This is a genomic window from Streptomyces sp. 3-6 (genome assembly GCF_056323165.1).
Genome location: NZ_JBWHZP010000007.1, coordinates 56,011 through 257,704 on the forward strand (window position 1 = coordinate 56,011; position 201,694 = coordinate 257,704).

Below are 201,694 nucleotides of genomic sequence, written 5' to 3' on the forward strand. Positions count from 1 at the left end.
GGGTGGTGGAGGTCGAACGCCGGGGACTCACTGCGGATCTGCGGGAGCGAGGTGAAGTTGTGCCGCGGCGGCGGGCAGGAGGTGGCCCACTCCAGCGAACGGCCCCAGCCCCACGGGTCGTCGACGCCGACCGGCTTGCCGTACTTGGCGGTCTTCCACACGTTGTAGAAGAACGGCAGCAGCGACAGGCCGAGCAGGAACGACCCGATGGTGGACAGGGTGTTCAGGGCGGTGAAGCCGTCGGCGGCGAGGTAGTCCGAGTAGCGGCGCGGCATGCCCTCCGCGCCCAGCCAGTGCTGGACCAGGAAGGTCAGGTGGAAGCCCACGGTCAGGGTCCAGAAGGAGATCTTGCCGAGCCGCTCGTCCAGCATCTTCCCGGTGAACTTGGGCCACCAGAAGTGGAATCCGGCGAACATCGCGAAGACCACCGTGCCGAACACCGTGTAGTGGAAGTGCGCGACGACGAAGTAGGAGTCGGTCAGGTGGAAGTCCATGGGAGGTGAGGCCAGGATGACGCCGGTCAGGCCACCGAAGACGAAGGTCGTCAGAAAGCCCAGGGTCCACAGCATCGGGGTCTCGAACGACAGACTGCCCTTCCAGAGGGTGCCGATCCAGTTGAAGAACTTCACGCCGGTCGGCACCGCGATCAGGAACGTCATGAACGAGAAGAAGGGCAGCAACACCCCACCCGTGGTGTACATGTGGTGCGCCCACACCGTCACCGAGAGGCCGGCGATGGCGATCGTCGCCCCGATCAGTCCCATGTAGCCGAACATCGGCTTGCGGGCGAACACCGGGATCACCTCGGAGACGATGCCGAAGAACGGCAACGCGAGGATGTACACCTCGGGGTGGCCGAAGAACCAGAACAGGTGCTGCCACAGCAGCGCCCCGCCGTTCGCCGCGTCGAAGACGTGGCTGCCGAACCGGCGGTCGCACTCGAGCGCGAACAGGGCCGCCGCGAGGACCGGGAACACCATCAGCACCAGCAGGGCCGTCAGCAGCACGTTCCAGGTGAAGATCGGCATGCGGAACATCGTCAGGCCGGGGGCGCGCATGCAGAGGATCGTGGTGATGAAGTTGACCGCGCCGAGAATCGAACCGAACCCGGACAGGGCGACCCCCATGATCCACAGGTCCGCGCCGATGCCGGGCGAGTAGACCTCGTTGGAGAGCGGCGCGTAGAGGAACCACCCGAAACTGGCGGCCCCGTCCGGCGTCAGGAACGCGGAGGCGGCGATCAGGGAGCCGAACAGGAACAACCAGAAGGCGAGCATGTTCAGGCGGGGGAAGGCCACGTCCGGGGCGCCGATCTGCAAGGGCATGATCCAGTTGGCGAAGCCGGTGAACAGCGGCATGGCGAACATCAGCAGCATGATCGAGCCGTGCATGGTGAACGCCTGGTTGAACTGCTCGTTGGAGAGGATCTGCAGGCCGGGCCGGGCCAGTTCGGCGCGCATGAACAGGGCCAGCACCCCGCCGAGGACGAAGAAGCCGAGCGCGCTGACCAGGTACAGCGTGCCGATCCTCTTGTGGTCGGTGGTCGTCAGCCAGTCCACCCACGAGGCCCCGCGCCCGGGCCCCGGAGCGCCGTCCACCCCCGGTGCCTCCCCCAGAGGCACCGGGCGGGGCCGCTCGTCCACCGCGCTCGTCGCCTGCGTCGTTCGTGTCTCGTCCACCGGACGTCGTCCTCCCCATCGATTTCGGGCGGACTCATGATCGACGGGGCGCCGGAGGCAGCGGATGAGCCGAACAGTCCCTCCGTACGGCTCAGGCGGGGCCCAAAGGTCCCTGGGTGACGTGACGACAGGCCGGGGCGGCGGGGCGGTGGGACGGCGGGCGGGGCCGGGACCGCCGGGCCCCGGGCGCCAGGCCGACCGGGGTCGCCCGGGCGGGCTCCCGGGCCGCGCCGTGGGGCCACACCACCTCGACGGGGACGCCCCGGCCACGGGCGTAGGCCACCAGATGGGCGGTCGCGTCCCGCCCGTCGGAGCAGGAGCCGTCCCACACGGCGAGGAGCAGGCGGCTGTCCTCCACCACGCGTTCGTCGGCGCACACGCAGGCGTCCCGGTCGGCCGGGTCGTAGTCCAGGAGCCGCACCCGGTCGGCCAGGGTGAGCAGTTCACCGGTGGCCATCCGGTCGCGCGGGGGCGGCATGGCCGGAACACCGCCACGGCTCGGGATCGCCACGACCAGGCGGCGCCCCACAGCTCGCGCCGCCCGGCCGAACGCCAGGGCGGTCCCGGCACCGGACCGCACCACCGCCGGCCCCCGTACGAGGCGTTCGAGGCGTCTGCGCAGGGCGGACTCCACCAGGGGCAGGGTGCCCGGTGTCAGGTCGGCGTGCCCGACCGCCGTGATCCGCACGTCCGCCGCCGCGTCGTCGTCCCGCACCGCGTCGCTCATCCCGCCCCTTGTCGTCCTCTCGCCGGCGTCCGCCGGGACCTGGGGCCGCCGACGGACGGTGCTGCCGGGACCCAGTGAAGCGGCATCGCACGGTCGGCTGCCAGGGCCGAACGTCCCCGACTGCGGACGCCCTCGGGCGCGGGATCGGGGGCGCGAAGGGCGCGGGGATCCCGGCTCGCGAAGGACGCGGGGCACCGTCCGGTGGTGGGTGGTGGGTGGTGGGTGAAGCATGGCGGGTGGCTCGCGCGGCACCGGGCAGCGGCCGTCCCCCGCCCACGTGTTGCACGGCGGTCGGTGCCGACCGGAACGCCGGACGACCCGCGGGCCCGCCGGTACCGCTCGCAGGGAAAGACGGCCCACGCGAGCACGCCCGTACCACCCGACGGCGGAACGACCCACGCGGGTACGCCGGTACCGTCGACGCAGCGGGACGCGCACGCCGATACGGCGGTACCGCCGAGGAGAGCCGGACCGTCTACGCGGGCAGGCCGGTGCGCGGTTCGCGCCACATGGGCCACATGTACGGGCCGTCGGGGAGGGCGAGCGGTTCCCCCAGCGGCTCGAAGCCCAGGCGTTCGTAGAGCCGGCGACTGCGGGCGCTGCTCGCCTCCAGGTAGGCCGGCCGACCGGTGCGGTCGCAGTGGTCGAGGGCGGCTGCCATCAGCGCCGTGCCGAGGCCCTCGCCCTGCCGGCCGGGTGCCACCCCGATCATCCACAGGTACGCGTGGGCGCGCCCGCCGGGGTGGATGCCCGCCGTCAGCCGCCCGATCAGCTCCACCCGCTCGTTGCCCGGGTCGACGGCCTCACGCACCGACGCCGGTCCGTCGTCCTCCCCGGCCGGGCCGTCCCCGGGGTCGTCCGCGGGTACGGGCAGCCACAGGGCGCACGCCGAGCCGTCCTCGGTGAGGTCTATCCGGCCGTCGGCCATCACGATGTCGGTGAAGGCGGCCATCAGACGGTGGTGCGTCGTCCGGCGGTACTCCTCACCGGGGAACACCCAACTGCTCACCGGATCGTCCTGGAACGCCGCGTCCAGCAGCCGGACCACCCGTTCCCGGTCCTGCTCCCCCGCCGTCCGGATCGCCACGCCCATGTCCACCCCTTCGCGTCAACACTCGCGCTCTGTACGGGGGTTGAGCGTAACGCCCGGTGTGACTCGTGGGGCGGGGAGGCTTGTCGGGGGCCGGAAACGGGCGCGGGCCCCGCACATCGTGGGGAAGTGCGGGACCCGCCGGACCCGGGCCGCGGGGGCCGTGCGGGTCAGGGTCCGCACGTCCCCGGGCTCCGGGGCTCGGTACGACGGCCACCCCGCACACCCGGGGCGCCGCACGCGCCCGGGGTGTCCGGGGGAATCCGTCAGGTGGTGCGCCGTGTCACGAACTCGGCCAGGGCCAGCAGTCCGCCCGCGGCTTCCGGGTCCGGTACCGCCCGGGCCAGTTCCTGCATCGCCCGGGCCATCCGGTCGGCCGCCTGGGCCTGTGCCCAGTCCCGGCCGCCCGCCCGTTCCACGGTCCGGGTGATCCGCTCCAGGTCCTCCTCCGCGTGCGGGGCCGCGTACAGCTCGGCGAGTTCGCCGGCGGCGGAGCCACCCGAGGTCAGCGCGGCGACGACGGGCAGCGACTTCTTGCGGGCCGCCAGGTCCGCACCGGCCGGCTTGCCGGTGCGCCGCGGGTCGCCCCATATCCCGATCACGTCGTCGATGAGCTGGAAGGCGAGCCCGGCCTCCCGGCCGAACGCGTCCAGCGCACGGACGTCCGCGTCAGACGCTCCGGCGTACAACGCGCCCACGGCACAGGCGCACCCCAGCAGCGCCCCCGTCTTGGCCTCGGCCATGACGAGCGTCTCGTCCAGCGTGACGTCCTCCGGGGCGCGCCCCTCCAGTGCCGTGTCCGCGTGCTGGCCGTCGCACAGTTCGATGACGCACTGGGCGAGCCGGGCCGCCGCCGCCGGAGCCGCCGGATGCGCGTCCTCGGCCAGCAGCCGGAGGGCGAGCGCCTGGAGGGCGTCCCCGGCGAGGATCGCGGCGGAGTCACCGAACACCGTCCAGGCGGTGGGCCGGTGGCGGCGTGTGGCGTCCCGGTCCATCACGTCGTCGTGGAGCAGCGTGAAGTTGTGGACCAGTTCCACCGCCGCCGCGGCCCGGACCGCGGCCGCCCGCGCGCCGGGCCCGCCGAGGGCCGAGGCCCCGGCGAGCACCAGTGCCGGGCGGATCGCCTTGCCGGCCGCGCCGGCCGCCGGTGAACCGTCCGCGTGCTCCCAGCCGAAGTGGTAGCGCGCGATGCGGCGCATCGATCCGGGGAGGCTGCCGACCGCGGCCCGCAGCACCGGGTCGACCTCCCCCCGCGCGCGGTCCAGCAGCATCATCGCCTCGTGCCCGTCGGCGGGACGGTACTCCGTCTCCGTCCTGAGCTCCGTCATGGACGCACCCCTGGTCTCGGCGGATCAGCGGAGGGTGGTGCAGGTACCGCGGTCGACTTCCTGCTCCCAGGGTGTACCCGTCCCGAGGGGCGGGGACACGGGGTGCGGGCCGGGCGTTGCGGTGCGGTCACCGCCAGCGGCCGATCTCGACGTTCTCCAGGACCCCGAGCGCGTCCGGTACCAGCACCGCGGCCGAGTGGTAGGCCGTGACCAGGTACTTGATGATGGCCTGTTCGTTGATGCCCATGTAGCGCACGGACAGTCCCGGCTCGATCTCGTCGGGCAGTCCGGCGGCCCGCAGTCCGATGACGCCCTGGTCCTCCTCGCCCGTACGCAGGGCGATGATCGAGGTGGTGCGGGCCTCCGTCACCGGGATCTTGTTGCACGGGTAGATGGGGACGCCGCGCCAGGTCGGGATGCGGTTGCCGCCGAGGTCGACGGTCTCGGGCACCAGGCCCCGCTTGTTCAGCTCGCGTCCGAACGCGGCGATCGCCCGCGGGTGGGCGAGCAGCATCTTGGTACCGCGCCGGCGGCTGAGCAGTTCGTCCAGGTCGTCCGGACCGGGCACGCCGTCGTGGGGCTGGATCCGCTGGTCGTACTCGCAGTTGTGGAGCAGACCGAAGTCGCGGTTGTTGATCAGTTCGTGTTCCTGACGCTCCTTCAGTGCCTCGACGGTCAGCCGGATCTGCTGTTCCGTCTGGTTCATGGGCTGGTTGTAGAGGTCGGCCACGCGGGTGTGGATGCGCAGCACCGTCTGGGCCACGCTGAGTTCGTACTCGCGCGGGCTGGCCTCGTAGTCGACGAAGGTGTGCGGGATGTCGGGCTCGCCGGTGTGGCCGGCGGCCAGTTCGATCGCCTTCTCGCCGTACTTGTTGGTGCTCCGGCCGGGGACGGAGCGGAGTCCCTGGAGGTGTTCGCGCAGGGCCTCGGACCGCTCGGCGACCTGGTCGAACGCCTCGCGCGGCAGCACCAGGACCGTGCACGCGGTGAGCGTGCGGGCCGTGTACTCCCAGATGGCGTCGTCGTCGAGCAGGGCCTGCTCGCCGAAGTAGGCGCCGTCGGCGAGGATGCCGAGCGACTCGTCGCTTCCGTAGGGCCCGGTGCCGACCTTCTCGACCCGGCCGTGAGCCAGCAGGTAGACCTCGTCCGCCGGGCTGCCGAACGAGGCGACGACCTGGCCCGGCTCGATCTCCCGCTGCCGGCAGCGCGACGCCAGCTCGGACAGCACCTCCTGCTCCTCGAACGACCGCAGCGCGGGCAGCTCGCCCAGCTCCGCGGGAATGATCTCGACGCGGTCGCCGGTCTTGACGAACGTCAGCCGGCCGTCCCCCACGGCGTATGTCAGACGCCGGTTGACCCGGTACGTGCCGCCCTGTACGTCCACCCACGGCAGCATGCGGAGCAGCCAGCGCGAGCTGATCTCCTGCATCTGCGGCACGGACTTGGTCGTGGTGGCCAGGTTCCGCGCGGCCGCCGTACCGAGGCTCTGCTGCGGCCTGGTCTGCTCCGTGCGGACCTCTTCGCCTACCGACATAGAGAATTGCCCTCCCATTTGTGATCCACGCCCATCGGTGCCGGGCGTCGATCTGCGCGTCCAAGATTTCCTCACGTAACGTGTCCGCGCCATTACCCGAATGAGCGGGAATGGATCACCGCGCGGCTGGGCATCATGGGCATTCCGTTTTCGGCGCCGTCGCGGCGCTGCCCTGTCCGGATCGGCTCGCACAACGACCGAACAAACGGTTCCGCTTCCTCCGTACAGGTAAAGCACACGTACGAGGCGGTCGCGAAGGGCGGCCGTCGCGCAGCACGAAGGAGGGCGGTCATGGCCCCACCCATGTCCGCGAGCGCGTTCCTGCGCGCTCTCAAGGCGGAGGGTCTGACGGTCGTCGAGGTCGGCGACTGGCGCGATCACCACCGCAACCACAAGGGCCCCTGGGGCCCGGTGCACGGTGTGATGATCCATCACACCGTCACCAAGGGCAGTGCGAGGACGGTCGAGTTGTGCCGCAAGGGGTACGCGGGGCTGCCGGGGCCGCTGTGCCACGGAGTCATCACCAAGGACGGGCGGGTGCACCTGGTCGGCTACGGCAGGGCCAACCACGCCGGCCTGGGCGACGACGACGTGCTCCGCGCGGTGATCGCGGAGAGGAAGACCCTGCCACCCGACAACGAGCGCAACACCGACGGCAACCGGCACTTCTACGGCTTCGAGTGCGAGAACCTCGGCGACGGCGAGGACCCGTGGCCGGCGGCGCAGTTGGAGGCCATCGAGAGAGCCGCCGCGGCGGTGTGCCGGCACCACGGCTGGAACGAGCGGTCGGTGATCGGGCACCTGGAATGGCAGCCGGGGAAGGTGGATCCGCGCGGGTTCACCATGGCGTCGATGCGGAAACGGATCGGTGACCGCCTGAAGTGACGGGCGGGGCGGCCGGGGTTCCGTCACCCCGGCCGCCTGCCCGGGCGGCCCGGTACCGCCCGGGCAGGTCGGGGGCTCGGTGCCCTCCGGGTAGGTCCGGGGCTCCGGTGCCTCCCGAGCAGGTCCGGGGGGCCGGTACCCCCCGGTGCAGGTCCGGGGGTCAGGTGCCTCCCGGGCAGGTCCGGGCCCGTCGTGTCCGTGGGCGGCGGGTGCCCGCACCTCCCCATGTCATTGCACTCCGGCCGGGAAGCCGACGGGATCGGGGGGCCGGCGGGATCGGCAGTCCGGCGCGGGGCAGCCCCCGTCCGGTGCGGAACGGCCCTCGGCCGGTGCGGGCAGCCGTTCTCCGTACCTCCCGGGACTCTCGGCCTCGGGATCTGTCTCGTGGGGCCCCGGTCCTGCACCCGGTCCTGGCACCGGCCCTGGCACCGCGCCCTCGCGCCCGGTCGCGGCCTCCGGTCCTGATCTCCCACCCTGGACTCCGGTCCTGACCTCCGGCCCTGGGCTCCAGTCACAGCCCGCTCGCCGGGATGTCCCGGGTGACGGCGCCCCGTCCGCTCTTCGACCGCTCCCCCACCGCCCCGCCTGGCCACCCCCTCATCCACCGGGGGAGAATGCCGCCGTGACCAACGCGGACCCGCCCGGAACCGCAGGCCCCGCCGCCCCGGCCGGGCCGGACGGCCTGCGGCCGCGGCTGCCCTCGCCCGTGCAGGAGGTCGCGGACGAGCGGTTTGGGCGGTACGGCGTACGGCTGCTGCTGAAGCGGGACGACCTGATCCACCCGGACCTGGTGGGCAACAAGTGGCGCAAGCTGGCCCCCAACCTCGCGACGGCGGCCGGACGCACCGTGCTCACCTTCGGCGGCGCGTACTCCAACCACCTGCGGGCCACCGCCGCCGCCGGGCGGCTGCTCGGGCTGCGCACGGTCGGGGTGGTCCGCGGCCAGGAACTGGCCGACCGCCCCCTCAACCCCTCGCTCGCCCGGTGCGCGGCGGACGGCATGCGGCTGCACTTCGTCGACCGGTCGGCCTACCGCCGCAAGGCCGAGCCGGACACCCTGGCCGCCGTGCTCCGGGCCGTGGACGCCGAGGACGCCCTGGTGGTGCCGGAGGGCGGCAGCAACGCGGCGGCCGTGCGCGGCTGCGCGGCGCTCGGTGAGGAACTCGCCGGACGCGCCGACGTGGCCGCCGTGGCCTGCGGGACCGGCGGCACGCTGGCCGGGCTGGCCGCCGGACTGGGCCCCGGGGAACGCGCGCTGGGAGTTCCGGTTCTGCGCGGCGGCTTCCTGGACGGGGAGGTACGGGCGTTGCAGACCGCGGCGTTCGGGGGGCCGCGCGGGGACTGGAGCCTCGACGAGCGCTTCCACTTCGGGGGCTACGCCCGGACCACACCGGAGCTCGACGCGTTCGCACAGGACTTCGAGCAGCGTCACGGACTGCCCGTGGAACGTCTCTATGTCGCCAAGTTGCTTCATGGACTGGTCGTCCTGGCCGCGGAGCGCGCCTTCCCGCCGGGGAGCAGGGTCGCCGCCGTGATCACCGGCCGCCCCTTCCCCTGACCGACCACACCGTCTCCGACCCGCCCCGGCCCGATCGGGCCCGCCACCCGCCCGTCTCCGGGCCGCCCCGCCCCGGTCCCGGAAGGCAGCGAGGAGGAAGTCCGGCAGTCCGGGAGCTCGGCACCCCCTGGAGCCCAGGAACCCCCAGGCCGCCCTGAAGCCCGGGACCCCCGAGGCTCAGAGTCCCCGAGGCTCCAGGGCCGGCCCGAAGACCCGAGGCGCCGTGCGGCCCGCCCTACGGCACCTCCCGGTACGCCGCCGCCTCCTCCAGATCCAGGCGGCGCAGCAGCGTGCGCAGCATCTCGTCGTCGATGTAGCGCGCGTCGCGGAGCCGGACGAACACCTCGCGCTCCGTCTCGATCACGTCGCGCGACAGCCGCCGGTAGGTGTCGTCCACGGACTCCCCGGTGACGGGATGGGTCTGTCCCAGGCGTTCCCAGACGGAGTCGCGGCGGCGCTCCAGCACCGCCCGCAGCCGCGCGGCCAGTGGGTCCGGCAGTGCGTTGCGGTCGTCGGCGAGGAGTTCGTCGAGGCGCTGCTCGGCGGCCCGGGACGCCTGCGCCTGGGCGTTGGCCTCGGCCAGGGTCGCCGCCCGCTCGTCCCGCTGCGGGAAGCGCAGCAGCCGGATGACCAGGGGCAGGGTGACCCCCTGGACCACCAGGGTGCCGATGACGGTGCTGAAGGTCAGGAAGAGCAGCAGGTCGCGCTGGGGGAAGTCGCCGCCGTCGGCGGTGTGCGGGATGGAGAAGGCGATGGCGAGGGAGACGACGCCGCGCATCCCGGCCCAGGAGATGACGAAGGGCATGCGCCAGCCGGGGCTCCCCTCCCGGGCCCTGATGCGCGCCGACAGCAGCGGGGGGAGGCAGACCGCGGGGTACACCCACACGAAGCGGGCCACCACGACGACGGCGAAGACCGCCAGCGCGTACCAGAGGGCGTCGCCGCCGTGGTAGGCGCGGATGCCCCGGAGCACGACCGGCAGCTGCAGGCCGATGAGGGCGAAGACCGCGGACTCCAGGACGAACGCGACCATCTTCCACACGGCCGCCTCCTGGAGGCGGGTCGCGAAGTCGACCTCCCACGAGCGGTGTCCGAGGAAGAGGGCCACGACCACGACGGCGATCACTCCGGAGGCGTGGACCTGCTCGGCGGCGGCGTAGGCGAAGAACGGGATGAGCAGCGAGAGCGTGTTCTGCAGCAGCGCCTCCCTGACCCGGACGCGCAGCCAGTGCAGCGGCACCATCAGCACCAGCCCGACGGTGAGGCCGCCGAGTGCCGCCAGCAGGAACTCGCCGACGCCGCCGGCCCAGGTGGCGCCCTCCCCGGCCGCCGCCGCCACGGCCACCCGGAACGCGGTGATGGCGGTGGCGTCGTTGAGGAGGGACTCGCCCTGGAGGATCGTGGTGACCCGGGACGGCAGCCCGACCCTGCGGGCCACCGCCGTGGCCGCGACCGCGTCCGGCGGGGCCACCACCGCGCCGAAGACCAGGGCCGCGGTCAGCGACAGGCCCGGTACCAGCTCGTACAGGGCCCAGCCGACGACGAACGTCGCGAAGAGCACGTAGCCGACCGACAGCAGGGCCACCGGCCGCAGCTGCGCCCGCAGGTCCAGGTAGGAGCTCTCGGTGGCCGCCGTGTGCAGCAGCGGGGGCAGGACGAGGGGCAGCACGACGTGCGGGTCGAGCGTGTAGTCGGGCACGCCGGGCACGAAGCTCACCGCGAGGCCGGCCGCGACCAGCAGCAGCGGAGCCGGTACGGGCAGGCGCCGGGCGGCGGCGGCGATCCCGGCACTGCCGGCCACCAGCAACAGCAGCGGCATCACGTCCATGTCCGGCCACCCCCGGCGTCCCACGCGGCGTTCCGCGCACCCGTCGTAATCTGGCCATCATGAGACAGTGCACGCACGTCGACGCGCTGCCGCACCCGGAGCCGGTCCCGGTCAGCCGGACGTGCCCCGAGTGCCTGCGGGACGGCACGGATCCGGTCCAGCTGCGCCTGTGCCTCAGCTGCGGTCACGTCGGCTGCTGCGACTCCTCGCCGCACCGGCACGCGACCCGCCACCACCTGGAGACCGGCCACCCCGTGATGCGGTCGCACGAACCCGACGAGGACTGGCGGTGGTGCTTCGTGGATCACGTCCTGGTGTGACCGGCCGGGTCCCGTCGCCGGACGGTTCGACCGTCTGACGTCTGGGTACGTCAATGCGGCGCGCGCTCTTCCCATTTGGGGCCGCAGACCCCTAGCCACGGAGCGTATTCGTAGTTTTACTATGAGTGACAGCAAGGGTCGGGGTCCCGGGGACAGGAGCGACGAGAGCGCGATAGCGTCACGCTGAACCACGTAGCGCGTTACCCGGGGGTGTCCCCTGGGCCCTGAAACGCTTGTACCACCTTGGAGGTGAGGGTGTCCCAGATCGCAGGCGAGCCCGCGACCCAGGACTTCGTGGAAGTCCGGCTGCCGGCCGCGGGGGCCTACCTGTCGGTGCTGCGTACGGCCACGGCCGGCCTCGCGGCCCGTTTGGACTTCACCCTCGACGAGATCGAGGACCTGCGGATCGCGGTCGACGAGGCCTGCGCGATCCTGCTGCAGCAGGCCGTGCAGGGCTCGGTGCTGAGTTGCGTCTTCCGGCTGGTCGACGACTCGCTCGAGGTGACCGTGTCGGCGCCGACCACGGACGGACACGCCCCCTCGCGGGACACCTTCGCCTGGACCGTGCTGTCCGCCCTGGCGGGCAAGGTCTCCTCGGCCGTCGACGAGGACAGAACCGTTTCGATCAGCCTCTACAAACAACGCGGCGCGGGACCCGGGCCGGCGTGAGGAACGAGGACGGGCCGGTGCGGGACGAAGAACGCGGCACACGGGAGCTGCCCGCCGAACGCATGCCTGCCGGCATCGACGGCATCCCCGAGCAGGCCCGGCCGCATCCGGAGGACGACGGCGCGGACACCGGCACCCCGGACCAGGGGCGGCCGGGCGGCGCCGCACGGGGAACGCCCGCGGCCGGGCGGACCGGGGACGCCCCCGCCCGCGCGAGGCCGGAGACGGGGGACGAGGCGAGCGCTCGGGGAAGGGCGACGGGCGGGACGATGAACGAGCACGAGCGACATGCCGAGGGCGAGACCCGGCAGACGCCGGCCGCACCGGCCGCGCACGGGGTGCCGCGCGCTCCGGGGGCGCGGAGCGGTGCCCAGCACCACCCGCTGGACCGCAGCGGGGCGCGGGCGATGTTCCTCGAACTGCGCGGGCTGGAGGACGGCAGCCCCGAGTACGCGGAGCTGCGCAACCAGCTGGTGCGGATGCACCTGCCGCTCGTCGAGCACCTCGCACGCCGGTTCCGCAACCGCGGGGAGCCGCTGGACGACCTGACGCAGGTCGCCACCATCGGTCTGATCAAGTCGGTCGACCGCTTCGACCCGGACCGCGGGGTGGAGTTCTCCACGTACGCGACCCCGACGGTCGTCGGTGAGATCAAGCGGCACTTCCGGGACAAGGGCTGGGCGGTGCGGGTACCGCGGCGGCTCCAGGAGCTGCGGCTGTCGCTCACCACGGCCACGGCCGAGCTGTCGCAGCTGCACGGCCGCTCCCCCACGGTGCACGAACTGGCCGAGAAGCTGGCCATCTCGGAGGAGGAGGTCCTGGAGGGCCTGGAGTCGGCCAACGCCTACTCCACACTGTCCCTGGACGTCCCGGACACCGACGACGAGTCCCCCGCGGTCGCCGACACCCTGGGCGCCGAGGACGAGGCGTTGGAGGGCGTGGAGTACCGGGAATCGCTGAAACCGCTGCTGGAGGACCTGCCGCCGCGGGAGAAGCGGATCCTGCTGCTGCGTTTCTTCGGGAACATGACCCAGTCGCAGATCGCGCAGGAGGTCGGGATCTCGCAGATGCACGTCTCCCGGCTGCTGGCGCGGACGCTGGCCCAACTGCGGGAGAAGCTGCTCGTCGAGGAGTGAGCACCCCGGGTCCCGGACGGCGGAGGGCCACCGGACCCCGGGCGGTCACCGACTGGTACACGGCCACCGACCCCCCGGCCCCGGCCCCCCGGCCCGCGGGCGGTCACCGAGCGGTACGCGACCGGCCCCGGCCCCCGGACAGTCACCGAGAGCGGTACGCGCCGCCGGGACCCCGGACGGCCACCGGGGAGTACGCGCCGCCGGGACCCGGACCGGCACCTGCGGTGCTCTCGCGGACCGTCCTGCCCGTCGGCCGGCCAGGACGGCTACGTGCCGGCGTTCCCCGGACCCCGGATGTCCAGCGCCCGGGTCGTCTCGGGGTGGATCAGCAGCACCAGGGCGGTGACGGCGACGACGGCCAGCACGATGCCCGCCGGGATGGCCAGGCTGTCGGCCTGGAGCAGGTTGTAGGCCACCGGCAGGGCCAGCAGCTGGGTGATGACGGCCGGGCCGCGGCTCCAGCCACGACGGGCGAACAGTCCGCGCGCCGCGAGCAGCGGCAGCAGCGCGAGCACGACGAGCGTCACACCGCCGGTGACGGCCTGCTGCCGGTCGTCCGGTTCGCCGGTGACCGCGAGCACGGCCATCCAGATCCCGCCTGCGAGCAGTCCGACGCCCTCCAGTGCGGCGAGCACCGCGGCGAGGGTCAGACGGCGCGGACGCGGTCCGGCGGTGTCCGGGACGGCGGGGGCGGCGGGGGTCTGGTCACTGCTCACCCCAGAAGGGTAGCCCGCACCCCCGCGCCCCCGAGCGGCCCCGCCCTGCCCGTCCGGCACCCGTCCGGCACCCGTCCGGCCCGCTGCCCACGGCCGCTCCCGGCCCACCGTGGACGCGGCTCCCCGGTTCTCCCGCTCCGGACTCCCGTCCGATTTCCGCCTCGGCCTGGGCCGGGTACCACCCAGTAGGTACGCTGCACCCCATGCGTGCACTTCTCGTGGTCAATCCGGCGGCAACCACCACGAGTGCGCGTACGCGCGATGTGCTGATCCACGCGCTCGCCAGCGAGATGAAGCTGGATGCCGTCACCACCGAGTACCGCGGCCACGCCCGTGACCTGGGCCGGCAGGCGGCCGAGAGCGGCGAGACCGACCTGGTGGTGGCCCTCGGCGGGGACGGCACGGTCAACGAGGTCGTCAACGGTCTGCTGCACGCCGGCCCCGATCCGGAGCACCTGCCGGGCCTGGCGGTCGTCCCCGGCGGCTCCACCAACGTCTTCGCCCGCGCCCTCGGGCTGCCCAACCAGCCGGTCGAGGCGACCGGAGCCCTGCTGGACGCGCTGCGCGAGGGCCGGGAACGCACCGTGGGGCTGGGGCTGACCTCCGGGACGCCCGGCTCGGACGACGAGGGCGTGCCCTCCCGCTGGTTCACCTTCAACGCCGGACTCGGCTTCGACGCCGGGGTCGTGGGCCGGGTGGAACAGCACCGGGAACGCGGCCGCAGGTCCACCCACGCCCTTTACATGCGCCAGGTCGTGCGCGCGCTGTTCGGGGAGCCGCACCGGCGGCACGGGATGATCACCCTGGAGGAACCGGGCGAGGAGCCGGTGACCGATCTGGTGCTCTCCATAGTCTCGAACACGTCCCCGTGGACGTTTCTCGGCAATCGCCCGATCTACGCGTCACCTAAGGCCTCGTTCGATACCGGGCTCGACCTCTTCGGCCTGCACCGCCTGTCATCGGCCGCGGTTGCCCGGTATGGCACCCAGTTGCTCACTTCGTCCCCCGAGCGCGGACCCCGGGGCCGGCACGCCGTCTCCCGGCACGACCTGACACGCTTCACCTTGCATTCGAAGGTGCCACTGCCCCTCCAGATGGACGGTGACCACCTCGGACTGCGAACCAGCGTGACGTTCACAGGCGTTCGCCGTGCACTGCGTGTGATTGTGTGAGCAGAAAAGGCTAAAGTCCTTTCACTCGAACGTTTAGGCCAGGGTCCACCCCATGGAAGTACGGCTGTGACCTAGTCGACACCGAAGAATCAAAAAAAACTTTCCGGAAGGGGTTGTATCCGCCGCCGAGGTTTGCGAGTCTCTACTTGGCGATCGGGACGGCCCGCAACACCGGCCTCCACAGATCACCGGAACCCCTCTCAAAACCAAGGACCTACGCCAGGGAACCTGGCGGTCGGCCCTTCCCTTGTTGGGGGATTCGTGAAAGCGTTCACATTCACAAGCAACCGCAGTAATACCAAGGAGAGGTAGCAGCCATGGACTGGCGTCACAACGCCGTTTGCCGCGAAGAAGACCCCGAGCTCTTCTTCCCCATCGGCAACACCGGTCCTGCGCTGCTGCAGATCGAGGAAGCCAAGGCCGTCTGCCGCCGCTGCCCGGTGATCGAGCAGTGCCTGCAGTGGGCGCTCGAGTCCGGTCAGGACTCCGGCGTCTGGGGTGGACTCAGCGAGGACGAGCGCCGCGCAATGAAGCGCCGCGCCGCCCGCAACCGGGCCCGTCAGGCTTCCGCCTGACATCCCACCCCTGCTGACAGCCTGAGCTTGGCGGCGCGTACGGCGCGTACGCAACTCCCGCCCCCGAGCCGCAGCGCGCAGTTGAGCACTGGCCTCGGACCGTGACCCGGTCCGAGGCTTTTTGCTGTGCTGCCGGGAACGGACCCGCCCCCGCGGTCACTTGTCCGCGCGCACCGGGATGTCGAGGATCACCCGGGTCCCCCGCTCCGGCGCCGGGACCATGTCGAAGGTGCCGCCCAACTCGCCCTCCACCAGGGTCCGTACGATCTGCAGCCCCAGATTGCCTGCCGTGTGCGGGTCGAAGTCCTCGGGCAGCCCGACCCCGTCGTCCTGGACGGTGACCAGCAGGCGCGACTCCTTGGTGGTGCCGCCGCGCACCGCGGACACCTCCACCGTGCCGGTCTCCCCCTCCCGGAAGCCGTGTTCGAGGGCGTTCTGCAGGATCTCGGTGAGCACCATCGACAGCGGGGTGGCGACCTCGGCGTCGAGTATCCCGAACCGGCCGGAGCGCCGGCCGGTCACCTTGCCCGGGGAGATCTCGGCGACCATCGCCAGCACCCGGTCGGCGATCTCGTCGAACTCCACCCGCTCGTCCAGGTTCTGGGACAGCGTCTCGTGCACGATGGCGATGGAGCCGACCCGGCGGACCGCCTCCTCCAGGGCCGCCCGCCCGCGCTCCGAGCCGATCCGGCGGGCCTGGAGCCGCAGCAGCGCGGCCACCGTCTGGAGGTTGTTCTTCACCCGGTGGTGGATCTCCCGGATGGTGGCGTCCTTGGTGATCAGTTCCCGTTCACGGCGGCGAAGTTCGGTGACGTCACGGAGCAGCACCAGGGAACCGATGCGGGTGCCCTTGGGCTTGAGCGGGATCGCCCGGAACTGGATGACCCCGTTCGCCTCGATCTCGAACTCGCGGGGTGCCCAGCCGCTGGCCACCTTGGACAGCGCCTCGTCCACCGGTTCGCGGGAGGGAGCCAGCTCGGCGGTGGTGTGTCCGAGGTGGTGGCCGACGAGGTCGGCCGCCAGGCCCAGCCGGTGGTAGGCGGAGAGGGCGTTCGGGGAGGCGTACTGGACGATGCCGTCGGCGTCGAGCCGGATCAGCCCGTCGCCCACCCGGGGCGAGGCGTCCATGTCGACCTGCTGGTTCGCGAACGGGAAGGCGCCGGCCGCGATCATCTGGGCGAGGTCGGAGGCGCTCTGCAGATAGGTGAGCTCCAGCCGGCTCGGGGTGCGCACGGTCAGGAGGTTGGTGTTGCGGGCGATGACCCCGAGCACCCGGCCCTCGCGCCGCACCGGGATCGACTCCACGCGCACCGGGACCTCCTCGCGCCACTCCGGGTCGCCCTCACGCACGATCCGCCCCTCGTCGAGGGCCGCGTCGAGCATGGGACGGCGCCCCCGGGGCACGAGGTGGCCGACCATGTCGTCCTGGTAGGAGGTGGGCCCGGTGTTGGGCCGCATCTGCGCCACCGAGACGTAGCGGGTGCCGTCGCGCGTGGGGACCCACAGGACCAGGTCCGCGAAGGAGAGGTCGGAGAGCAGCTGCCACTCCGACACCAGCAGGTGGAGCCACTCGAGGTCGGTGTCGTCGAGGTCGGTGTGCTGGCGTACGAGTTCGTTCATGGAGGGCACCCGGCGAGCGTACCCGGGGGCGCGGGAGGGCCCCGGAAACACCCGCGGGCCGCGGCGCCTGGGAGGGACCCTCAACCCTCCCGGCACCGCAGCCCGGAGCACTGCCGGCCGGCGGGGTGTGCGGTCCCGGTCGGCCGTGGGAGGAGCCGGGGCAGTCAGGGCAGAGAGCTCCGGATCCTCGATCCGCCCTCCTGTGCGGGGAGGGCGAGTCCGTGTGGTGTTCTGCATCGTCCCGGCGGCCGGGCGTTCTGACAAGAGATCGTCCGCCAGGCGGTCGCCGTGATCGATCATCCCATTGTGGACTAGACCACTCGTCGTGTCCATGCGCGGGAGACTGTTTGTTCGATCGCCGGGTCCGGTCGTCGCGACGGCCGCGCACCACCGCGGGCGTCCACCGTGCAGCCTAACCCGTACCGCCCCGCCGGCGGACCGGCCGGCCGGTGGGGGGGCGTGGCGGGGCGGGCGACGACGGGGGTCCGCGGGGACGCCCGCGCACCTCGCCCGCCCGGGAGGCCGGGGAAGCCGGGCGCGGGAGCGGCGGGCTTCCCGACCCGTGGACCGGTTCGCGCGGGAGGGGGTCACGTCGTACCCTGGTAAGTTCCAATTGGTCTAAACCACCAGGGATCCCCGGGGATCCCGTCCCAGTCGAGTCCTTCTCTCAGATCGGCAGGCCCAGCGTGGAAGTTGTCATCGTTCCGGACGCCAAGGCCGGCGGCGAACTCGTCGCCGACGCCATGGCGCAGCTCCTTCGGCGCAAGCCGGACGCCCTGCTCGGCGTGGCCACCGGTTCGACGCCGTTGCCCGTCTACCAGGCGCTCGCGGCCCAGGTGCGCTCCGGCGCAGTGGACACCTCCCGGGCCCGCGTCGCGCAGCTGGACGAGTACGTGGGGCTGCCCGCCGACCACCCGGAGTCCTACCGCTCGGTGCTGCGGCGCGAGGTCCTGGAGCCGCTCGGCATCGCCCCCGCCTCCTTCATGGGGCCGGACGGCACCGCCGAGGACGTCCAGGCCGCGTGCGACACCTACGACCGGCAGCTGGGCGAGGCCGGCGGCGTCGACCTGCAGCTGCTCGGGATCGGGACGGACGGGCACATCGGGTTCAACGAGCCCTGCTCCTCGCTCGTCTCCCGCACCCGGATCAAGACGCTGACCGAACAGACCCGCAAGGACAACGCGCGCTTCTTCGACGGGGACGTCGAGCAGGTGCCCCACCACGTCATCACCCAGGGCATCGGCACCATCCTGGAAGCCCGCCACCTGGTGCTGCTCGCCACCGGCGCGGGCAAGGCGGACGCGGTCGCGGCGACCGTGGAGGGCCCGGTCGCGGCGGTCTGCCCGGCCTCCGCGCTGCAGATGCACCCGCACGCCACGGTGGTCGTCGACGAGGCGGCGGCGGCCAAGCTGGAGCACGCCGACTACTTCCGGTACACCTTCGCCCACAAGCCGGACTGGCAGGGCATCTGATCCGGCCCCGAGCCACCGTCCCGGCCCGGGCGGGCGTCCCCGCGCTCCCCGGGCCGGGCACCGGGTCCAGGCACCGGCGATCCCTGGCCACGCGCCGGTGCTTCCCGGCCACGGGGGCGTGGTACCGCTCCCCCGGCGCCGCCGTGGTGGCCTAGACCAGCATCCGGTCCCGGCGGTATACAGAGGGGATCACGGACCGTACGGGCCCATCCCCGCCCCGAGCCGTGCCACGATGTGAGCCGCGGCCGATGGGGATGTCGGTCGCTTCGGCACCGGTAGCCGGGAAGGCAGAGCATGAGCACCGACGTCAGCAGTGCGGAGAACGAGGGTGGGACTACGGTCCGTACGGCGCGGGTGCCCAAGTACTACCGGCTGAAGAAGCACCTGCTCGACATGACCGAGACGGCGCCCCCCGGCACCGCGGTCCCGCCCGAACGCACCCTGGCCGCGGAGTTCGACACCTCGCGCACCACCGTGCGCCAGGCCCTCCAGGAGTTGGTGGTCGAGGGCCGGCTGGAGCGCATCCAGGGCAAGGGCACCTTCGTCGCCAAGCCCAAGGTCTCGCAGGCGCTGCAGCTCACCTCCTACACGGAGGACATGCGGGCGCAGGGCCTGGAGCCGACCTCGCAGCTGCTGGACATCGGCTACATCACGGCCGACGACCGGCTCGCGGGCCTGCTGGACATCGCGCCCGGCGGGCGGGTGCTGCGCATCGAGCGGCTGCGCATGGCCAACGGCGAGCCGATGGCCATCGAGACCACCCACCTGTCCGCCAAGCGCTTCCCGGCGCTGCGCCGCAGCCTGGCCAAGTACACGTCCCTCTACACCGCCCTCGCGGAGGTGTACGACGTCCACCTCGCGGAGGCCGAGGAGACCATCGAGACCTCGCTCGCCACCCCGCGCGAGGCAGGTCTGCTGGGCACCGACGTGGGCCTGCCGATGCTGATGCTCTCGCGGCACTCGCGGGACCGGGACGGGCAGCCGGTGGAGTGGGTGCGGTCGGTGTACCGGGGTGACCGGTACAAGTTCGTCGCCCGCCTCAAGCGGCCCCAGGAGTGAGCCCCGCCGGGTCCCGCGGTCCCTCGTTCGGGTCACGGACAGACCCGTCGCAACCGGGTGGTTGACAGGTTTTCCGTTGCTGTTGCCTTGCGGTTGGGCCGCGTTGGGATACCGCTGTCCGCGACGAGGGTCACGGCTCCGTCATCTCGCCCCTAGATTTCCTGCGCACCGACGCCGGAGATCAGTGAGGGGACGAACAGCCGATGTCGAAAGCCCCGGAAGAACCGTCCGCAGTCCCGGAAGCACCGCCCGCGGAGCCCGTGGTGACGCCCGCACGCGTCGTCATCGCCCTCTGCCTGGGCGCACCGTTCGTGGCGATGCTGTGGGTCGGCTCGTACGCCAGGACCGAGCCCGTCCTCATCGGCATCCCGTTCTTCTACTGGTACCAGATGCTGTGGGTGCTGCTGTCCACGGCGCTGACGATGGTCGCGTACCAGCTGTGGAAGCGTGACCAGCGCGCCCGCCGCGCCCGGAAGGGGGGTGCGCAGCGGTGAACGACGGCGTGAACGGCGTGGCCCTCGCCGTCTTCCTCTTCTTCTTCGTCCTGGTCACGGCCATGGGCTTCCTGGCCGCCCGCTGGCGCAGGGCCGAGAACGAGCACAGCCTCGACGAATGGGGCCTGGGCGGCCGGTCGTTCGGCACCTGGGTGACCTGGTTCCTGCTCGGCGGGGACCTGTACACCGCGTACACCTTCGTGGCCGTCCCGGCGGCGATCTACGCGGCGGGCGCGGCGGGCTTCTTCGCGGTGCCGTACACGATCCTGGTGTACCCGCTGATCTTCACCTTCCTGCCCCGCCTGTGGTCGGTGTCGCACCGGCACGGCTACGTGACGACCTCGGACTTCGTGCGCGGCCGGTTCGGCTCCAAGGGGCTGTCGCTGGCGGTCGCCCTGACCGGCATCCTGGCGACCATGCCGTACATCGCGCTCCAGCTGGTCGGCATCCAGGCCGTGCTGGACGTGATGGGCATCGGCGGCGGCGAGCACACCAACTGGTTCGTCAAGGACCTGCCGCTGCTGATCGCGTTCGGCGTCCTGGCGGCCTACACCTACTCGTCGGGCCTGCGGGCGCCGGCGCTGATCGCGTTCGTGAAGGACACGCTGATCTACCTCGTCATCGCGGTGGCGATCATCTACATCCCGATCAAGCTGGGCGGCTTCGACGAGATCTTCGCCGAGGCGGGCGCGGCCTTCGACGAGACCAACCCCGCGACGGGGGCCCCGCGCGGGGCGCTGGTGCCCGGGGACGCGGGTCAGTGGACGTACGCGACGCTGGCGCTGGGGTCGGCGCTCGCGCTGTTCATGTACCCGCACTCGATCACCGCGACGCTGTCCTCGCGCAGCCGGGAGGTGATCCGCCGCAACACCACGATCCTGCCGCTGTACTCGCTCATGCTGGGCCTGCTCGCGCTGCTGGGCTTCATGGCGATCGCGGCCGGGGTCTCGGTGCAGAACGGCCAGCTGGCGATCCCGCAGCTGTTCGAGGACATGTTCCCTGACTGGTTCGCGGGGGTGGCCTTCGCGGCGATCGGCATCGGGGCGCTGGTGCCGGCGGCGATCATGTCGATCGCGGCGGCGAACCTGTTCACCCGCAACATCTACAAGGACTTCATCCGGCCGGACGCGACCCCCGCCCAGGAGACCAAGGTCTCCAAGATCGTGTCGCTGCTGGTGAAGGTGGGCGCGCTGGCCTTCGTGCTGACCATGGACAAGACGGTGGCGATCAACTTCCAGCTGCTCGGCGGAATCTGGATCCTGCAGACCTTCCCGGCACTGGTGGGCGGTCTGTTCACCCGGTGGTTCCACCGCTGGGCGCTGCTCGGCGGCTGGGCGGTCGGCATGGTCTACGGCACGGTCGCCGCGTACGGGGTGGCGTCGCCGACGCAGAAGCACTTCGGGGGTTCGGCGAAGGAGATCCCGGGCATCGGCGAGATCGGCTACATCGGCCTCACCGCGTTCGTGATCAACGTGGTGGTGACCGTGGTGCTGACGTTCGTGCTGCGGGCCCTCAAGGCGCCCGAGGGCATCGACGAGACGCGGCCGCAGGACTACACGGCGGACGCGGGCGACCCGGGCGTCGCCGTGGAGCTCCCGCCGGCGACGGCGGGCAGCGCGCACTGACGCCCCCGGGGACGGGACGGCGGGCCGACGGTGGAGAACCTGCGGCCCGCCGTCCCCTGCCGGGGCAGACTCGACCCATGGACATCACCATCCGTCACGCCCTGCCCGCCGAGTACCCGACGCTCGGCGCGATCACCGCCCGCGCCTATCTCGACGACGGGCTCCTCGACTTCGGGGAGAGCGACGCGTATCTGGGCGAGCTGAGCAATGTCGCGAAGCGGGCCGCCGCCGCCGAGGTGCTGGTCGCCGTGGAGGGCGGCCCACCGCCCGGCGGGCGGGTGCTGGGCGGGGTGACGTTCGTGCCGCGCGGCGGGCCGATGGCGGACCTGGCCGGGTCCGGCGAGGCGGAGATCAGGATGCTGGCGGTCGACCGGACCGCCCGGGGGCGGGGCACCGGCGAGGCCCTGGTGCGGGCGTGCGTGGACCGGGCGCGGGCCCTGGAGGGCTGCGTGCGGGTCGTGCTGTCGACCCAGCGCAGTATGCACGCGGCGCACCGGATCTACGAGCGACTGGGCTTCGTCCGCGCCCCGCACCGGGACTGGAACCCGCTCCCGCACGTGGACGACATCCAGCTGCTGTCCTACGAGCTGACGCTGTGACACGGACGCGCTGACGCCGGGCGCGCCACAAGATATGGGGCTGTCGGCAACGCCCGGCACAAGATGTATGCTCGTGCTCGCTGTCGCCGCAGGGGAATCCGGTGCGAATCCGGAACTGTCCCGCAACGGTGTACTTGTGCGTGTTCGCGTCCCCACGCGTCCCCGCACGGGCTTCAGTCCGAGGACCTGCCGACAGTGCGCCCGGCCGTCCGGCCCGGGTGCTCCGACGTCCGGGCCTCGCGGAATGGGCCGGTGGACGCACGACGCCGTGCGCGTCCCGTGCTGCCCCCTGCCCTCGACGAGGCCCCGTGCCGAGCGAGGGAGAGCCCCCACGTGACCATCGCGCCAGCGGATCCGGTCTCAGCCAGCGACGTACCCCCGGAGGGCGACGGCCCGGGTGCCGCGCTGCTGCGCACCCTGACCGGTCTGACCGCCGACCTCCCCGACGCCGACCCCGGCCGGGTGGCCGCCGCCGCCCTGCGCGGCCGGTCCGCCCGGGCGGACGAGGCGGAGCTGCGGGAGCTGGCCACCGAGGCCGCCGCCGGGCTCATCTCCGAGGATCCGGCCTACTCCCGCCTCGCCGCCCGGCTGCTGACGCTCGCCATCCGCGAGGAGGCCGCCTCGCAGGGCGTCACCTCGTTCTCCTCCTCCGTGGCGACCGGGCACCGCGAGGGGCTCGTCGCCGACCGGACGGCCGACTTCGTCCGGCGGCACGCGGAGCGGCTGGACGCGCTGATCGACACCGGCGCGGACGACCGCTTCGGCTACTTCGGGCTGCGCACCCTGCACAGCCGCTACCTGCTCCGGCACCCGATCACCCGCCGGGTCGTGGAGACCCCGCAGCACTTCCTGCTGCGCGTCGCCTCCGGACTGGCCGAGGACGACGGCGACCGCTCGGTGGACGAGGTGGCCGCGCTGTACGGGCTGATGAGCCGCCTGGACTACCTGCCCTCCTCCCCCACCCTGTTCAACTCCGGTACGCGGCACCCGCAGATGTCGTCCTGCTACCTGCTGGACTCCCCCCGGGACGAGCTGGACTCGATCTACGACCGCTACCACCAGGTGGCCCGCCTGTCCAAGCATGCGGGCGGGATCGGCCTGGCCTACTCCCGCATCCGCGCCCGGGGTTCGCTGATCCGCGGCACCAACGGGCACTCCAACGGCATCGTGCCGTTCCTGAAGACGCTGGACGCCTCGGTCGCCGCGGTGAACCAGGGCGGGCGGCGCAAGGGCGCGGCGGCGGTCTACCTGGAGACCTGGCACGCCGACATCGAGGAGTTCCTGGAGCTGCGCGACAACACCGGGGAGGACGCCCGCCGGACGCACAACCTGAACCTGGCGCACTGGGTGCCGGACGAGTTCATGCGCCGGGTGGACGCCGACGCCCCGTGGTCGCTGTTCTCCCCGGTGGACGTGCCGGAGCTGGTGGACCTGTGGGGCGAGGAGTTCGACGCCGCCTACCGCGCCGCCGAGGCAAAGGGACTGGCCCGCCGGACCCTGCCCGCCCGGGAGCTGTACGGCCGGATGATGCGCACCCTGGCGCAGACCGGCAACGGCTGGATGACCTTCAAGGACGCCGCCAACCGCACCGCCAACCAGACGGCCACGCCCGGGCACGTCATCCACTCCTCCAACCTGTGCACGGAGATCCTGGAGGTCACCGACGACGGGGAGACGGCGGTCTGCAACCTGGGGTCGGTCAACCTGGGCGCGTTCGTCGACCCGGAGGCCGGTGACCTCGACTGGGAGCGGCTGGACGCGACCGTGCGCACGGCCGTCACCTTCCTGGACCGGGTGGTGGACATCAACTTCTACCCGACCGAGCAGGCGGAGCGCTCCAACGCCCGCTGGCGCCCGGTGGGGCTGGGGGCCATGGGCCTGCAGGACGTGTTCTTCCGGCTCCGGCTGCCCTTCGACTCCCCCGAGGCGCGGGCGCTGTCCACCCGGATCGCCGAGCGGATCATGCTGGCCGCCTACGAGACCTCCGCGGACCTCGCGGAGCGCAACAGCCCGCTGCCGGCCTGGGAGCACACCCGGACCGCCCGGGGCGTGCTGCACCCCGACCACTACGCGACCGACCTGGCCTGGCCCGAGCGGTGGGCGGCGCTGCGCCAGCGGATCGCGCGGACCGGCATGCGCAACGCGCTGCTGCTGGCCATCGCGCCCACCGCCACCATCGCCTCGATCGCGGGCGTCTACGAGTGCATCGAGCCGCAGGTGTCCAACCTGTTCAAGCGCGAGACGCTGTCGGGCGAGTTCCTCCAGGTCAACTCCTACCTGGTGGACGACCTCAAGCGGCTCGGCGTGTGGGACGCGCGCACGCGTGAGGCGCTGCGCGAGGCGGGCGGGTCGGTGCAGGGCTTCGCCTGGATCCCGGAGGAGGTGCGCCGGCTCTACCGCACGGCGTGGGAGATCCCGCAGCGCGCGCTGATCGACATGGCCGCCGCCCGCACCCCGTTCCTGGACCAGGCACAGTCGCTGAACCTGTTCCTGGAGACGCCGACCATCGGGAAGCTGTCCTCGATGTACGCGTACGCCTGGAAGCAGGGGTTGAAGACCACGTACTACCTGCGGTCGCGTCCGGCGACCCGCATCGCCCGCGCCGCCCGGGCCCAGACCCCGGCGGCCGTGCCCGTCCCGCAGGCGGCCCCCGACGACGCCGTCGCCTGCTCCCTGGAAAACCCCGAGTCCTGCGAGGCCTGCCAGTGATGTCCAGCACCACCCGTACCCAGAACCTGCTCGACCCGGGCTTCGAACTGACGCTGCGTCCCATGCGCTACCCCGACTTCTACGAGCGCTACCGGGACGCCATCAAGAACACCTGGCATGTGGAGGAGGTCGACCTGCACTCCGACGTGGCCGACCTGGCGAAGCTCAGCCCGTCCGAGCAGCACCTCATCGGGCGGCTGGTGGCCTTCTTCGCCACCGGTGACTCGATCGTCGCGAACAACCTGGTGCTGACGCTGTACAAGCACATCAACTCCCCCGAGGCCCGGCTGTACCTGTCCCGGCAGCTGTTCGAGGAGGCGGTGCACGTCCAGTTCTACCTGACCCTGCTGGACACCTACCTGCCCGACCCGGACGACCGGGCGGCGGCCTTCGCCGCGGTGGAGAACATCCCGTCCATCCGGGAGAAGGCCGAGTTCTGCTTCACGTGGATGGACTCGGTGGAGAAGCTGGAGCGGCTGGAGACCCGGGCGGACCGCCGGCGGTTCCTGCTGAACCTGATCTGCTTCGCGGCCTGCATCGAGGGCCTGTTCTTCTACGGGGCCTTCGCCTACGTGTACTGGTTCCGCAGCCGCGGCCTGCTGCACGGGCTGGCGACCGGGACGAACTGGGTGTTCCGCGACGAGACGATGCACATGTCGTTCGCCTTCGACGTGGTGGACACCGTCCGCAAGGAGGAGCCCGGCCTGTTCGACGAGGAGCTGGGGCAGCAGGTCACCGACATGCTCCGCGAGGCGGTGGAGGCGGAGCTGCAGTTCGCGCGGGACCTGTGCGGGGACGGACTGCCCGGCATGAACACCGAGTCGATGCGCCAGTACCTGGAGTGCGTCGCGGACCAGCGGCTGACCCGGCTGGGCTTCGCGCCGATGTACGGCTCGGAGAACCCGTTCTCGTTCATGGAGCTCCAGGGCGTCCAGGAGCTGACCAACTTCTTCGAGCGGCGGCCGTCCGCCTACCAGGTGGCGGTGGAGGGCACGGTCGACCTGGACGAGGACTTCTAGTCCCCCGACCGGCACCGGTGTCCTGTCGTCCGGTCCCCGTCGGACCGGACGGCCCGGACGGCCCGGCCAGTTGAGTCCGGCCCGGACGGGACGACAGGTTCCCGGGGCCCGCCGGGCCGTACCCGGCGGGCCGTGCGGCCCCGCTCCGGCGGGGTGCCGCCCCGGGTCACGCCGCTCGCGTGGTGTGGTGCGGGGCGGTGCTCCGCGCCGGGGCGGACCGGTCCGCCGGCACGGACCGCAGGGCGGGGGCGCGGCGGGGCAGGGGTGCGGTCTCGGCCTGCCGGATCTGGCGGTCGATCCGCCGGTCGCGCACGATGCCGAACACGGCGGGCAGGATCATCAGCGCGAACAGTCCGAGGACGAAGAGCATTCCGATCAGTGCTTGCGTCTGTGTCGTATCCATAGACATCAGTCTCGCCGGTTACGGTCCTTACCAACAGTGGCAGGGCTGCCGCGCACCCTCGATTTACTGCCACTCGCGCGGCAGACTGGTGCCATGCTCCGGAATGTGGCCGTCGTCCTCCTCGACGGCGTGAACCCCTTCGAACTCGGCGTGGTCTGCGAGGTCTTCGGCACCGACCGCACCGACGAGGGCCTGCCCGCCTACGACTTCGCGGTCGCCTCCGCCGAAGGCCCGGTGCTGCGCACCGAGGCGGGCTTCGCGATCCGGGTCGACCACGGCCTGGAACGCCTGGAGAGCGCCGACCTCATCGCGGTCCCCGCGGGACGCGGTTTCGACGCCCGGTCCTTCCCTCCCGAGCTGCTGGACGCGCTGCGCCGCGGGGTGGAACGCGGCGCCCGGGTGGCCAGCGTCTGCTCGGGGGTCTTCGTCCTCGCCGCGGCCGGACTGCTCGACGGGCGCCGCGCCACGGTGCACTGGCGCCACGCCGACGAGCTGAAGCGGCAGTACCCGCACCTGACGGTGGAGCCGGACGTGCTCTACGTCGACGAGGGCCCGGTGATCACCTCCGCCGGGACGGCCGCCGGCATCGACGCCTGCCTGCACCTGGTGCGCAAGGAGCACGGCTCGGAGGTCGCCAACCGGATCGCCCGGCGCATGGTGGTGCCGCCGCACCGCGACGGCGGCCAGGCCCAGTACATCGAGCGCCCGGTGCCGCCCGCGGGCGGGGACACCGTCTCGGACGTGCTGGTGTGGCTGCAGGAGCACCTCGACGAGGAGGTCACCGTCGAACAGCTCGCGGCCCGCGCGCTGATGTCGCCGCGGACCTTCGCCCGCCGGTTCCAGCAGGAGACCGGCACCACGCCCTACCGCTGGGTCCTGGGCCAGCGGGTGCTGCTGGCCCAGCGCCTGCTGGAGGGGACCGACGAGACGGTGGACGCGATCGCCGGACGCACCGGTTTCGGCACCGCCGCCGCGCTGCGCCACCACTTCGTGCGGGCCGTGGGCACCACCCCGCACGCCTACCGGCGGACGTTCCGCGGCCCCGAGGCCGCCTGAACGCCCGCCGGACGGTGCCTCAGCGCTCGACGGGCCGCAGCAGCAGGCGGTTCGGGCGCAGCGTGATGCCGACCCGGGTGGCCGGGTCGGACGCCGCCGTCTGCTCGAAGCGGAACCGGGTGGCCACCGCCGCCGTGATCAGCGTCAGCATGGCCATGGAGAAGTGGTCGCTCGGGCATTTGCGGTTGCCCACGCTGAAGGGCCGCATGGCGTATTTCGGAACGTCCTTCGAACGTTCGGGGAGCCAGCGGTCGGGGTCGAACTCCAGGTGGCGCTCGTACGATTTCGGATCGCGTTGGATCGCGTACGGACTGTAGATGATGTCGGCCCCGGCCGGAATGTGATAGCCACCGAGTTCGGTGTCGGTGACCGCGCGCCGGGTCAGAATCCAGACGGCCGGGCGCAAACGCATCGCCTCGACGACGACATTGGCCGTGTACGTGAGCCCGCGCACGTCCCCGAATGCGACCGGTCGCCCTCCGGTGACGGAGAGCACTTCGTCGCGCACCTTGTCCCCGTGCTCCGGGTGGTCGGCGAGCAACTCCAGCAGCCACATGATCGTCGAGGCGATCGTTTCACTGCCGGGGGTGAGTATCGCGACGACCTGGTCGTGGATCTCCTGTTCCCCGATGGGGTCGCCATTGTCGTCCTTCGCCTCCAGCAATGCCGTCAGCAAATCGTCCGGCTTTTGACCGGATGCACGGCGTTCGGCGACGATCTCGTCGACCAGGAGATGCAGATCGGCCAGGGCCCGGTTGAATTCGCGGTTGGCCGGCAGCGGCAGCCGGTAGAGCAGGCCGAGCGGCACGACCATCCGCCGGTACATGCCGCGGAAGACGGTCGCCAGGGCGGTGCACAGCCGTTCCGCCCGCTCGTCCATGAACCGGCCGCGCAGCAGGCAGCGGGCCGCGACGCGCACGGCGACGCGGAAGGACTCGGAGGTGGCGTCGATCGTGGCGCCCGACGCCCACCGCTCGGCCAGGGCGTGCGCCTCCTCCTCCATGATCGGCCCGTAGGCGGGGATGGCGTCCAGCTTGAAGGCGGACTGGATGGTGCGCCGCTGGCGGCGGTGGAGCGGGCCGTTGGCGGTGGCCACGCCCTCCTTGCCGAGCAGGCCCTCCAGGGACTCCCAGAGCGGCCCGGAGATGATGTAGTCGGGACTGAGGGCGAGCGCTCCGGTGAGCGCGGGCGTGGTCACGGCGTAGACGGTCTTGGGCCCCAGCTTGAGGCGCACGACGTCACCGTGGTCGCGGAGTTGGGCCATGAAGGCCAGCGGATCCCGGACCATTTTCCAGCCGTGGCCGAGTCCCGGGATGCCGCCGCCCGCCACGGGGGGCACCCGCAGACCGGCCGGGGTCGTTGTTTCGGGTTTCACCGACTCGACGGTCATTTCTCACCTGCCGCTTCGTTGTTGACGTACGGGGGCGTCGACCGGTCGTCCCAGCTGTCGACCCGGTACCGGCCGGACTCGTGGTGGAACCAGTAGACGGAACTGAACCAGTTCCGCATGTTTCCCAGACAGGCGCGCACGGCGGCGCTCAACTCCTTTCCGCCCACGGTTCCGTCATCGAGACCGTCGGCGAACCGTAATGCTGCTTCCTCCGCCCGCAGAAATTCTTCGATGCATTCCAGGATGCGGTGCCTGAGATCGGCTATCGCCTCTTCGAGGGACATTCCCCGGTGTGTGACGAGACTGATTCCGAGATTGTGCACCTCGCTCCCCGCCAGTTCCTTGGGGAGGGAGCAGAGGTCGTTGTACCAGGCGGCGAATTCCTGACTGAGCAGCGCCGCCTTCCGGTAGGCCGGGTTCTTCCGGACGGAATCCGGGAGTTCGAGGCCGGCACTGGGTTCCAGCAGATCGGTCCAGATCCAGTGCGCGAAGGTGAGGCGGCGCAGTTCCAGGTACTCCTCGACGCCCGGGACGACGCCTTTTCTCCGGTTCTCGAATTCGCGGTCGTACGCCTCGATGACGGTGTGGAAGTGCCGGGTGAACCGGGCGTTCCAGGACGCGGGCAGGAAGGAGAACAGCCTCCCCACGCTGTCCGCGAGCCCCGCCACCAGGGGATCGGGGTGCCCCAGGTGGTCCCCGGGGCGGTCGAGGGCGGTGTGCAGCCGCTCCTTGAGCCGGCGCCAGGCGTCGGGGCGGTCGTGCACGATGTCGCGGTCGTGCCGGTCGTCCCAGACGAAGAACCACGCGCTGTAGTCCGCTATCGCCTGCATGACCTCGTCGGGGGCGCCGAGGTAGTAGCCGGCCATGAGGTCCGTGTAGCACAGGCCGTCGGCATATTCCGCCACCTTGTCCGGGGGCATGAGCCGTTTTTCGAGCAGCCACGCACGGGTGTTCTCCTGGAGCTTCGGCCAATACGGGTGGAGTTGCCGTGGAAACGACGCCTCGATCACCGGGAGGGAGAGCGCCGGTGGAACCGCTACGGTTGTCGGTGTCGATGTGGTGCCGTGTGACAAAGCATGCACGAACAATCCCCTCTCAGCCGCCGGTTGCGTACGCCCGGCTTCCGCCGGGTGTGCGCCGGTGCATATCCCCGTTCCTCTATTCAGCACCACAACTGACCGTTCTGGGAACGGATGTGCCTCATTCACCACCCCAGGGTGCCGAGAACCTCCTCTTGCGTGTCTTGATCTGGTTCAGGAGGGACCGCTGGGGATCGGCCGGACACGGGGAACGCGAACGGCGCCCGGTCCCGGAGTGAACCGGGGCCGGGCGCCGTGCGCGTGGGACGGGAGGGGTCGCGGACCGGGCGGGCCCGCGCGGGTCAGTCGTGGGCGACCACGGGGTAACGGGGCTCGTTCTCGGCCATCTGCCGCAGCGCGTCCTTGCGTTCCCGCTTGGACAGCCGGTCGATGTAGAGGTAGCCGTACAGGTGGTCGGTCTCGTGCTGCAGGCAGCGCGCGAAGTAGCCCGTGCCCCGCACCTTGATCGGGTTGCCGTACTCGTCCTGCCCGGTCACCTCGGCGTAGTCGGGGCGGGCCAGCGGCGCGTAGGCGGTGGGCACCGACAGGCAGCCCTCGTTGCTGTCGTCCAGCCGCCGCCGCTCCGCGGGGAGTTCGACCAGCTTCGGGTTGCAGACCACACCGACGTGGCGGGTGCCCTCGTCGTCCGGGCAGTCGTAGACGAAGACCTTCAGGTCGACGCCGATCTGGTTGGCGGCCAGCCCCACGCCCTCGGCGGTGCGCTGGCTGGCGAACATGTCGTCGACCAGCTGCCGCAGCTCGTCGTCGAACTCCGTGACGTCCCGGCACTCCTTGTGCAGCACCGGGTTGCCGACCACGGTGATCGGGCGCGAGGTGCCGCGCTCGCGGTGGGCGGCCTCGCGCTCCTCGCAGTCCTCCGTGTCGATGACGTACCCCTCGTCGTCCACGGGGAGCACGCCCGCGTGCTGCTGATCGGTGTCCTGCTGAGCCATGACCGACGTGTGCCTTCCTCAAAAAACCGGGCTGGGATGCTGCTACAGGGTACGGGGAGCGCGCCCGCCGGGGGCGCGGGGAACCCCCGGCTCCGCCCACCCGGGGGCGCGCGTGTGCTCAGCAGACCTCTTCGAGGTCCCGCCAGTCACGGGAGTCCGGGCTGTCCGCGACCCACCCGTCCAGCAGCCCGCGCACCAGGGCCGCCGGCGCGGCCACGCCGCACTCCCGCTCGGGCACCCACGACTGCCCGTCGGTGCGGTGCCCCAGGGGGCCGGGGTGTCCCGGCTCGCTGTGGTCGTGGGGGTCGAGGTGCTCGCCCTCGCCCTCGTCGGAGGGCATCCGGGACTCGGAACACATGCGGCACAGCAGACGGACCGACGACGACCAGTCCTCGGCGGCGAACCCGGCGTCCGCGGCCAGCGCCTCCAGGGCGTCCCGGTCGGCCTCCGTCTCGGCCTCCAGCAGCACCACCCAGGTCGGCACCGGTGACGGCGCCCACAACTCGATCTCGTCGAACACCGGGTAGGTGTGCCCGGCGGCCGTGCTCCGCTCGCCGTGCGGCACGCCGTCGTGCAGGACGACCTCGCCCCAGCGGCGGCCGGAGGACGGCAGCGGGATGGACAGCACCTCGATCCGGGCCGGGTCCAGCCGACGGCCCCACACCACCTCCGCCTCCCCCTCCGGGGACAGGCGCACCGCGGCGCTGCCGAGGTCCATGCCGAGCGGCTCGCCGGAGTCGGTGGGCGAGCCGGGCACCTTCAGCCCGTAGGCCTGCCAGGCGCGGCGGGCCAGCGGCCAGTCCTGCAGGGCGGTGGCGGCGATGCCGACGTTCCACCAGTCGGGAGCCCCGGTGTCCCGGTCGAGCAGGGCCACGGCCCGCAGCCCGGCGGCCCGCGCCTGCTCCCAGTCGTGCCGGAACTTGTGCAGCAGGGCGAGGTTGAACCAGGACTCCGACAGCCAGGGTTCCAGGTCGGCGGCACGGGTCAGCAGCGCGCCGGCGTCCTCGTACCGGCCGTCGCCGATGAGGGTGAACGCCCGGTCCGTGGCCTGCCGCCAGGAGGCGGAGGGCCGGTTCCGTCCCTTGCCGAAGATCCTCACGATTCCCGCCTGCCAGTTCCGTGCGGTGGGCCGGCTGTGCCTGTCCGCGCCCCCTGACCCTCTCCTCTTCGCATCCAACCACGTACGGCCGGAAGGTCGCTCATTACCCATGGGTTACCCAGCCTCGTACCGGGTCAGACCGTCCCGTCCGTGGCCCTCACCACGCTCCGTCCCCGTGTTCACGTCCCACCTCCGTGTTCCGCGCCAGCACCCGGGCCAGGGCGGCGACGACCTCCGGTGCGTACTCTCCCGCGGCACCGAACCTCAGCTCCTCCAGTGCCGTCAGCGGCCCGCCGGGGCCTCCTGCCCGGGACTTCTCCTCGTACGCGTTCACCACCCGGACGATCCGCGCGGCGAGCGGTTGTTCCGGGTGCGGGTCGCACTGCTGTTCCACGATCCGGGCGACCTGCGGGTCGACCCCGGTCCGGCGCACGACGGCACCGCCGAGCAGGGCGATCCGGCGCTGGTCGGTGACCGGCAGCGCGGAGGTCGCGCCGCCCGGGACCGGGTCGACGAGGCTCAGCTGGCCGATGTCGTGCATCAGCGCCGCGTACTCCAGCAGGGTCAGTTCGGGCGCGGTCAGGCCGAGGTCCCGGCCCACCGCGCGGCTGAGCGCGGCCACCCGGCGGGCGTGTCCCGCCGGGGTGCACCCCGCGATCTCGGTGGCCCGGGCCAGGGAGGCGATGGTCTGCCGGTAGGTGGCCCGGACGGCGGCGTAGCGCCGGTGGGACAACTGGGCGAGCAGCAGCGGGACCGAGAAGACGGGCAGGGCCCACAGACCCACCACGGCGACCGCGAGGGCCATCACCGCACCCGTCGCGATCACGGCGGCCTCGATGCCGGGGACGGCCCGCAGCTCGTCCCGCAGCAGCGGCCAGAAGGGCCACCCGGTGCGGGACCGGGCCAGCCCGGCCGCCAGCACGGCGTCGCCGAGCGTGGCCAGGCAGGGCAGCACGAGCAGCACCAGCGCCTGGGCGGGCCCCTGCCAGTCGTCGAACGCGCCCCGGCCGTACAGGGGCTGGAAGCACACCGCGACGAAGCCGACGGCGAGCACCCGGCGGGCCAGCCGGTCGGCGCCCGGCCCGTGTCCCCGGGCGACGTTCGGCACGCTGCCCAGCAGGGAGGCGGCGAGCACCACGGTGACGACCTGGGCGGCGTCGTGCCCGCCGGGCTGCCCGCCGGTGTCGCCGAGCAGCGCGTAGGCCATGGAGCCGGCGGCGGCCAGCGGCGCGGACTGCCGGATCCGCGGCGCGCCCCGGCGGGTGAGTTCGCCGACGGTGATGAGCACCGTGAAGGCGAGGAGGGCGTCCCGGTCCCGGACGCCGTGCCAGAGGACGGAACCGAAGCAGCCCACGGCCAGGATTCCGGCGCACAGGTGCACGAAGGGGGGCAGGAGGGGACGGCGGGTGACGGGCGCGCCCGTGCGGGCCCCGGGCGGCGCCGTCACCGCGGCGCCCCGGTCCGGCCGGTGACCGGGGCGGCGGGCGCGGGCACCGTGCGGGCTCCGTGGTCGTCGGCGGTCACCGCGGGATGCCAGCCGTCCCGGCCGATCACCCGGACGAGGGCGGCCACCATGCGCGGGTCGAAGTGGGAGCCCGCGCACCGCTGGAGTTCCTCCAGGGCCACGGGCACCGGCCGGGCCCTGCTGTAGGAACGGGTGGAGGTCATCGCGTCGAAGGCGTCGGCGACCGCGACCACCCGGGCGGACTCCGGGATCTGAGTGGCCGTCAGCCCGTAGGGGTAGCCGGTGCCGTCCATCCGCTCGTGGTGGTGCAGCACCGCCTCCCGGGCCTCCCCGAGGAAGGAGATGCCGCGCACCATCTCGTGGCCGTACTCGGGGTGCAGCTCGATCACCCGGCGTTCCTCGGGGGTGAGCGGCCCGTCCTTGGTGAGCAGCCGGGTGGGGACGCCCAGTTTGCCGACGTCGTGCAGGATGCCGGCGAAGCGCAGCACCTCGACCCGCTCGTCGTCCATGCCCAGTTCCCGCGCGATCAGCATGGAGGCGTGGCCGACGCGTTCGCTGTGCCCGCGCGTGTAGCCGTCCTTGATGTCGACGGCCTGGACGAGGGCGCGGATGGTCGCCTGGTGGGCCGCGCGTTCCCGGTGGTACTGGGCGAACGCCCACCACGAGACACCCATCGGCAGGAGCACCAGCAGGGCGGCCACCGGCCCGTAGGGGCTGCGCCAGAGCAGGGCCATCATCAGTCCGGCCAGCCCGTGCACGGTGACGGGCACCAGCAGCGGCCAGCACAGCCGCCACCATGCCGCGGGCCCGCGCGGCCCTCCCGGGTGCCCGAGCGGTCCGCCCGCCGTCAGCGCCCGCAGGCCGCCGTCCAGCAAGGTGAGCACCAGGCAGAAGGCGAGGACGGCGGCGCCCGCCGCGCCCAGGGCCCGGGGGACGTCGCAGCCGGCGACCGCGGCCGGCCCGCCGGCGGCCTGGTGGCCCAGGCCCGCGGCCCGGACGGCGAGCACCAGCCGGGCGGCCCGCCAGATCCGCCGGAGCGGGTCCGGTGGCCGCGGCACGGGCATGAGCAGGGCGCCGGACAGCGCGACCAGGGCCGCGGCGCACGGCGGCAGGAGGAAGGCCCCGGCGAGCAGCACGGGGTAGCAGGCGCCGCCCTGGCCCGGGGCGCCGAGGCGGGGCGAGCGGGCGAGGTGTTCACAGCCGGCGTAGAGCGCGGCGAGCAGGGCGAGGGCCGGCCACGCGGCCCCGGGACCCGGCAGGAGGCAGAGGACGGCGAGCGCGGCGACCGCCGCGACGAACGCGCGGGCCCGTGCCGGTAACGCCTCCATGAGCCCCTCCCCCACCGTGCCGCCGCACCCGGCCCGCCGCCGTCGGCGTTCGGAGCCTAGGGCGGCCGGAGGCGCCCCCACGGGCCGATAACCCGCGGATTAGCACGTACGGGTGACGACGGCACCCCTTACGGGGTGCGGTGCCGTCGGGAAGGGGACGACAACGGACGACAGCGGCCGACGGCGGGTCAGGACTCCTGGGGCCTGACCGGGGAGGAGGCGGCGGTGACGTCCTGGTCGGGCACGGCCTGGCCGGAACGGATCAGCTCGATCCGCCCCATGACCTTGGACCGCAGGTCGCCCGGCACCTCGTCGTGCCCGCAGCATCGTTTGACCAGCTTCTTGACGGCCTGCTCCAGCCCGTACTTCTCCAGGCAGGGCGAGCACTCCTCGAAGTGGTGCTCGAACTTCACGCAGTCCGCATCCGGCATCTCACGGTCGAGGAACTCGTAGAGATGATCGAGGATTTCGCTGCAATCCGTCTCGTGCGGCTCTCCGCAGCTCATGACCCCGAGCCTTTCGCTTCGTTCGACTTACCGGCGCCAGCCGGGACCAACCCCCGCTCACGGGCGTAGTCCTCGAGCATGCCGCGCAGCTGGCGGCGGCCACGGTGCAGGCGGGACATCACCGTACCGATGGGGGTGCCCATGATGTCGGCGATCTCCTTGTAGGCAAAGCCCTCGACGTCCGCGAGGTAGACCGCGATGCGGAACTCCTCGGGGATCGCCTGCAGCGCTTCCTTCACGTCCGAGTCCGGCAGGTGGTCCAGCGCCTGCGACTCGGCGGAGCGCAGACCCGTGGACATGTGGGACTCGGCACGCGCGAGCTGCCAGTCCTCGATCTCCTCGGCACCGCTGCGCTGCGGCTCGCGCTGCTTCTTGCGGTACGAGTTGATGAAGGTGTTGGTGAGGATCCGGTACAGCCACGCCTTGAGGTTGGTGCCTTCGCGGAACTGGTGGAAGGACGCGTACGCCTTGGCGTACGTCTCCTGGACCAGGTCCTCCGCGTCCGCGGGGTTGCGCGTCATGCGCAGCGCGGCGGAGTACATCTGGTCGAGGAAGGCGAGCGCGTCCCGCTCGAAGCGCGCGCTGCGCTCCGCGGTCGTCTCCGCACCCGTACCACCCCGGCCCTCGGGCTGCTCCTGGCCGTGTTCGGTCCCTGCGTCGGTACCGGGAACCGGACCCACCTCCTCGAGTGTCGTCGTGGGACCGGGACCGGTCCCACCCGAATCGGAGGATAGACGACGATCCGGTCCGCCCGCCGCCCGAATCGGGGCGGTCCGGGCCGCGGGCAGCACCGTCCAGTCCAGGTCGGCGCGTGCACTGCGGTTCGGGCAGAGCGTGGAACCCATGCGGCGGACTTCCTCTCCTACGACGGCGATGCCGGTGACCGGCACGTATGTCCGCCTCAACAGCCGGGAGGCCCCGGACATTCCCGTCGCGGGGTCACAGGCCCCCGGCCCACCGCGCGACGGCGTCCGTGACGACCGCCACCGCCTCGTCCTGGGTGAGGTCCGCCCGCTTGGGGACGGCGAAGCCGTGGTCGCCGTGCGGCACCTCCACCAGCTCGTGGGGACCCTCGGGGAACTCCCCGGGCCTGCCGAACGGGTCGTTGCCGCCCTGCACGACGAGCGTGGGCACCCCGGCGCCGAGCAGTTCGGCGGCCCGGGACTTCTCCGGCCGCCCCGGCGGGTGCAGGGGGAAGCTCAGGGCGAGGACGGCCCGCGCGCCCAGCTCGGCGGCGGTGCGGCAGGCCACCCGGGCACCGGCGCTGCGCCCGCCGGAGACGACCGGCAGGCCCGGCTCCGTCAGCGCGGGCCAGACGCCGCGCCAGCCGGTGTCCAGGGTCTTCGGCGCGGGGGCCACCTTCTTGCCGGCCACCCGCCAGGGCTGCTCGACGAGGGCCACGGTGATCCCGTGGGCGGGCAGGGCGGCGGCCAGCGCCCGCAGGTCCCGGGCCTCGATGCCGCCGCCGGCGCCGTGGCCGAGGGCGAGGACGAGCCGGGCGGTGCCGTGGGCGGGGTGCCAGGTGATCCGGGCGTCGCCGGCGTCGGTGGGGACGGTCCGGGCGACCGGATCCGGAGAGGGCTTCTGGGCGCTGGGGGCGGGCGTGTTCTGGGGGGTCACGTCAGAAGAGTGTGCCCTCTTCCGGGGCGTCCAGCTCCTTCAGCAGCTCCGGGCCGTTGTTGCGGACGTTGCTGACCGCCGTGGGCACCGGGTAGGCGCGCATCAGGCCGGGGGGCGGCGGCGCGAGCAGCGCGCGCAGGTCCTCGACGTCGGTGCGGGCCGGGTCCAGCCAGGCGTCCCAGCGGTCCGGGGTGAGCATCAGCGGCATCCGCGGGTGGATGTCGGCCAGCGAGCGCGGGCCGTCCGCCGGCGCCACGGCGAGCGGGTCGGTCTCCGCCTCGGTGGTGATCACGGAGCAGGTCACCCACCAGGCCCGCGGGTGGTCGTCCGGCAGCGTGCGGTCCCGCCAGAACTCGTAGAGGCCGGCCATCGCGAACACGGAACCGTCGGCCGGGGTCACGAAGTAGGGCTGCTTGCGGGGACGCTTCTTCTTCCCCTCGACCTCCAGCTCCCGCTCCTGTGTGCCGGTGACCCACTCGTAGTAGCCGTCGGCGGGCAGGATGCACCGCCGGGTGCTGAACGCGCGGCGGTAGGACGGCTTCTCGTGGACGGTCTCCGCGCGGGCGTTGATCATCCGGGCACCGCCCTCGGGCGTCTTGGCCCAGGAGGGCACCAGGCCCCACTTCAGCGTGCGGAGCTGGCGAACCGGGCGGTCGTCGTCCGCGTCCTTCAGGGCACGGTCGAGAACGGCGTGCACCTCCTTGGTGGGCGCCACGTTGTAGTCGGGCTCCAGGGACTCCTGAGGTTCCCACTTCTCGATCCCGAAGATGCCCGCGAGGTCCTCGGGGCTGCGACTCGCCGCATACCGTCCGCACATACGTGCAACACTGCCAGACTCCGCACGCGCAGAGGGAGCCTTCACCGACACATGGACAGCACGGTCAGCACGCTCAGCACGGTCAGCACCGCGGCAGCCTCGTTCACCTCCCTCTGGGACGAGGTGTCCGGCACCCAGCCCGACCCCGACCTGTGGGTGGTGCTCGCCACCCTGGGCGCCGCACTGGTCGTGGTGGTGCCGCACTCCCTGTGGCGGCTGTCCCGCAACGCCATCACCATCGCCCACGAGGGCGGGCACGGCCTGGTCGCGCTGCTCACCGGCCGGACGCTCACCGGGATACGCCTGCACTCGGACACCAGCGGCCTGACCGTCAGCCGCGGCAAGCCGCACGGCATCGGCATGATCCTCACCGCCGCCGCCGGGTACACCGCTCCCCCGTTGCTGGGGCTCGGCGGCGCGGCCCTGCTCGGCGCCGGGCGCATCACCCTGCTGCTGTGGCTGGCCACCGCCCTGCTGCTGGCCATGCTGGTGATGATCCGCAACGCCTACGGCGCGCTGAGCCTGCTCGTCACGGGCGGCACCTTCGTCCTGGTCTCCTGGCTGGCGGGACCGCAGGTGCAGGCGGCCTTCGCCTACGCGGTGGTGTGGTTCCTGCTGCTGGGCGGGGTGCGCCCGGCCTTCGAGCTCCAGGCCAAGCGGGCCCGGGGCGGCGCGGGCGACTCGGACGCCGACCAGCTGTCGCGGCTGACCCACGTGCCGGCCGGGCTGTGGTTCTTCCTCTTCCACGCGGTGTCGCTGTGCTCGCTGCTCGGCGGGGGGCGCTGGCTGCTGGGGTGGTGAGCCGCGGGCCGCGCGACGCGTGGGCGTCGGCGGCACGCGCTCCGCCGGGCGGGGACCACCCCCCGGACAGCGGCGTACCGGGATCCGGGCCTCCTTATAAGGTGGGCGGCATGGTCCCCAATCCCGCCCACACCGCCCTCTGGCCCGCCCCGCACGCGAGCGGGGCCGTCGACGCGACGGTCCACGTGCCCGGGTCCAAGTCGGTCACGAACCGCGCCCTGGTCCTCGCCGCCCTCGCCTCCGAGCCGGGCTGGCTGCGCCGCCCGCTGCGCTCCCGCGACACGCTGCTGATGGCCGAGGCGCTGCGCGCGATGGGTGTGGAGATCGAGGAGGGCGTGGGCCCCGACGGCACCGGCGAGGCGTGGCGGGTGGTCCCCACCGGCCTGCGCGGCCCGGCCACCGTCGACGTCGGCAACGCGGGCACCGTGATGCGGTTCCTGCCGCCCGTGGCCACGCTCGCCGACGGTCCCGTCCGCTTCGACGGCGACCCTCGCTCCTACGAGCGGCCGCTGACCGGCGTCATCGACGCGCTGCGGCACCTCGGGGCCCGGATCGACGACGACGGCCGCGGCGCGCTGCCGCTGACCGTGCACGGCGGCGGCGCCCTCGACGGCGGCACGGTGCCGGTGGACGCCTCGTCGTCCTCCCAGTTCGTCAGCGCGCTGCTGCTGTCCGCGCCGCGCTTCAATCAGGGCGTGGAGGTCCGCCACACCGGGGCCACGCTGCCGTCGCTGCCGCACATCCGGATGACGGTCGACATGCTGCGCGCGGTCGGCGCCCAGGTGGACACCCCGGAGTCGGGCGGCGAGCCCAATGTCTGGCGGGTCACCCCGGGCGCGCTGCTCGGCCGGGACCTGACCGTCGAGCCGGACCTGTCCAACGCCCAGCCGTTCCTGGCGGCGGCGCTGGTGACCGGCGGGCGGGTCGTCGTCCCGGACTGGCCGGCGCACACCACCCAGCCCGGCGACCGGCTGCGGGAGATCTTCACCGAGATGGGCGGCTCCTGCGAGCTGACCGATCAGGGGCTGGTGTTCACCGGCTCCGGCCGCGTCCACGGCATCGACGTGGACCTGAGCGAGGTGGGTGAGCTGACCCCGGGCATCGCCGCGGTGGCCGCCCTCGCGGACTCGCCGTCCACCCTGCGCGGCGTGGCCCATCTGCGGCTGCACGAGACGGACCGGCTGGCCGCCCTCACCAAGGAGATCAACGAGCTCGGCGGCGACGTCACCGAGACCGCCGACGGCCTGCACATCCGTCCCCGGCGGCTGCACGGCGGGGTCTTCCACACCTACGAGGACCACCGCATGGCCACCGCCGGTACGGTCATCGGCCTGGCGGTCGAGGGCGTGCAGATCGAGAACGTGGCGACCACCGCGAAGACCATGCCGGACTTCCCGGAGCTGTGGACCGGAATGCTCGGGGCGTAGGGACTCCGGACCATGCGGCGCTACGGCAAGCACACCGACGAGGACGACATCCGCTCCCGCCCGAACCGCAAGGGCAACCGGCCGCGCACCCACATCCGGCCCAAGCACGAGGATGCCGCCGAGGGGCTGGTCCTGACCGTCGACCGGGGCCGGCTGACCTGCCTGGTCGACGGCCGGGTCGTGACGGCGATGAAGGCCCGCGAGCTGGGGCGCAAGGCGGCCGTGGTCGGTGACCGGGTGGCGATCGTCGGTGACCTGTCGGGCCGCAAGGACACCCTGGCGCGGATCGTGCGCATCGAGAAGCGCACCTCGGTGCTGCGCCGCACCGCGGACGACGACGACCCCTACGAGCGGGTCGTCGTCGCCAACGCCGACCAGCTAGCCGTCGTCACCGCCCTCGCCGACCCCGAGCCCCGGCCCCGGCTCATCGACCGGTGCCTGGTCGCGGCCTACGACGGCGGGCTGTCGCCGCTGCTGGTGCTGACCAAGTCCGACCTCGCCCCGCCCGACCAGCTGCTGGAGCTGTACGGCGACCTGGACATCCCCTACGTGGTCACCAGCCGGGCGGAACTGGAGAGCGGGGCGGCCGTGGACCGGGTCCGGGAGCAGCTGGAGGGCCGCATCACGGCGTTCGTCGGGCACTCCGGGGTCGGCAAGACCACGCTGGTCAACGCCCTGGTGCCGGAGGACCGGCGGCGGATCACGGGGCACGTCAACGCGGTGACCGGGCGCGGCCGGCACACCACGACGTCCGCGCTGGCGCTGCCGCTGGCGGGAGCGGACGGGTGGGTGGTCGACACCCCCGGGGTCCGGTCCTTCGGGCTGGCGCACGTCGATCCGTCCCGGGTCATCCACGCCTTCCCGGATCTGGAGCCGGGCACCGAGGGCTGCCCCCGCGCGTGCAGTCACGACGAGCCGGACTGCGCGCTGGACGCCTGGGTCGCCGAGGGGCACGCGGACCCGGCCCGGCTGTACTCGCTGCGCCGGCTGCTGGCGGCCCGGGAACGCACGGACGGCGACTGATCTTCGCGTTGTGCCACCCCCGCGCCACACGGTACGTGCATAATCACACCGAGTCGGGGCGAGCCGGACGAGCGGGACCGAACCCGCCCACCGGTGCAGCGGCGCCTGGGCGTGGACCAACGGGAGGACGGCACATGGCGTGGCTGCTGGTCGTGGTGGCGGGGCTGCTGGAGACCGGGTTCGCCGTCTGTCTGAAGCTGTCCCACGGGTTCACCCGGCTGTGGCCGACGATCGCGTTCGCGGTGTTCGCGCTGGGCAGTTTCGGACTGCTCACCCTCGCGCTGAAGAAGCTCGACGTCGGCCCGGCGTACGCGGTGTGGACGGGCATCGGCGCGGCGGGCACGGCCATCTACGGCATGGTGTTCCTGGGCGACCTGGTCTCGACTCTGAAGATCGTGTCGATCAGCCTGGTGATCCTGGGCGTGATCGGACTCCAGCTGTCCGGCTCGGCGCACTGAGCGTCCCGCCCCGCCGGCCCCACCCCTGCCTTCCGACCCGCGCAGTGACGGGCCGGCCCCTCTGTCCTCCGACGCGCGCAGTGACGGGCCGGCCCCCTGTCTTCCGACCCGCGGCGCCACGGCCCGCCGACCGGGCGACCGACCTGCCGACCTGCCGCCCGCCGTGCCGTCTTCGCCGGGTCAGGGCGGCGGCCGGCGGTGCAGGGCGCCGCGTACCAGGTCGGCGACGCCGCCGTTGTCCGGCGGGGCGGTGACACAGGACAGGGCGAGGCGGACCACCAGTTCGCAGGACCGCGCCAGGTCGGCCGCCTCGACGCGCCCGGTACCCGGCCCGGCCAGGGCGTGGACGGCCCGGTCGCGCACCAGGGCGACGACGTCACCGGGTGAGGGCAGCGGCCCGTCGGCGCGGCGCTGGGCCGGGACGGACGAGGTGGACGGCACGGAGGTCCGGGCGGGCGCGGGCAGGCGCTCGCCCCAGCAGCCGGTGAGCACGGCGCGGACCAGGGGGTTCTCCCGGGCCGCGGCGACCGTCCACTCGGCGGCCGCCGTGAGGCGTTCCCGGCGGTCGCCCTGAGCGGTGACGGCGCGGTCCACCCCGGCGAGGTAGGCGTCGACCTCCCGGCGGACCAGGGCTCGCGCCAGGCCGTCCTTGCTGCCGAACTCGTTGTACAGCGTCTGCCGGGAGACCCCGGCCGCGGCGGCCACGTCGACCATCCGCACCCCCGACCAGGGGCGATGCGCGAGCGCGGCGTACGCGGCATCCAGCAGAGACTCGCGCGCTGCGGGCATCAGCGCCTCCCTCGGTGCGAGCGGGCGACTCTGCGGTTCAGGTTTGACGCGGCCGACAGCACTGTCAAGGGCCCGCGCGCGGGCCCGGCCCGGGCGAGCGCGCACCGGCGGCCAGGCGCGGCGCGGAGGGCGCGGCCCGGGGGCCGGTGGTTCCGCCCGCTACCTCCGTCCGCCCCCGGGGGCCGGTGGCCCCACCCGCACCTCGGCCGATACCGTTCGTTGCATGCCCGACTACCTCGACGATCTGCGTCTCGCCCATGTCCTCGCGGATGCCGCCGACGCCGCGACGATGGACCGGTTCAAGGCCCTCGACCTCAAGGTCGAGACCAAACCGGACATGACGCCGGTGAGCGAGGCGGACAAGGCGGCGGAGGAACTCATCCGCGGCCACCTCGCCCGTGCCCGCCCGAGGGACGCGGTCCTCGGCGAGGAGTACGGCGTCGAGGGCACCGGCCCCCGGCGCTGGGTGATCGACCCGATCGACGGCACCAAGAACTACGTGCGCGGCGTCCCCGTCTGGGCCACCCTCATCGCCCTGATGGAAGCCGGGGAGGGCGGGTTCCAGCCGGTCGTCGGCCTGGTCTCGGCGCCCGCGCTGGGGCGCCGCTGGTGGGCCGCCCGGGACCACGGCGCCTTCACCGGACGCAGCCTGACCTCGGCCTCCCGGCTCCGCGTCTCCCAGGTCTCGCGGCTCGGCGACGCCTCGTTCGCGTACTCCTCGCTCAGCGGCTGGGAGGAGCAGGGGCGCCTGGACGGCTTCCTCGACCTCACCCGCGAGGTGTGGCGCACGCGGGCGTACGGCGACTTCTGGCCGTACATGATGGTCGCGGAGGGGGCCGTCGACCTGTGCGCGGAGCCCGAGTTGTCCCTCTGGGACATGGCCGCCACCTCGATCGTCGTGACGGAGGCGGGCGGCAGCTTCACCGGGCTCGACGGCCGGCCCGGCCCGCACAGCGGCAACGCGGCCGCGTCGAACGGTCTGCTGCACGACGAGTTGCTGGGGTATCTCAACCAGCGCTACTGAGCCGCCGGGGCCGTCGTGCGCGCCCCCGCCGGGCCGCACGCGCCCTCTTGTTGACCCCCTCTTTGCCTGCCACTCTGAGAGTCCACCCACTTGTGAACTTGTGAAACCGCGCACGAGCGGACCCGACGTCCGTCCGGCCCCGCGGTTTCCGGTAGGAGGTGGCTCCACCCCATGCTCGTCCGCGACGCCATGAGCACCGTGGTCCTCACCATCGGTCCCGCCCACACCCTCCGACAGGCCGCCGCCCTGATGGCCGCCCGCCGCATCGGGGCGGCCGTGGTACTCGACCCCGACGGAACCGGCATCGGCATCCTCACCGAACGCGACATCCTCAACTCCGTGGGCCGCGGCGAGGACCCCGACGCCGAACGCGCCCACGCCCACACCACCACCGACGTCGTCTTCGCGGCCACGACCTGGACCCTGGACGACGCCGCGCACGCCATGTCCGCCGGCGGCTTCCGCCATCTGATCGTCCTCGAACGGGACGAACCCGTCGGCATCGTCTCGGTGCGCGACATCATCCGCTGCTGGGCACCGCTGCGACAGCAGCGCACCGCCGGCGCCCAGGTGCCCGCCTGATCAGCGCCCCGCCCCGATGACCGGCACCCGCATCCGGCGTGGCCACCCCCGTCGGCCCACGAAAAACGGGCCGGACCCCCGAGCAGGGAGTCCGGCCCGCCCCGGCAAGCGGTCCAGCGCTGGAGATCGACCGCGAAGGGCCTGGGACCGCGGCCTCCAGCCACTCGCCGAAGCACGCGTCCGCCCGACGGACACCGCCGACGGGGGGATCGGCCGCGCCCCGCCACCCGGAGGTCGTAGCAGGGAGTTTGCAGGCCCCGAGGTGTGGAACGCGGATACGACTCGACCTTACAATAGACATTGTCTAGGTCAAGTTGGGTTCCAAAGTCACACCCGTTCGGGGCGCAATGTCCCCTGCTGTTAGGCTGGTGCGCATGAGCGACCTTCTGGAACGACTGCGCGGACGCGGCTGGCGGATGACCGCGCAGCGCCGCGTCGTGGCGGAGGTCCTCGACGGTGAGCACGTCCATCTGACGGCCGACGAGGTCCACGCCAGGGCTGTCGCCAAGCTGCCCGAGATCTCCCGGGCGACCGTCTACAACACCCTCGGCGAGCTGGTCTCGCTGGGCGAGGTGCTCGAGGTCGCCACGGACAAGCGCGCCAAGCGGTACGACCCGAACGCCCACCGGCCGCACCACCACCTGGTGTGCGCCCGGTGCGGCGCGATCCGTGACGTGCATCCGACCGGCAATCCGCTCTCCGACCTGCCCGACTCGGAGCGCTTCGGCTTCACCGTCTCCGACGTCGAGGTGACCTACCGGGGCGTCTGCCCCACCTGCGCGGCGGCCTGACCCCCGTCACCGCAGCGCTCCGCGCGTGACGAAGCCCCCGGCACCGGGAACGGTGCCGGGGGCTTCGTCGTGGGAGGCACAGGCCACCTGTGCACCGAAAGGACGAGGAGTGCGGGGAGGGATCAGCGGGCCGCGGTCTCGTCGAACGCATCGGTCGAACGCATCGAGGGCCGGAACCCTGTCGGATTCCGGCCCTCGATCATCAGTAGCGGGGACAGGATTTGAACCTGCGACCTCTGGGTTATGAGCCCAGCGAGCTACCGAGCTGCTCCACCCCGCGGCGATGAATGCAACGTTACGTCAAGGAAGCCGACGGAGGCAAATCGCTTCCGTCGGCCGCCCGGCCGGTGCCGAGCGGCCCGACCAGCGCGGATCCGCCCCGCCGGTCCGGCCGCTTGACGGGTCCGACCCGTCGGCACCGTCCGCGTCAACACCCTGCGTCGGCACCTGCCCGCTCCGGTCGGCCGCCCCACGGCTTCGCCGCGGCGGCACCGCCCGACCGGTCAAGCCGAACGACTTCGCACCGTCGGCATCGCCCGGCCGGGCACGGCGACCGTCACGCCGACAGTTCCTGCCCCAGGGCATCGCGCAGCCGGGTCGCGCGTTCCGTGACCGCTGCCGGGCCCAGGGCCGCCGCCCGGTCGGCCCAGCGCTGCCCCTCGGCGAGCTCGCCGCGCCGCGCGTGGACCAGGGCGAGCCGCAGCGCCGCGCGCCCGTGGCCGGCGTCCGCCGCACGGGTCCACCAGACGACCGCCTCCGGCTCGCTGCCCTCCCGGGCCAGCAGCAGGCCCAGGTTGAAGGCCCCGTTGCGGGAACCTGCCTCGGCCGCCGCCCGGTACCAGCGGGCCGCCTCGACGACGTCGCCGCGGGCCGCGGCCAGCATGCCGACCCGGACCTGGGCGCGCCGGTGCCCCTGGGAGGCCGCGCGCTCGTACCACTCCTCGCACTCGCTGCGCCGGTTCACCGGTTCCCCCAGCTCGTGCGCGGGCTCCGGCGGACGTCGGGCGTCCAGCAGGGCGGCGAGCCGGTAGGCGGCCTCCGCGCTGCCGCCCCCTGCCGCGCAGCGCAGGAACCGCTCGGCCTCGCCCTCGTCGCCGTCCCGCAGCCGTGCCATGCCGACCTGGAGGGCCGCCTCGGTGTGCCCGGCGGCCGCCGCCCGCTCGTACCAGCGCAGCGCGGCGCGCCCCTCGTCGCGGCCCGCGTGCAGGATGCCGAGGTTGAAGGCGGCGTCGACGCTCCCGGCCTCCGCCGCCTTGGAGAACCAGGGCTCCGCGCCGGCCTCGTCACCGGCGCGGAGCAGCAGGATGGCCAGCGCGTTCGCGGCCTCCCGGTGCCCGGCGTAGGCGGCCCGGCGGTACCACTGCTCGGCCTGCGCGGTGCGGCCCTGCTCGGCGCAGAGCAGCCCCAGGTTGTAGGCACCGTTGTCGTCACCGGCGTCCATGGCCGCCCGGTACCAGCGCTCGGCGGTCTGCGTCTCGCCCCGCTCGGCGTGCAGCGCGCCCAGGGCGTTGGCGGCGTTGCCGTCGCCCTCCTGGGCGGCCCGCAGCCACCACACGGCGGCGTTCTCGGTGTCCCCGGCGTCGCGCAGCAGGAAGCCGAGGGCGCAGGCGGCCCGGACCTCGCCGTCCTTGGCGGACGTGAGGTACCAGCGGCCGGCCTCCTTGAGGTCGCCCCGGCGTTCCAGGATCGCCCCGAGGTGCAGGGCGGCCCGGCGGTGACCGCGTGCCGCGGCCTGCCGGTACCACTGCTCGGCCTCGCCGCCGTCCACGGCGCCGTGCTCCTCGTCGCCCTCGCGCGTGCCCGAGCGGTCCAGGGAGCGTGCGAGCCGGTAGGCGGCCTCGCGGTGTCCCCGTTCGGCGGCGGCCCGCATCCACTGGTCGGCGCCGGCCACGTCGCCGCGGTGTTCCAGGAGGTCGGCGAGGGCGTAGGCGCCCAGGGCGTGGCCCTGCTCGGCGGACTGGCGCAGCCAGTACTCGGCGGCGGGCTCGTCCCCCCGCTCCCGGTGGTGACGGCCGAGCGCGTGCGCGGCGGGGGCGGAGCCGGCGACGGCGGCGATCCGCCACCAGCCGGCGGCCTCGTCGGGGTAGCCCCGCTGGTGGAGCAGGACTCCCAGGTTGTTGGCGGCGGCGCGGTCACCCGCGGCGGTGGCGGCCCGCAGGTGGGGTTCGGCGCCGTCGAGGTCGCCGCGGCGCAGCAGGACGGCGCCGAGCACGCTCATCGCCTCGACGTCGCCCGCCTCGGCGGCCAGTCTGTGGCGCAGCTCCTCGGCGGCGTCGTCGGTGACCTCCCCGGCGTCGCCGTGCGGCTCCTCGCGAGGGGAGGGCTGCGCAAATCGCCCTGTCTCGAACAGAGTTGCCTTGTCCCCCATAACGTTCATCGTCGCACCACCTGCAACCTGGGTACACCTGGTATACCGCAGCCAGTGAGGTCACTTCAGCGTTTTGTCGACATGCCCACAGAGAGACAAGTCAAACACAGACGGCCTCAACTCCCGCCGCAGACGCGGCTGTCGGGCGGGTCGGCACATGCGTTCGCACATCACGAAGGCCCGGATTCCCTGAGGAATCCGGGCCTTCGGTGTCGCCGACTTCGCGACGTCAGTAGCGGGGACAGGATTTGAACCTGCGACCTCTGGGTTATGAGCCCAGCGAGCTACCGAGCTGCTCCACCCCGCGCCGTTGTGAAAGAACCGTACCACGGCGCGGGGTGGGCCCTTGACCGGCGTGATCGCCGGTCAAGGGGTGCTGCTAGCCGCTGGGGCTGGCGTCGGGGGCCGGAGTGCTGTCCCCGCCGCCGCCTCCCCCTTCGGCGGACTGGGCCTCCTCGGCCCGGCGCAGGGCGTCCTCGAGTTCCTTCTGCGCCTTGCCGTAGGCCTCCCAGTCGTTCTTCTTCAGGGCTTCCTGGCCGGCCTCGAACGCCTCCTGGGCGTCGTTGAGCGCCGCCTGGACCGTCGGATCCTCGGACGCGGGCGGCTCGTTGCCCTCGTCCTCACCGGTGCCCTCGTCCTCGCCCTCGCCCGGTGGCTGGCTGGTGCCGCCGTCGGTGCCGAAGACCTTGTCGAGGGCCTGTTCCAGGGTGTCCTCGAAGGCGGTCTGGCCTCCGTAGGTCACCAGCACCTTGCGCAGCAGCGGGTACTTCAGCCCGCCACCGCGGACGTAGACCGGCTCGACGTAGAGCAGTCCGCCGTCGAGCGGCACGGCCAGCAGGTTGCCGTACTCCACCTCGGAGTCGCCGCCCCGGAGCAGCCTGATGGACTCGGCGATGTCCTGCTGCGAGTTGAACTGGCTCTGGACCTGCTTGGGTCCGGCGGCCGTCGTACTCGTCGGCAGCTTCAGGATTCTGATCTTGCCGTAGTCCTCGGTGCCCGCCTCGGCGTCGACCGCCATGAAGGCGCTGAGGTTGTCACGGCCGTTCGGGGTGAACGTCGTGGTGAGCGAGAAGACCTGTTCCTTCTGGTCCGGCATCTTCATGCTCAGGTAGTACGGCGGAACCGTCTCGCCCGTCTTGTTGGTCGGGTCGTCCGGCACCTGCCACACCTCGCTGCCGGAGAGGAACGTCGTGGCGTCCTTCACGTGGTAGCGGGTGAGCAGTTCGCGCTGCACCTTGAACAGGTCCTGCGGGTACCGCAGGTGGGCCATCAGGGCCTCGGAGATCTCGCCCTTCGGCTCCACGGTGTCCGGGAACGCCTTCATCCACGTCTTCAGGACGGGATCCTCGGTGTCCCACTGGTAGAGCTTGACCTCGCCGCTGTAGGCGTCGACGGTCGCCTTCACCGAGTTGCGGATGTAGTTGACCTGGTTCTGCTGGGCCACCACCGCGCGGTTGTCGTTGGTGGCGGTCAGCGAGTCGGCCGTGGTGTCGCCGAGCGTCGTCCGCGACGAGTACGGGTAGCCGTTGCTCGTCGTGTAGGCGTCGACGATCCACTGGATCCGGCCGTCGACGACCGCCGGGTAGGCGTCGCCGTCGATGGTCAGCCACGGCGCGATCGCCTCGACGCGCTCCTTGGGCGTGCGGTTGTACAGGATCCGCGACCCGTCGCCGATGGCGCCGGAGTACAGGATCTGCGGCTCGCTGAACGCCACCGCGTACGCCGCCCGGTTGACCGGGTTGGCGAGGTTGACGCCGCTGTCGCCCTGGTAGCTGTAGGTCTTCTCACCGGTGTCGTCGGAGTAGTCGATCTCCTTCTGGGGACCGCCGACGATGGAGTACGTGGTGGTGCGCTCGCCGTAGTAGACGCGCTGCTCGTACGTGCCCAGGTCGCCCTTGGAGGGGAGGTCCGACTCGGTGAAGACCGGGCGGCCGCCGGCGTCCGCGCTGGTGCCCTCGGCGGCGACGACGCCGTAGCCGTGGGTGTAGCGGAAGTGGTCGTTGATCCAGTTCCGCTTCGGGATGCCGTTGTAGTTCAGCTCGCGCAGACCGATGACGGTGTCCTGGTCCTTGCCGTCCTTGGTGTACCGGTCGACGTCCAGGTTGGTCGGGAACGCGTAGTAGTTCCTGATCTGCTGGAGCTGCTGGAACGTCGGCGAGACGATGTTCGGGTCCATGATGCGGATGCTCGCCGTGTCGGTCACGGCGTCCCGCAGCTTGGTCTTGTCCTCCGTCTGGCTGGTGCCCGGGTAGTCGGTGACCTGGGTCCCGTCGATGCCGTAGGCGTCGCGCGTGGCCTTGAGGTTCTTCTCGACGTACGGCGCTTCCTTGGCCTGCTCGTTCGGCTGGACCTGGAACTTCTGCACGATCGCCGGGTACAGGCCGCCGATCAGGATCGCCGACAGCACCATCAGGCCGAAGCCGATGACCGGCAGCTGCCAGGTGCGCCGCCACAGCGTGCCGAAGAACAGCAGCGCGCAGATGACGGCGATGCAGAACAGGATCGTCTTGGCCGGCAGGTACGCGTTGGCGTCCACGTACCGCAGGCCGGTCCAGCTGTCGGTGGCCTTGAAGTCACTGGACTTCACCGCCAGCCCGTACCGGTCGAGCCAGTAGGCGACCGCCTTCAGGGCCACGAAGATGCCGATCAGCACCGACAGGTGGCCGGTGGCAGCGGCCGTGGCGCGGGCCCCGGGGCTGGTGAGGCGCAGCCCGCCGTAGAGGTAGTGGGTGAGCGCGGCGGCGATCACCGACAGGATGACCGTGGCGAAGCCGAAGCCCAGCAGGAAGCGGTACCAGGGCAGGTCGAAGGCGTAGAACGACACGTCCAGCTTGAACTGGGGGTCCTTCTCGCCGAACGGCACACCGTTGATCCACATCAGCCAGGTGCGCCACTGGCCGGACGCCGAGGCACCGGCGATCAGACCGACCAGCGCGGTGATGCCCAGCAGCAGCCACTTCTTGTACGGGGCGATGCCCATCCGGTACCGGTCGAGGTTCTGCTGCTCCATCGACATGGCACTGAGCGGCGGCCGCAGGCGGTGCGCCAGCCAGATGTTGAAACCGACCGACACGGCCATCAGCAGGCCGAAGACGAAGAAGAGGCCGATCTTGGTCCACAGGGTGGTCGTGAAGACCGACGAGTAGTCGACCGAGCGGTACCACAGCCAGTCGGTCCAGAACCCCGCGAACATGGTGAACACCATGGCGAGGACGGCCAGGACGCCCAGTGTCATCAGCAGGGTCCGGACCCGCCGGGACGGACGGCCCACTCTCATCCGTGGCCCCGTCGGGCCTCCGCCGCGGTCCGGCATCTGGAAAGCCAAGGTAGGCACCTCAAGGTTCGCTGTCGATTGGTCTGGCCCGCGTGTCCGTGGACCCTGTATGGAACCCGCTGCACGTGGGCCCCACCTATGCAACTTACTAACCCTTTACTCGGTTCCCGATTCCGGCCCTGAACGAGAGAAGATTGTGACCATGTCCAACACACCCATGGCGGCGCACCCGCTCACCAGGGCCGTACTCGAGATCGACGAGTACGTGTCCGGCCTCGGCTGGGACCAGCCCGCCCGCCTGTTCGCCCTCGTCGACACCGCCCGGCTACGGGCCGAACAGCCCTCGCTCGCGGACCGGCTCGGCCTGGACGACGAGCCGCAGCCGACCGCCCTCACCCCGATCGAGCAGGACGAGCTGCCCGCGGGCAAGCCGCTCGACGAGTTCCTCGGCACCATCGCCTGGCCGGACGCGGTGACCGGCTGCGCCCTGACCGTCGAGCGCCTGATCCTGCCGCCGTCCGCGGAGGCACAGGTCCCGCAGGACCTGGACGAGGCCGCGCTGACGGACTGGGTGGCCGGGCACCCGGAGCGCCAGGAGGTGCGGATGACGGTGGCGGTGCTGCGCGACGGCACGCGCGAGTCGGCGCTGCGGCTGCGCGAGAAGGACTCCCCGACGGAGGTGCTGACCGGCGCGGACCTGGTGCCGGGGCTGGCGCAGGCCCTGTCGGCGACCTTCGAGGAGTGACCGGAGTCACGTCCGCCACCCGCCCCGCCGGGTCCTCGGGCCCGGCGAGCGGGGGTCCGGGGCCAGGATCCGCGAGCCGGGGGCGCAGAACCCGGGTTCAGGAGGCCTTGCAGGTCGGCAGGTCGGCGGTGTCGCCGGCGCGGATGTCCTCCAGGGCACCGAGGGCGTCGTCGATCGTCTTCACCTCGACCAGGGTGAGGCCGTCCGGGACGTCCTTGACGGCCGTCGCGCAGTTGTCGGCGGGAGTGAGGAAGAACTCGGCGCCCTTGTCGCGCGCACCGACGGTCTTCATCTGGATGCCGCCGATCGGGCCGACCTTGCCGTCGTCGTCGATGGTGCCCGTCCCGGCGACGAAGCGTCCGCCAGTGAGGCTCCCCGGGGTGAGCTTGTCGTAGATGCCGAGGGCGAACATCAGACCGGCGCTCGGTCCGCCCACGTCGGCCAGCTTGATGTCGATGGAGAACGGGAAGGTGTGGTCGGTCCCGGCGGAGATGCCGACGACGGCTCGCTTCTCGCCGCCGTCGTCCGAGGTCGCCGTGGTGATCGTGACCTTCTCGGTCTTCTTCGGCGTCCGCTTCTCCTTCTCGGCGGCGGCCTGTTCCGAGGCGGGCACGATCGTGAACACGACGTCCTCGCCCGGCTTGTGCTCGGTCACCAGCTTCGCGACGTCGGCCGGCTCACCGACCGGCTTGCCGTCGACCGCCTTGATCACGTCACCGGCGTGCAGCCGGCTTTCGGCGGGGGACCCCTTGACGACCGTCGACACGATCACCCAGGACTTCACCGGGATGTCCAGGGCCTTCAGGGCCGCGACCTTGGCGCTCTCCTGGGACTGGCTGAACTCCTCGGCGTTCTCCTGGGTGGACTCCTCCTCCGTCTTGCCGTCCGGGTAGAGGGTGTCGTGCGGCACGACCTTGTTGTCGTGCGCCAGCCATCCGTAGACGGCCTCGACCAGGTTCATCCGGTAGTCGGCGCTGGTGACCCGCACCGTGGTCATGTTGAGGTGACCGTCGGTCGGGTAGGTCTCGCGCCCGGCGATCTGCAGCACCGGCTCACCGTCGTGCTCGCCGAGGGTGTTCACCGTCGGACCCGGCGACATCTCCGCGTACGGCACGGGGATGAAGACTCCCGCGCACAGGAGCGCGATCAGCATCAGGGTGGAGGCGAGCATCGTCGCGGTGCGGCGTGGCATGGGTCGACAGTACGGGACGTGCCTGTCGGCGCACCGTCAGGGCCGCCCGGACGGGCGGCCCTGTGGTGTCATCGCCGGGACCTGCGCTTTCCCGTGTCTCAGCCGCCCGTCCGGGACTTCTCCATCGCCTCGCGGAAGCGGGCGTACCCGATGAGCTCCGGCCCGTCGCTGCGCGCCTTGCGCGTCCGGCCGGCCCAACTGCCCCACAGTCCGGCACCGATCGCGGCCACCAGCGGAATCAGCAACCAGGCGAGCACCGCCATGCCGACCTCCCAACCCCATGAGCGTCCGCAACACCAACTGATCAGCAGATTAACCATCCGCAGTGACAACGCTCACGTCAGGGGTCCGGTTACGCAACCGGGGGTGCCTGCGGCAAACGGAGGGCGCGAAGCCTGGTGGACGGGCGGAACCCGCCGACGCGCAACGGCCGGGACCGGTCGACGTGCGGCGGCGCGAGCGGGGCCGGTGGCCCGGGAGGCCGGCGGCCGGGAACGGACGTTCGAGTGACGGGGCGAGCGGCGGTCGGCGGAGGCGCGACGGGCGGGGCCGAACGGGCCGGACGGGTGACCGGAAGCCGGAAGAGGAGGCGGAGACCGGGGCGGGCGGTCAGCAGGCCCCGACCCACTCCTCGGTGCCGTCCGAGAACCGCTGGTGCTTCCAGATCGGCACCTCGTGCTTGAGGTCGTCGATGAGCCTGCGGCACGCCTCGAACGCCTCGCCCCGGTGCGGGCACGACACGCCGACGACGACGGCGAGGTCCCCGATCGCGAGATCACCCACCCGGTGCACGGCCGCCATCGCCCGAACGGGGTAGTCGGCGGCGACCTTTTCCGCGATCCGCCGCATCTCCGCCTCGGCGCTGGGGTGACACGAGTAGCTCAGCTCGTCGACGTCCGCTCCGCCGTCGTGGTTGCGCACGGTCCCGACGAACAGGGCCGTGCCGCCCGCGGCGTCGTCGCCGACGGCCCGCAGGACCTCGTCGACCGAGAGCGGGGTGTCCCGGATCCCGATCAGCCGCACCGGATCCTCTGCGGCCCGTTCACCCGGATGGTCGTGCGTGGATGCCATGTGCCCCATCGTGCCGCACGTCCGCCGCGGCACGGAAGTGCGTTCTCCTCCGGCAGCCGGGCGCGTCGTTTGGAGCCTCCTACAGGAAGGAGCGTTCGTACGACCGGGGGCCGTGCGGGGCGGCGGCACCGGACGCGGGACACGCGCGCGGGGGCTGCCACGGCCCCGCGGGCCGAGCCGGTGCGCCCGAGGGTGGGGGAGGTGGCCCCTGCCCGGCGGGCTGCACCCTGCAGGTCAGGGCGTCGCTCCGCAGGTCCGGGCGTCGCCCCGCAGGTCACGGGCGGCACCCGAGGCGCGGGCCGGTCCCGTACACCCGCGTGCCCGGGACGCTCCGCTCAGATGCGGCGCCGTGCCTTGCGGGCGCGGCGCACCACCGCGGCGGCGCCCAGCAGGGCCACCGTGGCGCCCGCGGCACCGGCCGCCGTGGCGTCCTTGCGGCCCAGCCGCCGTCCGGCCACCGTGTGCCGGCCGGAGACCTCCCCGAGCAGTTCCTCCAGCACCTCCTCGTTGGTGTACGAGGGGCGCCAGCCGGCCGCGTGCAGGCGGCTGCCGCTCACCACCCACGGGTACATCGTGTAGGCCAGGTCCCCGGCCGGGGACGGGGTGAGGCCGATGCGGTGCAGCCGGGCCGCGGCGCCGAGCGCGACCGCGGACGGCAGTTCCATCCGGCGGATCCCGCTGAGCTCCTCGACCTCCTCCTGCTCCAGCCAGCCGTCGCACCCGACGGCGAGTTCCCCCTCGGCCTTCTCCACGACCGCGTACTCCAGCGCGCTGCACAGGTCCTCGACGTGGCAGAACTGCCACGCGGGCCGGGACCCGGCGACCACCAGCAGCCGGGGCGACTCGAAGTACCGGGTCAGCGCGGTGTCGGTGCCCCCGCCGACCAGCACGGCGGGGCGGACCACGGTGACGTTGAGCCCGGGGTGGGCGCGGGGTGCCCGGCGGGCCAGCCGCTCGATCTCCAGCAGGTCGCCCACGCCGGTGGCCTCGGCGGTGGCCCGCAGTTCGGCGTCCTCCGACAGGGGCAGCTCGTTGTCCGGGAGCGCGCCGTAGACCATCGCCGAGGTGCACAGCACCACGCGGCGCACCCCGCTGGCCGCGGCGGCGGTCAGGACCGTCTGGGTGCCCCGGACGTTGTAGGCCGTCCGGGCGGCGGCGTCGGTCTCCAGGTCCAGGTCGAGGGCGAGGTGGACCACCACGTCGGCGCCCCGCAGCTTCTCGGCGATGGCCGGGTCCCGCACGTCGAGGATGTGCCACTGCGCGTCCTCGCACGCGCCGCGCCGCTCGTCGATGGCGAGGACCTGCTTGATGTCCTCGGAGGCGGCCAGCCGCTCGGTGAGCAGCGCGCCGACCCCGGAGGCGGCACCGGTGACGGCGACCACGGGCCCCCGGGCGGGACGGTCGGACCGGTTTCGCGCTGCGCGAACCTGCGGATCTGGGGAACTCACCAGGCGTCTCCAGCGGTTGTCTTCAGTACGGGCGCACGTGATGCGTCCGTACCAGGTGGCTCCATCCTGCCGCAGGCGGTCTGTCGGCGAAGCACCGAGGCCCGATCCGCCTCGGGTGTCTACGCTGGGTGGTGTTGTCGGGCAGCCGTGCCGCCGGAAAGAACCGGCGGCCCTACCAGCCGAGGAATCCCGTGAGTGACACCCCATTCGGATTCGGCCTTCCGCCGGAGGAGCCGGACGACGGCGACGAGGGCAAGAAGAAGGACCCGCAGAGCGGCGGTGGTCAGGGCCCGGCCAACCCGTTCGGCTTCGGCATGCCCGGAGCCGGCGGATTTGGCGGCCCCGGGACGGACAACCCGTTCGCCGCGATGTTCGGTTCCCTGAACCCCACCGACCTGGGCGCCGCCTTCCAGCAGCTCGGCCAGATGCTCTCCTACGAGGGCGGCCCGGTGAACTGGGACATGGCCAAGCAGATCGCCCGCCAGACCGTCGCGCAGGGCACGTCGGACGGCACGAAGGACGCCAGTGTCGGGCCGGCCGAGCGCAAGGCCGTCGACGACGCGCTGCGCCTGGCCGACCTGTGGCTCGACGACGCCACGTCGCTGCCGTCGGGCGCGGCCTCCGCGGTGGCGTGGAGCCGGGCGGAGTGGGTCGAGGCGACCCTGCCGGCGTGGCGCGAGCTGGTGGACCCGGTCGCCGAGCGCGTCGGGAACGCCATGGGCGACGTCCTGCCGGAGGAGATGCAGGCCATGGCCGGCCCGCTGATCGGCATGATGCGCTCGATGGGCGGCGCCATGTTCGGCACGCAGATCGGGCAGGCCGTGGGGGTGCTGGCCGGTGAGGTGGTCGGCTCGTCCGACATCGGTCTGCCGCTCGGTCCGGCCGGCAAGGCCGCGCTGCTGCCGCTGAACATCGCCGGCTTCGGCAAGGACCTCGGCGTGGCCGAGGACGAGGTGCGGCTGTACCTCGCGCTGCGCGAGGCCGCCCACCAGCGCCTGTTCGCGCACGTGCCGTGGCTGCGTTCGCACCTGTTCGGCGCGGTCGACGGCTATGCGCGCGGGATCAAGGTCGACACCGGCAAGCTGGAGGACGTGGTCGGCCAGTTCGACCCGGAGAACCCCGAGCAGCTGCAGGAGGCGCTTCAGCAGGGCATGTTCCAGCCCGAGGACACGCCCGAGCAGAAGGCCGCCCTGGCCCGGCTGGAGACGGCGCTGGCGCTCGTCGAGGGCTGGGTGGACGCGGTGGTGCACGCGGCGGCGAAGCCCCGGCTGTCGTCGGCCGACGCGCTGCGCGAGACGCTGCGCCGCCGGCGCGCCTCCGGCGGCCCCGCGGAGCAGACGTTCGCCACGCTGATCGGTCTGGAGCTGCGTCCGCGCCGGCTGCGGGACGCCTCGCGCCTGTGGGCGTCGCTCACGGACGCGCGCGGGGTCGACGGCCGGGACGCCCTGTGGGCCCACCCGGACATGCTGCCCACGGCGACGGACCTGGACGACCCGGACGGCTTCGTGCACCGCGAGCACATCGACTTCTCCGAGCTCGACAAGATGCTCGGCGAGGCGGCCGGCAAGCCCGACCTGCGCAAGAAGGACGGCGGCGCCGGGGAGGCCGGGGGCACGGACCGGACCGACGGCGAGGACGGGCGCAAGGGCGACGACGGCGAGTGAGCCTCCACGACGACGCGGTCCTCGTGCTCAAGGGCTACGAGGACCAGACGGACCTGCGCGACGCCTACCTCGACCACCTCGCCGCCCACCCGGACGGCATGTGGAAGGCGTGCCGGGACGGCCATGTGACGGCGAGCGCCCTGGTGATCGACCCGGAGCGGGGCAGAGTGCTGCTGACCCTGCACCGGAAGCTGCGGATGTGGCTGCAGATGGGCGGCCACTGCGAGCCGGACGACACCACCCTGGCCGCCGCCGCGCTGCGGGAGGGCACCGAGGAGTCCGGCATCACGGGGCTGACCCTGCTGCCCGGCGGTCCGGTGCGGCTGGACCGCCACGAGACGCCCTGCGCCTGGCATCTGGACGTCCAGTACGCGGCCCTGCCGCCGTCCGGCGCGGTCGAGGCGATCAGCGACGAGTCGCTGGACCTGCGCTGGTTCCCCTACGACGCGGTGGCGGAGGTGGCCGACGCCTCCGTCGTCCGTCTGGTCGAGGCGACCCGGGCGCGGCTCGGCGTCTGAGCCGACCCGGCGCCTGAGGGCCGACCGTACGGAGGAGGGGGCGACCGCCCGGGCGGTCGCCCCCTCACCCGTCGTACCGGCACGCTGCGCCCGGCCCGTCAGCTCCAGACGTTGCCCTGGTTGTGCCCGCGGGCGCCCTGCTGGCCCATGCCGTACTGGGCGGCGAGGCCCGAGCCGATCTGGGCGTTCTGCGGCGGCAGCAGTTCGCTGGGCTGGACGAGGACGAAGCCGCTGCCCATGAAGCTGAGTTCCCAGCCCTCACCGGTGCTGCCCCGGCGCCGCCAGACGCCGGACGAGTGGGTCTGGGCCTGCATCTGCACGCGCAGGGCGGTGGACCAGGCCACGATCGCGTCGGCGTCGCAGTTGACGTACTTGTCGGGCGTCACCTGCATCACCAGCGGCATGCCGGAGGTCATCAGGGCGACCCGGCCCCGGCCGGTGATGTTGAGCTGGTACTTGCCCGAGCCGGAGATGCCGTACTGGCTGTCGACCGCGATCACCTCGTGGTGCAGCGCGGAGTCCATCGCCAGCACGTAGCTGCTGTCGACGGTCAGGCCCTCCTGGTCCACGTCCATGACGTGGATGTGCTGGGCGAGGTTGGCGAGGTAGACGGTGCCCTGCCCGTGACAGCGCATCAGGTCGAGGCCCTCACCGGTGTGCGCGCGGGACCGGGCCTGACCGCGGCTCTGGTACTCGGCGTCGAACTCGATCAGGCCCTGGTAGGCGACCATGGAGCCCTTGCGGGCGAGCACGTCGTCGTGGCCCTCCAGGGCGACCCGCAGCATGTGCTTGTTCTGCAGGCTCCAGCGCTCCTGGGTCGGTTGGTCGTTGTAGGCGAAAAGCGGGCTCTGCATGGTGTGTTGCTCCCCCTCAGCCCCGGACCCGGAGACGGTCGGTGCTGTCCTCACTGGGCTGGACGACGACGATGCCCTGACCGGAGAAGGCCATCTGGTAGGCCTCGCCGCTGCCGCGGCCGATCAGCGACTGGGCGCGGAAGCTGCGCTTGCCCTTCACCTTGAGGTTCGGGGACCAGGCGACCAGGGCGTCCGGGTCGACGTACGTCTCGTCGTCCCCGCCGCCGCAGTCGACGACGATCGGCTTGCCGCGGGAGGTCAGGGCGACCCAGCCCTGGCCGGAGATCTTGGTGTTCCACAGGCCCTGGCCGGCGAACTTCGCCAGGCCCTTGACCCGTTCCACGCCCCAGCTGAGGTGCGCGTCGAAGGCGAGCAGGTTAGTCGCGTTGACCGAGATGCCGTCTCCGTTGAGGTTGATCACGACGACGTCGGCGCCGTAGTCGGCCAGGTAGAGCAGCCCGTCACCGGAGCACTTCATCAGGGGGGCGCCCTCCCCGGTCAGCCAGTCCTTGGCGATCTGGCGGACGGCCGGGGGGTTGGGCTCGTACTGCACGAAGCCCTCGTAGGCGACCATGGAGCCCACCCGGGCGAAGAGGTCGTGACCGGACTGCATGGCGACCTTCAGCATGTGGTTGCCGTGGTTCTCCATGCGGGCGCCGGCGGGTGCGGGGGCGAAGCCCGCGGGTGGGTGGTTCATGACGGGCTCCTCAGATCTCGTACGGCTGGACGACGATGAAGTTGCCGGGAGCGCCCCGGAACTGGAGGTTGACGCTCTCCCCCGTGTCCCCGGGGTAGGAGTTGCGGCGCATCCTCACCTGGCTGGAGACGACCACCTGGGAGGCGGCCGACCAGGCGACCACGGCGTTGCAGTCGGCGAAGGTGGTGGGTGTGACCGGCAGGACCACGGGCACGCCGTGGGTCTTGACGACGATGGTGCCGGTGCCCTGGAACTGCATGGTGAACAGGGCCCCGCCCGGGATGCCGTGCCCCTCGATGCGGCGCACCTCGTACTGCAGGCCCTCGTCGAAGGCGAGGACGTTCTCCGCGGAGACGCACACGGCGTCGCCCTGGAGCTCGATCGGGTGCAGCATCGTGGCGTCCTCGGCGAAGAACACCTGGCCCTGGCCGGTGCAGCGCATCAGCTGCATCTCCTGGCCGGTGGCGTTGCCGACGACGCGACCGGTGAACCCGGCGCCCTTGTAGCTGAAGTCGACCTTGCCCTGGTACAGCACCATGCTGCCCTGCCGGGCCAGCACGGGCTGGCCGCCCATGCCGAGGTCGACGCGGATGAGCTTCTTGTTCTGCGGGGTCCACCGCTGTCCGGTGGGCGTCTCCTTGAACATCTGCAGCGCCCCGAGCACGCCCGGGGTCTGCGGGGCGCCCGCGGGAGCCTGCTGGGCGCCGAAGGGGGCCTGCTGACCCGGCACCTGACCGGGCGGGGGCTGTTGGCCGTAGCCCGGCGGGGGCGTCGGCTGCCCGTAACCGGGCGGCGGGGCGGGCGCCTGCGGGGCCTGCGGCGGGGCGGCGTACCCCGGGGGCAGCGGCGCGGCCTGGCCGGGGCCGGGCTGGCCGAAGCCCTGCGGTGCGGGCGCCGGAGGCGGGGGCGGCGGCATCTGCGACCCGCCGGGCGGGGTGTGCAGCGGGGCGACGATCGTCGGCGCGGCGTGCACCGGGGGCGGCGGCCCGGCGGGCGCGGGGGCCGGCGGCGGGGTGGCACCGGGCGGCGGCGCGAAGCTCTGCGCGGGCTGCGGGGCCGCCGGGGCCGGGCCGCCGGCGGGGACGCCGAAGGCGGGCGGGGCGGCGGCCTGCGCGGGCGGGGCGAAGCCGGGTGCGCCTCCGGCCTGGGGCTCGGGCTGCGGTGCGGGGGCGGGCTCCTCCTCGGCGACCTCGCCGCCGAAGTTCTTCAGCAGGGCGTCCAGACCGCCGTCGAAGCCCTGGCCGACGGCGGCGAACCGCCAGACGTCCTTGAAGTAGAAGTCGCCGAGCATCACGGCCCGCTCGGTGGAGAACTCCGCCCCGCTGAACGGATAGCGGGCCACTTCCTCGCCGCCCGCCACGATCCGGATGTATCCCGGGCCGACCTGCGACATCTGGCCCGCGCCGTCGAGGGTCGCCGTGAAGGACAGCTTCCTGATCTGCTGCGGGATCCGGTCGAGGGTGACCCGGAAGGACTCCGTGTCGCCCGCCTGCGCACCGAGCAGCTGGATGGACTCCTCGGGGGACTTCGGCTGGTTGTAGAAGATGAAGTACCGGTCGTCCGACAGCCGCTCGTCGGCGTCCAGACCGAAGCAGCTGATGTCGAAGGTCAGCCCGGGGCCGGAGATCTGCACGCCTACGTACAGATCCGTGCCCGCCGTGAGGTCACTGATCCTGGCCTTGTGGCCGCGTTGGAATTCCCTGGCCATGCGTACGACCGTCCCCCATCCCGAGTGTGAGTGCGTCGCGCCAGGCTAACGGCAATCGCCGACATCGGACGATGTCGGTACAGACCCGGTACACAACGCACGCGAACGCCCTCGGCGGGCGTTCACGCGGGGTGCGTCCTCACTCGCCCTGCGCGTCCGCCACATGGGGCAGCCGTTCGGCCGCGGCCACGCCCTCGAGGTAGCCCCGGGCCCGCTCGGTCCTCGGATACGCCTCCAGCAGCCGCCAGAACCGGGGGCCGTGCCCGGGCACGAGCAGGTGCGCCAGCTCGTGGCACAGCACGTAGTCGATGACGTACTCGGGCATGCCCTGCAGGCGGTGCGACAGCCGGATGCTGCCCTCGGCGGGGGTGCACGAACCCCAGCGGGTGTTCTGGTTGGTGACCCAGCGCACGCTCGACGGCCGGGCCCGGCCGTCGAAGTACTGCGCCGACAGCCGCTCGGCGCGCTCGGCCAGCTCCGCGTCGCCGAGCGTGCGCCGGCTCTCCTGGGCGGCCAGCTTGTCGAGCATGACGTTCACCCAGCGCTGCTCCTCGGCCTCGGACATCCGGGCGGGGATGAGCACGACGGTGCGATCGCCCTCGCGGTACGCGGAGACGGTTCTGCGTCGGCGGGCGCTCCTGCGGACCTCGATCGCGCTCGCCCGTGAGCCGTTCGTCGGCTGGCTCGTCGTGCTGCGCTGTGGCGTTCCGGCGCGTTGCAGTGGGTCGGCGGGCACGCCCCGACGTTACCCGCTGCACCCGGGGAAGTCCCGGCTCCGGGAGGCGCGAATGTCGCCCGCCCCGCCAAGCGCGCGATCAGTACGACGATTCCCGCAGCCTGTGGACAACTTTCGGCACCATCCGGCCCCCGCCGAACATGCTGGCACCGCCGGCCGGACCATCCACGGATCCGGCGACACCCAGAACGGCTCACGGGGGCCCGCGATGCATCCGATGGTGAAGCCCGCGCTCAGGCGCGGCTGGCGTGACCTGGACACCGTGCAGTTCGGCATGACGCCGACGCACGCGCTGACGCTCGGTCCGGTCGACACGGCGACGGGCGGCTTCCTGGAGCTGCTCAACGGCACCCGCGGCCTGGAGCTGCTGCGCGAGGAGGGGCGGCGCATGGATCTGCCCGACGGTCATGCGGACCGGCTGGTGCGCGGACTCTCCCGGGCCGGCCTGCTCGACGACGCCACGGGCGGCGGTGCGGGCGCCGAGGCGTTGCGCGGCAAGCCGGAGGTCCTGGACCGGCTCCGCCCCGACCTGGCCGCCCTCACCGTCACCACCTCCGCCCCCGGGGACGCGCTGCGGGCCCTCGCCGCCCGCCGGGAGACGCGGGTGCAGGTGCGGGGCGCGGGCCGGGTGGGCGCCGTCCTGGCGTCGTTGCTCTCGGGAGCCGGTGTCGGCGAGGTGGACGTGCGCGACTCCGGACGCGTCGAACCGTGGGACGTCGCTCCCGGCGGGCTGCCCGCCGAGTCCGTCGGTGACCGCCGGGACGAGGCGGCCCGCCGTGCGGCCCGGCGGGCCGCGCCGGAGCGGTCCCCGCGGCGCACCGCCCGTACCCGGACCGGGCCGGACGGCCCCGGCTTCGCCCTGGTCGTGCTCGCCCCGCGCGACGATGTCGCCGTGCACGCCCCGCACCCCTCGGCCGCCGAACCCCTGCTGGCCTCCGGTACTCCCCATCTGTATGCCGGGGTGGTCGAGGGCACCGGTGTGGTCGGGCCGCTGGTGCTGCCCGGCGACACCGGCTGCGCGGGGTGCCTCCAGCAGGACCGCGTCGACCGCGACCCGGCCTGGCCGCGCCTGGCCGCCCAGTGGCGGTCGGGCGGCCGGCGCCGTGCCGGGGCCTGCGACCTGGCCCTGGCGGTCACGGTGGCCGGGCTGGCCGCGGCCCACGCGCTGGCCTTCCTGGACGGCCGGATCCCGACGAGTGCGGGCGCCCGGTGGGAGGTGGCCGCACCGGCGCTGCACTGGCAGCACCGCCCGGTCCGGGCCCATCCCGCGTGCCCGTGCGGAGCCGCGGCGAAAGGTGAGCAGGAACACCCCTCCGGCGAGGGGCGGGCACGCGCAACAATGGGCAGGCAAGGACCGTCCGGGGAGCCACGCCGCCAGGTGGGCGCCCAGCGGTCGGCAGGGACTTGGAGGGCGCATGTCTGAACTTCCCCGGAAGGCGGTCACCCGGACCGCCAAGCTGGCCGCGCTCCCGCTCGGCATCGCCGGACGGGCGACCTGGGGGCTCGGCAAGCGGATCGTGGGCGAGTCCGCGGAGCTCGTCGGCCGGGAACTCCAGCAGCGCACCGCCGACCAGCTGTTCAAGGTCCTCGGCGAGCTCAAGGGCGGGGCCATGAAGTTCGGCCAGGCCCTCTCGGTCTTCGAGTCCGCGCTGCCCGAGGAGGTGGCGGGGCCCTACCGGGCCGCGCTCACCAAGCTGCAGGAAGCGGCGCCCCCGATGCCGACCCGTACCGTGCACGCGGTGCTGGAGGAGCGGCTCGGCGAGGGCTGGCGCGAGCTGTTCCTGGAGTTCGAGGACAAGCCGTCCGCCGCGGCGTCGATCGGCCAGGTCCACCGGGGCGTGTGGCACGACGGCCGCGAGGTCGCCGTCAAGGTGCAGTACCCCGGCGCCGGCGAGGCCCTGCTGTCCGACCTCAACCAGCTGAGCCGTTTCGCGCGGCTGCTGGGCCCGCTGGTCCCGGGGATGGACGTCAAGCCCCTGATCACGGAACTGAAGGACCGGGTCTCGGAGGAGCTGGACTACGGCCTGGAGGCCCAGGCGCAGCGGGCGCACGCCGAGGAGTTCACCGACGACCCCGACGTCGTCGTCCCGAACGTGGTGCACCAGGGCGAGCAGGTGCTGGTCACCGAGTGGATGGACGGCATCCCGCTGTCGGAGGTCATCTCCGACGGCACCGAGGAGCAGCGCGACCGCGCCGGCCAGCTCCTGGCCCGCTTCCTGTTCTCCGGTCCGGCGCGCACCGGTCTGCTGCACGCCGACCCGCACCCGGGCAACTTCCGGCTGCTGCCCGGCGGCCCCGAGGGCGAGGACGACTGGCGGCTGGGGGTCCTGGACTTCGGCACCGTCGACCGCCTGCCCGGCGGACTGCCCCCCATCATCGGCGAGGCGTTGCGCATGACGCTGGACGGCGAGGCCGAGGCCGTCCACGCGATGCTGTGCACCGAGGGCTTCGTGAAGGAGTCCATCGAGCTGGACCCGGACGCGGTCCTGGACTACCTGCTCCCGATCATCGAACCGGCGCAGGCCGACGCGTTCACCTTCACCCGCGGCTGGATGCGCACCCAGGCCGCCCGGATCGCCGACCCCCGCTCCCCCGCCTACCAGCTGGGCAGCAGGCTGAACCTGCCCCCGGCCTACCTGCTGATCCACCGGGTGACGCTGAGCACGATCGGGGTGCTGTGCCAGCTCGGCGCGACGGTGCGGCTGCGCGGGGAACTGGAGGAGTGGCTGCCGGGGTTCCTCCCCGAGGACCCGGCCGGGGCCGCGGAGGAGCCGGTGCGGGACGCGGAGGACCCGGTGTGGGAGGCGCCGGCCGCCGAGGCGTGAGAAGCGGCCCGCGCCACGCCGACGGTGGGGCGGGAATGACAACCGCCGCTGCCCGAGTCGCCCGGCCTCACCACCACTCCGCGTCCAGGCGCCCCTCGATCGCCCTGAGGTTCTCCCGCGCACAGACCTCGCAGTAGTAGCGCCGGACACCGGCCTCCACGGACAGCGTCCAGGTCGCCGGCGGCGCCTCGGCGACGGTCCCGCAGCGGGCGCACACCAGAGCCCGCGACAAGTCCGTCCCGGAGCCGTCGTCCTCGGTGCCGTCGTCCTCGGTGCCGTCGGGCCGTCTGGTCACCCGGCGAGCGTAACCCCGCGCCTCGCCCCGCGCGCCTCACCGGTCGCGCGGCACACGGCGGGCGGCGGTCACTCACCGGGCGGGCTCGACGCGGCGCGGGGGCCGGTCCGTTCGGTACGGACCGGCCCCCGCGGAAGAGGGTGGGCCTCCCGTGCGGGAGACCCTGCTCACGAGGCGTCGGTCACTGCATGACCGCCATGGCGAGCGCCCGGCGGGCGCGCCGGGAGGCGCGCTCGGCACCGCGCTGCATGCGGCGCGCGGCCACCAGGCGTACGGCCTGGCGCTCGCGCTGCGCCTCGTCGAGCCGCTCGCGCATATGGGCACGAGCCATGGCTTCGGGGATGAGTTGCATCTCTCGGGTCCTGTTCTGGCGCGAGTCGTTCGCGCCCCTGGTGGTGAAGTCTTCGGTCGCGGAGCCGGAGGGCTCATGAGCGGACGGGATCATCGGGGCCTGCTTCTGGGGGTCGTGCGTGAGGGGACGGTCGATCGTTCCTGGGGTGTTCATGCCGTGACCGGGTTCTTGCGCGGACGGCCACGCGGCCGCTTCCGGGCGACGACGACGCCCTGCACGAACAGCTCGCCACCCCAGACGCCCCAGGGCTCACGCCGCTCCTTGGCACCGGCGAGGCACGCCTCGACCAGCGGGCAGGTACGGCAGAGGGACTTGGCGTACTCGACGTCCGCGGGAGACTCGGCGAAGAAGACCTCCGGGTCGTAGGAACGGCACGGGACGGGCACGCCGAGGTTCTCGATGGCGTCGTCGAGCGCGGTGAGCGCGGTGAGCGCGGTGAGCGGAGTCAAGGTCGGGTCCTCCGTGGAGCCAGGCTTGGGGATCGTGTCGGACGGCGGTACGGACGGGGCGTGCGCTTCGAGTTGCACGGTTCGTTGTCCTCGTCTGGTCGTTTCCGGCCGGTCGGCCGGTAGGGCGGCTGGTACCGGGTGGTGCTCTCTGCCCCGAGGCGCCTTCAGCGGTGTCGTCCACGTTCGTGTTCGTGGACAAACAGAAGGGCCGCGGATCCCGGGTGGGGTTCCGCGGCCCTGAAGGCGCCGGCCTGATACATCAGGCTGGATCACTCCAGGGTTCTGGCCCACGGAAGGCCCACATCAGGTGGTGCTGCGTCGTCTGCTTCCGGAATCCGGCACCGGCTGCCGCAAAGGCATAGGCCTCGGCCTGTGCCACTACTGCTTCCAGTGCCTCGGTCGGTCGCACGTCGCGCTCACGGACGGCAAGGCCCGAGGGAGCGACGGAGGACGCCGGGCGTGCGGCGGCGAGGCCGGACACACCGGTGCCCTGGTTCGAGGCGCCGAGCATGCACAGGGAGACGGCCGGACGATCGGTCAGTTTGACGACGGAGCTGCTGTTGATGCTGATCACTGGGCTCGCCTCCTCTCGGCGCTTCGGGGACCGGGGTGAGCCGGTCCGACGGATGAACAAGTACAGCACGGGATGAGGGCCTCCGAGAAGGCCTCCGTTCCCGTGCCTAAGAACCTATGGGGATTCCCGGGGCATGCGCAAACTATTTTCTCGACGAGTTGGGATCAGTCCTGATCCTTGCTCCGGGCGGCCTCGCGGCCTGCGCAGATGGCCAGTACGTCGGCGCCGTAGCGGCCCAGCTTGCGCATGCCGACGCCCGGGATGCGGGCCAGCTCGTGCTCGTCCGCGGGGTCGGACTCGGCGATCGCCATCAGTGTCTTGTCCGTGAAGACGCAGAAGGCCGGCTGTCCGCTGCGCCGCGCCTGCTCGGCGCGCCAGTCCCGCAGCCGCTCGTAGAGTCCCTCGTCCATGTCGGAGGGGCACTCCTCGCACCGCAGCAGCTTCAGCTCGCCGCCGTCGGTGAGCGTGCGTCCGCAGACCCGGCAGCGCGCGGGGCTGCGCTGCCTGCGTCCCCGCGCCGGCTGTGCGGCGCCCGCCGCCCCGGCACCCGGCGTCGAGCCCGGGAAGCCGCGCTCCACGCCACCCGCCCCGGCCGCGCCCGCACGGCCGGGGCCGGTGCCCGATCCGGGACGCAACCCGTCCAGGAAGCGGCTGGGCCGCCGGTTGGGGCGACCGCCCGGGGAACGGGAGAGCGACCAGGACAGGTGGAGGCGCTCCCGGGCGCGGGTGACGCCGACGTAGAGGAGCCGGCGTTCCTCCTCGACCTGCTCGTCGGTCCGCGCGTAGGTGATCGGCATCATGCCCTCGGCCACTCCGACGAGGAACACGGCGTCCCACTCCAGGCCCTTGGCCGAGTGCAGGGAGGCCAGGGTGACGCCCTGCACGGTCGGGGCGTGCTGCGCCCCGGCCCGTTCGTCCAGCTCGGTGATCAGGTCGGCGAGGGTGGCGCCGCTCCGCGCGGCCAGGAAGTCCTGGGCGAGGTGCACCAGCGCGGCCAGCGACTCCCAGCGCTCCCGCACCGCTCCCGAACCGGCCGGCGGCTGCGCCGTCCAGCCCTCCCCCGACAGCACGGCGCGCACCTGGGACGGCAGGTCGGGCGCGTCGTCGAGCAGCGCGTCGTTCCCCCCGAAGCGGGCGGCGGCCCGCAGCGCGGCGATCGCCCTGCGCACCTCGGGGCGGTCGAAGAACCGCTCGGCGCCGCGCAGCTGGTACGGCACCCCGGCGTCGGCGAGGGCCTGCTCGTACGTCTCGGACTGGGCGTTGGTGCGGAAGAGCACGGCGATCTCGCTCGCCGGGACCCCCGCGTCGATCAGCTCGCGGACCCGACGCGCGGTCCCCTCGGCCTCGGCGGGCTCGTCCCCGTACTCGGTGAAGACCGGCTCGGGTCCGCCCGCCCGCTGGGAGACGAGTTCCAGCCGGTGGTCGGCGGCGCGGCCGCTCGCCTGGGCGAGCAGACCGTTGGCGAGTCGGACGACCTGCGGGGTGGAGCGGTAGTCGCGGACCAGCTTGACCACGGTCGCACCGGGGTGCCGGGTGCGGAAGTCGAGGAGGTGGTCCGGCGTCGCACCCGTGAACGAGTAGATCGTCTGGCTGGCGTCGCCGACCACGCACAGGCTGTCCCGGTCGCCGAGCCACAGTTCCAGCAGCCGCTGCTGGAGCGGGCTGACGTCCTGGTACTCGTCGACGACGAAGTGCTGGTACTGGGCGCGCACCTGTTCGGCCACGTCCTGCCGGTCCTGGAGCACGGCGACGGTGAGCAGCAGCACGTCCTCGAAGTCGATGACGACGCGCTCCCGCTTGAGCTCCTCGTAGGCGGCGTACAGCTGGGCGATCTCCGCCGGGTCGCGCGGCGCATCGCGGGAGACCTTCGCGACCGCGAGCGGATAGTCGGCGGGGACGGTCTGGGTCACCTTCGCCCACTCGATCTCGGCGGTGACGTCCCGCAGTTCCCCACGGTCCAGCCGGATGCGGCAGGCGGCGGCCGCGTCGGCGACCAGTTGGACCTTGCGGTCGACGAGTCGGGGCAGCGAACCGCCGATCGCTTTCGGCCAGAAGTACTGGAGCTGCCGGAGTGCCGCCGAGTGGAAGGTGCGGGCCTGGACGCCGACCGCGCCGAGCTGCCGGAGCCGGCCACGCATCTCCCCCGCGGCACGGTTGGTGAAGGTGACGGCCAGCACGCTGGACGGCTGGAGGATCCCGGCGCGCACCCCGTAGGCGATCCGGTGGGTGATCGCCCGGGTCTTGCCGGTGCCCGCGCCCGCCAGCACGCACACCGGGCCGTGCAGCGAGGTGGCCACCTCGCGCTGCTCGGGGTCGAGCCCTTCGAGCACCGCGTCGGCCGTGTCCGGTACCTGCGGGAAGAGAGGGGAGTGCGTTGCTGCTGTCACACGGCCATGCTGCCAGGTCGCCGGAGACGGGTGAGCAGGTTGTCCACAGGCACCCCCTTGCAGTCGTACTAATGCGGCCGGCGTCACTCGGGCTGGGCTCCTGCGGTCGGTATCTCTCGGGCTCAGCTCATGTGGCCGGTGTCTCTCGGGCTCAGCTCATGTGACCGCGCGACTCCGGCTCGTGCGGTCGGGCCGCGGGCTCGTGCGGTCGGTCCGGCCGCAGGCTCGTGCGGTCGGGGTCACTGCGGGGAGCGGCGGGCGTCTGCGGACACCGCCTCCGGGCACCGCCTCCGGACACCGTCTCGGGGCCGGGCGGGACCGGCCGGGGCCCCGCCCGCCGGGAATGGCCGCGCACCGGCGTACGTTCCCCGGTGGACAGGCACTTACCCGAGCCGCCGAAGGAGAGCGAACGACATGCCGGGCACTGTGACGATGTACAGCACCACGTGGTGCGGCTACTGCCGCAGGCTGAAGGGCCAGATGGACCGCGAGGGCATTGCGTACACCGAGATCAACATCGAGCAGGACCCGGAGTCGGCCGCGTTCGTCGAGAAGGCGAACGGCGGCAACCAGACGGTCCCGACGGTGCGGGTGGTTCCGTCGGGCGGCGGCGAGGAGGTCGTGATGACCAACCCGAGCCTGGCCCAGGTCAAGCAGGCCCTCGCGGTCTGACACCCACCCCTCCCGTACTGAGCTCCCTCCGGTCGAGGCGACCGGGGGGAGCTCAGTGCTGCCGGGGCCTGCGGGGAGGGGCGTGGAGCTGCCCCGGGGCGTGCACGCCGGCGTCACCACCGGCCGACGTCGAGCCGGTCGGCGGGCCCCGCCGAGGGCGCACGGGGCCTTCAGGGCAACGTGCCGTCCCCCACGGCGACCCGGACCACGGTGCGTTGTCAGTGCCCGCCCGTAGGCTGCGGAGCGTTGGGTCGGTTGCTGCCGCCGTACGGGGGGAGCGCGGCCAAGGGGGGTGGCTCCCAAGGGGTCCCCGAGCCATCTCGGTCCGGGACTCCGTGCAGCCTCGACGCCACCCCCCTCCCACAGCCACAGATCGCCTGCGCACAGGAAGGGCGGGGCCATGGAAGCGGCAGCGGCACGGTCCCGGACGTCCCCGGCCGCCGGGAGCGCCGGCGAGGGGGTGGGGGCCGGTGCCCGGGGTCAGAAGAAGGTGCGGGTGGGGAGGGGCTTGCCGTACCAGCGTTCGATCAGGCGGGCCGCGATGGAGATGCCGTAGGGCGGCAGGACCTCTCCGGAGGTGAACGCGGCGTCGAGCTCGTCGCGGGAGAACCACCGGGCCTCGTGGATCTCGTCGCCGTCCACCTCGATGCGGGTGGTGGTGGCGCGGGCGACGAAGCCGAGCATCAGGCTGGACGGGAAGGGCCAGGGCTGGCTGGCGAGGTACTCGACCTCGCCGATGTCGATGCCGACCTCCTCGTGGACCTCGCGCCGCACCGACTGCTCGATGGACTCGCCCGGTTCCACGAACCCGGCCAGCGTGGAGAAGCGGCCCTCGGGCCAGTGGACCTGGCGGCCGAGGAGGATGCGGTCGTCCCGGTCGACCACGGCCATGATCACGGCGGGGTCGGTGCGCGGGTAGTGCTCGGCGCCGCAGGCGGGGCAGCGGCGGATGTGGCCGGCGGCGGCGATGACGGTGCGTTCGCCGCAGCGGGAGCAGAAGCGGTGCAGGCGCTGCCAGTTCTCCAGCGCGACGGCGTGCACCATCAGGCCGGCGTCGCGCGGGGACAGCAGCAGTCCCGCCTCGCGCAGACCGGCCGGGCGGGCGGAGTCGTCCATGCGGCCGGGCAGGGAGTCCTTCTGCAGGGCGAAGTAGCTGACGCCGTCCTGGTCGATGCCCAGGAAGTAGCGGTGCGCCTCCGTGAGCGGGGCCTCGAAGGAGGGGGTCATGACGAGTTCGGTCCGCCCGTCGGGCGTCTCGTCGATGAGGACCTGGCCGCCGGAGACCACGAAGCAGCGCGTCGACGGGTGGCTCCACGCCGCCGCGAGCCACGCCTCGTCGAGGCGGTGGTGGGCGGCGCGGTCGATGCCGCTGGGCACAGTGAGCGAGACGGGGCGGTCGGCGGTGTGGTCGGTCCAGGTGGTCACGGGTGCTTCCAACTCCCCCGGTGGAACGGATCGGGTCGCGGGCGGGCGGGCGTGCGGCGTGCTGCGGGCGGGGACCGTTCCGGCGGCACGCGGCGGCGGGGTCCTTCCAGTGTGCCCCGCGCGGGCGGCCGGACCGGACGGCACGGTCGGGTCAGGGATCGTGCCGCCAGTGTTCGGCCAGGTCGCCCCACAGGTACGCGGTGGTCTCGACGCCCTTGAGGAGCAGATCGAGTTCCACCTTCTCGTCGGGTGCGTGCCAGCCGTCGGACGGCACGGAGATGCCGAGGAAGAGCACCGGCGCGCCGAGGACGTCCTGGAGGTCGGCGGCGGGGCCGGAGCCGCCTTCGCGGGTGAAGCGCACGGGACGGTCGAAGGCCCGGCCCATGGAGCGCGCGACGGACTGGAGGGCGGGGTGGTCGAGCGGGGTCAGGCAGGGGCGGGTGGCGGGGCGGAAGACGACGTCGCCGCGTACGCCGTCGGGCACCTGGCCGGCCACCCACGTGCGGACGGCCTTCTCGACGTGGTCGGGGTCCTGCCCGGCGACGAGGCGGAACGAGATCTTGACCATGGCCGACGACGGGATGATCGTCTTGCTGCCGTCGCCCTGGTAGCCGCCCCCGATGCCGTTGACCTCGGCGGTGGGGCGGGCCCAGACGCGTTCCAGGGTGGTGTAGCCGGCCTCGCCGTGGGTGGCGCGGGACTTCGCGGTGGCCAGCCACTGCCGTTCGTCGAAGGGCAGCTCGGCGAAGAGTTCCCGCTCGCGGTCGGTGAGGTCGACGACGCCGTCGTAGAAGCCGGGGACCGCGACGCGCCCCTGGTCGTCGTGCAGGGCGGCCACCAGCCGGGCCACGGCGGTGGCCGGGTTGGGGACGGCGCCGCCGAAGGAACCGGAGTGGATGTCCTGGTCGGGGCCGTGCAGACGGATCTCGCACTCGGCGAGGCCCCGCATCCCCGTGCACACGGTCGGGGTGTCCTCGGCCCACATGCCGGTGTCGGAGACGATGACGGCGTCGGCGGCGAGGCGGTCGGCGTGCTCCTCGACGAGGGCCCGGAAGTGCGGGGAGCCGGACTCCTCCTCGCCCTCGACGAGCAGCTTGAGGTGGACGGCGGGGCTGGTGCGGCCCGTGGTCGCGAGGTGGGCGCGCACGCCGAGGGTGTGGAAGAAGACCTGGCCCTTGTCGTCGGCGGCTCCGCGCGCGTACAGGCGGTTGCCGCGGACGACGGGCTCGAAGGGTTCGCTGTTCCAGCCGTCCTCACGGGCGGCGGGCTGCACGTCGTGGTGGCCGTAGACCAGGACCGTGGGGGCGGCCGGGTCGTCGGAGGGCCACTCGGCGTAGACGGCCGGGGCGCCGGGGGTCTGCCAGACCTCGGTGACCGGGAAGCCGGTCCGCCGGAGGGCGTCGGCGAGCCAGGCGGCGCTGCGGTGCACGTCCGGCGCGTGGTCGGGCTGGGCCGACACGGACGGGATGCGCAGCCACTCGACGAGGTCGTCGAGGAAGGCGGCGCGGTGATCCTCGATGTAGGTACGGACGGCGTCGACGGCACTGTCAACGGGCTGGCTCATGGTCACGAGCCTAACGGCCCGCGCCGGCGTCCTCGGAGTGCGGTATCTCACCGGACGGGTCCGCGCCGAGGAGCCGTTCCAGTGCGGCACGGCCGGGCAGCGGCTCGGGGCGGACGACCTCGCCGGTGCGGACGTACAGGAACGCGGCGGTGACGGACTCCGGGGGCACGCCCTGCTGCTCGGCCCAGGCGAGGCGGTACACGGCGAGCTGGAGCGGGTCGGCGTCGCGGCCCCGGCCGGTCTTCCAGTCGACGATCTCGTACGTCACCCGCCGGCCGTCGTCCTCCCGGTAGACGGCGTCGATGCGGCCGCGGACGACCCGCCCGGCGAGCGTCAGCTGGAAGGGCGCCTCGACGCGGTACGGCGTGCGGTGGGCGTACTCGGTGCGCTCGAAGGCGTCCTTGAGGGCCTGCAGGTCCTGCTCGTCGGCGATGTCGGTGTCGTCGGCGCCCGGCAGGTCGTCGGGGTCGAGCAGGGGCAGGGTGAGGGCCTCGAAGCGTGCCTCCACCCAGGCGTGGAAGCGGGTGCCCCGGCGGGCGGCGGGCTGCGGCGGCCGGGGCATGGGCCGGGCCAGCTCATGGGCGAAGCCGTCGGGGTCGGCCGCCAGGCGCTGCACCTCGGAGGCGGTGAGCGAGGGGGGCAGGACCACCTCGGTGACCCGGTCGCGGGCGCGCAGCAGCTCCCCGGTGAGGGCGTCGAGGTCGCGGTCCCAGGAGGCCACCGTGCGGGCTTCCTCGGGGGTGAGGTCATGGGCCCGGCGGGGGTCGCCCGAGCCCTCGGTGCGGGACCCGGTGCCGCGGGGGCCGGTCGCCTGGTGGGGGACGGTGGGGCGGGGGGCGGGGCTCCCGGCGGGACGCGGGCCCGGTGACCCGTCGGGGAGCGGGGCGGGGCCGGCCTCCGGGCTGCCGGGGCCCGCGGCGGCGTGGCGACCGCTCCCGCCGGGGGCCGAGGCGTCCGGGACGGGGTCGTCGTGGAACGGGTCGTCGCCGGTGAACGGGTCGTCGCCGGTGAACGGGACGCCGTCGAGGAAGGGGTCGTCATCCTCGCGGGAGGTGTCGGACTCCTCGGGGTAGGCGTCAGGGTCCTCGGGAAACGGCCCTTCGTGGAAGGTGTCTTCGTGGAAGGAGTCTTCCGGGAAGGGGCCCTCGGAGAAGGCCTCCTCGTGGAAGGGGTCCCCGGGGCCCTCGTCGTCGGGAAGGAGTTCCTCCTCCGCGGGCGGTGACGGCCAGTCGGGGTCGTCGTACGGGTCGGTCGGGCCGGGGACGTCCGGGGTGTCGCCGTCCTCGTCGGCGGCGAGTGCGTCGAGGTGGGCGAGGACGGTGTCGGCGGCGGCCCGGCGCCGGGCGAGGGCGGCGTTGTCGAGGGGCAGGGGCCAGAGCTGGTCGTCGTCGGGACGGTGGAGGGCCGGGTTCTCCTCGTCCTCGGCCGGCTCCTCCGCCCACGCCTCGATCTCGCCGTGCCCGGCGACGCAGTGTTCGTACAGGGCGAGCAGGAACTCGGACGGGCCGCGCGGCCGCTTCTGGCTGGGCCCCCACCAGTGGCCGGAGCCGAGGAGCAGCGAGCGGGGACGGGTCAGGGTGACGTAGCCGAGGCGCAGTTCCTCGGTGTGCTGGTGGTCCTTCATGGCCTCGTGGAAGGCCTTCAGGCCCCGCGCGTCGAAGGACGGGACGTCGGGCAGGGTGTCGGCGTCCCCGCGCAGCGCGTGCGGGAGCACCTTGCCCTGGGCGGTCCACCTCTCGCGGCCCCGGCTGCTGGGGAAGGTGCCCTTGACGAGGCCGGGCACCGCCACCACGTCCCACTCCAGGCCCTTGGACTTGTGGGCGGTCAGCACCTTCACGGTGTTCTCCCCGCCGGGCAGGGCGTTGTCCAGGCCCTTCTCGTACTGCGCCGCGGTGCGCAGGAAGCCCAGGAAGGCGAGCAGGGTGGCCTCGCCGTCGCCGGCGGCGAAGGAGGCGGCGATGTCGAGGAACTGGGAGAGGGTCTCGCGGCGGCGGGCGGCGAGGGCGTGCGGGGAGGCCGACAGTTCGACCTCCAGGCCGGTGACGGCGAGAACGCGGTGCAGGACGTCCATCAGAGGGTCGGCCAGCGAGCGGCGCAGGTCGCGCAGTTCGGTGGCCAGGCGGGCGAAGCGCACGCGGGCGTCCGCGGAGAAGGGCAGGCCGTCGTCGTCGCCGTGGCCGTCCATCGGGGTTTCGAGGAACGTGTCGAGGGCGTCGGCGAGGGAGATCACTTCGGACGGGTCGACGCCCTCGACCGCCTCCGCGAGCCGTCGGTCGGGGTCGTCGTCGCTCGCGCGCGCGTGGGTGACCAGGTGCCGGGCGCGGCGGCCGAGCAGGGCGAGGTCGCGCGGTCCGATGCGCCAGCGCGGACCGGTGAGCAGCCGCACGAGGGAGGCGTTGGCCCCGGGGTCCTGGAGGACCTCGCAGACGGCGACCAGGTCGGCGATCTCGGGGAGGTGCAGCAGGCCGGACAGGCCGACGACCTCGACGGGGACGTCCCGGGCGACGAGGGCGCCCTGGATCTCGGCGAAGTCGGCCGCGGTGCGGCAGAGCACGGCGATCTCCCCGGGCGCCGTGCCGGTGCGGACGAGGTGGGCCAGGGAGTCGGCGATCCAGTCGATCTCCTCGGCGTGGGTGGGCAGCAGCGCGCACCGCACGGTGCCGTCGCGTTCGGCGCCGGGGGCGGGGCGGAGGGCTTCGACGCCCGCGTGCATCGCCCGCAGCGGCGTGGCCAGTCCGTTGGCCAGGTCCAGCAGGCGGCCGCCGCTGCGGCGGTTCTCGCTGAGCGACTGCCGGGTGGCGGGGCGGCCGTCGGGGCGGGCGAAGTGTTCGGGGAAGTCGTCGAGGTTGGCGACGGAGGCGCCGCGCCAGCCGTAGATGGCCTGGCAGGGGTCGCCGACGGCGGTCACCGGGTGCCCGGTGCCCCCGCCGAAGAGGCCCGCCAGCAGGACGCGCTGGGCGACGGAGGTGTCCTGGTACTCGTCGAGGAGGACGACCCGGAACTCCTCGCGCAGGGCGCGGCCCACGTCGGGGACCGTCGCGAGCCGGGCGGACAGCGCGATCTGGTCGCCGAAGTCGAGCAGGTCGCGTTCGCGCTTGGCGGCCCGGTAGCGCAGCACGAGGTCGGCCAGTTCGCGGCGGGCGGCGGCGGCCTCGGGGACCTTGCGCAGGTCGTCGTTGGTGAGCCGGGCGCCCTCCAGGGTGCGCAGCAGGTCCGTGTCGTGGGCCCGCAGGTCCTCGGGACGCACGAGGTGCTCGGAGAGCTCCCCGTCGAGGGTGAGGAGGTCGGCGACCAGGTCGGCGAAGGAGCGGGTGAGCGCGGGGTAGGGGCCGGGGGCTTCGCGCAGGACGCGGGCGGCGAGCTGGTAGCGGGTGGCGTCGGCGAGGAGGCGGGAGGTCGGTTCGAGGCCGATGCGCAGGCCGTGGTCGGTCAGCAGCCGTCCGGCGAAGGCGTGGTAGGTGGAGATCACCGGTTCGCCGGGCGGCTCGTCCGGGTCGATCCGGTCGGGATCGGTGACCCCGGCCTTGATCAGCGCCTTGCGGACGCGTTCGGCGAGCTCGCCGGCCGCCTTGTTGGTGAAGGTGAGGCCGAGCACCTGCTCGGGGGCGACCTGGCCGGTGCCGACCAGCCAGACGACGCGGGCCGCCATCACCGTCGTCTTGCCCGACCCGGCTCCGGCCACGATCACCTGCGGGGCGGGCGGCGCGATGATGCAGGCCGTCTGCTCCGGCGTGAACGGGATGCCGAGGAGCTCCTTGAGCTGTTCGGGGTCGGTGATGCGAGCGGGCACACGCGAAGGCTAGCGGCGGCCACCGACAGCGACGTCCCCTCCACCGCCGCACGTCGGCGAAACCGCAGGTCGGGGCGGGTGGTGCGAAGCGTCACACGGACTCGCGGCACCGCACCGCACCGGCCGCCGGCGGCAGGCGGCAGGCGGCCAGGCACCGCCGCACGATGTCACAGGGCCGACACCCCGCGCGGGACGCCAGGGCCACACCGGCCGCCGGCCGTCGCACCGGGCAGCACGCCACGCGGAACGCCCGGAGTCACACCGGTCGCTGACCGTCACACAGGCAACAAACGTCACATGGCAACACACGACGCGGATCGCCCGGAGCCACACCGGCCGCCGGACGTCACCCCCGGTCTCACTCCACCTCACTCCACCACGTGCCGCCCTTCCGGGCGGGCGCTGCAGGACGCCCGGAAGGCGCAGTGGGTGCAGTGCTGGCCGGTGGTGGGGGTGAACCTCTCGTCGAGGACCTTGCCGGCGGCCGTGGCCAGCAGTTCGCCGACCCACTCGCCGGTCAGTGGCTCCTGCGCCTGCACCTTGGGCAGGGTCTCGCCGCCGTCCTTGCGGGCCGCGCCCTGTCGGAGGTGGACCAGTTCGGCGCCGCCCGGTTCGGGGCGCGCGCCGTCGAACAGCTCGTCGACGGCACCCTCGCGGACGGCGAGCTGGTACACGGCGAGCTGGGGGTGGCGCTCCACCTCCTTGCCGCTGGGTGCCTGCTTGCCGGTCTTGAAGTCGACGACGTAGGCGCGGCCCTCCCCGTCCGCCTCGACCCGGTCCATCTGGCCCCGGATGCGGACCTGGTGGTCGCCGGCTTCGAGGGTGACGTCGAAGTCGTGCTCGCTGGCGACGGGGGTGCGGCCGGTGCGGTCCATGACGTGCCACCGCAGGAAGCGTTCCAGCGCGGCGCGCGCGTTCTCCTTCTCCTGGGCCGACTTCCACGGCGCGTCGAAGGCCAGCGCGTTCCACACGGAGTCCAGGCGCTCCATGAGCACGGCGAGGTCGGCGGGGGTGTGCCCGGACGCCACCTCGTCGGCCAGGACGTGCACCACGTTGCCGAAGCCCTGGGCGGCGGTGGCGGGGGCGTCGGCCTTGACCTCACGGCCGAGGAACCACTGCAGGGTGCAGGTGTGGGCGAGCTGGTCGAGGGCGCTGCCGGAGAGCACGACGGGCTGGTCGCGCCGCCGCAGCGGCACCTTGGACTCGGTGGGGTCGAACATGCCCCACCAGCGGTAGGGGTGCGCGGACGGCACCAGGGGCCGTCCGTCCTCGTCGGCGAGGGCGGCGAGCCGGGCCAGGCGGTGGGCGGCGGCTTCGCGCAGACCGTCGGAGACCCGGGGGTCGACGGTGGTGGCGCGCAGCTCCGCGACGAGCGCCGCCACGGACAGGGGGCGTCGCGGGCGCCCGGTGACGTCCTTGGGTTCGACGCCGAGTTCGGTCAGGAAGCGGGAGGGCTGGTCGCCGTCGTCCGCGGGGGCCTTCACCGCGGTGACGACGAGCCGCTCCCGGGCGCGGGTGGCGGCCACGTAGAACAGCCGGCGCTCCTCGGTGAGCAGGGCCCCCGGGGTGAGGGGTTCGGCGAGTCCGTCGCGGCCGATGCGGTCGGCCTCCAGGAGGGAGCCCCGGCGGCGCAGGTCGGGCCACAGGCCCTCCTGGACGCCGGCCAGCACGACCAGGCGCCATTCCAGGCCCTTGGAACGGTGCGCGGTCATCAGGCGTACGGCGTCGGGGCGCACGGCGCGGCGGGTGAGGGTGTCGGCGGCGATGTCCTCGGCCTCGAGTTCCTCCAGGAAGTTCAGGGCGCCCCGGCCGCCGCTGCGTTCCTCCGCGCGGGCGGCGGTCGCGAACAGGGCGCACACGGCGTCGAGGTCCCGGTCCGCGTTCCGTCCGGCGGCGCCGCCGCGCCGGGCGGCGCGCTCCAGCCGCTGCGGCCAGGGGGTGCCGTCCCAGAGGTCCCACAGCGCCTCCTCGGCGGTGCCCCCGCGCGCCAGCCGTTCGCGGGCGGTGCGCAGCAGCGCGCCGAGCCGCTGGGCGCCGCGGGCGTACAGGGGGTCGTGGACGGCCAGGCGTTCCGGTTCGGCGAGCGCGCGGGTGAGGAGGACGTCGGACGGCGGCGGCACGGGGTTGCCGGCCGCCCGCTCCTCCTCGCGCAGGGCCCGGCCGAGGCGCCGCAGGTCGGCGGCGTCCATGCCGGCGAGCGGGGAGGCGAGCAGGGTGAGCGCGGTCTCGGTGTCGAGCCAGCAGGCGTCGGCGCCTGTGGTCACCGTGCCGGACGCGGCGTCGACGGGGTGCGTCTCGGGGGTTGCCTCTTCGTTCGTCTCGGGGTCGGGCCCATGGTCCGTCTCGGGGTCCGGGCCGTGGTCCGGGTCCGGGTCCGCACCGGGGCCCACCCCCTGATCCGCCTCGGGGTCCGCCCTGTGGCCCGCCTCGGGATCCGCTCCGGGGGCCGCCGCCGCGCCCGGTGCCGCTGCGTCGGTCCCGGCCTCGGGCGCAGCCTCGGACGCGACACCCGTCTCCGCTCCCGTCACCGCCCCCGCCTCCGCCGTCGCCACCGCGCGCAAGGCCGTCAGTAGGGGGGCCACCGCGGGCTCGTGGCGCAGCGGCACGTCGTTGCCGTCGACGTCCACGGGCACGCCGGCCGAGGTCAGGGCGCGGCGGACCGCCGGGATGGTGCGTGCGCCGGCGCGCACCAGCACCGCCATCTCGGCCCACGGGACGCCGTCCTCCAGGTGCGCCCGGCGCAGGATGTCGGCGATGTTGTCCAGCTCCGTGCCGGACGTCGGGTAGGTGTACACCTCCACCCGGCCGCCGTCCCGCACGGGTGTCAGCTCCCGGTGGGCGCGGACCTTCTCGGCGGGCAGGCGGGGCAGCGGCATCCGCCGGGTCACCAGCCTGGTGGCGGCGAGCAGGGCCGCCCCGGAACGGCGGGAGGTGCCCAGCACCTCGACCGGGGCGGGGCGGCCGTCGGGGCGGGGGAAGGCGTGGGGGAACTCCAGGATGCCGTTCACGTCCGCGCCCCGGAAGGCGTAGATCGACTGGTCGGGGTCGCCGAGGGCGACGAGGGTGCGGCCGTCGCCGGCGAGCGCGCGCAGCAGCCGTACCTGGGCCGGGTCGGTGTCCTGGTACTCGTCGACGTACACGGCGTCGTACTGTGCCGCGAGCCGCGCGGCCACCTCGGGGCGGCGGGCGAGCAGCACGGCGCGGTGGACCAGCTCGGCGTAGTCGAGCACGCCCTGGAGGTCGAGGACGTCCAGGTACTCGGCGAGGAAGGCGGAGGCGGCACGCCAGTCGGGGCGGCCGATGCGGCGGGCGAAGGCGTCCAGGGCGTGGGGGGCGAGGCCGAGTTCCCGGCTGCGGGCGAGCACCGCCCGGACCTCGTCGGCGAAGCCGCGGGTGGTCAGGCAGGCGCGCAGCTCGTCCGGCCAGCGCACGTGGGCGAGGCCGAGCCGTTCCAGGTCCACCTGGCCGGCGAGCAGCTCGCGGACGGTGACGTCCTGCTCGGGGCCGGACAGCAGGCGCAGCGGTTCGACGAACAGGTCGTGGTCCTGGTGGGCTCGGACCAGGGCGTAGCAGTAGGAGTGGAAGGTGGTCGCCTGCGGGGCGTTCGCGGCGCCCATGCGCAGGGCCATGCGGTCGCGGAGTTCGACGGCCGCCTTGCGGCTGAACGTCAGCACGAGGATGCGCTCGGGGTCCCCGCCCCGGGCGATGCGCTCGGCCACGGACTCGACGAGCGTGGTGGTCTTCCCGGTGCCGGGACCTGCGAGAACGAGCAGCGGTCCGGTCCTGTGCTCAACCACGGAGCGCTGGGCGGCGTCCAGTCGAGGGGGGTGGGAGCGGGGCGGCGGGGTACGGACCAGTCGATAGGCGCCACGGTTCCCCCGGCGCACCCGGGGGTGCGACAGGCCGCTGGTGGAGGAAGAGGAGCTCACGTGGTTCGCCGGTCCTGGTGGGTGTTCTGGTGGGCGGTCCGCCGCGCGGGGAGGGCGGTGGTCGCGGGGTGAGGGGGACACGTGCAGCCGACGCTACGCCGACCGGATGTCCGAAAGCCGAGCTTCCGGTCGTTCCCTCCCGGCACAGCCGACCCGTGGGCCCCTCGGATCTCGAACGTACGTCATGCCACGGACGTGCCCCTCTTCCCCCGTACGGATCACCTGCCCCACCGCGGGCCGCCGCATGGCGGAAGCTGTCAGGTGTGACCCTCCGCACGGCCGCTCCCGTCCCACCGCGCGCGCCGCATGTCGATACGCGGCAGGTGGTCCTCCGCGGCCCGGCCCGCCTCCCTCAGAGGGGTGCCCTCCTCGCGGTAGTGGCCGAGGGCGCGCAGCGCGTGACCGGGCAGGAGGACCCCGTCGGCCCGCACCACCCGCCACCACGGGACGGCTCCTCCGTAACGGGACATCACCCGGCCGACCTGCCGCGGGCCGCCCTCCCCCAGCCATTCGGCGACGTCCCCGTACGTCATCACCCGCCCCGGGGGGATGAGATCCGCCACGTCGAGCACCCGCTCGGCGTACTCCGGCAGGGCACCGGCGGCTCCCGGACCGGCATCAGCGGTCTCCGGACCGGGACCGGCGATCCCCGCACCGGTACCGGCGGTCTCCGGACCGGTACCGCCGGTCCCGGGACCGGCGTCGGACGGAAGGCTTTCCTGACTCATCCCGCCCATCCTGCACCACCCCACCGACAACGGATGGGGTCCCCGAGCGTGCCCACGCCTCGCCCGGGGAATCCCTTTCGGGCAGACTGTGCGACCCCGCACGTGGACCCTGATTGCCCCTTGTGCCGGTTCGGCATGCCACCATCGTGCGGGCGGTGACTGGTGATACGAGACCAAGAAGAGACGATGAAGCAGCAGGGTGCGCACCCCGGGGACGCGGAAGGCACCCCTGGCGCTTCGTCGCGCCCGGACGGCCCGGACGGCCCGAGCGGCCCGCACAGCGCCGACGGCCCGGACCGCCCGGACGCCCGCGGGCGAGGCACCCCCGACGGCTCGGACGCCCGGGGACGAAGCACCTCCGACGGCCACGACGACGGCGCCCGGACCAGGGAGCCGGCCACTGAACCCGACGCCCCCGGCGCCACGGGCGCGCCCGGTGCGGCCCCCCGCTCGGCCGCGGGCCGCCCGTCCCCCCGCCGTACGGGGTCCGCCGACGACCCCACCTCCGACACGGTGCACGTGGACGAGGTGGAAGGGGACGAGCCGCTGCTGCCCGCGCGCGTGCACCGCCCGTCGGACCTCATGCGGCTCCTGGTCGGCGTGCTCGCCGTGGTGGTGCTGCTGGCGATCGCCGCGTTCGCCCACGGCACCACCTCGGGCCTGGAACAGGACATCAACAAGGGCACCGGACAGGCGCCCGACCTGCTCATCAAGGTCGCGGGCCTGGCCTCCAGCATCGCCATCCTGCTGGTGCCGGTGGCCTTCGCCATCGAGCGACTGATCAAACGCGACGGGCTGCGCATCGCCGACGGTGTGCTCGCCGCCGTGCTCGCGCACGGGGTGACCCTCGCGACCGACCTGTGGGTCGCCCAGGCGGCCCCCGCCTCGATCCAGGAGGCGCTCACCCAGCCCTCCCCCGGTGACATCCACGCGCTGACCGACCCGGTGCACGGCTACCTCGCCCCGGTGATCGCGTACATGACGGCCGTGGGCATGTCCCGCAGACCCCGCTGGCGCGCGGTGCTGTGGGTCGTGCTGCTGCTCGACGCGTTCTCCATGCTCGTCACCGGCTACACGACACCGTTCTCGATCATCCTGACCGTCCTCATCGGGTGGAGCGTCGCGTACGGCACCCTCTACGCGGTCGGCTCGCCGAACGTCCGCCCCACCGGCCGCAACCTGATGACAGGGCTGCGGACCGTCGGGTTCCGCCCGGTGACCGCGTCCCGCGTGGAGGCGCCCGACGCCGCCGAGGCCGGTGACCGGGGCCGCAGGTACTTCGTCACCCTGGAGGACGGTCCACCGCTGGACGTGACGGTCGTGGACCGCGAACAGCAGGCCCAGGGCTTCTTCTACCGGGCGTGGCGCAACCTGACGCTGCGCGGCTTCGCCACCCGCCGGAGCCTGCAGTCGCTCCGCCAGGCCCTGGAGCAGGAGGCGCTGCTCGCGTACGCGGCCATCGCGGCCGGCGCCAACGCCCCCAAGCTGATCGCGACCTCCGAGCTGGGCCCCGACGCGGTCATGCTCGTCTACGAGCACAGCGGCGGACGCACCCTGGACTCGCTGGCCGACGAGGAGATCACCGACGCGCTGCTGCGCGACACCTGGCACCAGGTGCGGGCGCTCCAGTCCCGCCGCATCGCCCACCGCCGTCTGGTGGGCGACGCGATCCTGGTGGATCGTTCCGGCACCGTCATCCTCACCGACATGAGGGCCGGTGAGATCGCCGCCGGCGACCTGCTGCTGCGCATGGACACCTCCCAGCTCCTGGTGACGCTCGGCCTGCGGGTGGGCGCGGAACGGGCGGTGGCCTCCGCGGTGAGCGTGCTCGGGCCCGACGCGGTGGCCGACTGCCTGCCGATGCTGCAGCCCATCGCGCTGAGCCGCTCCACCCGGGCGACCCTGCGCCGCCTGGCCCGGGAGCGGGCGGAGCGCGAGCGCGAGGCCGTCCTGGATGCCTCCCGGCAGGCCAAGCTGCTCCGCGCGGAGCAGGCCGGGGCCGCCGAGACCGCGGACGCCGCCGAGCGCCCGGACCGGACGGACCGGCTGGACAAGCTGGACAAGCTGGACAAGAAGGCCGTGCGCGCGGAGCAGCGGGCCGAGAAGCGGGCCATCGACGACGCCCTGGAGGAGGCGCGCGAGGAGGACCTGCTCACCCAGATCCGGCACGAGGTGCTGCGGATCAGGCCGCAGGCGCCGGTGGAGCCGGCCCGCCTGGAGCGGGTCCGCCCGCGCACGCTGATCAGCTTCATCGCCGGGGCGATCGGCGCCTACTTCCTGCTGACGCAGCTCACCCACATCGAGTTCGGGCCGCTGATCTCCAACGCCCAGTGGGGCTGGGTGGCCGCGGCGGTGCTGTTCTCGGCGGCCAGTTACTTCGCCGCAGCCCTGGCCCTGCTGGGGTTCGTACCGGAGCGGGTGCCCTTCCTGCGGACGGTGGCGGCCCAGGTCGCCGGGTCCTTCGTGAAGATCGTCGCTCCGGCGGCGGTGGGCGGGGTCGCGCTGAACACCCGGTTCCTGCAGCGCGCGGGTGTGCGGCCGGGGCTCGCGGTGGCGAGTGTCGGGGCGTCCCAGCTGTTCGGTCTGGGCTGCCACATCCTGATGCTGCTGGCCTTCGGCTATCTGACGGGCACCGAGAAGACACCGTCCCTCTCGCCGTCCCGCACGGTGATCGCCGGTCTGCTGACGGTCGCGGTGCTGGTGCTGGTCGTGACGTCGGTGCCGTTCCTGCGGAAGTTCGTGCTCACCCGGGTCCGCTCGCTGTTCGCGGGTGTCGTCCCGCGCATGCTCGACGTTCTGCAGCGCCCGCAGAAGCTGGCCACCGGCATCGGCGGCATGCTCCTGCTGACCGGCTGCTTCGTGATGTGCCTGGACGCCTCGATCCGCGCCTTCGGCAACGAGACGACGTCGATCAGCATCGCGGGCGTGGCCGTGGTGTTCCTGGCCGGCAACGCACTGGGCTCGGCGGCCCCGACACCGGGCGGTGTGGGCGCCGTCGAGGCGACCCTCACGGTCGGCCTCATCGCGATCGGGCTGCCCAAGGAGGTCGCGGCCCCGGCGGTGCTGCTGTACCGGCTGCTCACCCTGTGGCTGCCCGTCCTGCCCGGCTGGCTGGCCTTCAACCACCTCACCCGCAAGGAAGCCCTGTAGCGGTCTGCCCTGCCCTGCCCCGGGGGAGCCGGCCGCGCCGGGCGGCCCCGCGCGGTCGGCGCGGCGGGGTCAGCCGGGGTCGACACCGCATGGTGGGCACGGCGTGGCGGGCACGGCAGCGCCCGCGCCCGGCCGGGCCGCCCCGCTCCCTCGGACGGCACCCGCCCCCGCGCGGCCCGTCGCCCACGACCGCAGGATGGAGGCATGCCCAAGCCCTTCCGCCTGCGTGCAGCCGCCCTGTCCGTCTCCGTCGTGCTGCTGCCCGCCCTGCTGGCGGGCTGCGGTGACGACGCCGAGACGGAGGACCTGACGGAGCAGGAACTGGGCTGGAAGGACTGCCCGGCCCCCTCCGAGGCGCAGGGCGGCGGCCCGGCCCCCTCTCCCCTGCCGAACGGCGGAACCTGGCAGTGCGCCACCATGAAGGCGCCGCTGGACTGGGGCGACCCCGACGGCGACACCATCGGCATCGAGCTGATCCGGGCCCGCGCGGACGGCCCGGACAGCGAGCGGATCGGTTCGCTGATCTTCAACTTCGGTGGTCCGGGCGGCTCCGGCGTCACCGCCCTGCCCTCCTTCGGTCCGGACTACGCGACCCTGCGCACCCGCTACGACCTCGTCAGCTTCGACCCCCGTGGGGTCGGCCGCAGCGCACCGGTGCGCTGCGAGGACGACGAACAGCTCGACGCCCACTTCGAGCAGGACGCGACCCCCGACGACCAGCGGGAACGCACCGAACTGCTGAACGGCACCAAGGAGTTCAACGCCGCCTGCGAGAAGAACTCCGAGCGGATCCTGCCCCACGTGCGCACCACCGAGACCGCCCGCGATCTCGACCTCATGCGCCAGGTCCTCGGCGACGACAAGCTCCACTACTTCGGCATCTCCTACGGCACCGAACTGGGCGGCGTGTACGCCCACCTGTTCCCGGAGCGGGTGGGACGGGCCGTGTTCGACGCGGTCGTCGACCCCACGCAGGACCCGGAACAAGGCTCGCTCGGACAGGCCCGGGGCTTCCAACTGGCGCTGGACAACTACGCGGAGGACTGCGTCTCGCAGACCGAGGAGTGCCCGGTCGGCGACAGCGCGCAGGACGTGAAGGACCGCATCGCCCGGTTCCTGGCGCAGCTGGACCGCAGGCCGATCCCGGGCGTCTTCCCGCGCGAGCTGACCCAGTCGATGGCGACCGGCGGCATCCTGCAGGCGCTGTACTCGCGGGACTTCTGGGAGTTCCTGACGGACGGCCTGGAGCAGGCCTACGACGGTGACGGAACGATTCTGATGCTGCTCGCCGACTCGATGAACGGCCGCAACGAGAACGGCGAGTACAGCAACCTCGTCGCGGCCAACGTCTCCATCAACTGCGCCGACGACAAACCCCGGTACGACACCGCGGACGTGGAGCGCAGCCTGCCCGAGTTCCGCAGGGCCTCGCCGCTGTTCGGCGAGACGCTGGCCTGGGGGATGCTGAGCTGCACCGACTGGGCGGTGCCCGGTGCCGCCGACCATCCCGACGTGAGCGCGCCCGGTTCCGCGCCGATCCTGGTCATCGGCAATACGGGCGACCCGGCCACGCCCTACGAGGGCGCCCGCGCCATGGTGCAGGCCCTGGGCGACGGGGTCGGCGTGGAGCTGACCTACCGGGGGGAGGGGCACGGGGCCTACAACAGCAAGAACAGGTGTGTCCGGGCGGCGGTGGACGGCTATCTCCTCTCGGGGAAGGTGCCGGACAGCGGAACGGTCTGCTCCTGATCCCGGGGGCCATGACGTCGCCCCGGAGCCGCCTTCTGTGAAGAAGTCGCAGGTCACAAGGTTATCCACAGGGTCACCGGAGCGTGGCACCTTCCGCCTACGATGGCCTGACCGCCATCCGCGGGACGGTGCGGACGGCCGATGAGGGGGGATGTGTCCGATGACGCGCTTCGTACGGTGGACGGCCCTGGTGGTCGCCGCCGGGCTCCTGACCGCGGGCTGCACCGGCAGCGACTCCGGTGACCGCGGTGCCGAGGACGACGGCCGGGGCGCGTCGGCCCTGGACTGGGGGGCCTGCGAGGCGTCCGGGGACGAGCCGGCTCCCGGCAAGGAGTGGCAGTGCGCGACCCTGAAGGTCCCGCTGGACTGGTCGAAGCCCGACGGCGAGACGATCGGGCTGGCGTTGATCCGCGCCAGGGCCACCGGTGACGACCGCCTCGGATCGCTGCTGTTCAACTTCGGCGGCCCCGGCGGGTCGGGCGTGTCGATGCTGCCGTCCTACGCCGGCACCGCCGCCAAGCTCCGCGAGCGCTACGACCTGGTCAGCTGGGATCCCCGCGGGGTGGCCGCCAGCGAGGGCGTGCGCTGCCGCGGCGACAAGGACATCCAGGCCGCCGAGGCGCGGGTCGACGGCACCCCGGACACCGCGGACGAGGAGAGGGCGTTCCTCGCCGACGCCGCCGACTTCGGCCGGGGCTGCCAGAAGTCGGCGGGCAAGCTGATGGCCCACGTCTCGACCACCGACAGCGCCCGCGACCTGGACCGCATCCGACAGGCCCTCGGCGACGAGAAGCTCAACTACCTGGGCATCTCCTACGGTACGGAACTCGGCGGCGTGTACGCCCACTTGTTCCCGCAGAAGGTGGGCCGCCTGACGCTGGACGCGGTGGTCGACCCGACCGCCGACACCGTCGGGCACGCCAAGAACCAGACCCTCGGCTTCCAGCGCGCGCTCGACAACTACCTCGAGTCCACGGGCAAGGACGCGGAACAGGGCACGCGCGAGATAGCCGACCTGCTGGACCGGCTCGACGCCGAGCCGCTCCCGACGACACCGGGCGACCGGAAGCTGACCCAGTCCCTGGCACTGACCGGCATCGTCCTGCCGCTCTACACCAAGGAGGGCTGGCCGACGCTGACCCTGGCCCTCCAGGCCGCCGAGAAGGGGGACGGCACCGCGCTGCTCGCCCTGGCCGACGGCTACAACGAGCGGGACCCGTCGGGCCGGTACGGCACGACCACCCACTCGCAGCGCGTCATCTCGTGCCTGGACGACAAGCAGCGGCCGACCGTGGCGGACGTGAAGAGGCTGCTGCCGGAGTTCGAGGAGATATCCCCGGTGTTCGGCCCGTACCTGGGCTGGGACGTGGCGGGCTGGTGCCACGAGTGGCCGGTTCCCGGACAGTTCGACACCCCCGAGGTCAGCGCCCCGGGCGCCGACCCGATCCTGGTCATCGGCAACACGGGCGACCCCGCCACCCCGTACGAGGGCGCCCGGAAGATGGCCGAGGAACTCGGCGAGGACGTCGGCGTCCTGCTCACCTGGAAGGGCGAGGGCCACGGCGCCTACGGCAGCGGCAGCGCGTGCGTGGACTCCGCGGTCGACACCTTCTTCCTGGAGGGCACGCCCCCGAAGGACGGCAAGGTCTGCTCCTGACGGGACGGCACCACCGGAGAGACCCGGGACATCGCGGCACGGCACGGGACACGGCACCCGGGCGCGACTCGGCCGCGTCGAGGCGAGACGGTCACCCGCGCACACCACGGGCCTCGCCCGGCCGACCGGAACACGCCCCCGCACGGCGCCGGCCGGCCACGACAGAAGCCCACGGCCCCGAACGGGTCGGAGCCGTGGGCTTCTTCAGTCTCGCTGGTCAGCCGGACCGGTGATCAGTAGACCGGCTTCTCCGGTTCGATCTGGTTGACCCAGCCGATGACGCCGCCGCCGACGTGGACGGCGTCGGCGAAGCCCGCGGACTTGAGGACCGCGAGGACTTCCGCACTGCGGACGCCCGTCTTGCAGTTCAAGACGATCTTCTTGTCCTGCGGGAGGCTCTCCAGGGCGTTGCCCATGAGGAACTCGTTCTTCGGGATCAGCCGGGCGCCGGGGATGGAGACGATCTCGAACTCGTTGGGCTCGCGGACGTCGATGAGTTCGATCTTCTCGCCGTCGTCGATCCACTCCTTGAGCTGCTTGGGAGTGATCGTGGAGTCGGCCGCCGCCGCCTGGGCCTCCTCGGAGACGACGCCGCAGAAGGCCTCGTAGTCGATGAGTTCCGTGACGGTGGGGTTCTCGCCGCAGATCGCGCAGTCGGGGTCCTTGCGGACCTTGACCTGGCGGTACTGCATCTCCAGGGCGTCGTAGATCATCAGGCGGCCGACCAGCGGCTCACCGATGCCGGCGAGCAGCTTGATGGCCTCGTTGGCCTGGATGGAGCCGATCGACGCGCAGAGCACGCCGAGCACGCCGCCCTCGGCGCAGGACGGGACCATGCCGGGGGGCGGGGGCTCCGGGTAGAGGCAGCGGTAGCAGGGACCGTGCTCGGACCAGAAGACGGAGGCCTGGCCGTCGAAGCGGTAGATCGAACCCCAGACGTACGGCTTGTTCAGCAGTACGCAGGCGTCGTTGACCAGGTAGCGGGTCGCGAAGTTGTCCGTGCCGTCGACGATGAGGTCGTACTGGCTGAAGATGTCCTTCACGTTGTCGGACTCGAGCCGCTCCTGGTGGAGCACCACGTTCACGTAGGGGTTGATGCCCTTGATCGTGTCGCGGGCGGACTCCGCCTTGGGACGGCCGATGTCGGCCTGGCTGTGGATCACCTGGCGCTGCAGGTTCGACTCGTCGACCTCGTCGAACTCCACGATGCCGAGCGTTCCGACGCCCGCGGCGGCCAGGTACATCAGCCCCGGCGAGCCCAGCCCGCCGGCGCCCACGAAGAGCACCTTGCTGTTCTTCAGCCGCTTCTGCCCGTCCATCCCCACGTCGGGGATGATCAGGTGGCGGGAGTACCGGCGGACCTCGTCTACGGTGAGCTCGGGGGCCGGCTCGACCAGGGGTGGCAGCGACACGGGGACTCCGTTGGTCGGTCTATCACTACGGTTGTTCTCCTCGTAACAGTGCCACGGCCTTTTTCATTCCGAGACACCCGTCCCGACCCGCGAGACGAGATCGTCCCAGTAGCCGGGCAGGCACGCCCAGGGGGAGCTGTCGGCGTCGCGCTCCACCCGGTCGGTGAAGTAGATGGTGGCCGCGCCCTGCCAGCGGGCGATCCGCAGCGCCTCCTCCAGGTGGGGACGGGGCACGCCGTGCACGAAGTGGCAGAACCGCTCGGGCGGGTGCTCGGCGGTCCACTCCGCCACCTGGGACCAGCGGTAGTCGCTCCACGGACCGGAGAAGGTGACCAGCTGGTCGGCGCACTCCGCGTATCCCGGGTGGGGGTGGATGCCGTGCCCCAGGACGATGTGAGTCTCCTCACGGACCGCCCGGAGCGCGGTGACCGTCCGCCGCACGGCGGGGAGGGCGAAGTGGTCGGCCGGGCAGCGGTCCAGGAGGAAGCCGTCGACCCGGTACCAGTCGGCGAAGCGGTGGGCGTCGGCGAGCACGTCGCGCAGGCGGCGGTATCCGTGGGCCACGTCCAGGTGGCCGAGGACGCGCACCCCGCTGTTGCGCAGGCGGCCCACGGCCTCCAGGCAGCTCGGGTCGGGCTGCACGCCGGGCCCGTCGGCCACGTCGAGGACGACCCAGTGCAGCGGGGTGCCGGGGCGCGCCAGGTGGTCCCACTCGGCGGAGGCGAGGAGGGGGTGGGCGAGCCCGGGGACGCCGAAGCCGTCGCCCACCTCGGTCCGGGCGGGCTCCGGCCTGGGCCGGGTCAGATACGGCATGCCGCCTCCATCCAGATGTCGGCCAGGGACTCCTCCAGGTTGATGCGGGGCCGCCAGCCGAGCCGGTCCCGTGCGGTGCGCACGTCGGCCTGCTGCCAGCTGCCGCAGCCGTCCGGGTAGGGGGCGGCCACCGGGGGCACGTGGGGGTGGTCGGCCTCGGCGCGGGGGTGGCCGATGGCGGGCCGCAGGTGCGGGGTGTGGGGCCCGTCGAGTTCGTGCAGCGCGCCGCCGTAGCCGGCGACCCGGGCCAGCACCGCGGCGGCGTCGCGCAGCCGGACCGCGCGGCCGGAGCCGATGTTGATGACGCCCTGGGCCGCGGACAGCGAGGCGGCGTGCACGGCGCGGGCCACGTCGCGGACGTCGACGAAGTCACGCTGGGCGGCCATGCCCCCGAGTTTCAGCTCGCCGTCGCCGGACTGCATGGCGCGGCGCATGGCCTCGGCGAGGCGGCCGAGCGGGGACCCGGCGGGGGTGCCGGGCCCGGCGGGTGAGAAGACCCGGAGCACCACCGCGTCCAGGCCGGAACCGAGGACGAGTTCGGTGGCGGCCAGTTTGCTCACGCCGTAGGGGCCCCCGGGGCGCGGGACGGCGTCCTCCGCGGTGGAGGAGCCGGGCTGGCTGGGACCGTACTCGGCGCTGCAGCCGATCTGGACGAGCCGGGCGCCGCAGCCGCTGCGCCGCAGGGCCTCGCAGACGGTGGCGACGGCGACGGTGTTGTGCCGGGTGAGTTCGCGGGCACCGCCACGGGTGGCACCCGCGCAGTTGATGACGACACCGGGGTGGACGGCGTCGAGGAACCGGGTGAGGGCGCCGGGGCTTCCGGTGGCGAGGTCGAAGCGGACGTCGGCGTCGTCGCCGCGGCCCAGGGCGGTGAGCTGCACGGCCGGGTCGGCGAGCAGGCGGTCGGCGACGAAGCGGCCGAGGTAACCGTTGGCTCCGATCAGCAGGACTCTCATCGGGCGGCTCCCTCGACGACCGAGGCTGCTGGGCGGGTGATCATGTGGGTTCTCCTTCGGGGATGCGGGGTGCCCGCGGTGGGGTCGTGCCCGGCCGGGCCGGGGGCCGTCCGTGGTGGGGGCGGGACGGGGAGGGGGGTGACGGTCGTGAGGCGGGCGCGCTGCGGCACGGCCGGGACGTCCGCCGCGCGGGCGCGACCGGGCGCCGGGGCGGGCCGGGCCGCGCGCTCCGCAGCCGTGCGGCCGGCCGCGTGCGGCGGTGTGACCGCCCGCTCGGCGACCCGGCGGCCCGGTGCCGGGGTCCGGCCGGTGGCGCCGCGCGAGACGCTCCGCGCCTGCGCTCGCGCCGGCGGCGCCTGCCGCACCGTCCTCGGTTCCGCCGGTCATCGCGCGTGCTCCGTCGGGCAGTGGGCGGACGCCCGGGTGAGCCGGCGGGCCGCGTGGGTCAGCAGCACCAGGGCCGCGACACCGCAACTGACGGTGGAGACGACGGGGTGCCAGGCCGTGACCAGCGTCTCCACTGGCGCGGACAGCCCGGTGAGGCCGGGGAGGCGGGCGGCGAAGACGGTCGTCAGGGCGAGGGCCTGGGCGGTGGCCGCGCACGCGAGCAGCGCCCTCGGACCGCGGGTGAAGCCGTGCACGGCGAGGAGGCGGGCCAGGTAGAGGCAGGCGCCCGTGGCGAGGGCCCCGGGGAGGGCGAGCGGTTCGTCCAGCGCGAGAGCGCAGAGGACGAGGAGGGCGACCAGGAAGCAGAGGAACAGGGCGACGGTGCCGAGCAGCAGGGGGCGCACGGACGCGGCGAAGTCCTCCAGTCCGCGGCTCGCGGTGAGTTTGCGGCGGGCCCCGCGGGTGAAGAGGTGGGCGCTCCAGGCGGCGGGGGCACAGGCCAGGGCGAGGGCCAGCACGGGGGCGGCGGCGAGCGGCCAGTCGCCGCCGGGTGCGGGTGGGCCGTCGGGACCTCCCGTGATGGCGACCTGGAGCAGTCCGTCGCCCAGCAGCGCGTAGCCGACGAGCCAGTGGGTCCAGCCGGTCAGACCGGTGGCCGGGGCACGCCCGGGCCTGCTCAGGGGTCCGCGGCGCAGGGCGGTCCGGACGGCCGCGGCGACGGCGAGGACGCCGATCGCGGCCACCAGGAGGGCGGTCCGCCCGTCGGTGTGGTGCAGGGCGAGCAGGGTGGCGAGGCAGAGGGGGCCGGGCAGGAGGGACCGGACGATCCAGTCGGCCCGGGCCGGCGGGGGCGGGGCCGCGGCCGGGCGGGCGGTGTCGCCGTCCCGGGGGACGCGGGCGAACAGTTCCTCGGCGAGGGAGAAGACGTCACGGTGCCGGAAACGGGCGGCGGTGCGGTCGGTGATGCCGTGCGCCTCCAGGCCGGCGGCGATCTCCAGCGGGTCGACGGCGCGTTCGCAGAGCTCGCGATGACGGTGCAGCAGTGCCTTGACCGGGTCGGCGCCGCCCCGCTGTCCCGCTCCGGTCCTCCGCGGGGCCGTGCGCTCGCCGGGCCGCGGGCCGGGGGCACCGCCCGGGCGCGGGGAGGGCCCGCGGCGGGGGGATGCGTCGAAGCCGTGGGCGGCACCGGGGCCGCACGCGGCGTCCGAGCCGTCGGCGGCGTCGAGGCCGTGGGCGCGGGCGGCGGTGTCGGCTGCTTCCCGCTGTTCGCCGGAGTCCCCGAGTTCCCTGAGGTCGGGCAGGCCGGTCATCGGACGCCCTCCGTCGCCCTCGCCCCGGCCGCCGCCGTGGGACGTGCCCACGTGGGTGTGGCGCGGGTGGTGGTCCAGTGGCCGGGGACGTGCGCCTCGGCCGGGACGGCGAACGGCTGGAGGTCGCCGGTGCCGTCGAGACGGGCCCGGCGCAGGGGCGTGCGGGCGACGGTCTCCAGGTACAGCCCGTGGAAGGCCGCGATGTTCTGCTCGACGGTGAACAGCTCCAGTGCACGGGCGCGGGCGGCGGCTCCGAGGCGCAGGCGGCGCGCGGGGTCGCGCAGCAGGGAGACGCACGCCTCGGCAAGCGCTCTCGGATTGCGTGGCGGTACGACGAGGCCGGTGCCGCCGATCACCTCGACGACCGCGCCGACGTCCGTGGAGACCGTCGCGCGCCCGCAGAGCATGGCCTCGACGAGCCCGGCCGGGAAGCCCTCGACGACGCTGGACAGCACGGTGACGGCGCCGGCGGCGTGGGCGTGGGCCACGGTGGGCAGTCCGGGGCCGCCGATCTCCTCGAAGGACACCGGGTTGTCCCCCACGGCGTGCGGTCCGTCGGCCTCGTCGGGGAACAGGTGGGCGGCCAGGGCCCTGCAGTGGGCGAGGTAGGCCGTGCCCTCCGTGCCCTGCGGGGCACCGATGATCCGCAGCCGGGTCCCGGGCTGTTCCTTGCGCACCTCGGCGAAGGCGTGCAGCAGGGAGACGAGGTCCTTGGCCGGTTCGACGCGTCCGGTCCAGACCAGGGTGTGCGGGTCGGCGCACTCGAGGGACTCCCCCACCTCGGTGAAGGGCGCCGCGTCCATGCCCGGGTACACGGTGCGCAGCTTGGCCCGGTCGGCCCCGCAGCGCTCCTGCCAGCGCCGGGCGTGGGTGTTGCCGGGGGTGACGAAGGTGGCACGCCGGTACGTCTCGGCCGCGAGCCGCCCGTGGAAGGCGGCCAGCAGCGACCGCACCGCAGGGGAGGCGTCCGGGCGGGTCAGGTAGTGCGTCCGCAGCCGTACGCCGTACTCGGTGACCAGCAGCGGGACGCCGAAGAGGTGGTGGGCGAGCAGCCCGGGCAGCACGGCCGGGCCGCCGGAGGCCGCGTGGCACAGGTCGACGGCGCCGAGGCCGTCCGTGCCGTACCAGTCGAGCGACAGGGGGCGCAGGGCGCGTTCCAGGTGTGCGGCGACCGCCAGCAGGTCCGGCACGCGCGCCTCGCGCGCGGCCTGCCCCGCGCCCGGCGCGCGACAGGCGCGTTCCAGGGCGCGGACGGCCGACTCGGACCGCAGGGCGGAGACCAGTCCGCCTTCCTCACGGGCGAGTGCGGCGAGGCCGTACAGCGCGTTGGCGAAACGGTCCGCCTCCGGTGCGGCAAGGGATCCGACCGGTGCTGTCGGGGCCGCGTCCGGGCCCGTGCCACCGTGTCCGTCACCGGGCCGAGGACTTCCGTCCTCGGCGGCGCGCGCGACGGCGCGGGATGGGGCGGGCGCCGCGGCGTGCGCGTCGCGGGGCGCGCGGTCCGGGGCGCACAGGACGGCGGCCAGCTCGCCGTAGTGCTCCAGGAAGCGCCGGCGTGCGCGGCGGCCGTACACCACCCCGTCGCCCTCGGCCGCCCACAGCGGCGCCGTCCGTACCCGCGCGACCTGCGGCGGCAGAGGAGCCCAGCCCGCGTCCTCCTGGGCCTCACTGCGGCTGAACGCGTAGACGTCGAACTCGTGGTGCGCGAGTCCGCGCACCAGGCGGTCGCACCAGAGCCCGGCGTCACCGCCCAGATACGGAAAGCCACCTTCCGTCAGCAGTCCGATGCGCACGAGTGCACCCCCGATCTCCCGTGTGGGGAGCCGCCGTTGACCCGACGGCTCGCAGCGGGACGAACGTATGCGGACCAGGCGGTGGTGCGATGGACGGTTGTCCGTCGCACCATCAGAAGGGGTGAACGGTCGTAACTTTCCGGTGCGCGAGACGTTTGGTCGCGCTAAGAGATCAGCCGAGCACCGGTCGTCACATGATCGGCCCACGCCGGCGCGGAGGGGCGGCCCGTCACATCACCCGCGGAGCCCGGCACCGGCCGGGGCGGTGCGCGCCGGACGGGGGGTGCGCCGGACCGAGCGGTGCGCATCAGACGGAGCGGTGCGCATCGAACGGAGCGACGCACGCCGGACGGGGGGTGCGCGCCGTCCCCGGCCCACTCCGTGACGCCCGGCGGGCCGTCAGCTGTGGGGGTAGGGCCAGGGGTTGGGCCGGCAGTCGATCCCGTCGGGGTCGACGAACTTCGTCTGCTGCTGCATGACGGGCGCCAGATCCCCGTCCTTGTCGCAGGTGACGTGCCCGTATCCCAGGCGGTGGCCGATCTCGTGGTTGATGAGCATCTGCCGGTAGGCGTGGATCTTGTCGCCGTACGGCTCCGCGCCCTGGGCCCACCGGTAGGCGTTGATCATGACGCGCTCGGTGGCCGCCGAGTCGCAGGAGACGTTGTCGACGGTGGTGTCCAGGCCCGACTTGGCGCACCATTCGGCGGTCGTGCCGGGGCTGGCGAGGGTGATGACGAAGTCCGGGCGGCCCGAGTGGATCCGCTCGAAGGTGCGGGCGCCGTTGTGGGCCCAGCTGCGGTCGTCGTTCAGCGTCTTCTGCACGGCTTCGGCGAACAGGTCGCCGTCGAGCCCGAGCCCCTGTTCCACGTCCACCCGGTAGGTGATCCGCTGCCCCTTGCCCGCCCCCTTGGCGATGCCGGGGATCGCGTCGAACTTCCCGGAGCCGTCGAGGTCGGCCTTGAGCGGATAGGTGGCGCCCATCTTCTCCTCGTAGGTCGCCGGACGAGCGTCGGGCGACCCGGCGTCGGCCGGGGTCTCCCGGTCGTCACCGCGCGAGGCGGGTTCCCTGACGTCGCGCTGCCCGTCGGTGGCGGCCTGGGCCCGCACTCCGGAGGCGTCGCCACCCTCGGCGACCTGCCCGGCCACGACGACGGCGAGCACGGTGGTGACGGCCGCCGCGGCGATCCCGGTGAACGCCCGCCCCTTGGAGCCCTTGGCCGGTGCGGACTCGTCCGGCAGCGAACCGTGGCCGGCGTCGTCCGGGGCGTCGGCGCCCCCCGGGTTACCGGGGCCCCCGGGCCATTCCGTGACGGAGGCGTACGGGTCCGTGCGGCGCGGCGGCGCGGGGGGTGCTGCCGCGGAAACATCTGCGGCGGGCGGTGTGCGCGGGGTGAACAGGTCGCCGTCGCCGTCGCCGTCGAAGGCGTCGAGGTAGTCCTGGCGGGGGCCCCGCCCGGGGGGCGCCTGGCGGGGCCGCGGCACGGGGGCGGTCGTTCCGGCTCCGGTGCCGTGACCGGTCGTGGTCGGCGCCGCAGCCGCGGTACTCCCCCACTGGCCCCAGCCGCCCCCGGTCTCCCGCTGCTCGGGATGCCCGCCCCGGGCCCGGGGGACACCGTGCGCCGGGGTCCCGTCCGGCAGCCGGGGGAAGCCGTGCGCCGGGGTGCCGTCCGGGAGGTGCGGAACACCGTGCGCCGGGGTGCCGTCGGGGAGACCCGGAACACCGTGGGCGGGAGTCCCGTCCGGGTACGCCCGCACGCCCGGCGGCGGGGTGCCGTACTGCGCGACGCCCGCGACGCCCTGGGGCGGGGTGCCCTGATCGGCGGATCCGTGCGGCCGGGCCCCGTACTGCCGGCTCGCGGGCCGGCCCGGCATGTCGTGGGCCTCGGGCGGTCCGTGCCCCTGCGGGTACCCCGGGGCACGGCGCTGTCCGTGGTCCGGCACGGGGCCCGGCGTCCGGTGCGGGTACGCGGGGACGCCGTGGGCCGGAGTGCCGTAGGGGACGCTCGGTCCGGGCGTTCCGCCCGACGGCTGCCCCGGACGAGCCTGCCCTCCCGGCCCCGACCACTCCTGCGACTGCGGCAGGGGCGGCGGCTGCGGCCACCGGCTCCGGTCGGCCCCCGGTGTGGCGTCCGGCGCAGGACGTCCGTCCCGCGCGGATGCGGCGGTGCCGGTCCGCGACGTGGCGGTGCCGGTCTGCGGAGTGGCGGCCTCGGGTGCGGTGGTCTTGCGTGCGGTGGCCTTGGGTGCGGGTCCACGACGGCTGTGGCGTCCCACGTCGCGCCTCAGCCCCTCAGATTCTCGGCGGTCGCCCCGCCATCGGCGGACTCGTCCGCGCGGGAGCCGGCGGCCGAGCCCGGGGCGCGCTTCGCGCCCGGCTGCACAGTATGCCCCTCGGGCGCCGAATCCGTTGCATCCGCGAGGAGTTCACGGAATGCCGCGGCCACTGTCGTGGGGTATTCCATCATCGCCACGTGCCCCGCGTCCGGGAGCGTCACCAGTCGCGAGTCCCGGAAGGCGCGGGTCGCCCGGCGGGCCATGCGGAAGCCGACGAGCTGGTCCCGGCCGCCGTAGACGAGGAGCGTCGGCGCGAGCACCCGCTCGGCCTGCCGCCACAGCCCGTGCTGGCCACCGAGGGTGTACGCGTTGACGAGGCCCCGCGCGGAGCGCGCCATGGCGTCCCAGAAGTACGGCAGCTGCTGCCGCCGTTCCATCTCCTGCACCGCGTGCCGGAATCCCTCGGGCGAGACGCGGGCGGGGTCGCCGTAGCAGAGGGCCATCACGCCGCGCACCCGCTGCTCCGCGGTCCACCCACGGGTGAGGCGGGTGAACAGCTGCGCGACGCCGGGCACGGCGAGCAGGCCCGTCGGCACGGCGGTGCGCTGCACCCGGAGTTCCGGCAGGGCCGGGGACACCAGAGTGAGCGTGCGGACCAGGTCGGGGCGGGCGGCGGCGACGCGGGTGGCGACCGCGCCGCCGAGCGAGTTGCCGAAGAGGTGCACCGCGCCGCGGCCGGTGCTGTCCAGGTAGCGGATCACCGCGCGTGCGTGCGCGGTGATGGAGTAGTTGCCGTCGTCCGGGGGCGGGGAGTGTCCGAAGCCGGGGAGGTCGACGGCCTCGCCGGCGACCACGTCGTCGAGCAGGGGCATCAGCGCCGACCAGTTCTGCGAGGAGCCGCCGAGCCCGTGCACGTACAGAGCGGGCGGCAGGTCCGCGCGCGCGGTGGTGCGCGACCGGACGGAGAGGGTGATGCCGGGCAGTTCGACGGACCTGAGGTGCTCGCCTTCGGCGACCCTGACGGCGGCCGCGTCGGACAGCACGTCGGCGGGTGGCACGGACGGCAGCTCGGGCGAAGACATGCGGCAATGTTACGAGACGATCACACGGCGGCTCATGTGTTCGCCCTCACAGCCGGCGGGCCACCGCACCGGCGCCCGCGCCTCCCGCACCCGAGGGCCGACTGACCGCCTGCCGACGGCCGACGGCCGGCACGACGTGAGCCTGCCACGACCCCTCTCGCCCGCACCGTGCGCGCTGTGTCACCTCACGGTCGCGGACCGCATGGCAGCGGATTCGGGAGTCTCCTACGCTCGTAGAGAGGGCACCCGCATGTGGCCCCCCTGTTCTTTCCCCAGGGACATGCGCAGGACCAGCAGCAGGAGGAAGGGAGCCCAGCCATGGCCATTGATCCCACCGACCCCGAGACCTTCGTCGAGGACGAGCCGGACACCTCGCCCGCGAACGAGGAACTGGGAGTCGAGGCCCCCCGCGCCGACGTGGCGGACCAGCTGACGGAGATCCACACGGACGAGGACGACCCGCTCGCCGAGGTCGACCGCAGCCGTGCGAACGAGGCGGATCTCGTGGAGCAGGCCAGGGTCGTCGCCCTGGACGAGGACGACTACCGGTGACAGGGTCTCGGAGGAGGACGCCGTCGAACGGTGGGTCCCGCCGACGAGGCAGGTACGGAAAAGAAGACGTATCCTGCCCGGTCCGGCGTGCTCCGAAACCGTCCGCGGCCCTTTCACCGCCGTCCGGTCCGTGAAATTCTGCAGGCTCACCGCGCACACCACGGTTACCGAAAAGTACGATGGCGGCGCGGCTCACACCGCATGTGGACGACAATGGGAGGCGGCGTGACAGCCATCGAGCAGACAGAGGCGGTACGCCCGAGGGGCACCCGCCTGCCGCGCCGGGCCCGACGGAACCAGTTGCTGGGCGCCGCCCAGGAGGTCTTCGTCGCACAGGGCTATCACGCGGCCGCGATGGACGACATCGCCGAGCGGGCCGGGGTCAGCAAGCCGGTGCTCTACCAGCACTTCCCGGGCAAGCTGGACCTGTATCTGGCCCTGCTGGACCAGCACTGCGAGGCGCTGATCCAGTCCGTACGGGGCGCTCTCGCCTCGACGACCGACAACAAGCAGCGCGTGCGGGCGACCATGGACGCCTACTTCGCGTACGTGGAGGACGACGGCGGCGCGTTCCGTCTCGTCTTCGAGTCGGACCTGACGAACGAGCCCGCCGTGCGCGAGCGGGTCGACAAGGTGACCAACGAGTGCGCCGAGGCGATCTGCGAGGTCATCGCCGAGGACACCGGGCTGTCGCGGGACGAGTCGATGCTGCTCGCCTCGGGGCTCGGCGGCCTCGCCCAGGTGGTGGCGCGCTCCTGGCTGCACAGTGACCGCAGCGTGCCGCGCGACCAGGCGGTGCAGCTGCTGGCCTCGCTGGCCTGGCGGGGCATCGCGGGATTCCCGCTGCACGGCAGCGAGCAGCAGTAGCGAGCGGTAGGGGGCGCGTCGGGACCGGGCGTGGCGTCCGTGTGTTCCCCTCCGGTGTTCGCTCCTGGCGTGGCCGGGCGCGGCATGGGCGTCCCCTCACCGGGCTAATGTGTGCAGGTACGGCGCGGAAGGTCGCGCACTCACCGACCGTCGGAGGGACATAGCCGTGGAGGTCAAGATCGGCGTGCAGCACGCGCCCCGCGAGATCGTTCTGGAGAGCGGTCAGAGCGCCGAGGAGGTCGAGCGCGTGGTGGCCGATGCGCTGGCCGGGAAGTCCCAGCTGCTCAGCCTGACGGACGAGCACGGCCGCAAGCTGCTCGTCCCGGCGGACCGCCTCGCCTATGTCGAGATCGGCGAGCCGGCCCCGCGCAAGGTGGGCTTCGGCGCGCTGTAGCCGAGGAGCGGCCGGTCCGTCCGGCCGCGCACCGGAGGCGACGCACACGAGAAGGGTCCGGAGGTTTCGCACCTCCGGACCCTTCTCGTGCGTCCGGGGGCCACGCGTCCGGAGCGGCGGCACCTGTGGCGGTGGGCGGACGTCGGCTGTGCCGTGGATCGGCCGCGCCGGGGATCGGCTGCGGTGGTCGGCCGGGGAGCGACGCAACCCTTGCCGACGGTGAAACGCGCCGCCGTCGGCGGCCGGTCCCCGGTGCGCCGTTCGGGCGCTCTCGCCTCACCCGGCCCCCGGCCCTTGCCGGCTGGGGGAACGCGCTCCCCGGAGGCGTCCGGTGCCGGTCCCTCTCCCGCCGCGCCCCTGCGCGCACCTGCCCCTGCGCGCACCTTCCCCCACCGCCACCACCCCCGCCCGGAGGCGCCCCGGGGGCCTCCGCACGCCGTGCTCCCCACCCCCGCACCGGCCCCCAGGACCGCTCCCGTACGCCCGTTCGACGTGTCGCCCGCACGGTCACAAGGTCCGGACGGTGCCCGGCACAGGATTGGATTTCGCAGGTCAGGGGTAAGACGGGAGACGACCGACGTGCACGGGCCGGCCATGTGGGAGGGACCCCCGACATGCTCTTGGAAGCGATCAGTTCCGCGATCCTCGGCCTGGCTCTGGCCTGGGCGGCCACCCGCCGCCTGCCGCACCGTCTGCCCTCGCCCGCGATGGTCCTGCCCACGGGCGTGGCCGGCGCCCTCTTCGGCGCCTTCGTGACGCACAGCGCGCTGGACGCGGGAGGCCTGCCGGCGATCCTGATCGGGGCAGTGATCGTCTCCGTGGCCTCCCTGTCTCTGCTGCTCCGTCCCGCGGGCGGCCTCGGGCGCCGCTCGGCGACCGCCGCCTGACCGGGAGGCACCACCGGACCCGAAAGGCGCCGCCCGACCAGGAGACGCCGCGTCGGACCGAACGGCGCCGCCCGACCGGGAGGCGCCGCCGGCCCGCGTGCGAAGCCGTCGCACCGCCCGCTCACGGAGCGGTCCGGCCGGTCAGGCCGCCAGGCCCAGCGCCGCCATCCGCTTGGTGTGGGCCTCGGTGATCCGGGAGAACATCTTGCCGACCTCGGCGAGGTCGAAGCCGTCCGCGACACCACCCACCAGCATCGTCGACAGGGCGTCCCGGTCGGCCACCACGCGCTGGGACTGCGACAGGGCCTCGCCCATCAGCCGACGGGCCCACAGGGCCAGCCGCCCGCCCACTCGCGGGTCGGCGTCGATCGCGGCGCGCACCTTCTCCACGGCGAAACCGCCGTGCCCCGTGTCGTCGAGCACGGCCAGCACCAGGGCGCGGGTGTCGGAGTCGAGGCGGGCGGCGACCTCGCGGTAGAAGTCACTGGCGATGGAATCGCCGACGTAGGCCTTGACCAGACCCTCCAGCCAGTCGGAGGGCGCGGTCTGCTTGTGGAAGCCGTCGTAGGCGGCGACGAAGGGCTCCATGGCGAGGGTCGGGTCCTCACCGATCTCGGCGAGCCGGTCCCGCAGCCGCTCGAAGTGGTGGAACTCGGCCGACGCCATCTTCGCCAGCTCCGCCTTGTCGCCGAGGGTGGGCGCCAGGTGGGCGTCCTCCGCGAGCCGCTCGAACGCCGCGAGCTCCCCGTACGCCAGCGCACCGAGCAGGTCCACGACGGCGGCGCGGTACTGCGGTTCGGCGGACGCGGCAGCCCAGTCGAGGGCGGCGACCCCGGTGTGGGCGGGGGCGGTGTCCGAGGCGTTGTCAGGCTTGTCAGGGCTCGTCATGAAGCGCACAATAACCCGCTCGTCCCGCCCCGGAGGGGCCCGGTCGATCAGTGTGACGACGACTACGTGACCAGATCGGCCATGGCGTGTGCGCGATTCCGGGGTATGGTGGTAATGCGCCTGCTGAGGACTTCGACGTGCTCTCCAGGCCGCATGTATGAGGATGCCCGGTCGGTGGCCCGATCGGCTCCGACCCGACAGGCCTCCCTGACCGTACGGCTCGTTGCGTACGACGATCGGAGGGAACCCTCAGCGGTTCGAGCGCTAGAGCGTTGGCAGTGGTCCCGTGTCCACGGCATCAGCCGTACGGCCGCCGACGTCCCCGCACGGTCCCTTCGCGACCCCCGCGCTCGCCTCGCACCGCGTACACAGAAGAGGCAGCACCCTGACTACGACGTTCCGAGAGCTCGGGATCCTTCCCGAGACCGCCGAGGCCCTGGAGGCCGTCGGCATCATCACCCCCTTCCCCATCCAGGAGATGACGCTCCCCGTCGCCCTTTCGGGCACCGACGTCATCGGCCAGGCCAAGACCGGCACCGGCAAGACGCTCGGCTTCGGCCTCCCGCTCCTCGAGCGGGTCACCGTCCCCGCCGACGTCGAGGCGGGCCGCGCCGAGCCCGAGGACCTCACCGACGCACCGCAGGCCCTCGTCGTCGTCCCCACGCGCGAGCTGTGCACGCAGGTGACCAACGACCTGCTGACCGCCGGCAAGGTGCGCAACGTGCGCGTCACCGCGATCTACGGCGGCCGCGCCTACGAGCCCCAGGTGGAGGCCCTCAAGCAGGGCGTCGACGTGGTCGTCGGCACCCCGGGGCGGCTGCTCGACCTGGCCGGGCAGAAGAAGCTCAACCTGAAGCACGTCCGGGCCCTCGTCCTCGACGAGGCCGACGAGATGCTCGACCTGGGCTTCCTGCCCGACGTCGAGAAGATCATCAACCTGCTGCCGGTCCGGCGCCAGACGATGCTGTTCTCGGCCACCATGCCGGGCGCCGTCATCGGCCTGGCCCGCCGCTACATGTCGCAGCCCACCCACATCCGCGCCACCGCGCCGGACGACGAGGGCGCGACGGTCGCGAACACCAAGCAGTTCGTGTACCGGGCGCACAACATGGACAAGCCCGAGATGGTCGCGCGGATACTGCAGGCCGAGGGCCGCGGCCTGGTCATGGTCTTCTGCCGCACCAAGCGCACCGCCGCCGACCTCGCCGACCAGCTCAAGCAGCGCGGCTTCGCCTCCGGCGCGGTCCACGGCGACCTCGGCCAGGGCGCGCGCGAGCAGGCGCTGCGCGCCTTCCGCAACGGCAAGGTGGACGTGCTCGTCTGCACCGACGTCGCCGCCCGCGGCATCGACGTCGAGGGCGTGACGCACGTCATCAACTACCAGACGCCCGAGGACGAGAAGACGTACCTGCACCGCATCGGCCGGACCGGCCGGGCGGGCGCGAAGGGTACGGCGATCACGCTCGTCGACTGGGACGACATCCCCCGCTGGCAGCTGATCAACAAGGCGCTGGACCTGGGACTCGGTGACCCCCAGGAGACGTACTCCACCTCCCCCCACCTGTACACGGACCTCGGCATCCCCGAGGGGACCAAGGGCATACTGCCGCGTTCCGAGCGCACCCGCGCCGGGCTCGACGCGGAGGAGCTGGAGGACCTGGGCGAGCCGGGCGGCCGTGGGCCGCGCGGTCGCGGGGGCCGGGGCGAGCGCGGTGACCGGGGTGGTTCCCGGACCGCCGAGCAGGAGCGCCCGGCCCGCACGCCGCGCCGCCGTCGCCGTACGCGCGGCGGTGCACCGCTGGACGAGTCGGCACCGCAGCCCGCCGCCGCACCGTCCGCCGAAGGCACCGAGGCGGAGACCGCCCCGCGCACGCCCCGGCGCCGACGCCGCACGCGCGGCGGTGTGACGTCGGACGCCGCCCCGGCCGAGACGGCTGCCGCCGCGTCCGTCCCCGCCGACGGTTCCGAGGACGCCGCGCGGAGCGCGGTCGCCACGGCAGAGGGCACGGCTCCCGCCGACGAGGCTGCCGAGGCAGCCGAGGCACCCGCGAAGCCGCGCCGCCGCCGGACCCGCCGGCCCGCCGAGACGGCCACCACCGAGCAGGCGGCTCCGACCGCCGACGCACCGGTGGCGGAGCAGGCCGAGCAGACCGAGGCCGCGGTGACCCCCGTGGCGGCCGAGCCGGACGCCCCGGCCGCCGCCCCGCGGCGCACCCGTACGCGCAGGACGGCGGCGGATGCCGCTCGGTCCGCGCCGTCCGCCGAGTCCGCCACCACCGCCGTGGACACGGCGGAGGGGACCGTCGAGGTCAGCGAGCCGGCCCCTAAGCCGCGCCGCACCCGCAAGGCCGCCGCCAAGACCGAAACGGCCACCGAGGTCACGGAGGTCCCGGAGGTCACCGACGAGGCCCAGGCGCAGGACGCCGCACCGGCCAAGCCTCGCCGGACCCGCAAGGCCACCGCCAAGGCCGAGACGGCCGACGGCACCGCCGAGGCGGACGCCGCTGCGGAGACCAAGCCGCGCCGCACCCGCAAGGCGGCCACCGCCGCCCCGGAGGCCGACGCCGCGACGGAGACCAAGCCGCGGACCCGCCGGACCCGCAAGGCCGCCGAACCGGCCGTCGCCGACATCCCGGCGCAGTCGGCGCAGGAGCCCGAGGCCGCCGCCGAGGCCAAGCCGCGCCGCACCCGGAAGACGGCCACCGCCGCTCCCGAGGCCGATGCCCAGGCGGAGACCAAGCCGCGGACCCGACGGACCCGCAAGGCCACGGCTGCCGCCGAGCCCGCGGACGGCTGAGCCGAGCACCCTCCGACGGCCCGGTTCCCCTCACGGGGGGGCCGGGCCGTCGGCCTGTGCGGGTGCGGACGGTGCCCGGGCCGCCCCCCGGCCACGCGGGGCACCGCCCGCTACCCTTCAGCCGTGACCAGTCGCCCCGTTCCCCCGCACCCCTCCGATTCCGCCCCGCCCGCAGCCGCCCGGTGCCACCGACTGCGCACCGCACGCGGGGAGTTCGCCGTCGTCGACATGCCGGCGGACGGCGGGACGGAACCGAAGGGCGTCGTCCTGATGCTGCCCGGGTTCACCGGGAGCAAGGAGGACTTCCGGCTGGTGCACGCACCCCTCGCCGCGCGCGGCTACCGCACGGTCGCCGTGGACGGGCGCGGCCAGTACGAGTCGGACGGCCCGGAGGACGACGAGGCCGCCTACGCCCAGACCGAGCTGGCCCGTGACGTCCTCGCCCAGGCGGCGGCGCTCGGGACGCCCGTGCACCTGGTGGGGCACTCCCTCGGGGGCCAGATCGCCCGGGCCGCCGTGCTGCTGGACGCCTCACCCTACCGCTCGCTCACGCTGATCGCGTCGGGGCCGGGACGCATCTCCGTCTCCCAGGAGCAGCGGGTGAAGCTGCTGCGGGACGCCCTGGCGGTGATGTCGATGGCGGAGTGCTGGGAGGCGATCCTGGCCATGGGGCCGCCGGAGGAGGTCGGAGGCCCCGCGCGGGGCATCGGCGGCCCGGAGCAGTTGCGGCGCCGCTGGCTCGGCACCAAGCCCGCCCAACTGCTGGCCACCGGACGCCAGTTGTGCACCGAGCCGGACCGGGTGGGCGAACTGGCGGCCGTGCCGCTGCCGTTCCACGTCCTGTCGGGCGCCCGCGACGACACCTGGCCGGTTCCGGACCTCGACGCGATGGCCGTCCGGCTCGGTGCCCACCGCACCGTCATCGACGGCGCCGAGCACTCCCCCGCGGTGGACCGGCCGCTGCCGACCGCCCGTGCCCTCGCCGACTTCTGGGACGAGGCCGGCGCCGGCACGGCGGACGGCCCCGCACCCGGCAGGGCCGGCGCACCGGACCCGGACGCCCCGGCGCCCGGCATCGGCACCCCGGACAGCGACGGAGCCGGCGGCGACACCGGCGGCCTCCCGCCGCGCTGACGGCAGAGCAGCCGCACGACGGCCGCCGTGGGAGACCGCGCAACGAGCCGCCGGGGCGGGGCGGCCCGGCTGGGAGCCGCGGCCCGGGCCTCACCGCCCCGGCGGGCCCGGTCCCGTACGCGCCCCCGCGGTACCGCCTGCTGCCCGTACCGCCCGGGCGGGCACGCCGGCCCGTGACTGCCACGTGAGTACCGGCTTGCCGGTGAGGCCTTCTAGTACTGGCCCTGCAGGTGGTCCCAGAAGCCGTCGCGCAGGGAGCGGCGCAGGTCCGCCTGGCCGCGCAGCGAGTACGACAGCAGGCTCTCCGCCTCGACCAGCAGGTCCTGGTCGACGGAGCCCGGCAGGTAGGGGTGGCCCGGCAGCAGTTCGGCGAGCGACTCCCGGCCGCGCGACACCAGCCACTTGGCGGCGATCTGCGCGCCGACGAAACGGACGTCGTCGCGGGTGGGCCGGCCCGCCGGGGGTTCGTGGACGGGGACGGTGCGCCGGGAGACGTAGGGCTTGAAGAAGTCCAGGTCGAAGGTGCGCTGGCTGTCGACCTCCCAGAGCAGCGGCTCCGCCTGGTTGCGGCCCTCGGGCGCCTCGACGCCCCAGAGGTGGACCCGGGCGCCGTAGCCCTGGGCGGCCTCGACGGCGGAGACCAGGTCCTCGTCGCCCCCGAGCAGGGCCGCGTCGCTGATGGCGCGGTGCCGGGCCAGCGACTCCAGGTCCGAGCGGATCAGGGAGTCGACGCCCTTCTGCTGGTTGTTGGCGTTGAGGTTGCCGAGGCGGACCTTGACGTCCGGGAGTTCGGCGATGGACTGCTGCTCGGCGGTGTGGATACGGCGGCGGGCACCGTCGTACCAGTAGACGCGGAGGAGCCTGCTGTCCGCGAAGATGCTGCGGGCCCGGTCGATCAGCGCGTCGATGAGACCTTCGGCGTCGAGGTCGAACGCCCTGCGGTCCTCCGTGCCGGCCACCAGCCGCCCGGCCGCCGCGTAGAGGTACCCGGCGTCGACGAAGATCGCGTGGGTGGAGGGCGTCTTCGCCACCTCGGCGAGCATCCGGTGCAGCAGTTCGTTGGTGCGGTCGATGCGGGCGGTCAGGTCCGCGAGGTCGTCGTTCATCGCCTCCCATTGTCTCGGCGGTCACGCTGCGAACACAACCGGTCCCGATCGGTCCCGGGCGTAACGATCTGAACCGTCAGCCGGGCAGACGCCTCGCCGCGGCCGACGACCCCCGGCGACGTCCGGCGGCCTGCGGCGGCGTTCGGTGACCCCCACGGCATTCGGTGGCCGCGGCGGCGTTCGGCACGGCGCGTCGCCTCCGTGGTGCGCGCTGCCTCGCGCCGCGAGGCGAAGCAGTCGGGCGGGCTCCCCACCACGGCTCGACGAAGAAATGCTTAGACGACTGAAAATTTTCCTTGGTCAAGGAATAGATGCGCGGCGCAGAGAGTTGTCCACGGGTGGAACGCGGGCCGTCCGGGCTCGCGGACCGGCCATCGAGTAGTTCTCCTCAGGAGGATCACCGGACGAAGGGAGAAGCTGTGCGCTTCGAAATCATGCGACTCGACGACGTCGACGGCCTGCCCGTGGACACGACCGTCGTGGACGCCGCGTCCGTCAACGGAATCGTTCAGCAGGCGGCGGCCATCGGGCAGCGCCTGTGGATCCGCCCGGCCGACACACCGACGCCGTAACGCGCGAGCGGCTCCCGCGCCGCGTGCCGCCCCCGTGCCGAGCGGCCCCCGTACCCCCACCTGACGCCGTGGGTACGGGGGCTTCGTGCGTTCCCGGAGGTGTGGAGGACCGACCGTGCCCCGCGCCGGACGAACGCGCGGGACGGGAAACGGGGCAGGTGACGGGACGGGTGCACCGGGCGGTCCGGGTCGCCCGGCGGTCAGCCGCCCCGGACCACCTGGGTCACGCCGTTGATGATCTGCTGGACGGCGATCGCGGAGAGCATCATGCCCGCCAGGCGGGTCACCAGGACCACCCCGCCGTCCTTGATGATCCGGATGATCAGCAGCGAGTACCGCATCACGAACCAGAGCACGACGTGGATGGCGAGGATCGCCGCCCACACCGACACCTGTGCGGCGGTGCTGTCGGCCTTCTGCACGGCCAGGATCACGGAGACGATCGCGCCCGGACCGGCCAGCAGCGGCATGCCCAGCGGCACCAGGGCGACGTTGACGTCCTTGGTCTGCTGGGGCTCGTCGGTCTTGCCGGTGAGCAGGTCCAGGGCGATGAGCAGGAGCAGCAGCCCGCCGGCGATCATCAGGGCCGGCACCGAGACGTGCAGGTAGTCGAGGATCTGCTGGCCGACCAGGCCGAACAGCACGATCACCCCGCCGGCCACGCAGACGGCCTGGAAGGCCATCCGCTTCTGCACCTTGCCGGTGCGGCCCGCGGTCAACGCGAGGAAGATCGGGGTGATCCCGGGGGGATCCATGATGACGAACAGGGTCAAAAAGAGCGAGCCGAAGACGGCGACGTCGAACATGACTGCCTTGCTGAGGTACGGGTGAGAGGGATGAAGGGGTGAAGGACACGCGGCCCTGAAGGCGGGCGCGAGGACGCGGGACGGCGAGGAAGCGCGGGGCGCGGGGCGGGCTCAGACCCCGCCGGCTCCCGGCACGGGGAAGGCTCCGGTCGCGCGCCGGGTGATCTCGCCGTACACCTCGGGGTCCGTCATGAACTCACCGAGGACGCAGGTCTTCCGGCTGCCGTGGTAGTCGCTGGAGCCGGTCACCAGCAGCCCCAGTTCCTTGGCCAGGCCGCGCAGCCGCGCCCGGGTGTCGGGGTCGTGGTCCATGTGGTCGACCTCGATGCCGTCCAGGCCCGCCTCGGCGAGCGCGGCGATGGCCGACTCCGGGACGGTCCGGCCCCGCTTGCTCGCGGCCGGGTGGGCGAACACCGCGACCCCGCCCGCGCCCTTGACCAGGCGCAGCGCCTCGAAGGGGTCGGTCTCGTGCTTCTGCATGTGGGCCCGGCCGCCGTCGGCCAGCCACTCGGGGGTGAAGGCGTCGTTCACGGTCGGCACCACACCCAGTTCGACCAGGGCGGTGGCGATGTGCGGGCGGCCCACGGAGCCGTCCCCGGCGATGCGCGCCACCTGCTCCCAGGTGACGGGCACGCCCAGCTCGTTCAGCTTGGCGATCATGCCCCGGGCCCGGGGCACGCGGTCGTCGCGGACCAGTTCGCGCTCCGCGAGCAGGCGCGGCTCCTCCGGGTCGAAGAGGTACGCCAACATGTGCATGCTCACGCCGTCGAGGCGGCAGGAGAGTTCGGCGCCGGTGACGAGGGTGAGCCCCTCGGGCAGGGCGGCACGGGCCTCGGCGTGGCCGCGGGTGGTGTCGTGGTCGGTGAGCGCGATGACGTCCAGGCCGACCGCGGCGGCCTTGCGCACCAGCTCGGCCGGGGTGTCCGTGCCGTCGGACGCGGTGGAGTGGGTGTGCAGATCGATGCGCACGACGCGTTACTCCAAGCGGTGACGGGCGGATGGGGACGCTTCAGGATAACCGGAGTTCCGCCCGCCCCTGTCACACCCGAACCGGGCCCGCGCCCCCTACAGCCACCCGATCCGACGGCTCGTGTCCGCCCGGTCACCGACCGCACCCACCTCGCCCGCACGCTCGGCCGCACGCACCCTCAGCCGCAGGCCTCTCTGGACCGCACGCACGCTGAGCCGCAGGGGGCGAGGTGGCGCCGGGCGCGGGTGCGCGTGCGGGCGGTCCCTCGCAGCAGCGAGGGCCGCCCGCACCGGACGGCCCCGCGCCCGCTACGTCTGCAGCAGGCGCGGGGTGAGGGCGCCGCACGGCACCAGGTCCACCTCGGCTCCGGCGTCCCGCAGGTCCGCCAGCACCAGTTCGTCGTACATCAGCAGGCCCGACTGCTCCGGCCACACCACCGCCCACAGCCACAGGCCGAGGGCCTCGCCCGCGAAGACGGCCCGGTCGTCCGGCGTCTTGCTGACGTGCCAGAGGGGGGTGGGGCGTCCGGCGGCCAGCACCTTGGTCTGGGCGGGCTTGTCGACGTTCAGGTACGGCCCGGGATCCGGGCCGTCGATGCCGGCGTACCGGGCACCGAGGCCGACGCCGAGTTCCTCGGCCACCAGGACCAGCTCGCCCATGCCTCCGAGCGGCCCGGGTCCGGTACAGGCGACGGCGGTGGCGCGGCCCCCGCTGCGGTCGTCGCCGGCGCAGGCCACGCCGGTGAACAGCCAGCCCACGGGCAGGGGCCACGGCATCCACACCGGGACCCGGGTGCGGTGGACGACGACGTTGAGCGCCTCGACGCTCGGCGGTATCACGGGCTGGAGCGGGTGCACGGTGCCGTGCACGTCGCACTGCCACGCATCGGAGAAGAGGCCGGGAGCCCTGACCCGGCCACCGCACTTCGGGCAACTGGGTTCGCCCCTCATAGGGCCCAACGGTCCTACCCCTTCCGCGTCCCGTCAAGGACGATCACCCGTCCGGACCGTCCCGGACCGCCGGACGGCCGCCCCGGTGCGCACCCGACCCGCGCCTGACCCGCATCAACTCCGCCGGGAGGACGCGGCGTTGGTGAGGTTGGTCACGGCGGGTTTCAGTCCAGGGCGACGGTGGACCGGCGAGGGTCGCGCAGATCCGTGCCCCGTTCCAGCCAGCGTTCCTGGAGGGCCTGGGCCCCGTGCACCCGCTTCCAGGCGGCCTCGTTGGGGGTCATCGGCAGCAGCGGCAGGAACCGTACGGGGTCGAGGGGCTCGTCGAGCTCCAGGTCCTCCACCAGGCCGCCCGGTTCGGCGACCAGCACGGAGGTGAAGGGAGCGCCCGGCCACAGGGGTTCTCCGACGTCGAGCGAGGCGCCCGGAGCCACCACCACGCCCTCGACCTGCGGGGACGCGGCGAGGATCGCGAGCGGCCGGAGCACCTTGTCGGTGTCCGCGAGACCGGCCCGCACGGAGAGCACCAGTTCGGTGCGCGGCCCCTTGACGGGGTCGGCGATCACCGCGGTGGGGTCGGTCATGGGCTGCGCGGACATGCCGAGCGTCGCGTACCGCACGATGTCGCCCTCCTGGAAGCGCAGCACCTCGATGCGGTCCGTGCCCAGGAAGGTGACCGCGGCGCGGGCGTCCGGCTCGCCCAGCGCCGAACGCAACCGGGCCTCGACCAGAGGAAGAACATCTGCCATGCGGCGAGCATAGAACTCGCCGGTAGCGGGCGAAGCCGCGCCTTGACATGACGGCCTGCTGCTACTCTGGCCCGGTGCTTCGGGACAGCACACGGCAGGGAATCCGCCCGGGCCCCAGGCCCCGGCGACGCCGTGATCGCGTCCCGGCACCGATGTGACACACCCCGTTCGCGGGGCATCCCCGCGGGGATCGTGGATCGTCCCTCACGAGGGACCGGCCGGAGGAGGTGGTGCTGGCATGGACCGAAGTCGACCGTGCAGTATCACCCGCTCTTCCGCCCACTGAGGTTCTTCACCCGTTCCTGGTGCATCACCTCGCGCACGTGCGTCCTCATCGGAAGAGCGCTTCGTTTCGTTCTGCCTGATCCGCCCCCGTAGCTGTATCGGCGACGAAGCCCGCCACCCCCGACGGTGCGGTGCTCCCCGCTTTGTGGACGTGCCAAACATCCTTCCCGGCCTTCCCCGGTCCTTCCGGGAGGGAACCCTGGTCAGGACGTCCTCATTCCGGGAGGTTCCATCCGTCGTAGCGGCGCCTTCCGTCGCCCGCCCGCGAAGGAGCCCGTCATGTCGATGATCCGCGACCTGCGCGCCGTGGTCCGTCCCTCCCGCGTCTCGCTGCGCAAGGGGAGCAGCGCCTACGACCCCGCCCCGGAGACCGGCTCGGCCACCGCCGTGGTGGACTGCGCCGTCTACCGCGACGGCCGCCGCCTGACGACCGAGGCGCCGCTGACCCCGCAGGACGCGATGCGGCTGGTGCGCCGCGACGGCGGCTTCGTGTGGATCGGCCTGCACGAGCCGACGGAGGCCGAATTCGCGGGCATCGCCCGGGAGTTCGGGCTGCACCCGCTGGCCGTGGAGGACGCCGTCCAGGCGCACCAGCGGCCCAAGCTGGAGCGCTACGACGACTCCCTCTTCACGGTCTTCAAGACCATCCACTACCTCGACCACGACCGGCTCACCTCCAGCAGCGAGGTGGTGGCCACCGGCGAGGTCATGTGCTTCACCGGCCGCGACTTCTTCATCACGGTCCGGCACGGCGGCCAGGGCTCCCTGCGGGCCCTGCGGCACCGGCTCCAGGCCGACCCCGAGTTGCTGGCGAAGGGCCCCTCGGCCGTGCTGCACGCCATCGCCGACCACGTCGTCGACGGCTACATCGCGGTGGCCGACGCCGTGCAGGACGACATCGACGAGGTCGAGAACGAGGTGTTCTCGCCGGGCCGCAAGGGTGTGCCGCGCGGCACGGACGCCGGGCGGATCTACCAACTCAAGCGCGAGGTGCTGGAGTTCAAGCGGGCGGTGGCGCCGCTGCTGCGGCCCATGCAGTTGCTCAGCGAGCGGCCGATGCGGCTGATCGACCCGGAGATCCAGAAGTACTTCCGGGACGTGGCCGACCACGTGGCCCGGGTCCAGGAGCAGGTCATCGGCTTCGACGAGCTGCTGAACTCCATCCTCCAGGCGAACCTGGCGCAGGCCTCGGTGGCGCAGAACGCGGACATGCGCAAGATCACCTCGTGGGCGGCGATCATCGCCGTGCCGACCATGGTGTGCGGGGTCTACGGGATGAACTTCGAGCACATGCCGGAGACCCAGTGGAAGTACGGCTATCCCATGGTCCTGGGGGTGACGGTGGCGATCTGTCTGGGCATCCACCGCATGCTCAAGCGCAACGGCTGGCTGTGAGGGCGCTGGATAGGCTGCACCCATGACATGCGAGCTGCTCGACCGGGCCCTCATCGAGGAGGCCACGAAGAAGTCCGGGCTCGTCTGGGTCGAGGGCCCCTCCGGTCCCGCGCGGGCCCTGTGGCACGTGTGGCACGAGGGTGCCGCCTGCCTGGTCGGCGACGGGCCCGGCGAACAGCCGCTGCCGGGGCTCGCCGACGGCGCGCCCGCGCAGGTCACCGTCCGCAGCAAGGACAAGGGCGGCCGGCTGGTCTCCTGGTCGGCGACCGTGGTGGAGCTGCCGCCCGGTTCCGAGGCGTGGGCGGCGGCCGTCGCGGAGTTGAAGGGCAAGCGGCTGAACGCCCCCGACGGCGAGGCGGTGCCGGAGCGCTGGGCGCGCGAGTGCCGGGTGGTGCGGCTGGAGCCGACCGGGGCGATCGCGCCGCTGCCCGACGGCTCCCTGGCCGAGCCGCCCCGGCCCACCCCGGCGACCACCCGCCGCCCGGCCCCCGCGGGCCTGCCCCAGCTGCTGGCACGGCGCAAGCGGCGGTAGGAACCGTCGACGGGCCGAGGCCCGCGCGACCGTGCCGTGTGGGCCTCGGCAGCGGGGCCGGCGGGCGGCAGCGGAGCCGTGCGGGCCGGAAGCCGCGGGGGCCCGGCGTGGACGAGGGTCCTGCCGGGCGTCGAGCCCCGCGAGGTGCCCTCGAGGTGCCCTTGAGGTGCCCTTGAGATGCCCTTCGGCCGCTACGACGACGGCAGCTGCTGTCCGTAGTCGAGGGTCTCGTCCTTGCCCGGCTTCTTCAGCGGGAAGTCGGTGCCCCAGGCGGAGAAGGTCAGGGTGCCCGCCTTGCCGGCGCGTACCAGCCGCAGCGGGTACGGGTTGCCCTCCAGGGACACGTCCAGGGTGCCGCCGGCGCCGTCGTCGCCGGTGATCCGGATGGTGCGGACGCCCGCCTGCTCGTGGTGGCCGTCCGTGGCCAGGGTGCCGTGCAGAGTGAGCAGACCGCCGAGGAGGACGTCCTTGTCCGTGAAGCCGTTGAACTTCTTGTACGCGGGATCGCCCTGGGGGACCTTCACGTACTTGGCGGCCAGCTTCTCCGCCGCCGCCGCGTCGGCCGCCGAGCCGCCGTCGCCGTCCTCCCCCTTGCCGTCGCCCTTGCCGTCGCCCTTGCCGCCGGCCTGGCCCCAGAACTCGGCGCCCGCCTTCAGGAACAGTTCGTCGTCGATGCGCAGCAGGCGGAACGTCTGCCCCTCGGAGGTGACCGACCCGATGCCGCCCTCGGACTTCAGCCGCATGTCGAGCGTGTAGCTGCGCCCGCTGCTGACGACCGTGCCGTGCAGCCGGACGGTGTCGACGGACTCGGCGGCCTTGCGGGTCCGGCTCTGGATCTGCTCGGCGGACAGCTTGCCGACCCCGTTGGTGCCCTCGTTCGGGTCCTCGGCGCATCCCGTCAGCGCCGTCCCGGTGACCAGCAGCGCGCACACGGCGCCCGCCAGCACGGCACTGCGACGGCGGGGACGGCCCGGGGAGATCGGAGTCACAGGTGCGGCTGCCTCTCGGACGGGGACCTGAACGGCGTACCGCAGAGTACCGGGGGCAGGGGAGACGGGTGGAGCCAGTCCGTCCGGACCGGCCCCCGGAGCACCACCGATCGGGACGGGCTAGCCTGAAGCCCACCCGAGCGGGCCATTCGGACAGCGAACGCAGCAGGCAGTACCCGACCACGGACCACCCCGCACGCAAAGGAGCCGCCGCCATGGCAGCGGGCGCCCCCCGGATCTTCGTCTCGCACCTCTCCGGCGTCGCCGTGTTCGACCCGAACGGCGACCAGGTGGGGCGCGTGCGCGATCTGGTCGTCATGCTGCGGGTCGGCCGGCGCCCTCCCAGGCTGCTCGGCCTGGTGGTCGAACTGCCCACCCGGCGCCGCATCTTCCTGCCCATGACCCGGGTGACCGCCGTGCAGTCCGGGCAGATCATCTCCACCGGGGTGCTCAACGTCCGCCGGTTCGAGCAGCGGCCCACCGAGCGGCTGGTCTTCGGCGAACTCCTGGACCGCAGGGTCACCCTGGTGGACAGCGGCGAGGAGGTCACCGTCCTCGACCTGTCGGTGCACCAGCTGCCCTCCCGGCGGGAGTGGGAGGTCGACCGGGTCTTCGTCCGCAAGGGACGCAAGGGCGGCGCGTTCCGGCGCAGCAAGGGCGAGACGCTGACCGTGGAGTGGTCCGCGGTGACCGGCTTCTCCCTGGAGGAGCACGGCCAGGGCGCCGAGAACCTGCTCGCCACCTTCGAGCAGCTGCGCCCCGCCGACCTGGCCAACGTCCTGCACCACCTCTCCCCCAAGCGCCGGGCGGAGGTCGCCGCGGCTCTCGACGACGACCGGCTCGCCGACGTGCTGGAGGAGCTGCCGGAGGACGACCAGATCGAGATCCTCGGCAAGCTGAAGGAGGAGCGGGCCGCCGACGTGCTGGAGGCGATGGACCCCGACGACGCCGCCGACCTGCTCGGGGAGCTGCCCGAGGACGAGCAGGAGCGGCTGCTGAGCCTGATGCAGCCCGGCGACGCGGCCGACATGCGGCGTCTGATGGCGTACGAGGAGCACACGGCGGGCGGTCTGATGACGACCGAGCCGATCGTGCTGCGGCCGGACGCGACGGTCGCGGACGCGCTGGCCCGGATCCGCAACCCCGACCTGTCCCCGGCGCACGCCGCCCAGGTGTACGTGTGCCGGCCGCCGGAGGAGACACCGACCGGCAAGTACCTGGGCACGGTGCACTTCCAGCGGCTGCTGCGGGACCCCCCGTTCACGCTGGTCGGCTCGATGATCGACGACGATCTGCAGCCCCTGGAGCCGGACGCGGCGCTGCCGCTGGTCGCCGGGTTCTTCGCCACGTACGACATGGTGGCGGCGCCCGTGGTCGACGAGGCGGGCTCGCTGCTGGGCGCGGTGACGGTGGACGACGTGCTGGACCACATGCTGCCCGACGACTGGCGCGAGACCGAGTTCCACCTCGGGGACGGGGTGGTGACCGATGGGTCCTGAGCGTGACGGCCTGCGCGAACGCCTGCCGTCCGGGGCCACCGCCGCCGGGCGGCGGCCCCGGACACCGCGTCTGGACCAGCCGCGGCCGCCGCGGCGCCGGATCCTGCCGGAGTGGGACCCGGAGGCGTTCGGGCGGCTGTCGGAGCGGATCGCGCGCTTCCTGGGCACCGGGCGGTTCATCGTCTGGATGACGGTCGTCATCGTCGTGTGGGTGGTGTGGAACGTGTCGGCGCCGCGCGAGCTGCGTTTCGACGAGTACCCGTTCATCTTCCTGACCCTGGTGCTGTCCCTCCAGGCGTCCTACGCGGCCCCGCTGATCCTGCTCGCGCAGAACCGGCAGGACGACCGTGACCGGGTCAACCTGGAGCAGGACCGCAAGCAGGGCGAGCGGTCGATCGCGGACACCGAGTACCTGACCCGGGAGGTCGCCGCGCTGCGGATCGGGCTGGGCGAGGTCGCCACCCGGGACTGGATCCGCTCGGAGCTGCAGGACCTCGTGAAGGAACTCGACGAGCGGCGCGGCAACGGCCACCGGGAGCACGGCGCGGTTCCGGCACTTCGGGCGGAACGGCCGCCCCGACGTGACGCAGACGACCGCTGACGGGCTTACCGGTGGGTGTACCCGGAGCCGTACCATCGACGTATGGCTACGGAAGACGCGGTGCGTGAGGCACTGGCGACGGTGAACGACCCCGAGATCAACCGGCCCCTCACCGAGCTGGGGATGGTCAAATCGGTGGACATCGCCGCCGACGGGCGGGTCGCGGTCACCGTCTACCTGACGGTTTCGGGCTGCCCCATGCGGGACACCATCACGCAGCGCGTGACGGACGCGGTGGCGGCGGTCGAGGGCGTCACGGGTGTCGACGTCACGCTGGACGTCATGAGCGACGAGCAGCGCAAGGAGCTGGCGGCGGCGCTGCGCGGCGGCCAGACCGAGCGCGAGGTGCCGTTCGCCAAGCCGGGCAGCCTGACCCGGGTCTACGCCGTCGCCTCCGGCAAGGGCGGCGTGGGCAAGTCGTCGGTGACGGTGAACCTGGCGGCGGCGATGGCCGCCGACGGGCTGAAGGTCGGGGTCGTGGACGCCGACATCTACGGCCACTCGGTGCCGCGGATGCTGGGCGCCGACGGGCGGCCCACCCAGGTCGAGAACATGATCATGCCGCCGTCGGCGAACGGTGTGAAGGTCATCTCGATCGGCATGTTCACCCCGGGCAACGCGCCGGTCGTCTGGCGCGGCCCGATGCTGCACCGCGCGCTCCAGCAGTTCCTGGCCGACGTGTACTGGGGCGACCTGGACGTGCTGCTGCTGGACCTGCCGCCCGGCACCGGCGACATCGCGATCTCCGTCGCCCAGCTGGTGCCCAACGCCGAGATCCTCGTCGTCACCACGCCGCAGCAGGCGGCGGCCGAGGTCGCCGAGCGGGCCGGCTCCATCGCCGTGCAGACCCACCAGAAGATCGTCGGCGTGGTCGAGAACATGTCCGGCCTGCCGTGCCCGCACTGCGACGAGATGGTCGACGTGTTCGGCACCGGCGGCGGCCAGTCGGTGGCCGACGGGCTGACCCGGACCACCGGCACCAACGTCCCGGTGCTCGGCGCCATCCCGATCGACGTGCGGCTGCGCGAGGGCGGCGACGAGGGCAAGCCGGTCGTGCTGACCGACCCGGAGTCCCCGGCGGGGGCGGCGCTCCGCTCGATCGCCGGCAAGCTGGGCGGGCGGCAGCGGGGCCTGGCGGGGCTCTCGCTGGGGATCACGCCCCGGAACAAGTTCTAGGACCGCTCCGGGGCCGCGGGACGCGTTCCGCGGCCCCCGCGGCCTTCGGTGCGGCGCGTCCGCCGGGCGGGGCCGTCATGGTCGGCGTGGTCGGCGTAGTCGGCGTGGTCGTGACGGCCGGGGCTCGCCGTGGCCGGACCTTTCGAGCCGGACCGGTGGTGTCGGTCCGGTTATGTCGGTCCGGTTGTGCCGGCCGGACCCGCCGGCAGTCGCCTGATCCGGCGTCACCGGGCCGGTCGCACGGGCCGCACCTGTACCTCTCCGGACCGGTCGTGACGGCCGGTCGCCTGCCGGCCCCTGGGGCGCCGCCCCGGCCGGCCGGCGCCCCCGTGCCGTGGGACCGGACACGAGGCGTGGAGGCCCGGAGCCGGGCGTCCGCGCGGGCGGGGAAGCTCGGGCGAGAAGCTCGGGCGGGGAAGCTGCTCGGCCCCCGCGGCCCGTCCCGCCCTCCCGGTGCGGTTGTCGTCGCGGTTCAGTCCGCGTAGGCGGCCACGTCCTTGACCTCGGCGAAGCCGAGCCCGTAGGCGCTCATGCCGCGGCCGTACGCGCCGACGTGGACGCCCGCCCGGGTGGACCCGGCGAGCACCCAGCCGAACTCGGACTCCCGGTAGTGGAACGGCGTCGGTACACCGTCCACGGGGAGGGACAGCGTCGACCAGTCCTCCCCCTCCAGGTCGTCGGCGAGCGCCCAGGCGGTCTCCGTCTGCTGCTCCAGCCAGTTGTCCCGCAGCGAGTGGTCCATCTGGCCCGGCCAGGTGAACGACAGCAGTCCGACACCGGCGAGCCAGGCCGCGGAGGAGACCGAGGTGGCCTCCAGCAGACCGGTGCCGTCGGCGCTGCGGCGCACCGGGTTGGCGGCCACGGTCACGACCACGGCGAACTTCTCGCGGGCGTCCTGGCCGGGGCCCGCCGTGTACTCGCTGCGTACCGACGGCTCGTCACCGTGCCCGATCGACCCGTGCTCGACCGTGCCGTCGGCGGCCGTGCCCACCTGCATCAGCCAGCGCCGGCCCGTGAAGGCCTCGTCCAGGCCGTACCAGGGGAAGGTCGCACTCACATAGCCGTCGGCCGCACGCCGGGCGGAGGTGGCCGGTCGTGGTCCACTCTCCGCGGCCGGCGCCTGCGCGACGGCCTGACTCGTCGTCTCCATTGCCCGGACGCCTCCTCATTCTCGTCGGTCCGGGGCGGCCCGCCCCCGTTCGGGCGCACTCGTCCGGTCCGCGCAACAACTGGGGCAGCATAGCCACCCCGCCGCCGCGGACCGGGAAACCACCCGGCGCGTGCGACGCGCGAACGACCGGATCGGGCCCTGTGCGGCCCGGCCGGAGTATGAAACGCGTCACGTGCGCGGGGCGTACGCCCGGTGGACACGGAACGGCGCGTTGCGGTGCGACCCGCGTGGCGCGACCCGTACGGAACGGGTGCGCCGGGCTCCGGCCCGGCCTCTCCGGCTCGGCCGGGCGGCTCAGGAGTCGCCCGCCCCCGGGCACCACGCGGGACCGGGGGTCAGGTGGCGTCCGCGTCGAAGGGCGGGCGGTCGTCGACGGCCGGGGTCGTGGGCTTCTTGGACATGTCCACCCGGCCGGACGGGGAACCGGAGGAACCAGAGGAAGCAGAGGAACCGGAGGCGGCCGGCACGGCGGAGGACGCGGACGCCTCGGGCTCGCGGCCGTTGACGGCGTCGGTGACCTCGGCCATCTCCTTCTTCAGGTCGAAGCTGCTGCGGATCTCCTTGAGTCCCAGTTCGTCGTTGTCCAGCTGCTTGCGGATGAACGTCTTGGGGTTGAGGTCCTCGAACTCGAAGTCCTTGAACTCGGGGCCGAGTTCCTCCCGGATGTCCTGCTTGGCGCTCTCCGAGAACTCACGGATCTTCCGGATCGTGCGCGTCACGTCCTGGATGACCTTGGGGAGCTTGTCCGGGCCGAACACGAGCACAGCGAGGATGATGATCGTCACCAGCTCGAACGCGCCTATGTCATTGAACACCTGAAGCTCCTTGCGCTGCCTTCGGTCCGCGGCCCTCGGTGGTCGTCGTGGTCTTCCGTGGTCCGGGCCGCGTCCACGGTACCCGGCCGCCCCCTCCGTCCGGTACCGTCCCGGCGCCCGCGCAGGGGGGCGGGCGCCGGGAGGCGGGGCTCATCAGCCTCCGGAGGAGCCGAGCACCAGGGACACCGTCCGCTCCTCCCCGTCGCGTTCCAGGGTGAGCTCCAGCCGGTCCCCGGGGCGGTGGGCGCGCGTCTTGACGATGAGTTCCTCACCGGAGTGCACGCGCTGGCCGTTGACCTCGGTGATCACGTCGCCCGCCTCGATGCCGGCCTTGTCGCCGGGCCCGTCGGTGACGACCGGGGGGCCGCCGTCGGTGCCCTTGGCGCCGACACGGGCACCGTCGCCCGAGTACTCCATGTCGAGGGTGATGCCGATGACCGGGTGGGTGGCCTTCCCGGTGTCGATCAGCTCCTCGGCCACCCGCTTGCCCTGGTTGATCGGGATGGCGAAGCCGAGCCCTATCGAGCCCGCCTGGCCGCCGTCGAGGTCGCCGCCGCCGCCCGCGGAACGGATCGCCGAGTTGATGCCGATCACGCGGGCCTCGGCGTCGAGGAGGGGGCCGCCGGAGTTGCCCGGGTTGATGGGCGCGTCCGTCTGCAGGGCGTCGACGTACGACACGTCGCTGCCGTCGCCCTTCTCACCGCCGGCGGTGATGGGCCGCTCCCGGGCGCTGATGATGCCGGAGGTGACCGTCCCGGCCAGGTCGAAGGGGGCGCCGATGGCCACGACCGGGTCGCCGACCCGCACGTTGTCGGAGTTGCCGAGCGGCAGCGGGGTGAGCCCACGGACGCCCTTGACCCTCACGACGGCCAGGTCGTAACCGCTGTCCCGGCCGATGACGGTGGCGTCGGCCGTGTCGCCGCTGTGGAAGGTCACGGTGATCTCGCCGTCGCGCCCGGCGGGCTCCACCACGTGGTTGTTGGTGAGGATGTGGCCGCGCTCGTCGAGCACGAACCCGGTCCCGGTGCCGGCCGCGCCCGTGCCGCTGGCGTGCAGGGTCACGACGCTGGGCAGGGCCCGGGAGGCGATCCCGGCGACGCTGTCCGGGTCGCGGTCGGCGGGCTCCTTGTCCGCCTGCGGCAGTTCCACGGCCCCGACGCCGCCGTTGCGTTCCAGGTACGCCCCGACGATCCCGCCGACGAGGCCGCACAGCAGCCCGAAGACAAGCACCAGGGTGAGGACGATCCGCGAGCGCAGCCGGCGCCGCTTCTTCTCGGTGTCCTCGGACGGACCGCTCATCTGGAGCGGCGCGGGTGCCGTGGGGGCCGCCCAGGGGTCGTAGCGGCCCCAGGGATCGGCCGCGGGGGCGGGCGCCGCCGGGTCCGGGCCCGCCGCCGGCTGCGGGGCCGGGTGCGGGGGACCGCCCGGCACCGCGCCGGGCGCGGGGGGTGGCACCGCCGCCTCCTGGTGTGGCACCCCGGGCTGGGCCGGGGCGCCGGGTGCGGGGGCAGCCGGGGCGGGCACGCCGTGCGCCACCGGGTCGAGCGCGGGGCCCTGCGCCGTGGGGTGCGGGACCTGGGGCGTGCCGTACGACGTGCTCAGGGGGGTGCCGTGCGGGGGTGTGACGGCCTCCGAAGCGCCCGGCGGGGGCGCGTCGTGCGGCGGTGCGGTCCGGCCGGCCAGTGCTGCCTGTGCTGCCTGTGCGGAGACCGTCGACGGGTGCTGGACCGGAGGCGCGGGGGCCCAGGGGCCCGGCTCGCCGTAGGGCGGTGTGCTGTAGGGGTCCGGGTCGTGCAGCGGGGTGGGCCGCTCCTCACCGGCCGGGACCGGGCCGACGGGCTCGCCGGACCGGCCGGGAACCGACGGCGACCGGCCGACGGGCCCGGTGGACGGACCGGCGACCGTCGGCGCGGGGCCCGCCGACTCGGGATGCACCGGCTCGGGCCCCACTGGCTCGGAGTGCACCGGCTCGGAGGGCCTCGGATCGCCGGACGGACCGGGAACGGGTTCGCCCGAGGGGCCGGGGGCCGCCGGAACACCGGACTCCCGCCCGTCGGGGCGCTCGGGCGCGGTCGGTTCAGGGGCCGGGTGGTGCGGGCGCCGGGGCTCGCCGGAGCGGTCGGGGCCGTGGGGGCCGTCGGGGCCGTCGGGGCGTCCGGGCGTCGGGGGGCCCTGCGGGCTGCTGAGGGCGTAGTCGCCCTCGGCGTCGGTGGGGTGGGCGGCGGGCCGGGCCAGTGCGAAGTCGCCGTCCCCGTCGGTCTCCCCAGGCCGGGTCGGGGCCCCGTCCCGGGTCGGCCGCGCGGTGTCGGCGGTGCCCCGCGCGCCGGTGACGGGCCGCTGGGCGTCTCCCGCGGCGGGCGTATCGCCCCCGTCGCGCTCCTCCTGCGTACCGTGCGCCCCGGACGTGTCCGCCGGTGCGATGTCGGCGGATGTGTCCGCCCGCTCCCCCGGTGGGCCCGGTTTCCCCTCGTTCATGCTCTCCCCGCAGCTGGCCGCAGATCCTCGACTCCGTGGTTCCGTGACCGCCGCGGCCGGCGGAGCACGGTCCGGCACCCGGCTGCGTGGGCCTGGGCGCGCCCACCGGATTCAATCAGGTTCGTACGCCCCCGCGCATCGAGCGGCCCGGGGATCAGCGGGCCCTGCTGGAGGCGGACGCCTGGGGCAGTGCCGAGGCGAGACCCGGTGCGGGGGCCGCGTCGAGCAGGGTGGGCGGACGGATGCCGGACGGCGAGGACCAGCCGGCGGGAGTGAACGGAGGGAGCGGGGGCAGGGGGCGTATCAGCGGGGAGACGGCGACGGCGCCGGCCATCATCGGCGCGGTGAGCGTCTGGTCGCCGGCCGCCGGTGGCGGCAGTCCCGGCAGCAGCGGCGCGGAGACCCCGGTGGGCGCGACGGGCGCCGGTGTCTGGCCCCCCGTGCCCTGGCCGGTCATGGGTGTGGCGCCGCGGCGCCGCTGGGACTCGGGCACCGTCGCGGCACCCGTGCCCTGCGTGCGGGTCGGTGTGACGTTGCTGCCCTTGCCCGCACCGCGGACCTCGGTGTCGGCGACCATGCTGGTCGTGACACCGCCGAGGGCGATCGCGGCCAGCGACACCGCTCCGGCGGCGACGAAGGCGAACCGCAGTCCCCGGGAGGCGGGCCGGTCGGTGTCGTGGCGGCTCACGTCGTGGATGCGGAAGCCGCGGCCGCCGGGGTCGTCCGGCGGCGGGGAGCCGTGCGGCCGGGCGGGCCGGTAGGCGAACTCGAAGCCCTCGCCCCGCCGGCTGTCGAAGACGCCGGGGCCGCCGCCGAGCAGCGGGGAGCCGCCGCCGGGGTCGCCGCCGGGCAGCCCCTGGAGGCGGGCCAGGAAGCTCTCCGAGGGCGGGGGCGGGGCCGCCTGGGCGAACACGTTCTTCAGGCGGCGCTGGGCGTCCACCTCCGCCTTGCACTTGGCGCAGGTGGCGACGTGCGCCAGGACGCGCTCACGCGCGTCATGACCGAGCTCTCCGTCCACCAGGGCGGAGAGTCGGTCTCCCAGGTGCTGCTCCGCGAGGTGTCCCTCGGACGGTGTGGGCAGTGATCCGCTCACGCGCTCGCGCCCCCTCCCCCCAGGGCGGGGACACGGGACACCAGGGAGCCGCGCTCCGCGCGCGCCTTCGGCGAGCGGTGGGCCAGTGCCTTGCGCAGCTGGGAGCGTCCGCGGTGGATGCGGGAGCGCACCGTGCCCAGCTTGACGCCGAGCGTGGCCGCGATCTCCTCGTAGGAGAGTCCCTCGATGTCGCACAGCACGACGGCGGCGCGGAACTCCGGCGCCAGGGTGTCGAGGGCCTGCTGGACGTCCGCGTCGAAGTGGGCGTCGTTGAAGACCTGCTGGGGCGTGGGTTCCTTGCTGGGCAGCCGCTCGGCCGCGTCGTCGCCGAGCGAGTCGAAGCGGATGCGCTGCTTGCGCCGCACCATGTCCAGGAAGAGGTTGGTGGTGATGCGGTGCAGCCAGCCCTCGAAGGTGCCGGGCGTGTAGGTCGACAGGGAGCGGAAGACGCGGACGAAGACCTCCTGCGTGAGATCCTCGGCGTCGTGCTGGTTTCCGGTCAGACGGTAGGCGAGCCGGTAGACCCGCCCGCTGTGCATGCTGACGATCTCCTCCCAGGTGGGCGGAGTCCACGCCTGCCCGTCCGCGTCGGTGGTGAAGCTCGCGGTCTGGGCCGGGTCGCCGGCGCGGCTGTGGTCGGCAGCGGTGTCGTTCACGGATTTCGGCCTGCCCGCCGATCCAAGGAAGCGCCGCAGCACTCCTCCCCGATCCACAGGTACAGCCGCACCTCCCCTATCGGCTCTGGTGGTGTCCAGTGGAGCCCCTACCATAGCCACCTCGCCCGTTAGCTCCGGATAAGCGGTTTTACGAGAATTTGATCTGCCGCGGTCCGGCTCGTGCGGCTCCGTCGGCATGTGCCCCGCGTCCTCGCCCACTGCCCGCCCCCCGTCGTCCCGCACGTGTTGTCCTCTCCCTTTGAACGACCGGTCCCATCTGCGGGTTCCCGACGCCAACGGATACAGTCTCGCCAGGCATTCACGGGGACAGGAGAGGGTCATTACCGCCAACCGGCAGACGAGCTGGGCGTTCGCCGACGCCTATGTCGCCGAGGACGAGGCGCTGCACTGGGCCCGGGACCGGGCACGCCAGGCAGGGCTGCGCTCGGTGTCGCCCGGCACGGGCGCGGCGCTGCGGTTGCTCGCGGCCACCGTGGAGGCCAAGGCGGTCGCGGAGATAGGGACGGGCTGCGGGGTCTCCGGCATCCATCTGCTGCACGGCATGCGGCCCGACGGCGTGCTGACCACGGTCGACCCGGAGCCGGAGCACCAGCAGTCCGCCCGGCAGGCGTTCCGGGACGCCGGGTTCGCCGCCAACCGGTCGCGCTTCATCCCCGGGCGCGCCCTGGAGGTCCTCCCCCGCCTCGCGGACGCCGGCTACGACCTGGTCTTCTGCGACGGCGACCGGCTGGAGTACCAGGACTATCTCGCTGAATCGTTGCGTCTGCTGCGTCCCGGGGGCCTGGTCGCCTTCGAAGGCGTGTTCGCGAACGGCCGGACGGTGGATTCCGGGCCGCAGCCCACCGAGGTGCTGCGGCTGCGGGAGCTGGTGCGGGCCGTGCGCGAGAGCCAGGAACTGGTGTCCTCCCTGCTGCCCGTCGGCGACGGACTGCTGTGCGCGGTGAAGCGCTGACGGCCGCCCGGCCCCGCAACCCCCGCATCCCCGCCGTACCGCCCGCCGGCGCATCCCCGCGACACGGCGCGCACGGGACATCCCCGCCGCATCGCACTTCCTGCGCCCTGCAGGGCCCGTATGCCCCGCAGGTCCCGGAGGACCCACCCGACGCAGCGTTCCACCTGCGCAGACAGCCGCCCCGGTACCAGGCGCGGCACCGGGGCGGCTGAAAGGGTATGGTCGCTTGCGCGTCAGCCGACGACCTTCTTGAGGGCGTCGCCGAGCGCGTCGGCCTCGTCCGGGGTCAGCTCGACGACGAGTCGACCGCCGCCTTCGAGCGGAACGCGCATGACGATGCCCCGCCCCTCCTTGGTCACCTCGAGCGGGCCATCACCCGTCCGCGGCTTCATGGCCGCCATGCTCGTTCCCCTTCCTGAAACCCAGCTCAACCGTCTAGCCGACGGCCCACGAAGGGCATCTGCGGTCCTGGACGAACGACAGGACACACCGCACCGGCATCGAACACATTGCTTCCAGGCCATTATCCCGCATCGCAGGACCCGATGACCAACATCGGTCGGCATCGCTTGGGCAACGCGCGCGAGCAAAACCACCCAATTCGGGGATGTGACTGCGATACTGCGCCGCCTCGTCCCGGAACGCGGAAGAAAAACGCGCCGCGATTCTTTGACGCAGGTCACACCACCGGCGCCGTCTCCGCCCGGTGATGTCCGTCATGCTGTCCTGCAGACGGGGACGTACCCGGTGGTACGTCCCGGAGCCGCCAGCTGGAGGGGATACGCCATGGCCGACACCGTGCTCTACGAGGTGAGCGACGGACTCGCGACGATCACGCTGAACCGCCCGGAGGCGATGAACGCGCTGAACGTCGCGGCGAAGGTCGCCCTCCGGGACGCGGTCCGGGCCGCCGCGGACGACGACGCCGTGCGGGCCGTGCTGCTGACCGCGGCCGGTGACCGGGCGTTCTGCGTCGGGCAGGACCTCAAGGAGCACATCGGGCTGCTTGCCCAGGACCGCGAGACCGGTTCCGGGCAGACGATGAGCACGGTGCGCGAGCACTACAACCCCATCGTGACGGCGCTGGCCGGGGCGCCCAAGCCGGTGGTCGCGGCGGTGAACGGCGTCGCGGCGGGCGCCGGGTTCGGCTTCGCCCTGGCGGCGGACTACCGGATCGTGGCGGACACCGCGTCGTTCAACACCTCCTTCGCCGGGGTCGCCCTGACCGCGGACTCCGGCATCTCGTGGACGCTGCCGCGGGTGATCGGCCCCGGCCGCGCCACCGACCTGCTGCTCTTCCCGCGCAGCATCTCCGCGCAGGAGGCGTACGACCTGGGCATCGCCAACCGGCTGGTGCCCGCCGGGGACCTGCGCGCGGAGGCGGAGAAGGTGGCCCGGTCCCTCGCCGAGGGGCCGACGGTGGCGTACGCGGCGCTGAAGGAGTCGGTGGCGTACGGCCTCGGGCACTCGCTGGCGGAGACCCTGGAGAAGGAGGACGAGCTGCAGACCCGTGCGGGCGCCTCCCAGGACCACTTGATCGCGGTGCAGGCGTTCGTGAACAAGGAGAAGCCGAAGTACCTGGGCCGCTAGCACCGGGCCCTGCCCGGCGGGACGGGACGGGCCTCCCGCGGGTCCGGCACCGCCCGCCCGGCCGGACCGGCGGGACGCCCGGCCCGCGGGACGCCCCGCCCGCGGGGTCCGCCGGGCGTCGGCGGCTCAGTCCCGTCTCTGCTCAGTCCCGTTCCTGCTCAGTCCCGTTCCTGCTCAGTCCCGTCTCGCCACGCAGTCGGCCAGGTGGTCGTCGACCAGGCCGCACGCCTGCATCAGCGCGTACGCCGTCGTCGGACCGACGAAGCGCAGGCCCTGCTTCTTCAGGGCCTTGGACAGGGCCGTCGACTCGGGCGTGACGGCCGGGACGTCGGCGAGGGTGCGCGGCGCCGGGCGGCCCGCCGGGTCGGGGGCGTGGGACCAGATGAGGGCGTCGAGGTCGCCGGGGGCCCAGGTGGCCAGCAGCCGCGCGTTGGCGAGGGTGGCGTCGATCTTCGCGCGGTTGCGGATGATGCCGGGGTCGGCGAGGAGGCGTTCCCGGTCGGCGTCGGTGAACTCGGCGACCCGGGCGATCTCGAAACCGGCGAAGGCGGCGCGGAAGCCGGGCCGGCGGCGCAGGATGGTGATCCACGACAGCCCGGACTGGAACGCCTCCAGGCTGAGGCGTTCGAACAGGGCGTCGTCGCCGTGGACCGGGCGGCCCCACTCCTCATCGTGGTAGGCGATGTAGTCGGGGGTAGACAGGGCCCAGGGGCAGCGCGGGGCGCCGTCGGGGCCGGTGAGGGCTGCCGGCTCGCTCACTGCTGCCCGGCCTCCGGGCGCGGTGCCTGCTTGTCCATGGACAGGTGGGCCGCGGCGGCGCGGGCACCGGCCAGCGCGGACTCCAGGTCGGCGATCCGGGCGTCCCGCTCGGCGATCTCGGCGCCGAGGCGGGCGAGGGCGTCGTCCACGTCGGCCATGCGGTAGCCCCGGGCGGCGAGCGGCAGGCGCAGGTCGTCCACGTCGGCGCGGCTGACCGGGCGGTCCGGCGGCAGGGCGTCCCGCACCCGCTCGGGGGCGGCCTCGGGCAGCGGGCCCTTCTCACCGCCGCCGACCACCGCGAGGGTCACCGCGGCGACCACGACGGTGAGCGCGACGACCAGGAACAAGAACATCACCATCGGTGGAGCCCCCACGGTCGGATGTTGTCGGAGTCGGGTGTGTGGCTCCGATCGTGCCATGCGAGTCTGACAGGACGGGCCGCAGGCGGCCGGCGGACCACCGTTCGGCGGTCGGCGCCGATCTGCACGGGACACGAGGAGAGGTCACAGGGGATGCTCAGGCTGGGCAGGCGGGAATTCGAGCCGCACGAGCCGGTGATCATGGCGATCGTCAACCGGACCCCGGACTCCTTCTACGACCAGGGGGCGACCTTCCGCGACGAGCCGGCCCTGGCCCGCGTGGAGCAGGCCGTGGCGGAGGGCGCCGCGATCATCGACGTCGGCGGGGTGAAGGCCGGGCCGGGCGAGGAGGTCGACGCCGACGAGGAGGCCCGGCGGACCGTCGGTTTCGTGGCCGAGGTGCGGCGGCGCTTCCCGGACGTCGTGATCAGCGTGGACACCTGGCGGCACGAGGTCGGCGAGGCGGTCTGCGAGGCGGGCGCGGACGTCCTCAACGACGCCTGGGGCGGCGTCGACCCGCGGCTCGCGGAGGTCGCCGCGCGGTACGGCGCCGGGCTGGTGTGCACGCACGCGGGCGGCGCGCGGCCCCGGACCCGCCCGCACCGGGTGGCCTACGACGACGTGATGGCCGACATCCTGGAACGTACCGTGGGGCTGGCGGAGCGGGCCGTCGGCCTGGGGGTGCCGCGGGAGTCGGTGATGATCGACCCCGGGCACGACTTCGGCAAGAACACCCGGCACAGCCTGGAGGCGACGCGGCGCCTCGGCGAGATGGTCGCCACGGGGTGGCCGGTCCTGGTGTCGCTGTCCAACAAGGACTTCGTGGGCGAGACCCTGGACCGCCCGGTGAAGGAGCGGCTGCTCGGCACGCTGGCGACCACGGCGGTGTCGGCCTGGCTGGGGGCGCAGGTGTACCGGGTGCACGAGGTCGCGGAGACGCGGCAGGTGCTGGACATGGTGGCCTCCATCGCCGGCCACCGGGAGCCCGCGGTGGCCCGGCGGGGACTGGTCTAGGGTCGCCGGACGCACACCCGGCCCGCCCGGTGCCGGGGCCGGACGGACACCCGGCCGCCGGTGCAGGAGCCGGCCGCACCCGGCCGCCGGTGCAGGAGCCGGCCGCACCCGGCCGCCCGTGTGGGAGGGGGCACCCAACGGGCTCCAGCCCGTGGGTCCTCCCCCGCGTCCCGCCGGGCTCGCCGTCTCCCCCCGGCGGGCCACCGCCAGCGTGCGGATGCCGTCCCGTCGAGCGGGCGGGGCGCGCCGGGTCCGAGCCCGCTCCGCCCAGGGGGCGGACCCTTCCTAGACGCCCGCCTCCTTGGAGACCAGCGCCACCGCCTCCTCCACGTCGTCCGTGACGTGGAAGAGCAGCAGGTCCTTCTCCGCCGCCTTGCCCTGGGCGATGACCGTGCCGCGGAGCCAGTCGACCAGGCCGCCCCAGTACTCGGTGCCGAAGAGGACGATGGGGAAGCGCGTGACCTTCTGCGTCTGGACCAGGGTGAGGGCCTCGAACAGCTCGTCCAGCGTGCCGAGTCCGCCGGGCAGGACCACGAAGCCCTGGGCGTACTTGACGAACATCAGCTTGCGGACGAAGAAGTAGCGGAAGTTCAGGCCGATGTCGACGTAGGGGTTCAGGCCCTGCTCGAAGGGCAGCTCGATGCCGAGGCCGACCGAGACGCCGTTCGCCTCCAGGGCGCCCTTGTTGGCCGCCTCCATGGCCCCGGGCCCGCCCCCGGTGATCACCGCGAAGCCCGCCTCGACCAGGCCGCGTCCCAGCTTGACGCCGGTCTCGTACTCCCAGGAGTCGACCGGGGTGCGCGCGGAGCCGAAGACGCTGATGGCGGGCGGGAGCTCGGAGAGGGAGCCGAAGCCCTCGATCACCTCCGACTGCATGCGCAGCACGCGCCAGGGGTCGGTGTGCACCCAGCCGCTGGGAGCGCGCTCGTCCAGCAGCCGCTGGTCGGTGGTGCTCGACTGCACCTGCGTCCGGCGTCGGAGCACCGGACCGAGACGCTGCTCCTCGGGTGGCTGCTGGGTGCCCTCCGGCTTGCCAGTGATCATGCGCGCTCCCTCCGTGTGCCAGGTTGTTCCACCTCAGCGTAGATCTACGCGGGTTACGTACAGGGGACCTCAGCATGTCCGCAATGCACCGGTGTAAACCACACGCGGGTGATCCCGATCATGCCGTCAGCCAGGAGCGCAGCCGCTCCTCGCCGGCGAGGATCTTGGCGGTGTCGACGCGTTCGTCCCGCCGGTGCGCCAAGTGGGGGTTGCCGGGGCCGTAGTTGACCGCCGGGACGCCGAGTGCCGAGAAGCGGGAGACGTCGGTCCAGCCGTACTTGGGCTGCGGGGTGCCGCCGACCGCCTCGATGAACGCGGCGGCGGCCGGGTGGGACAGGCCGGGCCGGGCGGCGCCGCTGTGGTCGTCGACGGTGAACTCGGCGACCCCGCAGTCCGCGAACACCTCCCGCACGTGGGCCAGGGCCTCCTCGGGCGTGCGGTCGGGTGCGTAGCGGAAGTTGACGGTGACCACGCACGCGTCGGGGATGACGTTGCCGGCCACCCCGCCGGAGATGCCGACGGCGTTGAGGCCCTCGCGGTACTCCAGGCCGTCGATCACCGGGTACCGGGGTTCGTAGGCGGCCAGGCGCTCCAGGATCGGGGCGGCGGCGTGGATGGCGTTGGAGCCCATCCAGGAACGCGCCGAGTGCGCCCGCTCGCCCTCCGTGCGCAGCAGGACCCGCAGGGTGCCCTGGCAGCCGCCCTCGACCTGGCCGTCGGAGGGTTCGAGCAGGACGGCGAAGTCGCCCTCCAGCCACTCGGGGTGCGCCTCGGCCACGTGTCCGAGGCCGTTGAGGTCGGCGGCGACCTCCTCGTTGTCGTAGAAGACAAAGGTGAGGTCGCGGTTGGGGGCCGGGACGGTGGCCGCGATGCGCAGCTGGACGGCGACGCCGGACTTCATGTCGCAGGTGCCGCAGCCCCACAGCACCCCGTCCTCGTCGAGGCGGGAGGGGACGTTGTCCGCGATCGGGACGGTGTCGATGTGCCCGGCGAGGATCACGCGCTCCGACCGCCCCAGGTGCGTGCGGGCCACCACGTTGTTGCCGTACCGGTCGACCGTGAGGTGCGGCAACGCGCGCAGGGCGGCCTCGATCGCGTCCGCGAGCGGCTTCTCCTGGCCGCTCTCGGAGGGGAAGTCGACGAGCCGCGCGGTCAGGCGCGCGGCGTCCAGCGTGAGGTCAAGCGGGGTGTCGGCCATGGCTCCGACCCTAACGCGGCAGGTCCCGGACGACTGTCCACACCCGCCTCACACGTTCGCGTACTCTCCAGTACCTTGTACGCGTGTCAGAGCCGCCGCTTCCTTCCAGACGACGTCGGGGCCGCCTCTTCCGCTTCGGGGCGGCTTTCGTGGTGATGCTCGCGGTCGCCGGATACCTCGTGGTGCAGTACGTCACGGGGGGCGGGCGCGGGCCGGGGTGCAAGGTCGTGTCCGCCAAGGGGGACGGCGCGACCTACGAGTTCACGCCGGAGCAGGCGGTGAACGCGGCGACGATCACCGCCGTGGGCACCGCGCGCGACCTGCCCGAGCGGGCCGTGACCATCGCGCTGGCGACCGCGCTCCAGGAGTCGACGCTGCGCAACATCGACTACGGGGACCGGGATTCGCTGGGCCTGTTCCAGCAACGGCCGTCGCAGGGCTGGGGCACACCGGAGGAGATCATGGATCCGGTGTACTCGGCCGAGAAGTTCTACGAGGGCCTGGAGAAGGTGCCGGGCTACACCCGGCTGCCGTTGACCGTGGCCGCGCAGAAGGTGCAGCGCAGCGGGTTCCCGCAGGCGTACGCCAAGCACGAGCCCGACGCGGCCCTGCTGGCCGCCGCGCTGACCGGGCGCTCGGGGGCGACCCTGACCTGCGAGGGGCGCCCGGGCGCGTCGCGCGCGTCGGGCACGGAGGCGGTACAGGCCGCGCTGGCCCGGGACTTCGGACGGGACCTGATCCAGCCGGCCGGCGCCGAGGTCGACGAACCGGCCGGTGCGGAGGCCGGCGACGCGGCGCGGCCCACGCCCTCCCCGAGCGCCCCGGACGTGACGGTGGAGCCGGACGGACGGACCCTGACGCTGCCGGTCGACGACGGGCGGGACGGAGCGGCCGGCGGCCCCCGGCGGGCCGGGACCCGGGGCTGGCAGCTCGCGCACTGGGCCGTGGCCAACGCCTCCCAGCTCCGCATACAGCGTGTCTCCTACGCGGGCCGGGTCTGGGTGGCCGGGACCACGGACAGCACGTGGCGCCGGGACGACGCGAAGGGCTCCGAGAAGCCCGTGGACGGGCCGGACCGGGTACGGATCACCACCGGGCGGTAGTGCGGGCGGTCACTCGCAGGGGGCATGCGCGGTGCCCGGTGCTGACGGGTGCGGGGTCGTGCGCGCCGTCGCGGCCTACGGCGGCGTCGGCCCTGCGGCCACTGGGCCGAAGCGGTTCTGCACCCGCCTCACCGGGGCGGCCTTCGTCCGCTTTCCTCCCGATCCGATAATGCGACGCGTTACCGAGTCTTTACCGGGAGGCGCCGCAACCTTCCCGCCCTTCGAGCGGTAGTCACGGCGTCCGAGCTGTTCTTCTCCTTCGAAGGAGCACCATGTCCCTCCCCCTGACCCGTCGGATCGCCCGTGCCGCGCTGCTCGTCGCCGCCGGAGCGGCCGCCGGGGTCGGTGCGGCCGGTACCGCCAGTGCGGCCCCCGGGCTCCCGGCCGCGCCCGACCTCGGCGGGGTGACCGCCCTGGACGGCGCGGCGCAGACCGTGACCGAGGTGGCGGGTGACACCGGCGGCAAGACCGTCGAGAAGGCCGCCGCGAAGGCCACCCCGGCCGCGCAGAAGGCGGCCGGCGGCCTGGCCGGTTCCGCCGGGGACGTGCTGGGCGACACCGCGGGCGCGGCGACCGAGGGCGGCGACCTGCCCACCGACTCGCTCACCTCGCGGGGCCTGCCGTCGGCCAAGACCCTGCCGGTGCAGAGCCTGCCGCTCGGCTGAGCCGCGAGCACGGCTAGCACGGCCGACGCGGCCACCGACGCCACCGACGCCGGACGGGCCCGGGGACTTCTCCCCGGGCCCGTCCGGCGTCATGGGCGGGTGCCCCGTGCGGGTGGGTGCCCGAGGGCCGGGGCCGTGCCCGCATCGCTGCGGCCTCGCGGCGCGGTCTCACGGCACGGCGCGTGCCCGTCGGCCGCCGGTTTGGGACACCACCGCCGGACGCCCGGCTTCGCACACCGCGTCCGTGCCGTGCCGGACCGGTCAGGCCGTCAGGCGGTCCACCGCGGCCCGGACGCGCTCGTCCGTGGCGGTGACGGCGATCCGCACGTGCCGCTCACCGGCGGGGCCGTAGAAGTCACCGGGGGCCACCAGGATGCCGCGGTCGGCCAGGTGGGCGACCGTGTCCCAGCAGGACTCCTCGCGGGTGGCCCACAGGTACAGGCCCGCCTCGCTGTGCTCGATGCGGAAGCCGTGGCCGGTCAGGGCCTGCCGCAGGGCGCTGCGGCGGGCCGCGTAGCGCTCGCGCTGTACGCGCACGTGCTCGTCGTCGCGCAGGGCCGCCGCGGCGGCGGCCTGGGTGGGCGCCGGCGTCATCATGCCGCCGTGCTTGCGGATCTGGAGCAACGGCCCGAGGACCGCCGGGTCACCGGCGAGGAAGGCGGCCCGGTACCCAGCGAGGTTGGACCGCTTGGACAGGGAGTGGACGGAGACGATCCCGTCGAGGGAACCGCCGTTGACGTCCGGGTGCAGGACCGACACCGGCTCGGCGTCCCAGCCCAGTTCGAGGTAGCACTCGTCGGACAGGACGAGGACGCCGTGCTCGCGGGCCCAGGCGACGGTCCGGGTCAGTTCCTCGCGCGAGAGCACCCGTCCCGTGGGGTTGGACGGGGAGTTGAGCCAGAGCAGCTTCAGCCCGGACGGGTCCAGCGCGGTCGGGTCGTCGTAGGCCACGTGGTCGGCGCGGGCCAGTCGGGCGCCCACCTCGTACGTCGGGTAGGCCAGGCGCGGGAAGGCGACCCGGTCGCCGGGGCCGAGTCCGAGCTGGGTGGGGAGCCAGGCGACCAGTTCCTTGGAGCCGACGACCGGCAGGACGTGCCGGTGGGTGAGGTCGCGGGCGCCCAGCCTGCGCTCGACCCAGCCGACGATCGCGTCGCGCAGTTCGGCGGTGCCCCACACCGTGGGGTAGCCGGGGGAGTCGGCGGCGGCGACCAGGGCCTTCTGGACGGCCTCGGGGACCGGGTCCACGGGGGTGCCGACGGACAGGTCGACGATGCCGTCCGGGTGCGCGGCGGCCGTCGCCTTGTAGGGCTCCAGCTTGTCCCAGGGGAAGGCGGGCAGCCGGTCGGAGACTACGGACACGGGTACGGGCTCTCTTTCTGGTCCGGTTCTGATCCGGTTCTGATCCGGTTTCATCCGGTTCGGGTCCGGTTCTGGTCCGGCCGCGACCCGGATCTGATGCGGTCCGGATCTGATGCGGTCCGGATCTGATGCGGTCCGGATCTGTTCCGGTCCGGCGCTGCTCCGGTCCGGTCGCGGTCCGGTGCCGCTCCGGTTCCGGGTCCGGTCGCGGTCCGGCGCTGCTCCGGTCCGGCCCTGCGGACGCTTCGGTCCCGCGGGCGCCCCGGCCCTGCGGACGCTCGCGCGGTCGCCCCGCCAGACGCCTCGGTCCCGTGCGGGCGACCGGGGCGGCCGGACCGTACGGGACCGAGGCGGCACGTCGGTGCGGGCCGCGGGGTGGCGGGTTACGCCTGCGGCGGCAGCGCGGCGATGACCGGGTGGTCCCGCTCGATCAGCCCCAGCTTGCTGGCGCCGCCGGGCGATCCGAGCTCGTCGAAGAACTCGACGTTCGCCTTGTAGTAGTCCTTCCACTCCTCGGGAGTGTCGTCCTCGTAGAAGATGGCCTCGACCGGGCAGACCGGTTCACAGGCGCCGCAGTCGACGCATTCGTCCGGGTGGATGTACAAGGACCGCTGGCCCTCGTAGATGCAGTCGACCGGGCACTCCTCGATGCACGCCTTGTCCTTCACGTCGACACAAGGCTGCGCGATGACGTAGGTCACGCTGTCGTTCCTCCTCGATAGGGCGCTGGCGGGCCTCCTCAGGCTCCGCCGCCTGGCGCGCGGGAGCGCGGCGTCGTCGATGCCCGCCCCTAGTATCTCCGTTCCTGGGCATGATCCGAACAGGAGGGGTGGACCGACCTGTGGAATTCTTCGCGGCCGGCCGTCCGGAGGTCCGCATCACCGCTGCTGACGTGGGGAAACGGGTCTCCGTACGGAGCTTGATCGAACATGGTCCCTCGGGTGAGAGGTTCACCGACACGGTAGGCGTTCTCACATCATGGGACGACGGTGTGCTGGGGATCACACGGAGGAGCGGCGAGAGCGTCCGGATCCCGGAATCCGTGCTGGTCGCCGGCAAGACGGTGCCGGCCGCCCCGGCGCGCCGCCGGGGGCCGGCCGCCACCTACGCGGAACTGGCGCGGGCCGCCTCGCGGGCGTGGCCGCCGGTCGAGAGCGAGCGGCTGGGCGACTGGGAACTGCGGGCCGCGGCGGGCGGGGAGGCCGGACGCCGGACGGGCTTCACCCGGCGCGCCAACTCGGTGCTGCCGCTCGGCGACCCGGGCGTGCCGCTGGACGAGGCCCTGGACGCCGTACGGCGCTGGTACGCGCGGCGCGGGCTGCCCGCCTACGTCCAGACCGCGACCGGTGCGCAGGGCACGCAGGAGCTGCTGGCGGCGGAGCTGGAACGGCGGGGCTGGGTCCGGGAGGTGACCGCCGAGGTGTGGGTGGGCGCGCTCGCCCCGCTGGCCGACCTGCCCGTGGACCCGGCCGGGGTGGAGCTGTCCCGCACGGTGGACTCCGGGTGGCTCGCCCGGTACGGGCGGGAGGGCGTCGACGAGGTGGCCCTGAGGGTCCTGGGCGGCGGACCGTCGGTGTGGTTCGCCACCGTCCCCGGGGACCCCTCCCCGGCCGGGGAAGGGCCGGACGCGCCCGCCGCCATCGGGCGCTGCGTGGTGGACGGCCGGTGGGCCGGGTTCGCCGCGGTGGAGGTCGACCCGGCGCGGCGGAGGCAGGGACTGGCGACGGCGGTGATGGCCGCGCTGGCCCGCCGGGCGCTCGACGAGGGGGCGTCCGCGGCCTGGCTCCAGGTCGAGGAGGACAACACGGCCGCCCGGCAGCTGTACGCCGGGCTCGGCTTCACCGTGCACCACGCGTACCACCACCACCGGGCGCCGGAACCGGCACCGCACGCACCGGCCGCGGCCGGTGACGGAACCTTGTGAGAGGGCAGGAACCCGTCATGCCGTCCCCGTCCCCCCAGCCGCCCTCCCCCGGGCGTTCCGCCGACGTGCGGCGGAGGTTCGCCGAGGAGGCCAGGTCCGAACGGCCCGACCTGGCCACGCTCTGCCTGCTCCTGGCCGCGGAGGCGGACGGCACGCTGGACGAGCCGGGCCTGGACGCCGCGCAGATCGAACTGGACCGGCTGGCCGGGCTGCTCCCGCACCGGCCGGGCGGCCCGCGCGCGTGGGCGGTCGCGCTGCGCGACCTGCTGGGCGAACGGTGCGGGTTCCACGGCACCCCGGCCGACTACCGCCGCCTGGAGTCGTCGCTGCTGCACGAGGTCCTGCGGCGGCGGCGCGGGCTGCCGATCCTGCTGTCGGTGGTGTGGATGGAGGTGGCGCGGCGCGCCGGGGCCCCGGTGTACGGGGTGGCGCTGCCGGGTCACTTCGTCGTCGGCTTCGGGCAGGACGGGCCGCCGGTGCTCGCCGATCCGTTCGACGGCGGCCGGCTGATGACCGGTGCGGACGCGGACCTGGTGGTCGCCGGCACCACCGGCGGCTCGCTGGACCCGTCGATGCTGACCCCGGCCGACCCGCTGGACGTCGTGCTGCGCGTGCTGAACAACATCCGCGCGTGGGCGGCGGCCCGGCCCGAGCACTCCGCCGTGGCGCTGTGGGCCCTCGACCTGTCCCTGCTGCTCCCCTCGCACCCGGCGCGGCTGCGCTACGAGCGGGCCCAGCTGCTGGTGCAGCGCGGCTCCTTCGTGGACGGCGCGGCGGAGCTGGAGGCGTACGCGGAGGTGGTGGCCGCGGTCGACGAACCGGCCGCGGACCGCATCCGCGGCCAGGCCCGCGCCGCCCGCGCGCTGCTCAACTAGCCGGAGCCGCCGCGCCCCCTGCCCCCGCCCCCGCCCCCGCCCCCGCCCCCGCCCTCGCCCTCGCCCTCGCCCCTACAGCCAGCCCTTCTCCCGGGCCACCCGGACCGCTTCGGTGCGGTTGCGGACGGCCAGCTTCTGGATGGCGGTGGAGAGGTAGTTGCGGACGGTGCCCTGGGACAGGTGCAGGGCACCGGCGAGTTCGGCGTTGGTGGAGCCGTCGGCGGCGGCGCGCAGGACCTCGCGCTCCCGCTCGGTGAGGGGGTTGGCGCCGTCCGCCAGGGCCGCCGCGGCGAGCGTCGGGTCGATCACCCGCCCCCCGGCCAGCACGGTGCGCACGGCGGCGGCGAGTCGGGCGGCCGGGGCGTCCTTGACCAGGAAGGCGTCGGCACCGGCCTCCATGGCACCGCGCAGGTAGCCGGGCCGGCCGAAGGTGGTGAGGACGACCAGCTTCACGCCGGGCAGTTCGCGGTGCAGCAGCGCGGCGGCCTCGATGCCGTTCGCGCCGGGCATCTCGATGTCCAGCAGGGCGACGTCCACGGCGTGCTCCCGGGCGGCGGCCAGCACCTCGTCGCCGCGGGCGACCTGCGCGACGACCTCGATGTCGTCCTCCAGGCCCAGCAGGGCGGCCAGGGCCTCGCGGACCATCGACTGGTCCTCCGCGAGCAGGACCTTGATCGTGCGGCTCATGCGCGGGATCCTACGTCCGCCCCGGAGCCCGCCCCCGGGCCCTGATCCGGCCGGGCGCCCGGGCCCGCTCCTCCCGGGCTCTGCTCCGGCCCGGTGCCCGCACCCTCCGCCCCGAAGCCCGTCTCCGGGCCCTCCTCCGGCACCGGTCCCGGCTCCGAGCCCTCCGCCCTGGGGTACGCCCCCGGGTCCGATCCCGAGCACACGGTCTCCGCCCCCGGGTCCACGCCGCCCTCCGCCCCGAGGTCAGCGCCGCCCTCCGCCCCGGGGCCTGCCCCGGACTCCGTGCCCTGTTCCGTGCTCGACTCCGATCCCCGGTCCGTCTCCGGGTCCGCCGCCGTGTCCGTATTCGTGTCCGCCGCGTGCGGCTCGGGTTCCGCCAGTGGCGCCCGGGCGACCAGCCGGAAGCCCTGCCCGGTGGGACCGGCCTCCAGGGCACCGCCGGCGGCGTGCAGCCGCTCGGCGAGGCCGGTCAGGCCGTTGCCGTACGGGCTGTCGCCCTGTGGGCCACCGCGGTACCGGCTGTCGCCCTGTGAGTCACCGCGGTAGCGGCTGTCGCCGTGCGGGGCCGGTCCGCCGGAGCCGTCGTCCTCGACGGACAGTTCCAGCACCGGGCGGCCGTCCACCGTGCGGCGGCGCAGCAGTTCGACCGTGCAGCGGCCCGCCCCGCTGTGCCGGACGACGTTGGTGACGGCCTCCCGCAGTGCCCAGGCCAGGGCGGACTCGCTCTCCTCGGGGACGTCCGCGAGGCCGGGTTCGGCGGGCAGGTCGGCGTGGACCCCGGCGGCTGCCAGCGCCACCCGGGCGCCGGCGATCTCGCTGCCCAGCCGGGGCCGCCGGTAGCCGCTGACGGCCTCCCGCACGTCGGTCATCGCCTGGCGGCTGACCTGCTCGATGTCGGCGACCTGCCGGGCCGCGAGTTCCGGCTGCCCGGGGAGCATCCGGCCGGCCAGTTCGCTCTTGAGCGTGATCAGCGAGAGCGAGTGGCCGAGCAGGTCGTGCAGGTCACGGGCGAGCCGCAGGCGCTCCTCGTTGGCGGCGAGCTGGGCGACGGTGGCGCGGGCCTCGCGCAGCGCGATGGTGGTCCGGACGAGTTCGCGCACGCCGGTCATGGCGAAGCCGCCGAGCAGGGCGGGCACGAGGAGGCCGACGAGGAACACCTTCCCGTCCGGGACGATCAGGGCCGCGCCCGCCATCAGGGCCGACGCTCCCGGGATGGTCCAGCAGGCCAGCCGCAGGGGCAGGGCCGCCCCGGAGGCGATGGCCACGTAGACGAACAGCACCAGCCACTCCCGGCCCAGGAACAGGACCAGGGCACCGGACTCCACGCAAAGAAGGGCCAGCACCAGCAGGGCGGTGCCGTTGCGCTCGCTGCGGCCGGTGCGGAAGACCAGGGTGAGGTAGCCGGCGACGAAGACGACGAGCCCGCTCCAGCCGAGGACCTGGGCGGCCGGGCCGTGGCCACCCTCCAGGAGGTCGATCACGGGCGCGCTGAGGAAGACCAGCCAGATGCCCGACCACAGCGCCTTCACCAGCCACTGTCTGCGGTTCTCCGGGCGCTTGCCCATGGCTGCGGCGCCCAGCCCGCCGTAGGAGCTGCCGGTGGCCCTCGTCGCTGTCCTCATACGACCATCGTGGCCCGGCCGGACGCCCCGGGGGCAGTGCCCCGGGTCCCGGACGGCGGATGACGGATGTCATACCCGCCCCGGCCGGCGGACGGCGTGGCCGGGGGCGCCGACGGCCGTCAGCCGCCGTCCGCCGGAGGGCGGGCGGCGGCCTGACAGGTGCCAAGCGCAGGGCGCCAGGCGCCAGGCGTCGAACGCCCGGTGCCAGAGGTCAGGCTGCCTGATGCCAGGCTGTCCGATGCCAGAGGTCAGGCTCGGATGGCTGGTGTGTCAGGTGTCAGGCGTGGCGCGTCAGCTGGGGTCGGTCTCGATCACCGCGACCCGGTCCGTCTTGCTCATCAGTGCCTTACGCAGCGCCCCGTACACGTCCTGCGGGGTGACGGGCGTCTTCTCGCCGTTGCCCCGGGTGATCAGCACGCCGTCGAAGGTCTGGCCGTACAGCTTCTTCAGGGCGCCCAGGTCGGGCTTGTCGACCAGCTTGCCGTTCACGGCCTCCACCCGGAGGAACTTCCACAGCGAGTTCTCGGGGCTCATCGGGATGGAGTGGGCCGCGTCGGTCTGCACGGTCACGTTGGCCGACATGGCCGGTTCGGCGAACTCCTTCATCATCCGGTCGACCTCGGCCTTGCTGACCGTGGGCTGCCGGGTCGTCGTCGGCACGGTGACCGGGGACGAGGCGCCGGTCTCGACCTGGGTGCGGTAGGCCGCCGCGACCGCCTCGGTCGACTTGTCGACGTCGATGCCCTCACCGGGCTTGCCGTACACGGGGACGGCCTTGCCGGACACGAACTTGATCGTGCCGTCGGTGTTCGAGGCCGTGCCGCCGACGTCGTTCAGGGCGGCGTGCAGCTTCTCCTCGTCGACGGGCATGACGGGGTCCACGGCCCGCTGGTTGCCGAACAGGGAGCCGATCACGGAGACCGGGTTGTAGTCGCTCCGGGCGGCGTCCGCGACGGTGGCGTCGGCGTCGAACTGCAGGCCGGCGTTGTCCGGCTCCAGCTCGACGGTCTTGCCGCCGACGGTCAGCTTCAGCGGCTCGTTCAGCCGGTCGCCGAGTGCCGCGTCCAGCTTCTGCACGGCGTCGTCCCGGGTGCCGCCGCCGATGTCGACCCCGAGCACGGTGGTGCCCTTGGGCACGTCGGAGTGGTTCATCAGCAGCCCGGCGCCGTAGGCGACGCCGCCGAGGAAGACCAGGCCGCCGGCGAGCAGGACCAGCTTGCTGCGCCCCTTCTTCTTCGCCGGCTTCGCGGAGCTCGCGGCGGGCGCGGGGGCCGGCTCGGGCAGCTTGGGGGGCGTGTGGGTCCGCGGGCCGCCGGCCGGGGTGTCCGCGTCGAAGGCGGCGCTCGCCGGGACGACGGGGATGCCGCTGGTGACGGTGTTCCCGGAGACGTTGTCGTGACGGGCGCCGTAGCCGGGGCCCGGCTCCGGGGCCTGGATCTGCGGGGTGAGGATCGCGGTGTCGTCGCTGAGCCCGCCGCCGGGCACGCCGCCCTGGCCCTGCGCGCCCGGTGCGCCCGGTGCGCCCGGTGCGCCCGGTCCGGTCGCGCCGCCTCCGGGCCGCCCGGGAGCGTCCGGACCGCCCGGGCCGCCCAGCGGACCGCCGGTCCCGGTGACGGGGCCGGTCGTGGGCCCGGCGGGGCCGCCGTCGGGGGAGTACGGCAGGTCGTCGCGGCCCGGCTCGCCGGAGCCGCCCTGACCCGGACGCGTCCCGCCGGCCAGCGCCTCGGTCACGTCGAAGGAGCCGGTGCCGCCGCCGTGCCCGGGAGCCACCGGGCCGCCGGTCGCGCCGGGGAGTCCGGCACCGTTGGTGGAGCCGGTGCCGGGCGCGGAACCGTTCGTGCCCGGGGGCCGGGAGCCGCCCGGGACGTTCATGCCGCCGACGACACCGCCGGGGCGTCCCCCGCCCGCCCGGGCACCGGGCCCCGGGACGCCGTTCGGGGTGCCGCCGCCCGCGCCCGTGCCGCCGGGCGTTCCGGAACCGGCCGCCGGGGCCGACCCGTTGGCGGGACCGGACCCCGTACCGCCCTTCGCGGCCGGGGACTTGCGGGGCGCGAACCAGTCGCTGGTGGGCTTCTCCTCGGTCTTCGGGGTGCTCGGCCGGCCGCCGCCCGTGGGGCGGGTCGGCAGCGGGGCGGGCGCGCCGGGTGCGGTGGCCTCGGCCGGTCCGGCCGACGTGCCGGGTCCTGCGGCCAGCGTCCCGCCGTCCGCGCCGGGCCCGTTCGCCGTGTCGCCGGTGTCCCCGGTGTCCCTGGCGTCCTTGTCCTTGTCCTTGACGGGCTGACGCACGACGACCGGCGGAATGGGCCGGGATCCGGGGATGTTGATCCGGATCCGGGTCGTCAGCGTGGTCTCGGTCTTGCGGTCCTCCGGCCGCGCGGCCGAACGGCCCGCGTCCGTACCCTCGTCCGGGATCGCCGGGATCCCGTAGGGCGGGGTGCCCGACGGGTAGGCGGCTCCCCCGCGCCCTTCGGGCCCGGTGGACGGAGTGTCAGTTTCACGACTCAAGGCAGGTTCTCCCGGTTGGCTCCGCCGCCCGTCTCGACCTCACGACGGAGATCCCCCCGGCTCGGGCGAGGCCGAGTTCGGGGGAGGCTCGGCGGCGCGCACCACCATACTGGCCGCATCCGGCCGCTTTCCCACGACTCCTGGGGAAACCCGCACCGGACCCGCACGCCCGTGGAACGGCGAAGGAGTACGTCATGTGGCAAGTCGGCCGGGGCCGCCGTCCGGTTGCCGTCCGGGCCCCAGGGTGGCGCAGATCACAGCAACGGCGATGCCCCCGAGCAGGAAGAGGTAGGAGCCGCTTCCCGCGGCGAACAGGAAGTCACCTTCCGGCCGGCTGGTGGTGAGCAGGACGACGGCGAGCGTCCAGCCCGCGGCGGCGGCCACACCCCCGCCCCGGGAGCGCACGGCCCGGGAGGCTCCCAGGCACAGCCCGGCCTCGCCCGCGAGGGCCAGCAGCAGCCCCGCCGGGAACCAGCCCGCCTGCACCAGCGCCCCGGCCAGCGCGACCACGGCGCCGAGCACGAACAGGCCCAGGTGGGCGGCGATCCGACGGCCGGACGGGAGGCGCGGCGGCTGGGTGAGCAGGGAGGTGGTGCGGTCACTCATGAGGTCTCCCCGGCTCCGGTTCCGGCAAACAGGTCGGTCTCCGGCGCACCGGGGCGTTCGCCGCGCACCAACTCGAAGTACTCGGTGGTGAACAGCGGCTGGGCCAGTTCGTTGGAGAGCACGAAGTACGGTTCGGCGACGGTGATCTGGGTGGCGTGGGCGCGCATCGCGGCGGCCTTGGCGGCGGCGTGGGCGGTGCCGTCGATCACGGTGGTCACGCGGGCGTCGTCGACGACGCCGGGCACGTCGTCCACGGAGGCCGCCCGGTCGAAGGGCAGGTCCGGGAGGTCGTCGGCGAGGCGCGCGAACGCCTCCTCGGCCACGGAACGGGGGGTGCGGGTCCAGTACACCTTGGGCACCGTCCAGCCGCCCTCCCCGTCCGCCAGCTCCACGGCCCGCATGGCGACGCGGTGGGCCTGGATGTGGTCGGGGTGCCCGTAGCCGCCGTTGTCGTCGTAGGTGACCAGGACCTGGGGCCGCACCTCGCGGATCACCTCGGCGAGCAGCGCGGCGGCCCGGTCTACGTCGGCCTGCCAGAAGCAGCCGGGGTCGTCGTTGTCCGGCAGCCCCATCATCCCGGAGTCGCTGAAGCGCCCGGCGCCCCCGAGCAGCCGCACGTCCGTCACACCGAGCGCCCGCGTCGCCTCGCGCAGCTCGCCCAGCCGGTGCTGCCCGAGGGCGGCGCCGCTCAGGTGGGCCAGCTCGGCCGGGATGACCTCGCCCCGCTCCCCCAGCGTGCAGGTGACCAGCGTGACGTGGGCGCCCTCGGCGGCGTACCGGGCCATGGTGGCCCCGTTGGTGATCGACTCGTCGTCCGGGTGCGCGTGCACCAGCAGCAGACGCCGGGCGGAGCCGGCGGCGGGTTCCTCCGGCCGCGGGCCGGGGGTGGGCGATTCGGTCATGGGTCCACCCTATGAGGGGCGGTCCTCCCTATGAGGGGCGGTCCTCGCCCCCGCACCCCGACAGACCGTTCGCGCCGCCGGGACCCCGGCCCCCGCCCCTGCGGCGCGCGCCGGTTCCGCGTCGGACGGCCGCTCCCCGCCCGGGCCGGCACTCCCGGCAGAGACGTGCCGTGCGACCGGTCAGGGTCGGCATTCCCGGCAGAGACGTGCCGTGCGACCGGTCAGGGTCGGACCGGCGAGCCGGGGTGACGTGACCCGCGCACGGCCGCCCCGGCGGGCGCCGCCCGCCTCAGGGTGCAGCCGTCTCGAGCCGCGCCACGAGTTCGTCCAGGCACGCCTGCCAGCCTCCGGACGCACCCTCGGCGATCGAGGGATCGGCCATGACGTGCGTGAACACCAGGAGGCAACCGGCCCCCTCGTCGCGCAGTTCGATCCTGACGTGGTCGTCGAACTCCCGCTCCTTGCCGTCCGGGTCGTGCTCGTCGAAGCCGAACTCCCGCGGGGGGTCGTAGTGGGTGATGGTGGCCGTGTAGACGGTGCCCTCGCCGTCGTCGAAGACGATCCGGCCGCCGACCCCCGGCTCCAGCTCGGTGACCCGCAGCGGGTACCACTGGCTGAGATGCCCGGGATCGGTGACGGCCGTCCACACCTTCTCCCGGCCGTGGTTCAGGTGACGTTCGAACCGCAGGGCGGGCCGACCGTCGATGGTGGTGGTCCTGCTCGCGCTCATCGTGTCACTGCTCCTCGGCTGCCTGACGCGGCTGTTGCTCGGGAATGTCGGGCATCGTGTCCAGGTGCCGTTCCAGGGCGTCCAGGCGTTCCGTCCACAGTCGGCGATACGGCTCCAGCCAGGCGTCGAGTTCCGCCAGCGGTTCCGGGCGCAGCTCGTACCAGCGGCGCTGCGCTTCCGCCCGCACGGTGACGAGCCCGGCGTCCCGCAGCACCCGCAGGTGCTTGGACACCCGCGGCTGGCTCATGTCGAGGGCGTGGGCGATCTCCCCGACGTGACGGGGCCGCCGGAGCAGCAACCCGAGCACACGCCGTCGTGTGGGGTCGGCCAGGACATCGAAGGGCAGGGACACCCCTTCAACATATGCCGTCGGTTATATAACGGCAACGGCATGCACAGGCGGGCGCCGGTCCGGGCGGGAGCACAGGCCCTGGGAACCCCTGATCACGTCTTACGCCTTTCCCGGCACTCCCGGCAGAGACCGGGCTCGGCCGCGCGGAAGCCGCGGTCGCAGCCGTCGCAGTTCTGCAGCGGAACCCGGGGCCGAGCGGGCGGTGGGATGGCGGCCGGCTCGCGGTACGGGGCCGGGGGCGGGAGCTGGGCGGCGAGGCGGTGCGCCAGGAAGGCGGCGGGGCGCCGCAGGCCCTCGGGCGGCAGGTCGGCGGTCAGGGCACGGCGCACGGCCGCGGGGGTGACGTCCCGCTCCAGCCAGGCGGCGACGCCGGGGGTCAGGTGGGCGGTGTCGGACTCGGAGAGGAGCAACCGCACGTCGTGGCGCCGCAGGTCCGCGAGGAGGTCGGCGGCGGCCCGGAACAGTCCCGGCACGTGGCACTCGGGGCGGGGCACGGCGGGGAGCGGCTTGCGGGGCGTTCGCGGCTCACGGGCGGCCCGGGGCGCACGCTCCTCGCAGGGTTCCCGCGGACACGGCTGGGGAGGCACGTCCGCTTCCGGCGCCGGGGCTGCCGCACGCTCGGGCAGGTCGGCGGGGCGGGGCGAGGGCCCCGGGTGGCTCCGGGCCGCCGTCGCAGGCTGGTTGCAGGAGACCGTCCGGCTGACGATGCGACCGGAGGGGGTGCGGACGCGTTCACGGCGCAGGTAGCCGTGGCACTCCAACTCGCGCAGGGCGGCGGCGATCCGGGTGGCTCCCTCGGGGAAGCGGGCGGCGAGCGTCTTGATGTCGGCCGGGGCGCCCTGGGGCAGCGACTGGAGGTGCGTGCCGAGCCCGATGGCCAGCAGCGAGAGGTGGCGGTGCTGGGCGAGGTGGTTGCCGATCACCGTGAAGCGGCTGGTGTGGCGGGTGTTGTCGTGCTGGAGCCCGCCGGTACGGCGAGCCGCGCCGCCCGGCCGACGGTCCGGGTGCTTGTCGCCCGCAATGCGGGCCTGTGCGCGCGGGGGCGCGCTAGGGTTCTGGGTACCCATCGGGAAGCTTCCTCTTCCTCGGTGGTCAGGCCCTCGCTTTGGGATTGGTGGTCCCGGCGGGGGCCGACTCATGTCTGTGGTGGTCGTGGTGGTGCGTTGCGCTGAGCGTCGGGCCTGGGAGGGCCTGAAATCCAGCCGAAGCGGAGATGTTCACCCGCCCGAGTGAGTACGGCCACAGGCGGAAGGGTCGGGTTTGGCTGCGGTGTTTTCCCCTTGGTTCTTTGTCCTTCAGTCGCCGAGACCACCGGAGCAGGGGGGTGCGGGCTGCGGTGCCCGATACCCCAGTTCGGCCCAGACGGTCTTGCGCGGGAACCGCCCTTCGGTCACCCCCCAGCGGTCGGCCAGCGCCTCGACGAGCAGCAGGCCCCGGCCCGACTCCGCCCCTGCATCCGGCACTTGCGGCTCGGGCAGCCGTTCACCTCGCGTGTCCGTGACTTCGATACGGAGCGTGGCGCCGACCACGTAAAGCGTCAGGCGGAAGCTGCGGCCGGGGAGGCGGCCGTGCGTAGCCGCGTTGGCCGCCAGTTCCGCGACGACATGGCCGGCCCGCTCGTCCGGGAGGCCCCAACTCCGGAGCGTGTCCACGGCGAGCAGGCGGGCGAGGCGGGCCCCGCGGGGGGTGGACGACAGCAGCACGCTGAAGTTCCTGACGGCGGCTTCGGGTTCGTGTCGGGCCCCGGGCTCGGCGATTCCCTGAGTTTGCTGATTCACATCACCGAGCGTGGCCGACTGGACATACTGAGACGCGTGATTGAACTGTTACGTAGAGCTACGGTCCAGAGTTCAACGGGCTCTGTCCAGACTGTCGAAGTAGCTCCTGCGAACAGGGCGGAACAAGACGTCGCAACCCTACGGAGGGGCACACATGTCGGTGAGCGATGAGGCGGTGCGGGTCGGGACGGAAGCGGGTCAGGCGGACGAGCCGGGATGGGAGGTCGACCCGGACGACGACTGGGCGTTGGCCGTGGTGGCCACGGTGGGGCGCCAGTTGCGGCTGCGGCGGGAGGCGGCGGGGATGCGGGTCAATGATTTCGCCAGAGCCGCCGGGTACGGCGCGGATCTCGTCTACAAGATCGAGACGGGGAAGCGGATCCCCCGGCCCGAGTACTTGGACAAGGCGGACGATGTACTCAACGCCGGTGGGCTCATCGCGGCGATGCAGGAGGACGTGAAGAAGGTTCGGTATCCGAAGAAGGTTCGGGATCTCGCACAGTTGGAGGCGCGGGCGGTTGAGCTTCAGCTCTACGATCCCTTGAACATTCACGGACTGTTGCAGACGCCCGAGTACGCACGCGGGCTACTCCTCATGAGGCGTCCTGCCTACACCGCGGACGAAGTGGAGCGATTTATCTCCGCACGTGTGGCCCGCAAGGCGGTCTTCGACAGGGAGTGTGCTCCCGACCTGAGTTTCGTCCTGGAGGAGTGGACGCTTCGACGTCCGCTGGGTGGCAAGGCAAGGCTGCGTCAACAACTCGAACACCTGTTGGAGTTGGGCAAGATGCGCAACGTAGAACTCCAAGTGATGCTGATGGATCACGAGGAGCATGCTGGGCTGGCGGGCGGCATCGAAGTGCTGAAGTTCGAGGATGGCTCGATGGTGGGCCGCAGCCCGGCAGTTGCCAACGGCCGACCGGTCACCGAACCTAAGCAGCTCCGTATCCTGGAACTGCGGTATGGCATCATCCGAGCCCAGGCCCACGCCACGTGAGACAGCCTCATTTATCGAGCAACTGCTGGGGGAGACATGAGCCGCAAGACCTCGTCCGGGGACGTCTCCGGCCTGGCGTGGTTCAAGAGCAGCTACAGCAGCAGCAGCGAGGGCGACTCCTGCGTCGAAATCGCCACCGAACCCGCCACCGTGCACGTCCGTGACTCGAAGGATGTCGGCGGCCCTCAGCTCGCCTTCACCCCCGCCGCGTGGGCCGGTTTCCTGCCGTACGCGGTCGAGGGCTGATCCGACGGCCTCCTGCTACTCGACCCCGGCCACCGGTACGTCCGCGTCGCCGCCCCGTGAGCGGGCGATGGCGGTGAACTCGCTCAGGGCGGACTCGAGGTCGCGGACGACCGCCTCGGCGATCACCTCGGGCGGCAGGCCGCTGTCAGTGCCGTCGAGGGACAGTGGACACACCGTTGTCCCGGGAGACGTTGCAGTAGTTCCAGAGCTGAGCGACGACCCTGTCGGTCTGCGCGACCGCTTTCACCGCTACGGGGACGGGGTCCGGTTCCGCCCCGGCACGCCGAGGACGCACCGCCCCGGCGCCACCGGCGGCGGGACGCCCGGCGCCCGGGCACTCACACGTCCCGAACCCCCCGGAACGGCCGGTCGGCCTCCAGGGTGAACGCCAACTCCAGCAGCAGGCGTTCCGCGCCGGGGCGGCCGGAGAACATGACGCCGATGGGGAGGCCGTCCGGGGTCATGTGGTCGGCGGGGACCGAGATCGACGGGGTGCCGACGACGTTGTTGACCGGGGTGAACGCCACGTAGTCGACGAGCCGTTGGATCAGGGTGTCGTACGGGACGGCCGGGCTGAGGTGGCCGAGCCTCGGGGTGGTGTGGGCGAGGACCGGGGAGAGGATCACGTCGAGGCCGCGGAACGCCGCCGCGTAGGCGAGGCGGGTGCGCCTGAGCCGGCGCAGCACTCCGGGCGTGGTGCGCCACCTGCCGACGTAGGTCTCGCGTAGGCCGCGGCTGAGGGCGTCCATGCGGGTGCGGTCGAAGTCGTCGCCGATCCGCCGGCCGGTGACGCCGATGAGGAACGACAGCATGCCCCAGTAGGTCAGGAAGTCCTCGGTGAAGTGGGGGTCGATGGCCAGGTCCACCGGTTCGACGGTGTGGCCGAGCCGCTCCAGGCGCTGTGCCGTCTCCGTCACCGCCGTCCGGGTGTCGTCGTCGGAGCGGACGCCGTTCGGGGAGTCCACCAGGAGCCCGACGCGCAGCCGGCGGTCCGAGGGGCCCTCGACGAGGCCGACGGGCGGCAGCTTGGGGTTGCGCCAGTGCTGTTCGGCCGCCGCGAGGAAGGCGGCGCTGTCGCGCACCGAGCGGCTGACCACGCCGTCGGTGACGAGGTCGATGGGCAGTTGGCGGCCCTGCGCGTTCGCCACCATGCGGCCCCGGGTGGGCTTGAGGCCGACGAGTCCGCAGCAGGCGGCCGGGATGCGGATGGAGCCGCCGCCGTCGTTGGCGTGCGCGATCGGCACCGCCCCGGCGGCGACGAGGGCCGCGCTGCCGCCCGAGGAGCCGCCCGCGGAGTGGCCGGTGTGCCAGGGGTTGCGGACCGGCTCGCCCTGCTCGTACTCCGTGCTGGGGCTGAAGCCGAACTCGGGGAGCCGGGTCTTGCCGAGGACGGTGACGCCGGTGCTGAGGAACTGGCGGGTGAAGGGGGCGTGCCGCCGGGCGGTCCTGGGGGCGAAGGCGAGGCTGCCGTGGCCGGTGGGCAGGCCCTGGTACTCGGTGTTGTCCTTGACGAGGGTCGGCACCCCGGCGAGCGCACCGCCACCGTCCGCGCTCCGGGCCGGGGGGTCGAGGTGCACCTGGACGGCGTGCAGCAGTTCGTCGGCGGCCCGGACCCGGGCCGCCGCGTCCCGGGCGGCCTCCGCCGCGCTCACCTCGCCCCGGCGGATCGCCTCGGCGAGGGAGACCGCGTCGTGGTCGCCGAGCGCGTCGTCCCGGAAGACGTGCACGCCGGTGCGTCCCCCGTCCCGTCCCTCGTGCCGTGCCTCGCTCCGGTCCTCGGAAGTGGTCACCGTCGGCTCCGCCCTGCGCGCGTGAATGATGGCTCCGCCATCATTGCTTACCGGCGGGTAACACGCGAGGGGGCAGCGCCGGTCAGAACTTGATGCTGCCGATCATGCCCGCGATGTTGCTCGTCAGCTCGCTGATCGTGGGCGCCACGGTCGACGACGCGAGGTAGAAGCCCAGCAGCATGCAGACCACCGCATGGCCGGCCTTCAGGCCCGACTTCTTGATCAGCAGGAAGACGATGATCGCCAGCAGCACCACCGCCGAAATCGAGAGTGCCACGGCGGCTCACCTCCAAAGATCCCAGGACGCGGGGGTAGGAATACGGCAGGAGCATGGGGCAGTTGAACGGGAGCGGATACATCTGTAGAGGTGCCAGCAGGTTCATACCCACTATGCGCTAACGATCATAACTATCCGTACGTGCGCATCGGTCGGCGCACGGCCGCACAAGGGGGCGCATGGCCAATATGGTCAGGGCATGACGACCGAGGCTGACTCCTTCCCCCGACGGCACGCCCGTACCCAGCGCTTCTCGCTCGGCGCCCCGCGTTCCTTCACCGTGGCGCCCGACGGCTCCCGTGTCGTGTTCCTGCGCTCCGCCTCCGGAACGGACCGGGCGACCGGCTTGTGGGTGCTGGACACCGGCACCCCCGGCGAGGGGCCTTCCACCGGCTCCGAGAAGCCCGGGGAGCGCGTGGCGGCCGACCCGCGCGCCCTCCTCGGGGGCGCGTCGGAGCACCTGTCGCCGCAGGAGCGGGCCCGGCGCGAACGCAGTCGTGAGGGCGGGGCCGGCATCGTCGGCTACGCGACCGACGCGGCCGTGGAGTTGGCCTCTTTCGCCTTGTCAGGGCGGTTGTTCACGGCCGAACTGCCAGCCGGGACGACCCGCGAACTGCCGGTCCCCGGACCGGTGATCGACCCCCGTCCCTCCCCCGACGGCCGCCACGTCGCCTACGTCTGCGGCGGCGCCCTGCGGGTCGTCGGCGCGGAGGGGGCGGACGACCGGGCCCTCGCGCCCCCCGAGCAGGAGAACGTCACCTACGGCCTCGCGGAGTTCATCGCGGCCGAGGAGATGGGGCGTTCACGGGGGTTCTGGTGGTCGCCGGACTCTGAGCGGCTGCTCGTGGCGCGGGCCGACGACACCCCGGTGGACCGGTGGTGGATCGCCGACCCGGCCCGCCCGGAACGGGAGCCGCACCGGGTCGCGTACCCCGCCGCCGGCACGGCCAACGCCGACGTACGCCTGTTCGTCCTCGACCTGAACGGGGTGCGCACCGAGGTCGCCTGGGACCGGGCGCGCTACCCGTATCTGGCGCATGTGCACTGGTCAGCGGCGGGTGCACCGCTGCTGCTGGTCCAGGCCCGCGACCAGCGCGCACAGCTGATCCTGGCCGTGGACCCGGACTCCGGGGCGACCCGGATGGTGCACGCCGACGAAGATCCGGTTTGGCTTGATCTTTTCCCCGGCGTCCCGTGCTGGAGCCCGTCCGGGCAGCTGGTGCGGATCGCGGACGAGGGCGGCGCACGACGGCTGGTGGTCGGCGAACGACCCCTGACCGGACCGCAGTTGCATGTACGGGCGGTGCTGGACGTGTCCGCCGACGACGTGCTGGTCTCGGCGTCGGCGGGCGCCGAGGCGGACGAGCCGGACCTCGGCGAGGTCCATGTGTACCGGGTCAACGAACTGGGCGTGGAGCGCGTCTCGCAGGAGCCCGGCGTCCACACGGCGGTGCGCTCCGGCGAGCTGACCGTGCTGGTCTCGGCGACCCTCGACCGACCGGGTGCGCGCGTGCGGGTGCTGCGTGACGGGAAACCGACGGCGACCGTCCCCTCCTACGCCGAAGATCCCGGTTTGTCCCCCCGAGTGACCCTCACCCAGGGGGGCGCACGCCGAATTCCGTGCGCCGTGCTTATGCCTCGGGACTACGCCGGTGACACCCCTCTGCCGGTGCTCATGGACCCCTACGGCGGCCCGCACGGGGCCCGCGTCCTGGCCGCGCACAACCCCCACCTCACCTCCCAGTGGTTCGCCGACCAGGGCTTCGCGGTGGTCGTGGCCGACGGGCGGGGCACCCCGGGCCGCTCCCCCGCCTGGGAGAAGGCCGTCCACCACGACTTCACCCTCACCCTCGACGACCAGATCGAGGCGCTGCACGCCCTCGCGGACTCCCACCCGCTCGACCTCTCCCGGGTGGCGATCCGGGGCTGGTCCTACGGCGGCTACCTGGCGGCGCTGGCCGTCCTGCGCCGGCCCGACGTCTTCCACGCGGGCATCGCCGGCGCCCCGGTGACCGACTGGCGGCTGTACGACACGCACTACACGGAGCGCTACCTGGGCGACCCGGCCGAGCACCCGGAGGTGTACGCGCACAGCTCGCTGGTCACCGACGACGGCCTGTCGTCCCCGGCGGACCCGCACCGCCCGCTGATGATCGTGCACGGCCTCGCCGACGACAACGTGGTCGTCGCCCACGCCCTGAGGCTGTCCTCCGCCCTGCTGGCCGCCGGACGCCCGCACGAGGTGCTGCCCCTGTCCGGCGTCACGCACATGACCCCGCAGGAGCAGGTCGCGGAGAACCTGCTGCTGCTCCAGGTCGACTTCCTCAAGCGGTCCCTCGGCATGGACCGCCGGACCGGCTGACGGGGCCACGTCAGGACCGGCGCACCGGACGGCTGGGGCCCGCCTCCCGTGCCGGGCGCACCGGCCGCCCGGCGGCCCCGCCCCCCGGCACCGCAGCCCGGGGCAGCAACGCGGGGCAACAACGCGGGCACGGCAACGGGCCGGGACGACATGGCAGCGTCCCGGCCCGTCCACGGCACCCGCACGGCCGTACGTCGTCCAGTGTCGTCCGCCCGTATGTCGCCGTGTGGTCCGGCGCGTTGCGCGCCCGTTACACCCCGGCGGGGGGCCCGGCGGCAGCGAAGCCCCCGGCCGCACGACGACCACTGCCCCGGCCGGACGCCGCTCGCTACCCCCGGCCGGACGCCGCTCGCTACCCCCGGACGCGGATCGCTACCGCCGGTCGTCCGGGCGCTCCTCCGGCGCCACCACCCGCTTCTCCTCCGCGAAGTGACAGGCGGACGGATGGGCGACCGGGCCGCTCGCCCCGAGGAACACCTCGGGCACCGTCAGCAGCGGCACCTCCACCGCGCAGCGCTCCCGGGCCTTCCAGCACCGGGTGCGGAACCGGCAGCCCGAGGGGATGTTGGTCGGTGACGGCACGTCACCCGTGAGGATGATCCGCTCCCGGTGCTCCCGGGCCTCCGGGTCGGGCACCGGGACCGCCGACAGCAGCGCCTGGGTGTAGGGGTGCGTGGGGTGGTCGTAGATCGCGCTGTCGGTGCCGGTCTCGACGATCCGCCCGAGGTACATCACGCCGACCCGGTCGGAGATGTGCCGGACGATCGACAGGTCGTGCGCGATGAAGATGTACGCCAGGTCGAACTCGTTCTGCAGCCGGTCCATCAGGTTGATCACCTGCGCCTGCACCGACACGTCCAGCGCGGACACCGGCTCGTCGGCGACGATGATCTCCGGGTTCAGCGCGAGGCCGCGGGCGATGCCGATGCGCTGGCGCTGGCCGCCGGAGAACTGGTGCGGGTAACGGTTGATGTACTCCGGATTGAGGCCCACCACGTCCAGCAGGTCCTGGACCTTCTTGCGCCGGTTGCCCTTGGGCGCCACCTCGGGGTGGATCTCGAAGGGTTCGCCGACGATGTCGCCGACCGTCATGCGGGGGTTGAGCGAGGTGTACGGGTCCTGGAAGACCATCTGGATGTTGCGGCGGACCGCCTTCAGCGCCCGGCCCGACAGCCGGGTGATGTCCTCGCCCTTGTAGCGGATCGACCCGGCGGTCGGACGCTCCAGGTTGACGAGCATCTTGGCCACCGTGGACTTGCCGCTGCCGGACTCCCCCACGATGCCCAGCGTCTCGCCCCGGCCCAGCGCGAAGTCCACCCCGTCGACGGCCTTCACGGCGCCGATCTGCTTCTTGAACAGCACGCCCCGGGTCAGCGGGTAGTGCTTGACCAGGCCGCTGACCTCCAGAATCGGCTCAGCCATGGAGGCACTCCCTCCAGAAGTGGCAGGCACTCCCCCGGTCGGAGTCGGCGTCGGTGACGTCGTACAGCGGGGGCACGTCGGTGCGGCAGACGTCCTGCGCCATCGGGCAGCGGGGGTGGAAGGGGCAACCGGGCGGGATGTGCATGAGGTTGGGCGGCAGTCCCTTGATGGCGTACAGCTCCTGGCCCTTGTGGTCCAGGCGCGGGATGGAGTCCAGCAGACCGCGGGTGTAGGGGTGGGCGGGCGCCTTGTAGAGGTCGTGCACGGGTGCCGTCTCGATGATCCGGCCCGCGTACATCACCGCGATGCGGTCGGCCACGTCGGCGACCACGCCGAGGTCGTGGGTGATCAGGATCAGGCCCATCCGGTACTCCCGCTGGAGTTCCGCGAGCAGCTCCATCACCTGGGCCTGGACCGTCACGTCGAGCGCGGTGGTCGGCTCGTCGGCGATGATCAGCGCCGGCTCCAGGGCCAGCGCCATGGCGATCATGATGCGCTGGCGCATGCCGCCGGAGAACTGGTGCGGGTACTGCCGGACGCGTTCCCGGGCGGCCGGGATGCCCACCCGTTCCATCAGCTCCACGGCCTTGGTGCGGGCGTCCTTGCGGGACATGCCCCGGTGCACGGTGAACATCTCGCCGAGCTGGTCGCCGACCGACAGCACCGGGTTCAGGGAGGACAGCGCGTCCTGGAAGACCATCGCCATCTCGGCGCCGCGCACCTTGCGGCGCTCGTCCTCCTTCAGGGCCAGCAGGTCCCGGCCCTGGAACAGCACCTGGCCGCCGGTGATCCGGCCGGGCGGCATGTCGAGGATGCCCATGATCGCCTGCGCGGTGACCGACTTGCCGGAGCCCGACTCGCCCAGCACGGCCAGCGTCTCGCCCTCGTCCACGCCGTAGCTGACGCCGTTGACGGCCTTCGCGACCCCGTCCCGGGTGTGGAACTCCACGTGCAGGTCACGCACTTCGAGCAGCATGACGGCGGTTCACCTCAGCTTCGGGTCGAGGGCGTCGCGCACCGCGTCGCCGAGCATGATGAACGCCAGGACGGTGATCGCCAGGGCACCGGAGGGCCACAGCAGGGCGTGCGGGGCGTTGCGGATGTAGGGGGAGGCGGCGGAGATGTCGATGCCCCAGGAGACGCTGGGCGGCTTCAGCCCGACGCCGAGGTAGGACAGGGTGGCCTCCAGGGCGATGTACGTGCCGAGCGCGATGGTGGCGACGACGATGACCGGCGCGATCGCGTTCGGCGCGATGTGCCGGAAGATCAGCCGGGAGTTGGACGCGCCGAGCGCGCGGGCCGCCTGCACGTAGTCGTTCTGCTTGGCGGTGATGACGGAGCCGCGCGCGATGCGGGACAGCTGCGGCCAGCCCAGCAGCACGATGAAGCCGATGACCGGCCAGACGGTGTTGCTGGTGATCACCGAGAGCAGCACCAGCCCGCCGAGGACGACGGGGATGGCGAAGAAGACGTCGGTGATGCGGGACAGCACCGAGTCCCCCACCCCGCCGAAGAAGCCGGCCAGCGCGCCCAGCACGCTGCCCAGGATCGCCACCCCCAGCGTGGCGAGCACGCCGACCGCGACGGACGTGCGGGCGCCGTACACGGTGCGGGTGTAGACGTCGCAGCCCTGGCCGTCGAAGCCGAAGGGGTGTCCGGCCTGGGAGCCCTCCTGGGCCCTGGCCAGGTCGCACGCCAGCGGGCTGCCGGAGGTGATCAGGGACGGCCACAGGGAGATGACGACGAGGAACAGGATGACCAGCGCCGAGACGATGAAGACGGGGTTGCGGCGCAGGTCCCGCCAGGCGTCGGACCACAGGGAGCGCGGCTTGGCCTGCGGGCCGGTGCCCTCCGGGCCGCCCGGGGTCCTCTCCAGGGTCTCCGCCTCGTCCATGCCCAGGTCCATGGTGCCGCCCATTCCCGTGTCGGTGACGGCGTTGTCCTCCGGTTCGTGATGGTGGTGGCGGTCAGGCATAGCGGATCCTCGGGTCGAGTACGGCGTAGAGGAGGTCGACGACGAGATTGCAGACCAGGAAGACCAGCACGAGCACGGTGACGAAGCCGACGACGGTCTGGGTGTTCTGCCGCAGGATGCCCTGGTAGAGCTGGTAGCCGACGCCGTGGATGTTGAAGATCCGCTCGGTGACGATCGCTCCGCCCATCAGGAAGCCGACGTCGGCGCCGATGAAGGTGACCACCGGGATGAGCGAGTTGCGCAGCAGGTGCCGGGTGATGACGCGCTGCCGGGGCAGCCCCTTGGCGATGGCGGTGCGCACGTAGTCGGAGCGCCGGTTCTCCGCGATGGAGGTACGGGTGAGCCGGGTGACGTAGGCGAGGGACACCGACGCCAGCACCAGTCCGGGCAGCAGCAGTTCGTCCAGCGGTGCCTCGGAGGAGACCGACGGGCGGATCCACCCCCACTTCACGCCGAGCAGCAGTTGCAGCAGCAGGCCGGTGACGAAGGTGGGGACGGAGATGACGACGAGGGTGAGCAGCAGGACGCCGGTGTCGACGGGGCGCCCCCGGCGCAGTCCGGTGACCACGCCGAGGGTGATGCCGATGACGATCTCGAAGAAGATCGCGACCAGGGTGAGCCGGATGGTGACCGGGAAGGCCGTCCCCATCAGCTCGGTGACCTCCTGGCCGTTGAACGCCGTACCGAAGTCGCCGGTGAAGACGTTCCCCATGTAGGTCACGTACTGCTGCCAGACCGGCTTGTCGAGGCCGAACTCCTTGCGCAGCTGGGCCGCCGTCGCCGGGTCGCACCGGCGTTCGCCGCACAGCCCGGCGATGGGGTCGCCCATGACGTTGACCATGAGGAAGATCAGCAGCGTGGCCCCGATGAACACCGGGATCATCTGGAGCAGCCGCCGGACGACGTACCGTCCCATGCCGGGCTCAGCTCACCTTGATCTGGTCGTACACCGGGACGCTGAAGGGGTTGAGCTTGACGTCGGACAGCCGGTCGGACCACCCGGCGCTGCCGTTCTGGTACCACAGCGGGATGGCGGCCATGTTGTCGCGGACGACCTCCTCGGCCTGCTTGAACAGGTCGACGGCCTTGGCGGTGTCGGTCTCCTGGTTGGCCTGGTCGACGAGGTTGTCGAAGTCCTCGTTGGACCACTTGCCGTCGTTGGAGGAGGCGTTGGTGTAGTACAGCGGCTGGAGGAAGTTCTGGATCAGCGGGTAGTCCATCTGCCAGCCGGCGCGGAACGGGCCGCTCATCTTCTGCTGGGTGATCTGGTTGCGGAAGTCGGCGAAGGTGCCGACCGGGTTGCCGGTGCAGGCGCGGTCGTTGTCCAGCGCGTTGTTGATGGAGTTGCACACCGCGTCCACCCACTCGCGGTGCGAGCCGGTGTCGGCGTTGTAGGTGATGGTGACCCGGCCGCCGGGCAGCCCGCCGCCCTCCTGGATCAGCTTCTTCGCCTCGTCCGGCTTGTACTCGCAGCCGTCCCCGCACAGGCCCTCCTGGAACCCGCCGTCCTCGCCGAGGACCGGGGAGGTCCAGTCGGAGGCCGGGGTGCGGGTCTTCTGGAAGATCGTGTCGGTGATCTGGTCGCGGTCGATGGCCATGGACAGGCCCTTGCGCACCTTCTCCATGCCGGGCTTGTCCCACGCCTCGTCGTAGAAGGGGAAGGCGAGGGTCTGGATGATGCCGGCCGGGGTGTTGAGGTAGCGGTCGCCGAGGTCGTTCTGGACGTTCTTGAGCTGGGCCGCGGGCACGTCGTCGACGAGGTCGAGGTTGCCGGCGATGAGGTCGGTGTAGGCGGTGTTGTTGTCGGTGTAGACCTTCAGGTCCACCCCGCCGTTCTGCGCCTTGTCGTCACCGGGGTAGTCGTCCCACTTGCGCAGGGACATCTGCGAGCCCTTGGTGTACGAGTCGACCATGTACGGGCCGTTGCCGACCGGCTTGGCGACCCAGGCGGCGTGGTCGTCGAAGAACGCCTTCGGCAGCGGGGCGAAGGCGTTGTAGCCGAGGGTGTCGGGGAAGGTGGAGAACTTCTGGCTGAGCTTGACGGTGAAGGTGCTCTCGTCGACGACCTTCAGCCCCGACATGGTGTCGGCGCTCTGCTCGCTGCCGTCCTCGGGGTGGACCTCGTCGTAGCCCTCGATGTAGCCGAAGAAGTAGGCGTTGCGCTGGTTGTTCTTCAGGCTGGCGCCGTAGTTCCAGGCGTCCACGAAGGACTGGGCGGTGATCTTCTCGCCGTTGCTGAAGGTCCAGCCGTCCTTGATCTTGATCGTGAAGTTCTGCGAGTCCGAGGTCTCGATGCTCTCGGCCAGCATGTTCTGGGCCTCGCCGGTCTCCGGGTCGTAGCGCTTGAGACCGCGGAAGATCATGTCGAGCACCTTGCCGCCCTGAACCTCGTTGGTGTTGGCGGGCTCCAGCGGGTTCTGCGGGTCGCCCCACGAGGCACTCAGCACCGCGCCGGCGTCGCCGCTCCCCCCACCGTTGCCGTCCCCGCCTCCGCAGGCCGTCGCCGCGAGGGCGACCACCGCCGCGCAAACGACCCATGTGGCGTGCGTGGCTCCGCGCATGGAGTGCCTCCTCGTACGTGCGCAGTCGTGCGCTGATCCTTTACCGGCCAATATCGGGGCAAAGGGTGCGCGACGCACCTGTGCAGCGCCTGTCCGGGGACGACTCCAGCCGTATGTACGTATGCGGGCGGCCTCGGGGGCACCCCGCACACGCCGGAACCCGGCCACCCCGTGACGGGGTGCCGGGTTCCGGGCGACGGAGACCGACGGGACGTCAGGCCGCGTGGACCACGTCCTTCTCCTCGGCGAAGTGGCAGGCCGACTCGTGGGCCGCCGGGGAGTCCGAGCCCTTGAAGCGCTCGGGGATCGCCAGCAGCGGCACCTCCTCGGCGCACTTGTCCTGGGCCTTCCAGCACCGGGTGCGGAAGCGGCAGCCCGAGGGCGGGTTGGCCGGCGACGGCACGTCACCGGTGAGGATGATCCGCTCCCGGCCCTCGCGGGCCTCCGGGTCGGGCACCGGGACCGCCGACAGCAGCGCCTGGGTGTAGGGGTGCGTCGGGTGGTCGTAGATCTGCGTGTCGGTGCCGATCTCGGCCATCTTGCCGAGGTACATCACGCCGACCCGGTCGGAGATGTGCCGGACGATCGACAGGTCGTGCGCGATGAAGAGGTAGGACAGGTTGAACTCGTCCTGCAGCGCCTCCATCAGGTTGATGACCTGCGCCTGCACCGACACGTCCAGCGCCGAGACCGGCTCGTCGCAGATGATGATCTCGGGGTTCAGGGCCAGGCCGCGGGCGATGCCGATGCGCTGGCGCTGACCGCCGGAGAACTGGTGCGGGTAGCGGTTGATGTACTCCGGGTTCAGGCCCACCACGTCCAGCAGGTCCTGCACCTTGCGGCGACGGTCGCCCTTCGGCGCCACCTCCGGGTGGATCTCGAACGTCTCGCCGATGATGTCGCCCACCGTCATCCGGGGGTTCAGCGAGGTGTACGGGTCCTGGAACACCATCTGGATGTTGCGGCGGACCGCCTTCAGCGCGCGCCCGGACAGCTTGGTGATGTCCTGGCCCTTGTAGAAGATCTCACCCGCCGACGCCCGCTCCAGGTTCATCAGCAGCTTGGCCACCGTGGACTTGCCGCAGCCGGACTCGCCCACGATGCCCAGGGTCTCGCCCTGGTACAGGTCGAAGGAGATGCCGTCCACGGCCTTCACCGCGCCGACCTGCTTCTTGAACAGGATGCCCTGGGTGAGCGGGAAGTGCTTCACCAGGTTGCGGACCTGGAGGATCGGCTCACCGCGCTCCACCGGGGCGTCGAGCGCGGCGACCTCCTCGGCCTCGCTCCCCGTCTTGACGACATCCACCTCGGAGACGTTCGGCGTGGCGTCGACCGGCTCGTCCTTCTTGCTGAGGTCAGCCATGGATCGTCTCCTTCCAGAAGTGGCACGCCGAGGCACGGCCGACCAGTTCGGTCCCGTCCCGCTCGGTCACCGGGTGCAGCGGCGGGACGTCCGTGCTGCAGACGTCCTGCGCCATCGGGCAGCGCGGGTTGAAGGCGCAGCCGCTCGGGATGCGCGTCAGGTTCGGCGGCAGCCCCTTGATCGCGTACAGCTCCTGGCCCTTCTGGTCCAGGCGCGGGATCGAGTCCAGCAGCCCCTTGGTGTAGGGGTGGGCCGGCCTCTTGTACAGCTCGTGCACCGGGGCCTGCTCCACGATGCGGCCCGCGTACATCACCGCGATCTTGTCCGCGACGTCGGCGACCACGCCGAGGTCGTGGGTGATCAGGATCAGGCCCATGTGGTACTCGCGCTGGAGTTCCGCCAGCAGGTCCATCACCTGGGCCTGCACCGTCACGTCGAGCGCGGTCGTGGGCTCGTCGGCGATGATCAGGTCGGGCTCCAGGGCCAGCGCCATGGCGATCATGATGCGCTGGCGCATACCGCCGGAGAACTGGTGCGGGTAGTCGCCCACCCGCGCCGCGGCGGCCGGGATCTTCACCCGGTCCATCATCTCGATGGCCCGGCGCTTGGCGTCCTTCTTGGACAGGCCCTGGTGCACCCGGAACATCTCGCCGAGCTGGTAGCCCACCGAGAGCACGGGGTTGAGCGAGGACAGCGCGTCCTGGAAGATCATGGCGATCTTGCGGCCGCGGATCTTCCGCCGCTCGTCCTCGGACATCTTCAGCATGTCCTGGCCGTGGAAGAAGATCTCGCCCTTGGGGATGCGCCCGGGGGGCATGTCGAGGATGCCCATGACCGCCTGCGCGGTCACGGACTTGCCGGAGCCCGACTCGCCGAGCACGGCGAGCGTCTCGCCGGCGTTCACGGAGTAGTTGACCCCGTTGACGGCCTTGGCGACGCCGTCCCGGGTGTGGAACTCCACGTGCAGGTCGCGGACCTCCAGCAGCGGACGTTCCGCCGCCCCGGTCCCCTCCGGCGCGGGGGTCCCGGCCGTTTCTTCGATGATGGTCACGTACGCCTCCCTCAGCGCAGCTTGGGGTCGAGGGCGTTGCGTACCGCATCGCCGAACATGAGGAACGAGAGCACCGTGATCGAGACCATCACCGAGGGGATGATCAGCGTGAACGGCGCGTTGCGCAGCTGCTCGCGGCCGGTGGACACGTCGACGCCCCACGACACGGTGGGCTCCGCGAGCCCCACGCCGAGGAACGACAGCGTGGCCTCGGCCGCGATGTAACCGCCCAGGGCGATGGTCGCGACGACGATGATGGGCGCGATGGCGTTCGGCAGGATGTGCCGGAGCATGATCCGGGTGGTGGACGCGCCGAGCGCCTTGGCGGCGACCACGTAGTCGGCCTGCTTCACGGTGAGCACCGCGCCACGGGCGACACGGGCGATCGAGGTCCAGCCCAGGAAGGCCAGCGCCATGATCACCACCCAGACGGTGCGGTTCTCGAAGGACGTGAGGACGACCAGGGCGCCCAGCAGGAACGGGATGCCGAAGAACACGTCGGTGATGCGGGACAGCACGCTGTCCAGCCAGCCGCCGAAGTAGCCGGCGGTCATGCCGATGAGCGTGCCGAGCAGGGTCACCAGGATGGTGACGCCGACACCGACGGTGATCGAGGCGCGGGCACCGTAGATGATCCGCGCGTAGATCGAGCGGCCCTGGCCGTCGTAGCCCAGCCAGTCCTCGGCGAAGAAGTGGCTCCAGTTCGGCGGCTGCAGGTAGTGGGCGGCGAGGTCCGCGTCGCGCGGCGAGGCGCTGGTGAACAGTCCCGGCCAGATCGCCATCACCAGGAGCACCAGGATCAGCAGGGAGGACACCAGGAACATGGGCTGGCGCCGTAGGTCGTGCCAGGCGTCGGACCAGAGGCTGCGGGCCTTCGCGGCCGCCGGGCCGGCCTCCAGGGTGGCGGCCGGCACCGGGGCGGCGGCGGTGGCCGGCACCTCGGGGGTCTTCGTGGTTTCGGCGGTCTTCTCAGGCATACCGGATCCTCGGGTCCAGGACCGCGTACAGCAGGTCGACGAGCAGGCTGGTGGCCAGGTACACCAGGACGATCAGCGAGGCGATCCCGACGACGGTCGCGCCCTCGCGACGCATGAGCGCCTCGTAGATGGCGTTGCCGACGCCCTTCACGTTGAAGATGCCCTCGGTGACGATGGCGCCGGTCATCAGGTTGCCGATGTCGGTGCCGAGGAAGGTGACCACGGGGATGAGCGAGTTGCGCATCAGGTGGACGCCGACGATGCGGCGCTTCGGCAGGCCCTTGGCGACCGCCGTACGCATGTAGTCGGCGCGCAGGTTCTCCGCCATCGAGGTCCGCGTCAGACGGGCCACATAGGCCAGTGACAGTGATCCCAGCACGATCGCGGGTAGGAGCAGTTCGCCCAGGTTCTCGGAATCGTTGACGTTGGGTTCGACGATTCCCCACTGGAAGGCGAACAGGTACTGCATCAGGAAGCCCAGCACGAAGGACGGCATGGAGATGAGGATCAGGGTCAGCGTCAGCAGACCGCGGTCCTGGAGGGTGTCCGGACGCAGACCCGCGATGACACCGAGGCCGATGCCGACGAGGACCGTGAAGGTGAACGCGAACAGCGTGAGCCGGATGGTGACCGGGAACGCGTCGGCGATGATGTCGGCGATGGGCCGCTGGCTCGCGATCTCCGTGCCGAAGTCGCCCTGGACCAGGCCGCCCAGGTAGTTCACGTACTGCTGCCAGAGGGGCTGGTCGAGCCCGAGGTCCTTCTTGATGCTGGCGACGACCGCGGGGTCGTACGCCTGATCTCCCATGAGCGCTCTGACGGGATCGCCGGGCAGGGCGTACATCATGGCGAAGATCAACAGGGTTGACCCGATGAAAACCGGGATCATCTGGAGCAGTCGTCGTACGACATAACGCCCCATGCGTGCCTCCGTGAGGGGTGTGCTACGGCCGAAAGGGGTCGTTCATGAAGGAACGACCCCCGGTCCGGCCCCCGCCGCCGCCGAATCGGCGGCGGCGGGCAACGGCCGAGTGAGGTGAGGCCCACGGCCTCCTTACTTGACGGTGACTTCGGTCAGTTCGAGGTCACCGTGGAAGTCGACGTTGACGTTCTCGACTCCCTTGCCGTGGCCGCCGTTGATCCGGTAGTACCAGAGCGGGATCGCGGGCATCTTCTCGAGGAGCTTCTTCTCGACCTCCTGGTAGGCCTTCACGGCCTCTTCCAGGGACTCCGCGTTGTCACCCTTGGCCATCAGACCGTCGATCTCCTTGTCGGAGAAACGACCGTTGTTGGACTCGGCGTTGGAGTGGTACAGCTCCTTGATGAAGTTCACGTTGACCGGGTAGTCGGCGACCCAGCCACCGCGGTACATGCCCTTCACCTGGTTGTTGTCACGGGCCTCGAGGTCCGTGGGGAAGTCCGGCTTGGCGTCGCCGACGCAGTCCACGCCGGTGGCCTTGCGGATGGACTCGCAGACCGCGGTCACCCACTCCTTGTGGCCGCCGTCACTGTTGTACTGGATGGAGAACTTGTTCCCCGGGACGCCGCCGCCCTCCTTGATGAGCTTCTTGGCCTTCTCCGGGTTGTAGGTGAACACGTCCGTACCCAGGTCCTGGTGGCCCTTGACCTGCGGCGGCGTGAAGCTGATCGCCGGCGTACGGGTGTTGTTCAGGACGGTCTTGGTGATCGTGTCGCGGTCGATCGCCATCGACAGGCCCTGGAGGACCTTGGGGTCGATGTCCTTGAACGTCTTGGTGTAGAACGCGGGGACCAGCGTCTGGATGGCCGCGTACGGCTGCTCGATGGCGCCGTCACCGAGGTCCTGCTTGTACTTCGGCAGGTCGGTCGGGCCGACCTGGCGGATCATGTCCAGGTTGCCCGAGACGACGTCCCGGTAGGCAGCCTCGAGGGTCGAGTAGTTCTTGAACTGGATGCCCTCGTTCTTGGCCTTGTTGGGACCCTTGTAGTCCTTGTTGGCCTTGACCTGGATGAGCTTCTTGTGGTCCCACTTCTCGAAGACGTAGGGACCGTTGCCGACCGGCTTCTGGCCGAAGGCCTTCGGGTCGTCGTAGAAGACCTTGGGCAGCGGGGCGAAGGTGGAGTAGCCCAGCTTGTAGTTGAAGTAGGGGACGCGCTCCTTCAGCTCGACCGTGAAGGTGGTGTCGTCCACGACCTTCAGACCGGACATCGCGTCGGCCTTCGGCTCACCCTTCTCCGGGTGGACGTCGTCGTAGCCCTTGATGTCCGAGAACCAGAAGGAGTTCTGCTGGTTGTTCTTGATGTTGGCGTACCAGTTCCAGGCGTCGACGTACGACTTGGCCGTCACGTCCTCGCCGTTGTGGAACTTCCAGCCCGACTTCAGCTTGATCGTCCAGGTCTTCGAGTCCTCGGTCTCGACAGACTCGGCGTTCGTGTAGACGATCTCGCCCTTGCTGTCGAAGTCCAGCAGCTGCGTGAACAGGGACTGGATCACGTACGAGCCGTTGGTCTCGTTGGTGTCGGCCGGGATCAGCGGCTTCTGCGGCTCACCGACGTCGATCGAGACGTAACCCTCGGGGCCGGAACGCTTCTTCTGCCCCTCGTCGTCACTCCCACTGCCACCACCACAGGCAGTAGCGGCCAGAGCGACGGCTATCGCACCCGCGACCCACTTGGCGCTCTTGGCACCGCGCATGGGTTCCTCCTCATGAGTCCATTGGTTCACCGCAAAGGGGAGCACACGACACTCCACCGTCCACCGCCCGTCGCCGGTGCCGGAGATAGTCAGGTGCCCCCGCGCTCGTGAGTCGGCGCCGTCAGCGCGTGACCCGTTCATCCGAGCTCTACGCGCCCAACTATCTGCCATGCGCCAGGACCGAACCACACCCACGAGGTCTCGGTTCGATCACAGCTCGGTCCTACATCTTCCAAAATCCGGACAAAGGGTTTGGTGAAAGATCCCTGCGAAACGGACTTGTTACACATCTATCGGAGCCGGGCGTCCGCTATGCGGACGCCCGGGAGCGAAAAATCGATTGCGGGTAACGTGGCCGCGCTGCAGGGTGCCCCTGAGGGCTGCCGTGCGCTCAGCGCCCTTGCCCCGTACGGCCGTTGACCGTGGGGGCCACGGATCCGGGACGTACCGACGGCAGGGCGCGCCATCCGGCAGCAGGGTAGTGCGAAAGGGCCGCTCGGGACCGGTTTCGGGGGCAGATCGAGGGTTTTCCCCCTACCCCTTCCCCACCTCGCCGATCGCCGTCACCGGACGGGCTCGGCACCGCGCCCGCCGACCGCTGAGGCGCACGTCACCACACCCGCCGCGCGAAGGCGACGCCGGCCGTACCGGACGGCGACCGACCGGAGGGACCGGACGACGACCGACCGGCAACCGTCCACGGGGATGCGCGGGCGCACCGCACAGCGGCACACGACGGCAGACAGCGGCACACCGCCCGCACGCCGACGCCGCCGCGGCCTCCGGGAGGTGCCGTATCGCCGGCGCCGGGGTGCGCCCGGCACGCCTCCACCAGGCCGTGGCGGGGGCCGCCAAGACACTCCCGCGGCCGTGGCGGGGTGCCGCCCGGCGCACCCCGGCGGACCGGGGCCACGGCACCCCGGCCGCCCCGCGCACCGGGACGGCCGGAGAAGGCCCCGCGGGGCCCGAGACGGCGGCTCAGCCGTGCTTGGCGCGGCTGGCGGCGCGGGCGCGCTCGCGGGCGTCCAGGTTCACCTTGCGGATGCGGATGGACTCCGGCGTCACCTCGACGCACTCGTCGTCGCGGCAGAACTCCAGGGACTGCTCCAGCGACAGCTTGCGCGGCGGCACGATGGACTCGGCCACGTCCGCCGTGGAGGAGCGCATGTTGGTGAGCTTCTTCTCCTTGGTGATGTTGACGTCCATGTCGTCGGAGCGGGAGTTCTCCCCGACGATCATGCCCTCGTACACCTCGGTGCCGGGCTCGACGAACAGCACGCCGCGCTCCTGGAGGTTGGTCATCGCGAACGCGGTGACCGCACCGGCGCGGTCGGCGACCAGGGAGCCGTTGTTGCGGGTCTGGAGCGTGCCGAACCACGGCTCGTGGCCCTCGTGGATGGAGTGGGCGATGCCGGTGCCGCGGGTCTGCGTCAGGAACTCCGTACGGAAACCGATCAGACCGCGCGAGGGCACCACGAACTCCATGCGCACCCAGCCGGAGCCGTGGTTCGACATGTTGTCCATGCGGCCCTTGCGGACACCCATCACCTGGGTGACCGCGCCCATGTGCTCCTCGGGCACGTCGATCGTCATCCGCTCGACCGGCTCGTGCACCGCGCCGTCGATCTCCTTGGTGACGACCTGCGGCTTGCCGACGGTCAGCTCGTAGCCCTCGCGCCGCATCTGCTCGACCAGGATGGCCAGCGCCAGCTCGCCGCGGCCCTGCACCTCCCAGGCGTCGGGCCGGTCGGTGTCCAGGACGCGCAGCGAGACGTTGCCGATGAGCTCGCGGTCCAGCCGGTCCTTGACCTGACGGGCGGTGACCTTGCGGTCCTTCACGGCCGCCTTGTTGTCGGCGCCCTTGCCGCTGCCGCCACGGCCCACCAGCGGGGAGGTGTTGGTGCCGATGGTCATCGAGATCGCGGGCTCGTCCACCGTGATCAGCGGCAGCGGGACCGGGTTCTCCGGGTCCGCCAGCGTCTCGCCGATCATGATGTCCGGGATGCCGGCCACCGCGCAGATGTCACCGGGCCCGGCCTTCTCGGCGGGCTTGCGGGTGAGCGCCTCGGTCATCATCAGCTCGGAGATCCGCACGTTCTGCACGGAGCCGTCGCGCTTCATCCAGGCGACGGTCTGGCCCTTCTTCAGCTCGCCCTGGTGCACGCGCAGCAGGGCGATGCGGCCGAGGAAGTTGTCCGCGTCGAGGTTGGTGACGTGCGCCTGCAGCGGGGCGCCCTCCTCGTAGGTGGGGGCGGGGATGTGCTGCAGGATCGTGGAGAAGAACGGCTCCAGGGAGTCGGAGTCGGTGGGGACCGTGCCGTCCTGCGGCTTGGTCAGGGAGGCGATGCCGTCCCGGCCGCAGGCGTAGACGATCGGGAACTCGATCTGCTCCTCGTCGGCGTCCAGGTCGAGGAAGAGGTCGTAGGCCTCGTTGACGACCTCGTCGATCCTGCTGTCCGGGCGGTCCGTCTTGTTGATGCACAGGATGATCGGCAGCCGGGCCTGGAGCGCCTTGCGGAGCACGAAGCGGGTCTGCGGCAGCGGCCCCTCGGAGGAGTCGACGAGCAGCACGACACCGTCGACCATCGACAGGGCACGCTCGACCTCGCCACCGAAGTCGGCGTGGCCGGGGGTGTCGATGATGTTGATCGTGATCGGGTCCCCGCCGTCCTTGGGGTGGTACTTCACCGCCGTGTTCTTGGCGAGGATCGTGATGCCCTTCTCACGTTCCAGGTCGCCGGAGTCCATCATGCGCTCGTCGACCTGGTCGAGCTGGTGGGCGGCGAAGGCGCCGGCCTGCTTGAGCATGCCGTCGACGATGGTGGTCTTGCCGTGGTCGACGTGGGCGACGATGGCGACGTTGCGGATGTCGTGACGCTGGATGGACAAAGCCATGGGTTGGCGTACTCCCGGAATGGTGAGGAATGGCCCGGCGCAGACGGCTGTGGTGCGCGGACCCTGCCGGGCTGAACACGCCACGGCCTCTCCCCATGTTACGGGCCCGACATCCGCCCGCCTGCGCAGAACGTCCCGCCCCGGGCCCCCGCACCCCCTGCTCGGCGCCTCGTCCGGCCCCGGCCCCGCGGGGCCCGCGAACGGAAAGCCCGCAGCTCCACCGCCCCTGCGGGCCGCCGCGGGCCCCGGCCGGGGCTGCGCCGCCGCCTTTCCGCCACGGCCCGGCGTGACCTGCCGCACAGTTTCCGACGGGACGTGCGAGGGGCCGCGGCGGGACGCCCGTCACCCGGACTTCCGGGTCCTGTCACGCGCGGTTCGGGACCGAAGGGCGGGGAGCAGGGCCGTGCCGGGCGGGAGGTGCCGGGCGGGAGGGGGACACCGGCCGAGGGTCGGGAGGGGGACACCGGCTGAGGGTGCGGTGCACCGGCTCCCGCTTCTCGGAGGGCCGGCGGGGCCGTGCCTCGGGCCCGGTGGTCCGTCAGTCCGTGCCGGCGGTGGCGCGCTCGCCGGCCGGGCCCGCGGCGGACTTCTTCAGGAAGCCCATGTCCTCGTACACCGGGGTGCGGAATCCGAAGGCGCCGGCGTTGACGAGGTCCTTGCGGGCGGCCGTGAGCTGCGGGCGCTGGTAGAGGGGGATGGACCCGGCCGCCGCCCAGATGCGGGAGTCGGCCTTGCGGAGCAGGGCGCTGCGGTCGCCGTCGTCCAGGGTGGTGACTGCCTGGTCGAAGAGCTGGTCCACCTGGTCGGTGCCGACCCGGGTGTAGTTCTGCTCGACGTTGAGCGAACCGTCGGCGGCCGGGACGGGCTTGGCGTAGACGGGACGCGCGTCCGTGGCGGGATAGGCCGTGGCGGGCCAGGAGTAGAGGGCGAGGTCGTACTGGCCGGACGCGATGTGGTCCCGGAAGAAGCTCTCGTCGTCGACCTTGGTGACGTCCGTGCGGATGCCGACCCGGGCGAGCATGGTGCTGATCCGGTCGGACACAGTGCGCAGGACCTCCGACCCCGGCCCGGAGGGGAGCACGAAGCGCAGGGTGAGCGCCTTGCCGTTCTTGGCGAGCGGCGCGGTCTCGGCCCTGGCCGGGGCGGCCGTGCCCTTGGGCGCGTACGCGCCGGGGGCGGTGCCCTGCTTCAGCTGCGGCCCGTCCTGGGCGAGGTGGTCCTCACCGGACCCGCCCTCCGACTCCGCGGGCGCCTTGCCGTCGTCCTTCTCCTTGTCCTGGTCCTTCTTGTCGTCGTCCTTCTCGCCCTCCCCCTTCTTCTCCTTCTTCTCCTTCTTCTCCTCGGTCTTCTCGTTCTCGCCGCCGTCCTTCTCTGCGCCGTCCTTCTCGCCGTCCTCGCCGACGATGTACGTGCCGTCGTCGTCCTCGGAGTCCTTCCCGGAGCCGTCGGCCTTCTTCCCCTCCGCGCCGGCCGCCTTCTCCTCGTCCCCCTTCTCCTCCTTCTCCTCCTTCACCGGACCGCCCGGCACCCAGCCGGCGTCCGCGAGGAGGGCCCGCGCCTCCTTGGCGTCCTGGTCGCCGAGGGCGCCGCTGTTGTCGGCGTAGGCGGCCTGGCCGGCCAGGGCGAGGTGGCTGCCGACGGGTTCGGCGGGCAGGCCGAGCGGCTTCAGCACCGCCTCGGCCAGGGCCTCGCGGTCCAGGGCGCGGGCCACCGCCCGGCGGACCCGCTCGTCGGAGAGGGGGCCCTCGGCGCCGTTGAGGGCGAGCTGGGTGTAGGCGGGTTCGAGCGACTTGCGCACCTCGAAGCCGGTGAGGGCCTTCTCCTCCTTCGCCCGGGCGGCGGCCTTCTCGCGGGCGGTGACCTCCTCGTCCGAGGCGTCCTCGTCGGAGGCGTCCTCGTCCGCGCCGTTCGCCTCGGCCCAGGAGTGCAGGGCCTCGGCCGAGGACGCGGCGTCGCGGCCCGGGCCCATCAGGGGGGTGGCGCCGTCCCTCGACCGGGCGCTGACGGTGATGCGCCGGGCGGCGGAGGCGTCGATCTCCGCCAGGTCGATCGTTCCGTCGGCGAGCGCGGCCACCCGCTCGTCGCGGGGCACGGCGCGCAGGACGATCTCCTCGAGCCGGGCCGGGTCCCCCCACCACCGCGCGTTGCGGGTCAGGGTGACCTCGTCCTTCTTGCCGTCGACCTTCTTGACCTTGAAGGGACCGGCGGTGACCTTGAGCTTCTTGCGCGCCCCGTCGTTGAAGGAGTCGGGCGAGCCCATGACCTCCTTGGGGTACAGGGGCGTGAACAGTGACCGCCAGTCCGCGTAGGCGCGGCTGAAGGTGACCTTGACCTCCAGGTTCCCCTTGCCGCGCTCGATCTTCTCGATGCGGTCGTAGCCCGCGTTCCGTGCGGTCCAGTAGGCGCTGTCCTTGCCGGACAGGGCGCGCCACTGGGCGGCGAAGTCGGCGGCGCCGATCTCCCGGCCGTCGCTCCACACGGCCTGCTGGTTGAGCTTGTAGAGCACCACCTGCTTGGGCTCGGTCTCGACGACCTCGGCTGACTCCAGGTAGTCGGCATTGCGCTCCGGACGTCCCCGGGCGTCCATGCGGAACATCGACGGCAGCACGGCCTGGGCGACCCGGACGGTGGTGGCGTCGGCGTCGGACTGGAAGGTGTTCAGGGTGTCCGGGACGGTGTCCACGGCCCAGCGCAGGATTCCGCCGTCGGTGATCTCCGAGCGGGCCGCGGGGGCGATGTCCGCGCCGGCGAGCGGCTTGCCCGCGGGATCGTCGGAGCTGCACCCCGCCAGGGCGGTCACCGCGAGGGCGCCGGCGGTGAGGAAGGTGACCGAGCGCAGTACCGCGCGCGGGCGGACGCCGTCGTGGGACATCTCTGGGTACCTCCGGAAGGCCGCGGGCGTTACGATCACTTTTGGCGGTATTTGGTGCTCATCTGATGTATGCCGCCACTGAAGAGGAAAGGGTTCGGCAACCGAGGGCGACACGGCGACCACGGCGGGGAAGCCCACCCGTGCGGCGCAACGCACCGGCCGGTGCACCCGTACGCCTCGGCCAATCGATGCACATCCCTTCACAGCACAAGGTGTGACGCGCGACACTCTCAGGCGCACGAACGTTGCCGCCTTGGGCCTGAAGGACCCGCGGAAGTGAGGGCAAGTCATGTCCGTGCACGACGAACTGACATCCGTCCAGCGCTGCCTCGACGACCTGCTGAGGTCCGTGGGACGCCTGGAGAAGCAGCTGGGCAGCGGCGGTCTGGAGATGCGCCGCGTCCGGGCCGACACCAACCACCTGCGCGAGAGCGTGGCGCTGCTGCGCGAGTCGGCGACCGGTCCGGCCGTGACGGCGAAGCGGCCCGACCTCGTCACCATCTCCGACACCCCCTACGACCCGTCCCTGTGGGTCGACACCGACGACGAGGGGCTCGGCGCACGCGACCGGCGCGCGCCCTGACCGCGGGCCCGGCGGGCCCCCGGCCCGCCGGCTCCCCGCACCGCCCCGCCCGGCACCGCCCGCCCGGTCCGGGACCGGCACCCGCCGGCCCGGCCACCGCCGTCCCGACGCCGACCCCCGCAGCCCCGATCCCGTCCCCGACCCCCGCAGTCCTGTCCCCGACCGCCGCGACTTCCTGACCCCTCCCGGAGCGGACACGTGGCCACTGGTACGGAACCTCCCGCGACCGAACCCCCTCCCCGCCGCGGCGGCGTACGAACGGGTACGCGCGCCGCGATCGCCGCGCCGCACCTGCGCACCGACCGCTGGTGGCTGGCCCCGGCGGCCACCGCGGCCGGCCTGCTGGCGTTCGTCGTCTACTCGACCTGGCGGGCCCTCGCGAACACCGACTACTACGCGGCGCCGTACGTCTCGCCGTTCTACTCACCGTGCCTGGCGGAGAACTGCGTGCCGATGCGCGGCGGGCCGAACTGGGAGCTGTTCGGCTCCTGGTGGGGCCTCTCCCCGGCGATCATCATCCTGATCTTCCCGCTGGGCTTCCGCCTCACCTGCTACTACTACCGCAAGGCGTACTACCGGGGGTTCTGGGCGTCCCCGCCGGCCTGCGCGGTGGCCGAACCGCACCGCACGTACACCGGCGAGACCCGCTTCCCGCTGATCCTGCAGAACATCCACCGCTACTTCTTCTACGCGGCGCTGCTGGTCGCCCTCGTCCTGACCTACGACACGGTGCTGGCCTTCCGGGACGAGGACTACGACTGGGGCCACATGGGCCTCGGCACCCTCGTCCTCCTGGTCAACATCGCGCTGATCTGGCTGTACACGATCTCCTGCCACTCCTGCCGGCACATCGTCGGCGGCAAGCTGAAGCACTTCTCCCGGCACCCGGTGCGCTACCGGATGTGGCAGTGGGTGGGGCGGCTCAACGCGCGGCACATGCAGCTGGCGTGGGCGTCCCTGCTGAGCGTGGCGGTCGCCGACCTGTACGTGTACCTCCTCGCGACCGGTGCCTTCGACGATCCGCGGTTCTTCTGACGTGGCCGGGATGCGGTGCGGGGGCACGGTGCTGGGTGCGGTACGGGGGCACGCTGCGGGGTGCGGTGCGGGGGGACGGTGCGGGGTTTCTGATGGCTCTCGATGACTGGGGCGTTGTGGGATGACCGTGGTCGACCGGCAGGAGTGGGACGTCGTCGTGGTCGGGGCGGGCGGCGCCGGACTGCGCGCCGCCGTCGAGGCGCGCGAGCGGGGCGCCCGTACGGCCGTGATCTGCAAGTCGCTGTTCGGCAAGGCGCACACCGTGATGGCCGAGGGCGGCATCGCGGCGGCCATGGGCAACGTCAACGCCGGCGACACCTGGCAGGTGCACTTCCGCGACACGATGCGTGGCGGGAAGTTCCTCAACCAGTGGCGGATGGCCGAGCTGCACGCCCAGGAGGCGCCGCAGCGGGTGTGGGAGCTGGAGACCTGGGGCGCCCTGTTCGACCGCACCGGCGACGGACGGATCTCGCAGCGCAACTTCGGCGGCCACGAGTACCCGCGCCTCGCGCACGTCGGCGACCGCACCGGCCTGGAGCTGATCCGCACCCTCCAGCAGAAGATCGTGGCCCTCCAGCAGGAGGACTTCCGGGAGACCGGGGACCACGAGTCCCGGCTGAAGGTCTTCCAGGAGTGCACCGTCACCCGGGTGCTGAAGGACGGCGACCGGGTCTCGGGGGTGTTCGCCTACGAGCGGGAGACCGGCCGCTTCTTCGTCCTTCAGGCCCCCGCGGTGGTGATCGCCACCGGCGGCATCGGCAAGTCCTTCAAGGTCACGTCGAACTCGTGGGAGTACACCGGCGACGGCCACGCCCTCGCCCTGCTGGCCGGGGCGCCGCTGCTGAACATGGAGTTCGTGCAGTTCCATCCGACGGGGATGGTCTGGCCGCCGTCGGTGAAGGGCATCCTCGTCACCGAGTCGGTGCGCGGCGACGGCGGGGTGCTGCGCAACTCCGAGGGCGAGCGGTTCATGTTCGACTACGTGCCGGACGTCTTCAAGGACAAGTACGCCGAGTCCGAGGAGGAGGGCGACCGCTGGTACGACGACCCGGACCACAACCGGCGCCCGCCCGAGCTGCTCCCCCGTGACGAGGTGGCCCGCGCCATCAACGCGGAGGTCAAGGCCGGCCGGGGCTCCCCGCACGGCGGGGTGTTCCTGGACGTCTCCACCCGGATGCCGGCCGAGGTGATCAAACGGCGGCTGCCGTCGATGTACCACCAGTTCAAGGAGCTGGCGGACGTCGACATCACGGCGGAGCCGATGGAGGTCGGGCCGACCTGCCACTACGTGATGGGCGGCATCGCCGTCGACTCCGACTCGGCGGCGGCGCGCGGGGTGCCGGGGCTGTTCGCGGCCGGTGAGGTGGCCGGCGGCATGCACGGCTCGAACCGGCTGGGCGGCAACTCCCTGTCCGACCTGCTGGTGTTCGGCCGCCGGGCAGGCCTGCACGCCGCCGCGTACGCGGCCGGGGACGGCGGCGGGGGCGGCCCGCGTCCCTCGGTGGACGACGCCCAGATCGACGCGGCCGCCGCGGAGGCGCTGCGGCCGTTCTCCGCCGAGTCGGAGGACGGGGACGGGGACGACGGCCCGCCGGAGAACCCCTACACCCTGCACCAGGAACTCCAGCAGACCATGAACGACCTGGTCGGGATCATCCGCCGGGACCACGAGATGCGCCAGGCCCTGGAGAAGCTGGCGGAGCTGCGGGTGCGCGCCCGCCGGGCCGGCGTCGAGGGGCACCGGCAGTTCAACCCGGGCTGGCACCTCGCGCTGGACCTCAGGAACATGCTGCTGGTCAGCGAGTGCGTGGCGCGCGCCGCGCTGGAGCGCACCGAGTCGCGCGGCGGCCACACCCGGGAGGACCACGCCGCGATGGAGCGCGCCTGGCGCAACGTCAACCTGCTGTGCCGGCTGACCGACCCGACCGGTGGTCTCGCGGCGACCGACCCGGTGCGCGGCCAGATCACCCTGTCCCGGGAGACCACCGACCCCATCCGCCCGGACCTGCTCGCCCTCTTCGAGAAGGAGGAGCTGGTCAAGTACCTCGCCGAAGAGGAGCTGTACGAGTGAGCAGCTACGAGGCCCGCTTCAAGGTGTGGCGCGGGGACGTGGACGGCGGCGGCCTGGAGGACTTCGCGGTCGAGGTGAACGACGGGGAGGTCGTCCTCGACATCATCCACCGCCTCCAGGCCACCCAGGCCCCCGACCTCGCCGTGCGCTGGAACTGCAAGGCCGGCAAGTGCGGTTCGTGCTCGGCGGAGATCAACGGCCGTCCCCGGCTGCTGTGCATGACCCGCATGTCGGTCTTCGGCCGGGACGAGACGATCACCGTGACGCCGCTGCGGGCGTTCCCGGTGATCCGGGACCTGGTGACGGACGTCGGCTTCAACTACGCCAAGGCACGGCAGGTCCCGGCGTTCGTGCCGCCGGACGGGCTCGGTCCCGGCGAGTACCGGATGATGCAGGAGGACGTGGACCGCCCGCAGGAGTTCCGCAAGTGCATCGAGTGCTTCCTCTGCCAGGACGTCTGCCACGTCATCCGCGACCACGAGGAGAACAAGCAGGCGTTCGCCGGCCCCCGCTTCCTGATGCGGATCGCCGAGCTGGACATGCACCCGCTGGACGCGGCCGAGGAGTCCGGCCTGGACCGCAAGCGCACGGCCCAGGACGAACACGGCCTCGGCTACTGCAACATCACCAAGTGCTGCACGGAGGTGTGCCCCGAGGGCATCAGGATCACCGACAACGCGCTCATCCCGATGAAGGAACGGGCGGCGGACCGAAAGTACGACCCGCTGGTGTGGCTGGGGTCGAAGATCCGGAGGCGCTAGCCCTCCAGCGCGACTTCGCTGCCTGACCTGCGGGTTCGCCGGGCGGCCGGAGCACTGCGGTCACCGGTCGGCCCCGGGCTCCAGCCAGCCGTCCCGGTACTCCTTCCAGTTGGTCTCCGTCGCCGCGAAGTCGATGTAGGGGGCGACGCCGAACAGCTGCCGGTCGGGGTCCGTCCGGGAGAGGCCGAGGCGGGCGCCCCGGACGGCGGCGGCGACGGTCTCGGCGTGGCCCCAGTGGCTGACGTTGCTCTCGTAGTAGAAGGGCAGGCCCATCAGCAGGTGGGTGGTGGGCGGGGTGACCTCCAGGGCGAGGGAGGTCTGGAGGGCCACGTAGCCGCCGTAGGTGCCCTCCAGCGGCTGTGCGGTGTCGTACGACATCACGGCGATCTGGTCGACGCGCCGGGCGACCTGGCCGAAGAACTCCTGCGACCACCACTTGGGGTGGTCGGCCCAGAGGCCGACGACGGAGTGGAGCTCCGGGAGCGGGTCGATCTGGTGGGCGGCCACGGAGAGCCGGGCGTCCTGGGCGCGGGTGACGGCGCGCAGGTCGTCCAGGAGGGAGAGGTAGTCCCGGTCGCCGGAGTGCAGGGGCTCCAGGTCGAGGTGGACGCCGTCGTAGCCGGCGTCCAGCACCTGACGGGCGCTGCGGACGACCTCGGCGCGGGTGGCGGCGCGGTCCAGGTGCAGGCCGTCGGGGCCTCCGTTGGCGAGGACGTCCCCGAGGAAGGCCTGGACCCGGACGCCCGGCAGCTCCCGGTGCACGGCGTCGATCAGCCAACGGGCCCGCGGGTACGCCGACTCGGGCAGGGTGCCGTCGTGCTCCAGCGGGCCGGAGTGGACGTAGAGATCGCGGATCCCGGTGCCGTCGAGACGGCGGGCGAGGGCGGTGACGTCGGCGTCCTTCTTGCGCCCGTCGACCCAGGCGTGTCCGAGCCACAGGGCGTCCCGGTCACGGGTGTACGTGCCGTCGGCGGGGTCCCCGGCGTAGTTGATCCGCAGGGCCACCTGGGCGGCGAGCACCGGGACGAGCAGCACCAGCAGCACGCCGAGAACGGCGCGCCGGGCCAGGCGCAGGCGGCGCCGACGGCAGGCGGCGGTGGGGGTGGGAGCGGGGGTCGCTGGGGGTTCGGGGGTCGCTGCGGGTTCGGGAGTGGCTACGGATTCGGGGGCGGCTACGGATTCGGGGGCGGGCGGAGCCGGTGCGGGCCCCGGGTCGGACGTGCCGTCCGCCGGTGACGCCCGTGTCTCCGCACCCGGTGGTGCCGACGCGGCCAGTGGTGTCGGCGCGGCCGGCGGCTCCGGTCGGGGGTCGTCCGCGCGTGTCCCGTCCTGCGCCCGCGCTGTCGGTCCGGCCGGGTCCGGCAGGCGTCCGGGGGCCGGGGCCCCGGGCGGTGGTTGCCGGTCCCGCGGGTGGTCGGTCGGCTCCATGGCGCATCCCCTCCCCTGCGGGCCCGGGGCCCGCGTGGCTGATGTCGCCGGGGAGGACGATCACCGGGGAGGCCGCGGTTGCGGCGGCGGCCTCCCCTCGGGACGGGGCGTCAGAACAGGCTCAGCAGCGCCTCCGCCGGGTCGGTCAGGGTGGTGTCCCCGCCGGGGAGCGGCAGTTCGAACCAGACCGTCTTGCCGCGGGGCGTGCGGCGGGAGCCCCAGGCGGCGCTGAGCAGGCCGACGAGCTGGAGGCCGCGACCGCCCTCGTCGGTGTCCCGGGCGCGGCGTCGGCGGGGCTGGACCAGGCCGGAGTCCCAGACCTCGCAGACCAGGGTGCGGTCCAGGAGCAGGCGGAGTCTGATCTCGCCCTCGCCGTACCGCAGGGCGTTGGTGACCAGCTCGCTGACCAGGAGTTCCGTCGTGTCGACGAGGGGTTCCAGGCCCCAGCCGAGCAGCTTGGCGCGGGCGTGCTCGCGGGCGCGGCCCACGCTGCGGGGCTCCCGCGGCAGCGTCCAGTCGCCGACGGATTCGGCGGGCAGTCCCTGGACGCGGGCCATCAGCAGGGCGATGTCGTCCTCGCCGTGGTGGGTGTCGAGGGTGTTGAGCACGTGGTCGCAGACGTCCTCGAGGTTGGGCCGGGCGCCCGTGGGCGGCCCCGTCGCCGCCGGGTGGTCGCCGGTCGACGGGGACGGGTCGCTGAGGGCGCCGACGAAGGCCTGGAGGCCCTCGTCCAGGGGGTGATCGCGGCTTTCGACCAGTCCATCCGTGTAGAGCGCGAGCAGGGCGCCTTCGGGCAGTTCGACCTCCACCTCCTCGAAGGGCTCCCCGCCGACGCCGAGCGGCATGCCGGGCGGCACGTCCAGCATCAGCGCGGGCTCGCCCGGTTCCACCAGGACGGGCGGCAGGTGGCCGGCGTTGGCGAAGGTGCAGCGCCGGGTGACGGAGTCGTAGACGGCGTAGACGCAGGTCGCCAGGTACACCTCGGAGAGGTCGGCCTCCCGGGGGCGGCGAGCCGCGCGGGTGGCCTGGTGGATGCCGCCGGGCGCACCGAGGCCGCGCGCGATCTCGTCCAACTGGGAGAGCACCTCGGCCGGTTCGATGTCGAGCTGGGCCAGGGTGCGGACGGCGGTGCGCAGTTCGCCCATGGCGACGGCGGCGCGCAGGCCGCGGCCCATGACGTCGCCGACGACGAGCGCGGTGCGGTGGCCGGGGAGTTCGATGACGTCGAACCAGTCGCCGCCGACCTCGCTGGGCCGGCCGGTGGCCGCGTTGCCGGGCAGGTAACGGCAGGCGATGTCGAGGCCGGACGCCTCCGGGTCACCGGGCGGGAGCAGGGAACGCTGCAGTATCAACGCCCGTTCGTGCTCCCGCCGGTAGAGACGGGCGTTGTCGATGCAGACCGCGGCCCGCGCGGCGAGCTCCACGGCGAGGTCGCGGTCCCGGTCGCCGAACGGCTCGCTGCCCTTGGTACGGGCGAACTGCGCGAGGCCGACGACCGTGTCCTGCGCGACCATCGGCACGGCGAGGGTGGACTGCACGAGGCCGCCCTCCTCGCCGGGCACGGTCTGCGGGCGGGCGGTGCGCAGGGCGTCCGCGCAGGGCGAGTTGAAGGGGTAGTGGTGCACGGCGCCCAGCTTCACCGGTTCGCCGGCGCTGCCGAGCGGGGCGTCGGAGACGGCACTGGCGAACGCCACCCGGCGCACCTCGGCGCTGCCGTCGGCCAGCCCCTGCGGGGTCTCGTCACCGGCCAGCAGGCCCTGGTAGAGGTCGACGGTGGCCAGGTCGCAGAAGCCGGGGACGACGACGTCGAGGAGTTCCCGGGCGGTGGTCTCCAGGTCGAGGGAGTTCCCGATCCGGGCGCCCGCCTCGTTCAGGAGGGCGAGATTGCGCCGTGCCGCGGCGGCCTCGCGGGCGGCGGCGCGGCGCGCGGTGATGTCGATGCCGAGCCAGGCGATGCCGATGGGGCGACCGCTGCCGCTGTGCACGCGGTAGAGGTTGACGGACCAGTGCCGGCGGTCCTCGGCGCCGGGGACGTAGCCGGTCACGTGCATGTCGGTGATGGACTCGCCGGTCTCCAGCACCCGGCGCAGGGTGGCCTCGACCCGCTCCGCCTCACCGCGCGGCAGGTAGTCGTGGACGCCCTTGCCGCGGTGGTCGTCCGGGGTGCCGCCGAAGATGGACGCGAACCGCTGGTTGGCGCGGCGCACCCGCAGGTCGGGGTCGATCAGCACGAAGCCGAACGGAGATTGGCCGAAAATGGCCTGCGAGGCGGCGAGGTCGGTCTCGATGCTGCGCAGGGTGCGGACGTCGACCACGATGCAGACGGCGGCCTTCCGCCCGTCCTCGGTCCGGGTCGGCATGACGTAGACCTCGGCGAGCCCCTCGCGTCCGTGCTCGCCCTCGCGGTCGCCGTCCTCCGCCGTGTGCGGCAGCCGGACGGGCACCACCCCGGTCCACTCGCGGCCGTCCAGGATCTCGGCCATCTTGCGCTGGCCGTGCTCGCGCCGGGCCGGGTCGACGAACGCGGCGATCGGGTCCATGCCGACGGCGCGTTCGGCGGGGACGCCCAGAAGCTGCTCGGCGCGCAGGCTCCACTGGTCGACGAGCCCGTCGGGCCCGATGGAGAACGAGGCGACCTTGATGTAGTCGTACATGGAGCCGGGCGGGCTGCTCTGCCACATCGGGTCGCCGGACGGGGCGTCGCCGGACAGGAGGCCGTCAGCGGCCTCCGCCCTCGCGCCGCCCGAGGGGTCCTCGGACCCCGTCGCCTTCGCTGGTATCTCGCTCACGCGAACCGTCCCCTCCAGCTCACCGCGTCCGGCACCGGTCACCGGGGGCGGCTGCCCGCAGTATCCAGCACTACGGTGCCGCACAACACGGTGTTCACGATCACAGCTCGGTCCCACTGCTTTTCGGTCCGTGCCATGAGAACACTCCCAGTCTTCTAACCAGCGGACACGCGGTCGAACCCCCTCCGCCGCAACGGTCGCCGACGCGAACCCGCCGCTCGCCGTCGGACGGGGGCGCGTACCCCCTCCCAACGCGCCTCCGCACTCCCCGCGTACCCCCCTCACACCCCTTCGCGCCGTGACCTACCGGCCACTGCGGCGGCGGTGTGCCGTGGTCGGCCGGCCACGGTGGTGCGGCCGGTGCGACGGGGCGTCACAAGGACCTTCGGCACGACACGGCGGCTTGGGTTCCATCGGGTTCCAGGGGGTCGTCGTCGCAACACCGGGGCCCGTCATCATGGCCGGCGGGTTCGTTGCCGCGCGGGGGGCCGTACCCCCGCCATGACGGCGGGCGGGCTCCTGGCGGCACGGCGGCGGGCTGTCGGCGGCGCGGACCGCCGCGGCAGGGCGCGTGACGTCAGCACGGCGCGCGGGGTCATCACGGCACGGCGAGCTCGAACCAGATGGTCTTTCCGGTGGCGTCGCTGCCGGGCCGGGTGCCCCAGCGGCGGGAGGTGGAGGCCACCAGTTGCAGACCCCGGCCGTGCTCGTCCTCGGGCTGGGGGACGCACTCGCGCGGCAGATCCGGGAGGGTGTCGGACACCTCCACCAGCAGGACGCCGTGCGCTCCGCGCGGGCGCACCAGCCGGACGCCGATGGGGCCGGAGGCGTGGCGCAGGGCGTTGGTGACGAGTTCGCTGACCAGCAGGGCGGTGAGGTCACCGACGCCGTCCAGATCCCAGGCCCGCAGCCGGGTCCGGACCGCGGCGCGGGCGGCGCGCACGGCACCCGGCTCCGCGGGAAAGGTCCACGCGGCGCAGTCGCCCTCGATGTCGATCACGGGACTCACTTCCCGGCCATCGCGTCCGCTCTCACCCGACGTCGCACGGAATAAGGGGTCCATACCCCAATAAATGGGGCGCGTACCGTCGACGGACGTTCCGGTACGGCGGGAATGACGGTACGGCCGGAGTGACGGTACAGCGGGAATGACCGTGCGGCGGGATGACCGTGCGGCGGTGGCGCCGGCGGACGACCGGGGCCGGGACATGCGTCGGCGACGGACGGGCGGCGGCAGCGGGCGGGGCGGGGCGCGGTGACCGGTCGGGGCGGTGCCCGGTGGCCACGGCAGGTGGGGCGGGGGCGGTGCACGGTGGCTACGGCTCCGGGCGGGGCGGGCGGCGGGCCGGCGGGGCCGGGTGTGGTCGCCTCAGGTCCGGGTGGAGGCACGGCCGACGTGGGCGAGGGCCTCCCGGACGGCCGGCACGTCCGGGTCCAGCCAGTCGACGTCCCACACATCGGCGGGTGCGAGCCAGCGCAGCTCGTCGTGGTCCTGGAGGGGCGCGGGGGCGGGGGACCCCGGGCGCAGCCGTGCCGTCCACACGCGCAGCACGTGGGGCGGGCGCAGCGGCCACTCCCCCGGGACGCGCGGCCCGGCCTCGGCGTCGACGCCGAGTTCCTCGCGCAACTCCCGTACGACGGCCGCCTCACCGGTCTCCCCGGGCTCGACCTTGCCGCCCGGGAGCTCCCAGCGCCCGGCCAGCTCGGCGGGGGCGCTTCGGCGGGCGGCGAGGAGCCGCCCCTCGTGCCAGAGGGCCGCACCGGCCACCACGATCCGCTCGTCCATGGCGGCGAGCCTACGGGAGGGGCGGGGCGTCACCACCGGCCCTGGACGAGGTGGGGCCGACGCGGGACGGACGGACCCTCGGGGCCGGCCGGACCAACCCGGCGGACTCCCGTCGGCCGGAATCAGCCGGTGGAGCGGCAGGTGGGTCGACCGGTTGGTCAGTCGCCGGGGCAGCCGGTTGGCCGATCGGTGGGTCAGCCGGTTGGTCAGCCGCTGAGCCAGCCGGTCGGTCAGTCGGTGGGTCAGTCGGGCGTCCGGCCGTTCTGGCCGATGCGCTCGACCCAGTAGAGCTGCTTGTGGCCGCGCTCGTCGAGGCTGTCCGCGATCCGCTGCGCCTCGGCCCGGCTCGCGTACCGGCCCACGCGGTAGCGATTGCCGTTGTCGTCCTGGCGTACGACGAGCCAGGGAAGTGTCACCGTGCCGTCGTTCATCGCGCCCCTCCACGTCCCGCCCGCGATCCGCCCGGTAAGGGAACCGCAATCCGCATATGCCCGAGCCTACGCCTTACCTTCACGCTGCGAACACGTCTTTTTACAAAGCGGTACCCAACCAGCCAGAACGCAGGGGGCGCAGGGTGGTGAATGCGCCGTGCGCCCGGTCGACGGGTCCGGTCAGAGGCGTGCCGGACTCCGGCCGCGGTCCTCGGACGACCAGCGAGAACGACCGAATTGCTACGGCGCCCGAGGACGTGCCCGGCGCTCCGCGCGCCGGAGCGGCGGCGCACGGAGGGTGTGAACGGCGTGTCCGGGGGCTCGCACGGCCGCCTGGACCGCGCCCGGCGGGGGCGCGGGCAGCGCCAGACCGGCGGCGGGGAGCAGGTGTCAGGGCGCCGACGGTGTCTGGTGCGCCATGGGCTGTGGGGACGCCACCTGTGCAGGGCACGTGGGACGACGGGACGACGGGACCAGCTCCCCCCGACCGACTTCCCGAGGGGACGTCGGTCGGGGGAGGGGGACGCCACGGCGGAACGCACGCCGGCGGGCAGGGGGCGGGCGAGGTGAGACCCGGGGGCCGGGCGGGCCCGCCCGGCCCGCCGGGCACCGGTCGCTACCGCACCGGGAGGTGGTAGGCGGCCCGGTAGCGGTCGGCGGGGATCACCACGTCGGCCGTCTCCACGGGGCGTCCGGAGGCGTAGTAGGTGCGCTGGATGACGAGCACGACGTGGCCGGGGACACCGCCCAGCAGGACCAGCTCCTCGGCGAGGCCCGGGCGGGCACCGACCTCCTCGGTGACGTTGTCCACGATCACGTCGATGGCGCGCATGCGCTCGACCACGCCCATCCCGCCGAGCGGGCCCTCCTCGGGCAGCATCACGGGCGTCCGGCCGGTCAGGGCGAGCGGCTCCCACGAGGTCGAGAGCATCATCGGCTCCCCGGCCTCGCGGAAGAGGTACTTGGTGCGCATCACCCGCTCGCCGGGCTGGATGCCGAGCCGCTCGGCGACCGCGCCGCACACCTCGGTCTGCTCGCTGCTGGACTCCCACGTGCCGTGCACGGCCGTGTCGGACTGCTCCTGGCGGAACGGCGTGGCGCCGCGCTCGGGCCGGAAGCCGGAGCGGGCGACCCGGCGGGGCACCGGCCGCTCCCGCACGTAGGTCCCCGAGCCGGAGCGGCCCTCGACCAGCCCCTCGGCCATCAGCACCTTGCGGGCCTCCAGCGCCACCGTGTCGGAGACGCCGTACTCCTCACGGATCCTGGCTTGCGAGGGGAGCCGGGTGTGGGGCGGCAGTCGGCCGTCGACGATCTTCTTGCGGAGATCCCCCGCGACACGCAGGTACGCCGGCTGCTCACCGAAAGTCACGGGCCGCTCCCATCAGGTTGTACAGACAGCAACAGCGTGGCAACCCGCGGTTCGCACAGGCAAGCAAAGGCCAGAGAATCACCCGATGTGATGAATGACGCCCGCGGACCGCTGTACCCAGGCACTTTCTCCCCACTCCCGGCCCGCCCACACCTCGGTGCCGTCCGGCCCGGGGGTGCTCCCGGTGGCGGAGGCGTACGACGGTGACGTGGTGCTCAGCCCCAGAGCTTCGCGCGCGGTGATCGTGCTCTCCGGGTCCGGGAGGCCCATCGCCTCGATGTAGTGCTCGTCGTAGGTGTCCGCGTCCTCGGCCTCGGCGGCCCGGGCCCACGCCGTGCGGGCTTCCTCCAGGTCGGCGACGAGATCGGCCACCGGCCGCGCGGCAGCGGCGGGCCAGCTGTGCTCGCGCAGCATCCCGGTCTCCTCGTCCAGGGCTGCCGCGAGGTCCTCGGCCCACGTCCGGTACCCGGTCAGATTGTCCTCGGGTTCCCCGTCGGGCCACCGGTCCAGGGCCTGCTCGGAGACGCGTTCGGCCTCCAGGAAGGCGATCTGATCGGCGTTCAGGGTGCTCTTGTCCCGGCGCAGCGAACCGGTGAGCAGGGCCTGCGGGTCGTTGTCGCCGAACGCACAGACGATCTCGCGGTCTCCGTGACGCCAGCTCTCCCGGGAGGGTGAGAAGTGGTAGATGCCCACGTGGTCGGGCACCGTCCAGACGTCCAGGACGTAGCCATAGCGGTGGGCGTAGCACTCGGCCACCGCCCTCCGGCCGAGTTCCGCGTCCCCCGGGTAGGGACCGTCGGGAAGGCCGATCCGGGCGAAGACCTCGCCGTGGTGCTTCTCCTCGCAGGCCGCCGGGTACGACGCGTAGGGCCAGACGCCCATCCCGTCCGGTGCGGTGAAGCACTCGCCGACGCGGAGGGAGTGGACGGTGGTGTCGCGCAGCCCGTCCCGGAAGCCGTCCCACAGCGCGGCGAGGGCTCCGGTGGCGAACAGCAGCGTCCACACGGCCACCCCCACACCGGACAGTACGGACCCGGCGATCGCCATGCCCCGGCCGCCCTGCCCGCGACGCGGGATCTGCCACAGCGCGATCAGGCCGAGCACGAGCCCCACCAGCGGCAGGCAGAACAGCAGCAGACCGAACGAGAGCGACGCGACGGCGAAGCCGTTGACCGGGGCGGGCGGCCGGAGGCCCGGAGACCAGTGGGGGGTCGGGGCCCCGTAGGGGACTGGGGTCCCGTAAAGGGCCGACGTCCCGTAGGGGGCCGGTGTCCCGTAGGGGGCTGAGATCCCGTAAGGGTGTGGGGTCCCGTAGGGGGCTGAGATCCCGTAAGGGTGTGGGGTCCCGTAGGGGCCGGGCGGGCCGTACGGAGCGGGGTGGGCCGGGGCATCATCGGCCGGCGGCTCGGGTGTTCCGGGCGGGGCGAAGGAGCTCCGGACGGCAGGGGGCGGTGCAGCGCCCTCGGACGACGCGGCGTCCTCGGCCGGCGTGGGGGCGGCGGACGGCTCGGAGGCGGGGGGCGGTTCGGGGGACCCCGGCGGGGCGAACGGGCTGGGCGGGGGTGCCGGGCTGTCGCCGTGCCCGGGGCCGTCGGCTCCGGTGGGCGGGTCCGCCGGGTCGTGCGGCTGCGGTCTGGGCCCGGCGGGCGGAGGTATGGACACGGGTACCGCTCCTGGTTCGGCTGCGCTGCGGAGATGCCGGCCGACGAGCGGCTGCGCGCATCGTAGGCGGGCGGCCGGGGGCGCCGGTGCTCGGGTCCGCGCGGCGCCTTCCGGCACCACGAACACCTCGTCCCGTAAGGGCGAAAGAGGACGGACATCCGGGACCGGCCAAGGAGACGGGGACGGGGACGGGGACGGGGACGGGAAGGGGAAGGGGACGGGCAGGAAGAGCAAGGGCAGGGGACGCGCACTCAGGCCGGGACTCAAGCCGGAACGCGGGCGAGGACGAGGCCGAGCGCCGGCGCGGGAGGCACGAGAGGCACGGGCGGGGCGGGGACAGGGCGGGAGGGCGCCGACGAGGCGGTACGGGCGCGTCCCCCGCACCCGGGCCGTGGAGGACGGGGCCGTGCCGCGAGGGGCAAAGACGTCCCCCGGAGGGCAGAGACATGCCCGCGAAGGGCAGGGACGTGCTCGCGAAGGGCAGGGGCGTGCCCACCGTGGCCGCGACGTGCCCGCGCGGAGGGCACGGACGTACTGGGTATCCGGCGGCCCCGGACACAGCGGCGGAGCCATGCTCCGGAGTCGGGCTCCGGAGCATGGCTCCTTCAGGTGCGCGGGTGAGGGACCGTCAGCGCTGCATCAGAACTGCAGGGCCCAGCTGTTGAGCCGCCCGGAGTCCCACCACGCGTTGTCGCTCACGCGCAGCTTCCACGTGCCGTTGGCCGTCTCGGAGGAGGCGTCCACGGTGTACGTGGTCCGGATGTCGTCCGCGCTGCCGCCCGTGCCGTACGACTTCAGCGTGTACGCCGTACCGTCCGGCGCGATCAGCTGAACACGGAGGTCGCCGATGTAGGTGTGGCTGATGTCGACCTCGACGGACAGGTCGCTCGGCGCGTTGCCGGCGATGCCGGAGACGGTCACCGGGGACTCGACGGTGGAACGGTCGCCGATGGTGACGCCGGTGGTGTTCTCGAAGCGGTCACCGGGAGGCGGCGGCGGGGTGGTGTCGCCCTCGCCCACGTGCAGCAGGCGGTTGGGCGATCCGCTGCCCGGGTTGCCGACGACGCCGGTGGTGGCGGCGGCGGTCAGGGCCGAGGAGACCTGGGCCGGGGTGGCCGAGGGGTTGTCGGCGAGGTGCAGGGCCGCGGCGCCGGCGACGTGCGGGCTCGCCATGGAGGTGCCGGAGATGGTGCTGGTGGCGGAGTCGCTGCTGTTCCAGGCCGAGGTGATGGAGGAACCCGGCGCGAACACGTCCAGCACCGAACCGTAGTTGGAGTAGCTGGCCCGCGCGTCACTGGAGGTGGTCGCGCCGACGGTGATCGCCTCGGCCACGCGGGCCGGGGACTTGGTCGAGGCGTTGGTGGACTCGTTGCCGGCCGCGACGACGAAGGTGATGCCGGAGGCGATGGCGTTGCGGACCGCCGCGTCGAGCGCGCTGTCCGCGCCGCCGCCGAGCGACATGTTGGCGACGGCCGGCTTGACCGCGTTCTGCGCGACCCAGTCGATGCCCGCGACGACCTGGGCGGTGGTGCCCGAGCCCGAGTTGTTCAGCACCCGCACGCCGACGACCTTGGCCTTCTTGGCGACGCCGTAGGAGCTCCCCGCGACGGTGCCGGCGACGTGGGTGCCGTGGCCGTGGCCGTCCTGGGCGGTGTTGTCGTTGTCGATGGCGTCGTAGCCGTAGGAGGCGCGTCCGCCGAAGTCGCTGTGCGTGATGCGCACACCGGTGTCGATGACGTAGGCCGTGACGCCCTCACCGGCCGAGTCCGGGTAGGTGTACGAGTTGTCGAGCGGCAGGTTCTCCTGGTCGATCCGGTCCAGGCCCCAGGAGGGCGGGTTGGTCTGGGTGCCGGTGACGTGGAAGGTGCGGTTCTGGACGACCGACGCGACGGCCGGGTCGGCGGCGAGGCGCTTCGCCTCGGCCTCGGACGCCTCCACCTCGTACCCGTTGAGGGCCTTGGTGTACGTCCGCTCGATCTCGGCGCCGTGCTTCTTGGCGACGGCCCGGCCCTCCGCGGTGCCGGAGCGGGCCTCGTCCGCCTTCAGGGTCACGATGTAGCTGCCGGCGACGGCGTTCGCCGCGCCCTCGTACTGGATGCGGCCTTCGGCCGCGGCCGGGGCCGCGCCCGCGGGGAGAGCGGAGACCAGACTCACGACGAGCGCGGCGGACGCCGCGGCACCGAGGGTGGCCAGTCTTCGCCGGGGATGACGCATCACTGCCATGTGAGGGTTCCTCCTCAGTCGGTGGTGCGCGTGCTGTGGGGGGTGGTGCGGTCGATGCACGGCCCGCAGGGGTGGCGGAGGAAACCAGCCACCGACAGGAACATGTCAACAGCAGGCTTCTTCAACCGGGCATCAGCGAAAGATTGAGGGTTGCACAGGAATTGCACAAGGGCCCTGCACGAACGAAACAGCCCCGCCATGCCCCCGACACATGCGGACGGAGGTCCCCAACGGCCCCCGACCCCCGCCGAAACGGCACATCACGTCACGTCCCGACACGTCACCTGAGGGAGCTGTGGCCGGTGCGCGCAGACGCAGGGGCGGCCCTCCTGCGGTCGGTGGTGGAGCTGCGGCGGCACTCCCCCGTGGGTGCCGCCGCAGGACCGTGGTGCGTCACGCGGCCCGCTGGGCCCGCAACCGTCCGGCCACCGTGAGTGCGCCGCCGACGCGGCACGTGGCGACGAACTTCCGCGCCCGCCCGCCGGGTTCGTCCCCCATGAACGCCCTCTGAACGCCCTCGGCCGGACGGACCGCGGTCGGCCGCACGGGCGGACCGGTGTGGCGCCCGGGAGCAGTCATGTGGTCAGGCCGGCAGGTCCCCGGCAGTGGCCTCCGAGGGGGTCCGACGCGGTGCTCACATGGTCGGAGATCGGCCACGGACGTCGGTAGAGCCGTGGGACGCGATGGGACATGATGGGACGCGGGACGCGTCAACACGCCTGTGACGGGCGGGAGTAGACGAGGGAGGACGAGGGGTGGCGGGACAGGACGAGACCTCGCGGGCCGGGGGGCCCGCCCGGGAGGCCGAACTGCTCACCGAACAGTTGCGGCTCCTGCGCCGCCGCCACGGGATGACCCTGGCCACGCTGGCCAACCGGACGAGTTACAGCAAGTCCTCCTGGGGCCGCTACCTCAGCGGCAAGGCGCTGCCGCCCCGGCAGGCCGTGCACGAGTTCGCCCGGGCCGTGGGCGTCAAACCCGACCGGCTGCTGCTCATGCTGGAGATCGCCGAGCGCGCACAGCCGGACGTGCGGAGCCCGGAGGCCACCGGGTCCGAGCAGGCGGACGGACCGGGCGGGGCCGTCGAGCGCACCCGGGACGAGGCGCCGGCCCCGGAGGACGCCGGGCCCGCGGAGCCCGCCGAGCGCGTGGTGGCCGACGCCCCGCCCGCGACCGGAACAACCGGGACCTCGCCCGCCGTTCCCGTCCCCGTACCGGCGGCGGCGCAGGCGGATCCGGAACCGGCCGCCGACCGGACCGGGACGCAGGAGCCGCAGCGGCCCGCGCCCCGAGCCGCCGGCCGAAGACCCCGGCGCTGGATCCTGCTGCTCGGAGCCGCCACCGGGGTGGGCATGGTCACGGGTCTGCTCGGCGGGATGCTCATCTCCCCGCCGGTGAGCCAGAGCGAACCCCAGACGAAGGGCACCGTCGTGCGGTGCACCGGCTTCGAGTGCCGGGGCAAGGACGCCCAGCGCATGGAGTGCCACATCGGGGTGTGGACGGCCGCCGCGGAAAGGGTGGACGGCCTGTACCTCGAACTGCGCTACAGCCCCCGGTGCGGAGCCGCGTGGGCGCGCATCACCGAGGGCGAGGTCGGGGACACCGCCCGGGTCGAGGGGAAGGAGAAGCTCTCGGCCGCGCGCTCCATCTCCTACGACCGGGACACCTACTCGCCCATGATCGAAGCGCCCTACCCCGCCGCCGTACGGGCCTGCGTGGTCCCGGCCGACGGCGGCGCGGAGGTCTGCACCCCGCACGGCGGCCCCTCCCCGCTGCCCGCGGCGGTCACGGACGAGCGGAAGCCGTAGGCCAGGGCCGGGGGCGCCCGTCGAGGCCGAGCCGTAGGCCACGGGCCGGGGGTGCCTCATCAAGGCCAAGCCGTGGGCACCGGCCAGGGGGTGCCCACGGCTTGGCTAACCGTGGGCCCCGGGCCGGGGGCGCCCGTCGAGGACGATCCCGGCCGGGTCCGCGGGAGTCGCCGAGGTCGGGCTGCCCGGTGAGGATCGCGTCGCCCGCCGTCACCACACGCCCGCCCTCGGATCCTTTGCCGAAGCGGCAAGTTGCCGTGCCGGTCCCGGGACATGGCGTGAGACTGGCGGACACACCGGCAGAGCGCACCCGACCCGATGAGGAGCCCGATGAGTGCGACCGACGCGGCGGTCACCTTCTGGGACGGCGTCCACGCGGCCCGACCGCAGACCGCCTCCCCCCGCCCCAACGCCCGGCTCGTCGAAACGGCGGCGGACCTGCCGCCCGGCGACGCCCTCGACCTGGGATGCGGCAACGGCGGCGACGCCCTGTGGCTCGCGGGACGCGGCTGGCGGGTCACCGCCGTCGACCTGTCGGCCGTGGCCGTCGAGCGGCTCACCGAGCGCGCGGCGCGGGCCGGGCTGGGCGCACAACTCACCGCCCGGCGCCACGACCTGGGCCGGTCGTTCCCGGCGGGCCGCTTCGACCTCGTGACCGCCCACTACCTGCACACCCCCTACGGCCTCGACCGCGCCGCCGTCCTGCGCCGGGCCGCGCAGGCGCTGCGCCCGGGCGGCCGGCTGCTGGTCGTCGACCACGGATCGACGGCGCCCTGGTCCTGGGACCAGGACCCCGAGGCCCACTACCCCAGCCCGTCGGAGGTCGCGGAGGGTCTGGCCCTGGACCCGGCGACCTGGACGGTCGACCGCGCCGACGCGCCCCGCCGCACGGCCACCGGTCCGGACGGGAGCACCGCCGACGTCACCGACCACGTCCTGCTGGTGCGCCGCACCGGCTGACCCGGCGGCCGGCCGACCCGGTCCGCCCCGCCGACCGATCCGTTCCCGCCCCGCCGCCGGACGCCCGGTTCGCCCCGTCGGACGGCCTGCGCGCGCCGAACGCCGGACTCCACCCCCGAAGGAGACCTCCATGCCCTCGCCTCCCACCCCTCACCGCCGACGCAGGGACACCCCGCCGCCCCGGACCGCGAACACCGAGGCCGACGTCCTGCGCGGCTTCCTGGACTACCTCCGGACGTCGATGGCGGCCAAGGTCGACGGTGCCCCCGAACCAGCGGTGCGGACCGCCGCCGTCCCCTCCGGCACGAACCTGCTCGGCCTGCTGCACCACCTCACCTGGGTGGAGCGCGCGACGTTCCTCGGGGAGAAGGTCACCGACTGGCCGGCCACCTTCCGGGCCCCCGCGGAGGACGGCGTCGCCGACGTCGTCGCCCGCTACCGGGAGACCGTCGACCGGGCGAACGCCGTACTCGACGCCTGCACCGACCTCTCCGCGCCCCTCCCCGGACGCTCCTCGCCCAGCACCCGCTGGGCCCTCACCCACCTGATCGAGGAGACCGGCCGCCATGCCGGTCACGCGGACATCCTCCGCGAGCTGATCGACGGGTCGACCGGGCGCTGAGGACGGGGGCCGCCGGGCGGCGGCGCGTGCGAAGGGCGTGCCGGGCCAGGGGCGCGGGTCTGCGGCGCGTACCGCGGACGCGTGCCGGGAGCCTCACTTGAGGTAGGCGAGGACCGCGAGGACGCGTCTGTTGTCGGCCTCCGACGGGGGCAGGTCCAGCTTGGTGAAGATGTTGGACGTGTGCTTGATGACGGCCCGCTCGGTGATCACCAGCTCCTGGGCGATCGCCGCGTTCGAGCGGCCCTCGGCCATCAGGCCGAGGACCTCGCGCTCGCGCGGGGTGAGGCGGGAGAGCGGGCCGTCGCGGTGGTGGTCCTTGGCGAAGAGCTTGGCGACGACGTCGGGGTCCATCGCGGTGCCGCCCGCCGCGACGCGGCGCACCGCGTCCACGAAGCCGTCGGGGTCGAACACCCGGTCCTTGAGGAGGTAGCCGATGCCCCCGCTGCCGTCGGCGAGGAGTTCGCGGGCGTAGAGCTGCTCCACGTACTGGGAGAGGACGAGGACCGGGAGGCCGGGGAGGTGGCTGCGGGCCTCCAGGGCGGCCCGAAGCCCCTCGTCGGTGAACGACGGCGGGAGCCGGACGTCGACGACGGCGACGTCCGGCTCGTGGTCGAGGAGGGCCCGGAGCAGTCCGGGCCCGCTGTCCACCGCGGCGACCACCTCGAAGTCGTAGGACTCCAGGAGGCGGACGAGTCCGTCCCGCAGCAGGAAGAGGTCCTCGGCTAGGACAACGCGCACGGCAGCTCCATGGTGAGGGTGGTCGGTCCGCCCGGCTTGCTGTTGATGGCGAGGAGGCCGTCGAAGGCGGCCAGCCGCCGCTCGATGCCGCGCAGCCCGGTGCCGCGCGAGGGGTCGGCGCCGCCCCGGCCGTCGTCCACGACCTGACCGCGCAGGGAACCGTTCTCGTACCAGAGGTCGATCCTCACGGTGTCCGGCTCGGCGTGCTTGGCGGCGTTGGTCAGGGCCTCGGCGACCGCGAAGTACATCGCGGACTCCACGGGCGCCTCGGGGCGGCCGGGCAGGTCGGCGTTGACGGTGACGTCCAGCGGGCTGTCCAGGGCCAGCGCGCGCACCGCGTCGGCGAGGCCGCGGTCGGCGAGGACCGGCGGGTGGATGCCCCGGACGAGGTCGCGCAGTTCCGTGAGCGCGTCGGCGGAGGCCTTGCGGGTGTCGGCCAGGATGGCGCGCACCGCCTCCGGGTCCTTGCTGAGGAGCTGCTCGGCCACGCCCAGGTTCATGCCGAGGGCCACCAGGCGGGCCTGCGCCCCGTCGTGCAGGTCGCGTTCGATGCGGCGCAGTTCGGCCGCCGAGCTGCTGACGGCGTCGCTGCGGCTGTCGGTGAGGCGGCGCACGCGCTGTGCGGTGGGGCTCGGGGCGAGCAGGGTCCGGGCCAGGGAGGCGTGGGCGCGCAGCAGGGGTGGCCCGGTGACGAGGCCGGCACCGAGGACGAGGACGCCGAGCGCGGCGCAGTACCAGGCGGAGGCCAGGTCGTCGATCCGCACCCACAGGTAGTAGTTGGAACCGGCGTCGGCGATGGGGCGGTAGATCGCGGGCATCAGGAGGCCGCCGATCCCGCACACGACGAGCGACAGGGGCATCAGGGCGAGGACCACCCCGGCCACCGGGTTGACCAGCATCCAGGCCAGGTCACGCCAGGTCGCCGGGTCGGTCAGCACCCAATGGGTGCGCTGCCACTGGCCCTTGAGCCCCGGCGCGGCGGCGGGGGCCGGCAGGTACGGCTGCTCGATGGCCTGTCCGGACCAGCTCTCCGCGGTCCGGCGGGAGGTGTTGACGACGGCCCGTACGGCGACGGCGAGGGCCGGGACGAGCAGGACCCCCAGGCCGACGCCGACGAGCGAGACCGCCGTCACGAAGAGGCAGAAGAGGACGAGTTCGGCGAGCGCGAGCCCGAGTACGGGCACTCCCCTGCCGATGGCGCGCGTTCCCGCGCGGAGGTCCAGGTCAATCACGGTCGTCCCCATCCCCTCGGTGCACGGCTCCCTGCCGCGCCGACCCCTTGAGTCTTCCTCCCCGCCATGCCGTGCGCAGGGGACGTACCTGGCGTCCTCGACGGTGTACTCAGGTACACCACCGGACGCCACCGAGGTGGCTGTCCCGTGTCCGCCGCGCTGCCTTGACTGGACGCATGACGATGCGACTGCGCCGACGACGGAGACGGAGACCCCGACCGGAAACGCGCCTGGGCCGGCGAACGGAACGGCGCCTGCGCCGGCGACTGCGGCACCTGCTCCTCCCGCTGTGCGTGCCGCTGCTCCTGTCGGCCGGCTCCGCTCTCGGCCCCCCGTCCACGACGGCGGCACCCCGGACGGAGATTGGTACCGGCCCCGCACCCGCGACGGCGACACCCCCGACAGAGACCGGTGCCGTCTCCGCCTCCCGGCTCCCGGCCGCCGACGCGCCGTCGGGACTCGCCGGGGCCGTGGACGCGCTGGTGCGCCGACAGCTCGACGCGTACCGCATCCCCGGCGCGTCGGTGGTGGTCCTGGAGCACGGCCGGCCGGTCCTCACCCGGGGGTACGGCGTCGCCGACGCGGCGGCCGGGACCCCCGTCGACCCGCGGCGCACCGGGTTCTTCCTGGCATCGGACGCCAAGCTGTTCACCGCCGTCGCGGTCCTGCAGCAGGTCGAACGCGGCCGGCTCGACCTGTCGGCCGACGTCAACCGCTACCTGACGGGCTTTCAGGTCGAGGACACGTATCCAGGGCACCCCGTGACGGTACGCGATCTGCTCACCCACACGGCGGGCTTCGACAACAACATCATCGGCCGCGCGGTCACCCGGCCCGAGGACGTCCGCCCGCTCGGCGAGAGCCTGGCGGCGCACCAGCCGCGCCGGGTGCGCCCGCCGGGCGAGGTCGCCGGCTACGACAACTACGGTGTGGCGCTGGCCGGTCACCTGGTCGAGACGGTGACGGACACCCCGTTCGCCACGTACCTGGAGCGCTCGGTGCTGCGTCCGCTCGGCATGACGCGGACCAGCTTCGCACAGCCGCACTCACCCACGATCGCCGCGCACCTCGCCCGCGGCCACCGCCCGGCCGGCGGCGGTCAGCGCGCCCAGGACGGGCAGTACGGCGACTGGTCCCCGACCGGCGCCGGTGCGGTCAGCACCGCGGCCGACATGAGCCGGCTGCTGGGCGCGCTGCTTGACGGCGGCGGCCCGGTGCTGACGGCACGCTCGACCAGGGCCCTGATGACACGTCAGTTCGCCAACGACGACCGGCTGCCCGGTCTCGCTCACATCCTGGAGGAGCGCGTACGCGGCGGACAGCGCATGCTGGTCAAGGACGGCGACCTGCCCGGCTTCCACGGCAACCTGGCCCTGCTCCCGGACCGGGACGCGGCGGTGTACGTCGTCTACAACGGCGACGGCGAGAACGGCTCCGCCGCCTACGCGGGCCAGGAGGTCGTGGACCGCTTCGCCGACCACTTCGGCCGCACCGCCGGGCCCCGCCGCTCCACCTCCCGGGCCGACGTCACCCCGTACGAGGGCGAGTACCGCTCCACACGCACCAGTTCCTCGGAACTGACCCGGGTCAGCGCACTGATCGGGTCGGTCCGGGTGACCGCCGGCGAGGGCGCGACGCTCACCACGACCGGGCTCTCCCGCGACCCGACGGTGAACGAGCGGCACTGGGTGCAGCTGAGCCCGGGGCTGTTCCAGGAGAAGGGCGGCCAGGACCGGATCGCGTTCCGCGACGGGCGCCTGTCGGTCGCCTCCGACGCCTCCGTCTCCTACGAGCGGCTGCCCTGGTATCTCTCCCCGGTGCTGCACCAGCTGCTTCTCCTCGGCTCGCTGGCCTTCCTCACGCTGCCGGTACTCGCGCTGCCCGTACTCGCCCTGCTCCGTCGCCGCTCCCCGGGCGCCCCGCCCGGCGCACGCGCCGCACGGCTGCTGCTGTGGGCCACCGGTGCGCTGATCATCACGGCGGTGGTCTGCTTCCTGTTCCTGACTGCCGACCCGAACGCCCTCAACCGCACGATCCTCGTGGGCGACTCACCGCTGCTGAGGGCGGTCCCGGCACTGACCGGCGCGGCGCTGGCGACCACGGCCGCCATGGTCGTGTGCACGGTCCTGTCCTGGCGGCGCCGCTGGTGGGCGGTGACCGGGCGGCTCCACTACACGTGCAGCACGCTGGCGGCGGTGGTGTTCCTGGGGGTGTCCGCCTTGTACGGGCTGGTGGGGTGAGGCAGAGGTCCGCGCCGGCGCCCGGCGACCGCAGCAGGACGGAGGGCACTGCCCGTCCGCAACACGATGCGCCCGGACGGGCAGTGCCGGGTGGGCCGGGGGCTCACATCACCCGGCCTTCTTGCGCCGTGCCCAGTGCTGCCCGATCAGGGCGATCACGAAGGCCGCAGGGACGATGGCGACGTCCCTGATGCCGAAGAGCGGATCGGACGTCGCGAAGCGCACGATCAGCAGCCCCGCCTAGACACCTATCGCTACCAGGGCACTGGCCAGGAAGATGTTGGCCGGACGCAGGTGAGGAGGTGAAGGAGCCGGATCAAGGGACATCACACCGTCACGAGCCGGACCCGCTCGCCGCACAGCTTGGCCATGTCGTCAATATCGGAAGTCAGCATGACCACGGGGCGGCGCTGTCGCAGCGCGGCCTCGGCGACGGTCGCATCGATCGCGTACTGGTGTCCGTGCCACCCGGCATTCATCAGCACCTGCTCCTGGCCAGCGAGGCCTGCTTCTCCGGCAGCGCCTACTGCTTCGCTTTGGCCCGCTTCGGCACCCACGCCGACGCCGAGATCCTCACCGCCTACCTCGACCATTACCTCCCCCCGCACCGACCTCCGCTACGCCCAACCCGCAGCCCTCCCGGGGAGCGGCCTGTCCCGTATGCCGACCCCGACCGAGAACTCAGTAGTGATAGCGGGCCGCGAGGATCACGATCTCCTTGTCCGTGACCAGATAGACCAGGCGATGCTCGTCGTCGATCCGCCGCGACCAAGCACCTGGCAGGTGGTACTTGAGCGGCTCGGGCTTGCCGATTCCGGTGAAGGGGTCGCGTTTGACGTCCTCGATGAGCTTGTTGATCCGAGCGAGCATCTTGCGGTCGTTCTTGAGCCAGGAGGTGTAGTCCTCCCAGCCCTGGTCTTCGAAGACGAGCCTCACTCAGCACCCTCACTGGCCGCATCCGGCGAGTCGGGGTCGATCAGCTCTCGCTCCGACACGTTGATGTTGGCCAGGGCGTTCTCGTACGCCTTGAGCAACCGGCGAGCGTTCGCCGGCGAGCGCAGCAGGTACGAGCCCTCACGCAATGCCGCATAGTCCTCGGCCGAGACGAGCACGGCATTGCCGTGCTTGGAAACGATCTCGATGGCCTCGTGGTTGTCGTTGACCTTCTTGATCAGCGGAAAGAGAGCCTTGCGGGCTTCGCTCGCAGTTATGGACATGACCTCACCCTTTCCCGAAGTGGTACCGAATAACGTACCACTTCTACTGCTCATGGAGAGAGCAGATGCCCGGCGAAGGAGCAGACATCGCAGCACCACCCCGGCACGAACGACGGCAAGGGGCCGGTCCCAGAGGGACCGGCCCCTTGCCGCCTGCGGCCTCGGCGAAGCCCACAGCGACGAATCGCTCACACGTTGAAGCGGAACTCCACCACGTCCCCGTCCTGCATCACGTAGTCCTTGCCCTCCATGCGGGCCTTGCCCTTGGCACGGGCCTCGGCGACCGAGCCGGCCTCGACGAGGTCGGCGAAGGAGATGACCTCGGCCTTGATGAAGCCCTTCTGGAAGTCGGTGTGGATGACACCGGCGGCCTCGGGGGCGGTGGCGCCGCGCTTGATGGTCCAGGCGCGGGACTCCTTGGGGCCGGCGGTCAGGTAGGTCTGCAGGCCGAGGGTGTTGAAGCCGACGCGGGCGAGGGTGGCGAGGCCGGGCTCCTGGGCGCCGACGGACTCCAGGAGTTCCATGGCGTCCTCCTCGTCCAGCTCGGCCAGGTCGGCCTCCAGCTTGGCGTTGAGGAAGATCGCCTCGGCGGGGGCGACCAGGGCGCGCTGCTCGTTCTTGAAGTCCTCGTCGGTCAGCTCGTCCTCGTCGACGTTGAAGACGTAGAGGAAGGGCTTGGTGGTGAGCAGGTGCAGGTCGTGGAGGAGCTCGGCGCGCTCGCTGCCCTGGACGATGCCGTGGGCGAAGAGGGTGTCGCCCTTCTCCAGGAGGTCCTTGGCCTCCTCGACGGCCTTGACCTTGGGCGCGATGTCCTTCTTGATCCGCGACTCCTTCTGGAGGCGGGGCAGGACCTTCTCGATGGTCTGGAGGTCGGCGAGGAGCAGCTCGGTGTTGATCGTCTCGATGTCGTCCTTGGGCGAGACCTTGCCGTCGACGTGGACGACGTTCTCGTCCTTGAAGGCGCGGATGACCTGGCAGATCGCGTCGGACTCGCGGATGTTCGCGAGGAACTTGTTGCCCAGGCCCTCACCCTCGGACGCGCCGCGCACGATGCCCGCGATGTCGACGAAGTCGACGGTGGCCGGGAGGATCTTCTGGGAGCCGAAGATCTTCGCCAGCTCGGCCAGGCGGGCGTCGGGGACACCGACCACGCCGACGTTGGGCTCGATCGTGGCGAACGGGTAGTTGGCCGCCAGCACGTCGTTCTTGGTCAGGGCGTTGAACAGGGTCGACTTGCCGACATTCGGCAGACCGACGATTCCGATCGTGAGCGACACGTTGCGACTTCCCGTTACGTGAGGTGAGGGTGACGAGGACCCGGCGACTGGGCTTGCGTGGGCCGATCCACCAGTCTACGGCGTGCCCGCGCGCGGCCCGGCGCTACGTCGAACGCCTGGACAGTTCCGGCCTCCGGCGTGTCAGGCGGGCTATTCGGCACATAAACCGACCACAGTTGGTCCGGTGGAGCAACCCAGGACGCGCCCCCCGCAGCCCGCACCGCGACGTGACGAGCCGCCCAGGCCCCCGGTCCCCCCACAGGCGGGACGGGCGGCGGGCGGCGGTGTGGTGCGCTCGCCACGACCCGACCGCGCCCCTGAGCGGCGCAAGGAGGCCCCGGGCCGGCCGAGGAGTCAGGGTGGGCCCGGCCCGCAAGGGAAGTCGGGGACGGGTACCCAGGGGACGCCGGGTGGGCAGGGAAAGCCGGGGACGCAGGCGAAGCCCGGTGGTCGGGCCAGGCCCGGTGCGCCGGGCAAGCCCGGTGCGCAGGCTCGCCCCCGTGTGCAGGGGCCGGGCAGGACGGGTGCCGGTGCACAGGTGCGCGTGCGTCCGGTGGACCGGCCGGCGGCGCCCCAGCGGCGTCCGGTGGTGGGGCGCCGGCCCGGTGCCACGCTGGTCCGGCGGCTGCCCGATCCCCGGCTGACCGGGCTGGGCGGGGGCCTGTTCTGCGGCCTGGTGATGCTGGTGCTCGGCCTGATCGACGCGGCGCTGTTCGCCTCGCAGACCGCCTACGGGGTGCTGTTCCTGCCGGTGAGCGCGCTGACGGCGCTGTGGGTGCGCCGGGGGGACCTGCTGACGGCGCCGGTGGTGGTGCCGATCGCGTTCGCGGTGGGCCTGGTGCCGCTCGTGGACACCGACGGCACCGGCGGGGCCGTCATGGGCATGGTGACGGGTCTCGCCACGCAGGCCGGCTGGCTGTACGGGGGCACCCTGATCGCGGGAACCATCGCGCTGGTCCGCAGGGTTCGGATGATCCGGCGGAGGAACGCGCGCAACCGGTCACAGGGCTGACGCACTGAGCCGGGCGGAACCAGCGGGACGGGCGCGCAACCAGCGGAGCGGGCAGAGCCGGCGGCGCGGGCGGAACCAGCCGAACGGGCGGAACCAGCGGAGCGGGCGGAGCGGGTGAAGTGGGCGGACCCGGGTGAACGGACGGGCCCGGGTGAACGAACGGGCCGGCTGAAGGCTCGCGGACCCGGACCCGGACACGGGCCCGGGCCCGGACCCGGACATTGACACGAGCCGGTCCGCCGTCGGCCGCCCGTCTCCCCGCCACGTGGGCGGCCCGCGGGCGCGCCGCCCACGTGCGAAGGAATGCCTCCCGAACGAGTCTCCCGGTCCCGGGGCTCCGACTCCAGAGGCCGGAGGGCCCAGGGAGGGCGGGAGACCAGGGCAGCCCCGGCCCCCCACCGTCCGAGCGGGCCCCCGGCCCTACGAACCCGTGGCCGCCCGCAGGGCCGCGCCCACGATGCCCGCGTTGTTCTGCAGGCTCGCCGGGACGACCTCGGCCCTGATGCCCTTGATGTGGTGGAGGAACTTGTCGGCCTTGCGGCTCACGCCGCCGCCGATGACGAACAGTTCCGGGGAGAACAGCATCTCCACGTGGGCCAGGTACTTCTGCACCCGGTGGGCCCACTTCTCCCACGACAGGTCGTGGTCCTCCTTGGCCTTGCTGGAGGCCCGCTTCTCGGCGTCGTGGCCGTTCAGTTCCAGGTGGCCGAGCTCGGTGTTGGGGACCAGGACACCGTCGACGAACACGGCGCTGCCGATGCCGGTGCCGAGGGTCAGCAGGATGACGGTGCCCCGGCGGTGGCGGCCGGCGCCGAAGTGCATCTCGGCGAGCCCGGCCGCGTCCGCGTCGTTGACCAGTGTCACGGGCAGGCCGCCGAGGCGGTTGCCGAACAGGATGCGGGCGTCGGTGTCGATCCAGCTCTTGTCGACGTTGGCGGCGGAGCGCACCGTGGTGCCGCCCTCCACCACGCCGGGGAAGGTGATGCCGACCGGGCCGGTCCAGCCGAAGTGCTCGACGACTTCTCTGACGCCGTCGGCCACCGCGTCCGGGGTGGCCGGGTGCGGGGTCAGGACCTTGTGGCGCTCCTGCGCGAGGTCCCCCTTGTCGAGGTCGACCGGGGCGCCCTTGATCCCGGATCCGCCGATGTCCACGCCGAAGATCTCCATGGATCCACGGTACTCACCGCGGCCGGTGGTGCCGCGTCATCCGGCCGCGCCGGGCCGGATGACGCGGCTCCGTGGTCATTCGGCCACGTCGGTGGCGGCGGCCCGCCGTTCCGCCACGAGCGCGGCGGCCTCCTCACGCAGGTCGCGGCGGAGCTCCTTGGGCAGGGAGAAGACGATGGACTCCTCGGCCGCCCGGACGATCTCCACGTCCTCGAAACCGCGCTGCGCCAGCCACTCCAGGACCTGCTCGACCAGTACCTCCGGCACCGAGGCACCCGAGGTGAGACCGACGGTGGTGACACCCTCCAGCCAGCTCTCGTCGATCTCGTCGGCGAAGTCCACGAGGTGTGCGTCGCGGGCGCCCGCCTGCAGGGCGACCTCGACCAGACGCTTGGAGTTGGAGGAGTTGCGGGAACCGACGACGATCACCAGGTCGGCGTCCGCGCCCATCTGCTTGACGGCCAGCTGACGGTTCTGGGTGGCGTAGCAGATGTCGTCGCTGGGCGGGGAGATCAGCTGGGGGAACTTGTCCTTGAGGGCGTCGACGGTCTCCATGGTCTCGTCGACGGAGAGCGTGGTCTGGGAGAGCCAGACCACCTTGGAGGGGTCGCGGACCTCGACCTTGGCGACGTCCTCGGGGCCGTCGACCAGCTGGATGTGGTCGGGGGCCTCGCCGGAGGTACCGATGACCTCCTCGTGGCCCTCGTGACCGATCAGGAGGATGTCGTAGTCCTCCTGGGCGAACCGGACCGCTTCCTTGTGGACCTTGGTGACCAGCGGGCAGGTGGCGTCGATGGTGGCGAGGCGGCCGCGTTCGGCCTCCTCGTGGACGACGGGCGCCACACCGTGCGCGGAGAACATCACGATGTTGCCCGGCGGGACCTCCTCCGTCTGTTCGACGAAGATGGCGCCCTTCTTCTCCAGGGTCTGCACGACGTACTTGTTGTGCACGATCTCGTGCCGGACGTAGACGGGGGCCCCGTACTGCTCCAGGGCCTTCTCGACGGCGATCACGGCGCGGTCCACACCCGCGCAGTAGCCACGGGGGGCGGCGAGCAGGACACGGCGGCCAGGCGAAGCGGTCATGTGTCCCATCGTAAGGGCCCGGCTCCGGGGCCCCGAGGTCACGGTGCGTTGTCGGTGGCGCGCACTACCCTCGCGGCATGGCTGTCAACACGTCTGCGGAAGCTCCCATCCCGGTCGGGGAGGTGTCGCGGCTCATCGGCGGGTGGATCGACCGGCTGGGCGCGGTGTGGGTGGAGGGGCAGATCACCCAGCTGTCCCGGCGGCCGGGCGCGGGCGTGGTCTTCCTGACGCTGCGGGATCCGTCGTACGACATCTCGGTGGGGGTGACGTGCTACCGCCAGGTGTTCGACGCCGTGGCGGACGTGGTGAGCGAGGGCGCCCGGGTGGTGGTCCACTGCAAGCCGGAGTGGTACGCCCCGCGCGGGCAGCTGTCGCTGCGCGCCGCCGAGATCCGGTCGGTGGGGGTCGGGGAGCTGCTGGCGCGGCTGGAGCAGCTGAAGAAGTCCCTGGCACGGGAGGGGCTGTTCGCGCCGGAGCGGAAGAAGCGGCTGCCGTTCCTGCCGCAGCTGATCGGGCTGGTGTGCGGGCGGGCGTCGGCCGCGGAGCGTGACGTGCTGGAGAACGCGCGGCACCGCTGGCCGGCCGTGCGGTTCGAGGTGCGCAACGTACCGGTGCAGGGCGTGCACGCGGTGCCGCAGGTGGTGCAGGCGGTGAAGGAGCTCGACGCGGACGACGCCGTCGACGTGATCATCGTGGCGCGGGGCGGGGGCAGTGTGGAGGACCTGCTGCCGTTCTCCGACGAGCAGCTGGTGCGGGCGGTGGCGGCCTGCCGCACGCCGGTGGTGTCGGCCATCGGGCACGAACCGGACAACCCGCTCCTGGACCACGTCGCGGACCTGCGGGCGTCCACGCCGACGGACGCGGCGAAGAAGGTCGTGCCGGACGTCGGCGAGGAGTCCGAGCGGGTACGGCAGCTCCGGGACCGGGCGCGGCGGTGTGTGCACGCGCTGCTGGACCGGGAGGAGCGGGGGCTGGCGCACGCGCTGGCCCGGCCGTCGATACAGGACCCGCACCGGATGGTGGACGCCCGGGAGGACGAGGTGGCGGCCCTGCTGGACCGCGCCCGGCGGTCGCTGCGGCACCAGCTGGACCGGGCGGAGTCGGAGGTGACGCACACGCACGCCCGGGTGGTCGCCCTCTCCCCCGCGGCGACCCTGCGGCGGGGGTACGCGGTGCTCCAGCGCGCGGACGGGCACGCGGTGCGCGCCCCGGACGAGGTCGCACCGGGCGAGGAGCTGCGGGCACGGGTGTCCGAGGGCGAGTTCACGGTTCGGGTCGAGACGTAGGGGCGATAGGCGATACGGACGTAGGGGTCGGTATGCAGGGGTCGATACGTAGGGTGGCGGAGGAACGGCGGGACGGAGCGGACGGCGGCGGTGGGCGGATGAGCGGCACGGCAGAGCGGACAGCGACGGTGGGCGGATGAGCGGCAAGACGGAGCAGACGGCGGCGGGTGAGGCCGCCCTCGGGTACGAGCAGGCCCGGGACGAGCTGGTCGAGGTGGTACGGCGCCTGGAGACGGGCGGCACGACGCTGGAGGAATCCCTCGCGCTGTGGGAGCGGGGCGAGGAGCTGGCCCGGGTGTGCCGGCGCTGGCTGGAGGGCGCGCGCGCCCGGCTGGACGCGGCGCTGGCCGAGGAGGAGGCGAGAACGGGGGCGGAGTCGGAGGGATCCGGTTAGCCCGGGCGCAGCGCGTGACGCGGTGAAGTGGATCACTGAACCCCGGGCATTGGTTGAACTTTGAACTTCCTGGGCGTACTGTCGTGTGCGTCGGCATGTCCGTGTAGTGCACACGGTGTCGGCGTACCCCTGCACGTACTCCCCACGAAGGTTCACGCATGTCTCTCGTTCTCGACCCGGCCGCTCAGGACCTGCTCTTCCGCGAGGCCCGCACGGCGAACACCTTCACCGACGAGCCGGTGACCGACGAGCAGGTCCAGGCGATATACGACCTGGTCAAGTACGGCCCGACCTCCATGAACCAGTCGCCGCTGCGCGTCACCCTGGTCCGCTCCGCGGAGGCCCGCGAGCGTCTGGCCGGCCACATGTCGGACGGCAACCGCGCCAAGACCCTCGCGGCCCCGCTGGTGGCGATCCTCTCGGCGGACAACGAGTTCCACGAGGAGCTGCCCCAGCTCTTCCCGCACTTCCCGCAGGCCAAGGACCTTTTCTCCGAGCGCCCGGTGCGCGAGGGCTCCGCCGCCCTGAACGCCGCCCTGCAGGCCGGCTACTTCATCCTCGGCGTGCGCGCCGCCGGCCTGGCGGCCGGCCCGATGACCGGCGCCGACTTCGAGGGCATCCGCAAGGAGTTCCTGGACGACGACCACACCCCGCTGATGGTCGTCAACATCGGCCGCCCCGGCCCGGACGCCTGGTTCCCGCGCAGCCCGCGCCTGTCCTACGAGCAGGTCGTGACGACGGTCTGAACCGACGGGACGACCGGCGGCGCCGGACGACCGGAGGGCCGTCGGGCCGGAGCACCGGACGGCCGTCGGGCCGGAGGGCCGGACCACCGGAGGGCCGGACGACGGGATGCGGAGTGACGGGATGACCGGATGACGGCCTGCGGCCTCACGGCTTCAGGGCCTCCCGGGACGACGACCCCGCAGCCCGACGACGGGACACCGGCCCGATGGTCCGACGACCCGACAGCCCCTTCCGCGCGCCGAAGCGCGTGCATGACGACAGGGCCCCGACGCTGATCGCTGATCGCGTCGGGGCCCTGTCGTCGTCCGCTGCACTGCCGGGCGTCGCCGGACACCGCCGGATCCGCGGGTCCGGCACATCCACGGGTCCGGCACACCCACGGGTCCGGCTCATCCACGGGTCCGGCTCGTCCGCAGGTCGGGTCCATCTGCGGGTCCTGCCCGTTCACCAGTCCGCCCGGTCCACCGGTGCGCCCGCGCGCCGGCACCGCCCTCGGCACACCGGGGGCTCCCGGGCTCACTCCGTGCGCAGTGCCTTCGCCATCTTGCTCAGCTGCCCGAAGGAGGCCGTCCCGGTCACGACGGTGGTCGAACCGTCGGGGTGCTCCAGGACCAGGGCGTCGTAGTGACTGCCCTCGTAGCGCGCCCAGGTCTCGCCGTTGATCTCCTGCGTGACGTCGGTCCGCTCCGCCTTCTGCGTCTTCTCCTCGATGAACAGCGTGCGCTTCTGGGTCGACTGCTCGACCGCCACGTACTCGCCGTCCGGGGCGCGGTAGCCCAGGTGCCAGGCATCGCCCTCGTCGCCCCGGAACCGGACCGACGTGGCCTTCCAGGTGTCGGGCAGACCCACGGGCGCTGCCACCGGGTAGGCGGCGGCGCGGCGGGCGGTGAGCAGGTCGACCCGGTAGTCCACGCGCGGGAGGTCGGGCTCGCCGTCGTCGTGCGGGATGAACAGCCAGACGAACCCGGCCACCAGCCCGATGAGACCCAGGGACAGGATCATGTCCCGGGCCGACTTCTGCATGCTGTTCTTTCCTGCTGACACGCCCCCATCGTCGCAGGCCCCGGTCGCGCTCATCCGTGGGGGCCCCTGCTCATTCTGTTCACCCGGCGATAGAGTGCCCCGGAACCCTCATCCGGCCGTCGTCGTACAGAAAGGTGCGCTCCGATGACCGAACATCATCATTTGCCGTCCGAGCTCGATGTGCCCTCCGAGGCACCCGACCGCAACCTCGCCCTGGAGCTCGTACGGGTCACCGAGGCCGCGGCGATGGCCGCCGGCCGCTGGGTCGGGCGCGGGGACAAGAACGGGGCCGACGGCGCAGCCGTGCGTGCCATGCGGACCCTCGTCTCCACCGTGTCGATGAACGGCGTCGTCGTCATCGGCGAGGGCGAGAAGGACGAAGCCCCCATGCTGTTCAACGGGGAGCGCGTGGGCGACGGGACGGGCCCCGAGTGCGACATCGCCGTCGACCCGATCGACGGCACCACGCTCACCGCCAAGGGCATGACGAACGCCATCGCGGTGCTGGCCGCCGCCGAGCGCGGCTCGATGTTCGACCCGTCGGCCGTGTTCTACATGGACAAGCTGGTCACCGGACCGGAGGCGGCCGACTTCGTCGACATCAACGCGCCGGTGAACGTGAACATCCGGCGGGTGGCCAAGGCGAAGCGGGTCACCCCCGAGGACGTCACGGTGGTCATCCTGGACCGGCCGCGGCACGAGGGCATCATCAAGGAGATCCGCGACACCGGCGCGCGCATCAAGCTGATCTCCGACGGCGACGTGGCGGGCTCCATCCTCGCCCTGCGCGAGGGCACGGGCATCGACCTGCTGCTGGGCGTGGGCGGCACCCCGGAGGGCATCATCTCGGCCTGCGCCGTGAAGTGCCTGGGCGGCACCCTGCAGGGCAAGCTGTGGCCCAAGGACGACGAGGAGCGGCAGCGCGCCATCGACGCCGGGCACGACCTGGACCGGGTGCTGACCACCGACGACCTGGTCTCCGGGGAGAACGTCTTCTTCGTCGCGACCGGCATCACCGACGGTGAGCTGCTGCGGGGTGTGCGGTACCGCTCCGAGACCGCGACGACGGACTCCATCGTGATGCGCTCCAAGTCGGGCACCGTGCGCCGGATCGACTCGGAGCACCGGCTGAGCAAGCTGCGGGCATACAGCGCGGTGGACTTCGACCGGGCGAAGTGACTCCGTCGGTCGGACGGGAGGGGCGGGGCGGGGGCGCGGGGTTCTTGTGCGGGGGCGTCGCGGTGCGGTGCGGGGCGCTGTTCCTCGCGCCCCCTGGAAGGGCGGTCCCCCGCCACCGCCGGGCAGGAAGCAGCGGGGGAGACAGCGCCGCGCCATGGGCTGAGCAGGATCGCCCCGCGCGGGTGCGTGGGGGCTGGGTGCGCAGTTCCCCGCGCCCCTGGAAGGGCGGTCCGTGTCGCCGCCGGGCGGGAAGCAGCGTGAGAGACGGCACCGCCATCAGCTGAGCAAGTTCGCCCCGTGCCGGTCCGTCGGGGCTGAGTGCGCAGTTCCCCGCGCCCCTGGAAGGGCGGTCCGTGTCGCCGCCGGGCGGGAAGCAGCGTGAGAGACGGCACCGCCATCAGCTGAGCAAGTTCGCCCCGTGCCGGTCCG

General features: G+C 73.0%; 170 protein-coding genes, 2 tRNA genes, 4 pseudogenes and 1 riboswitch (1 of these 177 cut by a window edge). Of the genes and pseudogenes, 67 read left to right on the top strand and 109 right to left on the bottom strand.

Annotated features, from left to right (window positions below; translation table 11 throughout):
• The 5 genes from ctaD to AC02VZ_RS11855 all read right to left on the bottom strand — a co-directional run.
• Positions 1–1,679, bottom strand: the 5' portion of a protein-coding gene (gene ctaD, locus AC02VZ_RS11835) for an aa3-type cytochrome oxidase subunit I (RefSeq protein ID WP_432054189.1). It extends 31 nt beyond the left edge of the window; the window shows 1,679 of its 1,710 coding nt (coding positions 1–1,679); its start codon is at positions 1,677–1,679; the stop codon falls past the left edge of the window.
• 91 nt (positions 1,680–1,770) lie between these two features.
• Positions 1,771–2,406 carry a hypothetical protein gene (locus tag AC02VZ_RS11840; RefSeq protein ID WP_476475330.1) on the bottom strand — a complete coding sequence of 212 codons (636 nt, stop codon included), beginning with the start codon at positions 2,404–2,406 and terminating at the stop codon, positions 1,771–1,773.
• A 475-nt stretch (positions 2,407–2,881) separates the two neighbouring features.
• Complete coding sequence (locus AC02VZ_RS11845) at positions 2,882–3,499, bottom strand: GNAT family N-acetyltransferase (RefSeq protein WP_432054187.1); 618 nt, start codon at positions 3,497–3,499, stop codon at positions 2,882–2,884.
• 263 nt (positions 3,500–3,762) lie between these two features.
• Positions 3,763–4,824, bottom strand: coding sequence for a family 2 encapsulin nanocompartment cargo protein polyprenyl transferase (locus tag AC02VZ_RS11850; protein WP_476475331.1), 1,062 nt, complete (start codon positions 4,822–4,824; stop codon positions 3,763–3,765).
• Between the two features lie 127 nt (positions 4,825–4,951).
• A complete protein-coding gene (locus AC02VZ_RS11855) occupies positions 4,952–6,358 on the bottom strand; it encodes a family 2B encapsulin nanocompartment shell protein (protein ID WP_432054185.1) in 1,407 nt (468 codons plus the stop codon).
• A 291-nt stretch (positions 6,359–6,649) separates the two neighbouring features.
• On the opposite strand from AC02VZ_RS11855, the gene AC02VZ_RS11860 reads away from it, so the two are divergent.
• Together AC02VZ_RS11860 and AC02VZ_RS11865 are read left to right on the top strand one after the other, a co-directional pair.
• Positions 6,650–7,243: an N-acetylmuramoyl-L-alanine amidase gene (locus tag AC02VZ_RS11860; protein WP_476475332.1), complete on the top strand. Its 594-nt coding sequence runs from the start codon at positions 6,650–6,652 to the stop codon at positions 7,241–7,243.
• A gap of 622 nt (positions 7,244–7,865) precedes the next feature.
• Positions 7,866–8,801: a 1-aminocyclopropane-1-carboxylate deaminase/D-cysteine desulfhydrase gene (locus tag AC02VZ_RS11865; RefSeq protein WP_476475333.1), complete on the top strand. Its 936-nt coding sequence runs from the start codon at positions 7,866–7,868 to the stop codon at positions 8,799–8,801.
• Between the two features lie 235 nt (positions 8,802–9,036).
• On the opposite strand, the gene AC02VZ_RS11870 is transcribed toward AC02VZ_RS11865, so the two are convergent.
• A complete protein-coding gene (locus AC02VZ_RS11870; protein ID WP_476475334.1) occupies positions 9,037–10,629 on the bottom strand; it encodes a Na+/H+ antiporter in 1,593 nt (530 codons plus the stop codon).
• Between the two features lie 59 nt (positions 10,630–10,688).
• Here AC02VZ_RS11870 and AC02VZ_RS11875 point away from each other — a divergent pair, with 59 nt between their 5' ends.
• The 3 genes from AC02VZ_RS11875 (at position 10,689) to AC02VZ_RS11885 (ending at position 12,754) form a co-directional block, all read left to right on the top strand.
• Positions 10,689–10,949: a UBP-type zinc finger domain-containing protein gene (locus AC02VZ_RS11875; protein ID WP_432054181.1), complete on the top strand. Its 261-nt coding sequence runs from the start codon at positions 10,689–10,691 to the stop codon at positions 10,947–10,949.
• 255 nt (positions 10,950–11,204) lie between these two features.
• The gene (locus tag AC02VZ_RS11880; protein ID WP_164333955.1) at positions 11,205–11,618 is read left to right on the top strand and encodes an ATP-binding protein; all 414 of its coding nucleotides are present in this window, start codon (positions 11,205–11,207) and stop codon (positions 11,616–11,618) included.
• Positions 11,619–11,635: 17 nt separating this feature from the next.
• Positions 11,636–12,754: an RNA polymerase sigma factor SigF gene (locus AC02VZ_RS11885; protein ID WP_476475335.1), complete on the top strand. Its 1,119-nt coding sequence runs from the start codon at positions 11,636–11,638 to the stop codon at positions 12,752–12,754.
• 266 nt (positions 12,755–13,020) lie between these two features.
• On the opposite strand, the gene AC02VZ_RS11890 is transcribed toward AC02VZ_RS11885, so the two are convergent.
• Entirely contained in the window at positions 13,021–13,470 is a 450-nt protein-coding gene (locus AC02VZ_RS11890; RefSeq protein WP_432054179.1) for a hypothetical protein, read from the bottom strand.
• A gap of 203 nt (positions 13,471–13,673) precedes the next feature.
• Here AC02VZ_RS11890 and AC02VZ_RS11895 point away from each other — a divergent pair, with 203 nt between their 5' ends.
• Both AC02VZ_RS11895 and AC02VZ_RS11900 read left to right on the top strand, forming a co-directional pair.
• Positions 13,674–14,642 (top strand): diacylglycerol/lipid kinase family protein, encoded by a 969-nt coding sequence (locus tag AC02VZ_RS11895; protein WP_432054178.1) that lies wholly within the window; start codon positions 13,674–13,676, stop codon positions 14,640–14,642.
• Positions 14,643–14,959: 317 nt separating this feature from the next.
• Complete coding sequence (locus AC02VZ_RS11900) at positions 14,960–15,217, top strand: WhiB family transcriptional regulator (protein ID WP_003992873.1); 258 nt, start codon at positions 14,960–14,962, stop codon at positions 15,215–15,217.
• 156 nt (positions 15,218–15,373) lie between these two features.
• Here AC02VZ_RS11900 and AC02VZ_RS11905 read toward each other — a convergent pair whose 3' ends face one another.
• Positions 15,374–16,837: a sensor histidine kinase gene (locus AC02VZ_RS11905; protein ID WP_432054177.1), complete on the bottom strand. Its 1,464-nt coding sequence runs from the start codon at positions 16,835–16,837 to the stop codon at positions 15,374–15,376.
• Between the two features lie 686 nt (positions 16,838–17,523).
• Between AC02VZ_RS11905 and nagB the strand changes: the two genes are divergently transcribed.
• The 7 genes from nagB (at position 17,524) to AC02VZ_RS11940 (ending at position 25,814) form a co-directional block, all read left to right on the top strand.
• A complete protein-coding gene (gene nagB / locus AC02VZ_RS11910) occupies positions 17,524–18,309 on the top strand; it encodes a glucosamine-6-phosphate deaminase (RefSeq protein WP_476475336.1) in 786 nt (261 codons plus the stop codon).
• Between the two features lie 294 nt (positions 18,310–18,603).
• Entirely contained in the window at positions 18,604–19,368 is a 765-nt protein-coding gene (locus AC02VZ_RS11915; RefSeq protein ID WP_432054175.1) for a GntR family transcriptional regulator, read from the top strand.
• A 203-nt stretch (positions 19,369–19,571) separates the two neighbouring features.
• A complete protein-coding gene (locus tag AC02VZ_RS11920) occupies positions 19,572–19,862 on the top strand; it encodes a DUF3311 domain-containing protein (RefSeq protein ID WP_432054174.1) in 291 nt (96 codons plus the stop codon).
• Positions 19,859–21,487: a monocarboxylate uptake permease MctP gene (mctP, locus tag AC02VZ_RS11925; protein ID WP_476475337.1), complete on the top strand. Its 1,629-nt coding sequence runs from the start codon at positions 19,859–19,861 to the stop codon at positions 21,485–21,487. The genes AC02VZ_RS11920 and mctP overlap by 4 nt, the downstream gene beginning before the upstream one ends.
• A 77-nt stretch (positions 21,488–21,564) precedes the next feature.
• The gene (locus AC02VZ_RS11930; RefSeq protein WP_476475338.1) at positions 21,565–22,086 is read left to right on the top strand and encodes a GNAT family N-acetyltransferase; all 522 of its coding nucleotides are present in this window, start codon (positions 21,565–21,567) and stop codon (positions 22,084–22,086) included.
• 67 nt (positions 22,087–22,153) lie between these two features.
• A riboswitch (cobalamin riboswitch) is annotated at positions 22,154–22,294 on the top strand.
• A 125-nt stretch (positions 22,295–22,419) separates the two neighbouring features.
• Complete coding sequence (locus AC02VZ_RS11935; RefSeq protein ID WP_476475339.1) at positions 22,420–24,795, top strand: ribonucleoside-diphosphate reductase subunit alpha; 2,376 nt, start codon at positions 22,420–22,422, stop codon at positions 24,793–24,795.
• The gene (locus AC02VZ_RS11940) at positions 24,795–25,814 is read left to right on the top strand and encodes a ribonucleotide-diphosphate reductase subunit beta (protein WP_476475340.1); all 1,020 of its coding nucleotides are present in this window, start codon (positions 24,795–24,797) and stop codon (positions 25,812–25,814) included. Before AC02VZ_RS11935 ends, AC02VZ_RS11940 begins: the two co-directional genes overlap by 1 nt.
• A 166-nt stretch (positions 25,815–25,980) precedes the next feature.
• Here the strand turns inward: AC02VZ_RS11940 and AC02VZ_RS11945 are convergent, their stop codons facing one another.
• Positions 25,981–26,217: a hypothetical protein gene (locus AC02VZ_RS11945; protein ID WP_432054169.1), complete on the bottom strand. Its 237-nt coding sequence runs from the start codon at positions 26,215–26,217 to the stop codon at positions 25,981–25,983.
• A 93-nt stretch (positions 26,218–26,310) separates the two neighbouring features.
• Here AC02VZ_RS11945 and AC02VZ_RS11950 point away from each other — a divergent pair, with 93 nt between their 5' ends.
• Entirely contained in the window at positions 26,311–27,273 is a 963-nt protein-coding gene (locus AC02VZ_RS11950) for a helix-turn-helix domain-containing protein (protein WP_432054168.1), read from the top strand.
• Positions 27,274–27,292: 19 nt separating this feature from the next.
• Here the strand turns inward: AC02VZ_RS11950 and AC02VZ_RS11955 are convergent, their stop codons facing one another.
• The 10 genes from AC02VZ_RS11955 to AC02VZ_RS12000 all read right to left on the bottom strand — a co-directional run bounded on the left by AC02VZ_RS11955 (position 27,293) and on the right by AC02VZ_RS12000 (position 37,530).
• Positions 27,293–28,663 carry a bifunctional albaflavenone monooxygenase/terpene synthase gene (locus tag AC02VZ_RS11955; protein WP_476475341.1) on the bottom strand — a complete coding sequence of 457 codons (1,371 nt, stop codon included), beginning with the start codon at positions 28,661–28,663 and terminating at the stop codon, positions 27,293–27,295.
• Positions 28,660–29,745 (bottom strand): epi-isozizaene synthase, encoded by a 1,086-nt coding sequence (gene cyc1 / locus AC02VZ_RS11960; protein WP_432054166.1) that lies wholly within the window; start codon positions 29,743–29,745, stop codon positions 28,660–28,662. Before cyc1 ends, AC02VZ_RS11955 begins: the two co-directional genes overlap by 4 nt.
• A gap of 299 nt (positions 29,746–30,044) precedes the next feature.
• Positions 30,045–30,695 (bottom strand): peptide deformylase, encoded by a 651-nt coding sequence (gene def / locus AC02VZ_RS11965; RefSeq protein ID WP_432054165.1) that lies wholly within the window; start codon positions 30,693–30,695, stop codon positions 30,045–30,047.
• Positions 30,696–30,813: 118 nt separating this feature from the next.
• Positions 30,814–31,794: a tetratricopeptide repeat protein gene (locus AC02VZ_RS11970; protein WP_432054164.1), complete on the bottom strand. Its 981-nt coding sequence runs from the start codon at positions 31,792–31,794 to the stop codon at positions 30,814–30,816.
• 157 nt (positions 31,795–31,951) lie between these two features.
• Complete coding sequence (locus AC02VZ_RS11975) at positions 31,952–33,241, bottom strand: HD-GYP domain-containing protein (protein ID WP_432054163.1); 1,290 nt, start codon at positions 33,239–33,241, stop codon at positions 31,952–31,954.
• A complete protein-coding gene (locus AC02VZ_RS11980; RefSeq protein WP_476475342.1) occupies positions 33,238–34,587 on the bottom strand; it encodes an HD-GYP domain-containing protein in 1,350 nt (449 codons plus the stop codon). Before AC02VZ_RS11980 ends, AC02VZ_RS11975 begins: the two co-directional genes overlap by 4 nt.
• Before the next feature lie 188 nt (positions 34,588–34,775).
• A complete protein-coding gene (rsrA, locus tag AC02VZ_RS11985) occupies positions 34,776–35,093 on the bottom strand; it encodes a mycothiol system anti-sigma-R factor (RefSeq protein ID WP_476475343.1) in 318 nt (105 codons plus the stop codon).
• Positions 35,090–35,773: an RNA polymerase sigma factor SigR gene (sigR, locus tag AC02VZ_RS11990; protein WP_476475344.1), complete on the bottom strand. Its 684-nt coding sequence runs from the start codon at positions 35,771–35,773 to the stop codon at positions 35,090–35,092. The genes rsrA and sigR overlap by 4 nt, the downstream gene beginning before the upstream one ends.
• Positions 35,774–36,032: 259 nt before the next feature.
• Positions 36,033–36,713: an alpha/beta hydrolase family protein gene (locus tag AC02VZ_RS11995; protein WP_476475345.1), complete on the bottom strand. Its 681-nt coding sequence runs from the start codon at positions 36,711–36,713 to the stop codon at positions 36,033–36,035.
• A gap of 1 nt (position 36,714) precedes the next feature.
• The gene (locus AC02VZ_RS12000; protein WP_476475346.1) at positions 36,715–37,530 is read right to left on the bottom strand and encodes an SOS response-associated peptidase; all 816 of its coding nucleotides are present in this window, start codon (positions 37,528–37,530) and stop codon (positions 36,715–36,717) included.
• Between the two features lie 51 nt (positions 37,531–37,581).
• Between AC02VZ_RS12000 and AC02VZ_RS12005 the strand changes: the two genes are divergently transcribed.
• The 4 genes from AC02VZ_RS12005 (at position 37,582) to AC02VZ_RS12020 (ending at position 41,239) form a co-directional block, all read left to right on the top strand.
• Positions 37,582–38,331 carry a M50 family metallopeptidase gene (locus tag AC02VZ_RS12005; RefSeq protein ID WP_432054157.1) on the top strand — a complete coding sequence of 250 codons (750 nt, stop codon included), beginning with the start codon at positions 37,582–37,584 and terminating at the stop codon, positions 38,329–38,331.
• 110 nt (positions 38,332–38,441) lie between these two features.
• Positions 38,442–39,758 carry a 3-phosphoshikimate 1-carboxyvinyltransferase gene (gene aroA / locus AC02VZ_RS12010; RefSeq protein WP_476475347.1) on the top strand — a complete coding sequence of 439 codons (1,317 nt, stop codon included), beginning with the start codon at positions 38,442–38,444 and terminating at the stop codon, positions 39,756–39,758.
• Between the two features lie 12 nt (positions 39,759–39,770).
• A complete protein-coding gene (gene rsgA / locus AC02VZ_RS12015) occupies positions 39,771–40,781 on the top strand; it encodes a ribosome small subunit-dependent GTPase A (protein WP_432054155.1) in 1,011 nt (336 codons plus the stop codon).
• Between the two features lie 134 nt (positions 40,782–40,915).
• Entirely contained in the window at positions 40,916–41,239 is a 324-nt protein-coding gene (locus tag AC02VZ_RS12020; protein WP_362091525.1) for a DMT family transporter, read from the top strand.
• Between the two features lie 180 nt (positions 41,240–41,419).
• On the opposite strand, the gene AC02VZ_RS12025 is transcribed toward AC02VZ_RS12020, so the two are convergent.
• Positions 41,420–42,031, bottom strand: a complete 612-nt coding sequence (locus tag AC02VZ_RS12025; RefSeq protein WP_476475407.1) for a TetR/AcrR family transcriptional regulator — start codon at positions 42,029–42,031, stop codon at positions 41,420–41,422.
• Between the two features lie 220 nt (positions 42,032–42,251).
• Between AC02VZ_RS12025 and hisN the strand changes: the two genes are divergently transcribed.
• The 3 genes from hisN (at position 42,252) to AC02VZ_RS12040 (ending at position 44,425) form a co-directional block, all read left to right on the top strand.
• Entirely contained in the window at positions 42,252–43,052 is an 801-nt protein-coding gene (hisN, locus tag AC02VZ_RS12030; protein WP_432054153.1) for a histidinol-phosphatase, read from the top strand.
• 171 nt (positions 43,053–43,223) lie between these two features.
• Entirely contained in the window at positions 43,224–43,634 is a 411-nt protein-coding gene (locus AC02VZ_RS12035; protein WP_432054152.1) for a CBS domain-containing protein, read from the top strand.
• Between the two features lie 374 nt (positions 43,635–44,008).
• Positions 44,009–44,425 (top strand): Fur family transcriptional regulator, encoded by a 417-nt coding sequence (locus tag AC02VZ_RS12040; protein ID WP_476475348.1) that lies wholly within the window; start codon positions 44,009–44,011, stop codon positions 44,423–44,425.
• A gap of 206 nt (positions 44,426–44,631) precedes the next feature.
• On the opposite strand, the gene AC02VZ_RS12045 is transcribed toward AC02VZ_RS12040, so the two are convergent.
• The 4 genes from AC02VZ_RS12045 to AC02VZ_RS12060 form a co-directional block, all read right to left on the bottom strand.
• Positions 44,632–44,705 (bottom strand) — tRNA-Met (locus AC02VZ_RS12045).
• Positions 44,706–44,981: 276 nt separating this feature from the next.
• Positions 44,982–46,802 carry a tetratricopeptide repeat protein gene (locus tag AC02VZ_RS12050; RefSeq protein ID WP_432054150.1) on the bottom strand — a complete coding sequence of 607 codons (1,821 nt, stop codon included), beginning with the start codon at positions 46,800–46,802 and terminating at the stop codon, positions 44,982–44,984.
• A gap of 224 nt (positions 46,803–47,026) precedes the next feature.
• Positions 47,027–47,100: transfer RNA gene (locus AC02VZ_RS12055), tRNA-Met, on the bottom strand.
• Positions 47,101–47,172: 72 nt separating this feature from the next.
• The gene (locus tag AC02VZ_RS12060; RefSeq protein ID WP_432054277.1) at positions 47,173–50,106 is read right to left on the bottom strand and encodes a UPF0182 family membrane protein; all 2,934 of its coding nucleotides are present in this window, start codon (positions 50,104–50,106) and stop codon (positions 47,173–47,175) included.
• 163 nt (positions 50,107–50,269) lie between these two features.
• On the opposite strand from AC02VZ_RS12060, the gene AC02VZ_RS12065 reads away from it, so the two are divergent.
• The gene (locus AC02VZ_RS12065; RefSeq protein ID WP_432054149.1) at positions 50,270–50,812 is read left to right on the top strand and encodes a PPA1309 family protein; all 543 of its coding nucleotides are present in this window, start codon (positions 50,270–50,272) and stop codon (positions 50,810–50,812) included.
• A gap of 97 nt (positions 50,813–50,909) precedes the next feature.
• Here AC02VZ_RS12065 and AC02VZ_RS12070 read toward each other — a convergent pair whose 3' ends face one another.
• The 4 genes from AC02VZ_RS12070 to AC02VZ_RS12085 all read right to left on the bottom strand — a co-directional run bounded on the left by AC02VZ_RS12070 (position 50,910) and on the right by AC02VZ_RS12085 (position 54,523).
• Positions 50,910–52,004: a YlbL family protein gene (locus AC02VZ_RS12070; RefSeq protein WP_432054148.1), complete on the bottom strand. Its 1,095-nt coding sequence runs from the start codon at positions 52,002–52,004 to the stop codon at positions 50,910–50,912.
• 98 nt (positions 52,005–52,102) lie between these two features.
• Entirely contained in the window at positions 52,103–52,267 is a 165-nt protein-coding gene (locus tag AC02VZ_RS12075; protein ID WP_362091507.1) for a hypothetical protein, read from the bottom strand.
• A 346-nt stretch (positions 52,268–52,613) separates the two neighbouring features.
• Positions 52,614–53,075, bottom strand: a complete 462-nt coding sequence (locus tag AC02VZ_RS12080) for a molybdenum cofactor biosynthesis protein MoaE (protein ID WP_432054147.1) — start codon at positions 53,073–53,075, stop codon at positions 52,614–52,616.
• A gap of 335 nt (positions 53,076–53,410) precedes the next feature.
• On the bottom strand, positions 53,411–54,523 hold the full coding sequence (locus AC02VZ_RS12085; RefSeq protein ID WP_432054146.1) for an SDR family oxidoreductase: 1,113 nt from the start codon (positions 54,521–54,523) through the stop codon (positions 53,411–53,413).
• Positions 54,524–54,714: 191 nt separating this feature from the next.
• Between AC02VZ_RS12085 and AC02VZ_RS12090 the strand changes: the two genes are divergently transcribed.
• Both AC02VZ_RS12090 and AC02VZ_RS12095 read left to right on the top strand, forming a co-directional pair.
• Entirely contained in the window at positions 54,715–56,187 is a 1,473-nt protein-coding gene (locus AC02VZ_RS12090) for a zinc-dependent metalloprotease (RefSeq protein ID WP_476475349.1), read from the top strand.
• Positions 56,184–56,705, top strand: a complete 522-nt coding sequence (locus AC02VZ_RS12095; protein ID WP_476475350.1) for an NUDIX hydrolase — start codon at positions 56,184–56,186, stop codon at positions 56,703–56,705. Before AC02VZ_RS12090 ends, AC02VZ_RS12095 begins: the two co-directional genes overlap by 4 nt.
• 98 nt (positions 56,706–56,803) lie before the next feature.
• Here the strand turns inward: AC02VZ_RS12095 and AC02VZ_RS12100 are convergent, their stop codons facing one another.
• The 4 genes from AC02VZ_RS12100 to AC02VZ_RS12115 all read right to left on the bottom strand — a co-directional run bounded on the left by AC02VZ_RS12100 (position 56,804) and on the right by AC02VZ_RS12115 (position 60,700).
• Positions 56,804–57,559: an AIM24 family protein gene (locus AC02VZ_RS12100; RefSeq protein WP_476475351.1), complete on the bottom strand. Its 756-nt coding sequence runs from the start codon at positions 57,557–57,559 to the stop codon at positions 56,804–56,806.
• 16 nt (positions 57,560–57,575) lie between these two features.
• Complete coding sequence (locus AC02VZ_RS12105; RefSeq protein ID WP_476475352.1) at positions 57,576–58,256, bottom strand: AIM24 family protein; 681 nt, start codon at positions 58,254–58,256, stop codon at positions 57,576–57,578.
• A gap of 10 nt (positions 58,257–58,266) precedes the next feature.
• Positions 58,267–59,964 (bottom strand): TerD family protein, encoded by a 1,698-nt coding sequence (locus tag AC02VZ_RS12110; protein WP_476475353.1) that lies wholly within the window; start codon positions 59,962–59,964, stop codon positions 58,267–58,269.
• A 139-nt stretch (positions 59,965–60,103) separates the two neighbouring features.
• On the bottom strand, positions 60,104–60,700 hold the full coding sequence (locus tag AC02VZ_RS12115; protein ID WP_432054140.1) for a M48 metallopeptidase family protein: 597 nt from the start codon (positions 60,698–60,700) through the stop codon (positions 60,104–60,106).
• A 208-nt stretch (positions 60,701–60,908) separates the two neighbouring features.
• Here AC02VZ_RS12115 and AC02VZ_RS12120 point away from each other — a divergent pair, with 208 nt between their 5' ends.
• Both AC02VZ_RS12120 and AC02VZ_RS12125 read left to right on the top strand, forming a co-directional pair.
• Positions 60,909–62,123 (top strand): TOMM precursor leader peptide-binding protein, encoded by a 1,215-nt coding sequence (locus tag AC02VZ_RS12120; RefSeq protein ID WP_432054139.1) that lies wholly within the window; start codon positions 60,909–60,911, stop codon positions 62,121–62,123.
• Positions 62,116–63,525: an ABC1 kinase family protein gene (locus tag AC02VZ_RS12125; RefSeq protein WP_432054138.1), complete on the top strand. Its 1,410-nt coding sequence runs from the start codon at positions 62,116–62,118 to the stop codon at positions 63,523–63,525. Before AC02VZ_RS12120 ends, AC02VZ_RS12125 begins: the two co-directional genes overlap by 8 nt.
• Positions 63,526–63,592: 67 nt before the next feature.
• Here AC02VZ_RS12125 and AC02VZ_RS12130 read toward each other — a convergent pair whose 3' ends face one another.
• The 5 genes from AC02VZ_RS12130 to AC02VZ_RS12150 all read right to left on the bottom strand — a co-directional run bounded on the left by AC02VZ_RS12130 (position 63,593) and on the right by AC02VZ_RS12150 (position 67,669).
• Complete coding sequence (locus tag AC02VZ_RS12130) at positions 63,593–63,820, bottom strand: hypothetical protein (RefSeq protein WP_432054282.1); 228 nt, start codon at positions 63,818–63,820, stop codon at positions 63,593–63,595.
• A 181-nt stretch (positions 63,821–64,001) separates the two neighbouring features.
• Positions 64,002–64,325, bottom strand: coding sequence for a hypothetical protein (locus AC02VZ_RS12135; protein WP_432054137.1), 324 nt, complete (start codon positions 64,323–64,325; stop codon positions 64,002–64,004).
• The gene (locus tag AC02VZ_RS12140; RefSeq protein WP_016824698.1) at positions 64,322–64,699 is read right to left on the bottom strand and encodes a WhiB family transcriptional regulator; all 378 of its coding nucleotides are present in this window, start codon (positions 64,697–64,699) and stop codon (positions 64,322–64,324) included. The genes AC02VZ_RS12135 and AC02VZ_RS12140 overlap by 4 nt, the downstream gene beginning before the upstream one ends.
• 181 nt (positions 64,700–64,880) lie before the next feature.
• Positions 64,881–65,195, bottom strand: a complete 315-nt coding sequence (locus AC02VZ_RS12145; RefSeq protein WP_432054136.1) for a hypothetical protein — start codon at positions 65,193–65,195, stop codon at positions 64,881–64,883.
• Between the two features lie 164 nt (positions 65,196–65,359).
• Positions 65,360–67,669, bottom strand: coding sequence for an ATP-dependent DNA helicase UvrD2 (locus AC02VZ_RS12150; RefSeq protein ID WP_476475354.1), 2,310 nt, complete (start codon positions 67,667–67,669; stop codon positions 65,360–65,362).
• 327 nt (positions 67,670–67,996) lie between these two features.
• Here AC02VZ_RS12150 and AC02VZ_RS12155 point away from each other — a divergent pair, with 327 nt between their 5' ends.
• Positions 67,997–68,254, top strand: coding sequence for a mycoredoxin (locus AC02VZ_RS12155; protein ID WP_362091466.1), 258 nt, complete (start codon positions 67,997–67,999; stop codon positions 68,252–68,254).
• A gap of 480 nt (positions 68,255–68,734) precedes the next feature.
• Here AC02VZ_RS12155 and nudC read toward each other — a convergent pair whose 3' ends face one another.
• From nudC to AC02VZ_RS12180, 5 genes are all read right to left on the bottom strand, one after another.
• Positions 68,735–69,691, bottom strand: a complete 957-nt coding sequence (gene nudC / locus AC02VZ_RS12160; RefSeq protein WP_432054134.1) for an NAD(+) diphosphatase — start codon at positions 69,689–69,691, stop codon at positions 68,735–68,737.
• 139 nt (positions 69,692–69,830) lie between these two features.
• Positions 69,831–71,243, bottom strand: coding sequence for a dipeptidase (locus AC02VZ_RS12165; protein WP_432054133.1), 1,413 nt, complete (start codon positions 71,241–71,243; stop codon positions 69,831–69,833).
• Between the two features lie 10 nt (positions 71,244–71,253).
• Complete coding sequence (locus tag AC02VZ_RS12170) at positions 71,254–75,033, bottom strand: ATP-dependent helicase (protein ID WP_476475355.1); 3,780 nt, start codon at positions 75,031–75,033, stop codon at positions 71,254–71,256.
• A gap of 368 nt (positions 75,034–75,401) precedes the next feature.
• On the bottom strand, positions 75,402–78,962 hold the full coding sequence (locus AC02VZ_RS12175) for an ATP-dependent helicase (protein ID WP_476475356.1): 3,561 nt from the start codon (positions 78,960–78,962) through the stop codon (positions 75,402–75,404).
• Positions 78,963–79,219: 257 nt separating this feature from the next.
• Positions 79,220–79,690, bottom strand: a complete 471-nt coding sequence (locus AC02VZ_RS12180) for an MGMT family protein (RefSeq protein WP_476475357.1) — start codon at positions 79,688–79,690, stop codon at positions 79,220–79,222.
• Positions 79,691–79,876: 186 nt separating this feature from the next.
• Between AC02VZ_RS12180 and AC02VZ_RS12185 the strand changes: the two genes are divergently transcribed.
• From AC02VZ_RS12185 to AC02VZ_RS12195, 3 genes are all read left to right on the top strand, one after another.
• Positions 79,877–82,840, top strand: coding sequence for a lysylphosphatidylglycerol synthase domain-containing protein (locus tag AC02VZ_RS12185; RefSeq protein WP_476475358.1), 2,964 nt, complete (start codon positions 79,877–79,879; stop codon positions 82,838–82,840).
• Between the two features lie 204 nt (positions 82,841–83,044).
• Positions 83,045–84,589, top strand: a complete 1,545-nt coding sequence (locus tag AC02VZ_RS12190) for an alpha/beta hydrolase (RefSeq protein ID WP_432054128.1) — start codon at positions 83,045–83,047, stop codon at positions 84,587–84,589.
• A 160-nt stretch (positions 84,590–84,749) separates the two neighbouring features.
• Positions 84,750–86,246 (top strand): alpha/beta hydrolase, encoded by a 1,497-nt coding sequence (locus tag AC02VZ_RS12195; protein WP_476475359.1) that lies wholly within the window; start codon positions 84,750–84,752, stop codon positions 86,244–86,246.
• A 233-nt stretch (positions 86,247–86,479) separates the two neighbouring features.
• On the opposite strand, the gene moeZ is transcribed toward AC02VZ_RS12195, so the two are convergent.
• The 7 genes from moeZ to AC02VZ_RS12230 form a co-directional block, all read right to left on the bottom strand.
• The gene (gene moeZ, locus AC02VZ_RS12200) at positions 86,480–87,658 is read right to left on the bottom strand and encodes an adenylyltransferase/sulfurtransferase MoeZ (RefSeq protein ID WP_476475360.1); all 1,179 of its coding nucleotides are present in this window, start codon (positions 87,656–87,658) and stop codon (positions 86,480–86,482) included.
• A gap of 63 nt (positions 87,659–87,721) precedes the next feature.
• Positions 87,722–88,471 carry a spherulation-specific family 4 protein gene (locus AC02VZ_RS12205; RefSeq protein WP_432054125.1) on the bottom strand — a complete coding sequence of 250 codons (750 nt, stop codon included), beginning with the start codon at positions 88,469–88,471 and terminating at the stop codon, positions 87,722–87,724.
• Positions 88,459–89,427, bottom strand: coding sequence for an NAD-dependent epimerase/dehydratase family protein (locus AC02VZ_RS12210; protein WP_432054124.1), 969 nt, complete (start codon positions 89,425–89,427; stop codon positions 88,459–88,461). Before AC02VZ_RS12210 ends, AC02VZ_RS12205 begins: the two co-directional genes overlap by 13 nt.
• Before the next feature lie 383 nt (positions 89,428–89,810).
• The gene (locus tag AC02VZ_RS12215) at positions 89,811–91,124 is read right to left on the bottom strand and encodes a hypothetical protein (RefSeq protein WP_476475361.1); all 1,314 of its coding nucleotides are present in this window, start codon (positions 91,122–91,124) and stop codon (positions 89,811–89,813) included.
• Positions 91,121–92,917: a DUF3492 domain-containing protein gene (locus AC02VZ_RS12220; protein WP_476475362.1), complete on the bottom strand. Its 1,797-nt coding sequence runs from the start codon at positions 92,915–92,917 to the stop codon at positions 91,121–91,123. The genes AC02VZ_RS12215 and AC02VZ_RS12220 overlap by 4 nt, the downstream gene beginning before the upstream one ends.
• Before the next feature lie 399 nt (positions 92,918–93,316).
• Entirely contained in the window at positions 93,317–94,789 is a 1,473-nt protein-coding gene (locus tag AC02VZ_RS12225) for a DUF3152 domain-containing protein (protein WP_432054121.1), read from the bottom strand.
• A gap of 410 nt (positions 94,790–95,199) precedes the next feature.
• Positions 95,200–96,273: an alpha/beta fold hydrolase gene (locus AC02VZ_RS12230; RefSeq protein ID WP_432054120.1), complete on the bottom strand. Its 1,074-nt coding sequence runs from the start codon at positions 96,271–96,273 to the stop codon at positions 95,200–95,202.
• A 318-nt stretch (positions 96,274–96,591) separates the two neighbouring features.
• On the opposite strand from AC02VZ_RS12230, the gene AC02VZ_RS12235 reads away from it, so the two are divergent.
• From AC02VZ_RS12235 to AC02VZ_RS12250, 4 genes are all read left to right on the top strand, one after another.
• A complete protein-coding gene (locus AC02VZ_RS12235; protein ID WP_476475363.1) occupies positions 96,592–96,825 on the top strand; it encodes a hypothetical protein in 234 nt (77 codons plus the stop codon).
• Positions 96,826–97,050: 225 nt separating this feature from the next.
• Positions 97,051–97,692 carry a TetR/AcrR family transcriptional regulator gene (locus AC02VZ_RS12240; RefSeq protein ID WP_362091418.1) on the top strand — a complete coding sequence of 214 codons (642 nt, stop codon included), beginning with the start codon at positions 97,051–97,053 and terminating at the stop codon, positions 97,690–97,692.
• Positions 97,693–97,858: 166 nt separating this feature from the next.
• On the top strand, positions 97,859–98,086 hold the full coding sequence (locus AC02VZ_RS12245; protein ID WP_362091415.1) for a DUF3107 domain-containing protein: 228 nt from the start codon (positions 97,859–97,861) through the stop codon (positions 98,084–98,086).
• A gap of 614 nt (positions 98,087–98,700) precedes the next feature.
• Positions 98,701–98,973: a hypothetical protein gene (locus AC02VZ_RS12250; protein WP_432054118.1), complete on the top strand. Its 273-nt coding sequence runs from the start codon at positions 98,701–98,703 to the stop codon at positions 98,971–98,973.
• A gap of 141 nt (positions 98,974–99,114) precedes the next feature.
• Here the strand turns inward: AC02VZ_RS12250 and AC02VZ_RS12255 are convergent, their stop codons facing one another.
• Positions 99,115–99,861: a ferritin-like domain-containing protein gene (locus tag AC02VZ_RS12255; protein ID WP_432054117.1), complete on the bottom strand. Its 747-nt coding sequence runs from the start codon at positions 99,859–99,861 to the stop codon at positions 99,115–99,117.
• Between the two features lie 286 nt (positions 99,862–100,147).
• Here AC02VZ_RS12255 and AC02VZ_RS12260 point away from each other — a divergent pair, with 286 nt between their 5' ends.
• Positions 100,148–102,658, top strand: a complete 2,511-nt coding sequence (locus AC02VZ_RS12260) for a DEAD/DEAH box helicase (RefSeq protein WP_476475364.1) — start codon at positions 100,148–100,150, stop codon at positions 102,656–102,658.
• Positions 102,659–102,781: 123 nt separating this feature from the next.
• Positions 102,782–103,792, top strand: a complete 1,011-nt coding sequence (locus AC02VZ_RS12265; RefSeq protein ID WP_476475365.1) for an alpha/beta fold hydrolase — start codon at positions 102,782–102,784, stop codon at positions 103,790–103,792.
• A 212-nt stretch (positions 103,793–104,004) separates the two neighbouring features.
• Here the strand turns inward: AC02VZ_RS12265 and AC02VZ_RS12270 are convergent, their stop codons facing one another.
• Positions 104,005–104,898, bottom strand: a complete 894-nt coding sequence (locus AC02VZ_RS12270) for an NYN domain-containing protein (RefSeq protein ID WP_432054114.1) — start codon at positions 104,896–104,898, stop codon at positions 104,005–104,007.
• A gap of 419 nt (positions 104,899–105,317) precedes the next feature.
• Between AC02VZ_RS12270 and AC02VZ_RS12275 the strand changes: the two genes are divergently transcribed.
• Positions 105,318–105,470, top strand: coding sequence for a hypothetical protein (locus tag AC02VZ_RS12275; RefSeq protein ID WP_432054113.1), 153 nt, complete (start codon positions 105,318–105,320; stop codon positions 105,468–105,470).
• Between the two features lie 200 nt (positions 105,471–105,670).
• Here AC02VZ_RS12275 and AC02VZ_RS12280 read toward each other — a convergent pair whose 3' ends face one another.
• The 4 genes from AC02VZ_RS12280 to AC02VZ_RS12295 form a co-directional block, all read right to left on the bottom strand.
• A complete protein-coding gene (locus tag AC02VZ_RS12280) occupies positions 105,671–106,276 on the bottom strand; it encodes a MarC family protein (RefSeq protein WP_362091395.1) in 606 nt (201 codons plus the stop codon).
• 111 nt (positions 106,277–106,387) lie between these two features.
• On the bottom strand, positions 106,388–107,245 hold the full coding sequence (locus tag AC02VZ_RS12285) for a PHP domain-containing protein (RefSeq protein WP_476475366.1): 858 nt from the start codon (positions 107,243–107,245) through the stop codon (positions 106,388–106,390).
• Between the two features lie 309 nt (positions 107,246–107,554).
• Positions 107,555–108,196 (bottom strand): DUF6758 family protein, encoded by a 642-nt coding sequence (locus AC02VZ_RS12290; protein ID WP_362091389.1) that lies wholly within the window; start codon positions 108,194–108,196, stop codon positions 107,555–107,557.
• A 164-nt stretch (positions 108,197–108,360) separates the two neighbouring features.
• On the bottom strand, positions 108,361–108,945 hold the full coding sequence (locus AC02VZ_RS12295) for a suppressor of fused domain protein (protein WP_362091387.1): 585 nt from the start codon (positions 108,943–108,945) through the stop codon (positions 108,361–108,363).
• A gap of 564 nt (positions 108,946–109,509) precedes the next feature.
• Between AC02VZ_RS12295 and AC02VZ_RS12300 the strand changes: the two genes are divergently transcribed.
• Together AC02VZ_RS12300 and AC02VZ_RS12305 are read left to right on the top strand one after the other, a co-directional pair.
• A complete protein-coding gene (locus AC02VZ_RS12300) occupies positions 109,510–110,625 on the top strand; it encodes a magnesium and cobalt transport protein CorA (protein WP_432054110.1) in 1,116 nt (371 codons plus the stop codon).
• A 22-nt stretch (positions 110,626–110,647) separates the two neighbouring features.
• Complete coding sequence (locus AC02VZ_RS12305) at positions 110,648–111,157, top strand: hypothetical protein (RefSeq protein WP_432054109.1); 510 nt, start codon at positions 110,648–110,650, stop codon at positions 111,155–111,157.
• 191 nt (positions 111,158–111,348) lie between these two features.
• Here the strand turns inward: AC02VZ_RS12305 and AC02VZ_RS12310 are convergent, their stop codons facing one another.
• Entirely contained in the window at positions 111,349–112,146 is a 798-nt protein-coding gene (locus AC02VZ_RS12310; protein WP_432054108.1) for a hypothetical protein, read from the bottom strand.
• Between the two features lie 215 nt (positions 112,147–112,361).
• On the opposite strand from AC02VZ_RS12310, the gene AC02VZ_RS12315 reads away from it, so the two are divergent.
• From AC02VZ_RS12315 to AC02VZ_RS12325, 3 genes are read left to right on the top strand one after another with little or no spacing between them, the layout of a single operon-like run.
• Positions 112,362–113,645, top strand: coding sequence for a magnesium transporter MgtE N-terminal domain-containing protein (locus AC02VZ_RS12315; protein ID WP_164441810.1), 1,284 nt, complete (start codon positions 112,362–112,364; stop codon positions 113,643–113,645).
• Positions 113,635–114,246 carry a DUF1003 domain-containing protein gene (locus tag AC02VZ_RS12320; protein WP_205077517.1) on the top strand — a complete coding sequence of 204 codons (612 nt, stop codon included), beginning with the start codon at positions 113,635–113,637 and terminating at the stop codon, positions 114,244–114,246. Before AC02VZ_RS12315 ends, AC02VZ_RS12320 begins: the two co-directional genes overlap by 11 nt.
• A gap of 42 nt (positions 114,247–114,288) precedes the next feature.
• Complete coding sequence (locus AC02VZ_RS12325) at positions 114,289–115,422, top strand: Mrp/NBP35 family ATP-binding protein (RefSeq protein WP_432054107.1); 1,134 nt, start codon at positions 114,289–114,291, stop codon at positions 115,420–115,422.
• A 472-nt stretch (positions 115,423–115,894) separates the two neighbouring features.
• Here AC02VZ_RS12325 and AC02VZ_RS12330 read toward each other — a convergent pair whose 3' ends face one another.
• From AC02VZ_RS12330 to sigE, 5 genes are all read right to left on the bottom strand, one after another.
• Positions 115,895–116,572, bottom strand: coding sequence for a hypothetical protein (locus AC02VZ_RS12330; RefSeq protein WP_432054106.1), 678 nt, complete (start codon positions 116,570–116,572; stop codon positions 115,895–115,897).
• A 356-nt stretch (positions 116,573–116,928) separates the two neighbouring features.
• Positions 116,929–117,408 carry a sec-independent translocase gene (locus tag AC02VZ_RS12335; RefSeq protein ID WP_432054105.1) on the bottom strand — a complete coding sequence of 160 codons (480 nt, stop codon included), beginning with the start codon at positions 117,406–117,408 and terminating at the stop codon, positions 116,929–116,931.
• 153 nt (positions 117,409–117,561) lie between these two features.
• Positions 117,562–119,373, bottom strand: a complete 1,812-nt coding sequence (locus tag AC02VZ_RS12340) for a S1C family serine protease (protein WP_476475408.1) — start codon at positions 119,371–119,373, stop codon at positions 117,562–117,564.
• Positions 119,374–120,037: 664 nt separating this feature from the next.
• Positions 120,038–120,976 (bottom strand): anti-sigma factor family protein, encoded by a 939-nt coding sequence (locus AC02VZ_RS12345; protein ID WP_476475367.1) that lies wholly within the window; start codon positions 120,974–120,976, stop codon positions 120,038–120,040.
• The gene (gene sigE / locus AC02VZ_RS12350) at positions 120,973–121,632 is read right to left on the bottom strand and encodes an RNA polymerase sigma factor SigE (protein ID WP_362091362.1); all 660 of its coding nucleotides are present in this window, start codon (positions 121,630–121,632) and stop codon (positions 120,973–120,975) included. The genes AC02VZ_RS12345 and sigE overlap by 4 nt, the downstream gene beginning before the upstream one ends.
• Before the next feature lie 259 nt (positions 121,633–121,891).
• On the opposite strand from sigE, the gene AC02VZ_RS12355 reads away from it, so the two are divergent.
• The gene (locus AC02VZ_RS12355; RefSeq protein ID WP_362091361.1) at positions 121,892–122,605 is read left to right on the top strand and encodes an O-methyltransferase; all 714 of its coding nucleotides are present in this window, start codon (positions 121,892–121,894) and stop codon (positions 122,603–122,605) included.
• A 233-nt stretch (positions 122,606–122,838) separates the two neighbouring features.
• On the opposite strand, the gene AC02VZ_RS12360 is transcribed toward AC02VZ_RS12355, so the two are convergent.
• The gene (locus AC02VZ_RS12360; RefSeq protein WP_003966491.1) at positions 122,839–123,006 is read right to left on the bottom strand and encodes a DUF3117 domain-containing protein; all 168 of its coding nucleotides are present in this window, start codon (positions 123,004–123,006) and stop codon (positions 122,839–122,841) included.
• Between the two features lie 385 nt (positions 123,007–123,391).
• Between AC02VZ_RS12360 and chcB the strand changes: the two genes are divergently transcribed.
• Positions 123,392–124,195 carry a 2-cyclohexenylcarbonyl CoA isomerase gene (gene chcB / locus AC02VZ_RS12365; RefSeq protein ID WP_476475368.1) on the top strand — a complete coding sequence of 268 codons (804 nt, stop codon included), beginning with the start codon at positions 123,392–123,394 and terminating at the stop codon, positions 124,193–124,195.
• 174 nt (positions 124,196–124,369) lie between these two features.
• Here the strand turns inward: chcB and AC02VZ_RS12370 are convergent, their stop codons facing one another.
• Positions 124,370–124,954, bottom strand: a complete 585-nt coding sequence (locus AC02VZ_RS12370) for a DNA-3-methyladenine glycosylase I (protein ID WP_432054101.1) — start codon at positions 124,952–124,954, stop codon at positions 124,370–124,372.
• Complete coding sequence (locus tag AC02VZ_RS12375; protein ID WP_432054276.1) at positions 124,951–125,313, bottom strand: DivIVA domain-containing protein; 363 nt, start codon at positions 125,311–125,313, stop codon at positions 124,951–124,953. The genes AC02VZ_RS12370 and AC02VZ_RS12375 overlap by 4 nt, the downstream gene beginning before the upstream one ends.
• A gap of 153 nt (positions 125,314–125,466) precedes the next feature.
• On the opposite strand from AC02VZ_RS12375, the gene folP reads away from it, so the two are divergent.
• Complete coding sequence (folP, locus tag AC02VZ_RS12380; RefSeq protein ID WP_432054100.1) at positions 125,467–126,327, top strand: dihydropteroate synthase; 861 nt, start codon at positions 125,467–125,469, stop codon at positions 126,325–126,327.
• 285 nt (positions 126,328–126,612) lie between these two features.
• Here folP and AC02VZ_RS12385 read toward each other — a convergent pair whose 3' ends face one another.
• Positions 126,613–127,371: an LOG family protein gene (locus tag AC02VZ_RS12385; RefSeq protein ID WP_432054099.1), complete on the bottom strand. Its 759-nt coding sequence runs from the start codon at positions 127,369–127,371 to the stop codon at positions 126,613–126,615.
• Positions 127,372–127,489: 118 nt separating this feature from the next.
• On the bottom strand, positions 127,490–128,569 hold the full coding sequence (dapE, locus tag AC02VZ_RS12390) for a succinyl-diaminopimelate desuccinylase (protein WP_432054098.1): 1,080 nt from the start codon (positions 128,567–128,569) through the stop codon (positions 127,490–127,492).
• A gap of 83 nt (positions 128,570–128,652) precedes the next feature.
• Here dapE and AC02VZ_RS12395 point away from each other — a divergent pair, with 83 nt between their 5' ends.
• Both AC02VZ_RS12395 and AC02VZ_RS12400 read left to right on the top strand, forming a co-directional pair.
• Positions 128,653–129,672, top strand: coding sequence for a heavy metal transporter (locus tag AC02VZ_RS12395; protein ID WP_476475369.1), 1,020 nt, complete (start codon positions 128,653–128,655; stop codon positions 129,670–129,672).
• A gap of 272 nt (positions 129,673–129,944) precedes the next feature.
• The gene (locus AC02VZ_RS12400; protein ID WP_476475370.1) at positions 129,945–130,337 is read left to right on the top strand and encodes an ATP-binding protein; all 393 of its coding nucleotides are present in this window, start codon (positions 129,945–129,947) and stop codon (positions 130,335–130,337) included.
• A 261-nt stretch (positions 130,338–130,598) separates the two neighbouring features.
• On the opposite strand, the gene AC02VZ_RS12405 is transcribed toward AC02VZ_RS12400, so the two are convergent.
• Positions 130,599–131,696 carry a bifunctional succinyldiaminopimelate transaminase/glutamate-prephenate aminotransferase gene (locus AC02VZ_RS12405; protein ID WP_476475371.1) on the bottom strand — a complete coding sequence of 366 codons (1,098 nt, stop codon included), beginning with the start codon at positions 131,694–131,696 and terminating at the stop codon, positions 130,599–130,601.
• 383 nt (positions 131,697–132,079) lie between these two features.
• Positions 132,080–132,397: a ferredoxin gene (gene fdxA, locus AC02VZ_RS12410; RefSeq protein ID WP_103541839.1), complete on the bottom strand. Its 318-nt coding sequence runs from the start codon at positions 132,395–132,397 to the stop codon at positions 132,080–132,082.
• A 140-nt stretch (positions 132,398–132,537) separates the two neighbouring features.
• Here fdxA and AC02VZ_RS12415 point away from each other — a divergent pair, with 140 nt between their 5' ends.
• Together AC02VZ_RS12415 and AC02VZ_RS12420 are read left to right on the top strand one after the other, a co-directional pair.
• Positions 132,538–133,620: a GNAT family N-acetyltransferase gene (locus AC02VZ_RS12415; protein ID WP_432054275.1), complete on the top strand. Its 1,083-nt coding sequence runs from the start codon at positions 132,538–132,540 to the stop codon at positions 133,618–133,620.
• Positions 133,621–133,637: 17 nt separating this feature from the next.
• Positions 133,638–134,495 carry a transglutaminase family protein gene (locus AC02VZ_RS12420; protein WP_432054094.1) on the top strand — a complete coding sequence of 286 codons (858 nt, stop codon included), beginning with the start codon at positions 133,638–133,640 and terminating at the stop codon, positions 134,493–134,495.
• A gap of 72 nt (positions 134,496–134,567) precedes the next feature.
• Here the strand turns inward: AC02VZ_RS12420 and AC02VZ_RS12425 are convergent, their stop codons facing one another.
• From AC02VZ_RS12425 to AC02VZ_RS12465, 9 genes and pseudogenes are all read right to left on the bottom strand, one after another.
• Positions 134,568–135,182 carry a response regulator gene (locus tag AC02VZ_RS12425; protein WP_476475372.1) on the bottom strand — a complete coding sequence of 205 codons (615 nt, stop codon included), beginning with the start codon at positions 135,180–135,182 and terminating at the stop codon, positions 134,568–134,570.
• A gap of 377 nt (positions 135,183–135,559) precedes the next feature.
• Positions 135,560–136,747, bottom strand: a pseudogene (locus tag AC02VZ_RS12430) (sensor histidine kinase); the annotation flags it as partial.
• Between the two features lie 348 nt (positions 136,748–137,095).
• Positions 137,096–139,309, bottom strand: coding sequence for a hypothetical protein (locus AC02VZ_RS12435; protein ID WP_476475373.1), 2,214 nt, complete (start codon positions 139,307–139,309; stop codon positions 137,096–137,098).
• A 192-nt stretch (positions 139,310–139,501) separates the two neighbouring features.
• Positions 139,502–139,915 carry a DUF6113 family protein gene (locus tag AC02VZ_RS12440; protein ID WP_476475374.1) on the bottom strand — a complete coding sequence of 138 codons (414 nt, stop codon included), beginning with the start codon at positions 139,913–139,915 and terminating at the stop codon, positions 139,502–139,504.
• Positions 139,912–140,817, bottom strand: coding sequence for an N-acetyl-1-D-myo-inositol-2-amino-2-deoxy-alpha-D-glucopyranoside deacetylase (gene mshB / locus AC02VZ_RS12445; RefSeq protein WP_476475375.1), 906 nt, complete (start codon positions 140,815–140,817; stop codon positions 139,912–139,914). The genes AC02VZ_RS12440 and mshB overlap by 4 nt, the downstream gene beginning before the upstream one ends.
• A 289-nt stretch (positions 140,818–141,106) precedes the next feature.
• A complete protein-coding gene (locus AC02VZ_RS12450) occupies positions 141,107–141,547 on the bottom strand; it encodes an SRPBCC family protein (RefSeq protein ID WP_476475376.1) in 441 nt (146 codons plus the stop codon).
• Positions 141,548–141,551: 4 nt separating this feature from the next.
• Entirely contained in the window at positions 141,552–141,899 is a 348-nt protein-coding gene (locus AC02VZ_RS12455) for an ArsR/SmtB family transcription factor (protein ID WP_476475377.1), read from the bottom strand.
• Between the two features lie 92 nt (positions 141,900–141,991).
• Entirely contained in the window at positions 141,992–142,966 is a 975-nt protein-coding gene (locus AC02VZ_RS12460; protein ID WP_476475378.1) for a helix-turn-helix domain-containing protein, read from the bottom strand.
• A gap of 228 nt (positions 142,967–143,194) precedes the next feature.
• A complete protein-coding gene (locus AC02VZ_RS12465) occupies positions 143,195–143,677 on the bottom strand; it encodes an ATP-binding protein (protein WP_476475379.1) in 483 nt (160 codons plus the stop codon).
• A gap of 154 nt (positions 143,678–143,831) precedes the next feature.
• Between AC02VZ_RS12465 and AC02VZ_RS12470 the strand changes: the two are divergent.
• Both AC02VZ_RS12470 and AC02VZ_RS12475 read left to right on the top strand, forming a co-directional pair.
• Positions 143,832–144,714, top strand: a pseudogene (locus tag AC02VZ_RS12470) (helix-turn-helix domain-containing protein).
• Entirely contained in the window at positions 144,711–144,920 is a 210-nt protein-coding gene (locus AC02VZ_RS12475) for a DUF397 domain-containing protein (protein ID WP_476475380.1), read from the top strand. Before AC02VZ_RS12470 ends, AC02VZ_RS12475 begins: the two are co-directional and overlap by 4 nt.
• Positions 144,921–144,935: 15 nt before the next feature.
• On the opposite strand, the gene AC02VZ_RS12480 is transcribed toward AC02VZ_RS12475, so the two are convergent.
• The 3 genes from AC02VZ_RS12480 to AC02VZ_RS12490 all read right to left on the bottom strand — a co-directional run bounded on the left by AC02VZ_RS12480 (position 144,936) and on the right by AC02VZ_RS12490 (position 146,987).
• A complete protein-coding gene (locus AC02VZ_RS12480) occupies positions 144,936–145,094 on the bottom strand; it encodes a hypothetical protein (RefSeq protein WP_476475381.1) in 159 nt (52 codons plus the stop codon).
• Between the two features lie 164 nt (positions 145,095–145,258).
• Positions 145,259–146,710 (bottom strand): amidase, encoded by a 1,452-nt coding sequence (locus tag AC02VZ_RS12485; RefSeq protein WP_476475382.1) that lies wholly within the window; start codon positions 146,708–146,710, stop codon positions 145,259–145,261.
• A gap of 82 nt (positions 146,711–146,792) precedes the next feature.
• Complete coding sequence (locus AC02VZ_RS12490; RefSeq protein ID WP_365644993.1) at positions 146,793–146,987, bottom strand: hypothetical protein; 195 nt, start codon at positions 146,985–146,987, stop codon at positions 146,793–146,795.
• 199 nt (positions 146,988–147,186) lie between these two features.
• Between AC02VZ_RS12490 and AC02VZ_RS12495 the strand changes: the two genes are divergently transcribed.
• The gene (locus tag AC02VZ_RS12495) at positions 147,187–149,349 is read left to right on the top strand and encodes a S9 family peptidase (protein ID WP_476475383.1); all 2,163 of its coding nucleotides are present in this window, start codon (positions 147,187–147,189) and stop codon (positions 149,347–149,349) included.
• 372 nt (positions 149,350–149,721) lie between these two features.
• Here AC02VZ_RS12495 and AC02VZ_RS12500 read toward each other — a convergent pair whose 3' ends face one another.
• The 12 genes from AC02VZ_RS12500 to AC02VZ_RS12555 all read right to left on the bottom strand — a co-directional run bounded on the left by AC02VZ_RS12500 (position 149,722) and on the right by AC02VZ_RS12555 (position 167,139).
• Positions 149,722–150,771, bottom strand: coding sequence for an ABC transporter ATP-binding protein (locus AC02VZ_RS12500; RefSeq protein ID WP_476475384.1), 1,050 nt, complete (start codon positions 150,769–150,771; stop codon positions 149,722–149,724).
• Positions 150,764–151,747, bottom strand: a complete 984-nt coding sequence (locus AC02VZ_RS12505) for an ABC transporter ATP-binding protein (RefSeq protein ID WP_476475385.1) — start codon at positions 151,745–151,747, stop codon at positions 150,764–150,766. Before AC02VZ_RS12505 ends, AC02VZ_RS12500 begins: the two co-directional genes overlap by 8 nt.
• Positions 151,748–151,756: 9 nt before the next feature.
• Positions 151,757–152,746 (bottom strand): ABC transporter permease, encoded by a 990-nt coding sequence (locus AC02VZ_RS12510; RefSeq protein WP_432057149.1) that lies wholly within the window; start codon positions 152,744–152,746, stop codon positions 151,757–151,759.
• Positions 152,739–153,662 (bottom strand): ABC transporter permease, encoded by a 924-nt coding sequence (locus AC02VZ_RS12515; RefSeq protein WP_362091303.1) that lies wholly within the window; start codon positions 153,660–153,662, stop codon positions 152,739–152,741. The genes AC02VZ_RS12510 and AC02VZ_RS12515 overlap by 8 nt, the downstream gene beginning before the upstream one ends.
• Before the next feature lie 7 nt (positions 153,663–153,669).
• A complete protein-coding gene (locus tag AC02VZ_RS12520) occupies positions 153,670–155,307 on the bottom strand; it encodes a peptide ABC transporter substrate-binding protein (RefSeq protein ID WP_432057150.1) in 1,638 nt (545 codons plus the stop codon).
• Between the two features lie 214 nt (positions 155,308–155,521).
• Positions 155,522–156,670, bottom strand: a complete 1,149-nt coding sequence (locus tag AC02VZ_RS12525; protein ID WP_476475386.1) for an ABC transporter ATP-binding protein — start codon at positions 156,668–156,670, stop codon at positions 155,522–155,524.
• Positions 156,663–157,721 carry an ABC transporter ATP-binding protein gene (locus AC02VZ_RS12530; protein ID WP_476475387.1) on the bottom strand — a complete coding sequence of 353 codons (1,059 nt, stop codon included), beginning with the start codon at positions 157,719–157,721 and terminating at the stop codon, positions 156,663–156,665. Before AC02VZ_RS12530 ends, AC02VZ_RS12525 begins: the two co-directional genes overlap by 8 nt.
• A gap of 11 nt (positions 157,722–157,732) precedes the next feature.
• Positions 157,733–158,698, bottom strand: a complete 966-nt coding sequence (locus AC02VZ_RS12535) for an ABC transporter permease (protein ID WP_432057153.1) — start codon at positions 158,696–158,698, stop codon at positions 157,733–157,735.
• Positions 158,691–159,620 (bottom strand): ABC transporter permease, encoded by a 930-nt coding sequence (locus AC02VZ_RS12540; RefSeq protein ID WP_476475388.1) that lies wholly within the window; start codon positions 159,618–159,620, stop codon positions 158,691–158,693. Before AC02VZ_RS12540 ends, AC02VZ_RS12535 begins: the two co-directional genes overlap by 8 nt.
• Before the next feature lie 132 nt (positions 159,621–159,752).
• Complete coding sequence (locus tag AC02VZ_RS12545; protein WP_476475389.1) at positions 159,753–161,372, bottom strand: peptide ABC transporter substrate-binding protein; 1,620 nt, start codon at positions 161,370–161,372, stop codon at positions 159,753–159,755.
• 978 nt (positions 161,373–162,350) lie between these two features.
• Positions 162,351–164,267, bottom strand: a complete 1,917-nt coding sequence (gene typA / locus AC02VZ_RS12550) for a translational GTPase TypA (RefSeq protein WP_432057156.1) — start codon at positions 164,265–164,267, stop codon at positions 162,351–162,353.
• Between the two features lie 538 nt (positions 164,268–164,805).
• A complete protein-coding gene (locus AC02VZ_RS12555; protein ID WP_476475390.1) occupies positions 164,806–167,139 on the bottom strand; it encodes an ABC transporter family substrate-binding protein in 2,334 nt (777 codons plus the stop codon).
• Positions 167,140–167,428: 289 nt separating this feature from the next.
• On the opposite strand from AC02VZ_RS12555, the gene AC02VZ_RS12560 reads away from it, so the two are divergent.
• The 4 genes from AC02VZ_RS12560 to AC02VZ_RS12575 all read left to right on the top strand — a co-directional run bounded on the left by AC02VZ_RS12560 (position 167,429) and on the right by AC02VZ_RS12575 (position 171,589).
• Positions 167,429–167,722, top strand: a complete 294-nt coding sequence (locus AC02VZ_RS12560) for a hypothetical protein (RefSeq protein WP_432057158.1) — start codon at positions 167,429–167,431, stop codon at positions 167,720–167,722.
• A gap of 198 nt (positions 167,723–167,920) precedes the next feature.
• Positions 167,921–168,757, top strand: coding sequence for a hypothetical protein (locus tag AC02VZ_RS12565; protein WP_432057159.1), 837 nt, complete (start codon positions 167,921–167,923; stop codon positions 168,755–168,757).
• Positions 168,758–168,878: 121 nt separating this feature from the next.
• Entirely contained in the window at positions 168,879–170,828 is a 1,950-nt protein-coding gene (locus tag AC02VZ_RS12570) for a fumarate reductase/succinate dehydrogenase flavoprotein subunit (RefSeq protein ID WP_476475391.1), read from the top strand.
• Positions 170,825–171,589 (top strand): succinate dehydrogenase/fumarate reductase iron-sulfur subunit, encoded by a 765-nt coding sequence (locus AC02VZ_RS12575; RefSeq protein WP_432057161.1) that lies wholly within the window; start codon positions 170,825–170,827, stop codon positions 171,587–171,589. The genes AC02VZ_RS12570 and AC02VZ_RS12575 overlap by 4 nt, the downstream gene beginning before the upstream one ends.
• A 60-nt stretch (positions 171,590–171,649) precedes the next feature.
• On the opposite strand, the gene AC02VZ_RS12580 is transcribed toward AC02VZ_RS12575, so the two are convergent.
• The 8 genes from AC02VZ_RS12580 to AC02VZ_RS12615 form a co-directional block, all read right to left on the bottom strand.
• Positions 171,650–173,017, bottom strand: coding sequence for a glycoside hydrolase family 18 protein (locus AC02VZ_RS12580; protein WP_476475392.1), 1,368 nt, complete (start codon positions 173,015–173,017; stop codon positions 171,650–171,652).
• A gap of 110 nt (positions 173,018–173,127) precedes the next feature.
• Complete coding sequence (locus tag AC02VZ_RS12585) at positions 173,128–175,806, bottom strand: SpoIIE family protein phosphatase (RefSeq protein WP_476475393.1); 2,679 nt, start codon at positions 175,804–175,806, stop codon at positions 173,128–173,130.
• Between the two features lie 598 nt (positions 175,807–176,404).
• Positions 176,405–176,869: an ATP-binding protein gene (locus AC02VZ_RS12590; RefSeq protein ID WP_476475394.1), complete on the bottom strand. Its 465-nt coding sequence runs from the start codon at positions 176,867–176,869 to the stop codon at positions 176,405–176,407.
• Positions 176,870–177,175: 306 nt separating this feature from the next.
• Entirely contained in the window at positions 177,176–177,592 is a 417-nt protein-coding gene (locus AC02VZ_RS12595; protein ID WP_432057164.1) for a (deoxy)nucleoside triphosphate pyrophosphohydrolase, read from the bottom strand.
• Positions 177,593–177,834: 242 nt separating this feature from the next.
• On the bottom strand, positions 177,835–178,023 hold the full coding sequence (locus AC02VZ_RS12600; RefSeq protein WP_432057165.1) for an SPOR domain-containing protein: 189 nt from the start codon (positions 178,021–178,023) through the stop codon (positions 177,835–177,837).
• A gap of 616 nt (positions 178,024–178,639) precedes the next feature.
• Positions 178,640–179,392: a GntR family transcriptional regulator gene (locus AC02VZ_RS12605; protein WP_432057166.1), complete on the bottom strand. Its 753-nt coding sequence runs from the start codon at positions 179,390–179,392 to the stop codon at positions 178,640–178,642.
• A gap of 78 nt (positions 179,393–179,470) precedes the next feature.
• On the bottom strand, positions 179,471–180,505 hold the full coding sequence (locus tag AC02VZ_RS12610) for a DUF4190 domain-containing protein (protein WP_476475395.1): 1,035 nt from the start codon (positions 180,503–180,505) through the stop codon (positions 179,471–179,473).
• Between the two features lie 1,188 nt (positions 180,506–181,693).
• Positions 181,694–183,277, bottom strand: coding sequence for a S8 family peptidase (locus tag AC02VZ_RS12615; protein ID WP_476475396.1), 1,584 nt, complete (start codon positions 183,275–183,277; stop codon positions 181,694–181,696).
• 755 nt (positions 183,278–184,032) lie between these two features.
• Between AC02VZ_RS12615 and AC02VZ_RS12620 the strand changes: the two genes are divergently transcribed.
• The 3 genes from AC02VZ_RS12620 (at position 184,033) to AC02VZ_RS12630 (ending at position 186,667) form a co-directional block, all read left to right on the top strand.
• A complete protein-coding gene (locus tag AC02VZ_RS12620; protein ID WP_476475397.1) occupies positions 184,033–185,085 on the top strand; it encodes a helix-turn-helix domain-containing protein in 1,053 nt (350 codons plus the stop codon).
• Between the two features lie 330 nt (positions 185,086–185,415).
• Positions 185,416–186,045 (top strand): class I SAM-dependent methyltransferase, encoded by a 630-nt coding sequence (locus AC02VZ_RS12625; RefSeq protein ID WP_432057170.1) that lies wholly within the window; start codon positions 185,416–185,418, stop codon positions 186,043–186,045.
• A gap of 130 nt (positions 186,046–186,175) precedes the next feature.
• On the top strand, positions 186,176–186,667 hold the full coding sequence (locus tag AC02VZ_RS12630; protein ID WP_476475398.1) for a DinB family protein: 492 nt from the start codon (positions 186,176–186,178) through the stop codon (positions 186,665–186,667).
• A gap of 93 nt (positions 186,668–186,760) precedes the next feature.
• Here the strand turns inward: AC02VZ_RS12630 and AC02VZ_RS12635 are convergent, their stop codons facing one another.
• Together AC02VZ_RS12635 and AC02VZ_RS12640 are read right to left on the bottom strand one after the other, a co-directional pair.
• Positions 186,761–187,405 (bottom strand): LuxR C-terminal-related transcriptional regulator, encoded by a 645-nt coding sequence (locus AC02VZ_RS12635; protein ID WP_432057172.1) that lies wholly within the window; start codon positions 187,403–187,405, stop codon positions 186,761–186,763.
• The gene (locus AC02VZ_RS12640) at positions 187,390–188,637 is read right to left on the bottom strand and encodes a sensor histidine kinase (RefSeq protein ID WP_476475399.1); all 1,248 of its coding nucleotides are present in this window, start codon (positions 188,635–188,637) and stop codon (positions 187,390–187,392) included. The genes AC02VZ_RS12635 and AC02VZ_RS12640 overlap by 16 nt, the downstream gene beginning before the upstream one ends.
• A gap of 470 nt (positions 188,638–189,107) precedes the next feature.
• Between AC02VZ_RS12640 and AC02VZ_RS12645 the strand changes: the two genes are divergently transcribed.
• Positions 189,108–190,877, top strand: coding sequence for a serine hydrolase domain-containing protein (locus AC02VZ_RS12645; protein ID WP_476475400.1), 1,770 nt, complete (start codon positions 189,108–189,110; stop codon positions 190,875–190,877).
• 326 nt (positions 190,878–191,203) lie between these two features.
• Here AC02VZ_RS12645 and AC02VZ_RS12650 read toward each other — a convergent pair.
• Positions 191,204–191,362: pseudogene (locus AC02VZ_RS12650) on the bottom strand (DNA-binding protein); the annotation flags it as partial.
• On the opposite strand from AC02VZ_RS12650, the pseudogene AC02VZ_RS12655 reads away from it, so the two are divergent.
• Positions 191,318–191,516, top strand: a pseudogene (locus tag AC02VZ_RS12655) (DUF6000 family protein); the annotation flags it as partial. The pseudogenes AC02VZ_RS12650 and AC02VZ_RS12655 sit on opposite strands and share 45 nt — an antisense overlap.
• A gap of 42 nt (positions 191,517–191,558) precedes the next feature.
• Here AC02VZ_RS12655 and AC02VZ_RS12660 read toward each other — a convergent pair.
• The 3 genes from AC02VZ_RS12660 to ychF form a co-directional block, all read right to left on the bottom strand.
• Positions 191,559–191,813, bottom strand: a complete 255-nt coding sequence (locus AC02VZ_RS12660) for a Txe/YoeB family addiction module toxin (RefSeq protein WP_009321768.1) — start codon at positions 191,811–191,813, stop codon at positions 191,559–191,561.
• On the bottom strand, positions 191,810–192,094 hold the full coding sequence (locus AC02VZ_RS12665; RefSeq protein WP_111005329.1) for a type II toxin-antitoxin system Phd/YefM family antitoxin: 285 nt from the start codon (positions 192,092–192,094) through the stop codon (positions 191,810–191,812). Before AC02VZ_RS12665 ends, AC02VZ_RS12660 begins: the two co-directional genes overlap by 4 nt.
• Before the next feature lie 188 nt (positions 192,095–192,282).
• Positions 192,283–193,371, bottom strand: a complete 1,089-nt coding sequence (ychF, locus tag AC02VZ_RS12670) for a redox-regulated ATPase YchF (RefSeq protein ID WP_476475401.1) — start codon at positions 193,369–193,371, stop codon at positions 192,283–192,285.
• A 544-nt stretch (positions 193,372–193,915) separates the two neighbouring features.
• Here ychF and AC02VZ_RS12675 point away from each other — a divergent pair.
• Positions 193,916–194,383, top strand: a complete 468-nt coding sequence (locus AC02VZ_RS12675) for a DUF6542 domain-containing protein (RefSeq protein ID WP_432057191.1) — start codon at positions 193,916–193,918, stop codon at positions 194,381–194,383.
• Between the two features lie 420 nt (positions 194,384–194,803).
• Here the strand turns inward: AC02VZ_RS12675 and ppgK are convergent, their stop codons facing one another.
• Entirely contained in the window at positions 194,804–195,550 is a 747-nt protein-coding gene (ppgK, locus tag AC02VZ_RS12680) for a polyphosphate--glucose phosphotransferase (protein WP_432057192.1), read from the bottom strand.
• Positions 195,551–195,625: 75 nt separating this feature from the next.
• Positions 195,626–196,645, bottom strand: a complete 1,020-nt coding sequence (locus tag AC02VZ_RS12685) for a 4-hydroxy-3-methylbut-2-enyl diphosphate reductase (protein ID WP_476475402.1) — start codon at positions 196,643–196,645, stop codon at positions 195,626–195,628.
• A gap of 68 nt (positions 196,646–196,713) precedes the next feature.
• Here AC02VZ_RS12685 and xseA point away from each other — a divergent pair, with 68 nt between their 5' ends.
• The 3 genes from xseA (at position 196,714) to AC02VZ_RS12700 (ending at position 199,062) form a co-directional block, all read left to right on the top strand.
• Positions 196,714–197,922, top strand: coding sequence for an exodeoxyribonuclease VII large subunit (gene xseA, locus AC02VZ_RS12690; RefSeq protein WP_476475403.1), 1,209 nt, complete (start codon positions 196,714–196,716; stop codon positions 197,920–197,922).
• 136 nt (positions 197,923–198,058) lie between these two features.
• Positions 198,059–198,316: an exodeoxyribonuclease VII small subunit gene (locus tag AC02VZ_RS12695; protein WP_476475404.1), complete on the top strand. Its 258-nt coding sequence runs from the start codon at positions 198,059–198,061 to the stop codon at positions 198,314–198,316.
• Between the two features lie 158 nt (positions 198,317–198,474).
• On the top strand, positions 198,475–199,062 hold the full coding sequence (locus AC02VZ_RS12700; RefSeq protein ID WP_476475405.1) for a malonic semialdehyde reductase: 588 nt from the start codon (positions 198,475–198,477) through the stop codon (positions 199,060–199,062).
• A 517-nt stretch (positions 199,063–199,579) separates the two neighbouring features.
• Here the strand turns inward: AC02VZ_RS12700 and AC02VZ_RS12705 are convergent.
• Positions 199,580–200,086, bottom strand: coding sequence for a DUF4245 domain-containing protein (locus tag AC02VZ_RS12705; protein ID WP_476475409.1), 507 nt, complete (start codon positions 200,084–200,086; stop codon positions 199,580–199,582).
• A gap of 144 nt (positions 200,087–200,230) precedes the next feature.
• Here AC02VZ_RS12705 and glpX point away from each other — a divergent pair, with 144 nt between their 5' ends.
• Positions 200,231–201,265: a class II fructose-bisphosphatase gene (glpX, locus tag AC02VZ_RS12710; RefSeq protein ID WP_432057196.1), complete on the top strand. Its 1,035-nt coding sequence runs from the start codon at positions 200,231–200,233 to the stop codon at positions 201,263–201,265.
• The last annotated feature ends 429 nt before the right edge of the window (positions 201,266–201,694 follow it).

Bases quoted from the DNA above. Each gene is read 5' to 3' on its own strand.
- AC02VZ_RS11840 (WP_476475330.1), bottom strand. From the start codon at position 2,406: ATGAGCGACGCGGTGCGGGACGACGACGCGGCGGCGGACGTGCGGATC.
- AC02VZ_RS11845 (WP_432054187.1), bottom strand. From the start codon at position 3,499: ATGGGCGTGGCGATCCGGACGGCGGGGGAGCAGGACCGGGAACGGGTG.
- AC02VZ_RS11850 (WP_476475331.1), bottom strand. From the start codon at position 4,824: ATGACGGAGCTCAGGACGGAGACGGAGTACCGTCCCGCCGACGGGCAC.
- AC02VZ_RS11855 (WP_432054185.1), bottom strand. From the start codon at position 6,358: ATGTCGGTAGGCGAAGAGGTCCGCACGGAGCAGACCAGGCCGCAGCAG.
- AC02VZ_RS11860 (WP_476475332.1), top strand. From the start codon at position 6,650: ATGGCCCCACCCATGTCCGCGAGCGCGTTCCTGCGCGCTCTCAAGGCG.
- AC02VZ_RS11870 (WP_476475334.1), bottom strand. From the start codon at position 10,629: ATGGACGTGATGCCGCTGCTGTTGCTGGTGGCCGGCAGTGCCGGGATC.
- AC02VZ_RS11875 (WP_432054181.1), top strand. From the start codon at position 10,689: ATGAGACAGTGCACGCACGTCGACGCGCTGCCGCACCCGGAGCCGGTC.
- AC02VZ_RS11895 (WP_432054178.1), top strand. From the start codon at position 13,674: ATGCGTGCACTTCTCGTGGTCAATCCGGCGGCAACCACCACGAGTGCG.
- AC02VZ_RS11900 (WP_003992873.1), top strand. From the start codon at position 14,960: ATGGACTGGCGTCACAACGCCGTTTGCCGCGAAGAAGACCCCGAGCTC.
- AC02VZ_RS11905 (WP_432054177.1), bottom strand. From the start codon at position 16,837: ATGAACGAACTCGTACGCCAGCACACCGACCTCGACGACACCGACCTC.
- AC02VZ_RS11915 (WP_432054175.1), top strand. From the start codon at position 18,604: ATGAGCACCGACGTCAGCAGTGCGGAGAACGAGGGTGGGACTACGGTC.
- AC02VZ_RS11920 (WP_432054174.1), top strand. From the start codon at position 19,572: ATGTCGAAAGCCCCGGAAGAACCGTCCGCAGTCCCGGAAGCACCGCCC.
- AC02VZ_RS11930 (WP_476475338.1), top strand. From the start codon at position 21,565: ATGGACATCACCATCCGTCACGCCCTGCCCGCCGAGTACCCGACGCTC.
- AC02VZ_RS11940 (WP_476475340.1), top strand. From the start codon at position 24,795: ATGTCCAGCACCACCCGTACCCAGAACCTGCTCGACCCGGGCTTCGAA.
- AC02VZ_RS11945 (WP_432054169.1), bottom strand. From the start codon at position 26,217: ATGGATACGACACAGACGCAAGCACTGATCGGAATGCTCTTCGTCCTC.
- AC02VZ_RS11950 (WP_432054168.1), top strand. From the start codon at position 26,311: ATGCTCCGGAATGTGGCCGTCGTCCTCCTCGACGGCGTGAACCCCTTC.
- AC02VZ_RS11955 (WP_476475341.1), bottom strand. From the start codon at position 28,663: ATGACCGTCGAGTCGGTGAAACCCGAAACAACGACCCCGGCCGGTCTG.
- def (WP_432054165.1), bottom strand. From the start codon at position 30,695: ATGGCTCAGCAGGACACCGATCAGCAGCACGCGGGCGTGCTCCCCGTG.
- AC02VZ_RS11980 (WP_476475342.1), bottom strand. From the start codon at position 34,587: ATGGAGGCGTTACCGGCACGGGCCCGCGCGTTCGTCGCGGCGGTCGCC.
- rsrA (WP_476475343.1), bottom strand. From the start codon at position 35,093: ATGAGCTGCGGAGAGCCGCACGAGACGGATTGCAGCGAAATCCTCGAT.
- AC02VZ_RS12000 (WP_476475346.1), bottom strand. From the start codon at position 37,530: ATGTGCGGACGGTATGCGGCGAGTCGCAGCCCCGAGGACCTCGCGGGC.
- AC02VZ_RS12005 (WP_432054157.1), top strand. From the start codon at position 37,582: ATGGACAGCACGGTCAGCACGCTCAGCACGGTCAGCACCGCGGCAGCC.
- aroA (WP_476475347.1), top strand. From the start codon at position 38,442: ATGGTCCCCAATCCCGCCCACACCGCCCTCTGGCCCGCCCCGCACGCG.
- rsgA (WP_432054155.1), top strand. From the start codon at position 39,771: ATGCGGCGCTACGGCAAGCACACCGACGAGGACGACATCCGCTCCCGC.
- AC02VZ_RS12020 (WP_362091525.1), top strand. From the start codon at position 40,916: ATGGCGTGGCTGCTGGTCGTGGTGGCGGGGCTGCTGGAGACCGGGTTC.
- hisN (WP_432054153.1), top strand. From the start codon at position 42,252: ATGCCCGACTACCTCGACGATCTGCGTCTCGCCCATGTCCTCGCGGAT.
- AC02VZ_RS12035 (WP_432054152.1), top strand. From the start codon at position 43,224: ATGCTCGTCCGCGACGCCATGAGCACCGTGGTCCTCACCATCGGTCCC.
- AC02VZ_RS12040 (WP_476475348.1), top strand. From the start codon at position 44,009: ATGAGCGACCTTCTGGAACGACTGCGCGGACGCGGCTGGCGGATGACC.
- AC02VZ_RS12050 (WP_432054150.1), bottom strand. From the start codon at position 46,802: ATGAACGTTATGGGGGACAAGGCAACTCTGTTCGAGACAGGGCGATTT.
- AC02VZ_RS12060 (WP_432054277.1), bottom strand. From the start codon at position 50,106: ATGCCGGACCGCGGCGGAGGCCCGACGGGGCCACGGATGAGAGTGGGC.
- AC02VZ_RS12065 (WP_432054149.1), top strand. From the start codon at position 50,270: ATGTCCAACACACCCATGGCGGCGCACCCGCTCACCAGGGCCGTACTC.
- AC02VZ_RS12070 (WP_432054148.1), bottom strand. From the start codon at position 52,004: ATGCCACGCCGCACCGCGACGATGCTCGCCTCCACCCTGATGCTGATC.
- AC02VZ_RS12075 (WP_362091507.1), bottom strand. From the start codon at position 52,267: ATGGCGGTGCTCGCCTGGTTGCTGATTCCGCTGGTGGCCGCGATCGGT.
- AC02VZ_RS12080 (WP_432054147.1), bottom strand. From the start codon at position 53,075: ATGGCATCCACGCACGACCATCCGGGTGAACGGGCCGCAGAGGATCCG.
- AC02VZ_RS12100 (WP_476475351.1), bottom strand. From the start codon at position 57,559: ATGCAGAGCCCGCTTTTCGCCTACAACGACCAACCGACCCAGGAGCGC.
- AC02VZ_RS12105 (WP_476475352.1), bottom strand. From the start codon at position 58,256: ATGAACCACCCACCCGCGGGCTTCGCCCCCGCACCCGCCGGCGCCCGC.
- AC02VZ_RS12110 (WP_476475353.1), bottom strand. From the start codon at position 59,964: ATGGCCAGGGAATTCCAACGCGGCCACAAGGCCAGGATCAGTGACCTC.
- AC02VZ_RS12120 (WP_432054139.1), top strand. From the start codon at position 60,909: ATGCATCCGATGGTGAAGCCCGCGCTCAGGCGCGGCTGGCGTGACCTG.
- AC02VZ_RS12125 (WP_432054138.1), top strand. From the start codon at position 62,116: ATGTCTGAACTTCCCCGGAAGGCGGTCACCCGGACCGCCAAGCTGGCC.
- AC02VZ_RS12135 (WP_432054137.1), bottom strand. From the start codon at position 64,325: ATGAACACCCCAGGAACGATCGACCGTCCCCTCACGCACGACCCCCAG.
- AC02VZ_RS12155 (WP_362091466.1), top strand. From the start codon at position 67,997: ATGCCGGGCACTGTGACGATGTACAGCACCACGTGGTGCGGCTACTGC.
- AC02VZ_RS12165 (WP_432054133.1), bottom strand. From the start codon at position 71,243: ATGAGCCAGCCCGTTGACAGTGCCGTCGACGCCGTCCGTACCTACATC.
- AC02VZ_RS12180 (WP_476475357.1), bottom strand. From the start codon at position 79,690: ATGAGTCAGGAAAGCCTTCCGTCCGACGCCGGTCCCGGGACCGGCGGT.
- AC02VZ_RS12185 (WP_476475358.1), top strand. From the start codon at position 79,877: ATGAAGCAGCAGGGTGCGCACCCCGGGGACGCGGAAGGCACCCCTGGC.
- AC02VZ_RS12190 (WP_432054128.1), top strand. From the start codon at position 83,045: ATGCCCAAGCCCTTCCGCCTGCGTGCAGCCGCCCTGTCCGTCTCCGTC.
- AC02VZ_RS12195 (WP_476475359.1), top strand. From the start codon at position 84,750: ATGACGCGCTTCGTACGGTGGACGGCCCTGGTGGTCGCCGCCGGGCTC.
- AC02VZ_RS12205 (WP_432054125.1), bottom strand. From the start codon at position 88,471: ATGCCGTATCTGACCCGGCCCAGGCCGGAGCCCGCCCGGACCGAGGTG.
- AC02VZ_RS12210 (WP_432054124.1), bottom strand. From the start codon at position 89,427: ATGAGAGTCCTGCTGATCGGAGCCAACGGTTACCTCGGCCGCTTCGTC.
- AC02VZ_RS12215 (WP_476475361.1), bottom strand. From the start codon at position 91,124: ATGACCGGCCTGCCCGACCTCAGGGAACTCGGGGACTCCGGCGAACAG.
- AC02VZ_RS12225 (WP_432054121.1), bottom strand. From the start codon at position 94,789: ATGCCGGGCCGGCCCGCGAGCCGGCAGTACGGGGCCCGGCCGCACGGA.
- AC02VZ_RS12230 (WP_432054120.1), bottom strand. From the start codon at position 96,273: ATGTCTTCGCCCGAGCTGCCGTCCGTGCCACCCGCCGACGTGCTGTCC.
- AC02VZ_RS12235 (WP_476475363.1), top strand. From the start codon at position 96,592: ATGGCCATTGATCCCACCGACCCCGAGACCTTCGTCGAGGACGAGCCG.
- AC02VZ_RS12250 (WP_432054118.1), top strand. From the start codon at position 98,701: ATGCTCTTGGAAGCGATCAGTTCCGCGATCCTCGGCCTGGCTCTGGCC.
- AC02VZ_RS12255 (WP_432054117.1), bottom strand. From the start codon at position 99,861: ATGACGAGCCCTGACAAGCCTGACAACGCCTCGGACACCGCCCCCGCC.
- AC02VZ_RS12270 (WP_432054114.1), bottom strand. From the start codon at position 104,898: ATGAACGACGACCTCGCGGACCTGACCGCCCGCATCGACCGCACCAAC.
- AC02VZ_RS12280 (WP_362091395.1), bottom strand. From the start codon at position 106,276: ATGTTCGACGTCGCCGTCTTCGGCTCGCTCTTTTTGACCCTGTTCGTC.
- AC02VZ_RS12290 (WP_362091389.1), bottom strand. From the start codon at position 108,196: ATGAGGGGCGAACCCAGTTGCCCGAAGTGCGGTGGCCGGGTCAGGGCT.
- AC02VZ_RS12295 (WP_362091387.1), bottom strand. From the start codon at position 108,945: ATGGCAGATGTTCTTCCTCTGGTCGAGGCCCGGTTGCGTTCGGCGCTG.
- AC02VZ_RS12300 (WP_432054110.1), top strand. From the start codon at position 109,510: ATGTCGATGATCCGCGACCTGCGCGCCGTGGTCCGTCCCTCCCGCGTC.
- AC02VZ_RS12305 (WP_432054109.1), top strand. From the start codon at position 110,648: ATGACATGCGAGCTGCTCGACCGGGCCCTCATCGAGGAGGCCACGAAG.
- AC02VZ_RS12315 (WP_164441810.1), top strand. From the start codon at position 112,362: ATGGCAGCGGGCGCCCCCCGGATCTTCGTCTCGCACCTCTCCGGCGTC.
- AC02VZ_RS12320 (WP_205077517.1), top strand. From the start codon at position 113,635: ATGGGTCCTGAGCGTGACGGCCTGCGCGAACGCCTGCCGTCCGGGGCC.
- AC02VZ_RS12325 (WP_432054107.1), top strand. From the start codon at position 114,289: ATGGCTACGGAAGACGCGGTGCGTGAGGCACTGGCGACGGTGAACGAC.
- AC02VZ_RS12330 (WP_432054106.1), bottom strand. From the start codon at position 116,572: ATGGAGACGACGAGTCAGGCCGTCGCGCAGGCGCCGGCCGCGGAGAGT.
- AC02VZ_RS12360 (WP_003966491.1), bottom strand. From the start codon at position 123,006: ATGGCGGCCATGAAGCCGCGGACGGGTGATGGCCCGCTCGAGGTGACC.
- chcB (WP_476475368.1), top strand. From the start codon at position 123,392: ATGGCCGACACCGTGCTCTACGAGGTGAGCGACGGACTCGCGACGATC.
- AC02VZ_RS12375 (WP_432054276.1), bottom strand. From the start codon at position 125,313: ATGGTGATGTTCTTGTTCCTGGTCGTCGCGCTCACCGTCGTGGTCGCC.
- folP (WP_432054100.1), top strand. From the start codon at position 125,467: ATGCTCAGGCTGGGCAGGCGGGAATTCGAGCCGCACGAGCCGGTGATC.
- AC02VZ_RS12385 (WP_432054099.1), bottom strand. From the start codon at position 127,371: ATGATCACTGGCAAGCCGGAGGGCACCCAGCAGCCACCCGAGGAGCAG.
- dapE (WP_432054098.1), bottom strand. From the start codon at position 128,569: ATGGCCGACACCCCGCTTGACCTCACGCTGGACGCCGCGCGCCTGACC.
- AC02VZ_RS12400 (WP_476475370.1), top strand. From the start codon at position 129,945: ATGTCCCTCCCCCTGACCCGTCGGATCGCCCGTGCCGCGCTGCTCGTC.
- AC02VZ_RS12420 (WP_432054094.1), top strand. From the start codon at position 133,638: ATGCCGTCCCCGTCCCCCCAGCCGCCCTCCCCCGGGCGTTCCGCCGAC.
- AC02VZ_RS12425 (WP_476475372.1), bottom strand. From the start codon at position 135,182: ATGAGCCGCACGATCAAGGTCCTGCTCGCGGAGGACCAGTCGATGGTC.
- AC02VZ_RS12440 (WP_476475374.1), bottom strand. From the start codon at position 139,915: ATGAGTGACCGCACCACCTCCCTGCTCACCCAGCCGCCGCGCCTCCCG.
- mshB (WP_476475375.1), bottom strand. From the start codon at position 140,817: ATGACCGAATCGCCCACCCCCGGCCCGCGGCCGGAGGAACCCGCCGCC.
- AC02VZ_RS12450 (WP_476475376.1), bottom strand. From the start codon at position 141,547: ATGAGCGCGAGCAGGACCACCACCATCGACGGTCGGCCCGCCCTGCGG.
- AC02VZ_RS12460 (WP_476475378.1), bottom strand. From the start codon at position 142,966: ATGGGTACCCAGAACCCTAGCGCGCCCCCGCGCGCACAGGCCCGCATT.
- AC02VZ_RS12475 (WP_476475380.1), top strand. From the start codon at position 144,711: ATGAGCCGCAAGACCTCGTCCGGGGACGTCTCCGGCCTGGCGTGGTTC.
- AC02VZ_RS12495 (WP_476475383.1), top strand. From the start codon at position 147,187: ATGACGACCGAGGCTGACTCCTTCCCCCGACGGCACGCCCGTACCCAG.
- AC02VZ_RS12500 (WP_476475384.1), bottom strand. From the start codon at position 150,771: ATGGCTGAGCCGATTCTGGAGGTCAGCGGCCTGGTCAAGCACTACCCG.
- AC02VZ_RS12505 (WP_476475385.1), bottom strand. From the start codon at position 151,747: ATGCTGCTCGAAGTGCGTGACCTGCACGTGGAGTTCCACACCCGGGAC.
- AC02VZ_RS12510 (WP_432057149.1), bottom strand. From the start codon at position 152,746: ATGCCTGACCGCCACCACCATCACGAACCGGAGGACAACGCCGTCACC.
- AC02VZ_RS12515 (WP_362091303.1), bottom strand. From the start codon at position 153,662: ATGGGACGGTACGTCGTCCGGCGGCTGCTCCAGATGATCCCGGTGTTC.
- AC02VZ_RS12520 (WP_432057150.1), bottom strand. From the start codon at position 155,307: ATGCGCGGAGCCACGCACGCCACATGGGTCGTTTGCGCGGCGGTGGTC.
- AC02VZ_RS12525 (WP_476475386.1), bottom strand. From the start codon at position 156,670: ATGGCTGACCTCAGCAAGAAGGACGAGCCGGTCGACGCCACGCCGAAC.
- AC02VZ_RS12535 (WP_432057153.1), bottom strand. From the start codon at position 158,698: ATGCCTGAGAAGACCGCCGAAACCACGAAGACCCCCGAGGTGCCGGCC.
- AC02VZ_RS12540 (WP_476475388.1), bottom strand. From the start codon at position 159,620: ATGGGGCGTTATGTCGTACGACGACTGCTCCAGATGATCCCGGTTTTC.
- AC02VZ_RS12545 (WP_476475389.1), bottom strand. From the start codon at position 161,372: ATGCGCGGTGCCAAGAGCGCCAAGTGGGTCGCGGGTGCGATAGCCGTC.
- typA (WP_432057156.1), bottom strand. From the start codon at position 164,267: ATGGCTTTGTCCATCCAGCGTCACGACATCCGCAACGTCGCCATCGTC.
- AC02VZ_RS12555 (WP_476475390.1), bottom strand. From the start codon at position 167,139: ATGTCCCACGACGGCGTCCGCCCGCGCGCGGTACTGCGCTCGGTCACC.
- AC02VZ_RS12560 (WP_432057158.1), top strand. From the start codon at position 167,429: ATGTCCGTGCACGACGAACTGACATCCGTCCAGCGCTGCCTCGACGAC.
- AC02VZ_RS12570 (WP_476475391.1), top strand. From the start codon at position 168,879: ATGACCGTGGTCGACCGGCAGGAGTGGGACGTCGTCGTGGTCGGGGCG.
- AC02VZ_RS12580 (WP_476475392.1), bottom strand. From the start codon at position 173,017: ATGGAGCCGACCGACCACCCGCGGGACCGGCAACCACCGCCCGGGGCC.
- AC02VZ_RS12590 (WP_476475394.1), bottom strand. From the start codon at position 176,869: ATGGACCCCTTATTCCGTGCGACGTCGGGTGAGAGCGGACGCGATGGC.
- AC02VZ_RS12595 (WP_432057164.1), bottom strand. From the start codon at position 177,592: ATGGACGAGCGGATCGTGGTGGCCGGTGCGGCCCTCTGGCACGAGGGG.
- AC02VZ_RS12600 (WP_432057165.1), bottom strand. From the start codon at position 178,023: ATGAACGACGGCACGGTGACACTTCCCTGGCTCGTCGTACGCCAGGAC.
- AC02VZ_RS12615 (WP_476475396.1), bottom strand. From the start codon at position 183,277: ATGGCAGTGATGCGTCATCCCCGGCGAAGACTGGCCACCCTCGGTGCC.
- AC02VZ_RS12625 (WP_432057170.1), top strand. From the start codon at position 185,416: ATGAGTGCGACCGACGCGGCGGTCACCTTCTGGGACGGCGTCCACGCG.
- AC02VZ_RS12630 (WP_476475398.1), top strand. From the start codon at position 186,176: ATGCCCTCGCCTCCCACCCCTCACCGCCGACGCAGGGACACCCCGCCG.
- AC02VZ_RS12665 (WP_111005329.1), bottom strand. From the start codon at position 192,094: ATGTCCATAACTGCGAGCGAAGCCCGCAAGGCTCTCTTTCCGCTGATC.
- ppgK (WP_432057192.1), bottom strand. From the start codon at position 195,550: ATGGAGATCTTCGGCGTGGACATCGGCGGATCCGGGATCAAGGGCGCC.
- AC02VZ_RS12685 (WP_476475402.1), bottom strand. From the start codon at position 196,645: ATGGGACACATGACCGCTTCGCCTGGCCGCCGTGTCCTGCTCGCCGCC.
- xseA (WP_476475403.1), top strand. From the start codon at position 196,714: ATGGCTGTCAACACGTCTGCGGAAGCTCCCATCCCGGTCGGGGAGGTG.
- AC02VZ_RS12695 (WP_476475404.1), top strand. From the start codon at position 198,059: ATGAGCGGCAAGACGGAGCAGACGGCGGCGGGTGAGGCCGCCCTCGGG.
- AC02VZ_RS12700 (WP_476475405.1), top strand. From the start codon at position 198,475: ATGTCTCTCGTTCTCGACCCGGCCGCTCAGGACCTGCTCTTCCGCGAG.
- AC02VZ_RS12705 (WP_476475409.1), bottom strand. From the start codon at position 200,086: ATGCAGAAGTCGGCCCGGGACATGATCCTGTCCCTGGGTCTCATCGGG.
- glpX (WP_432057196.1), top strand. From the start codon at position 200,231: ATGACCGAACATCATCATTTGCCGTCCGAGCTCGATGTGCCCTCCGAG.